Here is a 230,686-nt window from a genome sequence, read left to right as displayed (position 1 = left end):
CGAGGATGAACGGCTACAGAAATTCTTGAGAGGCGAACCCGCACCCTTCACGGCGGTTCCCTGGCATGACCTTATACGGGAAACGGTGGCGCGTGGTGTATCCATTGGCCGGGTACGCGTCATCACTGTTCCGCATAGCGACTATCAACGGTGGTTGTTGTCGGTTACCCGCTACAACCAGGAAGCGGGCGAAGACATCCGTTATGTGCCAAGGCATCTCGCCGAACAAGTACCACCGGACGATTGGTGGCTGATGGATGACGAAAGGGTCGCCTACAACCTGGTGGACGGGAGCGGCGGTCCCGCTGGGATCGCTGTTACCAGCGATCCGAGAGTAGTTGGCTATTGTAGGGAGGTGCGCGAACGGCTCTGGAAGCTGGCGATACCGTATGAGGAATACGCCCGTCGGTGACAAGTTCGGTTAATGAGGCAAGAGAAGCTCTCGGGGTGCAGCTCCGGGAGCTTCGCCAGGATGCGGGCCTAACTGGTACCGAACTCGCGCGCCGCGCCGGTTGGCACCAAAGTAAGGTATCGAAGATAGAGTACGGGAAGACCGCGCCCACCGAAGCCGATATACGCGCCTGGTGCACCCATACACGCGCTGAGGGTCAGGTACCTGATCTGTTGGCCACGCTCCGCAATATTGAAGCCGCATGGCTCGAGTGGAGACGAGTGCTCAGTACTGGCACTAAGCGGCGGCAACAGGCTTCGATCAAGCTTGAAGCGGATACTTCGGTGATGCGAGTTTACCACCCGTTTCTGATACCGGGATTGCTTCAGACGGCCGAGTATGCTGAAGCAATACTTCGGGCTGTAATCGACTTTCAGCAGATACCGGATGACCTGGACGAAGGTGTGTCCAAGCGGATGGAACGCCAGCAGATCCTTTACCGCCGCGACCATAAGTTCCACTTTCTTCTTGCCGAGCAGGCCTTACGGACCACGGTAGGCAGTGATCAGACCATGATTGGCCAACTCGACCGCTTGTTGGCTGTTGCCGGGATGCCCCGAGTGGTTCTCGGGATCATTCCGGCCGCCGCGCAGTACCGGGTATCGATGACGAATTTCACCATGTTCGATAATCGTATGGTGATGGTAGAAACGGTGACAGCAGAGCTGACCGTAACCCAGCCCCGAGAGATCGCACTCTACGGCAAAGCCTTCGATAGATTGGCGGAGCAGTCGACTACAGGCGAGTCAGCGCGGAATTTGATTCGTAAAGCTCTCGAAACGCGGGCCGGATAGCCCGATATATCAGGTCGCTCGGGAGCGTTCGAATGGAATCTTCGAGTTATTTGCTGATCAATTCGAACAGATATGGGACACCACTACCCCCTACGTGCAAGGAGCTTTGGATGAGCGGACGGCGTGACTACTATCGAGACCCCGCCGCGCCCAAGGCGAATAGCCTCGTGCCCGGTGGGTCAGCGCTGGTCACAGATGCCGAAGGCCGCATTCTTATGCAGTGTCGAGGGGACTCTGGCAACTGGTCTCTGCCTGGAGGGGTTATGGAGATCGGTGAGACCCTGGAGCAGTGCGTAATCCGAGAGACCAAGGAGGAGACCGGTCTGGACATCGAGATCACTGGGCTGCTCGGAATCTACACCGATCCGCAACACATCATCGAATATGGGGACGGTGAAATACGGCAAGAGTTCGCCATCGTATTCCATGGTCAGGTAATCGGCGGTCAGATCAAGGTAAGCAACGAATCAACCGCCGTCCAATTCCTCAGCCCGGACGAGCTTGCCGAACTGCCGGTACACCCAACTGTTCGGCTCCGACTTCAACATCACGCCGAACGGCGCCCCCAACCTTACCTGGGCTAGCCACTCACCAACGGTTAAGACCCTCGACACGGGGCGAGCTACTTTCACCTTGACGGGACGACCAATCGACGACGCCGCGGCACTGGGTCAAATGACCTTCCAGCACAACGAGACAGCTATCGAGGTGCCGCTGAAGGAGAGGAGCTACTTCGGTGGAGTTCCGACCGAATGAGGCATGGATGGATCTCTTTGAGGGCACGCAGAAGTTCGCGTTCCACATGGAGGTCCGAGACTCCTACGCCGTGCCGGAAGAGGCGGAGCCGTTGCGCCGATTTCTGGCGGGAGAGTCCGAGGAGGACGATGGGTACGACAACAATGATTGGATAGACCTCGTCACGACACTGGCGGCACGCGGTGTCGGCATGAGCCGCATTCGGGTTGTCACTGTGCCGCACAGCGACTACCAGAGGTGGTTACTGTCGGTCACAGGCAGCAGCGTCGACGCTGGGGAAGACATACGCTACGTAGCCCGCGATTCAGTTGATCGGGCGAGTATCCCTACTGATGACTGGTGGTTGTTCGACGACGCAATCGTTGCGTTCAACCTGACAGATCACGAGGCGCGACCCGTTGGTCCCGGCATTACTACTGATCCGGGAGTAGTTGGCTATTGTCGGGAGGCACGTGAACGGCTCTGGAAGCTGGCGATACCGTACGAGGAATACGTCCGTCGGTGACAAGCTCGGTTAATGAGCCCTCTCCGCGGCCTGATCCCATTCCACCGGCAGGGTCTCATAACCGTTCAGCCAGATGTGGCGCACACGCCTCGGTGCCGCGTCCCTGGCCGGGCGCAGGTTCGGTAATCGCTTCTGGAGCGTCTCCAATGCCGAGCGCACCGTCAGGCGGACGAGGGCTGAGCCGAGGCAGACGTGGGTGCCTCGGGAGAAGGTCAGATGGTTGCGGGTGGGTGGGCGACTCACGTCTAGTACGTCGGGGTTGTCGAACTGCTGCTCGTCGTGGTTGGCGGAGGCGTACAGCAGGAATACGCGCGCGGCGGGTGGCAGTGTCACGCCGCCGAGTTCGACCGGGCGCGTGGTGACTCGGAAGATGCCCTGCACGGGAGTGGCGAAGCGTAGGAGTTCTTCCACGGCCTGGTCGAGCGACTCCGGATCGCCGTTGATTCGGTCGTATTGATCGCGATACTCGAAGAGTGCGGCCACCGCATTCGCGATCGTCTTGGCGGTTGTTTCGTAGCCGCCCGCGATGAAATCCATTGCGTTGTAGACGGCCTCGCCGAGGCTCAGTGCGGCAGTGCCACCCAACTCGGAGGGCAGCATGACCGTGAGGAGGTCTTCGCGAGGATTGCTCCGGCGGTCGAGAAACTGTTCGTGGATGTACCGCTCATAGGCGAGAAGGCCGCGCGCACAGCGGATCTGCTCAGTCGTGGGCACGTCGACCGACAGCAGGGAGACGAAGCCTTCGTTCCACGGGCGCAGTATCGGGAGATCCACACGAGGCAGGCCGAACAGATCGCAGATCACGAGTCCGGACAGCGGCGATGCGAACTGGGATACCAGCTCCGCCCTACTGTCGGCCTCGAACCGCTCGATCAGATCATCGGCGATCGCGCGGATTCGAGGCTCCATCTCCGCGATTCGCTTCTGGGTGAACGCGCGATTGGACACCGCTCGTATCCGAGTATGCGTCGGCCCGTCGGTCTCGGTGAGCAACGATGCCATGCCGATACCGCCCGCCAGAACAGCCTCGACCGACGGCGAGAATCCTCCGGTGAGCGTCAACGAGCCACTGGAGGAGAAGATCTCGGGTCGATTCACCGCTGCCACGATGTCGGCATATCGACTGACGACCCAGACATCGAGGTGCGGATGGTAGAAGACCGGCGCGTCTCGACGGAGGGTGGCATAGGTGGGATAAGGGTCGACGATATGCGCGGGATCGAATGGGTCGAAATGGGGGCACGCTGCTGAAGGGCTGGGTTCGACACGAGTATCCATGGTGCAATTCCTGGCGTTCGGCAAGCATTCCCGAGGGGACGGAAACGTCGAAAACGCTTCCGCCCCTGGGGAAATGAATTCATCAGTGCGGTGCGTCGTTGCGACGCTTCTTGCTCAGTGTTCGCATGGTCATTCGTGTCACCTCCCGGTCGCTATGCCGTCGGGGCCGGGGCCGGCAGGTCGCGGTATGCGGCGGCCCACTGCTCCGGCGGTTCTTGGGAGAGAAGATGATCGGCGTATCCCGTCACCCAGTCCCGCAATGCCGCGCGCCGGTGTATCCGCGTCAATTCGGTCAGGCGCTCGACGGCGGAGATCGCCAAGGGATCGGCTCGCAATGTGCCGAGATAGGCGTTGATGGCCTCGTCCGGCGACTCTTCCTGCTCGTAGCACTGCCCGAGCAGAAACAGTGCCTCATCCGCATGTGGCGGCGCCAGACGAGCCGCTTCCAAACAGTCACGGCGGCATCGAGTCCAGTCCCCGACGCGGAAGAGCACCTCGGCGCGATGCCAATAGCCGCGAGCGCTGCTCGGCGACAGCGCCACATACTCGTTCGCGCGTTCCAGGGCCAGGCCGGTGTCGCGCGTCCAGAGGGCCTCCTTGATGCGGCTCTCCAATGCCGCGTACAACATCTCGTCCGCGGCCACCGCCTGATCAGGATCGTCTCTGGCGGCCGACCGTGCCAGGTTCTCGGCGCGCGTCATCGCCGCGTCGACCGCCGCGGCGTCGCGGCGGAACTGTGGGATGAACGCATCGACTCGGTGATATCTGCTGAGCATCAGCGTGCGGGTATGGTCGTCGAGGCCGGTCGCGGCGTCGATGGCCGCGCGGTGCACGACCTGCCACAGCTCGCATTCCGCGACATCACCGGTGTACTTCGCATGCTGTCGCACCATCTCGTATGCGGCGTCGATACGCGTCATTCCCGCGGGTGCGCTCGAGGCCACCGCGGCGAACTCGTCGGCCGAGAAGCCGTCCTCCTCGCCGTCGAGCCATTTCTTGAATCTGGCCCAGGCCCGCAGATAGGCGAATGCGGCCGATTCCTCGGAACTCCCGACGGTCGAGACCGGGATATCCGGAACCAAACGCAGAATCTCGTCGAAGAGACCGAGTTTGGCCAAGGTCCAGCACACTCGCACCCGCCGCTCGGGTGACAGCCCGTCCCAGGAGTCCACGAAATCGCAGAGGATCGACCAGCGCTCCGAGCGGAAGGCCTCCGGAAGTTCGCCCGACATCCGGATATCGAACTCCGGCCGGCCGATGGCGGTGGCGAGAGCGCCACGGAACGAATGGTTGATCGACACCTGGATGCGCGGCCGCGGCGCCGACTCGACCATCGAGCGATAGTCGAGCTCCACGGCGTGGACCAGAAAGGTTGGCGCGGTGGGCATTTCACCGAGATTCGCCAATGGCTGATGCAACCACAGCCGGAACGGGTCGAAGGTCTCCATCGGCAGCGCCGTCGCCGCGGGCTCGGGCGGGACCGGGTGGGGGGTGCGCGGCGGGATCGGACGGATTTCGATGAGTTGGAGGCCGAGCGCCTCCAATTCGGCGAGTACGCCGTACAGTGCGGCCTGATCGGCCAGCACACCCGTCAGCACGGTGTCCCCGCCGACCGCCTCGGCCTCGAGCGCGGGGAACGCGCAGCGCAGCGTCTCTCCCAAACGGCCGCGTACCCGGATCCGGTAGTGCCGTGCACAAGGATCGGGACGGGTGCTGATGGCCATATGCCTAGCTCCATTCGCCGGTGGCGCACCCACCGGCGGCCATCCCTGCCTCGAGTGTTGCCCCGGGGTGCTCTGAGAATCGGCCTCGACCGGGTGACTCGGCATCACCCGGTCCGGGTGATCGCCGAGACCTGGCCTCGCACAGAACAATCACACCGACGGGGCGATACCCGCTCACCCTGATGCCGGGCACCCTGGGTATCAGTCCGATCCCACGGTCACCGGGCAATGACGCCCGGTAGCGAGTCGCCGACGATGTCGACCCCGAAGGCCGAACCGGACGGCCCTGGTGCCCGGCGCGGGAAGACCACCCGTCGACCGCGCCGAGCTCTGGCGGCACTGCAGCCCTTGCGGAACAACGGCATTCAGGATCACGACCTGTGAGCGTCCCACTCGACCCGCATCGTGAGAATTCGCTGTGCGATGATTCAGCCGTGAGACCTGATGAGGCTGCGCGCTCAGGGGTTGAGCACAGTGCTGGTTTCGATGTGGTCGGGCTGGTTCCGCGTCGAGGGTTGTTCGAGCGGGTGGGGGCCGTGCGGGTGACGATGGTGTCGGCGCCGGCGGGGAGCGGGAAAACGGTCCTGTTGCGATCCTGGATCGGCACCTCGGATCTGGCGGGCCGCGTCGCGTGGGCGCCGGTCCGGCGGCAGGAGCGGGATCCGCAACGGTTCTGGCTGTCGGTGGCCGATGCGCTGCGCGGCACGGAGGTGGGATCGGAACTGGTGCAGGCGGTTTCGGCGGCCCCGGATCTGGACGGGTGGGCGCTGGTGGAGCGACTGCTCGAGGATCTCGCGCCGCTGCGGGAGCGGCTGTGGCTGGTGATCGACGATATGCACGAGCTCGATGCCGCGGAGTCGTTGCGGCAGTTGGAATTGCTGGTGATGCGCGCCCCGGCGGCGCTGCGGTTCGTGCTGACCACCCGGCACGAGGTTCGGCTGGGACTGCACCGGCTGCGGCTCGAGGGTCAGCTGACCGAGATCCGCGCGGCCGATCTGCGGTTCAGCCTCGCCGAGACCCGAGAGCTGTTCGCGCAGGCCCGAATCGAGCTGCCCGACACGGCACTGACCGCATTGCACGAGCGAACCGAGGGCTGGGCGGCCGGGGTGCGGCTGGCGGCGTTGTCACTGGCCAGACATCCCGATCCGGTCCGGTTCGCCGTCGAGTTCTCCGGCAGTGAGCGGACGGTGGCCGAATATCTGCTCGCCGAGGTGCTCGAGCGACAGAGCGAATCCGTGCGCCTGTTGTTGTTGCGCACTTCGATATTGGAGCGGGTCAGCGGTGAACTGGCCGACCTGCTGACCGGCGGCAGCGGCGGTGAGCGGGTCCTGCAGGACCTCGAGCAGGCGAATGCGTTCGTGACCTCGCTGGACGCGGCGCGGTCGTGGTTTCGGTATCACCAGTTGTTCGGCGATCTGCTGCAACTCGAACTGCGGCGCACCCCCCGCGATGAGGTCGCCGCGTTGCATCGGGCCGCGGCCGAATGGCTTGCCGGGCATGGCTTTCCGGTGGAGGCGATCCGGCATGCCCAGGCCGCCGAAGCCGGGGATATGGCCGCCCGCCTGCTCGCCGATCACTGGCCCATCCTGCTGATGGACGGTGAAACGGGCACCATCCATCAACTGTTGAACGGTTTCCCCGCCGCCGACCTCACCGCCAATGGTGAACTCGCGCTGATGGCCGCGGCCGATGAGCTGAGACAGGCGCCCGGGCTGCCGAAGGAGCATTACCTGGAGCTCACCGACCGCGCGGCGGCATCGGTGCCCGACGGGCGGCGGGCCCACGCACAGCTGGTATTCGGGATGGTGCGGCTGCTGGTGGCCCGGCACCACTGGGACCTTCCGGCGGCGACCGAAGCGGCACAACAGCTTCAGGTCGCGGCGGATGGTCCGGATATGTCGCTGCTCGGCCTCGGCGCGGATCTGCGGGCGCTGGCCCTGGTCAGCCTCGGCACCACCGAGTATTCGATCGCCCGATTCGACGACGCGGTCCGGCATCTCCAGCTGGGTGCGGAGCTGGCGCGCCGGATCGGCCGACCGTATCTCGAATTCACCAGCCTGGCCTATCAGGCGGCCTCGGTCATGTTCCGCTCATTCACCCCGGCCGCCGAACTCGGCGAACAGGCGATGGAACTGGCCCGGCAACACGGTTGGACTGATGAGCCCGCGGCCGGACTCGCCGCCACGGCGCTGGCCACGATGCTGGTCTGGCAGGGGCGGTTGGCGGAGGCGGAGTCGTGGCTGCAGCGTGCCGAGCGCACCCTGCGGTCGGAGGTCGAACCCGCGGTGGGGATGGCGATCCGCTGTTCGCAGGGGATTCTCGGCTTGGCGCTCGGTCGCTACGGCGAAGCGCTGGCCGCGTTCCGGTTCGCCGAGCGGTTCGCCGACCGGCTGTCCGCGCGGAATCCGTTCGTCACGATCGTGCGGGGGTTCCGGTTACTGGCCCTCGTGCGCCTGGGCGACCTCGAGGGGGCTGCGGCGGCCCGCGCCGCGCTCGACGCCCAGGTCCGGGAAAGTGCCTGGGTGCGTATGGCTTTGGCGACATCGCAGGTCGCCGAGGGTGCGCCGGAGGCCGCGCTGGCCACATTGGCGCCCGTGCTCGACGGTTCGGTCCCGGTGATCTGGCCGGGGCGGCTGGCCGAGGGGTTGCTGCTCGAGGCGATCGCCCGCGAGGCGCTGGCCGACTCCGAGGGTGCCGAGGCCGCGGTCGAACGCGCCCTGGATGTGGCCGAACCCGATGGGGCGCTGCTGTGGTTCCTGCTGCACCCCGTGCCCGACCTACTCGAACGCCGGATACGGCACCGCACCCGGCACGCCGCGATGATCGCCCAGATCCAGAATCTGCTCGCCGGACACGAACCCGAGCGTCCCGGGCCGCAGCAACCGCTGGAGGCGTTGAGCGACAGCGAGATTCGGGTGCTGCGCTATCTGCCGACCCACCTGTCGACGCCGGATATCGCCCGTGAGCTGTCCGTCTCCCCGAATACCGTCAAGACCCATCTGCGCAACCTCTACACCAAGCTCGGGGTCCATCGCCGGGCCGAGGCCGTCGGCCATGCCCGCGCTCTCGGATTGCTCGCACCCGCCCACCACCGCTGAGTCGACTCCGGTCGCTACGGGGCCGTTGTTGCCGGAACGGGGCCGACCTGCTGCCGCAACGTATGCGGGACGGCGCCGAAGGTGTCGCGAATATCGGTGCACGCCTGGATGATTCGGTCGACCTGGATATCGGTGAGCGCCGCATGCAGCGACAGCCGGATGAGGGTGCGATGGTGGGAGGTGGCGGGCGGGCAGAAGGGCGAGCCGAAAACGCCTCGCTCTTCGAGGAAGTCGCGGATGGCGATGGCATGGGAATCGGGGCCGGTGAGCACCGGCACGATATGGCTGTCGCTGTCCTCCAGGTCGAAACCCAGCTCGCGCAGTGCCGTGCGAATGGTCGCGGAGACCTCACGGAGCCGATGCCGGCGCTGATCGCTGTCCCGGATGACGTCGAGAGTCGTTGCCAGACCGGCGATATCGTGCGGCAGCAGGGTCGAGGAGAATACCGCTGGATACGACTCCATCTTGAAGTAGTCGACGAATTCGGGCGATCCGGCGGTGACGAATCCGGCGCGACCGGCGAATGCCTTGGACAGGCTGGCGGTCCGGAAGTGCACGCGCTCGACGAGTCCCTGCTCGACCACCATTCCGGACCCGGCGGGCCCGTCGATGCCGAGCGAATGTGATTCGTCGACAACCAGCAGGCATCCGGTGTCCTCGGCGATCTCGCACAACGCGGCCAGCGGGCATCGGCTGCCGTTGGTGCTGTAGATCGAATCCGCGACGATCACGCCGGGGCCGTGCCGCCAGATCTGTTCTCGCAGATGCGATGGCGAGTTGTGCCGGTACGGATGAATGGGCGATCCGGCGAGCCGGGCGCCGTGCCAGAGCGACATATGTGCGATGTAGTCGATGTACACCGGCGTGGCCGGATCCGAGATCGACTGCAGTAGACCGGTATTGGCGTCCCAGCCGGATTGGCACAGGACCCCGCCGGGTGCCCGCAGGTATTCGGCCAGTGCGTGTTCCAGTCGCAGCTGCGAATGCTCGCCGTGCAGGAAGGCGCCGGAGGCGATCCGGCTGCGGCCGGTGAGCGCCTCGGCCATCGCCGCGGCGATGCGCGGGTGGCCGCTGAGGGCGAGGTAGTCGTTGCTATGGACCCGCACGCTGTCCGGGCCCGGACCGCGTCCGTGCAGGATGTGCCGGTTACCCCATTCTCCGGCGACCCGATCCCGGTGGAAGTGGTCTATCCGGTCCTGCAGGCGTGCGGCGACCGTGGTTGTCAACCAGATCAGATCCTCGTTGTCGGTCACTGGAATTCGTACCGCCAGCCTAGGTTCGGACCGGATGAACCGTCCATCACCCGATCCGGGTGATCGATCCGCCGGTTACCGGTCGACGCTCAGGGCGAGATCATCGGCCGTGGGGCGTGGCGGTCGATGATGGCGGGGTGAGCGATAGGTCGCCGATGCCAGTGGGCGACGGATGGCGGTATAGGCGTCGAGTCCGGCGGCGATCGAGCCGAAGTGGCGGAGAGATCTGGCGAGCACGATGGCGTCCTCGATGGCGGAGGTGGCCCCGCGGCCGGCGGCCGGTGAGACCGCGTGCGCGGCATCGCCGGTGAGCACGGTGTCGGAGTTGTTCCAGATTCCGCGGGGATCCAGTTCGTAGAGGGCGAATTGATCGCTCACGTCGGAGACGTCGAGGACCGCTGCCGCCGGAGTCGTGCAGAGCGGGTGCAGCATTCGGGCGAGATCGATCGGATCGGTCGGAGCATCGGCAGTGTGGCGACTGAACCAGAACGATCCGTCCCGATCATCGCCGACATAGCCGACGACGCCGTACGGATGGATCCAGAAATGCAGTACATGCCTCGGCAGTCCGGGCAGCGGGCCGGGGTGGTGACCGTATCGGATGACCTGCCCGGTAAAGCGCAACGGTATCGAATTGCCCAGCAGGCGCCTGGTTTCCGAGCGTGCACCCTCGGCGCCGACGACGAGTTCTGCGGTCACCTCGCGTGCGGTGACAGCGGTGCCGTAGTGAGTGCGGACACTCACCCGATCGAGACGATCGCGCAACACCGCCAACAGATCTCGGCGCCACACATGTGTGCTCGACCACTGATGGCCGGGCTCACACCAGGAGACCCTGTCCTCCCGCCCCGTCACGGTATTCACCATCCGAGCCTCGACGACCGGAAAACCGACAGCGCGAATCCGCTCACCGACGCCCACCTGGTCCAGTGCCGTCATCGCCGACGGCCCCAGCGTCACCGACCCACCTTCGATGGCAGTGCGTGCCTTCGCTTCGTACACCTCCACGCGGGCACCGATCTCGGCCAATGCCAAGGCCGCGGTGGCCCCGGCGATCCCACCACCGATCACTGCCGCGCCCAACCGAGTCCTCATAGCCGAACCTCCTGTCGATGCCACGCTATCGACGAGTGACGACGCCGCGCGAGCAGATCACCATGTTCTGCACGCACCGCGCGCAACCGGGTTGACCCTGCAATGGGCGTCCCTGTCTTCAGTTGGTCACGGTTGCAGGCGGTGGGCGTCGCGGGGGAAAAGGGCTGCGTAGCGGATGTTGTCGGATCCGAGTAGGCGGGTGACCCAGCGTTCCAGGCCGATGGCGAAGCCGCCGTGTGGTGGCATTCCGTGGGCCATGGCTTCCAGGTAGGGGCCGTATTCCGCCGGGTCGTCGCCGCGGGTGATGAGGGCGGTGAGGTAGTCGGCGTGGTTGTGCAGGCGCTGGCCGCCGGTGACCAGTTCGAGGCCGCGGAACAGGAGGTCGAAGGAGTTGGTCCAGCGCGGGTCGTCGGGTTGGGGGTGGGTGTAGAACGGGCGTTTGGCGGCTGGGTATCCCTCCACCGCAAGGAAATCCGAGCCGAAGGTCTGCTGGGCCCAGTGGCCCAGGGCGCGTTCGTGTTCGGGGGCGAGGTCGGGTTCCTCCGGTGATGCGCCGACCAATTCGAGGGCGCGGCGGAAGTGCACGATCGGAATCCGGTCCGGCACGACGGGGAGCGTCGCGGCGAGCAGTTCCACTGCGGCACCGGTGGTTTCGCGGACAGTTTCCAGCATCGCCGCCAGCGTGTCGCGCAGTACGGTCAGCACATCGCGATGGTCGGCGATGAACCCCAGCTCGGCGTCGAGCGAGGTGTACTGCGCGAGATGGCGTCCGGTGTCGTGTGGTTCGGCGCGGAAGACCGGACCCACCTCGTATACCCGCTCGAATACTCCGGTGAGCATCTGCTTGTACAGCTGCGGGGACTGTGCGAGATAGGCGGTGGCGCCGAAGTAGTTCAGCGGGAAGACGTTCGCGCCCGATTCGGTGGATCGGTCCACGATCTTCGGCGTCGCGATCTCGGTGAATCCCGCCCCGTCGAGATGGGAGCGGAATCCGGACAGCGAGGCCGCGGCGATCTTCCACACGGCCTGGCGGGCGGGATGACGCCAGGTCAGCGCGGCATGATCGAGCAGCGTCGGCAAGGTGGCGCCGACGGCCGGGCGCCACAGTTCCAGCGGTGGCTGCCGCGCCGGTGCGCCGAGTGGTTCGATGGCGGGTTCGGTCAGCTCGACCCCGCCCGGCGCCTTCGCATTCGCGGTCGCCGTTCCCGCGACGCGGACGACCGACTCCTCCGGCAATTGCGAAATCTGTTCGCGGACAACCGGATCGGTCGCCACCACCTGTGCCAGCCCGGTCCGATCGCGGATCACCACGAATGTCACGGCCGCGAGCCGGCGCCGCCGATGAATCCAACCCTCCAGGACGACTTCGCCGGTCGCCGCGGGTAGTTCGGAACATAATGTGCGCAACACTTCTCACCTCCAGGAGTCCTACCCCGGGAGGTGTGGGCGATCGGGTCGGTCGCGGTGCCACCACACCTTCGCAGCAGGATCTGCTGCCTCGATCGGTCGTATCCGGTGACCGGCCGACGCGACTCGGAGTTCGTCACGCTCGTCAGCGCCGCGTACCGCGACAGTATCGTCGGCCGGTCTCGTTGTCACGCGATTATCGGCCGGAGTCCGGGATCTCAGTGGTCCGGAAGCCAATTCCCGTGGAAGCCGAAGGGAACTCGGCGGGGTAGGCCGATGGTCGCCAGCGGCTCGGCGGTGGGGATCGAGGTATGCGACCTCTTAGGGCGTTGTCACAGCTTGACGTATTTGGCGAGAGCGGCGGCGGCATCATCCTGGGCCTTTTCGGCGGCGGCGGTGAGCTTTTCGTCTTCAGGCTTGTTGGCAGCGGCCTCGACGGCCTTTTCGGCGTCTTCGAAGGCGGTGATAACCGCATCGGCGTCCGCGCCGCTTACTCCGCTGGCTTTGAGTAGAGCGGTGACAGCCAGGGTGTCGTCTTTGGCTGCGGCGACGAGGTCCTTCTTTTGGGCGGCGTCGCTGGTTGTCGACTCAGCTTCAGCACTGAGAGCCTCGGCTTTTTTGGCAAGATCCTGAGCCTTGTCGGCGTCCGATTTGTCGGCGGCTTTCGCCGCCAGAGCGGACGCGCGGTCACGGACTTTACGGCTGGTCTTTTTCTTCTTCTTCTTCTTTCCGAGGCCTAGCAACGAAGTGAGGCTGCTGTGAACACCGATAGCGATGGTGTGACCCGCGGACGCGGCGGCGGGGATGGCCTGGACTGGAGCCGCCAGACCTGCCCCGGTCAGCAACACAACGGCAGTGGTGCTGACAGCGAGGGTGGAACGCCGGGTGAGCATTTTCCTCCAGATGCTGTAATGGATTTCGTGTGGTAGGGCGCGGATAAGCGCTAGAAACGCTCCACTGCGGATCCTCGTCCAACGAGGCAAGACTTCGATAGACAGTGACTGACGGAGCCTGCGCCGAGATCAGTACTGCTTCTATTCGATTCTGCGGAGAGTCCGGATCGGTCGCTGACGAGGACACTCTCGGACCGTTCTGACACTGACCGGGGTGGGGGACACGCCGTAGACCCGCCCGAATACGAACGCGCCCCGCCGACCCCTGGAATCCAAGTTACGAGTCGGGGCGCATTCGGTGTTTCAGATTGGCCAGCTTGCTTCCACCGCGGAGGTTCCGGCCGGTCCTTCTGGGTCACCCCATGAGAATTCCTCATCGGGCGCGGCGAGTCGGCCCTCGACGAGGGCCATCGCCTCGACGATCGCGCGGTCGTGCCCATCGAACGGCAGCACGGCGTGAATGATCCCGAGGCGGTTCAAGACGCGTCCTACGTGCCGGTCGGCCATCCTGCGGAATCGCATATCGGTGTCGCGAGGTTTGTCGGCACCCAGCGGCACATCCGGATCCAGGACAGTGCGGAGCACAAGGTCGTAGTTCGGGCTGTGATCGGTGACGATCCGCTCCAGTTGTTCGATACGGCGGGGATCGGGCCGACGGCCACGATATTCGAGCGCAGCCTCATAGTAGCCGAGCGCGTCCGGTATGCCGCGGTCGACCAATACGACATCAGCGTTTCGCCACGCCTCCAGTTCGTTGCTGATACCCCGGGTCATGATCCACAACGTTGATGCCCAGGTATGGGCGTACAGGATCGGCAATCCGATCTGCTGGGCCCGCGCACCGAGATCGTTGACCAAGGCGGCTTGAATCCGTTTGCGCCGTAACCGCTCGGTCAGCTGTCGTAGAAAGGTGGTCTTGCCGGTCGAATGCGAACCGACCACGGCGAGCGTGACCGGTCTCTCGACCTCGAGAGTTCGCTTGGGAATCACCACAAGCCCTCCTCGGGTTCCGGCGCGGGCACGAACTCGGGCAGCGCTCCTCGCCCACCAGTCCCGGAGATCCTGGCAGGTTTGTTCTCGACCCGCTTCGGCTACCGCGTGACCACCTACGATCTTGGGTTCGATGATGCGCCTACGGTTGACCGGGCACTGGTCTACAACCCATCGTTGACAGAGACCGTCGAAGCAGTAGCAGACCTCGGGAGAGCCGACGTGGACCGTCGCAAGTTCCTCACCACCGCGCCGTTCGCCGCCGCTGCGGCTATTGGGCCGTCGCGCGACTGGCTGTTGAACACACTCGATCAGCTGCCCGACGACGGGCAGCGGGTTCGGCTCGAAGATGTGACCGCCGTCAAGAACATGTTCACCCATTTCCAGGAGATGGACATCTTTCAAGGCGGCGGCAGCGGCCGACTCGTGCTCGCCGCATATATGAACGAGCACGTCTACCCTTTGCTGCGGCGCACTTACACGGAAGAGGTGCGGCGTGCGCTCGCTGGCGCCGCTGCCGAGCAGACGTACTTGCTCGGTTGGATGGCATACGACAACGGCGAGCAAGGCGCGGCTCAGCGATATCTAATCCAGGCGTTGCGACTTGCCGAGGAATCGAAGGACGCCTCTCTCGGCGCGCACGTCCTTGCGGGGATGGCAGATCAGGCGACGCTGCTCGGTCATCCACAGGAGGGAAGACGCCTCGCTCAGGTTGGTCGACAGGGGCTTGCCAAGGTGAGTTCGCCTGCCTGCCTGGCTGACTTGTGGACCTTGGAGGCTCGCGCACTTGCCACCATGGGCGAGAAGCGGGATACCGCACATGCCATCAACGAGGCAGAGCGTGCGTTCGATCAGATCGACCGCGACAACGAACCGGAGTGGGCGCGATTCATAGACCCCGCGTACATCTGCGGAGAGTGGGCTAACGCCTTCCGCGACTTGGGTCTTCCCGAGGACGCCGCCCCTCACGCACGCCGGTCGATCAACTACGCACGCGGCCAAAATCGAGCGCGACGCGGCGCGCTTTCGCACGCCGCGTTGGCTATAACACACATCCAGAGCCGTGATCTGGAGGCGGCCTATGTCGCCGCCGTGCGAACCGTGGACCTGTCCCGCAAGGTCAAGTCGTCACGCTCGGTAGAGGCCGTTCGAGATGTCCAGCAACGCATCATGACCTTCGGCCCCCACCCCCTGGTTGCCGATTTCAATGAGCGCGCTCGTGTCTTCCTGGCCGCCTGAGCAGCGGGAGCGGTTGCCGAGCAGATCGAGGGCGTGCGCAACGGCACTCGGGTGTTGCTGGAGCTGACCGTCGGTGGCTGTGGGCGGTGACCTCAGTGGTCGGGGAGCCAATTCCCATGGAAACCGAAGGGTACTCGGCGGGGTAGGCCGATGGTCGCCAGCGGCTCGGCGGTGAGGTCGGTGGCGTCGAGGATGATCAGATCGCTGCGGTCGGTGGCGGCGTCGTAGACGTAGGACATGAGATAGCCGGGGCCGCCGGGGGTTTCGTCGGCGGGGGCGAAGGAGGCCTCGGCGGGGATGCGGCCGGGGCCGAAATCGTGGGTGGTGCTGGCGCCGGTGTGCAGGTCGTAGCGGATCAGTCCGCCGGTCGTCTTCGATGCGAGGGTCGCGTGGCCGAAGCGGGCGTCCAGGGTTGCGAGTCGGTCGTCGATGCGGGGGAATTCGGCGATGCGGTCGTCGAGTTGTCGTTCGTCGACCGCGCCCGTGGTGAGGTCGATGGTCCAGCGCCACAGGGTCGCTTCCTCGAAGTTGTGCGAATCGCCCCGCCACATACTGGGATACCGCATGACCTGCACGACGATCCGGCCGGGTTCGTCGTAGGCGTTGAGCGCGTGGAAGACATAGCAGGGGTCGATCGGGAACCAGCGGATCGCACCGAACGGATCGTCGCGGCGGAGCACACCGAGCCGGGCCTGATAGCCGTCGTTCCACCGAAACGGCATCCGCCCACCGGTTTTCGCGGACTCCAGATCGAAAAGTACCGGCAGATCCATGAATACGACGTGGGCGCGGGTCAGATTGAAGTCGTGATGCATCGTGGCGGCGGGCACCTCGACGGGACGGCTGATCTCGAGGTCGCCCGCGGCGCTCGCGCGATGGTAGGTGAGGTACGGCTCGACCACGTCGTAGCCGAAGAAGTGCAGTTCGCCGGTGACGGGGCAGGTCTTCGGATGTGCGGTCATGGCGGTGCGCAGCGTGCCGTCGAAGTCGTAGGGGCCGACAGTGTCCAGATCGCAGGTCATTTCGTAGGGATAGGAGGATTCGACCAGGGCGAGGGTGCGCCCGGCGTGGCGGATGATGTGAGTGTTGGCGACGCCCGCCGCGAGATCGCGGTTGCCGTCCTCGTCCCGGCCGCGGTCACCGTTGGTGAAGACGGTGGTCCGCACCCAGCGATTGCGGTAGGAGACCGCGCGCCCACCCTCGATCCGGACGCCGTGCACCATGCCGTCGCCGAGGAACCAATGCGCGGAGGCGGCAGCGTGCGGATTGGGGCCGTTGCGCAGGTACCAGCCGGTCAATTCGGCGGGAATCCTTCCGGTGCACGGCAATTCGTAGGCGGTGAGTTCCTCGGTCACGGGCGCGTAGTTGCCCATGAGATGCGGTGCTGTCATGAAACATCCTGTCTGATCAATGGTTTCGAGTCTGTCTGCGGAGGCGGTCAGGCGGCTTGCTCGCCGAGCGCCCGCGCCTTGGACTGGATGTGGGCCGCGTAGCGGATCGTGAACACCACCGGGATGACGAAGGCGAGCACCTGCACGACGGTGCGCGGCGTGTTCGAATGCGCCAGGAAGGCCAGCGCCCCACAGCCGATGGTGAAACTCGCCGTCCACACCGACGTGATCACATACGCCGTGCGGATGAATAGCGGCTGATCCCAAAACTCCGGCGGCGTGGACTGTTTCGCGATCGGAAGCGTGAACGGCACCCGCACCGCCAGCGAGATCCCGGCGATGAGCGCGAGCACTCCGGAGGAGATCGCCGGGCTGTACGGATGCAGTGCGGTATTCGGATCGGCGAAGGCGAGCACGGTGAGCGCGGCGAAGAACAGCGCGGAACCGCAGTCGAGGATCAGGGCGTCCAGGCGCTGCCCGGCACGAATCTGATAGCCGATGCCGACCACCGAGATGCCGAGCGCGATCAGCGCGGACCACTGCCAATAGTGGGACGGGATCACGGCGTAGACGATCCAGGGGGAGAAGGTGCGCAGGTAGATCATGGGATCGGAGCTCCTTGACGGCACAACATTCCAGTTCTGACATGTCAGAGTTTGAATGCCAACTTCAGACATGTCAATAGTGGAATGTAGAGTGATGTCATGAGTCTCCGGTACGCCCTGCTCGGACTGTTGGCCGATGAGCCCGCCAGCGGTTACGACCTGTTGCGCCGCTTCAGGAATTCGCTGTCGAACGTCTGGCCGGCCACCCAGAGCCAGATCTACACCGAGCTGACCAAGCTCGCGGACGCCGGTTTGCTCGAGGTCGCCGATGAGGGCCCGCGGGGGCGCAAGGAGTACGCCGTCACCGAGGAAGGCCTGGCCGATCTGCGGGGGTGGCTGACCACCACGACGCCGAAACGCGTGTTGCGCAACGAAATGCTGCTGCGCGTGTTCTTCCTCGGCGCGGTGTCACCGGCGGACGCGCACGCGTATCTGACCGATATCGAGGCGACCTATGCCAAGGCTCAGGAGGAGCTGGCCGCGCTGAAGGAGTCGGTGGACTGGGACGAATCGAATCTGTCGCAGTACGGCCACATCGCGATGGAATGGGGCGAGCGGTTCTATGCCATGAATCAGGAATGGGTGCGATGGGCGCTGGAGCAGCCGCCGATCCGCCCGGCCTGAGCGCCGGATGCGACGAAACCCCTGGACATCTCCGCCAGGGGTCGTCGTGCTGGATTCAGGCCGTGGTCAGGCCAGATGTGCCGAGAGCAGCCAGGCGGGGACCGACTTGCGACCGTTGCCCTCGTCCTTGATATCGGTGCCCGCGAAGTTCTCGAAGCCCGGGAAGTTATCGGGAACATGGGCGTGGATGCGTGCCGGTCGGATCTCGTCGATCGCCCAGTAGTCGCCGACCACCGCGCGCAACTCCTCGGCGGAGACCGGGTTGATCGGACCATCGGGCATGGTCGTCCCGTCGAAGACGAGCACGAAATACGAGGCGCCGGGCGCCGCGGCGCGCACGATCGATTCCTGGTAGCCCCGGCGCAATTCGACCGGCATCGAGTGGAACAGCGTGCTGTCGACGATGGTGCCGAAGCGACCGTCGTAACCGGTGAACGAGCTGATGTCGGCGACCTCGTAGCTGGCGTTGCTCAGGCCGCGCCGCGCGGCCGCGGCCCGCGCGAGCTCGATCGCGGTCGCCGACATATCCAGGCCGACGGTCGTGAAACCCCGCTCGGCGAGGTGCAACGACACCGCGGCCTCACCGCAGCCCGCGTCGAGGATCTCACCGTGGAACTTGCCTTCGTCGATGAGTGCGGCGATCTCGGGCTGGGGCACGCCGAGGCTCCACGGCGGCCGGTTGCCCTCTCCCATCTCGGGAGATTGGCCACGATAGGCGGATTCGAACATCGCTTCATTGGGTGAAGTCGTCATATCCCCATGGTATGTCAACGAGGTTGATATGTGTCAAGATAGTTGATATGGAAGGACTCGAGGACAAGCCACTCGGCTACCTTCTGTACCGGGTGGCGACGGCCCTGCGCGCCGAGGTGGCCGTCACCGTGCTGGAGCCGATGAAACTGGCGTTCTCCGAATACGTATGCGTGCGCATGCTGGCCCAGTCGCCCGGGCTGTCCAACGCCCAGCTGGCGCGCGATGCCAATGTGTCGCCGCAGGCGATGAACAAGGTGATTCGCGAACTACAGGAGCGCGGCCTGGTGACGCGCCCCGCGACCGTGCCCTCGGGGAGGTCGTTGCCCGCGACGCTGACACGCGAGGGCCTCACCCTGCTCGAGCGCCTCGACCCCAAGGTGGTCGAGGCCGAACGCCGGGTCCTCGCCAAACTCAGCGAACAGGATCGGCGTGAGTTCCGGCGGCTGCTCGCCGCCATCGGTTAGCGCCGCACCGCAACGACTTCCGCGCGGCGTGGGCGCATTTCGGCGCGAGAATTCATCGGGGTAATTCGTGTTCCGGAATTCGGGTGTAGACGCCCGGGTAGCCGGGGCGGGCGCAGCCGTAACCCCAGGAGGTGAGTCCGGCGACTCGGCCGTCGATGAGAAGTGGTCCGCCGCTGTCGTATTGGCAGGTGTCGGTATGGGCCGATCCGGCGCAGATCATATCGTCGGGATCGAAGGATGAGCCGTAGCTGCGGAGGCATGCGGTGCTGGGGAGTAGGGGACATCGGCTCGGCGGAGCCGGGTGTTGGCATGGTCCTGTTGGGAGGTGGTGCCCCAGCCCAGGACCGTGCCGGGTGATCCGTGGGAGCCGGTGAGCCCCACGGGATTTCGCTGGTCTTGGGGCTCGGCGAGGGTGAGGATCGCGAGGTCGTGGTGATAGACCTTGGTCTGTGCTCCGGTCTCCGGATCGGTCCACAGCGAGGTATGGAACGCCGGATCGATCCAGGTGGCGGATACGGCCACCGAGACTCCCGCCGATGTCCGCATATCGTCGCGGTCGAAGATGACGGTGGGATCGCCCGGCCGCGACAGGCAGTGGGCGGCTGTCAGGATTCGATCCGGCGCCAGGAGCACGCCCGCGCAGAACTGTCCCGAGGGCCGATCGGTGCGGGAGCCGGATCCGAGGGCGGCCAGCCAGCGGTACTCGTGGATATCGGCGGTGGCGCCGCCCACGACGGCGGCCGCGGGCCCGCCGGGCGCGAACATCGTGGCCACCGCTATCGCCAGCAGGGCGACTCCACGAGCAATCAGCATCCGGTCCTCACTCGTATCAGGTGGAACAGTCTCGGCCAGTGGGCATTCGTCACCAGCGGCCACCGCGGATGGGTGATCTTGTCGGGCCCGGGGACCGGAGGACGGTCGATGATCACCCGGATCGGGTGATGGACCGGTCATCCCGTCGGCGGTGATCCTTGTATCGTGCCGAAAACCATCGTCATCACCGGAGCGAGCGACGGGACCGGCGTCGCCGCGGCTCGCCACCTGGTGCACGCCGGGCACCGGGTGGTCATCGTGGGCCGTTCGCCCGGTAAGACCGCGGCCCGGGCGCGCGAGTTGGGCGTCGACCATGCCGTCGCGGACTTCGCCTATCTGGATGAGGTGCGCGCGCTCGCGGCGGCGCTCGCCGAACGCTATCCCCGCATCGATGTCCTCGCCAACAATGCGGGAGCGATCCTCGGCGAGCGCGCCGTCACGGCCGACGGGTTCGAACAGACCTTCCAAATCAACTATCTCGCACCGTTTCTGCTGACCAACCTGCTCATCGACGCATTGCTGGCCGCCCGCGCCTCGGTCATCCAGACCGCGAGCAATGCGGCGCGGCTGTCGGCGCGGCTGGATCTGGACGACCTCGGCAACACGCGCCGATACTCACCCGTGCGCGCCTACGGCAACGCCAAACGGGAGCTCATCCTGTTCACCCGGGAACTGCATGCCAGATATCACGACCGAGGCCTGTCCGCGGTGGCCTTCCATCCCGGCGGAGTCGCGACGAACTTCGCCAGGACCAGCCGAAGCGTGGTGGGCACGGTATTCCGCTCACCCATCCCGCGCCTGTTGTTCCAATCGCCGGAACAGGCCGCGCGACAACTGATCTGGCTGGCCACGACCGAGCCGGGCCGCGGCTGGGAGTCCGGCGGCTACTACGAGAAGGGCAGGCCGCGCAGCCTCCGGATCCCGGCGGTCGGGGGCGAGCTGTGGGACCGCAGCACCCGATTGGCTGGATTGGCATGAACGATCTGCTGCCCGCAGCCACCGAGCCGCACGCGGATTTCACTGACATGGCGTAAGAAAAAGGGCTCGCATCACTCCTGGGGAGTGATGGCGCGCAGCACGATCGCGGTCAGATGTGCGATCGGATTCGCACGGTCCGCCGGATCGGTCAGTAGGTGCATCGTGGCCGCGCCGCGGACGGTGTCGAACAGTGCCGGGCCGTCGATATCGGGACGGACGACGCCGTCGGCCTTGCCTCGTTCGATCAGTCGGAGGAAGGCCGCGCGGATCGGTGCGGTGTCTCCGGCGTCGAGCCGGGCGAGTAGATCGGTGCGGTGGCGCGGTCCGGACGTGAGGGCGGACAGCCCGGCCAGTTGGATCGGATCGGACTGCAGGCGCATCGTCGCCTCGATCAGATCCGTGATCGCCCGGGCGAACGGTTTATCCGCGTCGGTCGGCGGATCATGGTGGGGTGCAGTGAGTATCGCATCGCCTACCAGCGCGGGACGGCTGCCCCAATGGTCGTAGACGAATGGGCGCGACACCCCTGCGCGGCGGGCGACCTCGCTCAGGGTCAGCTCGTCGTATCCTCGTTCGCCCAGCAGCTCGCGGGCAGCCGTCATCACCGCCGTCCGGCGGCGCGGATCGCGGGGGCGGCCGCGGGCGGATGTCCTGCTCGCGCGAGAGCGCATCTCCGGCACGGGGGTTCGGTGATCGGTTGCGAGGGGCGCTGTCCCGTGTGGGCCGCGGATTCCGGCGGTGAGGAAGTCGGCGAGATGAGACACCCACCGGCGGTCCGTATCTCGCATGCCCGCACCGTGGGCCAGCGTCGTCGTCATCGACAGCAGCGCGATCCGCGCCCGATGCTCGAGTTCGTCCGGCGACACCCCCGTCAGCGCCCGCCCGGCCGCGGCGGCGAACAACGCCGCCGAATCGGGTTCGGGCGGCCACATTTCGCTGTGCCGGATGAGGATCCTCAGCCAGCGCCGCCCACCGACGGGATCGTCGTCGAGCAGTGCGACGTACGGGTCGAGCAGCGCCCGCACCACCTCGCCGAGCGACGGCGCCGTGGGCGCGCGCGAAAGTCCGTCCAGCCGTTGGGCGATGGTCTCGGCGATCGGCCCGCCGCGCCGGGCCAGCACCGCGCGCAGCAGCTCGCGCCGGTCGGCGAAGTGATAGGAGATCGCGCGTGTGGTGACGCCCGCGGCTCGCGCGACCGATCGCAGCGAGATCGTCTCGGCCGAGCCGTCGCCGAACAGCCGCTCGGCGGTCTCGAGGATCACCGTATGGGTGTCGACGTCGGTTCGCGGGCCGCGCCGGCGGCCCGCGCGGTCGTCGGTCATGAGTGTCACGGTACCCAGCGTGCGGCCGAATAGTTTATCCATCTGATTAAACTCGCCGGGCGGGATCGGATAAACAGACCTTGCGGTTGCGTTACCGGGTTGGACTACTACTCTGAGGCACGCTCTGCGCAGTCGATCTGCCATGGGCTTCATGGCGGTCTGGCAGTAGGTGACACTGTGGGTAGCAAGAGTTCTGCGGGGGAGATATCGGGGGTCGCGCCGCGGAGAACGCTGGGTGTCGGGTCGATCGTGTTCATGGTGACCGCGGCGGCCGCGCCGCTGGGGGCCGTGGTCGCACTGATCCCGGTGCTCTTCTCGACCAGCGGGTCGGTGGGCGCGCCGGTGTACTTCCTGATCGCCGGGGCGGTGCTCATGCTGTTCGCCGTCGGATTCACCGCGATGACGAAGTATGTCGCCAACGCGGGGGCGTTCTACTCCTATGTCCGAGCGGGGCTGGGGGAGCTCCCCGGCATCGGCACCGCATTCGTCGCCGTGGTCGCCTACGCCGCGATGGTGGGCAGCGCGCTGGCCTATGTCGGGCAGGTGGTCGTGCAACTGGTCGAGCGCTGGGCCGGGCACAGTAGCTCGCCGTGGCTGTGGGCGGCCGTGTTCGGGCTGATCGTGGGACTGCTGGGCTATCGCAATATCGAGATCGGCGGGCGGGTGCTCGGGGTCGCGCTGCTGGTGGAGGCGGCCAGCGTGCTGCTGGTCGATCTGGCGATCGTCGTGCAGGGCGGCCACGAGGGGCTCAGCCTGGCCTCGCTGTCCCCGGCGGCGGCCACGACCGGCGCGCAGGCGCCGGGATTCGGTCTCATGCTCGCCTTCCTCACCTTCACCGGATTCGAGGCCACGGTCGTATTCCGCAGTGAGGCAACCGATCCCGATCGCACCATTCCTCGCGCCACATTCCTCGCGCTCGCCCTGATCGGCACGCTGTACGCGTTCTCCGGCTGGGCGACCGCGGTCGGGGTCGGCACCGATCGGGTCCTCGACGTCGCGAATTCGAATCCGACCGGGATGTACCTGGATCTGGCGGGCGCCTACGTCGGGCCGATGATGCGCGATCTGCTGCAGATTCTGCTGGTCACCAGCTACTTCGCGGGCGTGCTGTCGATGCATAACGTCGTGGCCCGCTATCTGCGCTCGCTCGGATCCGACGGCGTGGCCCCGGCCGCGCTCGCGGTGATCCACGAGCGGCATCGGGCGCCGTCGCGCGCCTCGCTGGCCACCAGCGGCGTGACGGCCTTACTCCTGGTGGCGTTCATGGTCTTTCGCAGCGGTCCGCTGGAGGTGTACCTGTGGCTGTCGTGGGCCGGGACGCTGGGCATCCTCGCGATGCTGCTGCTGACCTGCCTCGCGGTGATCGTCTTCTTCCGCCGCGGCGGCCACGACGGGCGGATCTGGCATACGCTCCTGGCCCCGGGCGCGGCGCTGATCGCCCTGATCGGCGCGCTGTACGTGATCGTGCGGAACTTCTCGCAGCTCGTCGGCGACGGTATCGCACCGGTGATCCTGCTGCTGGTGGTCCCGATCGTCTTCGCCCTGGGCGTGATTCGCGCCCTCACCCTGCGCAAAAGCCGACAGCAAGCGCCGGTCGACACCGATCCGGGCGACGTCTCGCGGCCGTAGGAGAACCGGGGCCGCGAATCGGGCCCGCCGAAGACTTGAATCGGTCATACTCCTGAATGTGTCCAGCATCACGGACTTCGAGCGCATGTTGCGCGAGGCGGCACTGCGGGTGACCGCGCCGCGGATGGCCGTGCTCGCCGCTGTGCACAATCACCCCCATTCCGATACCGACTCGATCCTCGCTCGCGTGCGCGAGCGCCTCGGCACGGTGTCCCATCAGGCCGTCTACGACGTGCTGCGGGCGCTGACCGAGGCGCGTCTGATCCGGCGCATCCAGCCCATGGGTTCGGTGGCGCGCTACGAGACCCGGGTCGGGGACAACCATCACCATGTCGTCTGCCGAACCTGCGGCGCCATCGCCGATGTCGACTGCGCCGTCGGCGACGCGCCCTGTCTGACCGCGTCGGACGACAACGGTTTCGTCCTGGACGAGGCCGAGGTCATCTATTGGGGCATCTGCTCCGACTGCTCGACCCCATCCCGATCACATCCGTGATCACAGCCCAATTCGCTTGTCCGGAAAGGAATTGTCGTGGCCCAGGAACATCCGCCCATCGCGGAGGCCAATACCGAACCAGCCGACAGTGGTTGCCCCGTCAGGTCCGGCCGCCTGAAGTATCCGGTGGAGGGTGGCGGCAACCGGGACTGGTGGCCCGATCAGCTGAATCTGAAGATCCTGCAGAAGAATCCGGCCGTGGCCAACCCCATGGGCGCGGACTTCGACTACGCCAAGGAATTCGCCACCCTCGATCTGGATGCCGTGCGCCACGACATCAACGAGGTGATGACCACCTCGCAGCCCTGGTGGCCCGCCGACTTCGGTCACTACGGACCGCTGTTCATCCGCATGGCCTGGCACGCCGCGGGCACCTACCGCATCAACGACGGCCGCGGTGGAGCGGGCGCGGGCATGCAGCGCTTCGCCCCGCTCAACAGCTGGCCCGACAACGCCAGCCTGGACAAGGCGCGCCGGCTGCTGTGGCCGGTCAAGCAGAAGTACGGCAAGAAGCTGTCGTGGGCCGATCTGATCGTCTTCGCGGGTAACTGCGCGCTGGAATCCATGGGCTTCAAGACCTTCGGCTTCGGCGGCGGTCGCATCGACCAGTGGGAGCCGGAGGAGGACGTCTACTGGGGTCCGGAGGCCGAATGGCTCGGCGATGAGCGCTACACCGGTCAGCGCGATCTCGAAAGCCCGTTGGCCGCAGTGCAGATGGGCCTGATCTACGTCAATCCCGAAGGGCCCAACGGCAATCCGGATCCGATGGCCGCGGCCGTCGACATCCGTGAGACGTTCCGCCGGATGGCCATGAACGATATCGAGACCGCGGCGCTGATCGTCGGCGGCCACACCTTCGGCAAGACCCACGGCGCGGGCGATGCCGGACTGGTCGGCCACGAGCCCGAGGCCGCCCCGCTCGAGCAGCAGGGCCTGGGCTGGAAGAGCTCCTACAAATCCGGTGTCGGCGCGGACGCCATCACCAGCGGTATCGAGGTGACCTGGACGCCCACCCCGACCCAGTGGGACAACAGCTTCCTCGAGATCCTCTACGGCTACGAATGGGAGAAGACCAAGAGCCCGGCCGGTGCCTGGCAGTGGATCCCGAAGGACGGCGCGGGCGCGAATACCGTGCCGGATCCGCAGGGCGGCACCAGGACTCGCACCCCCTCGATGCTCACCACCGATCTGTCGTTGCGCCTGGATCCGATCTACGAGCGGATCACCCGGCGCTGGCTCGAGCATCCGGAGGAGCTGGCCGAGGAGTTCTCCAAGGCCTGGTACAAGCTGGTCCACCGCGATATGGGCCCCAAGGTCCGCTACCTCGGGCCGCTGGTTCCCGCCCAGACGCTGCTGTGGCAGGATCCGATCCCCGCGGTGACCGCCGATCTCGTCGGCGAGGCTCAGATCGCCGACCTGAAGGCCCGCATCCTCGCCTCGGGTCTGACCGTGCCGCAACTGGTTTCGACCGCGTGGGCGGCGGCCTCGTCGTTCCGCGGCAGCGATAAGCGCGGCGGCGCCAACGGCGGCCGCATCCGCCTGCAGCCGCAGCGCGGCTGGGAGGTCAACGAGCCCGATCAGCTGGCGCTGGTGGTGCCGACTCTGGAGCGGATCCAGGCGGCGTTCAACGGCGAGCAGAGCGGCAACGTCCGGGTGTCGTTCGCGGATCTGGTCGTCCTCGGCGGCGTCGCGGCGGTCGAAAAGGCCGCCAAGGACGCCGGATTCGACGTCCGGGTGCCGTTCACGCCGGGGCGTACGGATACCACCCAGGAGCAGACCGATGTGGAGTCCTTCTCCGCGCTCGAGCCCTCCGCCGACGGCTTCCGCAACTACCTCGGCAAGGGCAACCGCCTGCCGGCCGAATACCTGCTCATCGACAGGGCGAATCTGCTGACGCTGAGCGCTCCCGAGATGACGGTCCTCATCGGCGGCCTGCGGGTGCTGGGCGCGAACTACAAGCAGTCCGCGCTCGGTGCGCTCACCGCGAGCCCGGAGAAGCTGACCAACGACTTCTTCGTGAACCTGCTCGATATGGGCACCGAATGGGCGCCCGCGTCCGACGAGGGCACCTACGTCGGCAAGGACCGCGCCACCGGCGCGGCGAAGTGGACCGGCAGCCGCATCGATCTGATCTTCGGCTCGAATTCGCAGCTGCGCGCCGTCGCCGAGGCTTACGCGACCGATGACGCGAAGGAGAAGTTCGTGACGGACTTCGTCGCGGCCTGGACCAAGGTCATGAACCTCGACCGGTTCGACCTGGCCTGATCCGCCTCGCGATGCCCCCGCTTCGGCGGGGGCATCGTCGATTCAGTGTCCGGTCGCCTCGACGAAGTCGCGGGTGCCGTATCGGACGGCCGCGCTGCTCCACGACGCGCCGGACTTCTCGACGGTGCGGCGCACCGTCTCGAGATCGGCGCGCTCGGTGATCAGCAGCCCCACGCCCGCCTCGGTGACCGAACCGCCCGAAAGCTGTTCGCGCGCATCGGCATCGGCCAGCAGCACATCGTGCAACCGCCGGGAGTCCAGCCCTGGAACCTCGACCTGTACGGCGTCGGCCGCGGGATCGTCGGCCGCGAGTGGCTGGAAGATCAGCACCGATTCCTGAGCGAACCGCGCGCGCACCCGCTCGGCGATCGCGCGCAGGTCCGGGGTGCTCACACAGGCGAGCCGGAACTCCCGGGACCGCTCATAGGTCACCGCCTGCTGGGTATCGGACCAGAACACCCCGTCGAGCAGATCGGATCCGACCGGCAGCGCCATCCCCGTGACCACCATCGCGTCGACCTGGAATTCGAACGGCTGCAACCGATCCTGCAGTCGCGGATCGCCGGGATCGGTGATGACGGCGGTGTTGTCGGTCGCGAACAACTCGGCCTGCGGCCGTAACGGATCACCGGCGGCGCAGGCGGCGGGATCGGCGGACGCCGGTCCCGCGGCCGGGGCGAGTGCCCCCGCGCACACGACAACCAGTACTGCGAGAATCCCTGCCCTCGACGACCTGTTCGGCACGACGCTGCTCCCTTCGAATCCCACGATCCGGCTGGAGGCACCTTATCGGCCGATCCACCGGCCCACCAGCCCCTACATCGGGGACAGCAGGCCGCCGAACGGATCGGCCGCCGCGGTGGAATCGCCTGCCGCGCGCACACATCCGCGATCCAGGACGATGATCTGGTCGGCCGATTGGATCGTCGAAGGCCGGTGCGCGATGACCAGCAGCGTGCTCTCGGTGCTGATCTGTTCGATGGTGCGCGTCAGCGCCGCCTCGTTCGCGGCGTCCAGATGTGCGGTCGGTTCGTCCAGCAGCAGCAGATGCGGGCGGGGCAACAGCGCCCGCGCGATCGCCACCCGCTGTTGCTCACCACCGGACAGGGCGCCGCCGTGCTCGCCCACCGCGGTATCCAATCCGTCCGGGAGCCGTCGCACGAGCGCCCGCAGGCTGGCCAGTTCCACGGCGCGATCGATCTCGGCCTCGGTGGCCTCCGGTTTGCCGTAGACGATGTTCTCGCGCAGGGTGCCGTGCATGAGCGGGACGTTCTGCTCCACCAATCCGATCATGGTGCGGCACTGGGCCACGGTGATGTCGCGGACCGCGTCACGCCCGCCGATCAGGATCTGTCCGGTATCGGGATCGTAGAGCCGGGCGATGAGCGCGAAGATCGTCGATTTACCGGCGCCCGACGGACCGACCAGCGCCACATGGCTGTTGTGGGGCACCGCGAACGACACATCGCGCAGCACCGGGCGGTCGGGTTCGAAGGCGAACCCCACATTCCGGAACTCGATCGCGTGATCGTCCTCGCCGCGGATATCCGGCTCGCGCGGGCGCGCGGGGACGGTCCCCGCGGCCGGCTCGCTCTCGATGGGTATCCGGGCCACATCCTCGAGCCGCTGCAGGGCCGCGAGCCCGCGCTGCAGGGTGGCGAAGACATCGAACAGATTCGCCAGGGGCCCGGCGACATAGGTGACGTAGAGCAGGAATCCGATGAGGTCGGCCAGCGAGGCCTGTCCGGCGGCGACCCGCAGGCCGCCGATCACCAGCACGGTCATCATCGCGGCGTGGACGGCCAGGGTGACCGCCGGATTGATCACCGCATCGCGCCGGATCGCCAGCAGGCTGTTGCGATAGGCCTCGCGGGCGAAGCCGCCGATGCGGGCGCTCTCCCGATCCTCCGCGCGCAGGACGCGGACGGTCCGAATGGCCGACAGCGCCCGCTCCAATTCGGCGCTCATACTGCCGAGGTTGTCCTGGGCATCGGTGAACGATTGCCGGATTCCGCGCAGCAGCAACAGCGTCAGCGCGCCGGTCGTGCCGACGATCGCGATCACGAGCAGAAACATCGTGGCGTCCAGCCAGATCATCATCGCGATGCCGCCGATGATGACGAAGACGCCCACGCCCACTTCCACGAGATCGTAGGCGAGGCTGTCGCGCAGCAGGGTGGCGTCATTGGTGGTGCGCGACAACAGATCCCCGAGACGGCGCTCGTGATAGCGGCGCATCGGCCACCGCAGCAGCCGGTCGATGATCCGCAGCCGCACGCCGAGCGCGATGCGTTCGCCGGTACGTTCCAGCAGATAGTGGCCCAATGCCGTGAAGACGGCCTCCGCGAGGAACACCACGGCGAGCAGGCCTATCAGCAGAAGGTAAGGGCGGTGGCCGGTGTAATCGGTGATCGTGCGGGTCACCACCAGCGGCTGGGTCAGTTCCAACGCCCCGCCTGCCAGCGAAACACCCAGGGCCACCAGGAGAATCGTTCGATGGCCGCTCATCACCCGCACCAGATCGCGCCAGTCCACCCGCACGCCGATGTCCTCGTCGGTCTCCGGTTCGTCGCTCCCGCCCCGCTCACGACGCCACATGCGCGCCCCGCGGTTCGACGGTGATCAACCGGCGATAGGTCGAGATATGCTCGCCCTCGTCGACGATGCGGCCCTCGGCCTCGATCCACGCGTGGGCCAGGAACGGTGCGGTGCGGGCGCCCACCGCCCAGGTGGGCCACTGACCGCGCATGCGGCATAACAGGGTTGCGGCGATCGAGCGCGGCAGGCAGCCCTTGCCCGCGCACACCAGACTCGTCGCGACGATCGCCGACCGTGCGTCGAACGCCTGCCGATAGGTGGCCGGGGCCGCACCGTAACTCAGCGCGGCCAGGGTCCTGCGGATCCGCCGGGGCGACAGCCAGCGCGCCATCACCAGCGCCACGGTGACCGCGAGGCGCGCGGCGAATCGCGTTGCCAGCGAAGGCCTCCGCGCGACCAGCAGCGTCTCCGGGGTGCTCATGACCGGATCACCAGCTCACCGGCCACCAATTGCCCGACCAATTCCCGGATGTCGGCGACGACCTGATCCACGGTCACCTCCGCCGACGGTTCGGGGAGCAGTCGGCGGGCGATATCCCGATCGGCGACGCCGTCCATCCCCAACCGCACGATGGTGAGACCACTGGGATTGAGCTGCCAGTATTGCCCGCTTCGTTCGTCGAGCAATACCGCACTGCCGTCCTGGGTTTCGGTCAGTGACACATCCTCACGCAAGCGAATCCTCACAACATCACCTTCGTATCCGTACTCGCCGGGGTCTGTTCCAGATCGCGGAGCCATCGTTCGCAGCTGATCGTGGCCGCGAGGGCCAGGGGAGTGAATGGTCGTATCTCGAAGCCGGTGCAGATCTCGCGCAGTCGCCGCGCGTCGATCAATCCCGAACCGGCCAGGCGCGAATCGGTGCACAACTCCGCCAGCGCGCCCACATTGTCTCGGATGCCGTCGTATTCGAGGTTGGAGCTCTCCGCCTTCGTCGACCGGCCCAGATTCGCCTCGGGCACGATCCCGCGCATGGCCTCGGCCAGGAGTGGCTTGTACCGCCACGGTGTGTTGCGTTCGTAGGCCCGAGCCGCCAGGCACGCCTCGATCACCGCGTCGTCCAGGAACGGCGAGGTCGACTGCACGCCCTGTGCGGTGTAGATCGGCTGTGTCGCGCGCACTACGTTGGCGCACAGGCGAATTCCCCAGATCGTGTGATGAGCGGTCCAGTTGTGACCGTGCTGCCGAGCCTGCCCGGCCTCCTCCAGCAGCAGCGAGCGGGCGAGTTCCACGGCCTCCGGTGTGGCCCACGGCGGCATATGCACCAGATCCGCGGCGCTCTCGTCATCCAGTGCGGAGGCCTCGATACCGCGGGCGCGGGCGGCCAGCCACTGCGGATACCGGTGGCGGCGTTCGACCGCGTATCGGGCGATATCGCGCCACTGCCAATGCTCCAGCGCCCGATACTGCCGCAGATAGCGCAGTGCGGTCATGGGTTTGGTGCGCAGCAGGTCGAAGACGCCGGTGGCTCCGGCCAGCGCCTCGTCGCCGCCGTCGCCCGTCAGATGGAGCTGCGATCCCGCCTCGCGCAGGCGCGTCGCGATCGCGTGGACGATCGGACGGTCCTCGAGGGCGAACGGTTCGTCGGTGGGCGGGAAGGATTCGAGGATATCGCTGTAGTGGCCGGGGATCTCCGAGGTCGGCACGGTGATGCGATGTATGCCGGGCAGATGCCGCGCGGCCAGATCCGCCCAGAGCGGATCGTCGTCGCCGATATCGGCGGCCAGCTGGGTGACCGTCGTCAGCGCCCGGCCGTCGCGGGCCGCCAGGAAGCACAGGGAGGTGGAGTCCAGCCCGCCCGACAGGTCGGCGGTCACCGTCAGACCCGAATCCAGCCGCGCCCGTACCGCGTCGGACAGGGCCGTGCGCAACGCGTCCGCCGCCCGCTCCATGGGCTGGTCGTCGATCGGTGGTTCCCAGCGGCGCCGGATCACACCGCGCCCGTTCTGCCCGATCATCACACAGGAGTCGTCCGCCACCGCGTGGACGTCGTGCCACAGCGGATCGTTCATGACGTGCAGCGGGATCTCCGAGATCAGCAGCCGCACGGCCAATCGGCGGCGGTCCACCGCGGATCCGCGCAGGGTGGCCAGCACATCGGAACGGGTCGCGGCGACGGTCGTCTCGCCGATCGTGGCGTAGACCATGCGACGCAGTCCGGACAGACTGCCCTGGGCTCGGCAGACGCCGTTCGAGGTGGCCAGCAGGTGATAGCAGCCGGGCAGCGCCACGGTGTCCAGTGCCGTCACGGTCTGGGTGCGCGCCGCGATCTGCCGCAGCCGATCCGGTGTGACCGAGCAGAACCCCAGGGCGGCAATCGATGTCGAACCAGAGGTGGCGATTCGCAACCGCGCCGCATCCCAGCAGCCCATCAGCCAGGGCCGGCCAGATGGGTGATCGATGCGTTGCGGGGCGTGCCGCAGCCGTGCGGCGACGACCGCGGCCGCGGCCTGGTCGGGAAGCATCACGAGCCATTCGCCCGCATAGTCGATATGCGCCATTGTGCGCGTGCTCCTCTCACTCGTCCGGATGCGGAGGCTGTGATGCGAGGCCGCCGGGAGCGGCCCCGCATCACGAACAGAAACAGAACAGCGTCAGAGCACGCGGTGACGACGCCGGCGGCCACGCCGCTCCCGATGGCGTCCGAAGCCGCCCAGGGTCAGCGTCTCGAACGAGCCCAACTTCAGCAATGTCGGCTTGGAGTACATGTGTTTCACCTCCTTTCCTGAACGAGGATTCCGTGATTCGGAAATCGTGGTTCTGGGTGTGGAGAATTGACTGATCCATCTGCTCCGGGAACCGGATGTTCGCCTTCCGTCCCGATCATCGGATCCGGGATCCGCGACGAGTTCGACATTAGCCGCCGGGATCGGGATCCGGTACGCCGCCGGACCGATAGACGCTACGTAATCGCTGGTGAGTCAAGGGTTTTCGGCTTTTCCGTTCCGGAATAACGGGTATCCGGGTATCCGGGTGTACGGCGGTACGGGGTCCGGGGCGCAGGTTCGTCGGCGATACTGGGTACAAGGGAAGGTGGCCGAATGGCTTCTCGCACTTCGTCTCTGCCGCAATCGCCACGCATGGTGTTCGCCCGGGAGCTTGCCGAATTGTGGTTGGCCGCAGGGGATCCGACATTGCAGCGGATCGCCGCGGCCGTGGAGGAACGGCTGCGGCAGACGGCGGCAACCGGCCAGTCCGTCGGTATCTCCTTGCAGCGCATCAGCGATTGGAAGGCGGGCCGCACGGTTCCCGCGAAATTCGAGAACCTGCGCCCGGTGCTGCTGGTGCTGATAGATAAGGCACGCGCGGCAGATCCGGACACTCCACCGCATCTTCTGAAAGTGCAACGGTGGCAACAGCTGTGGCAGGCCGCCTCCAACCGAGAGCCGAAAAACGGTGCGCCGTGCCCATATCCGGGCCTGCGATCCTACGACCGTACCGACGCGGCGGTCTTCTTCGGCCGCGAACGGGCGACGGCCGAATTGGCGCACCTCGTTCGCGAGTCCGCCACGCAGGGTGGCGGATTCGTCATGGTGATCGGTGCGTCGGGTGCGGGTAAGTCGTCGCTGCTGCAGGCCGGTCTGATTCCGGCCCTGACCGACACCGAAGAGACCGACGAATGGGAGATCGCCGTTGCGACACCGGGATCGCAGCCGAACGGCTCCCTGCGGGCCGCCCTCGACGGCGCCGACTGGGACCGGGGGCCGCGGCTGGTCATCGTCGATCAGGCCGAGGAACTGTTCACGCTGTCCGACGAGACCCAGCGCGCGCAGTTCCTGGATCGGTTGCGGCAGTTGATCGTTCCCGGGTCGGCCGCGCCGACGGTCGTGGTGATCGCCGTGCGCGCGGACTTCTACGGCCCGTGTCTGGACCATCCGATCCTCGAGGAGGCCCTCAAACACCGCTGCTATCCGGTCGGCCCGATGCGTCCGGCCGAACTGGTCCAGGCCGTGACCCGTCCCGCCGAACTATCCGGATACAAACTCGAATCCGGACTGCAGGAGCTGGTGATCACCGATCTGTGCGGTGTCGACGGGCGCGAGGACCGCGGCGGTTACGAGCCGGGTGTGCTGCCGCTGTTGTCACATGTCATGCGGGCGACATGGCAACGCCGGATCGGCCGCACGCTCACCCTCGAGAGCTATCGCCAGGCGGGCGGGGTCCGAGGGTCGGTCGCCGCGACCGCCGAACATGCCTGGCGCGCCCTGTCCGGACCCGAGCGCAGCGCGGCCAGACGCATGCTGCTGGAGATGGTCAACTTCACCTCCGAATCCCGCGAGACCCGCCGCAGGGTCGCGCTGGCCGAGCTGATTCCCGAAGCCGGCGACGCCACCGCCGCGGCGGTGCTGGGCACGCTGGCCCGCACGCGTCTGGTCACGCTCGACGCCGATGCCGCCTATCTGACCCACGAGATCGTGCTCGACGCCTGGCCGCGGCTGCGGACCTGGATCGATGAGAACCGCATCGACTACCTCGAACGGCAACGCCTGCACAGCGATGCGTCGGAATGGCATGCCGCGGGCCACGATTCCTCGCGGTTGTACCGGGGCTCGCGGCTGTGGATCGCCGAACATCATTCGCACGGCCGAACCATGGCCCCGATCGCCCACGAATTCCTGGCCGCCTCGGCCGCGGCGCACCGCAGATCGCATCGGCACTCGGTGGCGGCCAGGATCGCGTTGACGATCCTGACGGTGGTTTCGGTGACCGTCGCCGCGGTCGCGATGATCGGATTCGAGAAGGCGACCTCCCTGCAGCGGCAGGCCGACGATCGGGCCTTCCAGGCGACCGTGCAGCGGTTGGTCACCGAGGGCCAGGCCATGCTCGCCGGTTCGCAGCCCGGCGGCGATGTTCGCGGTTTGCAGGAGATCCTCGCCGCGCACAAGCTGGTTCGCAATCCGCAGACCGATAACGCGGTCGTCGCCGCCCTCTACGAACGCGCGGATATGCGGGCGATCATCCAAACACCCGGCACCGTCAACAAAGTGGCGTTCAGTCCCGATGGGACCCGGCTGGCCTCGGGCAGTGCGGACGGCACGATTCGGTTGTGGGATCCCGACAGCGGCAAGCAGATCGGCGCGCCGCTGATCGGTCATGACGGCGCCGTGGACAGTGTGGCGTTCAGTCCGGATGGGACGCGGTTGGCGTCGGGGGGTGCCGATCGGACGATTCGGCTGTGGGATCCGGTGAGTGGCACGCAGATCGGTGCGCCGTTGACCGGTCACCACGAAGCGGTCGAGAGTGTGGCGTTCAGTCCGGACGGTACGCGGTTGGCGTCGGGAAGTGCCGATCGGACGATTCGGCTGTGGGATCCGGTGAGCGGCACACAGATCGGTGCGCCGTTGACCGGTCACCATGACACGGTCGAGAGTGTGGCGTTCAGTCCGGATGGGACGCGGTTGGCGTCGGGAAGTGCCGATCGGACGATTCGGCTGTGGGATCCGGTGAGCGGCACGCAGATCGGTCCGCCGTTGAGCGGACACCGCAATCCGGTGCTCAGCGTGGCCTTCAGCCCCGACGGCACGCGCCTCGCCTCGGGCAGCGGATCCTTCACCGCCTCCGACACCGTCGAGCGGGGGATTCGGATCTGGGATCCGGTCAGCGGCCAGCAGGTCGGGCCGCCGCTGGCCGCGCACACCAGCCCGGTGACGAGCGTGGCGTTCAGCCACGACGGCACCAGACTCGCCTCCGCCAGCGCCGACAACACCGTTCGGCTCTGGGATGTGGCGACCGGGAATCAGATCGGCTCCCCGCTCGTCGGTCATACCGACCGGGTGGTGAGCGTGGCGTTCAGTCCCGACGATTCCCGGCTGGCCTCGGGTGCGTACGACGACACCATCCGGTTATGGGATCCGCAGAGCGGCGATCAGATCGGGGCGCCGTTGACCGGGCATACCGATGCGGTGGCGAGTGTGGCGTTCAGTCCGGATGGTTCCCAGCTGGCCTCGGGTGCGTACGACAACACGATTCGGTTGTGGGATCCGCAGAGTGGGGACGAGATCGGGGCGCCGTTGATCGGGCATACCGATGCGGTGGCGAGTGTGGCGTTCAGTCCGGATGGTTCGCGGTTGGCCTCGGGTGGCTACGACGACACCATTCGACTGTGGGATCGCGCCAGCGGCGATCCGCTGGGGCCGGCACTGACCGTTTCCGGCCTGGGTGATCACACGATTCGGCCCGGGCATCGCATGCACCCGGACGGTTCGCCGCTGACCGGTCACACCGGTCCGGTGTCGAGTGTGGCCTTCAGTCCGGACGGCAGGCGCATCGTCTCCGCCGGTGTCGATCGCACGATCCGGTTGTGGGATGCGGTGAGCGGTAAGCAGATCGGCGCGCCGCTGACCGGTCACACCCGCCCGGTGACGAGTGTGGCCTTCAGCCCCGACGGAACGCGGATCGTCTCCGGCAGCGTCGACCATACGATCCGGTTGTGGGATGCGGTGAGCGGCAAACAGATCGGTGCGCCGCTGACCGGTCACACCCGCGCCGTCCTGGCCGTGGCCTTCAGTCACGACGGCAAGCGGATCGTCTCCGGCGGCGCGGATCGGACGATCCGGTTGTGGGATGCGGTGAGCGGCAAACAGATCGGCCCCCCGCTCACCGGCCACACCGACCGGGTCTCGAGCGTCGCCTTCAGCCCCGACGGCACCAGACTCGTCTCCGGCAGCTTCGACCACACGGTCCGATTGTGGGATACGCGCAGCGGTAAACAGATCGGCCCACCCCTGACCGGCCATACCGACTGGGTCTCGAGCGTGGCCTTCAGCCCCGACGGCACCCGGCTGGCCTCGGCCGGCTACGACGGCACCCTCCGCCTCTGGCCCAACTTCGTCGCCTCCGACGCCGACATCTGCACCAAACTGACCTCCGGGATGAGCCGCGCCGACTGGGACGACTGGGTATCTCCCCGCATCGGCTACCTCGACCTGTGCGAACCCGACACCCGGTGACCGGCGGGCATACCGGCGGCGGTGCCGCCTCCTGCCCGTCATCGCTGTCCGGCCGGGGCGCGAGCATGGCGGTGGTGGGTGCGTATGTGGTTGCGGGAGAACCGAAGTCGGCGGGCGGCGATTACATCACGCGCAACACCGAACCCCTCGGCGAGGCCGCCGATGCCATCGAACTGGCCGACTACTGAGGGTTCATGCGGTGGCCGGGGGCGCCCACTGAGTGAAACCGCCGTCGCCGCGCATAACGGCGTCCCACCACGACTGCAACGGGCTGGGATCGGGCCAGACGACGGGGTTGCCGACCTTGCGGGACTCTTGCTTGGAACCGGTATTCTCGATCACGCTGTTCTCCTGATGCGATACCTTGTCGCCCACATCCGGGGCGATACCCGACTGGTGTGGCACCAATCCTCAACGCGCAACAGTAGTTTCGATGGTCCTGGGGTGGTGGGCCACCGGTTCTGTTCGGACGGCCGTCCGGCCGTACCCTGTCTATACCGTGTTGTGGCAAACATCCCGTGACATTCGGGCAGACGCCGGAAGGATTTGTGATGGTGCTGGGTGAACGTTCGGCGCTGGCGGGTCTGCTGGTGGCCGATTTCAGCAGGGTCCTGGCCGCGCCGTATGCCACGATGCTGCTGGCCGATCTCGGCGCGGAGGTCATCAAGGTCGAACGGCCCGGCGGCGGGGACGACACCCGGTCCTGGGGGCCGCCGTACGCGCATGAGCAGGCCACCTACTTTCGATCGGTCAACCGCAACAAGCGGTCGGTGACCCTGGATCTGGGTGACGAACAGGGCCGCCGCCGCGCGCGGGAGCTGGCGCGCCGCGCCGATGTGCTGGTGGAGAACTTCCGGCCCGGCACCATGGCGAAGTTCGGCCTGTCCTATGAGCAGGTGCGGTCGGGCAATCCGGGCGTGGTGTACTGCTCGATCTCGGCCTTCGGCGCGGCCGAGGGCGCCGCGTTGCCCGGTTACGATCTGCTGCTGCAGGCGGTCGGCGGCTTGATGAGCGTCACCGGCCCCCGGCCCGGCGAGCCGACCAAGGTCGGGGTCGCCGTGGTGGACATCCTCGCCGGACTGCACGCGTCGGTCGGCATCCTGGCCGCGCTGCGCCACCGCGAGGCGACCGGTCGCGGACAGCATGTCGAGGTGAATCTGCTGTCGAGTCTGTTGTCGGGCATGGTGAATCAGAGCGCGGGCTACACGATGGCGGGCGTGGTGCCCGGCATCATGGGCAATCGGCATCCGTCCATCGTGCCGTACGAGGTGTTCGCGACCGCCGACCGTCCGCTGGCGCTCGCCGTCGGCACCGACGCCCAGTTCGCCGCGCTGTGCCGGACGCTCGGCGCGGCCGATCTGCTCGACGACGCGCGGTTCATCGATAATCCGAGCCGGGTCGCGCACGTGGCCGAATTGACGGCCCGTTTGACCCAAATCCTCGGTACCCGCACGGCCGACGAATGGCACGACCTGCTGACCCCGGCGGGTGTGCCGTGCGGTCCGGTCAACGATCTGGCCGAGGCGTTCGCACTGGCCGAACGGCTCGGACTGGCTCCCCGAGTCGGCGGCGATCTGGTGGCGAACCCGATCGGCCTGTCCGAGACGCCCGCCGAATACCGCACGGCCCCACCGGTTCTCGGCGCCGACGACGCGGAACTGCTCACCTGGCTGGATTCCGACTGATCCGGGTGTAGGTTACTGGAAGATAACCAGCCGGGATGTGTACGGTTCCAGCCTTGCATCGAGGTGGTTTGCCAAACCGAGTTCGTCCGCGCTGCGGAACCCAGATCGCCCCGGCCCGACCCGGCAGTGAAGGGAGTAGGCGATGGCGCGTTGGGGCGCGGTAGTGGCAGTGGCGGCCCTCGTATCACTCGGCCCGATGTCCGGCGTGGCCGCGGCGGAGCCGGGGCCGGAAATGGCCTCGCATGCGTCGGACACCGTGGGTTACGGCCCGGTCCTCAGCAATGGGGTCGTCGCCTGGATCACCTACGGGATGCTGCGGGATACGGATCTCGCGCCACAGGGAGCCAACGATTGGTCATGTAAACCCACGGCGGCACATCCGCGACCGGTCGTCCTGCTGCACGGCACCTGGAACAGTTCCCTGGGAAGCTTTTCGCGCCTGTCTCCGCAACTGGCACAGGCCGGTTACTGCGTCTTCGCGCTGAACTACGGTCGCCCCGACGTCGCCGGGCCAGGGCTCGTGCGACCCTCGATCGGCGCGGTCGGTCCGATCGCGGAGTCCGCGCGCCAACTGGCCGTCTTCGTCGAGCGGATCTTCGCGGCGACCGGCGCCGAACAGGTGGACATGATCGGACATTCGCAGGGCGGGCTGCTCATTCGCCAATACCTGAAGGACGGGGGCGGTGCCGACCCGAACGATCCCGCCGCGAACAAGGTCAAGAACGTCATCACCTTCGGCGCCACCAATCACGGCACCACGCTGAGCGGAATCGGCAGCCTCGCCCTCGTCGCCCAGCAAAACCTCGGCCCCGGCGTCCTCCCGCTCGCCCAGGAGTTCATCGGCCCGGCGGGTATCGAGCAGTTGCCCGGTTCTCCGTATCTCACGGCGTTGAACGCGGGCGGCGACACCGTGCCCGGGGTCGACTACACGGTCATCGCCACCCAGTACGACGAGACGAGCTCGCCGTACTACTGGACCTGGCTGACCGCCGGTCCGGGCGCGACCGTGCACAACATCCTGCTGCAGGACGGCTGCCCGATCGACGTCTCCACGCACAATGACATGGGATACTCGCCGCGGGCGACCTCGATCATCTTGCGGGCGTTGGATCCGAGCGGTTCGCCCGAGCTGGTCTGTACGTTCAATCCGTGACCCGATCCCCGGCAGGACCTCACCCCGGCGCTGTGCGCCGGGGTGAGGGACGATTGGTCAGCCCCTCATTCGCTGGCCAATCCGATTCACTTCCAATCCACCTGGGGTGAGCGGTAGAAGTTGATGCCCTGGGCCGACCAGATCGGACCCTGTTTCGCCAGACGCGCCCGGTAGTTGTCCCAATTGTGCGTCGAGGCCGGGGACCACCCGATTTCGGCGATGCCCGCCAGTCTCGGGAATGCCATGAATTCGATATCGGCGCTGGTGCGCAGTGTCTCTGACCACAGCGGGGCCTCCACGCCCGCGATCTGCTTCTCCGACAGGCCCTGCAGGAAGGTGGCCGGATCCCAGTCGTAGGAGTCCTGCACCTCCACGTATCCGGCCCAGTGCAGGCCGAGCGGGGTGTCTGGGGTGTACTTCATATCCATATAGGCCTTGTTGGCCGGGGCCATCAGGATCTTGTTGCCGCGTCCGGCGGCCGCGACCACATCCGCATTGGTATTGGCCGTATCCCAATACTCTGGAATGGCCGAGGCGGGCGGATCGGCCACCACGAAGTTGTGCCAGCCGGTCATCTTCTTGTCGTAGGTCTGCAGCATCGGCATGACCTTCTGATAGAAGGCCTTGTAATCCTCCGGTGAGGTGGAATGCGCCTCGTCGCCACCGATGTTCAGATAGGGTCCGGGCGTCAGGGCCGCGAGCTCCCGGATCACATCCTCGACGAACTTGTAGGTGATCGGTTTCGCGATGCACAGCGAGCTGTAACCCACCTCGATATCGGTGCGCGGCGGCACCGGCTTACCGTCACAGTTCAATTCGCCGTAGGAGGCCTGCGCGGCATTGGTATGGCCGGGCATATCGACCTCGGGTACCACCGTGATATGCCGGGACGCGGCGTAATTCACGATATCGCGGTACTGATCCTGGGTGTAGTAGCCGCCCGGATCGCCGTTGACCGCGGTCTGCCCGCCGATCTGGGCCAGCTTCGGCCAGCTCTTGATCTCGATGCGCCAGCCCTGATCGTCGGTCAGATGCAGATGCAGCGTATTGATCTTGTACTGGGCGATCTGGTCGATATACCGCTTGACCTGGTCGGGCTTGAAGAAGTGCCGGGCCACGTCGAGCATCGCGCCGCGGCGGTCGAAGCGCGGATAGTCGATGACCGTGCCACCCGCGACCGTCCACGTCTGCTGCTGCCTGGTGGACTTGTTGATCGCGCTCGGGAACAGTTGCCGCAGCGACTGCACGCCCTCGAACAATCCGTCGGTGCTGTTGGCCGCCAGCGTGATTCCCTTCTTGTCGACGGTGAGCTGATAGCCCTCACCGCCGAATCGGGGACCGGCATCACCGAGTTGCAGCGTGATACCGGGCTTGGCCTGGTCGTAGCGGTCCACGACCGGGATCTGGAAGCCGGTGGCCGGGCGCAGCAGGCCCGCCAGATAGTCGGCGACCTGCTGGGCCTGATATTCGGCGCGGATCACCGCGTCGGCGGTCAGGGTGTAGGTGCCCGCCGGATCGGCCTTCGCCTCGACGGGCGCGGGCACGATATCGGTGACGGAGCGTTCGACGGTCGCCGCGGGCTCGTCGGCGACGGCGGCGCCGGGCAGGCCGAGTACGGCCAACCCTGCTATGGCACCGAAGACCAAGGGGGAGAGTAGTTTTCGCAAGTTGCACCTCCGATGGACGAGGTGGGTCGGGCGCGAATCAGAGTACAAGGCAGGGGTGGCGGGTGGATCAATTCATTTCTGTTACGTCTGTTTTCGGGCCCACTCCCGGCGCGGGAACGAGCGGGAAATGGACGAGCGATTGCGCGATTCGATAGCACCGAGGATGCGGAATATCCGATGAAAAGGTCTGCATTACACAGTCATTCAGGAAACCGCCGACATGATCACCGTGCGCGAACTCGCGCATGCGGCCGGGGAACGATCACGCGCTCGAGCGATGCCGCGACCGGCGATTCGGACGTAGGGGTATCCGTTCAACTGTCTGTTGAGCACGGGTTCCGCGCTGTTCTGCCTCGGTCTGTAGAACTCCGCGATGTTTGAGTCGGCCACGTGCGGTTATAGCCGTGAGGCTCACTCGAACGGATGGAGACGACCTTGTCATCGTTGGTGCCGCTGATCGCCGCCGCCGTCGGCGTGCCCGCCGCGGCCGTCGTGGCGGCCTACAGCGGGTATGTCGCGGAGTACCGCCGCCGGATGCGGGCCCGGTTCCTACCGGATGCCCGGGGTGGCCGGATCGGGACCCACGCGGGCGACGATGAAGCAGGATCGCCCACAGTTATCGGGCGGAAGTTCTAGGGTCGCATCCCCTAGTGGACGGTGGCTTTTGATGGCATGGCCGGGAGACGTTGGGCGGCAACGCCTATCGCCGAGTGTAGGGCATGTCACTGCCGATCGGTCGATGTTCAATGGCAGCACCTGTCCGTTTCCTTCCGATTGGAATCAGTTGCTATGTCCATCTATCGAAAATCACTCATAGCCTGTCTGGCCCTGCTGTCCGGATTCGGTATCGCCGCGGCGCCCGGAGTATCGGTCGCTGAACCCAGGCCCGCCGCCCTCGCCGACAGCGATGGTGACGGGCTGCCCGACGAGTGGGAACTGCACGGATACGATGCCGACGGCGACGGCAAGATCGATGTGGATCTGCCTGCGATGGGCGCGAATCCGAAGCATAAGGATCTGTTCGTCGAGATGGATTACATGAACGGACGCTTGCCGAGCGGGACGGCCCTGGACCGCATCGTCAACGTCTTCGCCACCGCCCCCATCGCCAATCCCGATGGCAGACAAGGTGTCACGATCCATCTGGACGCGGGTAACGCCCGCGGCGCGAAATATGATCTGGGCGGCGGGAATCAGGTTCCCTACGACAGCAACCTGTCACCGGTGGACGACGAGGTCGCGGCGATTAAGGGAAACAACTTCAACGCCAAGCGATCTCACGTCTTCCACTACATGATCTGGGGCGACTCCTACGACAACGGCTGCAGCAGCGGTATCTCGCTGGGCATTCCGGCCGACACGTTCGTCGTGGCGCTCGGCCCGCGCTGCGGCTGGAATCCCGACGACGACTCCAACGTCGGCACGTTCATCCATGAGCTCGGCCACAACCTCGGCCTGAAACACGGTGGGACCGACCACGTCAACTACAAGCCGAACTACCTGAGCGTGATGAACTACAGCTTCCAGTTCTCCGGCGTGCCCCGCACGGACGGCGGCTCCTACTTCGGCTACTCGAACGTGAATCCGAACGCGCTCAACGAATCCGCGCTCGGCGAGGGTAGCGGCCTCGGCCAGGCCGCGGCCGGGTGGAAGACGGTGTACTTCTGCCCGGACAACTCGCGCCGCCGCACCCGCGGCGGGGCCGATCAGCCGATCGACTGGAACTGCAGCGGCGGCATCAACGGCGGCACTGTGCGCGCCGATATCAACAACGACGACAGCTACGGCACGCTGCGGGCCCAGAACAATTGGGTGTCGGTGGTATTCGACGGCGGTGACGTCGGCGTCGCGGCGCCCGAGGCGCGCGCGCCGCGCGAACGGTCGCCGGAGGAGATGACCAAGGAACAGTTCGACCAGCTGCAATCCTCACTGCGCGAGGGCTGAGATGGACAGGGTGTGCGAAGGTCCGCAGGGGGACCTTCGCACACCCGTTTCAGCGTCGCGTCAGCGGTCGGCGTCCACACTGGCCGCGATCACACGCCGCCAGCGAGGAGCCGCCGATGGACGCGCACAACCGTTTCGAAAGCCCCGCCACCTTTGCGCTGTACCGCCTGGAATACGCGGTCGCGCTGGCGATATGCCTGACATTATTCGCCGCGCATCTCGATCAGGTGCGCTGGGTTCCAGCGATCGTGCTGTTCGGATATATCGATGTCGTGGGCTATCTCCCCGGTATGTTCGCCCAGCGCCGCGCCCGCACCATCGGCGACGACGTGCCGAGAATCTATTATGTGCTCTACAACGGCATGCACAGCTTCGTCACGCAGGCCGTCGTGGTGGGCCTGTGGGCCTGGGCATTCGGCCTCGAATGGGCGCTGCTGGCAATTCCGATCCATCTGTGCGGCGATCGAAGCCTGTTCGGCACCGCGATGAAACCCTTCAGCGTGCCATTCGAACCCCGTCTCATGCCGGCACGGTCATCTGACCCCGGCTCGGTACGCACCATGTCGACGAGCCGACCGTGAAACTGAATCGGCCGGGGCCCGGGTCGAAGTAGACCGCGGTGGGTGCGCCGGGGCCGTCGAATCCGGATAGCTCCCAATTCCGCGAACCCGTTGCGCCGGTGTCGAGATTGGTCCATGCGACGGTGCCGCCGACGAGGCAGCGCGGGCTGGCGCCCGCGAAATGACTTTTCAGCATGACCATTGCCGGACCCGGCCGCTGGCCCGGATATACATCGCCGACGATGTCGAGATATCCGGCGCAGGTGACGGCGGCGCCTCGGTCGTAGGTGCCGACCGTGATCAGTGGCGAGAAGGCGTCCGGTCCCGGGCCCGCGCCCGCGACGCCGGAAACGGCGGCGCATACGGATCCGGTGACGGCGGCGACGAACGCGGATCGGGTGATGAGCTTCCGCATGACGAAACCTTCCTCGAGACGGTTAATCGAAGCGGGTTGTTCTCGGAGATAATGTCTTTCAGGTCTGACGTTACTCAGCTTTAGGCAGACGGTCCCAGGAATGCACGATTTCACCCAGCGTCATGATCGCCGATTCCAGTTGATAATCGGACAAATAAGGCGCTGGTCCCAGTCGTAGATACTCGCCACGACTGTCGGTCGCGACGCCGCGCCTGGCTAATTCCCGGCTCAGCTGGGCGGCGATAGGTGAACGCAGAGCGAGGAATCCGCCGAATGCCGAGCGGGGCGCGGCGCGATCGCGAGTTATGATCTCGGCGGGCGCTTCCAGTTCGTCGAACAATCTGGCCAGTAATTCGTTCTGGTGCAACGAAATTCGGCGCAGCAGCGCCGGGGTCAGACCGTGGTCGGCGAAGAAACGCGAGACCTCGCTCGCCCGATAGTGACTGGTGGGATCATATGTGGCACCGGCGAATCGGGCCGCCCCGGCCGCATAACGGACCGGTCCGTCGCCCGCTTCGGCATCCAGTTCACCGAATTCGGCATACCAGCCCGTGATCACCGGTCGCGCGTCGAGTCCGTGCGGCGGGATGCGCAGGAAGCAATTCCCCTCGCCCAGTTGCAGATACTTGTATCCGCCGCCGACCACCCACGCCGAATCCAGACCGTCGGCCGGCACCGATATCGGCACGACGCCGAGCGCGTGATAGGCGTCCACGAGCAATTCCACTCCGCGCCAGGCACATACCGCGGCCAGATCGCCTAGCCCGGGCACGATGCGGGCGGTCTCGAACAGCACCGCCGAGACCAGCACCGCGGCGGTGCGCCCGTCGATGGCCTCGGCGAGCCGCGCGGCCAGGGTGTCGATCGGATCCGGCGCCAGCCGCACCACCTCCACGCCCTCCTCGGCCACCCGCGCCAATTGCCTGCGGATGCTGTGGAATTCGCCGCCGGTGGTGATCAGCCGGGGCCGGTGCGGCAGATCGACGGCCGACAGGAAGCGGACGACCAATTCGTGGGTGTTGGCGCCGAGGGCGATCGGGGCGTCCGGATCGTCGAGCCAGCCGCGGAAGGCGGCGCGTACCTCGTCGGCGCGGGCGAGGGCGAGATCCCATTTGCCGTCCACCGCCCGGGCCGCATCCTCGAAGGCCTCGATCTGCCCGCGCAGCGCGACATCCGGCCACGCCTGATGCGAATGCCCGGTCAGCAGGGTGCGTTCGCCGACGCGGAAGCGAGAGTAGTGCTCCGCCAGCGCATTCGGGCTGGTGCGTAAGCGATCGACGGTGATCACAGGCGACTCCGGATGGCCCACAGATCGGCGAAGACGGGGTGAAACAGCGTGCCGCGCAGATAGTCCGCGCCGGAGGAGCCGCCGGTGCCGGGCTTATCGCCGATGGTGCGGCGCACCATCATCACGTGGCGGTAGCGCCACTCCTGCATGCCCTCGTCGAGATCGACCAGCCGCTCGGCGACCTGCGCCGCACCGCGATCGTCGGTGTACACCGCGTGCAACACCTGCTGCAGTTCCGGCGACGGCTCGGCGGCGACCCGCACGTCGCGATCGAGCGCCGCGGCGGGAACGGCGTAATCCTGTGCGGCGAGATAGCGCAGGAACGAGTCGTAGAGCGAGGGCCGGGCCATCGCCGCGACGATCCGCTCGCGCCCCGCGCCGCCGCTGGGATAGTGCGCGTACGCGCGCTCGTCGCGGCGGCCGAGCATCGCCTCCAGTTCGCGGAATTGCGCGGACTGGAAACCGCTCGCCGCGTCGAGCCGGTCGCGGAAACTGGTGAACTGCCGCGGCGTCATGGTCTCCAGCACATCGATCTGGGCCACCACGACCTTGAGGATGGTCAATATCCGGCGCAGCGTATGCAGCGAGTGCGGCGTATCACCGGCCTCGAGCGCGCGCTGCAGCTGCGCGGTTTCGTGCAGCAGCTGTTTGAACCACAGCTCGTACACCTGATGGATGACGATGAACAACATCTCGTCGTGCTCGGCCGAACGGGGATGCTGCGCACCGAGCACCTCGTCCAGGGCCAGGTACGCCCCGTAGTTCAGGGCCGGGGATCGGTCGACGCGATTCACAGAGGATGCCACGGCTGCATCATGCTCGATTTGGCCGCTGCCGCGCCGCATTTCGCGCCCGGCGGTGTGTGCGGGCGGGCGGGTAGCGTGGTTGCGAGGACCGCAATGGCTGCGGTCACCGGAGGGGAGACCGGCATGGCCGACACCGAGGCCGCGAAACGGATCGAATTGGTCGGCGACGACTTTCACGACGATCCGCACCGGTACTACGAGCGCTGGCGAGCATTGGGCCCGGCGCTCGAGGTCCGGTTCACCAATGGCGCGTCGGCGTGGGTGGTGATCGGATACGCCGAAGCCCGTGCGGCGCTGGCCGATCCGCACCTGCACAAGGACGCCCGGGGGATCTACGAGGTCTTCCGCCGCAAGTTCCCCGACGCACCGTCGGATCCGAGCTCCCAGGCGCTGAACCACCACATGCTCAACAGCGATCCGCCCGACCACACGCGGCTGCGCAAACTGGTGAACAAGGCGTTCACCCCGCGCCGGGTGGCCGCACTGCGCTCGCGCATCGAGGAGATCACGACCGGTCTGCTCGATGAGATGGATCGACACGATGTGGTGGATCTGCTGCAGGAGTTCGCGATTCCGCTTCCGGTCACGGTGATCTGTGAGCTGCTCGGCGTGCCGTTCGCCAACCGGGCGGCCTTCCAGGCCTGGACCAAGATCCTGCTCGGCGCGATGGTGTCCTCCGACGAGCAGCGCGTCACGGCCTCCCAGGAGATGGCGCGGTATCTGCAGGATCTGGTGGCGGACAAGCGGGTTCGGCCCGGTGACGATCTGCTGTCGGGCCTGGTGCAGGTCGGTGACGACGGCGATCAGCTCAGCGCCGGGGAACTGTCGTCGATGGCCTTCCTGCTGCTGGTCGCCGGGCACGAGACCACGGTCAATCTGATCGCCAACGGCACCCACTCCCTGCTGCGCGACCGAGCGCAATTCGAGGCGCTGCGCGCGGATCCGGACGCTATCGCCGATGCGGTGGAGGAATTCCTGCGCCACGACGGTCCGGTCGGCTGGGCGACCCTGCGCTATACGGCCGAGCCGATCCGCATCGCCGATGCCGAGATCCCGGCCGACGAGATCGTCTATGTCGCACTGACCGCGGCCAATCACGATCCGGACCGCTACCGGACCCCCGAGCGCCTCGACATCGCCGCCGACGCCTCCGGCCATCTGGCCTTCGGGCACGGCATCCACTTCTGCGTGGGAGCCCCGCTGGCCCGCCTGGAGGCGAAGGTCGCCTTTTCCGCTCTGCTGCAGCGCTTTCCGAACCTGAGGCTGGCCGATCCGGACTTCACGCCGCGCTGGCAGCCCAGCTTCCTCATTCGGGGAATGACCGAACTGCCGGTGCGACTGCACGACTAACCGCCCAGACGGGCGGCGAGTCGGGCATGATGGATCGCCATTGCTAGATGGTAGCCATCAAATGATCTATCGTTATCGTGCCGGTAATGATGACACTGTGGAACATGGTAATTCCGTTAGCTGTCCTATCGATTTTGCGTGGTACTGATCCACTCGAGCAGCGATAACAGCAAGGGAGGTGGGCCGTGTTCCAGGCGCTTCTGGTGCTCAACACCAGCCGGGGGAGCATTGATCGCATCGAATTGGCCGACCTGTCCGTCCGGACGCTCGTCGGCGATGTCCGGTCGTTTCCCGACGGTATCGTCTACGATCACGTCGCCCGCCGCATCTATTGGACCAATATGGGTATACCGGATTTCGATCCCGCCCTTCCGGTCGACGATGACAATCTCGATTTCTCGCCGAAGAACGGCTCCCTCGAATCCGCCGCCCTCGATGGGACCGACCGCAGGCGGGTTCTTCCGGTGGGAGCGCTGACGACCGGCAAACAGCTCGACGCCGATTTCGCTGCCGGACAGCTGTATTGGAGCGACCGCGAGGGCCGCCGGGTGAGCCGCGTGGGCATCGACGGCACCGGATTGACCGATCTGGTGGTCAATCCGGCGACCGGGGACGAGGCCGAGGAATGCGTCGGCATCGCCGTCGACCCGATCGCGAATACGCTGTATTGGACCCAGAAAGGGCCCGCCAAGGGCGGCCGGGGGCGGATCTTCCGCGCGAATCTCGCTCTGCCCCAGGGGCAGACGCCGCAGACGCGCACCGATATCGTGGTGCTGTGGGACCAGCTGCCCGAGCCGATCGATCTGTGGCTCGATACCGACGGCGGCTACCTCTACTGGACCGACCGCGGCGCCGAACCCGCGGGCAATACGTTGAATCGGGCGCCGGTTCCGGACCGTGGCGAGCCCGGCCGGGCGCCGGAAATCCTGGCTCGCGGATTCGCCGAGGCCATCGGGCTCACCGTCGACCCCGAGGCCCGCATCGCCTATGTCACCAGTCTCGGCGGCCTCGTGCGCGCCGTCGCGCTCGACGGCTCCTCCGACAGCGTCATCGCGAAATTCGAGGGTCAGTCACTGACCGGAATCGTAGGGATCCGATGAGTGCTCGGCAGCAGCGCACCATTGCGCTGGTCGGCGCGGGTGTCATCGGCCTGTCCTGGGCCCGATTGGCCCATCGGCACGGGTGGCAGGTGAGGATCACCGACCCGCGTCCCGATCTCGGCGAACTCGTCGAGGCCGAATTCGGTAGTGGGACGGCGTGTTCTGGACCTCAGATCTGGCCGAGGCCGTGCGGTCCGCCGACCTGGTTCAGGAAAGCGGTCCGGAGCGACTGCCCGTCAAACAGCAGATCTTCGGCGAGATCCTGCGTGCTGCCCCCGCGGATGCCGTCCTGGCCACCTCCAGTTCGTCGATCACCGCATCCCTGATCGCCGCGGATCTGGACAGCGCCGGGGGCATCCTCGCCGGACATCCGTTCACCATGGGCTACTTCGAAAGCACCGTCCTCGGCGGCGGTCCCGACGGCGCCCGGCACCTGTTCGCCGGGGTGGGCGTCGAAGTCGGCAGTATCGAGCCGGGCCGGCCATCGACCGATCCCGCGACGCTGAACAAGCTCGTCGATGACATCGAGAGTGCCTACGGCACAGGCGAATCGAACTATCAGCGCCTTGTGAACAAACGCGATCGCCGCACGAACGCGGTTGTCGAAGCGATCGCGAAGATCGACGATCACCCCTGATTGGAAAACCATGCTCAACCAACGTCTGAAGAACGCACTGCACAACAAGAATCAGCCGGTCGATCCGCATGCCGAATTGCGGGACGTGCTCGGCGACGTCGGCCTCGCGGCCGAGGATTCGGGCGGCGAGATCACCTTCGTCGGCGCCGATCCGATCGTGCCGAGGACACTGAGCCTGGCCTCGGCGCCGGGCATCGCGCAGGTCGCGAAGTCGGTCGGGATGGCCAAGCTGCGGCAACTGCGCGGCGGACCCGGCCAGGACATCAGCATGGATCTGCGCAAGGCCCCGCACCGGCTGTGCCCCTTCTACGAGGGTAAGTGGGAGAAGCTCAACGGCCTTCTGCCGGTTGCCTATTGGGACGCGTTGCCGCCGGATTCGGTGTCGATGCCGTTGTTCTACCGCACCGCCGATGACCGCCACATGATGAGTGTGGCCATCTACCCGAAGCTCGAGACCGATCTGCTGCGATTGCTGGACGCGACCGACAGCGTCGAATCGGTCGTGCCGCCGATCGCGACGGCGGCGACGGACAGTGCGACGGACAGGCGAATCAGACTGCGCGACAGGGGCATAACACACCATGGTCCGGCACGCGGACGTGCCGGACCATAGTGCTCACGCGTGCATAGCCGGTGGTGCTGTCCCCACTCAGCCGATATTGGCCGACAGATCCGGAAGCATCCGGTAGGCCTCGTCCTGCCAGGTGTTCCAGGCGTGGATGCCGTAGTCGGGGAAGTCGTAGACCACATTGCCGCCGCCGAGGCTGTTCATGCGGGCCTGGAAGGCGCGAGTGTTGGCCAGCGCCAACGCCTCCAGGGTCATGCCGTTGACGGTATCGACGGTGGGACCGTCGCCCGCGCTGGGCCGTCCGCTGGCCGCCGACACCCACAGCCGGGTGTTGTCGGCGATCAGCTGCGGTGCGAAGACGAACGGATCCATGCGCAGCCACTGCGAATCCCACGGCGGCGCCATCGAATCCACGTTGTAGCCGCCGGCGTCGGCCATCGCGCCGCGGATCGCCTCGCGCATACCGGGGGCGGAGATGTTGAGATAGCCGGAATAGGATCCGGCGAAGCTGAACTGATCCGGGTGATACGCCGCCAGGGTCAGCGCGGCGCTGCCGCCCATGGACAGGCCGAAGATGCCGTTGCGGTCGCCGCGGAACCCGAGCCGATCGCGCAGGGCATCGCGCAGATCCTGGGTCAGGAAGGTCTCCCAGTCGTAGCGGTAGCTCTTGCCCGGACCCGAGGAACCGCTCGAGGAGCCCGAACCGGCCGCCTCACCGAAGAACGAGCTGGGCGCGTTCCAGTCCGCGTAGAAGCTGGACTGCCCGCCCACCGGCATCACGACGTTGATATTCGACCCGGCCAGGACCTCGGCCACATTGGTCTCATGTTCCCAGCCGCTGATGTCCTCGGTGGCACGCATGCCGTCGAGCAGATAGGCGACGCGGTCGGTATTGCCGTCGGCGGCCCGCAGGACGCGGGTCTTGATCGGCCCCATGGTCGCGGAGTCGACCCAGAAGTCGAAGGCAGCGGGAGTGAAGGCCGCCGATGCCGTTGCCCCGGAACCGATTACCGAGATACCCAGTGGCGCGAGTATCGCCACAGCCACCCCCAGCACCGATTGCCGCAGCCATGTATCCGACGTAGTGGACTTCGATGAACCCCGAATCCTTCGCATATATCGACCCTTTCGCTCGAGCGGCCACGAGGGCCGCAGGGCGAGCGCGTGGTGATGCGCTCGGGCTTTCTATCGGTCGGCGTCAGATGATTGTTGCTGAGAATTAGCTTTGTGAGAGTGTGATGCGCGACACCCAGATTGAGCTGCGGATATATACGATCTTCCGGTTAGCGGAGGATGCTAATTGGGGCGTCGCGCTGATCGCGCACGGCGCTGCGCACGCCCCGCGAATCTGGGCATTGCGGACGGGCGAATCCACGCCAATACTCGTGCTGACCATGAAATGTGTTGGCCATCACAATCAGTCGTGTGATGTGGCCAAGGTCACTAAGGAGTAGTTCTGATGAGGGCGCGCAGTGCGGTACCGGCAGGTCTCCGACGGGTGGTGGCCGCCTCGATGGCCGGCACGGTCGTGGAGTGGTACGAGTTCTTTCTCTACGGCACGGCGGCGACGCTGGTGTTCGGCAAGGTGTTCTTCGCTACGGGCACCAGCGATCTCGACGCGATCCTCGCCGCCTTCATCACCTACGCCGTCGGATTCGCGGCGCGCCCGGTGGGCGGGGTGGTGTTCGGGCATTACGGCGACAAGTACGGGCGTAAGAAGCTGCTGCAGCTGAGCCTCGTGCTGGTCGGTGTGTCGACCTTCCTGATGGGCTGTCTGCCGACCTTTCACCAGGTCGGTTACTGGGCGCCCACGCTGCTGGTGATCCTGCGATTCGTGCAGGGCTTCGCGGTCGGCGGCGAATGGGGTGGCGCGGTGCTGCTGGTGGCCGAGCACAGTCCCCGCCGCGAGCGCGGCTTCTGGGCGAGCTGGCCGCAGGCCGGGGTGCCGATGGGCAATCTGCTGGCGACGGTGGTGCTGCTGGTGCTGACCGAGACGCTGTCGGACGCCTCCTTCCTCGCCTGGGGCTGGCGCGTGGCGTTCTGGTTGTCGGCCGTCGTCGTGCTCATCGGCTACTACGTGCGGACCAAGGTGACCGACGCGCCGATCTTCGTCGAGGCGCAGCGCGAGATCGAGCGGCTCGAGGCCACCTCGTTCAGTGTTGTCGAGGTGCTGAAGCGTTATCCCCGTGGGGTTTTCACCGCCATGGGCCTGCGATTCGCCGAGAACATCATGTACTACCTGGTGGTCACGTTCTCCATCACCTATCTGAAGGTGCACGTGAAGGTCGACACCACCACGATCCTGTGGTGGCTGTTGATCGCGCACGCCGTACATTTCGTGGTCATCCCGCTGGCCGGGCGGCTCAGCGACCGCATCGGGCGACGCCCGGTCTATCTGATCGGCACGCTCGCGACGGCGACCTGGGGCTTCTTCGCCTTTCCGATGATGGACAGTAAACACAACGCGCTGATCCTGGGCGCGGTGATCATCGGGCTGGTGTTCCATGCCTTCATGTACGCGCCGCAGCCGGCGATCATGGCCGAGATGTTCCCGACCCGGATGCGGTATTCCGGTGTGTCGCTGGGATATCAGGTGACCTCGATCGTGGCCGGATCGCTGGCGCCGATCATCGCCGTGTGGCTGCTCGAGAGGTTCGGATCGTCGGTGCCGATCGCGTGGTATCTGGCCGCGGCGGCGGCGATCACGATCGTCGCCATCGGGTTCGCGCGTGAAACTCGCGGTCTGGACCTGGAATCGGTGGATCGCGCCGATTCGGGGGCGCGTGTGCGGAAGGTGGAGGTGGATGCGCGATGAGGGGATGCCGGGAATCGCATAATCGAGGAGAGTGTGGAGGATGAGTGTGGAACCGATCGTGTCCGTCTCGAGCGGCAAGGTACGTGGCGTCGTCCGGGACGGGGTGAGCAGCTTCCTGGGCATCCCGTACGCGGCCGCGCCGGTGGGCCCGGCCCGATGGGATCTGCCGCGGCCGGCGCCGCGGTGGCAGGGGGTGCGCGCGGCCACCGAATACGGGCCCACCTGCGTGCAGGCGCCCTATCCGCCGCCTATTCACGCGCTGCTCGGCAGCGACGGGATTCCGGGCGAGGACTATCTGAATCTCAATGTGTGGACCCCGGATCCGGCTGGTTCCGGACTGCCCGTGCTGGTCTGGATCCATGGCGGCGCGTTCGCGCGCGGCTCGAACGCGCGGGAGATGTACGACGGCAGCGCGTTCGCCCGCGACGGGGTCGTCCTGGTGTCGATCAACTACCGGCTCGGGGCATCGGGTTTCGCCGCGATCCCCGGCGCACCGTTCAATCGCGGCCTGCACGACCAGATCTTCGCGCTGCACTGGGTCCGGGAGAACATCGCGGCATTCGGCGGAGATCCGGACAACGTCACGCTCTTCGGCGAATCCGCCGGCGGTATGAGCGTGGTCGATCTGCTGGCCGCGCCACCCGCGCGGGGACTGTTCCGGCGTGCGATCGCGCAGAGCGCCAACGGATCCACGGTCTGCGAGGCCGCCGACGCGGGCCGCCTCGGCCACGCATTGGCCGACCGGCTCGGAATCGCCGCGAGCGCAACGGCATTCGGGCAGGTGAGCGCGGAACAGCTACTCGAAGCACAGAATACGCTCTCCCTCGACCTCCTGATCAACCCCGATCCGGCCCGCTGGGGTGCGTCGGTGGTCCGCGCCGGCCTGGGCATCCTGAACTTCTTCCCGGTCGTCGACGGCGACCTGCTCCCCGGGCGACCGGTCGATATCCTTGCCGCCCAGCCGGATCGGGTCCCGGTGCTCGCTGGCTGGACCCGCGACGAATTCCGCTTCTTCACCTTCCCCACGGGCATCGCCGCCGGAATCACCGACGACACCCTGCCCGCGATCCTCCTCCGCTACGGTTTCGACCCCGCGGTGGCCGATGTCTACCGCGCCAACCGCCCCCACGCCACCGCGGCCGATCTGTTCGCCGCCGTCATCACCGATGCGGTCTTCCGTGACGACACCACCAGCCTGGCCGGGTCCCCGGCCCCCACCCACCTCTACGAATTCGCCTGGCCCTCAACCCTTCCCGATCTCGGCGCCTGTCACGTCATGGACATCCCCTTCGTCTTCGACCGACTCGCCGTCGCCCACACCCTGACCGGACCCAACCCCCCACAGCCGCTGGCCGACGAAACCCACGCCGCCTGGGTGCGTTTCGCCACCCACGGTGACCCGGGCTGGTCACCCGCCACCCCCGAATCCCTGGTAGTCCACACCTTCGATTTTCCCGAATCGACCGATGTGACCAACCCCCGCGCCGACGAACTGGCCGCCCTGCGGAAGGCCTCCACAGCACGTTGAGCGGTCAGCCGTTCATCCCAGCGGCCTGCTCAGGGGCAGGTTGACGAAGCTGGGCATCGACTTCGGCGATTCGGTAGGGCTGCAGTGGCGATGAACCCTTTCGGTCAGGGAGCGGGCGTCGGTCGTGACCGGCTCCCGCGCGGAACGCACGGCATCGATCCGGCGGCGGTGCTGCATTCCCAGCGCATGCGGCTGCACCTCGCGGTGCTCGAAGCCGTCGCCCGTCGTGGTTTCACCGCTACCACCGTCGCCGACATCCTTGCCGGCGCAAAGGTTTCGCGGCGGACGTTCTATCAACTGTTCCGCGGTCGCGACGACTGCTTCGCCGAAGCCTTCGACGTCGCGGTCGCTTACATACTCGAATTGCTCGACGCCCCGCGCGCGGAACAGGAGCATGGCAGCCAGTGGCATACGCCGCTACGCCGGTCGCTGGAAACCTATCTGCGCGCACTCGCCGAGAATGGCGAGTGCGCCCGGGCGTTGCATGTGGAAAGCCTGGTCGCCGGACCGATCGTGGCCGAACGCCGCAGATTCTTGAAAGACGCTCTGGCCCAGCGCATGCGCGCGGCCTTCGACCGCGGCCGCCGAGCGGGCGATATCCCCGCCGCCATTCCCGCCGCGATATTCGACGCCCTCATCGGCGCGATCGACGACCGTATCCGTGACTGCCTCGACGACCACGGCCCCGCCGCCCTGCCCGCACTGGCGCCGCAACTCCACCGGTTCACCCTCGCCCTATTCGGCGTCCCGGAATGGCCTGCCGCACAACGGCCGCAGTAACGAACCGGGCCCCTCCGCGGAGGGGCCCGGTGTCGGAGAGCGGGTTTCAGGATTCGGCGGTCCGGCGCAGGATCTCCAGCCAGCTGTGCAGCGAATCGGTCAGGGCCTTGGTCAGGAACTCCTGGTTCTCGCGAACGGGATCGCCGTCCCAGGATTCCTCGGTGTGCACCAGGGTGCCGTTGCCATCGGATTCGAAAGTCCAGCAGTGGATTCCGGTGATGCCTTGGGCGGGGCCGCCCCAGAGGATGCGGTGTGGGGCGGAGACGGCGTAGACGGTCGACTCGATGTCTAGACCCGTTGTGCTCCAGTGAAAGACCGCGCCGGGTCGCAGCGGGCCGTCGAGTCGTGCGGCGGTGATGTCGTCGTGCCAGGCGGGCCAGTCGTCGATCGCGGTGTGCAGTGCCCAGACTCGGTCGATCGGTGCGGCGATGCGGGTGTCGAGCCGGACGACGATCGCCGCGTCGGCATTCACTTCGGTGGGATAGTTCATGATGGATTCCTTCAGTCCGCGATCCACGAGCCGTGGATGCCGCCGGGGACGCGGCGGGGGAGTTCGACGACCGCGATCGGGGCCGCCTCGATAGTGCGCGCATCGAGAATGAGCAGTTCCGACCGCGCGTGTGTGGCATCGCCGACGAGGGTGAGCAGATAGCCGTCGTCCTCGGTGGTGGCCCCCGCGCTCGGGACGAAGACGGCCTCGCCGGGAATGCGGCCCGCGCCGGTGGGTGCGAATGCGCGGGCGCCGGTGTCGTTGTCGTACTTGATGATTCCGATGCCCTCCAGACTCGAACCGGGGAAGGCCACCGCATAGCTGTAGCGGTTGCGCCGGCCGAGGTAGTCCTCGTTGATGGTCGGGAAGTCGGTGATCAGATCGTCCATTCCCATCTCCACGGCCCGGCCGGTGGCCGGATCGAGCACGTACCGGTGCTGCACCGCGCCGCCGTTCTGGCTGACCGGATATCCCGGCGCGCCGATCCACCACTTCCAGGAGGTCTCCCAGGCCGAGCGGTCGAATCGCGGGCCCTCGACGATCACCCGTCCCGCGGAATCCTCGTGGGCGTTCGAAACATGCAGCACCGCACCGGGTTCGACGTCGTACCAGGTGACCGTCGGCGCGCCCGACCGGGGCATGACGCCGATCCGCGGGCAGTAGTCGTCGCTCCACCGGTAGGGAATGCCCGAGGTCTCCCGCGGATCGAATGCCACCGACATATCCAGCCAGACAACATAATTGGCGGTGATGGCGAAGTCATGCATGAGCGAGGGCCCGGCGCCGTCGACGACCTCGCTGCGGACGATCGTGCCGTCCGGGGTGGCGACGTAGTAGATCAGATGCGGGGCGACGGGCGAGTAGGCGAAGAAGTGCAGCTCCCCGCTGATCGGATCGACCTTGGGATGCGCGGTCATCGCGGTGGTCAGCTTGCCGCCGAAATCGTACGGGCCCACCGTATTCAGCTCCCCGTCGAGCTCGAACGGCAGATTCGCCTCCTGCAGGGCCAGGATCCGTCCACCGTGCTCGATGATATGGGTGCCCGCGACGCTCGCGGTGAGATCCATGCTGCCGTCCGCGCGGAACATCGGCGCACCGTCCAGCGCGGGCGTGCGCACCCACCGGTTGCGGTACCACTCGGCGCGGCCGTCCCGCAGCCGCAGGCCGTGGATCATGCCCGCGCCCTTGAACCAATGCGTCGGCACGTCACCGGGTTTCGGATTGTGGCCGTTGCGGAAGTAGCGGCCGCTGAGCTCGGGCGGGATGGTGCCGCGGACGGTGAGATCATGTGCGGTGACCTCGTCGGGGACGGGTTCGTAGTGGCCGGTGAGGTAGGGCTTGCTGAGCATGATCTGTTCCTTCGTCGAGCCGGGCTGAGATGAGATGTGTTGCGGGGGTGTCGTATCAGGGGGCGGGAACGAGGACAACCTTCCCCGTGACCGTTCCGGACTCGGCCAGTTCCATGGCGCGGGCGGCCTCGGTCAGCGGGATGCGGGCGGCCACCTGGGCCCGCAGGGTTCCGGTCACGGCGAGATCGAATACCGCGCCGAGGTCCTCGGTGATCCGGTTCTGGAACCGGCGGGCATTGCGCTTACCGGACCAGATGTTGTAGAAGTGCGCATTTCGCTTGTTGGGCAGCGTGTTCCACCACAGCAGCCGAGCGAACAGCCCCAGCACCGGCAGCCGCGAGTTGCCCTCCTCGTTCTTGGTCGAGGCGCTGCCGTAGGACACCAGCGTGCCGTGCGGCGCGAGCAGCCGGAACGAGTCGACGATGCCGGGCCCGCCGACGTGGTCGAATACCGCGTCGACTCCGTTCGGGGCCAGTGCGCGCACCTGGGCCGGCACATCGCCGCGATAGTCGATCCATTCGGCGCCCAGCGCCGTCACGGCCTCGACGTTGCGCACCGACGCGGTGCCGATGACCCGCACCCCCGCCGCCCGGGCCAGCTGCACCAGGGTCGAGCCGACCCCACCGTTGGCGCCGTGCACCAGAATCGTCTGCCCGGCACGCACCCCGGCCACGCGGTGCAGCATCTGCCATGCGGTAATGCCGTTCACGACAAAGGTTTCCGCCTCGGCGGCATCCAAATGTCCGGGCACCCGGACCAATTCGGCGGCGTCGAGCACCACATGGCTGCTCCAGCCACCGATCTTCGTCAGCGCGGCGACCCGGCGGCCGACCAGGGCCGGATCGACCTCCGCGCCGACCGCCGTGACGGTGCCGACGAGGTCGTAGCCGGGAACGAACGGGAACGGCGGCTGGTCGTAGTACTTGCCGCGGCGCATCTGCTGCTCGGCGAACGAGACGCCGGAGGCATCGACTCGGATCAACGCCTGGCCCGGGCCGGGTGCGGGCAGCGCGCGCTCGGTGATCTGCAGTTCGCGGGGGTCGACCTTGCCGGGCAGCACGATCTCGGTGGCAATGGTGGTCATGGCAATACTCCTCATGGGTGAGTGACTGTTCAATCACTCGGTGGGTAAATGAATGACCCTGTGGGACAGGGGTTTTCGATCAGTGGGCGTTGGGGTGGCGAATGCCCGCGGTCAGGATGGCCTCCCAGGCGCTGTCGTTGCCGTCCAGCTCGAAGGCGGTGATCAGGTGGCAGAGCTGGCCGTAGGCCATGAAATGCTGCACCTGCTGGTCGGTGGCGCCGGAGCGCTCCTTGGCGAATGTGGTCACCCGGGACAGGCCGCGGCGCATGGCCTCGGCGATCTCCGGGATATCGGATGCCGACTGGGCGTGCACCTGCAACATGAGCAGGCTCTTGTCGGCGATCAATTCGGCATACGCGCCGCCCATGTGGAACAGGATCTGCTCGGGGTCCGCATCCGCGACCCGTGCCGCTCCCGCCGAGAACGCCTGCTCGATCCGCTCGAAGCAGTGATCGAGCGCCGCGACGAACAGGGCCACCTTGCCCGGGAACAGCTTGAACACGTAAGCGGGCGAGATGTCCGCCTTGGCGGCCACATTGTTGATCGGCGTGCCGTGGTAGCCGGTCCTGGCGAATTCGGCGATAGCCGCATCCACCACGGCCTCGCGCCGTATCTCCGATGTGGAGAGTGTCGCACCCCGTTTGGTCATGTGAGTGACTGTACACTCACTCTCGCTGGAGTGTCAACGGGTTCGGTAGAAGTTCGCCGGAGTACTCCTGGGTGATTGCTACAGACCGCGGACGGAGGTCACCACCACACAGGTGCTGTCCTGGCGGAAGAAGATGTCCGAGGGGCGGTTCCGGAGGGCGTCGAATCCGGCGTCGGGGAGCCAGCTGTAGTCGGCGACCCGCAGGGCCAGGGGGCCTGCGGGAGCGGTGAGTTCCACGTCGATGCCCTGCGGTGGGGGAGCGGCGAATTGGAAACCCTTGGTGGGGACGGGGGTGAGGTCGCGGCCCGCAGCGCGGAGACTGGTGACGGGAGTGTCGTAGCGCAGGGCTACGGCGGTTGCCCCTCGGGGAGAAGCCAGGTGCAGCTGGATGGTGCGGAGGCCGGATGTCGTTGTATCGGAGCGTATTTCGGCGGTGGGAGGTGCGAGGGGCTGGGTGGGGGCGGTGCCGCTGGCGACCGCGTCCGGCCACAGGACGGCCAGGGCGGGATCGAGGGGGCCGGTGTGCACGAAACGGTCGGTGAACCGCCCGGGCTCCAGGCGTGAAATCCACTGTGCCGCACCCTTGTCGGCGTCGAGGGCATAGGCAAGCTGCACGGTTTGCGGGTGCCGGTCGTCGACGCGATCGACGGCGGAACCGGCGGCGGTGAGCGCGACCGTGAGGACGAGGCCGGTCAGGGGGATCAACGCGGTGCGCCGCTTCGGCCAGGCGTGGGTGAGGGCCGGCAGCAGCAGTCCGCCGAGGAGTACCACCACGGGCGTGATCAGGAAGGGTGCGCCCGTGATGCCGGCCTGCAGCGGCACCCAGGTGCCGGTGCCCGCGAAAACCGCTGCGGGGATCAGGAATACGGTCAGCACCGGCAGCCGCCACGCCGTCGGCACCAGGAAGGTCAGCGCGACACCCAGCGCCGCCGCGACGGCCGGGATCACGACGATCTGTGCGGCGGTCGGTGCGAGCGCCGTGGCGGCCGCACCGAACAGGGCGACGCAGGTCAGCAGGCCCACCGCGGCGGCCGTGGGGCCGAACAGCCGCCGGGCCAGCGCGTACCACGCCACCGCGACGGTCGCGGACAGCACGAGCACGGCCAGGTCGTACAGTTCGGGCCGATACGGGTCGACGAACAGCCCGCGATAGTCCGGCCGCACGGCCAGCACCGCCTCCCACAGCCCGTAGGTCGCGGCCATCGCGATCGGTACGGCGACGAAAGCCGTTGCGGCCGAACCGAGCACCCGGCCGATACTCGCCTCGCCGGTGCGCCGGACCTGAACGACGGTCCAGCCCACGACGAGCACGGTGAGGATCGCGAGCGCCACGATCAGCCACACCGGCACCACCACCAGCGGTCCGAACGGCAGCTGGAAATACGCCCGATCGGCGCCGCCCGCCGCGGTGAGATCCTGGTTGCCGAATTCGCCGATCAGCGCCAGGGTGTTATCGCCCATCTGCTGCACGACCGCCGGATCCACATGCGCGGGATCATCGAAGATGTTGTGGTAGTAGGCGCTTCGCCCGGCGAAGGCCCAATCCAGCACCCGCAGCCCGCCCGGTTGCAGCGCGGCGAAATCGGTTGTGCTCGAGGTCATGTCACCGGCGAGGGCGGTCGACAGCGAATCGGTGTTCGGATGCGGCGCCGCGGCGGCCACCGAGGCGATCAGCGGGCCGTCGGGGCGGGTGGTGCGCCACAGCAGCGGCGGACCGCCCGCGCCGCGCGCCTCGTGGTTGATCACCACACCGGGCCGGTCGTAGCCGCCCGCCGCGACGAAGGCCTCCGCGCCGAGCAGGCCGATCTCCTCGCCGTCGGTCAGCAGCACCACGATGTCGTTGCGCGGGGTGGTGCCGCCCTCGCGCAGCGCGCGGACCGCCTCGAGGACTGCGGCCACGCCCACGCCGTCGTCGTTCGCGCCCGGCCCCGAGGGCACCGAATCATAGTGCGCGACAAGGTAGACGGCGCCCGTCGATGCGGTGCCCCGGATGCGGGCGACGATGTTGTCGACCCGGCCGATGCCGAGGACCTCGCGCCCCAGGGCGGCGGGGTAGCGCCCCACGCCCGGCCGAATCTCGGTGTCCAGGCCCAGCTTTCGCAGCTCGTCGACGAGATGGTCTCGGACCCGGTCGTGTTCGGCGGTGCCGACCGGATGCGGCTGGGTCGCAATGGATTCGACCACCCGCATCGCGCGCTCGGCGCTGAATACGTCGCGCGGCGCGGATTCGGGCCGATGTCCGTGCGGCTGCAGGGCCCAGGCGGATCCGACGGCGATGGCCACCAGGAGTGCGAAGGAGAGGAATCCGGAAAGCCGTGGGCCGAGCCGCATACCTCGAGATCCTATTCGACGGCCAGGGCCACCTCGGTCGACTTGATCAGCACCGTGACCGCGGTGCCCTCGGCCAGCCCCAGGTCCTCGACCGCGTCGCGGGTGATCGAGGAGGTGATCTCCTCGCCACCGGCGAGGCGGACCCGGACCACCGCCATCGCGTCGCCGCGTGTGATCGAGGACACCGTTCCGTCGAGCTGATTACGTGTGCTCAGTCGCATGGGACGAGCCTAGTCAGCCCATCGCCGCAGCTCGCGGGTACACGCGCGGAAACCTGTGAAAACTCGGCCGGAAATCATAGGAACGGCACAGGTTCGCGCCAGGGTCGGTGGCCACTGTGGAGGAGTACGCGTTCTCGGCGGTAGTGAGAGGTGTGGGCGATGGTGGAATTCGAGGTCTCCGGTACGACCGTGACGGTGCATGTGCTCGGCGCGCACCGGTTCCTCGGCCTGCGCGAACACGTCAGCTTCGAGCTATCCGCCGTCACGGCCGTCGTACCGGCCGAGGTCGATCTGCGCCCGCCGTGGGTGCGCACGCCGGGGACGTTCTTCCCGGGCGTGATCGCCGCCGGGACGTTCCGTGGCAAGGGGCGCAAGGAGTTCTGGGACACGCTGTTCGACGGCCGCGCGGTGCGCATCGAGTTGTCGGGGGCCGGCTTCACCCGCCTCGTCGTCGATGTGGACGATCCGGAAACGATTCGGCGGATGCTGGTCTCGTCCGCGGCGGCGTAGGGGTCGGTGCGGAACGGGCGAATTGTCCTGCTGGTCAGTCGATTTAGAGTTGCCGCCTTCGGCGTGTCGTGCGCGCCACGCCGGTGCGACACGCATTTCGGCAAATCTACAGTTTCGCTTGCGGGTTCAATCGACTATTAATGTCCTGTGTCGTTTCCACCCGTGATCACGTGTGTGCCACCGCATCTCACCGGGCGGTGGTGGAGGTGACCATCGAACATCCAATGGGAGACGAGGTCACGCAGCTAGCGAGGCGGGTCGAGAAGGCCCGCGGTCGCATGGCGTTCCAATTCGATCCCTCGCTGACCGAGGCGCTGTCGGAGGACGAGCTCCATGCCGAACGCGAACTCGCCGAGCGCATTCGCGAGCAAGAACGCGAACAGCGCTGGAAGAACGTGCAGGCGGCAGCTTCGGCGTCCGACCGTGCACGGCAGACGTCCGAAGAGATCGCGAAGGCCGACATGCGAGATCTCCTGATGGCCCGCAAGGCGATCGCCGCGCAGCGGCGTGAGTCGAGCCCGCATGCCAAACTGGCCTCGCTGTATCGGCATCGTGCCTGGTCCCAGCGCGCCCTCGCGGGTGTCGTCGTGGCCGGCATGCTGTGGTCGGCGGTCAACGTCCAGCACAACATCGCACCCGGCGGTCCGACCGATCCGCTGTACTGGTTCAGCTATCTGCTGGAAGGCATGATCAGCGTCTGTCTGGTCATCATCATGATCGGCACCAACAAGGTCGCCGAATGGGGAATCCTGGACAGCCGCAGGCAGATCGTGATCGCCGAACTGGCGCTGCTCGCACTGACCGTGGGCCTCAACACCTATCCATATCTACGCGGCGGCTCGTGGTACGACGTCGGCGTGCACGCGGTCGCACCGGTCATGGTCGGCGTCGCGCTGCTGGTGCACGATTCGGCCAGCCATCGGTACGGCCAGGCCATCACCCGGGCCACCGACCAGGTCAAGGACATTCCCGACCCGGCCGAGCAGATCCGGCGCACGCTGCCGACCTTCGTCAGCTTCATCAGGCAGGCGGCCCCCGACACACGGCAGGCGGCTCCCTTGCCCGCGCTGCCGACCGCGCCCGCCGAACAGCATCAGCCCGCCGGTGCCAAGCCCGATGCCGACGTGCGCGATGCCGAAACCGTCGATCCCTCGGTCGAACCCGATATCTGGCTGCCGAAATCGACGCCCCCGCCGAACAATTCGTCGGCCAAGAACTGGATGTCCGATCTCAAGGACGCCCCGGCCAACGGCAACGGTAAGAAGGCCAAGGAGCGGCCCGAGGCCGATCCGGACACCGATTCGATGAATCTGTACGACACCGGTCAGTTCCGCATCGCCGAGACCCTCGAACAGGAGCTCGCCGAGCTGCGTGCCGAACGCCGCCGCGCCCGCGCCAAGAAGCAGCAGCGCGCCACGGCGACCAACGGCGTCGCCGACGACGAGTAGTGAGAAGTCCGTTCAGGCCCTCGACGATACGTCGAGGGCCTGAACGCTTTTCGGGGCAGTACTACGTCGGGCGCCGCCTGCTCATTCCAGCTCAGCTGAGCAGGCCCACGATGGTGGCGGTGATGAAGCTGACGAGGGTGGCCGAATACAGCAGGCGCAGGCCGTATCCCGCTGTGACCAGACCCTGCTTCTCGTTGAGGCTGCGGACCGCGCCGATGATGATCGCGATGCTGGAGAAGTTCGCGAAGGAGACCAGGTAGGTGGAGACGATCGCCATCGTGTGGGTGGACAGGCCGCCGTGGTCCTGATGCAGCTCCTGCATGGCGACGATCTCGTTGGAGACCAGCTTGGTGCCCATGAACTTCCCCGCGTCCACGGCCTCGTGCCACGGGATGCCGGTGATGTAGGCCAGCGGGGCGAAGACGTGGCCCATCACGTCCTGGAACGTCGTGCCGTTGAACAGGGCCGCGAAGATGCCGTTCACCATGGCCAGCAGCGCGATGAAGCCGATGAGCATGGCCGCCACCGTGAATGCCACCCGGAAGCCGACCAGGATGTAGTCGGTGAGCATCTCGAAGAACGACTGCGCCCTGCGTGCGTCGGCGGATTCGCCCTCGAGCAGTTCGGCATCCTCCAGCGGATCGACGCGGTAGGGGTTGGCGAGTGCGGTCACCGCGAAGACGCCCAGCAGATTCAGCACGATCGCGGTGATGACGAAGCGGGCGTCGATGAGCTGCATGTACGCGCCCAGGATCGATGCCGACACCGTCGACATGGCCGAGGCCGCCAGCGTGTACATCCGCTGCGGCGGAATGCGATCCAGCATGCCGCGCAGCGAGATGAACACCTCGGACTGGCCGAGGATCGCCGCGGCGACCGCGTTGAACGACTCCACCTTGCCGAAGCCGCTCACCCACGACAGCATCAGGCCGAGGTACTTGATGATCAGCGGCAGCACCCGGATGTGCTGCAGGATGCCGATCAGCGCGGAGACGAACACGACCGGCATCAGCACCGAGAACAGGAACGCCGGGGTCTGTCCGTACTTGGCCACATCGCCGAAGACGAAGCTGGTGCCCTGCCCGGCATAGTCGAGGATGTGCTGGAATCCGTCGCGGATGACCCGGATCACCGTGGTGCCCACGCCGGTTCGAAGCAGGAGGAATCCGAGCGCGAACTGAACCACCAGCAGAATCGCCACCCGCCCGAGCTTGCCGACCGCCGCGCGGCGGTCGGTACTGGGCAGCCAGGCGAGGAGCAGGAAGACCAGCAGCCCCACGACCCCGATCACATACCGCACGCGCACCTCCGACTGTCAAAGAAGATCAACGGCGGAAAGGCTACATCGGCGATGGAATTGATCGGGCGGAAAGTGGCCTAGTCCCGAACGGCGGTCCGGACGAAGCCGTGCGCGTCGCGCAGCAATCGGCGGGCCTGATCGGCGTCGACCCCGGTCAGCTGCATGACGATGGCGGTCTTGGAATGTCCCCCGGCCGCATCCAGCAATGCCGCGGCAGCCGCGGTGTCCACGCCGGTGGCCTCGGAGACGATGCGCCGGGCGCGATCGCGCAGCTTGGTATTCGACGGATTCAGATCGACCATCAGATTGCCGTACACCTTGCCCGAACGCACCATGACCGCGGTCGAGATCATATTGCACACCAACTTCTGCGCGGTGCCCGCCTTCAATCGGGTCGATCCGGTGAGAACCTCTGGGCCCGTGTCGATTTCGATGGCGATCTCGGCATGCCCGCTCATTTCGGCGCCGCGGTTGCAGGACACCGAGACCGTGCCCCCGCCGACCGAACGGGCGTAGTCCAGCGCCCCGATCGCATACGGGGTGCGCCCGCTGGCGGCGAGTGCGATCACGACATCGTTCGCATCCAGATCGACCGCCGCGAGATCGACTGCCGCGCGGTCGATATCGTCCTCGGCGCCCTCCACCGATCGGGTGATCGCGGTCGGCCCGCCGGCGATGATGCCGACCACCTCGCGGGGATCCACGCCGAAGGTGGGCGGGCATTCCGAGGCATCGAGCACCCCGATCCGCCCGCTGGTCCCGGCGCCGACGTACAACATCCGCCCGCTGACGCACCGGGCCGCGACGATCCGCTCGACGGCCCGCGCGATCTGCGGAATCGCCTGTGCCACAGCGGGAGCCACCGACGTGTCGGCGGCGTTCATCGTGCGCAGCAACTGCTCGACCGGCATGGTGTCCAGGTCTACGGTCGACGGATCGACCGCCTCGGTGGTGAGGGCACCGAACTCGAACAACTACGCCTCCTGAGGGTCGACTACGGTTCTCTGCTCCGGCGATCGGCCACGGCATCGTGGGTGCGGCGCAGCGCTAGCGCCGCCGACGGAGTTCGTTGCAGCACACCGATGTACAGCGCATCGACCACCAGCAGCTGACTCATCCGGCTCGCCATCGCCGCGGAACGGAATCCGTCCTCGCGCCCGGCGACCAGGATCGTGTGGGTGGCCGCGCGGGACAGCCGTGACTGCGGGCTCGAGGTGACCGCGACGGTCGTCGCCCGGGTTCCGACGCGGCGCATCGCCTCCACGATCGCGGCGGTCTCGCCCGAATGCGAGAACGCGATCACCACGTCCCCGGCGTCCAGCAGGCTGGTCTGCACGAGCGCGTCGTCCTCGGACGTGCTGGCGCGACACCACCTTCCGATGCGGGTGAGCTTCTGCTCCAGATCCGTGGCCACCAGCCCGGACGCGCCGATGCCGAGCAACTGGACGCGCCGCGCGTGGACCAGCGCGTCGACCACCGCGGTCAGCGTGGCCGGATCGGCCAGATCGGCCGTCGCGACCATGCCCTCGGTTTCGAAGGCGGTGAGCTTGTGTATCACCTTGCCCAGCGGATCGTCGGCGACGATATCGGTGGCGAATACCGGCGTGGTGCCGGATTCGCCGCCGACCGCGGCCAGCGCCAGCCGCAGCTGCGGATAGCCGTCGTAGCCCAGGGTCTTGGCCAATCGCACCACCGCGGAGGTACTGGTGTCGGCGCGCTCGGCGAGCTGATTCACGGTCAGCTGCGCGGCGCCGGGCGGATCGTCCAGAATCACGCGGGCAACGCGTAATCCGGTCGGCGTGAGCCTCGGCATCGCCGTCACCAGGCGAGTGCGGACATCGTCATCCTCGGCCATGGTTCACCAGTCTGCCTTGACCGGTTCAGCGGCCGTTGGGGCGGGATGCGATCGGCTCGTCAGACCGCCCACTGCTAATGTCACCAGCACCCCTATCGGCACCAGCCACTGTGCGGCAATTCCCTTCTGGGTGACGGTGCCCGCGACGGTCACATCGATCTTGACCACGCGCACCACGAACGTCATCACCAGTACGGTCGCGACGAATGCCACGATCGCGTCGAATTGGTTGGCACGCTTGACGATTCGCCCGAGCAGGAAGGCGCCCAGCAGGGCGCCGTAGGTGTATCCGGCGATGGCCAGCGCGGTCAGGTAGACGTTGCCGGTGGTGGCGCTGAAGCCCATCGCGAACAGGGCCATCAGCACCGCCCACACCAGCGTCATGATCCGGGCCAGCCGCAACATCGTCGCATCCGGCAGCTCGCGCGTGGCGAAGCTGCGCACGATATCGGCCACGGTGGAATTGGCCATCGAATTCAGCGCCGCCGACAGCGAACCCATGGCGGCGCCGAGGATTCCGGCGACCAGCAGTCCGGAGATCACCACCGGCAGCCCGTGCAGGATGAAGTTCGGATACAGGTTGTCGGAGGTGGACAGGCCGAGCTGTTTGGGGGTGCGGCCCTCGTTGTAGGCCCACAGCAGCGCGCCGACCAGGGAGAAGGCGGCGAACTGCACCGCGACGAAGATGCCCGAGCCGATCATCGCGCGGCGGCTGTCGCGCAGCGAGCGGGTGGCCAGGATGCGTTGCACGATCAACTGATCCGAGCCGTGCGAGGCCATCGAGAACAGCGCGCCGCCGATGATCGCCGTCGGCAGGGCGAAGCTGCTCGTGAGCACGTGCGCGAGATCGAAATCGGTATCGAAGAGGTGAAACTTCCCGGCGTGGAACGCCTTCGACCAGCCGTCGGCACCCACATGACCGGTGAGCACCCCGATCGCGATCAGCGCACCGATCAGATACAGGCTCATCTGCAGCGCGTCGGTCCAGATGACCGCCTTGATGCCGCCGAGATAGGTGTAGATCACCGTGACCACGGTCAGCGCCACGATGATGATGTTGTAGCCGAGATGGATGCCGAATTCGTCCAGCAGCAACTGCAGCGGGATCGCGGAGGCGAACAGCCGCACACCCTCGGCGAGCAGCCGGGTGACGACGAAGGTCAGCGAGGCCACGCCCTGCAGATAGCGCCCGAACCGCTGCAAGAGGTATTGATAGGCGCTGACGAATCCGCCGCGCTTGTACAGCGGGATCAACACGAAGGCCACCACCGTGCGGCCGATGATGTAGCCCATCGCCAGTTCGACGTTGCCGAAGGCCTGATCGGTATAGGCGCCGCCGGGGATGGAGATGACGGTGAGCACGCTGGTCTCGGTGGCCACGACCGAGAAACACACCGCCCACCAGGGCATCTTGCCGTCGCCGACGAAGTAGTCCCCGCTCGAGCGCTGCCGCCCGGAGCGGCGCAGGCCCACCCAGCCGACCCCGACCAGGTACACGACGATGACCGCGAGATTGAGTGCGTTCATCGTGCCTCCCCTGGGTTAGGGTGTGCGGTTAGTACGCAATTCTCAATTGACATGTCACTTCTGTCAATAATTGTCAGCACGGCGAATCACCAATTTCTCCACGGCCGTCGTGGTGTCGACGGCCAGCAGGGCGGCTCCGTCGATCGAGGCGCCGAGCGGGGCGCGTCGCTCGACCCGATGCGTGAGGGCCGCGTCCAGGGGATCCAGCAGTGGCGCACCGAGATTGATCAGTCCGCCGATAATCGCATAGGGAACCGGTTGCCGCAGCCCGGAACGGTCGGCGGCCGTCAGGACCGTGGCGGCCAGGGCGCGGGCGGCCCCCGCCATGATCGCGGCCGCGATGGGATCGGTGTCGGCGGCGGCCGCGACGACCGGGGCGAAGCGGGCGGTCAGCAGCGGGGGATTATCGTGCCGGCCCAGGTAGTAGGGCAGGTCGGAGAGCGGAATGCCGTACTCCTCGATGGCCTCGGCCGCCAATGCGGTATCCGGTCCGCGCCCGTCGAAGGAGCGCAGCGCCGCGCGCAGGCCCGCCAGCCCGATCCACGCGCCGCCGCCCTCGTCGCCGAGCAACGGCCCCCAGCCGTCGATCCGGACCAGCTCGCCGCCGCCGTCGACGGCCGTCGCGACCACGCCGGTTCCCACGGTCAGGACCACACCCGGATTCCCGCCCAGCGCGCCGACGTGCGCGGTCACCGCGTCGGAGGTGACGGCCACCGAGGCCACGGTATCCAGTTCGGCCAGCCGGTCGGCGAGTTCGGCGGCGGCGTTCGGGGCCGACCAGGCCCCGGCCGCGCCGATGGATACCGCGAAAGGAGGTTCCGGATCGGGGGTTTCGTCGATGATGCGCAGGATTGCGCGATAGGCCGCGGGGCCGCCGTCGATATCGGCGAGCCCGCGCGAGCCGGCGCTGCGGGTGGTGCGCACCTCGCGCTCGTCGACGCGTAGTGAGCTGCGGCAGTTCGACTTGCCGAGATCCACGGCCAGGATCGGGAGGTTCATGACCGCACCGCCGTCGCATCCGAGCCACCGGTCACGGTCGCCGGTCGATAGCCCACCCAGTGCCGGGCGACCCACGCCCATAACGCGATCAACACGGCACGCAGGATACTCGAGTTCCGGCCCGCATATCGGTCGGCCGACACACTGTCGAGTGCGATTGCTGCGACATGGCTGAACGAGGCGATCGGGAACGGGTGGCCGGGGAAGCGGGCGGGGCTGGTCTCGCACGGGCGGAGCATGCCTCGACTATGGCTTCCGATACTTCCGATGTGAACCAATTCGCCGCCCCTGATTCCGGGGGCTCGGCGTGGCGGGCGGTCGCGGACGGGTGGTCGGCCGCTACAGTGCGCTCCGATAGCTACCCGATTGCCTGTGAATCGTATTCGCGCGAGGGTCGAGGAGGGTCCGCTCTGATGCGTCGCCTGGTTCTGCCTGCGCTGGTGTTCGGTGTGTTCGCGACGGTCGCGCTGCTGACCACGACCACGGTCTGGAATACGTTGGCGCGCACCGTGACCGGGCCGACCGAGGCCTACTCCGCGACATTCTCCGATGTGCTCGGGCTGCGGGTCGACGACGATGTCCGCATGGCCGGGGTGCGGGTCGGCAAAGTGACCGATATCGCACTGACCCGAGATCCCCACTCGGACAAATACGTCGCGAAGGTGTCCTTTGTTGTGCAGCGCGCCCAGACGCTGTACTCCGACACCAAGGCGCTGGTGCGCTATCAGAATCTGATCGGCCAGCGGTATGTGGCGCTGGCGGCGGGGGTCACGGGTGATGCCCGCCCGTTGCGGCCGGGCGGGGTCATCCCGCTGGAGCGGACCGAACCGTCGTTCGACCTGTCGGGTCTGCTGGGCGGATTCCAGCCGCTGTTCGAGGTGCTGTCGCCCGAGCAGGTGAACAGCCTCACGAGCACCCTGGTGCAGGCGCTGCAGGGCGATCGGGTGTCGTTGGCGTCCTTCATCACCCAGGCCGCCGATCTCGCGGTGGATTTCCATCGCCGCGACGCGATCCTCGCCGAGGTCATCACGAATCTGAGCGGCACCATGAGCGGCCTGGCCGCGCGCGGTGCGGAGCTGGAGACGCTGGTGGTCCAGACCCGCGCCCTGATCGCCGGGCTGTACGAACAGGGCCAGTCGCTGCTGTCGTCGACGACTCGGCTCGCCGGCGATACCGACAGCCTGCTGCGCATGACGAACCGCGTCCATCCGCTGCTCGCCGGTGCGCAGGCCTCGGTGCACGACGCGCTGACCCTGTTCATCGCCAACGGTGAGCGACTCGACCGGGCCGCGGTCGATCTGCCGGCGATCCTCGCCGATATCGGCCGCAACAATCAGGAGGGCGCCTACAACTCCTCCTACGTCTGCAGTCTCGACGTCTCCCTCTACGGCGTGCTGCTGCCTCGCGGTCTGGTCCCGCGCATCGGCGGCGACTCGCATTCCGCGGTCTGCCGTCCCTGATCGGAAGATCTTCCGGCCCTGGGTATCTGGCGAATCGAACGAACCACCCCGGTCAGCGCGTGACAATGAGTGAGGTATCGCTGCACCGGTCCTGCATTGGAGGTCGTTATGGCCGACCGGGAATCGTTCGACTACGTCATCGTGGGTGCGGGCAGCGCGGGCTGCGTCCTCGCCCATCGGCTCACCGAGGATCCGGCGGTCACCGTCGCGCTGCTCGAGGCCGGTCCGGCCGATGAGGCCGAGCAGATCCACATCCCCGCGGCCTGGGCCACATTGATTCGCACGCAATGGGATTGGTGTTACGAGACCACGCCCCAGAAACAGCTGGGCGGGCAGCGCGCGTACTGGCCGCGGATGAAGGCGCTCGGCGGCTGCTCCTCGATGAACGCCATGATCTACATCCGCGGCAACCGCGCCGACTACGACGGCTGGCGCCGCGATTTCGGCGCGGTCGGCTGGAGCTATGAGGATGTACTGCCGTATTTCGTGAAATCGGAGACCAATACCGGTCTGCGCTCGCCGTATCACGGCACCGACGGCCCGCTGCACGTCGAAAACCCGCGCTACACACATGAACTCACCGAGGCATGGGTCGAGGCCGCGGTCGCCGCCGGGCTGCCGCGCAGCGCCGATTTCAACGCCGCCGAGCAGGACGGCGTCGGCCCCTATCAGGTGACCCATCGACACGGCCGGCGCTGGTCGACCGCGGACGGCTACCTGCGACCGGTCCTGTCGAGGCCCAATCTGACCGTGCGCACCGGCGCGCACGCCACCCGGGTGCGCTTCGAGGGCGCCCGCGCGATCGGCGTCGACTATCTGCGCGACTCGCGGGAACATACGGTGTTCGCCGACGCCGAGGTGCTGTTGTGCGGCGGGACGATCAATTCGCCGCAGCTGCTGATGCTTTCGGGGGTCGGGCCCGCCGCGCACCTGCGCGAGCACGGCATCGACATCGTCGCCGACCTGCCCGGTGTCGGCGAGAATCTGCACGATCATCCGGCCACGCCGATGCTGTGGCATACCCGCGACTCCTCGGATCTGGCGCAGTTCGAGAACCCGCTGCGGCTGGCGCAGTGGCAGGCACTGGGCCGGGGACCGCTCGCCTCGAATATCGGCGAGGGCGGCGGATTCACCCGCACCCGCGCGGATCTGACCGCGCCGGATATGCAGTTCCACGTGGCCCCGACGGCCTTCTACGACAACGGACTCCATGAGAGCCTGGGCCCGATGTTCACCGCGGGGCCCACGCTGGTCGAGGTGCACAGCCGGGGACGGTTACGGTTGCGGTCGGCCGATCCGCTGTGGAAGCCGGAGATCGATCCGGCCTATCTGTCCGATCCGCGCGATCTGGACGCCCTGCTGGTCGGGATGCGATTGGCGATGGATATCTCCCATCGGCCGCCGCTGTCGAAATACCTTGTGCGGTCCTATCTTCCGGCATCGGGCGACACCCTCGACGAGGACGGGCTGCGCGCCCACGTCGAACGCTGGACCCAGACGCTGTTCCATCCCGTCGGCACCTGCGCCATGGGCTCGGGCGAGATGTCGGTGGTGGACGCGGAATTGCGCGTGCGCGGGGTCGACGGCCTGCGCGTGGTGGACGCCTCGATCATGCCGCGCATCGTGCGCGGCAACACCAATGCCCCTGTCGTGATGATCGGCGAGAAGGTCGCCGATCTCATCCGTGGTCGCAGCGTCGCCACCGCGGCCGTTCCCGTCGTGAAGGAGAGCAGTCGATGACCGCAACGGGCGAACTACCCACTGTTGGCACACAACCCGTCTTCGAGGTCCGCAATCCGGGCACCGGTGATCTGGTCGGAACCTATCCCGTGCACTCCCGTGACGAGGTGGCCGCCGCGGTCGTGCGCGCCCGCGCCGCCTTTGTCTGGTGGTCCGGACTCGGCTATCGCGCACGCGCCGAACGGCTCTCGCGCTTCGCGGGCGTGATCGCGCGGCGCATGGGGCAATTGAGTTCGATCATCCATGACGAGACCGGTAAGCCGTATTCCGACGCGATGCTCGAATCCGCGCTGACGCTGGACCATCTGAAATGGGCCGGACGTAACGCCTCGAAGATCCTGGGGCGCAAGAGGTCTCGTGTCGGACTGTTGACCTTCAACCAGGCCGCGTCGGTGGAATACAAGCCGCTGGGCGTCATCGGGGTGATCGGGCCGTGGAACTATCCGGTGTTCACCCCGCTCGGCTCCATCATCTACGCGCTGGCGGCCGGAAATGCGGTGGTGTTCAAGCCGAGTGAGTTCAGCCCGGGCGTCGGCGCCTGGCTGGTACGGATGTTCGGCGAGGTGGTGCCGGAACATCCTGTGCTGCAACTGCTCACCGGCGATGCGAGCACCGGCGAGGCTTTGTGCCGGGCCGGGGTGGACAAGATCGCGTTCACCGGATCGACCGCGACCGCGAAGAAGGTCATGGCGGTGTGCGCGGAATCGCTCACCCCGATGGTGGCCGAATGCGGCGGTAAGGATGTGCTGATCGTCGACGCCGATGCGGATCTGGACGCGGCCGTGGAGGCGGCGCTGTGGGCCGGCATGGCCAATGCCGGTCAGTCCTGCATCGCGACGGAACGGGTCTATGTGCATCGATCGATCTACGAGCCGTTCGTGGACCGGCTGGTAGCGCGGGCGCGGTCGGTGCGGGCCGGGATCGACGCCGAGGCCAAGATCGGCCCCATCACCATGCCGCGGCAGGTGGCTGTGATCCGCCGCCACCTCGAGGATGCGATCGTGCGCGGCGGGCGCGTGCTCACCGGCGGGGTGAGCGAGATCAACGGGCAGCTGGTGCAGCCGACCGTGCTGGTGGATGTGCCCGAGGATGCGCTGGCCGTGACCGAGGAGACCTTCGGCCCCACCCTGACCGTCGCGTCGGTCGACGATATGGACGTCGCGATCGAGCGCGCCAATGCGAGCCGCTACGGGCTGGCGGCGGTGGTGTATTCCAAGGCCCGCGGGCGGGAGCTGGCCGAGCGCCTGCACGCCGGAATGGTCAGCGTGAACGGGGTTTTCACCATCCCGCAGATCCCGTCGCTACCGTTCGGTGGTGTCGGGGATTCCGGCTTCGGCCGCATCCACGGCCCTGACGGCCTGCGCGAATTCACCTACGCGCACGCCGTCGCCCGCCAGCGTTTCGCGCCGCTGATGGCCGTGACGACCTTCGACCGGACCGCCAAGACCGACGCGCTGCTCGCCAAGACCATGACGCTTCTGCATGGGAAGCGGCAGGTGGATTGAGAGTTACCCGATGCCCTGGCCGGGTGGACCCGGCCAGGGCGAACTCTCAGGCTCTGGCACGAACGAACTTGTAGATGATCAGCAGAACGACCGCCCCGACGATCGCCCCCAGCACCGAATGACTGACCGGCGGCCGGACGTCGAACTTGTGCGGAGCGAAGACCAGACTGCCCAGCGTCCCGCCGACATAGCCGCCGACGATGCCGAGCACGATGGTCCAGAGGATGCCGAAGTTCTCCTTGCCGGGAACGATCAGTCGCGCGATGGCTCCGGCGACCAGTCCGATGATGATCATCACGATGATGCTGCCCATGACATTCGCTCCTTGCGGCAGGGTGATACGGGCATACCGAAGGTAGCAGTACATCCCGGACGTAGCGATATGTTCGTGGCCGCACTGTGATACGCCACGCCGAGTATCGCGTATTCGGGCGTGGCGCAGCACTTCTCAGGACGCCCAGGGGCCGATGCCGCCGACCTTCTCGATCCGCACGCGAGTGAGATAGCCGGGCGGGGTGTCGGCCGGCGGGAAGTGCGAGTCGGGGCCCAGCATGGCCTGGGCCAGCTCGCGCAGCAGTTCGGGCGCGCCGCCCTCGGCGATGCGGGCGGTGCCGGTGACGGTCAGATAGGGACGCAGCGCCCCGCTGACCGCGGGGCCCAGGATCGTCAGCCCCACCCGGCCGTCGCGGCGGACGTTGCGGACCTTGCGGTGCTCGCTCCGGTGCGCCGCGACCAATTCGTCCCCGTCCGGCGTCGACCGCAGCGCCACCCAGACCACACTGACCTGCGGGCTTCCGTCGGGATTGAGGGTCACCAGAGTGGCGTCGGCCCCGGCGCCGATGAGCGCGCGGGCATCATCGTTCAGTCTCATGAATGTCCTCAACCCGCGGATGACCCCCGATCATCCCGCAGCATGAGGGCCGTACCGGAAAGGATGACGGCGAAGACGCCCGCATGGGGGATGCCCGCGGCGGCGGCGATCTTCCAGAATTGTTTCGACGGAACGGAATTGGAAGGCAGGTCGGCCGTGGCGGGCAACAGCAAACAGGAACAGACCGTGTTGTGGACCGTGGGGCTCGTCCTGCTGGTCCAGGGCTTCGGCTCGGTCCTGACCGAGGCGCTGTGGCGGCACTCGTTCGGGGTGTCGGGCGTCCTCATCCGCTATGGCGCGCCGCTGTGGACGTCCTGGATCATCGGGGCGGTAGGCCTGGGTGTCTGCGGCTGGGCCGTCAAGGCCGAGCGCGCCAACCGTCCCTGAAAATGCCGGTGCCCCAGGTGAATTCACCTGGGGCCCCGGGCGGGGGAGCTCAGAGCGTACCGGGTGAGTTCTTCGCGGCCGAGCGGACGCCGAAGGCGTACACGACGTCCATGATGCCCATGAAGATCAACCACCAGCCGACCGTGAGTGTCAGCGCCGCGATGGAGTGGATCGGCCACACCGTGAGGGCGATGCCGCCGAGGACCAGCACGATGCCGAAGAAGATCGACCACCCCTTACCCGGTATACCGGGCGGGGCCTCGGCCCCGGCGATCAGGGCGGCGATACCACGGAACATCCAGCTGATTCCGATCCACAGCGCCAGCAGCACGACCGCATCGCCGATGCTGCGCAGGCAGAAGAACGCCAGAATGAACGACAGCACACCGCTGATGAGGGTCAATACCCGCCAGCCCGTGCTCACATGCGGCCCGAACGCCGCGACCAATTGCAGGATGCCCGAGACCAGCAGATAGATCCCGAACAGAATGCCCGCCACGACCAGTGTCGGTCCGGGCCAGGTGAGCACCAGGATGCCGACGATCACCGACAGGATGCCGATGACCAGCAACGATTGCCACGCGCTACGTGCCAGCTGATGCAGCGGACCCTCGTAAACACTATTGCTGGTTGTCATGGTCGAAGAATAGGACGATGCGGGCAGCCAGCGGCTCAACTGCGCGTCTCGACCGTGTCACGACCCCTTACACCCGTACCGTGACCCGCCCGCGGTTGGCCCGCGCGAACTGTCCGGGCGACTGACCCTTCCAGGAGCGGAAGGCGGAGGCGAAGGCCGAGACGCTGGAGTAGCCGAGGCGGTCGGCGACCTGTTCGACGGTCAGCCCTGCCACCAGCAGCTCCTCGGCCAGCATGCCGACCGTTTCGGTGCTGAGTTCGCGAAATGTGGTGCCCTCCTGGGCGAGCCGGCGGCGCAGGGTGCGCACGCTGACATCCAGATCGGAGGCTATATGCGACTGATCGGCCAATCCGCCACGGCGGATGAGCAACTGGCGCACCCGCCCGCTGATGCCCGCGCGGCCGCGCCGGCGCTGGATCAGATCCGCGCATTGCTGTTCGTAGTAGCGCTGGGTGGCCAGATTCGCCTGTGGCAGTGGCATATCCAGCGTGCCGGCCTGCCACACCATATAGGTCCGTTCGGCGCCGAAGACGAGAGTGTCGACGCCGAGCAGCGTGCCGAACATCTCGTACACCGGATGTGCGGGCATGGCCAGCTCCACCCGCGTGGTCGGCACGCGCATCGGCAGCAGATCCTGCTGAATCGTCGACACCGCGGCGACATCGCGCTCGAGGACGAAGCGGCGCAGATCCTCCGGGATGAAGCTGTCCTCGCGCAGGATCCAGACCTCGTCGCCGTGGTCCTCCATCCAGTGCCGCCCGAGCGTGGAGGACAGATCGGCGTACCGCAAGCCGACCTCGCACGCCTGGCGCAGGGTCGCGCAGCTCATGATGGCGAAGCCCAGCACGCCGAAATTCGGTGCGTGACACATCAATCCGGCCATCAGCCCGAGGCCGGGCTCATCGTCGACACCCTGGACCACGTTGCGGGTCAGGGTGATCTCCTGCCCGATGGTGATCTCCGAGGTCGGGTCGTCCAGTTGGCCGTCCTGGATTCCGGTACCGCGCAGGATGTCCGGCACCGACATGCCCCGGCTCTGTCCGAACTCGGCCAGCAAGGCCACGCCGGTGGTCGAGCGGAGTCGGAGTGGCTCATCCGTTGCCCTGTCATCATCCACGGGAAAATCGTCGCAGAATCCGCCGCTCGCGCGTCCCATATTCGCCGATTTGTGGCCCAATGCGTGCTGGTTGAGCGGGCACGTTAGCCATACGGTTTCTCTCATGCCGCATCGCGATCGGCGCGCCCTTTCGATCCGGGCATTAGTCCACTTGGCCCGGGTGCTGCGCGATCGCGGTGTGGCTTCCTCATTGTCGACGCACCGGAGTGAGCCCCCGAATGCTGTCTGCTCGTACGAATTCCACCAGTACCGATTGGATCACCGTGACCGCGCCCGTCGACGGGCGGCTACTGGGCACCGTGCCGACCCATACCGTCGACGGGGTGGATGCCCTGGTGGCGGGGTTGCGCCGGGACCAATGGCAGTGGCGGTCACTGGGTGTCGTGGGGCGGGTGCACTGGATGACCCGCCTGCGGGATTGGCTGCTGGACAACCGCGACACCCTGGTGGAACTGCTCGCCGATGAAACCGGAAAGTCGGTCTCGGCGGCCCTGCGGGAATTCCGGCTGGGCATCGATGCCATCGATTTCCATCGCACCCATGGCGCCGAATTCCTCGGCACGCATCGGCCGCGGCCGCTGCATGTACCGAATGTCGCCCTGCGGCTGACGATCGCGCATCGCCCGTGCGCGGTGGTCGGCGTGCTCGCCGGGTGGACCTATCCGCTGGCGACCATGCTGTTCGACGCGGTGCCCGCGCTGCTGTCGGGTTCGGCGGTGCTGGTGCGCCCGGCGTCGGTGACGCCCTTGACGACTCGCGCGGTGATCACCGGATGGACCCAGGTCGGTGCGCCGCCCGTATTGGAATACGCGGTCGGCCCGGACGCCGGGCGCGCGGTCGTGGACTGTGTCGACGCGGTGCATTTCACCGGATCGCCGGAGACCGGCAAGGTGGTGGCGCTGCGCGCGGCCGCACGGCTGATCCCGTGCCGGCTCGAAATCGGTGGCAAATCATCAGCAATCGTGCTGGCCGATGCCGATCTCGATCGCGCGGCCGTCGGAATCGCGCTGGGGGGTCTGGCCGAATCCGGACAGAACTGTCACAGCATCGAACGCGTCTTCGTCGAATCCGCCGTCTACGACGCGTTCGTCGAACGTCTGGTCGCCGAGGTCGCCGCGTTCGGCGCCGACGATCCGGATGATTCCGGCGTGGACGTACTGACCTCGGCCGCACATGTGCGCCACCTCGAGGAGCAGGTGCGCGATGCCGTGGCGCACGGGGCCACGTTGCGGATCGGCGGCGCCGGATCCGGACATGTGTTCGCGCCGACCGTGCTCGCCGGGGCCGCGGCGGGCATGCGGGTGCTGACCCAGCAGACCCTCGGGCCGATCCTGCCGGTGGTGCGGGTCGACGACGTGGATCAGGCCGCCGTCGCGGCGAACGAGGCCTGCGGTCCGTGCGCGAGCGTGTGGACCACCGACGACGCGGCCGAGGCCTATCTCGCCGGGCGCCTGCTCGCCCCGCGGATCGGACACAACGATGTCTCGGTCCATCTCGTGCCGCTCACCTACGCGTAAACGGCGCTGTCAGAAGGTAGTTCATCAAGGTAGTTCGAATCGACGAGGCAGTCATGGACAACTATCCCGAATCCGGTTTCCGTCCCCTCGATTTGGCCGTGGCGGAGGTGAAATGATGGTCGGCTGGCAGGTCTTCGCGGCGACCATGGTCATGGTCGGAATGATGGCCGCGGTGGTGCTGAGCGTGCGGCCGCAGCGAATTCCGCACGGGCGCACGGTGGACGAGATCCGCCGGCGCATCCGCGCCGAGGCCCTGATTCCGGCGGCTCCACCGGCGTCCGCGGTGGCGCATTCCGCACCCGATCACCCCCTCGCGGTGCCCGAGGCGCATCGGGCCATGCAGCAGCATCTGGACTGCACTGTCACCGACTGCGCGCACAAGGCCGCGGCGTATCGCGTCCTCGTCGCGGCGGGTCGTCTGAAGCCTCGATAACGAAAACTATTCGTATCATTCACGACGCGCCGCAGACGCTTCTGGAGAATTCGTCACCGAGCTGGGCAATATGTCCGCAACACCGGTGGACTTCTCGCAGAAGGGGTTCGTGTGACGACGTTCGAAACGCCGACGCTGCAGTTCTGGCCGGGCGGGGTGCGTGCCCGGCGGGAGCGTCGCACCCTCGCGCTGGTGACCATCGCACTGCTGTCGTGTGTGCAAGGCCTTGATACGGCCGTGCATTCGATCGCACTACCCGCGGCGCGCCACGAATTCGATATGGGCCCTGGTGTCGCGGCGCTGGCCGCCGGCATCGGGGCCCTCGCGTCGGTGGCGTGCATCCTGGCCGTGGGCATGCTCGGCGATCGGACCGGGCGGCGGCGAGTGTTGCTGTGCGGCGGAACGGCGGTGGCGATCGGCAGCATGCTCACCGCCTATGCGCCCGATGCCGGAGTATTCCTGCTCGGCCGGGCGCTCACGGGAGTCGGTGTGGCCGCCGCGGTGGGCACGGCGCTGGCGTTGATGCCCGCGCTGTACTTCCGGCACGAGCTGCCCTGGGTGTTCGGGGTGTGGCTGGGCATCCAGTCGATCGGGGTGATGGCCGGTGGCATCGGATTACAGGTCGTGAGCACCGAAACACCGTGGCGTAACGGATATCTGGCGATGGCATGGATCGCGCTGGCACTGGTGATGCTGGCCTGGTTCGCGGTTCCGGACAGCCGTCCCGCGGGTCCGCGCCGATTCGATGTGGGCGGGGTGATCTTCGCGGCGGTCGCGCTCGTGGCCGCGCTGGTCGCCATCGGCCGCTCGATCGACTATCGCTGGAACAGCCCGGGCGCCTTCGGCACGATGGCCCTGGCGGTGCTGGCGTTCTCGGTATTCGTGCGCTGGGAGCGGCGGCGCGGGCGGCCCGCTTTCCCGGTGGCGCTGCTGGATTCGCTGCCCTTCGTCGCGGCGTGCCTGGCGGGGGTGGTGTTCGCCTTCGTCGAGGCGGTCTATCTGCGCCAGACGGCATGGCTGCTCGCCGATTACGTGAACGGCCCGGTCCTGACGGTCGCCCTCGCGGTGGTCCCGCTGTCGCTGGGCATGCTGCTCGGGGCGGTGCTGGGCGGGCAGGCGCAGGAGAACGGCACCTCTTCGCGCGCGGTGCTGGCCTCGGGCCTGATGTGCTGCGGACTCGGTTCGCTCATCTTGATCTTCGTCGCCGAGCGCACCGAGCTGTGGCTGTACGCGGCCGCGGGGGCGCTGATCGGGTTCGGCCTGATGTGGGCGCAGAACGCGCAGTCGGTGCTGATCATGTCGGCGGTCCCGCCGACCGGTGCGGGCGCGGCGGCGGCCGCGAAATTCGGTGCGGCGCAGGTGGGTTATGCGCTGGGGCTGAGCACGCTGCCGCCGATCGTGGCCGCCTTCCCGGTCTCCGCGCCGGTGGGCAGCGTGCAGGCCGATATCCATCACTACACCGGAAGTATGTTCGTCACGACGGTCGTCGTATTCACCACCGCGCTCGGGGTGACCATCATGGTGTCGGGCAATCTGGCCCGCGTGGTGGTGCGCATGCCGCTGCCGCATCGGCTGGGCAGCGCGCGGCCGGTGCCGATGCGGCTGTGGTACCGGGGCGCACAGCTGCACGGTGAGCAGGCGATACCGCAGACCCAGCGGGGCGCGGATATGCGGTTCCAGCTGGCGGGCCGCCCGGGTGTCGCTGTCGAGATCGGCGCGCAGCCGGGAAAACCCTTCGCGCGGTTCGGATTCCAGACTGAGAGCCAGTCTGGGCATCCGAATGTGCGGGTGACACCCGAGGGCGCCACCGACGCCGTCGGCACACTCGTGCGGGACCCCGATCTCGCTGACGGCGACGACTTCGCCGAGATGTTCGATGAATTCGTCCAGCGGCACGGCGAGCATGCCGCCCGGCTCCGCCGCGACGGTCAGAGATTCACGGGGCCGCCGGAATTCGCGATCGACGCGATGACGCCGGGCCGAGAGCCCGAGCCACCGGGCGACCCGTTTCCTCTCGGCGAGATCGCGCCGGTGATGCACGGTGAGCAGCGCTAGCGCGGATTCGATGCGTGGGCGCGGGCGCATCGGGTGGAATTCGAATAGCCCAGTGCGCCAGTATCACTCGAGTTTCCGCGAGCCGGGGCTAGGGTGGATGGATCACGGGCGTGTCCCGGTCGGATATCCACGTTCTCGACTGAGGAGAGACGTTATGGATCTGGGTCTGCACTATTGGAACTACTCGACTCCGGCCGATCCGGCGCGGATCGCGGCGACGCTGGCGCAGAGCGCGCGCCTCGCCGAACAGGCCGGATTCGCGGAATTCACCGTCATGGATCACTTCTTCCAGATGGAGCTCCGGGGCACGGCCGACGAGCCGATGCTGGAGGCGTACACCACGCTGGGATATGTCGCGGGGGTGACCGAGCGAATCCGGTTGTCGGTGTTGGTGACCGGCGTGATGTATCGCCATCCCGGCCTGCTCGCCAAGATCGTCACCACCCTCGACGTGCTCTCCGGCGGGCGGGCGGCGCTGGGGATCGGCGCCTCGTGGTACGAGCGCGAACAACTCGGGCTGGGTGTGCCGGTGGTACCGGTGGCCGAGCGGTTCGAGCGACTCGAGGAGACGCTGCAGATCTGCCTGCAGATGTGGAGCGATAACAACGGGCCGTACAAGGGCGAGTACTACCAGCTGGCCGAGACGCTGTGCGTGCCCGCGCCGCTGACGCGCCCGCGCCCGCCCATCCTGATCGGCGGCGGTGGCGAGCGGCGCACCTTGAGACTCGTCGCGCGCTACGCCGACGCCTGCAACCTGTTCGCTTCCAGCACCGAGGACATCACCCACAAGCTCGAGGTGCTGCGCGGCCACTGCGAGGACGAGGGCCGCGATTACGACGGCATCCGCAAAACCGCCGTCTACCTCGGCTCGATCGATGACCGCGACGCCTTCCTCGCCGACGCCGAACGATACGCGGCGCTGGGCATCTCCCAGTTCGATGTGATGCCCGACGGCGACCCGATCGCCTTCACCGAACGCGCCGCCGCCCTGGTACCCGTACTCACCGCCCTCTGACCCCGCGCGCCTCCTTGACCGCATACCCATAGGGGGTATAGCTTCCGGGTGTGCGGCACGGTGTCGCGCGCGTCGGGAGAGGAGGCCGGGATGAATGCGGTCGGGCATGCGCTGGCGTTGGCCGGCTCGATGACCTGGGAGATCCTGTGGGCCCTGATCCTGGGGTTCGCGCTGTCGGCCGTGGTGCAGGCCGTGGTGCGCAAGTCCACGATCGTGCGGCTGATGGGCGATGACCGGCCGCGAACGCTGGCCGTCGCCGCGGTGCTGGGCGCCGCCTCGTCGTCGTGCTCGTATGCGGCGGTCGCGCTGGCGCGTTCGCTGTTTCGCAAGGGCGCGAACTTCACCGCCGCCATGGCGTTCGAGATCGGCTCGACCAATCTGGTCGTCGAGCTCGGCATCATTCTGGCGTTGCTGATGGGCTGGCAGTTCACCGCGGCGGAATTCGTCGGCGGGCCGATCATGATCGTGTTGATCGCGGTGCTGTTCCGGTTCTTCGTGCGCTCGCGGGTGGTGCGGGCCGCGCGGGAACAGGCCGATCGGGGGGTGGCCGGGTCGATGGAAGGCCATGCGGCCATGGATATGTCGGTGACGGGGGAGGGGTCGTTCCTGCGCCGGCTGCTGTCCGGGCGCGGGCTCACCGCGGTCTCGCACGTCTTCGTCATGGAGTGGGCGGCGATCCTGCGCGATCTGATCATCGGCCTGCTCATCGCGGGCGCGATCGGGGCATGGGTGCCGAATTCGTTCTGGCAGAACTTCTTTCTGACCGATCATCCGGTGCTGTCGGCGGTGTGGGGGCCGATCGTGGGTCCGGTGGTGGCGATCGCGGCCTTCGTCTGCTCCATCGGCAACGTCCCGCTGGCGGCCGTGTTGTGGAACGGCGGCATCAGCTTCGGCGGCGTGACCTCCTTCATCTTCGCCGACCTGCTGATCCTCCCGATCCTCAACATCTACCGCAAGTACTACGGCACCCGCATGATGCTGATCCTGCTGGGCACCTTCTACGCCGCCATGGTCGGCGCCGGCTACGCGGTCGAAATCCTCTTCGGCGCAACGGGTCTCATCCCCGAACATCGCAACGCGATGATCATGTCCGAGGGCATCCGCTGGAACTACACCACCTGGCTGAACATCGTCTTCCTGATCCTGGCCGCCCTGTTGATCCTCCGCTTCGTCCGCACCGGCGGCATCATGATGCTCCGCAGCATGAACGACGCCCCGGAAACCGCACATGCCCAGCATGATCACCACTGACCGCCCTCGACCCGGCGCTGGCGCGCCGGGTCGAGGGACATGAGATAAGGACTGCTGGGCCAAGTGGTATGGGTGCCGTTGAGCAAGGGTTGCTGGGCCGAGGGGCCAGGGTGCCGTCGAGTAAGGGTTGCTGGGCCAAGAGATCTGGGTGCCGTTGAGCAAGGGTTGCCGGGTGAGGGGACGTGAGGTGCTGGCGCGCAAGGATAATGGGTTGCGGGCATCGTGTTCGATGAAGGTATGACGATCGATGGAACGGTGGCGCCGGGGTTCGAAGGGGTGCGGGAGGTCTTCGCCGCGAACTTCGACAAGTACGGGGATGTGGGCGCGGCCGTCGCGGTGTACCGCGATGGGCGGCCGGTGGTGGATCTCTGGGGCGGGTACGCGGATCCGGCGAGCGGGCGGATCTGGGAGCGGGACACGCTGCAGCTGGTGTACTCGGTCACCAAGGGCGTGACGGCCACGATCGCACATCTGCTCGCCCAGCGTGGCGAACTGGATCTGGATGCGCCGGTCGCACGGTACTGGCCGGAGTTCGCCGCCGCGGATAAGGCGCGGATTCCGGTGCGGTGGTTGCTCTCGCATCGTGCCGGGCTGCCGGCGCTGGACCAGCCGGTTCCGCTGTCGGACGCGTTGGCGTGGGAACCGATGGTGGCGGCGCTGGCCACGCAGAAGCCGGTGTGGGAGCCGGGAACCGCGCATGGTTATCACGGTCGCACCTACGGCTGGCTTGTCGGTGAGGTGATCCGCCGGGCGTCGGGACGGACCGTGGGCACGATCCTCGCCGAGGACATCGCGGGACCCTTGGGTGTGGACTTCTTCATCGGCCTGCCCGCATCCGAACGGGCCCGGGTCGGTCGCCTGGTCTTCGCGCCGAAGTCGGATCCGGCCGCGCTTCCGCTCGATCGGATCCCGGAGGCCCTGCGCGGTCTGGTCGCCGCCATGCGGGATCCGAACTCGCTGACCAATCGCGCCTTCGGGGTGACCGATCCCGCCGATCCGGATTTCAACGCACCCGAGGTGCAGGCCGCGGAGATCCCCGCCAGCAACGGCATCGGCACGGCCCGCGGGCTGGCCCGGCTGTATGCCGCCCTGATCGGTGAGGTCGACGGGGTGCGGCTGCTCTCGTCCGAAACCGTGGCCGATGCGGTCCGCGAACAGGCCGTCGGCCTCGATCGGGTGGTATGCCTGCCGAGCCGCTACGCCTCCGGCTATATGCTCCCGACCGACGCCTTCCCCTTCGGCGGCCCGAAATCCTTCGGCCATCCCGGTCGCGGCGGCTCGCTCGCCTTCGCAGATCCCGCCAGCGGCATGGCCTTCGCCTACGTCACCAACCACATCGTCGAGGGCGGTATCGATCTGCGCGCCCCCGATCTGGTGGCCGCGGTGAATCAGGCCCTGGCGTAGTCGCCGAGGCGATGGATCCGGTCGGATCGGAATCACACGGTGAAGGTGAGCCGCGCCGGAGCCAGATAGTCCTCGCGGTCGGTGAGCATCCGCAACTCGGGCCGCAGCTCCTGCGGAATGCGGGCGAGTTCGGCCTGCAACGGTTGCCGATACGCCGCGCCGCGTGAGGTCAGCGGCGGGAACCAGTTGTCGTGATGACTGGGCGCGAACACCTTGGGCCGCAGGGCCTCGATGTAGGTGCGGGGATCGCGCAGGCCGTTGACGATCTGATTGAAACCCTGGATCGCGCCCAGCTGCAGATCGCTCGCGGGCAGGCCGCGCAGCACATCCAGCACGTGCGGTGCGCGATCCAGTAGCGGCCCGGACGAGTCGTGCCAGGTGAGAGTGTATGTGGCCGTGCGGAATTGGTAGAGCAGTGTGCCGCCCTCGGGATCGGCCAGATGGCCGAACAGATGCGCGGCATCGGCGAAACCCGGTGGGTGCGCGGCGATATCGCAGGGGCACGGGGTCGGCCGCAGGCCGGGTGAACCGGTCGCGCCGGTGTCGCGGGCGGTGGGCGCGGAGTGGAGATGCCGCACTACGGTGACGGCCAGGCCGTCGCCCACCTGGTAGTCGTACCGGGCGCCGGGCGCGGAAGCCGCCGAACCCACTGGCACACACCGCAATTCGGCATCACCCATGCGCCCGCGAATCGCCGAGCAGTGTTCGGCCGTGCCGTACACCACCGCCCCGGTCGCCCGCGCGATCGGTGCGGCATCGGCCGCATGGTCGAAATGCCCGTGCCCGATGAAGATCGCGGCCGGTCGCAGCGCCGCCACCTCGGCCGGAGTGGTCGGCACATAGCCGGAGGTCAGCCCGCGCGGCACCCAGGCATCGAGCAGGATCACCGTGCCACCGATCGCGACCGCGAAACTCGCGCATCCGAACCAGGACACCACTATTCGATCCGAGCGCACCGCACCGGTCCCGGCATCGACGATATCCCCGCCGAAGAACCGCTGCCGCGCGGCGATGGTCTGCGCTGTCGTCGGCACCGGCAGGTGGGAGTCGGGGCGGCGCAGACGATCGAAGATCCGGGCCATCGGTACCTCCGGGAAGCTGTTGTGGTTCAGCCGAAGTGGTCGACCAGGGCGGTGTGGAAGCCCGGATCGGTCACGGCGACCAGATGATCGCCCGGCACGACGACCGCGCGACCGTCGGGCAGTGCGGCGGCCAGACGCTCGGGTTCGGCGGCGTACGGGTCGTCCACGCCCGCGAGAACCAGTGTGGGCATGGTGATTCCGGACAGATCGGTCAGGGGCGCCTCGTTCAGCCCCGTCGCCGCGGCGGCGATGGCCTCGAGATCCGCGCCGATCGCCTCGGCGAGGAGGCGGAACATCGAACCCGGCGGCGGCACCTGCGCCGCCTCGCCGCGCATGGCCCCGACCAACTGTTCGGAGGTGATCACGCGATGGTCGATACCGCCCAGATCGACCACACCGCAACCGATTCCGCCGACAACCAGCCGCTCGACCCGGGCATCGGCGCCCGCGACCAGCAGGGCGATGATGCCGCCCATCGAGTATCCGGCCAGGTGGACGCGATCCAGTCCGAGTTCGTCGAACAGCGCGCGCACGTCCGCGGCCATCGCCGACCACGAGTACCTGGCCGGATCGTGAGGCTTGTCCGAGCGCCCGTGACCGCGCGCGTCCAGCGAGATCACCCGCCGCCCCGACGCCTGCAGCGCGGCCACCACGCCCACGCCCATCCAGTTGGCGTTGGTGTCGGCGACGACCCCGTGCTGCAGCACCACCGGAATCCCGTCGCCGGGCCATTCGCGATAGCTCAGCTCGAGCCCGTCCCACGTCTTGAACTTCGTCACTACAGCACCGCCTGGGTCTGGGTCACCTTCGCGACGAGCTTATCGGCCTCATCGCGGATCGCCCGTGCTCGAGTACCTCGACGCCCAACTTCTCGGTGAACGGCATGGTCGTGTGGAACAGTCGCGTGCCCTCGGTATCGATCATGAGTCGAGCTTGCCGAACCGATATGCGCCCGGTCGATTACCCGATAGGTAATCGTGTTCTCCACGATGTGACCGAACTCGGAGGTGCGATCGGATTCCTGTCGCCGCCGAGCAGAAACGAGACCGACGCATGGCCCCGGTTATGAGAATCCTTCGCCTGGTCATGGCATGACGACAATGCCCGGCGTCGGTGTGGCGAAATGCCGATCAGCAGGCCATATCGTCGAATTCCCCCGCGCGGCAGCCCAGTACCCAGGCGCTCCACTCGGCCGGTGTGAACAGCAGCATGCCCGCCTGCGGGTGATTGCTGTTTCGCACGGCCACGCGGCCATCGGTCAGTCGCGCACATTCCACGCAATGGCCGTCCGGTCCGCTGAAACTCGACTTGCGCCAACCGATACCGGAATGACCGGCCATGACGGCGATATGCGGATTGGTCATGTTTACCTCCCAACGAGGGGTTGCAGAAGTGGGCGACAGCGTCACAACAGAAGGCCGAGAACCGGTCTTCAGATCAAGGGATTCCCCGGGACGGTCGCGCTAATCGCGTCTTCACCGTACCGGCCGGTTTTCGATCGCTGTAGGGCGTTCGCCGAATTCGCAGACCGGCGCGCCGGCGTGCCGGGCGCCCACCCGGCCCCCGGGCGGCGATCGATCCCATCGGTCGCGGTTGCCGTAGTCGTGCCGAGGCGCGTGTGAGATCGCGGATCGACGGCGGGAGCTGCGCGGACCGGTGAGCCGATCGATTGCTTCGGGCCGCGGACCCGCCCCGTCCGCGCCGGGAACCGTCGTCGAGCGGCCTCGGCAATCGCATGTGAACCACGGCGAATTCAATTCGCTACATTCGCAATGGAATTGGACTGTGGCGATACAAAGGCATCCAATTCGCCAGTGGAGCACCGGGATTCGCTATTTGTCAGCCGTCCAGGAGATTCGGTGGGCGCCCGCCGACGGCACCGCCACGAAGGTGCGCGGCGGGGTGAAACCCGCCTCGTGGAAGCGCTTTTCGACGGCTCCCGCGATGTCGCCGGTGCGCTCGGCATCGGTCAGGGCGATGATGCTGCCGCCGAATCCGCCGCCCACCATCCGCGCCCCGTGCGCGCCCGCCGCCAGCGCCGCCGCCACGGCGGTGTCCAGTTGCGGTGTGGAGATTTCGAAATCGTCGCGCAGCGAGGCGTGTCCGGCGGTGAGAATGGGGCCGATCGACCGCGGATCGCGGCCCTCGCGCAACTTCTCGACCACGTCCAGCACCCGGGCGTTCTCGGTCACGATATGTCGGGCGCGCCGGCGCACCACCGGATCGCCGATTCGCTCGGTGTCGCCGACATCGGAGATCTCGCGCAGTGATCGCACCCCCAGCGCCGCGGCGGCCTGTTCGCATTCGCGGCGCCGCCGGGCATATCCGCCGTCGGCGAGTTGATGGGGTGTATCGGTGTCTATCACCAGCAATTCCAGTCCGGCGGCGGCCAGATCGAAGGGCACCTGTGCCCGCTCGCCGGTGTCGAAGTCCAAGAACAGCGCATGACCGGCCGTGCACAGCACCGACGCGGACTGATCCAGCGTCCCGGTGGCCGCGCCCACGTAGTCGTTCTCCGCGGCGCGGCCGATATCGATCAGATCGGCCTCGGTGACCGGCAGCGCGAACAGATCGCGCAGCGCGACGGCGACCGAACATTCCACCGCCGCCGACGAGGACAGGCCCGCGCCGACCGGCACCGCACCGTCCAGCTCCAGCACCACGCCCGGGATCCGATGTCCGCGTCGGACGTATTCGTGCACCACGCCGAGCGGATAGCGCGCCCACCCCGTCACCTCGGCCTCGGCGAGCCCCGAAATCGGTTCGCACACTTGCTCATCCGGATGCTGTCGGGACGAGACTCGCACCAGCCCATCCGAATCCGCACGCGCCGCGCACGTCACCACCTGCGGCAGTGCGATGGGCAGCGCGTAGCCGCCGTTGTAGTCGGTGTGCTCGCCGATGATATTGACCCGGCCGGGCGCGACCCAGATGCCGTTCACCGCACCTCCCGCAGCTCCGCCGCCACCGTCTCCGGTGTGGTGTCGCTGATGAACACCTGCATGCCCGATTCGGATCCGGCCAGGTACTTCAGCTTCTCCGGGGCGCGGCGAATCGAGAACAGCTGCAGGTGCAGCCACCAATCCTCGCGCGGCGCACCGGATTTCGGCGTCGGCGCCTGATTCCAGGCGGCGACGTAGGGCATGGGGGTGTCGAATCGGTGGGCGAAGCGGTGCTGTACGTCCAGATACAGCGCCGCGAAGGCGTCGCGCTGGGCGTCGTCCAGATCCGGCAGATCGGGCACCCGCCGATGCGGGAACAGCTGCACCTCGTAGGGCCAGCGGGCGTACGGCGGCACCAGGGCCGTCCACTCCTCGTTCGCCGCCACCACGCGCACCCCGGCGGCGCGCTCATCGGCCAGCAGATCCCCGAACAGATTGCCGCCGTGAGACTTTCGATATCGCGCGAGATTCTCCGAGATCGTGGTCACCCGGGGCGTGACGAATGGATAGGCGTAGATCTGCCCGTGCGGATGCGACAGCGTCACCCCGATCTCCTCGCCGTGGTTCTCGAAGCAGAAAACCTGTGCGACGCCGTCGATCTCGGCCAGTTCCGCGCTGCGCTGGGCCCAGACGTCGACCACCAGCCGGGCGCGCTCGGGATCCAGCTGCGCGAAGGAGCTGTCGTGAACGCTGGTGAAACACACCACCTCACAGCGCCCGAAGCCCTCGCGCAGCGGCGTGAGTGGCGAACCCGCCACCGCGCCCGCATAAGTCGGATCGGCCCCGGTGGACAGCGACGGGAACCGATTCTCGAAAACCGCCACCTGATAATCGGATTCGGGAATCTCGGTGGCCCGCTGCGGTGTGGAGGGGCACAGCGGGCACAGATCCGCCGGCGGGAGGAAGGTGCGGGTCTGCCGATGCGAGGCGATCACCACCCACTCGCCCAGCAACGGATCGAAGCGGGTCTGCGAATGCGTGGTGGTGCTCGGCAGATCGCGGGTGTCGACCGCGGTGCGGGGCGTGGGCTCGGCGTCGAAGTAGAGGATTTCCCTGCCGTCCGCGAGCCTGCGGCGCGTGGTGATCACGGCGCCACAGTACCGCAGGGATGTGAGCGCTCACATCGGCCGGTTACCTCAGTACTCACTCCCGAAGAGACCGCCCGGTCCGTACGAGCCGGTGTTGGGCGGCGGCGGGACCCTCACCCACGCACCGCAGTTGGTCGTCTCGAAGGTGGCGTCGGTCGGCTTGATCAGCGTCCGCACCGGGCTGGTGTAGGTGAAATCGCTGGCGACGACGTTGTGATTGGGGTCGGTGGGCACCCAGTCCGGGCTCAGCCGCCGCCAGAAGCAGCCGTGAGCCGGATCGGGAGTCCCCGGCGCCTGATAGATGCCGGGCTGGATGTCGACACCCACCCGATACCGCCCGTCGCCCGGGATGGTCGCCGGATCGGCGACCGCGGTCCCGGAGCCGAGCATGGTGGCCGCGGCGGCCAGGGCCCCCGCGATGACGAACGTGCGTGCGTGCACGACGATCCTCCTCGAACCGATGTTCCGGACGCTGGTCGGCCGCCCGCGGAAGGTCCCCGCATCCTCTGGGACTCGGGTCTATCAGAATCGACCGGGCAGTTTGGTCGAATTCGGGAAATGGTCGCGGAAAATCGTCGCATTTCGCCGTTGTCGTTCCGCTCGCGCGCCACGATATGTCTGACATGAGACGTCTTCGGCCCGTTTCCCGGGGCAGCGATCTGGTCTGTGGCCCTCGATGCGCGCGATTGTGCACCGATGAGGGACTCTCGGCCCTATTGGCCGCCGATCAGGGGCTGCTGCATTGGCGTGCGGCGCGACGGCTCGGCGGCGACATGGGGCTGGCCGAACATGCGGTGCAGGAGACCCTGCTGCGGGCGTGGCGTAGTTGTGCCACCTACGACCCGGACAAGGGCAGCGTGCGGACCTGGCTGCTGTCGATCGAACGCAATGTGCTCACCGATATCGCTCGCATGCGCGCGGTCCGCCCGGCCGAGACCAGCTGGGACGAGCTCGTCGACGCCGATACCCGGTGGGCCGGACCGGATTTCACCGATGCGCTGACCGACGGGCTGCTGGTCGCGGAGTTGCTGGCCGTGCTGCCGCCCGCGCAGCGCGATGCGGTGGTGCAGGTGATCCTGTGCGATCGCGCCTATCAGGATGTGGCCGCCGATCTCGGCGTTCCGGTCGGGACGGTCAAGACCCGCGTGCACTATGCGCTGCGGTCGCTGCGGAGACTGCCACTGGGTGCCTGAGCGCGGAGTCGAGTGAACCGCAAGCCCTTCCGGCTCGTCGATGAGGTATCGGCGAGGCCGCTCGGTGTCGCGCCCGGGAAATCGAGGGAGTTCGAACCATGTCCGACCATGAGCTCGATCGTCGCACCGCACTGGCCGGTGCCGGAATCGCCGCTGCCGCACTGGGTGTGGCCGCCTGCGCGGATCCCGCGAAGACGCCCGCAGCGGCCCCCGATCGACCATCGACCGGTAGCGGAACAGTAGCTGATGATGTGCTAGCGCGGGTCGCCGATGTTCCGGTCGGGGGTGGGGTGATCGCGGGGGATACGGTCGTCACCCAGCCGGCCGCGGGTTCGTTTCTCGGATTCTCCTCGACCTGTACGCATCTGGGGTGCCGGGTCGGCTCGGTATCCGGGGGACTGATCGCCTGCCCATGTCACGGCAGCCGCTATCGGCTGGACGGCACCGTCGCCGCCGGTCCTGCGCCGCGGCCGCTCGACACGCGGGCGATTCGTGTGGACGGGGATCGCATCCTGCGTGCGTGAGCCCCGGAATCGGGCGTGTCGGCATTCTTGATTGCGCGATAACGGTTCAGTAACTGCATATGCTGTGCGATACTGGCGTTGTCAGAGTGAACCACTGGGTTTGATGTTACTAGTGGGAAGGGAGGGGCGCTCCCGTTCGGGTGCGCCGTCCGCACATGAAGCATCCAAGCATCATCACGACCTGCCTCTGCGTCGCCGCCGGAGCGACGGCCATCGCCACGATTCCGGCGGTCGCCCTCGCCGGTTCGCCGGCGGATGCGCCGCCCTCGGCGGTGATGTCCAACAAACTCTCGGGGAAGACGGTATTCCTCGACCCCGGACATCAGGGGCCCAATCACACCGAGAATCTCGAGCGGCCCGTGAGCGACGGGCGCGGCGGGACGAAGGCCTGCCAGACCACCGGCATGACCACCATGCACGGGGTGCCCGAGCACACCATCAACTGGAATGTCGCCCAGATGGTCAAGCAGTCGCTGGAGGCTCTGGGCGCGCGGGTGCTGCTGAGCCGTCAGGACGATACCGGCTGGGGCGGCTGCGTCGATCAGCGCGCCGCCGCGGCCAACGCCTCCCACGCGGATGTCGCGATGAGCATCCACGCCGACGGCGCGCCCGCCGCCGATCACGGCTTCCACCTCATCATTCCGAAGCTGCCGGTCGCCGATGCCAAGGCCGACCAGGTCCAATCCACCACGGGCCTGGCCGCAACCAAGGTCATGCGCGCCGCCTATCAGCGCGCCGGATTCACCGTCGCCAACTACGGCGGCGCCGCGGACGGCCTGATGACCCGCGCCGATATCGCGGGCCCGGCCCTCACCGAGGTCCCGGAGATCTTCCTGGAGATGGGCAACGGCGACAATCCGCAAGACGCCGGATTGCTGGAGACGCCCCAGGGCCGTCTACAGCATGCCGTCGCCATCACCACCGGGCTGGTCAGCTACCTGCTGAACATCCCACTCGAGGCAACGGCCCCCGCCGACGCCGCACCCGCACCGAATGCGGCGGCGGGACAGAGCAATCCGCAGGCACCGGGCGCGCAGGCGCCGGGTGGTGCTGGAACTGCTGCGGGGCAGGGTAATCCGCTGCCTCAGGGTGCGCAGGCACCTGCCGCGGGCGGCGTTGCCGGGCAGGGTAATTCGCTGCCGTCGGCTGGGCAGGCGCCCGCTGGCGCTCCGGCCGCTGCGGGGCAAGGCAATTCGCTGCCGCCTGCCGCGCAGGCATCTGCCGCTGGTGTGGGTGGCGTTGTCGGGCAGGGTAATCCGGTGCCTCCGGGTGCGCAGGCGCCCGCTGGCACTCCGGCCGCCGCAGGACAGGGGAGCTCGCAGTCGCCCGCTGAGGGGCAATCGTCGGCGATCGCTCCCGCCGGGGCGGGGATAGGTACGCCGAGTGCTTCGGCGCCTTCGGGGTCCGGATCTCGTCCGTTGCCGCCCAGTGGTTCTCAGGGCGGCGGACAGATGGCTCCCGCCGGGGCGATTCCGGCCGATCCGCGAGCTCCCGCACGGAGTGCGCCCAATGGGTCTCCGGCGGTCGTGCCGAATGCACCGGACGGATATGCCCAGGCCGCGCCGAACGGGTCTGCGGCGGTCGCGCCGAGTGCGCCGGACGGATATGCCCAGGCCGCGCCGAACGGTGTCGCGCCGGGTGTGATGTCACCCGGGACGCCCGGCGGCTATTCGGGTCTCGACGCTCAGGCGGGGCCGGGAGCCTCGACCGTGCCCGGGTACCAGGCGATGCCGGGGGCTCAGCCCTCACCAGGGACGCAGGGTATGCCGGGAGCCGCGCCCGGGACGCAGGCTGTGCCCGGTGACGGGCTGTCCGGGGCACAGGCTGTGCCGCCGGGTGCGCAAGGCTCGCCCGGAACCCAGGGTGTGCCGGGGACTCAGCCTTGGCCGGGAACCCAGGGCATGCCGGGAAGTGAGGGTGCGCCGGGAACCCAGGCATTGCCCGGAACCGAGGGCATGCCCGGAACGCAGACCCTGCCCGGAACGCAAGGTTCGCCGGGAACCCAGGGCCAGTCCGGTGCGGGGCAGGCTCCCGACACTGCCGCCGCGGTCGGCACGCTCGTGACCACGGCCATGCATCTGCTGCTTCCCCTGGCCAAATCGCTGGGGCTCGGGGATGCGACGGTGAATTCGGAGATGCTCAATCTCGCCTACAACCTGGTCGCCACGCTCATCACTCCGTGGGTGAAGTAGCCCTCGACACCGGGGCCCGCGCCCACACGTCCCCACCCGAACCAGGCCGGGTGGGGACGTGTGCGCGGGTTGCCCGGTGGTGGCGGTCGGTAAGGTGGGGCGGGTGGCTCGGGGCATTCCTGTACTGATCGTGGCCGGATTTCTCGGCGCCGGGAAGACAACGCTGCTGAATCATCTGTTGCGGCAGCGCGATGCGCGGATCGGCGTGGTGGTCAACGACTTCGGCGCGGTGAATATCGACGCGATGCTGGTGGCCGGCCAGGTCGATGCCATGGTGTCGCTGGGTAACGGATGCGTCTGCTGCGCTGTCGACGTCGGCGAACTGGACGAGATGTTCGAGCGGCTGTCCCAGCCGCGCAATCGCATCGACGTGATCGTGGTGGAGGCCAGCGGGCTGGCCGAGCCGGGCAATCTGATCCGGATGGTGCTCGGCAGCGACAATCCGCGCATCCACTACGGCGGACTGCTCGAGGTGGTCGACGCCGAACATTTCGACGACAGCCGCGCGCTGCATCCGGAACTGGCCGCCCATCTGCGGCTCGCGGATCTGGTCGTGCTCAACAAGGCCGACCGGGTGCCCGAACAACGGTTGGCGCGGCTGCGGGCGGAGATCACCGAGGCGGTGGAACCCGCGCCGGTGTACGCCACCACGCACGGCCGCATCGATCCGCATCTGCTGTTCGATGTGCCCGAACGCGGGGAGCCGACCGTCGCCGAACAGCTCAGCTTCGACGAGCTGTTCGCCGATCACGACCACCACCATGACGACGGTCATCGGCATCTGCACGACGACTACGACACCGTGACCTTCACCAGCGCAACGCCTCTCGACCCGCGGCGGCTGGTGGAATTCCTCGAGAAGTCCCCGCCGGGCCTGTTCCGGGCGAAGGGGCATGCGGTGTTCGCGGTCCCCGGGGAGCATCGAAAGTTCCTGCTGCACATGGTCGGCCGGCATGTGGTCTTCGAACCCGTCACCGCCCGCGGCGAATCCGACGAGACCTGTGTGGTGCTGATCGGCTCGGGGATGGACGCCGAGGCCGTCACGGCACGGCTGCGTGACGCCGTCCACCCCGATACCGAACCGCTCGACGCGCAGACACTGCTGGGCGTCTGGCATTACGTGCCCCGCGCGCTCAGCGACACCCTCGAATACGCCGATATGCCCGAGTGATCCCGGTCGGCGTGACATCACCGAAACAGCGCCGCAACACCGCGGCTCTACGGTGACGGCACGTTCGTCCCACATTCACCGGAGGTGTGCCGTGCAGTTGCGGGAGATGTTGGCGCAGCCGCTGGGCCTGCGATTGCTCCACGGTGACGCCGCCGCGCTGGAGCGGTCCGTCGCCCGGGCCTGTGTGACCGATATGCCCGATCCGACGCCGTTCGTCACCCCGGGCGCGCTGGTCTGCACGGGCCTGGTGTGGCGGAGCGATCCGCGCGACAGCGACCGCTACGTGGGTGTGCTGGCGCACGCCGGGGCGGTCGCGGTCGCGGCCGGGCGGTCGCTGCACGGCCACGTGCCCGACGATGTGATCGCGGCCTGCCGCCGCCATGATCTGCCGCTGCTGGAGGCGCCGCAGAGCCTGCCGTTCAGCCGTATCATCGAACATCTGGCCGCTCGCGGCGCCGAAACCCGTTTGCGCCGAGTGAAATCCGGCCTCGCCCGGCAGCGCCGCCTGCTCGCGGCCGTGGCGGAGGGCCGCGACGCACAGCAGCTGCTCGCCGAATTCGCCCGCGATGGCGACGTGTCGGTATGGCTACTGACCGCCACCGGGATGCCGATCGCGGGTACCGCACCGCTGAGCGAGGACCGGATCGATGCCCTGATCGGCTCGGCGGTGGCCGCATCGCGCCTGCCACTCACGCTGCCCGACGGGTATACGGTCTGGCCGGTCGGTGGGCGGCTGGGTGATCGAATATCGCTGTGGTACCTGGTGATTCGCGATATCGCGCGAGACGACGAGCCCGATGAGTCCGGCTCGGACGTCGCGGCGATCGCCGAGCTGTACCGGATGCGGCAACGCGAGCGGCTGCGCCTGCGCTGGGACGGGCCCGATCGTGCCCATCCCGATCCGATGCGGGACGACTCGATCGCCGTGGTGATCGACACCGTCCTCGCGTCGAACAGCGTTGAAGTCCAGCGTAATTCGCGTGATGAGAGCAGCCCGGCGCTCGGACCCGAGGAGCTTCGGGTGCTGGTTCACGATGTGCTGCCCGGCGCTCGCACCGAGATGGATCGGGACGGGCGCGTCGTGGCCTGGACCACCGGGACCGAACAGGAGATCGCGGCAGTGCTGCGCCGCCACCTCGATCGGCTGCGCCCGGCGCTGCGCGGAGCGCGACTGCGGGTCGGCGTCAGCGCCGGGCGCGTCGGCGAATCCGCCTCCGGTACAGTCGCTTCCGCGGTGGCGGCGGCGTGCGGTGCGGGCGACGAACCGGTGCGCATCCGGATCGCCGACGTCGATTCGGCCGTCGGCCTGCTCACCACCATCCCCGACGATCTCCAGCAGCGCTTCGCCGAACGCGTGCTCGGCCCCGTCGTCGACTACGACCGCCGCACCGGCGCGGGCCTGCTGCATACCCTCGAGATCTTCCTCGGCTGCGCCGGTTCCTGGCGCCAGGCCGCCGACCGAATGCACCTGCACCTCAACACCGTTCGCTACCGCATCGGCCGCGTCGAGGAGCTCACCGGCCGCGACCTCGCCCGCCTGGACGACCGGCTGGATCTGTATTTGGCCGTACAAGCATGTTCGCGGACCGGCTCGTTTCTGGACTGACGGAGCGAGGCCATCAAACAGCATCCCAGGCTATTCCGGCGTCGGGGGCGTCTTCCCGCAGGACGCTCGCCTGGATGAGCCCGTAGGGCCGGTCGGCGGCGTGGAACACCTCACCGGCGTTGTCGATGCCGAAACGGCCCAGATCGTAGGAGAAGTGATGTTTGTTGGGCGCGGACAGGCGTATCTCGGCCAGGCACGGATAGGCCTCCAGCGCGGCACGGCCCATATCGAACAGCGTCTGCTGCAACGCCTTCGACCGCAGGACGGCGAATCGCTCCACCAGTACCGCGCGAATACCGTCGTAGGCGGCGTCCCAGTCGGCCGGTGCCGTCGCGAAGCGCCAGCGCGCCACCAGACTCGTCGCCATCACCCGATCCTGGGTCGGTTCGAGCACCGTGAACGGATCGGTGAGAAAGCCCGCGAATTCCGAGCCGGTGGACTTCAGGATCACCAGATCCCGCACCCCGCCGATCACCCATTCCCGGCGCTGAGAACCCTTGCCCTGCACCGTGATCGCCGTGATACGCACCTCGGGTCCGGTGCGGGTCCAGGTGTGATCGTGCGGGCGGCCCTGCGCCACCACCCGCTCCCACGCGTATTCCTCGATCTCGACGCGCGCCGAATGCACTGGTGCGAAATCGCCCGCGAAATGCCGGGCCAGGGCCAGTCCGTAGTCCTCGATGCTGCCCTGGCCGTGGGTCTTGGCGTAGGCGTAGACGGTCTGCTTCTGCGAGTCGGTGGGCAGCACCGTGCCCTGATCGCCGGTCACGTGGGCGGGCTCGAAATCGCCGCGCAGAGAGGTCGACACGTTGAGATCGCGGATCTCGTGCCGGTCGGTGTCGCGGTAGATGCGCACCACCCGGTTTTCGGCCTTACCGTACTGATTCGGGCCGAGGACGATCTTGCCGGTCATATCGGTCATGCTCACTCCCGCGCTCGACGATCCATCGCTGTCCACTCTGGGCTATCGCGGGCCGGTCCGGCCCTGTACCGCCGACAAACCGGACCCGTTCGCCCGTCCGGCGGTTTGGTTCCGCACACAAGTCCGGCCGCTCGTCCGGCGCACTACCGTTTACTTCTCGTCATTCCGGTGCAGGCCGGAACTACCGTCACGGAGTCACCATGGCAACATCACAGTCCGTCGACATCCGATTGCCCGCCGCGCGGCTGCTGCTGTTCGGCATCCAGCACGTCCTCATCATGTATACCGGCTGCGTCACGGTGCCCCTGGTCTTCGGCGCGGCCGCCGGGCTGGACCGGTCCACGATCGGGATCCTGATCAGTGCCGATCTCCTGGTCGCCGGGGTCATCACGATCGTGCAGAGCCTCGGGATCGGCCGCGTGATGGGCGCCCGGCTGCCGATCGTCTGCGGTGCGACCTTCGTGGCGCTCACACCGATGATCCTGATCGCCAAGCAGTACGGACTGCCCGCGGTGTACGGGTCGATGCTGATCGGCGGCGTGGTCGGGGTGGCGCTGGCGTGGCCGTTCGCGCTGATCGTGCGGTTCTTCCCGCCGCTGGTATCGGGCACGGTTCTGACCGTGGTCGGCATCTCGCTGATCGGGGTGGCCGGCGGTCTGATCGTGGGTAGCGACGCGACCGCGCCGTCGTTCGCCGCGCCCGACCGGATCGCGGTGGCGGCGGTGGTGCTGGTGATCGCGGTCGTATTCACCTGCCTGGGCCGGGGCGTGTGGTCGCAGCTCGGTGTGCTGGTGGCGCTGATCGCCGGTGTGCTGCTGGCGATTCCGCTGGGTCTGCTGCATCTGGACGGCGTATCGGATGCGGCGTGGTTCGGGCTGCCGCATCCGTTCTACTTCGGTGCGCCGCAGTTCCCGCTCGCCGGTGTGGTGGCGATGAGCGTGGCGATCGCGGTGGTGTTCGCCGAGTCGACGGCGAGCCTGCTGGCGATCAGTGAGATCACCGGAAAGCCGTTGGGGCGCGGGGATATCGCGCGCGGACTGGCCGGTGACGGTCTGTCGGCGGTGCTGGCCGGGGTGTTCAGCTCGTTCGTGGATACGATCTTCAATCAGAATGTCGGCGCGGTCGCGACGACGCGGGTGTTCAGCCGGTATGTGACCGCGGTCAGCGGCGCGATACTCGTTGTGCTGGGCCTGATTCCGCGCTTCGGCATGGTGGTGTCGGCGGTGCCGGGACCGGTGGTCGGCGGGGTCGGGCTGGTGTTGTTCGCGACGATCACCGTCGTCGGCGTCGACACCCTGCGCAAGGCCGATCTCGGCGATCGGGTGAACTTCACGATCGCGGCGGTATCGATCGGCGTGGGCCTGATCCCCGTGCTGACCCAGGGCATGTTCGAGAAGTTCCCGTCGGCGGCCCAGATCCTGCTCGACAGCGGAATCACCCTCGCCGCCGTCACCTCGTTCACGCTGAACCTGGTGTTCAATCACACGCGGGCCGGTATCGCCGCCCGCCGCGGATCGGCTCAACCGCAGGCGTTCACCCATTCCGAGAGTCCGTCGGTGAACAGCTGACGCTTCCAGATGGGGACCTCGTGTTTGATGCGGTCGACGAGTTCGGCGCAGGTGCCGAAGGCCTCGGCGCGATGGGGTGCGGCGACGGCGACCGTGATGGCCAGATCGCCGATGCCGAGGGCGCCGATGCGGTGCACCGCCGCGACGGGCAGCCGTGCGGCCGTGGCGATGTCGGCGCAGATCCGGTGCAGGAACAGTTCGGCCTGTGGATGGGCCGAATACTCCAGGGCCGAAACCGCCTGTCCGCCATCATGATCGCGGACCTTCCCGGTGAACACCACGACCGCACCGTATTCGGGCCCGCCCACCGCCGCCTCGACCGCGGCGGGATCCAGTGGGATGTCCACGATTCCGGTGAGCCGCACCAGCTCACTCATGGCTGCCTCCTCCGGCGACCTGCGCCAGCAGATGATCCAACAGCGGTTCCAGCACGGCGATGCCGTCGCGCACGCCGCCGGGGGAACCGGGCAGATTGATGACGACCGTCCGTCCCGCCAGCCCCGCCACGCCACGGCTCAGGGCGGCGAGCGGGAAGGTCGCGGTGCCGCGCAGCCGAATCGTCTCGGCCACCCCGGGCAGCTCGCGATCCAGCACGGCCAGCGTGGCCTCGGGCGTCGCATCGGTGGGAGAGGCCCCGGTGCCGCCGGTGGTGATCACCAGGCCGGGTGCACCGGTCAACGCATCGGCCAGCCCGTCGGCGATATCGGCATCGGGGTAGACGAGCGGCCCCCGGACCGAAAAGCCCTGCCCGGCAAGCCATTCCATGAGAACGGGACCGGTCTTGTCGATCCGGGTGCCCGCGGCCGTGCCGGTCGAGGCGACCAGCACGACGGCCGTTCGCGATCCCTCCGCGGCGTCCCGCGCCCGGATGTGCGCGTGCTGCCCGCTGTTGGTGACTCCGGGCGAGTGATCGTGCTGCGGCGCAGGCGAATCGGTGCGTTCCCAATGTCCGCGCTTACCACCGTCTTTGGTCAGCAGCCGCACGCCCGTCAGCACCGCCGCCGGGTCGACCGCCTTGACCATATCGTGCAGGGTGAGGCCCGCGACGGCGACGGCGGTGAGGGCCTCCATCTCCACGCCGGTGGGGCCCTTGGTCTTCGCGGTGGCCTCGATGGTGATCGAATCCGCGGTGAGACCGAAGCTCACGTTCACCGAGGACAGCGACAGCTGGTGGCACAGCGGGATCAGCTCGGAGGTCTTCTTCGCCCCGGCGATTCCGGCGATGCGGGCGGTCGCCAGCACATCGGCCTTGGGCATATCGTCGGCCTGGACGAGCCGGACCACCTCGGCGGTGGTGCGCAGTTCTCCGGCCGCGACCGCCACGCGGGTGGTGTCGGCCTTGGCGCTCACGTCCACCATGCGCGCCCGACCCTCGGAATCCAGATGTGACAGCTCCGTCATAGCTCCAAGACTTCCACAACCGATCCGGCCGCCAGTTCGGTGACCTCCGCCGGAATGTCGATCAGCACATCGGCGTGTGCCATCGCGGCGATCAGATGTGAGCCCGGACCCGACGCCAGCGCCACGCCGTCGATCTCCATCCGCCCGCGCAGGAACTGCCGCCGACCGGCGGGGGAGCGAACCGGATCCAGCAGCGGCACATCGGCTTTCGGTATCGGCGGCAGACCCGACAGCTCGCGCAGCATCGGACGGGCGAAGACCTCGAACGACACCATGGTGCTCACCGGATTACCCGGGAAACTCAGCACCGGCACGCCGTCGACGACCGTGATCCCTTGCGGCCCACCGGGTTGTACCGCGACCGAGCCGAATTCCCCGCCGCACGTGGCCAGCACGTCCTTGACCACCTCGAAATCGCCCTTGGAGACCCCGCCGGAGGTGAACACCACATCCGCGGCGGCCGTCGCCCGGTCCAGCTTCGCGCGGAATTCGGCCGGATCGTCGCGGCTGTGGTCGACCGAGATCACCTCGACCCCGTTGGCGGCCAGCACGGCGGCCAGTGCGATCCCGTTGGAGTTGTGGATCTGCCCGGGCCGCAGCTCGGCGCCCGCGGGCATCAGCTCGTCACCGGTGGTGAGCACCGCCGCGCGCACCCGCCGGTAGACCGGTAGCCGGGGGATTCCCACGGCCGCCAGCGCCGCGATATGCCGGGGCGCGATGAGCGTGCCCGCCGCGACCAGCAGCTCACCGGCCCGCACATCGGTGCCCGCCTCGCGCACGAAATCGCCTGCGCGACGGCCCCGTTCGATGGTGACCGTGGTCTCATCGGAGCGGGTGTCCTCGACCGGGACCACACAGTCCGCGCCCGGCGGGATCGGCGCGCCCGTCATCACCTTCACGGCCGCGCCCGGCGGCAGCGGCGTCTGCCCGGACTGACCGGCCGCGACCACCCCGGCCAGCGGCAGCGTCGCGGGCGTGACGGTGACCGATTCGGCCCGCACGGCGTAGCCGTCCATCCCCGAGTTGCGGAACACCGGCAGATCCAGCGGCGCCCGCACGTCGACAGCAAGCAGGCGATCGCGCACCTCGGCCATCGCCACCTCCTCGACATCGCGCACGGCGAGCGGGCGCAGCAACTGCTCGACGCGATGGCGATGCTCCTCGACCGATCGGGCCGAGGTGGTGGTGGCAGGGCGGGTAGTCATGGCGTCAGCCTAATCGGCGCAGGTGCGAGCACAGTTCGTAGATTCCTCCGAAGCATGTCCGGGCGAACGTGACAATAATGGGTGCCGTGACCGTGGTTGTGATGGGAATTCCCGCCGTGCGAGGCAAGCGGCCCGCGCTGGACGGCCGGCCCGACACTCCACATCTGGTCGACCGATTCGGGCGGGTAGCCCGCGATTTGCGTGTCTCCATCACCGAGAAGTGCTCGCTGCGCTGCACGTATTGCATGCCCGAGGAGGGCCTGCCCGCGATCCCTGCCGACGAATTGCTCTCGGCCGAGGAGATTGTGCGGGTGGTCACCCTGGCCGTGCGCGAGCTCGGGGTGCGCGAGGTCCGCTTCACCGGCGGCGAGCCGCTCATGCGCCGCGATCTGGAACAGATCGTCGCGGGCTGCCGCGCGGAACTGCCCACGACGCCGCTGGCCATGACCACCAATGCGGTCGGCCTCGAACATCGCGCGGCCGGCTTGGCTCGGGCCGGGCTGAACCGGGTCAACGTCTCCCTCGACACCGTCGATCGGGCGGGCTTCGCCCGGCTGACCCGGCGCGATCGGCTCGGTTCGGTCCTGGCCGGAATTCGCGCCGCCCGCCGGGCCGGGCTGGCGCCGGTGAAGGTGAACGCCGTGCTCATGCGCGAAACCCTTTCCGGCGCACCGGATCTGCTGCGGTGGTGCCTGGACGAGGGCTGCGAGCTGCGATTCATCGAGGAGATGCCGCTCGACGCCGATCACGAATGGGCGCGCGCGAATATGGTCACCGCCGCCGAACTGCTCGATGTGCTCACCGCGCGGTTCACCCTCGCCGAGATCGGCCGCGACGATCCGGCCGCGCCCGCGGAGAGCTGGCTGGTCGACGGCGGCCCGGCCACGGTCGGCATCATCGCCTCGGTGACCCGCAAGTTCTGCGGCGACTGCGACCGCACCCGGCTGACCGCCGACGGTATGATCCGCTCCTGCCTGTTCAGCGATCAGGAATACGATCTGCGCACACCGCTGCGCGCGGGCGTGGGCGACGACGAACTGGCCACGCTGTGGCGCGGCGCGATGTGGAACAAATGGGCCGGGCACGGTATCGATGCCGCCGGATTCGTGCCCCCGGAACGGACGATGGGAGCGATCGGTGGTTGAGGTCCGTTACTTCGCCGCGATTGCCGACGCGGTCGGCAGGACGCGCGAACAGTTCGATCTCCCGGCCGGTGCCACGGTCGACGACCTGCGCGGGGCGCTGTCGGCGGCCTACGGCGCCGACCTCGACACGATGGTGAAGGTATGCGCCTTCCTCATCGGCGACGAACTCACCCGTGACGGGAGTATGCGGCTCGGCCCGCGCGTCGACGTGCTGCCGCCCTTCGCGGGCGGATGATCCCGGGACGCTCTGGGCCGGATAGCATTTCGCGCGTCGCCGCTCGCTGTCGATCCGCCGAGGAGCTCCCATGACCCAATCGCCGAAATCCGCACAGCATCCGGTCGTGGTCGACTTCCGAGCCAAGCGCCAGGGAGACCTGCAGCTGCGGGTGGCGGACTGGATCACCAAGTTCGCGGGATCGATGCGGTTCGTCTATATCCACGCGGTCGCGTTCGCGGTGTGGATGATCTGGTGTGAGAAGACTCCGTGGCCGACCTTGACCCTGGTGGTGTCGCTGGAAGCGATCTTCCTGTCGACCTTCGTGATGATCGGCCAGAACCGGCAGGCCGAATTCCAGCAGATGAAGGCCGATCACGACTTCTCCGAATCGGAGCTGGAGCTCAAGACCAATACCGAACTGACCCGTGCCATCCATGCGATGACCACCGAGCTGCATCGCCGGATCATCGAGGATCCGGCCCCCAAGACCTAGCCGCGCCACCAAGTGTCGAGCGGTGTCACCGGCTGTGCCCGCTTATGCCGGGTCATGCGGTAGATCGACTCGATCCGCTCGGCGGTCTCGGAATCGGCATCCCGACCCTCGAGGTAGTCGTCGATCTGCGCGTATTTGAGGCCGAGGGCGACCTCGTCGGGCAGGGCGGGCCGATCGTCCTCGAGGTCGGCGGTCGGCACCTTCTGCCAGACGCTCGGCGGGGCGCCCAATTCCTGCAGCAGCGCGGTGCCCTGGCGTTTGGTGAGGCCGGTGAGCGGAGTGATGTCGACGCCGCCGTCGCCGTATTTGGTGAAGAAGCCGGTGACCGCCTCGGCCGCGTGATCGGTGCCGACCACGAGCATGTTCAGCTGACCGGCGATCGAATACTGGATGACCATGCGCTCGCGGGCCTTGATGTTGCCGCGCACGAAGTCGCGCAATTGTGGCAACTCGCCCAGGATTTCGCGCAGGCCCAGCGCGGATTCCGCCGCCACCGCATCGGCGCTCGGCTTGACGTTCACCTCGATCGAGCGGTCGGGGCGGATGAACCGCAGCGCGATCTGGGCGTCCTGCTCATCGGCCTGCACGCCGTAGGGCAGCCGCACCGCGACGAAGGTGGCCTCGCGGCCCTCGGCGCGCAGCTCCTCGGCGGCCAGCTGGCACAGCCGACCGGTCAGCGAGGAATCCTGACCGCCGCTGATGCCGAGTACGAAACCCGTTGCGGGCGTGGACTTCAGATAGTCCTTGAGGAAATCGACGCGCCGGCGCACCTCGACCTTCGGCTCGATGACCGGCTGTACGCCCAATTCGGCGATGATCTGTTCGCGCAGATTCCCCATGGGCGTCACTCTAATCGTCTGGTCCGTGGGCGTTGATCGTCTGGTCCGTGGGCGTTGATCGTCTGGTCCATGGACGCTGATCGTCTGGTCCATGGACGCCTAATCATCTGTTCCATGGACGCGAGGTACGAGCGTGCGGACCAGCCGTTCCCAATGGTCGCCGACCTGGTCGAGGGTGTAGCCGAGGACCTGGATCTGATGCAGTACCAGGGTGGCGTCCAGCGTGGCCAGCAGGGTGTCGGCCAGCAGCGGGATCTCGCCGCGCGCCCCGGCCTGCCGCAGCAGCAGGGCCACATGGGTTTTGGCGATGTTGTAGGGCGGTGTGGTGAATCGGCCGTGTTCGTCGGCGGCCCGGCGCACCTCGCCCTCCACCTCGATATCGGCCAGTCTGGCGCGACCGAAGGCCACCAGCCGCTCCACCGGCGGGGCGTCCGGGCCCAGCGGCGGCGGGCCGAAGATGTAGGCGGCCTGCAGTTTTCGATCCGACTGGTCGAGCAGGGCCATCATCAGCCCGGCGCGACTGCCGAAGCGGCGGAAGACCGTGCCCTTGCCGACGCCCGCGCGCTTGGCGACCGCGTCCATGGTGACCGCGTCGGCGCCGTGCTCGCGGACCAGTTGTTCGGCCGCGTCCAGCAGCAGCTGCCGATTGCGCGCGGCATCGCTACGCTCGGTATGTTCGGCCACCGGCAGGAAAGCGGCCGATTCGATCGGGGGGAACGGCACCGAGATCGGCTCGATCGGAATCGATTTCGGTGGTTCGATAGGTGTGCTACGGCTCACGGCGGGCTACCTGAGGGTAGGGAATGAAGCGGACCATGGTCCGGTTATTGTGGCATGAAAGCGGAACACCCCGCCCACTGCACAAGGAGTGACCATGTCCCAGACTCGCCTTCTCGCTCTCGTCGGTAGCCTGCGCACCGGGTCGTTCAACCGGCAGCTCGCCGAGGCCGCCGCCCAGACCGCCCCGGAGGGTGTCGAGGTCGAGATCTTCTCCGGTCTCGCCGATATCCCTTTCTACAACGAGGACATCGACATTCCCGGTAGCGAGCCCGCGACGGCGACCGCATTGCGCGACGCGGTGGCCGCGGCCGACGGCCTGCTGCTGTTCGTCCCCGAGTACAACGGCACCATCCCCGCCGCGCTGAAGAATGCCATCGACTGGGCCTCGCGCCCCTACGGCCAGGGCAGCCTCAAGGCCAAGCCCGCCGCGGTGATCAGCGCCTCGATCAGCCCGAACGCCGCCAAGTGGTCGCACGCCGACACCGTCAAGGCCCTCACCGTCGCCGGCGCCGCGGTAGTCGAGAGCGCCCACCTCCACTTCGGCACCATCAACCAGCGCTTCGCCGAGGCCCACCCCCGCGAAGACGCCGAGGCCCTCACCCAACTCGCCGCCGCCGTCCACGACCTGGTCGAGGCCGCCCAGGCCCGCGTCAACGCCTGACCCATCCAGCGGAGCTACCTCTGTCCCCCGCCCGGCGCGTCAGCGCCGGGCGGGGGTCTTCGGTTTCATCGGTGGAATGTATAGACTATGAAAACCGTTTTCAGCAGTGGAGGTGACAGTATGAAGGTTCGGAACTCGTTGCGGTCGTTGAAGGACAAGCCGGGGGCTCAGGTCGTGCGGCGGCGGGGGCGTACGTTCGTGATCAACAAGAAGGAGCCGCGGTTCAAGGCTCGCCAAGGCTGACGACACGCCGGTGTCCAGGGCCGCTCGTCCGGTGTGGATGGGCGGCCCTTTGCTGTGACCCGGTGCCGTGTGACTGGTGATGCGGATGAGTTTGCTGGGAAAGAGCTGTGACGCGAAATCGTGATCTGCGCCACTGTCGTGTCGGGTTGCGAATCGACTGTCCAGGTACTTACGCCGACCGAATTTCACCTTTGTGACTCGCAACATGTCGTGTTGGATGAATCTGTCGGCCACTAGGTGTAGTGTCTACGGCACTGGAGAACGATGCGGACTCCGCGCCGGTCACACTCACGCGACCTGGGCCTAGGCGACCGCTTCCAGGGGTTTGCGCAGGATCAGGACTTGTCCCGGCGTGCGGGTGGCCGGGGAGCTGGCTTCAGTCGTGCACTGCATACCGGACAAGGCAAGGAGAAGAGGGAGACCAATGACCATCACCGTCTACACCAAGCCCGCTTGTGTTCAGTGCAATGCCACCTACCGCGCCCTCGACAAGGCCGGTGTGGATTACGAGGTCGTCGACATCTCCGAGAACCCCGAGGCCCGCGATTTCGTCATGGCGCTGGGCTACCTGCAGGCGCCCGTGGTTGTCGCCGGCGACGACCACTGGTCCGGCTTCCGCCCGGACCGCATCAAGGCCCTGGTGACTGCCGCAGCCTGATCGCTCCGCGCTCAGGCACGTCAGTGTGACTGCTCGGGCACGTCATCTGATATCCGGCGGAGAAAGGGGGAGTGGTGCCGAATCTGGTCTACTTCTCGAGCGCGTCGGAGACCACGCATCGTTTCGTGCGGCGGCTGGGTCTCCCGGCCGCCCGCATTCCGCTTCACACCGCCGATTCGCTTCGCGTCGACGAGCCCTATGTGCTGATCTGCCCCACCTACGGTGGCGGCAAGAGCGTCCTGGGCGGCAACAGATCCGATAAGGAGTTCGTACCCCGTCAGGTTGCGAAGTTCCTCAACGATCCGCACAATCGTGCGCTGTTGCGCGGCGTCGTCGCGGCCGGCAACACCAACTTCGGCGAGACGTACTGCTATGCGGGAGAAGTGATCTCACGCAAGTGCGGGGTGCCGTACCTGTATCGCTTCGAACTCATGGGAACCGCCGAGGACGTCGAGCGCGTCCGAGAGGGATTGGGATTGTTTTGGCAACGACAACAGCACCGGCCGGAAAAACGGCCCGCCTAGAGCGTCCGGTCAGCAACGAGGCCGTCACCGAGGGCATGGACTATCACGCCCTCAACGCGATGCTGAACCTGTACGGTCCGAACGGCGAGATCCAGTTCGAGCGGGATCGCGAGGCCGCGCGGCAGTACTTCCTGCAGCATGTCAACCAGAACACCGTCTTCTTCCACAACCTCGACGAGAAGCTCGACTACCTCGTCGAGGAGAACTACTACGAGCCCGAGGTACTGGACCAGTACAGCCGGGGCTTCGTGAAGAAGCTGTTCCAGCAGGCCTACGCCAAGAAGTTCCGGTTCCCCACCTTCCTCGGCGCGTTCAAGTACTACACCTCGTACACGCTCAAGACCTTCGACGGCAAGCGCTACCTCGAGCGCTTCGAGGACCGGGTGTGCATGGTCGCGCTGACCCTGGCCTCGGGCGCCGAGCCGCTGGCAGAGGCGCTGGTCGACGAGATCATGGACGGCCGCTTCCAGCCGGCCACCCCGACCTTCCTCAACTCGGGCAAAAAGCAGCGCGGCGAGCCAGTTTCATGCTTCCTCCTGCGCATCGAGGACAACATGGAGTCCATCGGCCGCTCGATCAACTCCGCGCTGCAGCTGTCCAAGCGCGGCGGCGGAGTCGCGCTGTTGCTCAGCAACATTCGTGAGCACGGCGCGCCGATCAAGAAGATCGAGAACCAGTCCTCGGGCGTCATCCCGATCATGAAGCTGCTGGAGGATTCGTTCTCCTACGCCAATCAGCTCGGCGCGCGACAGGGCGCGGGCGCGGTGTATCTGCAGGCGCACCACCCCGATATCTACCGCTTCCTCGATACCAAGCGCGAGAACGCGGACGAGAAGATCCGCATCAAGACCCTGAGCCTGGGCGTGGTGATCCCGGACATCACCTTCGAGCTGGCCAAGCGCAACGAGGATATGTACCTGTTCTCGCCCTACGACGTCGAGCGTATCTACGGCGTGCCGTTCGCCGATGTGAATGTCACCGAGAAGTACTACGAGATGGTCGACGACAAGCGGATCCGCAAGTCGAAGATCAACGCGCGCGAGTTCTTCCAGACCATCGCCGAGCTGCAGTTCGAGTCCGGCTATCCGTACATCATGTACGAGGACACGGTGAATCGGGCCAACCCGATCGCGGGCAAGATCACCCACTCCAACCTGTGCTCGGAGATCCTGCAGGTCTCCACGCCCTCGATCTACAACGACGATCTGTCCTATGCCACAGTGGGCAAGGACATCTCGTGCAATCTGGGCTCGCTCAACATCGCCAAGGCCATGGATTCGCCGGACTTCGGCCGGACCGTGGAGACCGCGATCCGCGCGCTGACCGCCGTCTCGGATCAGACCCACATCTACTCGGTGCCGTCGATCGAGCAGGGCAACAACCAGTCGCACGCCATCGGCCTGGGGCAGATGAATCTGCACGGCTATCTGGCCCGCGAGCACATCTACTACGGCTCGGACGAGGGCGTCGACTTCACCAACATCTACTTCTACACGGTCGCCTTCCACGCGATCCGGGCGTCGAACACCCTCGCCTTCGAGCGCGGGCGGACCTTCGGCGGCTTCGCCGAATCGAAGTACGCCAGCGGTGAGTACTTCGACAAGTACACCGAGCAGACCTGGGAGCCCGCGACCGAGCGGGTGCGGCAGATCTTCGCCGAGGCCGGGGTGCACATCCCGACCCAGGACGACTGGCGTGAGCTCAAGGCCTCGGTGATGGCCCACGGCATCTACAACCAGAACCTGCAGGCGGTTCCGCCGACCGGGTCGATCTCCTATATCAACCACTCCACCAGCTCGATCCACCCGGTGGCGTCGAAGATCGAGATCCGCAAGGAAGGCAAGATCGGGCGCGTCTACTACCCCGCGCCCTATATGACCAACGAGAACCTCGACTACTTCGAGGATGCCTACGACATCGGCTACGAGAAGATCATCGACACCTACGCCGCGGCCACTCAGCATGTGGATCAGGGCCTGTCGCTGACGCTGTTCTTCAAGGACACCGCCACCACCCGCGACGTCAACAGGGCCCAGATCTACGCCTGGCGCAAGGGCATCAAGACCCTCTACTACATCCGCATCCGCCAGATGGCGCTGGAGGGCACCGAGGTCGAGGGCTGCGTGAGCTGCATGCTCTGAGTAAAGGCATTGCGCGAGGGGCGTTTCCGGTAATCCGGAGACGCCCCTTTGCTATGCGTCCGTTCCGAGCTCCAGGGACCGGGCCGGACCGCCAGCAGGGCCCCGCACTCGTCGTCCCTGAGTGACGAACCCCGCAACCCGCAAGCGGCGACGAGGGCCAGCAGGAACACCGCCGACGGCGCACTGAACGACGCATCCCGAGGATCGCGGCGAGCGCGGAATCGGAACGAGACACCCGCCGGGCCGACACCCGCGCCGCGATCTCGGCCCTCATTCGGTCATTGCGAGCCCCAGCGCACGGATGAGCGTGAATTCCGTCAACACTGCGTCAGGATTTCGTTTCGGCGCGTGATCATGGGGTTCTGGCCGGTCAGGATGGTTGGTGGCACGGCGTACGCCGACGCCGCGGCGCGGGCAGGGCACAGCCCCTCGCGTCGGCCGTCCGATCGGTGACAGGGAGGGCGACCGTGAGAGCGACACTGACCGCCCGCCTGGGCGTGCTGGCGGGGATCGGGCGTGGCTATGCGGCACGCGTGGACTGGCGTCGGCGCGTGGCCGGATTCGGACTGGCCGCGCTGCTGCTGCCGCTGATCACCGGGCTGCTGGCCGTGTTGCGGCCGGAGCTGTCGCTGTTCGGCGACACCCTGGTCTTCCTGTTCGTGGTCGCGGCGGTCTCGCTGATCGGCGGGCGGTTCGCGGCGCTGGTGGCGAGCTTCGCCGGATTCCTGTTGCTCGCTTACTACTTCGCGCCCCCGCTGCATTCGTTCGCGGTGGCCGATCCGCGGGACGTGCTGCTGCTGGTCGCCTATCTGCTGGCCGGCGCGGTCCTCGACACCCTGATCGAACGGGTGATCCGGCGGGCCCGCACCACCGCCGAGGCCGGGGCGCCGGAGGTCGATCGGACGCGGACCGCGCTGCTCACCGCCGTCGGCCACGACCTGCGCACGCCGCTGGCCGCCGCGTTGGCCGCGGTGGACGGGCTGGCCAGCGACGATATCCATCCCAGCGAGGATCAGCGTCGTGATCTGCTCGATGTCGCCTCGGTCTCGCTGCGCAAACTCGACGGCCTGGTCGAAAACCTGATGGAGCTCAGCAAGTTACGCGCGGGCACGCTGGCCATCGCGACGAGGTCGGTCCACGTCGTGGACATGGTCGAATCGACCATCGCCGATCTGGGTCCGGCCGCGATCGCGGTGCAGACGCGGGTGGCTGCCGCGCTGCCGCCGGTGGTGGTCGATCCGGCGCTGCTCGATCGTGCGCTGAACAACCTGCTGCACAACGCCTTACGCTTCGCGCCCGGCGACAGCGGGGTGCTGGTGACCGCCAACGCCTGCGGCGACGCGGTGCAGATCCGGATCATCGATCATGGTCCCGGCATTCCGATCACCCATCGGGAGAAGGTCTTTCAGCCCTTCCAGCGATTCGACGATCGCGACAACCACACCGGTACCGGACTCGGCCTGGCGCTGGCGCGCGGGTTGGTGGAGGCGATGGGCGGACGCCTCATGCCGGACGACACACCCGGGGGCGGGTTGACGATGATCGTCACCCTGCCGGCCGTCGCGACCAGTCGCGAACCGGCGCCGTCCTGGTAATCGGCCCGTATCGTCCCCGCTGGCATGTCGGGAGTCCCCGAACAGTAAAATAGGCGGGCAGTTGCTGTGCGCCGGGCGGCGCACCCGTGACAAGTGGCCGAGAACGAGGAGGTGGGTAGCTGTGCGTAGCGAACCCCCCAGTCGAAGGCCGTGCGGCGCCGCCCCTACGTCCTGCCGGTAGTTCGGCGGCAGCGGGGTCGGTGCCTCGCGGTGTGATCCGGTATCTCGATCCACTCATCATCGACTCGCTTGCCGAGGAACTGCCATGTCGCCGACAGATCTGTCCGTCGCTGCCCCCACGCTGTCCCCCGGGACCGCGCCCGCCGTATCGCTGTGCGACGTCGTCGGCAGCCACCGCGTGGAGGCTACGCTGCGCTGGCTGGAGGCCCATCCGCCGCATCTGATCGCCGACGAACTCGCGCGCATGGACGCCCTGCACGCCGGGATGGCCTTCCGGCTGCTGGACAAGGATCGAGCGCTGGCGGTATTCGAGGAGCTCGAGCCGGTCGATCAGCAGCAGATCCTCACCGGTCTGCGCGATCAGAGCTTCCGCGAACTGGTCGAGGAGATGGATCCCGACGACCGCGCCCGGATGCTGCGCGAGGCCCCGGCCAAGGTCGCCAAGAAGGTGCTGGCCGGGCTGAGCCCGCACGAGCGGCGGATGACCGCGGCGTTGCTGGGCTATCCGGAGGGGTCGGTCGGCCGGTACATGACCCCGGAAGTCGTTGCGCTGCCGCGGGATCTGACGGTCGAACAGGCGCTGCGTTCCGTGCGTGCCAAGGGTTCGGGCGCCGAGACGGTGTACACCCTGCCCGTGGTCGACGGCGGGCGGCGGCTGATCGGCATCGTGGAGCTGCGCGAGCTGGTGCTCAGTGCGCCCGAGGCGATGGTGTCCGATCTCGTTGTCACCGAACCGGTTTTCGCGCGCGCCACCGATTCCGCCGAACGGGCGGCCCGGCTGATGCGCGAGACCAATGTCATCAATCTGCCGGTGGTCGACAGCGAGGACCGGCTCGTGGGATTGCTCACCATCGATGATGCGGTGGAAGTGATCGAGGCCGCCGACAGCGAGGACGTCGCGCGCCAGGCCGGCACCCAGCCCTGGGCCGGACATTACATGGCGGCCAAGGTCTTTCAGCTGGCCCGATACCGGGCGATGTGGCTGCTGCTCCTGCTGGTCGCGGCGACGCTGACGGTGACGGTCACCGACGCCTTCCAGGCGACGCTGGCGCAGGCGGCGCATCTGGCCCTGTTCATTCCGCTGCTGATCGGCGCGGGCGGCAATGCCGGGGCGCAGGCGGCGACCTCGTGTGTGCGGGCGCTGGCGGTCGGCGAGGTCCGGGTGTCGGATCTGCTGAAGGTGATCTGGCGCGAGCTGCGGGTGGGGCTGGTGCTGGGCGCGATGCTGGCCACGGTCGGCATGCTCATCGGGGCGGTGTTCGTCGGGGGACGGATCGCGGTGGTGGTGGGCATCACGCTGGTGGTCATCTGCGGCTGGGCCGCGACCATCGGCGGCACGATGCCGTTGCTGGCCAAGCGGTTACGGATCGATCCGGCGGTGATCTCCGCGCCGATGGTCACCACACTGGTGGACGCGACCGGACTGGTCATCTACTTCACCACCGCCAAGATGGTGCTGGGCATCTGATCCGCCATGCCGGTCCCGCACCGGTTGTGACGGTGGGCATTCCGGTACGCTCCCAGGCGTCGTTGCGGATCCCAGGACGCATTCTGCGCGTTCGTCCAGGACGGTCGGAGACACAAGGTCTTGTGTTGTTCGTTGTTGTCAGACCCCAGTAGTAGTGTTCTGGGCGAGGGAAATCCGCACGGATTCGGCGAGGCGAGAAGGGTGAGTGAGCGGGTGTGAAACTGATCGATAGAGTGTCTGCGATCAACTGGAACCGGGTGCCCGACGAGAAGGATGCCGAGGTCTGGGACAGGCTGGTCGGCAACTTCTGGTTGCCCGAGAAGGTTCCGGTGTCCAATGACATTCCGTCGTGGGCCACCCTGACCGCGCCGGAGAAGCAGCTCACCATGCGCGTGTTCACCGGTCTCACGCTGCTGGACACCATCCAGGGCACGGTCGGCGCGGTGAGCCTGATTCCCGACGCGATCACCCCGCACGAGGAGGCGGTGCTCACCAACATCGCGTTCATGGAGTCGGTGCACGCCAAGAGCTACAGCTCGATCTTCTCCACGCTGTGCTCCACCCGCGAGATCGACGACGCGTTCCGCTGGTCGGAGGAGAACCGCAACCTGCAGCGCAAGGCCGAGATCGTCCTCGCCTACTACCGCGGCGACGAGCCGCTCAAGCGCAAGGTGGCCTCCACGCTGCTCGAGAGCTTCCTGTTCTACTCCGGCTTCTACCTGCCGATGTACTGGTCCTCGCGCGCCAAGCTCACCAACACCGCCGACCTGATCCGCCTGATCATCCGCGACGAGGCGGTGCACGGCTACTACATCGGCTACAAGTACCAGAAGGGCCTCGAGCAGCTCGCCCCCGCCGAGCGCGACGAGCTGAAGAACTACACCTTCGAACTGCTCTACGAGCTCTACGAGAACGAGGTCGAATACACCCAGGACCTCTACGACGAGGTCGGCCTCACCGAGGACGTCAAGAAGTTCCTGCGCTACAACGCCAACAAGGCCCTGATGAACCTCGGCTACGAGGGCCTGTTCCCCAAGGACGAAACCGACGTCAACCCGGCCATCCTCTCGGCGTTGTCGCCGAACGCCGACGAGAATCATGACTTCTTCTCGGGGTCGGGTTCGAGCTACGTCATCGGTAAGGCCGTGAATACCGAGGATGAGGACTGGGAGTTCTGAGGTTCCGTACCGCCTGAGGTGGGCGCGTCAGATCGTTGCTGGCGCGCTGCCCCAGCCCGGCCCCGCGAGTAAGGCGGCCGCGCGTTGGCGAATCAGCGAAATCTGATCCCCCCCCCTGCGAAATCGGAGGTTTGGGCGGAGATCTGTGCTCGATGTTTGCGGTAGCGCAGGGTGACCCTGTCGACCAGGGCGCAGGGGGCGAGGGCGGAGGCGGCCATGAGCAGGCCGGTGTCTTCCATATTGCGTAGGCCCGCCCAGCCTCCGGCGGTGAGGAGCAGGTGGCGGCGCCACATCGTTCCGGCGGGGTGGACGGGTAGGCGGTAGTCGTCGGGCTCGGTCACCCAGGCCTCGAGCAGTGCGCCGCGGGGGAGCAGGCCCGGCGGGAACGGTAGCGGAAACTCCACCAGCTCACCGGAATACAGCAGATCGCGCGCCACACCTATGGCGAAACCCGCGGCGGGGTGTGTGTTCAGGGCCGCGACGAGTGTTTCGAGTGCGGTCGGCTCGAGTTGGTCATCGGCGTCGAGGTTCTGCACAAGGGGGGCCCGTGCGCGGCCCAGGGCGACATTGCGGGTGATCGCGGGGCCCTCGCGGGTTCCGTTGAATGCCAGGCGTACTCGCGGATCGTCGGCGGCGCCGCAGGCGATCAGCTCCGGGACGACGGTGGTCGCGGAACCGTCGATCTGGATCAGCCATAGCCAGTCCGGATAGGTCTGGGCGCACAGGGAGCGCCAAGTGTCGGGGAGGAAGTGGGCGTAGGCTCCGTGCACCGCCGTCAACACCTCCACCCGCATGGTGGTCAGTGTGCCATCTCGGCGATCTTGGTGCACTCTCGATATTCAAGCGGCACAATCGGTCCGGCTACGACGGGAGGCAGGGAGCAGGATGGATCACGGAGCTATCGAGCGCGAGCTGGCGGCACTGGCGGCCGGGGCATCACGGGACCTCGATCGCGAATGCGATCTACGGGCTCGGCAGTACATCGCGCGGCGCGTGGAGCCGCAATTCACTGTCGCCTCGGCCGATTTCGCCGCCGATCCCTATCTGATCTGCGCGGATCGCTTCTGGAATCTGAAGTTCACGCAAATGCCCACGCTGGCAACGGCGGTCGATTGCGCGGGCTGGATCGACGAACATGTCGAACCCGAGCACCGCGAGGCCGTGAGCGAGAAGTGGGCGATGGGATATGCGTTCATCACCCGCGACTCGGTGGAATCTGCGGGCGAGATCGCCGATGCCACCGCCGATATCCTCGCCGCCGATCCGGCGGGCGGGCGCGCCTACTTCGCCGTTCTGTACCACGCCGGGAAGCTGCGGGCGAATCTGCGATTCGACGATCTGTACCACTTCCTGGACTCGTCACTGCTGTCGGTATCGATCAGCCGAAGCCGTTGGGGCACACCGTTGTTCGTGGCTCTGCAGTCCTTCGCCGCCCTCGGCAGCCGCACCTACGCCACCGGGCATGCGCGCACCCTGTTCGACCGGGCCTGGAGTTCGCCCGAGCGTACCCGCGAGACCGTCGATGTGGCACTCAACGGTCTCGCGATCGGACTCGACTTCGAGGGCCGGGGCGAACTGCTGCGGGCCCGGGCCACCGAGGCCGTCGCGGAGCGCCCCGGCGACCATATGTTCCACTTCCGCCTGGCGATCGGCCTGCGGCTGTCGGGTGAGTTCGATGCGGCCTTCGACAGCGTCGACACCGCGCTGCGGCTGCTGCCGGCGATCGGCTGGCGCGGCAGCCAGAACCTGTTGCTCGAGCAGTACACCGCGGAACGCGAGAAGATCCGCACCGCGCAGGACGGCGCCCGCCAGGCCGAACAGCTGCGCGAGTTCGGCGACCAGCACCGCCGCGACATCGCCGCTCTCGCAGAGCAATACACCCTGCAGCTGCGCGACCTGTCCGATTCCGCCCTGCGCGGCCAGATCCGCTCCGTCGAGCTGGTGTCACTGTTCGCCGCCGTGATCGCCTTCGCCGTCGGCTCCCTGAACATCACCCTCAACGGCAACCTCGGCCTGGCGGCCCGGCTGTGGATGATCGCCGGACTGGGCGGCGGCCTGGCGATCTTCGCCCTGATCGTCGTCGGCGGGACATGGCTCATCACGCGCCGACGGTAGGAGGTCGGATGTTGTGAAGCTGGAGCTAAAGGTTTTGTAGTAGTCGGTCCATCCGGTAACGGATTCGTGAGAGCGAGCGACCAGTTCGGTGGAGGCAGGATCACTCACTCACCGAGAGAAAAACATCGTGGCGAACATCATCACCAGACTCGCACTGTCCCTGCGGGATTCCCGTGGCGTGACCGGAGTCGGTCAACGCGATTCCGTGCGTCCGGCTCCCGAAGCTATCCGAACAGCCTGCCCCGGCGCCCCTGCTCGATCTGGGCACCCCGGCACGGAACCAATCCAGCGAATAGTGACCGACCGTGCGGGCCACCCGGGTGAGGGATGCTCCTACTGCCTGGCCGGTGTCGATCACGTCTTCGCCCAGTGCGCCGACAGCCCGGCAGTGTCGTATGCCTCCCCGGCCAACGTGTCCGATGTGCGGCGGAACGGCCGAGGAGGTCGTCACGACACCAAGGAGTTCTGCGTAGTTCTGTCGTGATCCGTCAGGCGATCAGGGCGTGAGCGGTGGTGTAGGCCAGTAGGGTCGCGCCGAGTCCGGCGATCACGCTGATCGTCACGTTCAGTGCGGCGTAGAGGTAGTTGCGTTCCTCGGTCAGGCGGATCGTCTCGTAGCCGAAGGTGCTGTAGGTGGTGAGCGCGCCGCAGAAACCCGTTCCGGCCAAGGCGAATACGGGTGTGGCCGCGGCGGCGCCGGTGAGCGCGCCGAGCATCAGGCAGCCGGCGATGTTGACCAGCAGCGTGCCCCAGGGGAAGACGCTGTCGTGGCGGGTCTGCACGGCCCGATCGAGCAGGTAGCGCAGCGGTGCGCCGACCGCGGCGCCCAGGGCGACCAGGAGCAGGGTCATGCTGTGCCCCTGTGTGCATGATGCGAGCGGCGGTGCAGGGTCTCATAGGTCGCGCGGGTGAGCCGCACCGCCAGCATCGTGGCGAGCAGGGCGCAGATCAGCGTTCCGGCCAGATAGCCGAAGGCGAGGCCGATGGTATTGGGTTGCAACAGGTTTCGTATCTCGCTGGCATAGGTGGAGAAGGTCGTGAAGCCGCCGAGGATGCCGACGCCGAGGAACGGCCGCAGCAATCGGTGTGCCATCCATACGTCGGTGATCAGCACCATCAGCACCCCGATGAGAAAGCAGCCGAGCACATTGGTGGTGAAGGTCGCCCACGGGAAGCCGCCGACCGGAGTGGGCCACAGCTGCGCCAGCCCGTAGCGGGCCAGCGCGCCGACGCTGCCGCCGAGGGCGATCACGCCCAGTAGTGTCACCTGATCGCGCACCGGTTCCCATTGCGGCCGTGCGGGATCCGGGTCCAGGTCGGGATCGATCGGCTCCTCGATCAACTCTCTGGTCACACGCGTCTCCTACTCGATTCACGGCAGGCGTACCTGCATCGGGTAGGGACTGTCGGCGGCGCGAATGCCGCGGTTGTTCCGGTGTCCGGAGCGGCGAGCCCCACCGCCGCACATCCGTCCAGGGTAACCAGAGTGATGCCCGAACGTCAGCCTTGAGCGTAGCTGTTCAGTGTGTCGTGCAGATCAACCAGCAGCGCACGGGCGGCGGTGACGCCCGAACCGTGCCAGATCGTGTCGTCGACCGCGAATTGGCGCCGGTCGGAGGTGGAACTCAGCTGCTTCCAACCCTTGGACTTCATGACGGCCTGGCCGTGGTTCTTGCCATCGGGCCCGTCGAACATCACATAGACGATATCGCCCTCGATCCGATCGCGATCGCCGATGGTGTCGGCGCCGGGCACCGTGAAGGTGTGCCCGCGCTGCGGCCCCGGCCGCTGCACACCGGCGTCGGCGAGCACCTGCCCGGCGAAGCTGTCGTCGCCGAGGATCTGAATATCGTTGGCGGAGAAGCGGACCATCGACGCCTGTGAATAGCTCGACGCGACCGAGGCACCCGTATCGCGGGCGACGGTGCGATAGTCGCCGAGGACCTTCTCGGCCGCGCCGGCGCGATCCATACCGTCGGCCAGCGCGGTGAACTGCGCCTGCCAGGGCGCCGCGCCGACCAGGACGGTCGGGGCGATACCGCGCAACGCGTCGGCGTTCGGTGCGGCGGTGCCGAGGATCAGATCCGGTTGCAGCGCGGCGATTTTCGCCGGATCCGGGCTGCCGACCCCGCCCACGCTCGGGATCTTGTTCACGCCGGTGCCCAGATAGGCGGGCTGCGGCGCCGGTCCGTCGAGGGTCGCGGCGCCGACGACGCGCTCCCACAGGCCGACCGCGCACACCGCGTCCAGGGCCGTGGGGTCGAGTACGACGATGCGCTGCGGATCGGTGGGAACCTGGGTTCCGGCGGCCGCATGAGCGCCCGCGGACTGATCCGGTGTGGTCGGCAGCGAGCAGGCCTGACGGGTATCGCGCTCGATGCCGACGACATCCGCCCCGGCGATACTGGTCGTCGTGCGAACGATATTCGCCTCGTCGTCGGATCCGTTCGCGCATCCGGTGAGTAGCATCACCAGCGCCGCTAGCGCGAGTCCACCGGCGCGTAGCCGCCGCGCGCGGACGCGGTCGTCAGCTGGGATGTTGCGGGTGGGGTCGGACTCGAGCACCGGCATGCGGGGAAGGGTACACACGGCCCGCGCCGCGCCCAATTACGACAGAGAGTAGGACCCGGGGCGATGCTTGCGGCAGCACCGATTACGATCTGTCGTAGCGCAAGCCACCCGTCGTTCGCCGTGCGCCGAACCCGGACACGGGAAGACGTGCGTACGACAACGACCAGAAGGCATACCTTCAGGAGGATCAGTGACTGCTGTAGAGCCCCAGCCAGTCCCCAAGTTGGAAGCGACGCGGCCGTACCCTGCGCGGCTGGGTCCGAAGGGTTCGTTCATCTACAAGGCCGTCACCACGACCGACCCGAAGGTGCTCGGCGTCATGTATCTGGTGACGGCGATGTCGTTCTTCCTCATCGGTGGCGTCATGGCGCTGTTGATGCGCGCCGAGCTGGCGCGCCCGGGCCTGCAGTTCCTCTCGCCCGAGCAGTTCAACCAGTTGTTCACCATGCACGGCACGATCATGCTGCTGTTCTATGCGACCGCGATCGTGTTCGGCTTCGCCAACATCGTGCTGCCGCTGCAGATCGGCGCCCCCGACGTCGCCTTCCCGCGCCTGAACGCCTTCAGCTACTGGCTGTACCTGTTCGGCGCGTCCATGGCGACCGCGGGCTTCATCACCCCCGGCGGCGCCGCGGACTTCGGCTGGACCGCCTACACCCCGCTGTCGGATATCGTGCACTCCCCGGGTGTCGGCGCGGATCTGTGGATCATGGGTCTTGCCGTCTCCGGTCTGGGCACCATCCTCGGTGGTGTCAACATGCTCACCACCGTGGTCTGCCTGCGCTGCCCGGGTATGACGCTGTTCCGCATGCCGATCTTCACCTGGAATATCGCCGTCACCAGCGTGCTGGTGCTGCTGGCCTTCCCGCTGCTGACCGCCGCGCTGATGGCACTGGCCTACGACCGGCATCTGGGCGGGCACATCTACGATCCGGCCACCGGCGGCGCGATCCTGTATCAGCATCTGTTCTGGTACTTCGGTCACCCAGAGGTGTACATCATCGCCTTGCCGTTCTTCGGCATCGTCTCGGAGATCTTCCCGGTCTTCAGTCGTAAGCCGATCTTCGGTTACACCACGCTGGTCTACGCGACCCTGGGCATCGCGGCGCTGTCGATCGCGGTGTGGGCGCACCACATGTACGCGACGGGTGCGGTGCTGCTGCCGTACTTCTCGTTCATGACCTTCCTCATCGCGGTGCCGACCGGTGTGAAGTTCTTCAACTGGATCGGCACGATGTGGCGAGGGCAGCTGACCTTCGAATCGCCGATGCTGTTCTCGGTCGGGTTCATCGTGACATTCCTCTTCGGTGGTCTGTCCGGTGTCATCCTCGCCAGCCCGCCGCTGGACTTCCACGTATCCGATACCTACTTCGTGGTCGCGCACTTCCACTACGTGCTCTTCGGCACCATCGTGTTCGCCACCTACGCGGGCATCTACTTCTGGTTCCCGAAGATGACCGGCCGCATGATGGACGAGCGCCTGGGCAAGTGGCACTTCTGGGCGACCATGATCGGCTTCCACACCACCTTCCTGGTGCAGCACTGGCTGGGTGCGCAGGGTATGCCGCGTCGGTACGCGGACTATCTGCCGACCGACGGATTCACCACGCTGAACACCATTTCCACGATCGGCGCGTTCATCCTCGGCGCCTCGACGCTGCCGTTCATCTGGAACGTCTTCAAGAGCTATCGCTACGGCGAGGTCGTGACCGTGGACGATCCGTGGGGCTACGGCAACTCGCTGGAGTGGGCGACCTCCTGCCCGCCGCCGCGGCACAACTTCTACGAGCTGCCGCGTATCCGGTCCGAGCGTCCGGCGTTCGAGCTGCACTATCCGCATATGGTGGAGCGGATGCGGGCCGAGGCCCACGTCGGCTGGGGCGGTAAGTCCCACCACGTCAAGGAGCTCGAGAAGGTGTCGAGCTAGTAGCAGATCACTCCGGCGCGGCGGCCGTCTCTCGAGACGGCCGCCGCGTTCGGTGTCACAGAACGGAGTTTCGTTGTGGGCGCGTCCGAGACGACGGTGCTGATCACCGTCACCGGCCCCGATAAGCCGGGCGTGACCTCGGTGCTGCTGGCGGCGTTATCGCGTAACGGGGTCGATCTGCTCGACGTCGAACAGGTCGTGATCCGGGGTCGGCTGACCCTCGGCGTGCTGGTGAGCTGTCCCGGCGATCCCGAGGGTATGCAGGATCAGCTCGAGGACGCGATGGCCACGGTCGGCATGCAGGTCGATGTCGAGATCGGCGCGAATACGGTTGCCGGAGCCCGGCTCTCGACACATGCGGTGGTGGTGCTCGGCAGCCCGGTGACCGCGAGGGCGTTCAGCACGATCGCGCGCAAGCTGGCCGAGCAGAACGTGAACATCGACTCCATCCGCGGTATCGCCGACTATCCGGTGACGGGCCTGGAACTGATGGTGACCGCGCCCGTCTCCGATCCGGCCGAGACCCGACTGCGCACGACGCTCGCCGAGGTCGCCGCGACGGCGAATGTCGATGTGGCCGTGGAGCGCGCGGGTCTGGCGCGACGGGCCAAGCGGCTCATCGTGTTCGACGTCGACTCCACGCTCATCCAGGGCGAGGTCATCGAGATGCTGGCCGCGCACGCCGGTGTCGAGGACGAGGTCCGCGCGGTGACCGAGGCGGCCATGGGCGGCGAGATCGACTTCGCCGAATCGCTGCGCCAGCGGGTGGCGACACTGGCCGGGCTCGACGAATCGGTGATCGACGAGGTGGCCGAGGCCATCGAACTGACCGCGGGCGCGCGCACGACCATTCGCACGTTGCGCCGCATGGGTTTTCGCTGCGGCGTGGTCTCCGGCGGCTTCCGGCAGGTGATCGAGCCGCTGGCGCATGAGCTGGAACTGGACTTCGTGCAGGCCAATACGCTCGAGGTGGTCGACGGCAAGCTGACCGGCAGGGTGCTCGGTGAGATCGTGGACCGGCCGGGTAAGGCGGTGGCGCTGCGCCGTTTCGCCGCCGAGGCCGGGGTGCCGATGGAGCAGACGGTCGCGGTCGGCGACGGCGCCAACGATATCGATATGCTCAACGCCGCGGGCCTGGGCATCGCCTTCAATGCCAAACCCGCACTGCGCGAGATCGCCGACACGGCCCTGTCGCATCCGTATCTGGACGCGATCCTGTTCATCCTCGGCGTGACCCGCGAGGAGGTCGAGGCCGCCGATGCCCGCGACGGCCTGTTACGTCGGGTTCCGCTGGACTGAGCGCAATCCCGGTACGCTGAGCTGCATATTCACCCATCTATGGGAGGACTGCGATGCGTGCTCCACTACTGGTGATCGCCTTGCTCGGCCTGACGCTCGTCGCCTGCGGATCCAACAATTCGACCAGCGATCCCGCGCCGACCAGCGCCGCGCCGACCAGCTCGGTGTCATCTCCGGTGAATCTCGACGCGAAGGCCGACGGCACCCGGGTCGCGGTGCGGGCGGGCCAGCAGGTGAAGGTCTCGCTGGCCGCCAATCCGACCACCGGCTACCAGTGGCAGCTGCGAGAGCTCGACCAGGCCATCGTGAAACAGGCCGACGAGCCCGACTTCCGCCCCGACCCGAATCCAGGCAATCGGGTGGGCGTGGGCGGCACCTCGGTCTGGACCTTCACCGCCGTCGCGGCGGGCAGTACCACCCTCACACTGGGCTATCTGCGTCCCTGGGAACAGGGCGTCGAACCGTCCCAGAGCTTCACCGTCACCTTCGACGTCGGCCGCTGAACCTGCTGCCCCGGAATGTGGCGGCAGCGAATCGGTTCCATCCGCTGGGCGGCTACTCGAGGGCCGCGGTCGTTCGCAGGGCGAACGATAGGCTGAATCCGTGACTCCGGAGGCGGTAACCGAACTCGACGCGGGATTCCTTGCGCGGCACGCGGAATTGGCGCGCGGATACGGTGGTGGCGGCGATCCGGACGATCCGGCGCTGGCCCAGGCCATGCAGATGGTGTTGCACATCCCGAAAGACGATCCGCCCCTGCGCAGTTCGCTGCTGGCGGCGGCCGCCACATCCGTGGTCGCGCTATGCCTGGATCCGCGGGTGGGCGCCGAGGGCGAATGGCAACAGCGTTATCTGACCTGGAAGTGGTCTCGCATTCGCAAGGTGTCGCGGCGTGCCCGCGGTGCGCAGTGGCTGACGGCCGAGGAGGTCGACGGGGTGACCGTCGAGGTGGACGGCGCGCAGGCGCGGGCGCTGGTCCCGAGCGCGGTCGGTGAGGTCGACCCGCGCATCCGCAAACTGCAGATCGGCGGCACCGATCTCGAACACGACGCGCCCGGCCCGACCGATCCCGACCTCCCGGTTCTGTGGGTGCATGCGGAATTGGGTATGACTGTGGGCAAGGCGGCCGCACAGGTCGGGCATGCGAGCATGCTGCTCGCCGGTGCGCTGCCGGTGCGACAGGTGTACGCGTGGTCGCTGCGCGGTTACCGGTGCGCGGTACGCGACGCCGGGCCGGAGCAGTGGTCGAGACTGTGCGACCGGGTCCGGGATGGCTCGGCGACCGCCGTGCGCGATGCGGGCTTCACCGAGGTGGCGCCCGGCTCGATGACGGTGATCGCCACCGCGCCCGATCGGTGGTGACGTACCTGCGACGGATGGTCGACGCGAAGGCTTCCGTGCGGGAGGATCGGTGCACGATTTCCGGAGAGGCACGGAGATGACGACACTGTGGATAGTGCTCGGCGTGTGGATCGTGTGCTCGATTCCGGTGGCGTTGGTGCTCGGACGGATGTTCCGCTCACCGCGCCCGCATTCCCGGGAGCGTGACGAATCACACCGTCACGATGACGAATTCAGCCACGGGCAGCGCCGCGGCAGGTTATGACACCTATCGTGCAAACCGACCACAATGGCGACGGCGCGCGTGCGTGGGCAAAGATGGAGCCCGTGCCGCAACCGGATCCCGATCTGCTCATCGATTTCAACGACGTGACCGTCCGGCGGTCGGGCCACACACTGGTGGGTCCGGTCACCTGGCAGGTGGAATTGGACGAACGCTGGGTCGTCCTGGGCCCGAACGGCGCCGGTAAGACCACACTGCTGCGGATGGCCGCGGCCGAGGTGCATCCGACCTCCGGCGAGGCGAATCTGCTCGGCGAGACGCTGGGTCGCACCGATGTCACCGAACTGCGCCCGCGCATCGGCATGTCCTCGGCCGCGGTGGCCAGCCGGGTCCCGCTGGATGAGAAGGTCAGCGATCTGGTGGTGTCGGCGGGCTATGCGGTGATGGGCCGCTGGCGCGAGGAATACGACGATATCGACACCGACCGCGCCATCGATATGCTGGAAAGCCTGGGCGCCGAACATCTTTCGGATCGGGCCTACGGCACCCTGTCGGAGGGCGAGCGCAAGCGGGTGCTGATCGCCCGCGCCCTGATGACCGATCCCGAACTGCTCCTGCTGGACGAACCGGCCGCGGGTCTGGACCTGGGCGGGCGCGAGGAGCTGGTGGAGAAGCTCGGCGATCTCGCCTCCGATCCCGACGCCCCCGCCACCGTGCTGGTCACCCATCACGTCGAGGAGATCCCGCCCGGTTTCACCCACGCCCTGCTGCTCAACGAGGGCAGCATCGTCTCCCAGGGCCTGCTCGCCGACGTACTCACCGCCGAGAACCTCAGCGAGGCCTTTCGCCAATCCATCGCCCTGGACCGCATCGACGGCCGCTACTTCGCCCGCCGCTCCCAGCGCCTGGGTCGTCACCGCCGCGGTTGATGCTTGTCCTCCCTACACCAAGCAGACGTTAGGGTGCGAGTTGTGAGCGAGACTGTTGCCGGGCCCGGTTCCGTGCCCAAGGATGCGTCGACGGTGATGCTGGTGCGCGACGGGGACGACGGGCCGGAGGTGTTTCTGCAGCGGCGGGTCGAGGCGATGGCGTTCGCGGCCGGGATGACCGTCTTTCCCGGCGGCGGGGTGGATCCCTCCGACGCGCAGGCCGAAATCGGTTGGGCCGGGCCGGATCCGGCGTGGTGGGGGGAGCGCTTCGGCATCGACGCCGCGCGGGCGCAGGCGCTGGTGTGCGCCGCGGTGCGCGAGACCTTCGAGGAATGCGGTGTGCTGCTGGCCGGGCCGACCGCCGAGACCGTCGTCTCCGATACCGCCGCCTATCGCGCGGTCCGTGGGGCGCTGGAGCGCCGTGAGCTGTCCCTCGGCCGATTCCTGTCCGAGGAGAATCTGGTGCTGCGCGCGGATCTGTTGCGGCCCTGGGCGAATTGGATCACCCCGGTGGTGGAGACCCGTCGCTACGACACCCGCTTCTTCGTCGCCGTGCTGCCGCGGGGCCAGCGCGCCGACGGCGCCACCACCGAGGCGCACGAGGTCCGCTGGTGCACCCCGGCCCAGGCATTGGACCGCTGGCGTTCCGGACTCGACGTGCTGCTCCCGCCCACCTGGTCCCAGCTGATGGCATTGGCCGAATTCCCGTCCACCGCAGCCATTCTCGTGGCGAATCCGGTGATCGAGCCGATCATGCCGGTGCTCGGCGCCGAGGAGGGGCAGCCGAGGCTCGGGTTCCCGGACAATCTCCGCTACTTCGGCGAGCTTCCCGACGGTTCCCGAATCCGCGGCTCGCAGCGGCCCGACTGAGTATCTGTAGGCTCGTCCGTCGTGGCCGAATTCGTGACCGTGGACCGACCCGAGGCGGGGATCGCCGTGCTGCGCATCGCGCGGCCGCCGATGAATCTGATCGATCTGCAGGTGGCCCGGGAGGTCGCCGACGCGGCCGAGCGGATCGCCGGGGACGAGGAGATCGCCGCGGTGATCGTCTACGGCGACGAGCGGGTGTTCAGCGCGGGCGACGAGGTGGCCGAGCTGGAGCGCTGGACCTACGAGCAGGGCAAGGCGGTGGCCGACGGCCTGCAGACCGCCCTGCACGGTCTGTCCCTGATTCCGCGGCCGACGGTCGCGGCGATCAGCGGATATGCCCTGGGCTCCGGGCTGGAGCTGGCATTGGGCGCGGATCGGCGCATCATCGGCGACAACGTGAAGCTCGGTCTGCCGCAGATCCGGACGGGTCTGATCCCGCTGGCCGGGATTCGCCGGCTGAGCCTGCTCATCGGCGACGCGCGCGCGAAGGATCTGGTGTTCACCGGGCGCTTCGTCGATCCGGCGGAGGCCGCGGCCATCGGTCTGGTCGACGAGGTGGTCGCCCCGGACGATGTCTACACCGCCGCGCTGCGCTGGGCCCGGCAGTTCGTGGGCGGCCCGGCCCGTGCGCTGGCCGCGGCCAAGCGGGTGTTCGCCGCGGGCGTGCTGGGCAGTGAGACGGCCCGCGCCGAATGGGCGGAGTTGTTCGCGACCGAAGATCGCAGCATAGGAACACGTTCTCATCTCATCGACGGACCGGGTGCGGCCGAATTCGTGGGCCGCTGAGCGGGCAGTCTTGGACGCTCGACTACGCTTTTCGACCATGACCGCACGTCCTGAGGACCCCGCGCCGAACCCGCATGCCACCGAGGCCGAGGTCCAGGCCGCCTATAGCGACAACAAGCTCGCCCAGGTCCTGTATCACGACTGGGAGGCCGAGACCTACGACGACAAGTGGTCGATCTCCTATGACGAGCGCTGTATCGCCTATGCCCGCGGTCGCTTCGACGCCGTCGCCCCGAATGCGCCGCTGCCGGTCGAGCGCGCCCTCGAACTCGGCTGCGGCACCGGATTCTTCCTGCTGAACCTGATGCAGTCCGGGGTGGCGAGGCGCGGTTCGGTCACCGACCTGTCGCCCGGCATGGTGAAGGTCGCGTTGCGCAATGCCGAGCACCTCGGGCTGGAGGTCGACGGCCGGGTGGCCGATGCGGAGACCATCCCGTACGAGGACGACACCTTCGATCTGGTCGTGGGTCATGCTGTGCTGCACCACATTCCGGATGTGGAGCTGGCGCTCAAGGAATGCCTGCGGGTGCTGAAGCCGGGCGGGCGATTCGTCTTCGCGGGTGAGCCGACCACGATCGGCAACCTCTACGCGCGCAAGCTGGGTCAGATCACCTGGAAGGCCACCACCGAGGTCACCAAGCTGCCGTTCCTGCGCGGCTGGCGTCGCTCGCAGGAGGAGCTGGACGAATCCTCGCGCGCCGCGGCCCTCGAGGCCGTGGTCGATCTGCACACCTTCGATCCGTCGAATCTCGAGGCGATGGCCCGTTCGGCCGGTGCGGTCGATGTGCACGCCGAGACCGAGGAGTTCGCCGCGGCCCTGTGGGGCTGGCCGGTGCGCACCTTCGAGGCGGCCGTGCCCGCCGAGAAGCTGACCTGGGGTTACCGCATGGCCCAGTATCGGGCGTGGCTCGGGCTGAGCTGGCTCGATGAGCGGGTGCTCAAACATGTCGTGCCGCGGCAGTTCTTCTACAACGCCATGATCACCGGCGTGAAGCCGGGACCCTCCCAGAAGTAGTGCGTTTCTCGCGCGCGGACGTCGACTACCTCGGCGGCGAGTCCGGACGGGCGGCGCTGGCCGAGGTGGCGCGTCTCGACTTGACCTCGGCGTCGCTGGTGCGTGACCTCGAACGGGTGCGACGCGAGTACGGCGATCGATCGGCCGTGCTCGTGGAGACCGTGCGGCTGCGGCGGCGGGCCGGGGCGAAGCTCGACGATGCGGGCCAATGGCTGTTCACCGATGACGCCCTGCAGCAGGCGACGCCCAGTGCCGTGGCCCGGCATCGGGCGCGGCGGCTGGCGGGCCGGGCGGTGCACGACGTCACGTGTTCGATCGGCGCGGAATTGGCTGCGCTGCACCAGGTCTGCCCCGCGGTGCTCGGCAGCGATCTGGACGACGTGCGGCTGGCGATGGCCGCGCAGAACCTGGCCGGGGCGCGGAATGTCTTGCTGGCCAAGGCGGATGCGCTCGCGCCCTGCAGTACGGATACGGTGATCGTCGCCGATCCGGCCCGCCGCGCCGACGGCCGTCGCACCCACGACCCCGCGAAACTCCAACCGCCACTACCGGATCTGATCGCCGCCCATCGCGGCCGCGACATGGTCGTGAAATGTGCTCCCGGACTGGATTTCGACGCCTTCGTCACCGGCGGCACCGGCCGCGAAACCGCCACCGGCCGAACCGATCCCGCGATGAAATGGGAGGGCGAGGCGGAGGTGGTCTCCCTCGACGGCGCGGTCCGCGAGGCCTGCCTGTGGTCGGCCGGACTCACCGATCCGGGCGTCACCCGCCGCGCGACCGTCCTGTCCTCGACCCGCGCCCCCTGGACCCTCACCGACGCCGACCCCGACGACATCCCCGAGCGCGCACCCGGGGAGTGGATCGTCGACCCCGACGGCGCGGTCGTGCGCGCGGGCCTGGTCCGCCACTACGCCGCGAAACACGGCCTGTGGCAACTGGATCCCCGCATCGCCTACCTCACCGGCAACCAGGTCCCCGACGGTGTACGCGGCTTCCGCATCCTCGACCGCCTGGACTTCCGCGAAAAGCCGCTACGCGCCGAACTCCACCGCCGCACCTGCGGCCCCCTCGAAATCCTCACCCGCGGCGTGGATCTCGACCCCGACGCCCTACGCACCCGCCTCAAGCCCCGAGGCACCGTCCCCCACACCCTCGTCATCACCCGAATAGGCCGCACCCCCACGGTGTTCCTCTGCGAAACCCCGTAATCGGTGAGAAGACATCCTGGCGGACGCCTTAGAATTCGATCTTGTGCTTTCCCGTCCCTCTTTCATCAGTGACGAGGCGATCGCGCTTGCGGTCCGTGCGCACTGGTTGCCAGAGATTGCCGAGATCAGCTATCTGCCATGGGGTTTCGGTGCGCACCACTGGCGGGTGATCGGCGGGCGGACCGCTGCGTTCGTGACGTTGGACCAGTTGGAGCCCCGGCACACCGCGACGTCGCTGGAGGCTGCCTACGCTGGGGCCGCCGCACTGGCCGCCTCCGGTTTGGACGTGGTATGTGCGCCGATGCCCGCCCAGTCCGGGCGGTTCACCATCGACATCGGGGCCGGTGCGCTCAGCGTGACACCGTGGCTGGAGGGCCGGAGCCCGAGCGAGGCGGAGACCCACGAGCCCCGGCATGTCCGCGAGGTCGTTCTCGCGCTGGCCGCGCTGCATCGCGCTGCCCCACCTGATGGCCTGCGGTCTTGGACACCGCGGGTCGGTCCCGGATTCGCCGATGAGTTGCGAGCTCACACCGCCGAGCCCTGGACGAGCGGCCCACTGGCGGAGGAGGCACGGCTCGCCCTTGCCGCACACGGCGATGCGATCGACCGCTGGACCGGCCGATACCTGGAACTGGCGGAAGTAGCATTCTCCCAACGGGACTCATGGGTGCCGACACACGGCGAGCCGCACAACAACAATCAGGTCATGACCCCCGACGGGTTGAGACTGATCGATTGGGAGTCGCTGGCTCTAGCACCGCCTGAACGGGACTACGCGGATCTACTCGCTGTGGCAAACGGCCTGCTGCGCCCCGACCCCGCGATGATAGAGCTGTTCGCACTGGACTGGCGGCTTTCCGAGATTGCCGAGTACACCCGCTGGTTCGCCGCCCCGCACGTCGGCACCGAGGACGACCACACTGCTCTGGCAGGGTTGCACGAGGAATTGGCAGGCAGCGCGGAATAAGGCGACGTTGAGCGCTGATGACGACAACGAGACCCTGATCGGCTTGCCGCGCTTTTCCTGCGCTCACGTTGGCTCGATATCTTCGTTCACTTGTTGTCGCCGACTCGATTCCGTATTTCGGTTGAGCACCCACGTCTCGATTTGGTCCAGTGAGCCGCTGCACACGATCGTGGCTCGGTCGTCGACAAGGTTCCACCCGTAGGGCGGGTTCGGCTCGCGCTCGACGCGCCAGCCTGGACCGGCGTCGGCCGCGATGTCGCGAGCTTGCTGTTCGGAGATCTCGTAGCCACGCAACTCGGCGTAGGGTTCTGCGTTCGCGCTCAGAGGTGTCTCGTCGATCAGGCGGTCGGAATCGTCTGTCGGGCTCTCGATCTCGGCGCTCACTGCAGCCTCCTGAGCACGGACCAGAAGTCGTGGCTGACGGCGTCCCATAGGTGTGTCAGATGCGGCCACTGCTCCCGTGCCTGTACGAGATCGAGGTGGCCGACGGGCGGTATTGATATGGCGGCCGAATCATCGGAGGTGTTGTCTATGCCCACGATGAGGATCCGGTGATGCTCCGGCCGCCAGGTCGCCCGCAGTCCGTCGAACTCGGTCTGATGATTGGTGTCGAAGAACATGCGAGTGCTCACCTCCGGTTCGGTGGTGCCGCCGAGAATGTATGTCGCCGAACGAATCTCATGGATTCCTCGTCGCCGTGGGCCGCGCGGTGCCGGGGAGCACCGTCGATCGGCGGCGTCACTGTTGGGTGGTCGACTGCCGATGGCTGTGGCATCGACCCGGCGGCGGGGCTGATTCGAGCCTCGCGCGATCACAATCCGAAGAGAAGCCACGAGACTGCTACGAGACCGCTACGCAAGATCTAGTCTTCTTGCTGAGGCCAGCGGATATGGCAGACGGGCGACTCCGAGATGACCATCACGAAGTGGACCGGCGTAGAAGTCAAGGCGGTGCGTCTGGACGCGCTGCGTGTCAGTCAGAAGGAGCTCGCCCGCATACTCGGCTACACCGAAGCCGTTGTCCGCAAGTGGGAATCACGCGGTGTGACAATCACTCTCGCACGTGAGTACGCGGCGGCAATGGATACCTTGTACAGTCGCCTGGACGATGCCCAACGTGAACGCTTTGCCGTCGCTTTGAGCGCAGCACCGGCCGATCCGCCGCACGGAGATCGATCGGCAAGGGCGGTTGAAGCCAGGCTTCCGGATTTGAGATGTGCACTCGACAGTCATCCTCTGCCCGAGGATGGGTTGATTCGGCCGCTGGGGCAGCTTCGTGACGCTGTCGCCGCTATCGTCGATGACCGACTCAACTCGAACTATCTGCATTTGGCCTGCGAGCTTCCCTCACTATTGGCTGAACTGCACCGGGCTCATTCGGCATTTGCTGGCTGTCAACGGGAACAGGTCTCCGCTCTGCTCGTCCAGGCATACCGCGCCGCCGATGCGATCGCGGGCAAGTACGGATACTTCGATCTGTCGGCGCGCATTATCGCCATGATGTGGGATGCCGCTCGCACCGCCGGAGACGAGCTATTGCTGGCCATGTCAGCGTATGTCCGCACCGAAATGTTCTTTGTCAACGGCCGGTTGGCAACCGGCCGTAGGTTGCTCGAACAGGCCGCCGACACGATCCGTCCCGGCAGGTCGGTTCAGGACGCCGCTGCCTACGGCTCCTTGCACATGCGCGCGGCTGTGGTCGCGGCGCGCGAATTTCGTCCCTCTGAGGCCAGAGCGCATCTCGACGAAGCCGAGCAGATCGCGAGTCTTGTACCCGAGAGTATCTACCTGGGAACTGCTTTCGGACCGTCGTCGGTCCGTATTCATCGGGTTTCGATTGCGGTCGAACTCGGTGATGTCGGCACTGCGCTGTCCGTGGCTCAGGCCTGGCATCCGTCCCGCGAGATCCCAGCAGAACGGTGCTCGCACTTCTACATTGACGTTGCCCGCGCCTATATGCAAGCCAGTAGGCGGGACGACGCCTTGCAGGCCCTACGCTCCGCACGGTCGGTCGCTCCGCAACATACCAACAATCACCTATACGTCAGAGATATGCTCGCTCAGCTCGGTGGGTGGCATTGATCGATGATCATCTCGACCAGGTCATCAAGAGAATCCGCAACCCAATCTGCCAGCCCTTCGCGCTGGATCTCATCTGCCCACAGATGCCCCCACGGGCCCCGTCGTATGAGTGCACATTTCATTCCAGCGTTGCGCGCCGGAATCAGGTCATTGTCGCGGTGATCACCGACATACAGAATCTGTTCGCGGGCCCCTGGTGCGAATTCTGCGACGTGATCAAAGAATTCGCTGTCGGGCTTTGCCGCACCCCATTCCCCAGAGGTTGCGATCGCATCGCACGGTAGGCCCAGCTTGCGGAGCAAGGCGGCAGCTCGGGCGGTCTGGTTACCTGCGATTCCCACCCATGCACCACCCTGACGCAGAGCCGACAACGCGGGGCGGACATCGGGGTACAGGTCTTGTTCTTCGATGATCTCCCCACGCCCCGCATCCTCCCGTAGCCGACGCTCGTAATCCATGTCGAAACCTGGGCGGAAGTATTGGAAGGTCAGCGCGTTGTTGTGGCCCGCAGCGGTCACAGCCCCGAGGACAGCGGAGAACGTATGCCGAGGTACACCGATCCAATCAGCCCATGCACCGAACTCGCGCGTGTCATCCAGCAGCGTCTCACCGACATCGAACACGACTGATCGAATCAAGGCTCCACCTCGGTAGTTCGGCCGCCGAACCTGCCAGGTGAGTGTACGTTCGCGGCCGCCGATGTCGATCGCCTCACCGCAGCGCAGGTGAGCTGACTACTTCTCCGGTTCGAAGGTGAACAACTCACCGATCCGCGTGGTGACCACCACCTCGCCCTTGGGCCCGATGGCCGTTCCGGAGGTGGTGCCTTGTGCGCCGGTGAGGACGGTGGAGGCGAGGGTTTTGCCGTTGGTGGTGTCGAAGGTGACCAGGTTCAGGGCGTCGCCGATGGGGGAGACGATGTAGCCGGTGTTTCCGGCGGTTTGGACCGGGCGGCCGCGCAGTTGCAGATCCTTGCGCTCCCAGGCGATTTCGGCGGTGTTGCCAGAGTCGCGCAGGGCCAGCAGGTGGCCGTCGTCGCCGCCGGGGATCAGCAGGCCGTCGCGGTCGGAGACCGCGCCACGCGGCGGAAAGCCCAGGGGCTGAGACCATTTCGGATGTCCGTCGGTCGCGTCCACCGCCAGCAGTCGGCCGCTGTTGTCGCCGACGTAGACCGTCTTCCCGTCGCGGGACAGGGTGGGACTGGTCGCGCTGCCGTCGGTGAGCAGATCGGCGCTCCACTCCTGCCGAACCTGTTTGCCGTCGTAGCGCAGTGCCACCAGGGCCGCGACGGGTGCGCCGGGGCGCCAGGCGGTGACGTAGAAGCGGCCCGAATGCTGGTCGACCGCAGACACATTGGCCACGGGGCACTGCGGCGCCCCGGTCGTGCAGTCGCCGATGCCCTGACCGGCGGGCGGGCGGGGCAGATCGGGCTGCTTCAGATAGTCCGGCTCGCCCAGGATCTGGAAGGTCGGCACCATCCGGTCGCCGGTCTGGCGGCTCAGCACGTCGACCTGACCGAACTGGGTCACCGAGAGCACATTGCTGTCGCCGGTGAACTGCATCGACACCGGCACACCCGCGACCGGCGTACGCCAGCGCGGCTGCCCGAGCGCATTGAACGAGCCGACGCCGCCGACATCGTTCGCATCGTCGCCGAGATAGACATTGCTGGCCCCGTCCACGGCCGTCGGCGAGCCGATCGCCGCGGGCCCCAACGGATTACAGAACCGCTTGCGCCCGGTCTCCATCAGGAAGGAGAACATCATCCCCGTCGTGCCGAGCCTGCCGCCGCAGTCGACCTCGGCGCGGGTGGTGAGGAACAGCTGCCCGTCCGGCCCGATCGTGGTGGCCACGGCCGTCGGTCCGCCGATGGGCCGCGACCAGGCGAGGGTGAGATGACGGGAGCCGGTGACCGGGCTGGCGCCGCTGTTGCGGGCGTCGTGGAAGGCCGAGGGCCAGCCCTTGCCCGGGCCGACCGCGATATCGTCGGCTCTGGTGCCGCCGCATCCGGTGAGCAGCAGCGCACCGACGGCGCCGAACGCCGCGATCACCCGAACGGGCGCGCGCCGCACCGACGTCCGGTTGTCCCCGGTCACTTCGCTCAGGTCGTGCACGGTGCTCCCCTCTGCTCGTTCGGGCCTGCACGAGAGTAAACCCCCGGACGGGCGCTCGGTCGGCCGCCTCACGGTGGCGGCCCCCGGCGCATCCGGATCGGCCCGAAAGTACCCTGGTACGTCAACGACCGACAGACGTTGAGGAGCAGGTTCGTGACGAGTATGTGGGGCGCACCGCTGCGCTCGCGTTGGCGCGGTTCGCGCCGCCGGGATCCGGAACAGGCGCGCTTTCTGACGCTGGCGTCGCTGCGCTGGGTGCTCGCCAACCGGGCGTACACGCCGTGGTATCTCGTCCGGTACTACCGCCTGTTCAAGTTCCGGCTCGCCAATCCGCATATCGTGTTGCGCGGCATGGTCTTCCTGGGCCGCCGCGTCGAGGTGCACGCCACCCCGGAACTGGGGCGCATGGAGATCGGCCGCTGGGTGCATATCGGCGACGGCAACGCCATTCGCTGCCACGAGGGTTCGCTGCGCATCGGCGACAAGGTGGTATTCGGCAAGGACAACGTCGTCAACACCTACCTCGATATCGAGATCGGCGAGTCCACGCTGGTCGCGGACTGGTGCTATATCTGCGATTTCGACCACAGGATGGACGATGTCACCCTGCCGATCAAGGATCAGGGCATCGTGAAGAGTCCGGTCCGCATCGGCCCCGACACCTGGATCGCGGCGAAGGTGACGGTGCTGCGCGGCACCCGCGTGGGTCGTGGCTGTGTGCTCGGCGCACACGCCGTGGTGAAGGGCGATATCCCCGATTTCGGCATCGCCGTCGGCGCGCCCGCCAAGGTCGTCAAGAACCGCAAGGAGGCCTGGGACGCGGCGGCCGAGGAGCGGGCCCGGCATCAGGCCGCGCTGGCCGATATCGAACGCAAGAAGAACGGCGTCGCGGCGCATGATTAGGTACGCCGCCTGGTTGCGCGGCATCATGCCGAGCAATCCGAACATGCGCAACGAGAAGTTGCGGGCGGTGTTCTCCGGACTGGGATTCGAATCGGTCGGCTCGCTGCTCAGCAGCGGCAATATCGTCTTCTCCAGCGACGAAACCGATGTTCCCGCACTGGAATCGACGATTCAGCGGGCCCTGAACGCCGAACTCGGCATCGCGGGCGGCACGATCATCCGCAGCCGCGACGAGCTGCGAGGGCTGGCCGATCGGGACCCGTTCGCCGGGCTCGAGCACGGCCGCAGCACCTACCTCACCGTCACCTTCGTCAAGGACGGTGAGGCGGGGCCGCCGGGACCGCTTCCCGCGCAGCTGACATCGGCCGTGCGGATCCTCGGTTACGACGAGGACACCCGTGCGGTGCTCGCCGTGATCGACAACATGGACCCGTCCACGGCCAATCACATGGCCTGGCTGGAAACGGTGTACGGCAAGGACATCACCACCCGCACCTGGCTCACGGTGCGGAAGGTGATGGCCAAGCTGTAGAGGAGTCAGCGGCTCCGTCGGCGCGAGCCGCCGCCGGTGCGCGAGAATCCGGCCACGCCGCCGGTGCTTCCGGCCGGATTGGCGCCACGACCCGAACCACGCGCCGCGCCGCCCGTACTCGCCTTACCGCCACCGGTCGCCGGGCGCTGGCGCCGGGTCCCGCTGCCCTCGGCATGGGAGGCCCGGCCACCGCCGGAATGCGCTTGCTGCGCACCGCTGTTCGCGCCGCCACGGCTGCGGCGACCCGCCTGGGTCGGGGCGTTGCCGGTGCGAGCACCCGTGCCCCGCGCACCGCCGCCGCGACCGCCTCGGGGCGCTCCGTCGCGAACGGGCTTGTCCGCCTGCGTCTTCGGCACGGTGGTGACCTTCGGGGCGATCTCGCCGACCAGATCGGCGACGAGTCCCGAGGTTGCGGTGACCTGATTCGGGCGCACGGTGATCGCGGCCTTGCGCATGAGCGCGGCCATATCCTTGCGCTGCTCGGGCAGCACGATGGTGACCACATCGCCCGCGCTGCCCGCGCGCGCCGTACGGCCGGATCGGTGCAGATACGACTTGTGCTCGGCGGGCGGATCGACGTGGACCACGAGCTCGACGCCGTCGACGTGCACGCCGCGGGCGGCGACGTCGGTGGCGACCAGCACCTTGGCCTCACCGGAGGCGAAGACCGCGAGGTTGCGGTCGCGGGCGCCCTGGGCGAGGTTGCCGTGCAGATCGACCGCGGGGATACCGGCGGTGGTCAGCTGCTTGGCGAGGCGGCGGGCCTGATGTTTGGTGCGGGTGAACAGGATTCGCCGGCCCGTGCCCGACGCCAGGGTCTGCACGAGGTCGGCCTTGACCGCGGGCCCGGTGACCTCGAAGACGTGATGGGTCATCGCGGCGACGGGCGAATTGGCCTCGTCGACCGAATGCTTGACCGCCTTGGGCAGGAAGCGCTTCACGAGCTTGTCGACGCCGTTGTCCAGCGTCGCCGAGAACAGCAACCGCTGTCCGTCGGACGGGGTCGCGGCCAGAATGCGGGTCACCACGGGCAGGAAGCCCAGATCGGCCATGTGATCGGCCTCATCGATCACGGTGATCTCGACCGCGTCGAGGGTGAGCAGCCGCTGGCGCATCAGATCCTCGAGTCGACCCGGGCACGCGACGACGATATCGACACCCGCCCGCAGCGCCTGCACCTGACGATGCTGGGAGACGCCGCCGAAGATGGTGGCGACCTTCATCGAATACACCGCGGCCAGCGGTTCGAGTACGGCCGCGATCTGGGTGGCGAGCTCCCGGGTGGGCGCCAGGACCAGCCCGCGCGGGCTGTTGGGCTGGCGGCGGCCGCCAGCCAGCCGCGAGACCACCGGAATGGAGAACGCCAGGGTCTTGCCGCTGCCGGTCTTGCCGCGGCCGAGTACATCGCGCCCGGTCAGGGTGTCGGGCAGGGTGTTGGACTGGATCGGGAACGGTGCGGTGATGCCGCCGCGTTCCAGGGCCCGGATCAGCGGTTCGCGCAGGCCGAGCTCAGCAAAGGAAGTCATATAGGAGTGGGTTCTTTCGGGGCAGGGTGACCTGTCGCACAACGAAAACGAAATTCGCGGCCGGGCACTGGTGGCGAGATTGCCGATGGGCAAAATCGATCGCCGCAAGGAGAGCCGGTGCCACACAGCCGAGTGGCTGGGTGCGTAGTGATAGCAATCTACGACGCTGGGCATCGGCCAGCGATACCCGTCAACCACACTAGCTCGAGATTCGCCGGAACTCGAGCGGATGTAGTGATCATCACTATCGGCGGGGGAGTCCACTGCCGGTGCGCGCGAGCCGAGCCGGGCCGCGATATGTCCGGTCCCCCAAGGGATTCGAGCGCAGCCGACAAGACCAAACCGATACGCTGGTGATCATCACGACGATGGTCCTCCAGGCTGGAACGGGTTGCTGCCACTGTGTCAGCGTCCGACGGAGGGTCTTGCCCCGGCCGCTCAGCTGCGCCGTTACGACACCGGCGAGCCGCTCTGATGACCACGATCGGCCACGTCCACGAGTGTGACCCGCAGTCAATGGTCATCTACGCGGCCGACCTCACCACACGGGTCCCACAGCATTTCATGGCACTGCTCGGTGATTCCCAAAGGTCATCGCCTTTCTCGTGAGTGGTCGATCGCTTGATGTGGCGCCGCGGGGTGGAGGATCTCAGTCGCCCCAACGCTCCCCGTGGTCGCGGCGATCCCGGATCGCCTGCCTGACTCCTTTGGGAATGCGGCGAACATCGACCGCCGCAATCACGAACACCGCCGCCGGGATTCCGGCCGCGACTGCCAACCCGACCCAATCGTGCAACCTCACGACGCCTCCATATCGGTGTCGTCGGAGACAGATGGAAGGTCCAAGTCCGTAGCGGGGGGACTTCCGTACAGCTCCAGGTAAACCCCTGGGCTGCCGTCCTTCTCGGAGTCGTCCCCGTAGTCGTAGACCTCCAGTACGCCGCCTTCGAACTCGTAAAGCCTTGTGGGCCGTCCCATCTCGCCTCCTACGCGCTGATCTGTACCCCTGCTCCGCGTCGTCTTCTGCGCATGCATTGCGCTGGCGGAGGCGCGGAACCCGCTCACTGCTGCGAGAGAGATCTGCGCCACATACAAGCAGGATGTCGCCTAGTGAGTTCCGAAACAAGGCCATACAAGAGGACATAGAGCGGCCATTTCGAAGATTCAGGAGGGTATAATCGTCCCGCTCGGGTCTAGACTCGGCCATATGACGCACTCGGCAAATGTCGCCCTCCGTGCTGCGCGACAGGCCCTTGGGTACCGCTCGCAGGCTGCCTTGGCAGAGGCACTCAACAACGTTGCGCGCGAGATCGGGCTGCGTGTCTCGATCAATGCTCGAACCGTTCGACGCTGGGAGTCCGAGAATCCTCCCTGGCCACATCCAGAACATGCCACCGCACTGGAAGCTCTGTTCAAACGGCCGATAGCCGAACTCGGCTTCACGCCGCCATGGTCTGAGATGAATAACCAGCCATCTCGCACAGCGGGCGGCGGGGCGAAAGAGCCTTGGGCTGCTCGCCATTTCGGTACCTCCACGGGCACAGTGCCAGCGTCTGTAGCGACGGACACCATGTCCATCACGGTTTCGCACCGCAACATGTACTGGTCGGTCCCAGCAGCACGCCTGCACCGCTCTGTAGCCGAGCACGCCGCCCTGGGCTGGGACCTCGTGGATCAGCTACCTGATCCGGCGAAAGCCCTAATGGCACGGGCAGTTTCAGAGTCGAGCCTCCTGCAGGGCCGATTGGAGTTCTTCGATCTTCAGCAGCCGGAGGCAGCGCAACCGAGTTTCGTCCTCGCCCTTCAGGCCGCACGCAAAGCGGACGACAACCTACTTGGAGCCGCGGCCCTAGCTCATATGGCGTTTGCACCAGCCTTTTCCGGTGATCCTGAGCGGGCTGAGGAAGCTCGCGACAGGATTCGAGGAGCGCGCGCATTCGCTCGACGTGGTGAAGGCAATGCCGAGATGGTCGCGTGGCTCGACGCAGTGGAAGCCGAGGTCGAGACCCGTTTCGGAGATACCCGCCGGGCACTGAACCTGATTCGCCACGCCGAAGAGACCTACAGCCAGCATGATCCGGAAAGCAATCCCTCGCCGCCCTGGCTGGATTGGTTCTCGCAGGCCCGTCTCATCGGCTTCAAGGGAAATACCTTGATAGCTGCCGGTCAAGGTCGTGAAGCTCGCGAAACCCTGGAACAGGCGCTCGCGGACCTGTCCGAGGAATCGGTCAAGCAGCGCTCGATCTATCTCGCAGACTTGGCGGCCGCGTGGGTACTCGAGCAGGATCCCGAGCAGGCATGCGCCTACCTCGAGCAGGCGCTCGAAGTTCTCGGGCGCAATTGGTACGCAACAGCAATGGATCGAGTGAAGTCAGTCCGGCAGTCCTTACGCGAGTGGGACTCGCTTCCCAAGGTTCGAGCGCTGGACGACAACCTCTACAACTGGCACACCACGGTGCAGTCACTCGTTGGCTAGTGAGGTGTTCTCTCGACCAACGATCTCGGGCAGTTCGCTCAGGTCGCGAATCTTCCAATCGGAGAGCTGCGCGACTTCCGGCTTGTCCCGGTGGATCCATCCCCATGGCCCACGCTGAAGGTACGCGGTCCGCATGCCCGCTACCTTCGCCGGTGCCACATCGTTGTCGATCCGGTCCCCGACGTAGACGATCTGGTGTGCGTCGCATGGCGCCACCTCGACCAACTTGTCGAAGAACTCCGGTGAAGGCTTCTCGACACCCCAGTCGTCCGATGTCGCAATGAAGTCGGTGGGCAGTTGCAGACTTCGTAGGATCCGGCCGGAGCGAACAGTCTGGTTGCCCACGATGCCGACCCACACGCCCATATCACGGAGCTTGGACAGTGACGGCCGCACATCCGGATAGAGATCGTCCTCGCCGTAGGCTTCCGGCTGGCCAGCCGCCGCCCGAGCTTCGCGCTCCTCTGCGAGATCGAACCCAGGCCGGAAGACCTGAAAAGCCTCCCGATAGTCCTGCCCAGTCGCGATGATCGCGCCGAACACCGAAGCGAAGGTGTGCCGCGGTACTCCCAGCCAATCCGCCCAGGTCCCGTACTCGCGTGTCTCGTCGACCAGCGTCTCACCAACGTCGAACACAACCGCCGAAATCATGCGTTACACCGTACTTGTTGCCGGGCCTGTTCCTGTTCGACGATCCGGAGCTGATCGCCGAGGCCCTGGCCGAATGGCCCGCCTACCCCAGCGCGGCCGCGCTGCGCGACGGCTGGTTCGAGCGGGTGCATTGGATCCAGGGCCGCGACGGCATCTTCTTCCTCGGTGAGATCCTCTCGGACCCCACCGCCGAATGGGTCAGCGCGTCTGTGCGGGAGGCGATTTCGCGCTGGTTCGGCGGCGGGGCACGCTGATCAGTCCAGGTACACAGGCAGTTTCGCGTGGCCGTTGGAAATGAAGCTGCCGATCGGTGCCAGATCCGCCGGGTCCACGGCGAATCGGAGATTCGGGAACCGTTCGAACAAGGCGGGCAGGGCGATCGCCGCCTCGAGCCGGGCCAGGGGAGCGCCCAGGCAATGATGCGCGCCGTGGCCGAAGGCGACGTGCTGATCCCTGGTGTCGCGATGCGGATCGAACGCATTCGTGGTGGCGCCGTGGATCTTCGGATCGCGGCTGGCCCCGGCGTAGGAGGCGAGAATGGCATCACCCTTGGGGATGTGGAAGCCTTCACCGTCGATATCGTCGGCGGCGTAGCGCAGCGGCAGATGGGCGACCGGCGACTGGTAGCGCAGCGTCTCCTCGACCACATCCGCCCACGGCACCGCGCCCGACAGCACCTCGGCGCGCTGCTCGGGATGGGTCAGCAGTGCGGTGATGGCCTGGTCGAGCAGGTTCACCGTGGTCTCGTGACCCGCGTTGATGACCAGCATCAGCGTATCGACCAGTTCCTTCTCGCCGAGCTGTGATCCGTCCTCCTCGGCGCGGGTGCTGATCAGCACGCTGGTGATGTCCTCGCCCGGATGCTCCCGCCGGAATGTCACCAATTCGCTGACCAGGCCGTACATTTCGACGTAGTTGGCCTGCGCCTGTTCGGCGGTGAACGAGCCGTCGAAGAAGCCGTCGACGCATTTGTGCATGGCCGGGCCGAGATGTCGCGGTACGCCCAGCATTTCGCTGATCACCCGGATCGGCACCGGATAGGCGTAGCGCTCGCGCAGATCGACCGATTCGCCCGCCGGGGTGGCCGCCAGCCCGTCGAGCAGCTCGCGGGTGATCTCCTCGATGCGGGGCTTCAACGCGGTGGTCCGGCGGTGAGTGAAGGCCGGTGACACCAGCTTTCGCAGTCGGCGGTGTTCGGGACCGTAGGCGGTGAACATGTTGTCCACCGCCACCCACGGCAGCAGCGGCCATGCCTCGGTGATCTCGCCGTTGATGTATGCCGCCCAATGCCGGCGCGGATCCTTCGATACGCGCGAATCGGCCAGCAGGCTCTTGAGTACGGCGAAGTCGGTGACCGACCAGGCGGGCACCCCGCCGGGCAGGGCCACCGGCGTCACCAGCCCGCGCTCGCGGATTCGTGCGGATTCCCCCTGGATATCGGTTCCGGCCAGGTCCAGGACTATCGGGTCGTGCTGCATCCGGCAGCCTCCTTACATCATGTTCAATGGAGGAACCTCGGGGAAGGCGACCGGCAGGGCGGCCAGGGCGCGGTGGAAAGGACCTGGGCGCCAGGTCAATTCGTCGCGCGGCGCGGCCAGTCGCAATTCGGGAAGGGCGTCGAGCAGCTGATCGATCGCGTCCTGGACCACCAGATACGCCACCGAGCGCGCCGGGCAGGCATGCGGTCCCGCACCCCAGGACAGGTGCGAGCGGTTACCGCTGCGGTCTCCACCGGCGATCGCGGGATCGTTGTTGCAGGCGGTGAAGCTGATCAGGACCGGTTGATGCGCGGGCAGCCAGGTGTTGTCGATCAGGATCGGTTGCCGCGGATAGGTGATGGAGAAGTTCGCCATCGGCGGGTCGTTGAACAACACCTCGTCGAGCGCGTCGCGGGTGGACAGGCTGCCGCCGAGTACGTCGCCGGCGAACCGGTCGTCGGTGAGCATGACCAGCAGCGTGTTGGTGATCAGATTCTGCTGCGGTTCCAGGCCCGCGCCGTAGAAGCTGACGAGTTGATAGAGCATCTCCTCGTCGTTGAGGTTGGCCCGATGATGAGCCAGCCGCGAGGTGACATCGTCGCCGGGTTCGGTGCGGCGCAGGGCGATCAGCTCCAGCAGCGCCTCGCTGAGCGTCTGCATGCCCCAGGCGGCGTTGACGGTATCGAACAGCGCGGCCATCCCGGTGGCGACGCGATTGCCCAGATCGGTATCGCAGCCGACCATTCGGTTGAGTACCTCGAATACCAGCGGAAAGGCGTACTGCGACACCAGATCCGCCTCGCCCGCCTCGCAGAACGTGTTGATCAGCGGGATGGCGGCCTTCTCCACGGTGCTGTGCAGCGAATGCAGATCGATCCCGTCGACGGCGGCGACATAGGCCTGCCGGTAGCGCGCATGCGGCGCACCGGCATTGCGCAGCGCGTTGGGATACCACTGCATCATCGGCCGCACGGGACAATCGTCGGGCACCGACTGCTGCCAGGCGCGCGGATCGGCCGGAAAGTGCTCGGGATCGTTGAGGATTCGCAATGCCGTGTGATAGCCGATCACCAGCGTCGCGGGCACGCCGGGTGACAGCTCGATCGGCGCCATCGACCCGTGGCGGCGGCGCATCTCGGCATAGGCGCCGTGCGGATCGGCCGCGAACTCCGGTGTGTCGATGAGGATTCGCGGACCGTCGGCATCGAAGGGTGAGCCGTGATTGACGGGGCAGGCGCTCAGCGTGGCGGTGTGGGGCGCGGACGAAGGCGTGGTCAACGAACGAAACTCCAGACGGTGACAGAGGATTCGGTGAGGTCGGGGCCCGACTCGAAGGTATCGAACGAGCTCACCTCTACACCTCCTGCGCGCCAGGCGATTTCAGGCTAGCAGCATTGCCACGAGTTCTCTCTCGATCTTGCACCAGCGGGTAACCGGAGGTCAGTGGCTCGATGTCATCGCCGTGCGCAGCAACTGATGATCGATCGGCGGTTCCGGCAACGGATGAGCCGCCTCGGCCTGCAACCCGTCCAACAGCACACCCAGATGCCGCCGCCACACCCGCGGCGCCCGATCCCGAATATCCTCGGTGGCCCGCACGATCGACCACAACAACAGCCCGATATCGGTGACATCGATATCGCCCCGCAGTTCCCCGGACCGCTGGACGCGCCCGATCAACTCGTGGAACAGCTGCTGCCCACGGGATTTCACCGCCTCGATGGGACTGCCCGCAGGCAGCGACCGCACACACAGATCGGTGAATCCCCGGTCGGTCGCCTGCAATTCGGCCATCCGCGTCAGATGCTGGACCAACCCGTCCCAAGGAGCGTCGGACCCCAGCGCCGCCTCCGCACTGCGAAGCGACTCCTCCGCGAGCCCGAGAAAGGTCTCCTCGATCAACGCCTCGCGAACCGGAAAGTGGTTGTAGAGCGTCCCGATACTGACCCCCGCCGCGCGAGCGATCGCATTGAGCGACGCATCGAGCCCATCGGCAGTGAACCGCTCCCGCGCGGCCGCGACAATCCGATCCCGGTTGTCCCGAGCATCTCTACGCCGCGGGCGCTGTGTCGTCTGTCGTGCATCACTCATGAGCTGAGCCTGACGGCGGCCGCGTCTAGTGGGTATCGAGAAGGTCGACGACGTCAGGCTGTGCTACCGAAAGCCCTTTGTCGAAGGTTACGAGCCTGCCTCTGCGGTAGCGGGCGAGCTGCGCGACATAGGCGTCGGTGATCTGACGATGGCCGATGATTCCGTCCATCTTTACCTGGGCGAAAGGCAGCTCGTCTGGCCAGAACTCGTGCTTCGCGTCACCGGTCAGGCGGGTCAGAGCCTCGAGCGCGAATTGCGCGCTCTCTCCATTGCGCATCAGCAAGCGTAGGAGACTCCCCTGAGTGATCGGGCAGGTCGCGAAACCGCCTTTCGACTGGTTGAACCAGCTTTCGGCGACATCGTGATGCACGTGATCGGTGACCGCGAGTGCGACCAGGACGTTGCCGTCCAACAGGGAGATCACCATTCGTCCTCGAGGGACCGCACATCCTCGGACGTGATCACTTTGCCGAGTGTGATCGTCGGCAGGCCGGTCTTCTCGCTCCAGCCCAATGTGGCCGCGTTGTTCTGGCCTAAGCCGCGGCGAACTAGATCCGAAACGGTGTCACTGAATGTCCGATGGGTGTCGTGCGCAATCGCCATTGCCTGGCGATGCAGGTCCTCGGGCAGATCGATCGTGGTGCGCATACGTCCGATGGTATGCATCGCTGCATCATGATGCAACGATGCCGAACGCTGTGACCTGCCGAGATCTTGATCGCTCAGTCTGCGAACGGGCGTTAGCTGATGCCACGATGACGCAAACAAGATCCTCCGGTGCGTGAGCACCGGAGGATCGAGGCTGTCGGTAGGTCAGGCGGCCTTGCGGTGGTCCGAAATCCTTGTGGGCTGGGGCTTCTTGTCGACCTCGGCGAATCCGGGGCGGGCGGTGCCGATGAAGGCGACCAGCCAGGACAGGACCGCGGCGAAGCGGTTGCGGAAGCCGACGAGGTAGAAGAGGTGGACGGCGAGCCAAGTGATCCAGGCGATGGTGCCGGTGAACTTGATCTTGTCGTTCAGCTTGGTGACCGCGCTGAAGCGGCTGATCACCGCCATCGAACCCTTGTCCCAGTAGACGAACGGGGTGCCCGCGGCCTTCTTGCCACGGACGATATCGGCGACGTGGCGGCCCTCCTGCATGGCCGTCGGGGACTGGCCGGGGTAGCCGTTGAGTGATGTCATATCGCCGATGGCGAAGATATCGGCATGACCGCCCACCGTGCAGTCCTGGTTGATCAGCAGTCGGCCCGCGCGATCGGTCGCGCAGCCGGTCGCGGTGGCCAGCAGTTCGGCGAAGCCGCCCGCCTGCACGCCGGCCGACCACACCACGGTCTCCGCGCCGAGGCCGCGCTCCACGCCGTCCTTGGACTTGACCGTGACCTTGCCGGGCTCGATATCGGTGACGAAGGTGTCCAGCAGGACGTCGACGCCGCCCTTGCTCAACGATTCGCGCGCGTAGGCCGACAGCGTCCCGCCGAACGGCGGCAGCACCGCGCCGGCGCCCTCGACCAGGGTCACCGAGATCTCCTGGTGGTAATACCGTTTCGCGAGTTCCTTCAGCTGACCCGCCACCTCGACACCGGTCGGGCCCGCGCCGACCACCACGAAGCTCAGCAGCCGCTCGCGCGTCTTCTCATCGGCGACGGCCGCCTCGGCGAAGACGCGCTCGATCTGCGCGCGCAGCCGCTCGGCGTCGTCGATGGTCTTGAGCGAATAGGTCTTCTCGGCGAAATCGTCACGGCCGAAATAGGACTGACTGGCGCCGGTCGCGGCGATCAGCGAGCCGTAGCGGATCTTGCTGCGGCCCTTGGGGGTTTCGTAGGTGAGTACGGCGGCCTCGGTATCGATCTCGACGACCGTGCCGATCCGCACCTGCGCATTCTTGTGCCGGCGCAACACCTGTGCGATCGGCGGGGCGATGTCGGTGGCGGGGAGCACACCCGTCGCTACCTGATAGAGCAGCGGTTGGAACAAGTGCTCCGGCGTGCTCGAGATGAGCACATACTTCACCCCCGACTTGTTCAGCTGCTTCGCGGCAGCGAGTCCGCCGAAGCCCGATCCGACGATAACGACCTCAGCGGTTTCGATCCCCGCGTCCACGTAGTCCATGACAGCCTCCTTCTGTCATTAGTAACCGCGATTCGAAGTGCTGATGTTCCAGGGATCAGGGCGCATACTTCAGATGACTCTTATCTCGATCGTTCATGAATGGGAGATCTTGATGGAACTGCGACAGCTGTCCTACTTCGTCGCGGTCTGCGAGGAGCTCAGCTTCAGCCGGGCCGCGACGCGGTGCTTCATATCGCAATCTGCTATCAGTCATCAGATCGCGAGACTCGAACATGATCTTGGTGTGCAGCTCTTCGAACGCTCCACGCGATCGGTCGTGCCGACTGACGCTACGACTCGGCTACTTCCTCTTGCGAAGCAGATGCTGAGCCTGGAATCGGCCATTCGCGCAGCTGTCCGGGCCTCCGGTCCGCGAATTCGCCTCGCGGCGAACATGTCCTTCGCAACAAGATCGCTGTCCGCGATAGCCGGTGCGCGCGAGGCGCATCCGGGTGCGGAGATCGAATTCGTCATCAAACCGTTCCGGCAGCGCATCGCCGCGGTCGCGGATGGTGATTGTGATCTTGCTCTCATCCGCGGCAGTGTCGATCAGCCTGGTCTGAGCGTCGAAAAGCTCTGGGTGGAGGACCTTGTCGTGGCCACCTCGACAGCGCATCCATTGGCCGGACGAGATGATGTGACACTGGCCACACTGGGCGATTTTCCACTGTTACTGCCCCCGGAACAGGAACAGGTTCTGCTGCACAACGTCGTCCGCAAGGCCTATGCCGAACTCCCCACCCGGCCCACCTTCGGCCCGCCCATCCCCCCGGACCACACGGCCACCATGGAACTGATCAACCGCCCGGACGCATGGACCATCCTCTACGCCGACAGCCAGACCGAGGGCATCGCGACCCTGAAACTGGCCGGGAGCCCGCTGCGGGTCCCGGTCTCGGCGGTACTGCGCAGCGAGGCCAGACGGTCCCCGATCCTAGAGAGTCTGCTGTCCTCCCTGCATGGTTCGTGAATCAGAGATACACAGGCAGTTTCGCGTGCCCATTGGAGATGAAGCTCGCCAGCGCGCCCAGTCGATCCGCCGGTTCGGCCAGCCGCATCCGCGGGAAACGCTCGAACAGCTTGGGCAGGGCCACATTCGCCTCGAGGCGGGCCAGTGGCGCGCCCAGGCAGTGGTGCGCGCCGTGGCCGAAGCCCATGTGGTTCTTGTTCGTCCGGGTGATGTCGAAGGTATCGGCGGTGTCGCCGTGCACCTTCGGATCGCGGCCGGGTCCGGCGTAGCAGACGATGATCGGATCGCCCTTGGTGATGCGCAGTTCGCCGTCCACGTCGATATCCTCGACGGCGTAGCGCAGCGGGGCGTGCACGACCGCGGTCTCGTGCCGCAGCGCCTCCTCGACCAGATCGGGCCAGGGCACCGCGCCGGACCGCAGCGCGGCCAGCTGATCGGGATGGGTCAGCGCGCCGAAGATCGCCTGATCCAACAGGTTGATCGTGGTCTCGTGGCCCGCGCTGATCACCAGCAGCAGGGTGTCGAGCAGTTCCTGCTCGGTGAGCTGGGTGCCGTCGTCGTCGCGGTTGGCGATGAGCATGCTGGTCATATCGTCGCCGGGCTCGGCGCGCTTGATCGCGACCAGCTCGGCCAGGATCCGATACAGCTCCAGGTAGTTGGCCTGTGCCGCCTCGGGCCCGATGGTGGTGTCGAAGATGCCGTCGGAACATGTGCGCAGTCCGGGCAGCAGCGCGTCGGGTACGCCCATGAGCTCCGCGATGACCCGGATCGGCAGCGAGTAGCAGAACGCCTCGCGCAGGTCGACGACCTCGCCGGAGGGCTTGTCCGCCAAGCTGTTCAGCAGATCATCGACGATCTCCTCGATCCTCGGCTGCAGCGCTGTCGTGCGCCGGGTGGTGAACGCGGGCGCGACCAGCTTGCGCAGGCGGCGGTGTTCGGGACCGTAGGCGGTGAACATGTTGTTCACGGCCACCCAGACATACAGCGGCCAATCCGGCGAGACGTCGCCGTTGACGAACGCGGGCCAGTGCTGCCGCGCGTCCTTCGATACGCGCGGGTCGGTCAGCAGGCGTTCGAGCAGGGCGGTATCGGTGATCGACCATGCGGCGACCCCGCCCGGCAGCTCGACCATGGTGGCCGGCCCGCGCTCGCGTAGTCGGCGGATCTCGCCCTGGATATCGGAACCGGTGGGATCCAACACGATCGGGTTGCTCGACACGATGTTCTCCTCAAGTGATCTGCAACGGAAGACTCGGCGGGAATGCGACCGGAAGTGCCGCCAGCGCGCGGTGGAACGGCCCGGGCCGCCACCGCAGAGCCGAATTCGCCACGGCCAGACGTATTTCCGGAAGTGCGTCGAGCAGCTGATCGATCGCGTCCTGGGCGATCAGATAGGCCGCGGAGCGCGCGGGGCAGGCGTGTGGCCCGATACTCCACGCGAGATGTGAACGGTTGTCGATGAATTCGCGCGCGCCGACCGCGGGATCGTTGTTACAGGCGGCCATGCTGATCACCACCGGCTGATGGGCCGGCAGCCACACGTCGTCGATGAGTATCGGCTGGCGCGGATAGCTCACGCAGTAGTTCGCGCCGGGCGGATCGGTGAACAGCACCTCGTCGAGCGCGTCCCGGCTCGACAGTGCGCCGCCGAGCAGTCCGCCCGCGAATCGCTCGTCGGTGAGCATCAGCACCAGCGTATTGGTGATGAGATTCCGCTGCGGTTCGATGCCGGCGCCGTAGAGGGTGACGATCTGGTGCAGCATCTCCTCGTCCGACAGCTCGGCCGGATCGGCGACCAGCCGCGAGACGACGTCGTCGCCGGGACGAGTACGCTTGAGCCGCACCAGTTCCAGCACCGCCTCGCTGATCATCAGGTTGCCCTTGTCGGCGTTGACGCCGTCCCAGATGGCGGCCTGGCCCTCGGCGATGCGCCGCCCGATCTCGGGCGGGCAGCCCAGCATCCCGTTGATCGCCTCGAACGCCAGCGGAAAGGCGTACTGCGCCACCAGATCCGCCGCACCCTCGGTGCAGAAGCTGTTGATCAACGGGACCGCGATGCGCTCCACGATCGAATGCAGCGCGTGCATATCGACGCCGTTGATAGCGGCCACATTGGCCTGGCGGTAGCGGGTGTGTTCGGTGCCCGCGCTGCGCAGTGCGTTGGGCCGCCATTCCAGCATCGGCATGACCGGGCTGTCGGGTGGCGCGGTGCGCTGCCAGATGCGGGGATCGGCGGGAAAGTGCTCGGGGTCGTTGAGGATTCGCACGGCGGTGCGATAGCCGATCACCAGCGTGGCCGGAACGTCCGGGGCCAGCTCGACCGGGGCCAGCGACCCGAATCGGCGGCGCATCTCGCGATAGGCCGCATGCGGATCCGCGGCGAATTCCTCGGTGTACATCGGAATGTGGGGGCCGTCGGTGTCGATCGGCGAGCCGTGCGGTGTCCGGGGTTGAGCCGGATCGGACCTGGTCAAGGACGAGACTCCAAGCGGTGGAACAGATATTCGACGAGCGTGATCAGCGATTCGACGCAGCCGAGCCGCTCGCGGGCGTCGAGCGCGGTGAGCGGGGTGTCGGGCGCCAGGTCGAGGGCGTCGCGGATCTCCTCGAGCGGATAGCGCGGTCCGCCCTCGAATTCGTTGACCGCCACCGAATACGGTACGCCGCGCTCCTCGAGCGTGGCGAGTACCTCGTCGGCCTTATCGATGCGGCGGGTGTCGACGAGCACCAGCGCGCCCAGCGCGCCGCGGGCCAGTTCCTCCCACAGCGGGACGAACCGCTGCTGGCCGGGAGTGCCGAAAAGGTACAGCGCCAGTGTGGGATTCAGCGTGATGCGGCCGAAATCCATGGCGACGGTGGTGGTTTCCTTGCCGGGTAGGCCTGCCATATCGTCGACGCCGACACTGGCCTCGGTGATGGTCTCCTCGGTGCGCAGCGGCTTGATCTCCGAGACGCTGGACACGAAGGTGGTCTTGCCGACCCCGAAGTTCCCCGCCACCAACAACTTCACCGACTTGGTGACCGTCTCGGGGACGTAGTCCACGGTGCGCTCAAACGGCGAGAGCGCGGAGCCCATTCAGTACCTCCTCGAGCAGGGCGAGTTCCGGCATCGGTTCGGCCGGGGCGGGAAGAACCAGATGACCGCTGTCGAGGAGATCGGATGCGAGGATCTTCACCACCGACGGCGGCAGGTCGAGATAAGCGGCGATCTCGGCGATCGAGAGGGCGCCGCGCCGACTGCAGACACCGAGGACGCGGCGCGCGTCGGGACTGATCCCCGGCGCCGGATCATTCGCTGCCAGAACCAATGTCACCAGGTCCAGTTCCCGGGTGGCACGCGAGCGCCCACCGGTGCGCACATAGGCTCGGACCAGATCGGGATCGCGTCGGTGCCGCATGACGGCGGCTTACCGATGGCGGGGCAGGGCGCCGAGTTCGCGGCCGACCCGCGCGGCTAGTTCGTTCATGCGGTGCGCGATCAGGCTGACGTCCACATCGGGAGTGGTCGAGACACCGATCAGCGCGCCCTCGCCGGCCGCGGTGATGAAGATCATCCCGTGGTCGTATTCGGTCATGTTCTGCCGCACCGAATTCGCGGCGCCGGCGAATTCGCCCAGCGCCTTGCCCAGCGACCGCAGACCCGACGCCGCGGCCGCGAACCGCTCGGCGTTGTCGACGGAGATCTGGCCCGAATGCGCGATCCGCAGGCCGTCCTCGGACAACAGGACAGCGAATCGGACGCCGGGAACGGTCAGGTCCTCGAGCATCCAGGCCAGCTTGTTCGTGCCGTCGGCAACGGCCGTCACGGGTGTGCCCATCAGGATGTCATCCCTTCGGTGTGATCGTATGCGGCAGCACGGCCACTCTGGGAGCCGCTGTGCCAGGCGGCGGCGATATCGGTTCGGGGGAGGGCGTTGTCGGTGCGCGAGCCGCGCGTCAACGTGGAGACCGCGACCGTCCGGCGCCGCCGTCGCGGCAGCCCGCCCGCGGTGATGTCGTCCATGGTCGACTCGTCGTCGTCGGCATCGATGGTCGGTTCCGGCGCGGGCCTGATGGGTGCGACGGGAGCGGCGATCAGGGTCGGCGTGGGATCGCCCGCCGGATCGGCTACCGCGGTGGGCCGAGTGAGCTCCGCCGGGACGGGAACCGGCAGGGTGGTGGAGATTTCGTCGGCGGCGGGAACGATGGTGGGCCGGACCGGTTCGGCGGAGACGGTCAGCAGTGCGGTGGTCTCGGTCGCCTCGGCGGTCGGCGGGGCGGGCGCGATCGCCGAAGACGGTGCGGCGGTGGACAGCTCGGCCGGGATCTGCGGCGCGGCCGGCTGGGCCAGCAGCGCCTCGGGGATGTAGACCATGGCGCGCATGCCGCCGTAGGCGTTGGGGCCGTCGATGTAGACGGTGAAGCCGTAGCGGCGGGCCAGCGCGGCGATGCCGGGGAAGCCGACACGCGGTGCGGGGCCCAGGGAGTGGATGTCGATCACCCGCTCACCGGCCAGCACCTGGCGGGCCTCCTCCATCTGCTCGGCATTCATCCGCACGCCGGCGTCGTCGACGATCACCGTCACGCCGTGGTGGCCCTCCTGGAAGGTCATATCCACGAAGGAGGTGGGCGGCGAATAGCGAAGCGCGTTGTCCAGCAACGTCGCCAGCGTATGCACCAGCGGCTCGACCGCGCGGCTGATCACGATCCGATCGAGCTGATGCGGCCGCACTCGGGTGAAGTCGCGGACGCGGCCGACCGCCCCGCCCACCACATCGGTGAGCGTCTGCTGCGGCCAGCGGCGGCCGGGCAGACCACCGCAGACGATCACATACGACTGCGCCTGGCGGATCATCTGCTGCACACTGTGATCGATGCGGGTCAGCGTCTCGTAGACCTCGTCGCCGCGGTGCGTGCGCAGCGCGGCGCTCACCACCTGACTGACATCCGCGCCGAGGCTGACCACCGAGGTGCCGAAGGCGCGGACCGCCGCGCTGGTCGCCTCGCGCGCGGAGTTCTCCAGATCGGCGCGGGCACCGGACTCGGCGGCCGAAACCGCCTGCCGGGTCACGTATTCCGCATCCGCCCGAACCCGCTGCTCGGTCTCGCCCGCGATCGCGCGCAGCTCGTCGGCGCTGCGATCGGCCAGGGCCTGCAGCAGGTGGGTGAAGCGGTCGCCGCCGCCCATTTGCAGTTCCGTCGGATGTTCCGCGCGGCGCACCGCATCGGCCACGAAACCGATTGTGGTGGTGGTGAAGTGCTCCAGCTCGTCCTCGCGGGATTGCAGGGCGCGCTCGAGTTCGTCCTCGCGGGAGCGCAGGGCGTGGGCGAAATCGTCCTCGCGGGCGTGCAGCGTCTGATCGGCCTCGGCCAGCCGGGTCCGCAGCTCGCGTTCGGTGCGGGCCGCACGCGCGCGCTGCTGTGCCGCGTAGTAGGCCGCGACCGCCGCCGCGGCGACGGCGAGTGCGGCGAAGACTGCGAGGATCCACGAAATCGTCACGGCGGTAGATTGATTCATCAGGTTCCCTCGTCGCCGGCAGCCCCGGCCGCCCGTCCTTCCTCAATTCGCCGACCACATGTCATCACGGCCGGATGGACACCGCATCGCAGATCCCGGGATTCGAAGCGCTTACCGTACAGACCGGTTCCCGGCACTCGACGGCAAGACATTATCAGCAATTCTGCGTGGCAGCGACCTTTTCGTTACAAACACGCGACCCAACGGTGTCCTGCGGATGCCGCCGCAAAACTGTTGTCTACGAGGCGTTCCGGGTGGAGAACATGTTGCGGGCGGTTCATGACACGACAAGGGCGTGGGCGGTTGCCAGGTGTAAGGCGCGCATTTCCGGATCGTCGTCGTCGACCGACCAGGAGATCTCCTCCATGGCGCGCAGGAAGGCCCACGTATGCGCGCGCCGCGGATCGACGTCCAGGGCCGCGGCCGTGCGCGCGACGACGGCCGCGGCATGTTCGGGCGTGGGATCGGACTGCACCTGGATCAGGACGAGGTACCCGGCGTCGAACGCGGCCTCGCCCAGAAATGGAATGGGATCGATGAGCAGCCACGGCTCGCGTTCGGCGGCAACGATATTGCCGAGATGGGTGTCGCGGTTGACGATCAGCAACGGGCCGTCCGGGGTGGCCAGAGTCGCGCACAGCGCCGCGGCACGCTCCAGCAACTCGGCCGGAACCACCTGGGCGAGTGCGGGTTCCGGATCGCCGAAACGCGCGGCCCAGTTCGCCGTCAGTGCCGTGGCCGAGGGCAGCGTGGGGAAGCCGTCCGGGATATCGCCCGGCCTCCGGCGCAGCCGCCGGTACAACCGGCAGGCTCGTTCGATCCGCCAGATGTTGTCCGGCCGTCCCTCCAGACTCGGGAAGCCCGGCTGCCCGAGCAGCGGCATGCCGGGGCGCGCCCACTCCAGCAGCATCGCGCCGGAGGCGGGGTCGTAGTCGTAGAGCCGCACCGCGCCGTCACCGCGGTAGGAGTGCAGGGCGGTGGCCTCGCCGCGGTTGTCGTCGTCGACCACCGGAACCTTCAGCACCGCCGTCGAGCTGTCCGCGCGGCGCACCGGTGCCACGAACGAATGCGTGCCGCCGCCGAAGGCGTCCCCGATCAGCTCGAGATCCCAGCTGCCGCAGAGCTTTTCCGTCAGGGCGGGCAGATCGGCGATCCACTGCGCGCCGCGGGCGGGGAAGTAGGTGCGGATGGTCCTGGCGACCTGTGGGGGCAGGGTGATCGGCATTCGGCCCAGTCTTTCGTTCAGAAGTATTCCGGGCAACCGTATTTCGCCCGGACGACCTAATCTCACCTCGTGGGTAACGAGAATCTGCGGGCGTCCGACGCCGACCGCGAGAAGATCGTCACGCGACTGCGGCTGGCGATGGACGAGGGGCGGCTGTCCCTGCACGAATTCGACGACCGGGTGCGGCAGGTCTATGCGGCACGCACCTACGGCGAGCTGAGGCCGGTCCTGTCCGACCTCCCGGCCCTACGGGACGCCGAGCGGCGGCCGAAGCGGTCCGGCGTCATGCCGACCTGGGTCTACATCATGTGGACGCCATGGGTATTCGTGAACATCCTGTGCGTGCTGATCTGGCTGGCCACCGGCGCCGGATACTTCTGGCCGTTCTGGGTGGAGGTGCCGTGGGGTCTGGCGCTGTGCATCCCGACCACCATCGGCATCCTCACGAATCGACCCGGCGAGGCCTGAGATCAGGAGCCGAGGTTGCCCGGGTAGAGGTACTGATCGGCGGGGCGGGTCGGTTGCATCAGCCAGGCGTCGAAGAAGTCGGCGAGGTTGTGGCCGGAGCGCTGCTCGATGAAGTGCTCGAAGTCGGGCAGGGTGTTGTTGGCGTAGCGGTGGCCCTGGACCCAGTCCCGGATCGCCGCGAAGAACACCTCGTCGCCGATCGTGCGGCGCAGCGCGTGCAGGAACAGTGGGCCGCGGTCGTAGACGGAGGTGAATTCCTTTCCGGCGCCGGGATTTCCGGGCGGGATCTGCCAGTGCTCGGGGCGCTTGGTGTCGAGCTTGTTCAGCGCGGTGCGGTAGATGTCATCCGGATTCGCGCCCTCCTGGCGTTCAGGCCAGAGGAAGTCCGCGGTGTAGCTGGCGAAGCATTCGTTCATGCAGATATCGGACCAGTGCGTGATCGACATCGAATCGCCCCACCACTGATGGGTGTTCTCGTGCACCACGACGTTCAGCTTCTTCGCCCATCCCGCGTAGATCGGCCGCGACTGGGTCTCCAGGGAGAACTCGATATCGTTGGACATATAGGTGCCTCCCCCGGCCTCGAACGCATAAGGGCCGTACAGGCTTTCGAGGAAGTCCAGGATCTCGGGCAGGCGCCGTTCCAGGCCCTCGCGATCCTCCATACCCGGCGCGAACGCGCTGATCAGCGGAGTTCCGTTGGCGCGCTGTTGATTCAGATAGGTGAAGTGATCGATCGCGATCGTGGACAGATAGCTGATCATGGGTGTGTTCATCCGCCAGGTGACGGTATGCCTGTCACCCTTCGGTTCGTCCTGTGTGCGAACACCGTTGGCCACCACATCCCATTCGCGCGGGACCGTGGTGCGGATGGTGTAGGTCGCCTTGTCCAGCGGGGTGTCGTTGACCGGGTACCACAGCGGCGCTCCGTGCGGCTGACCGGAGACGAACGCACCGCCGCTCGGGGTGTAGTAGAAGCCCTGATCGGATTCCGTGCGCTCGCCGGAGTAGTCCACGACGACGGTGAACGGCAGGAGCGGAAGCACCGGTAGCGCGGGGACGATGGTCAGCTCGTGCTCGCCGTTGCGGTCGAATCGCGCCGGTAGCCCGTTGACGCTGACGCCGGTGACCTCCGGGCCCTGATAGTCGAAGTTGAACGCGCTCAGCAGCTGGGTCGCCTTGGCGGAGATGGTCGCCCGGCCGGTGAGCACATGCGTCGACGGCTCGTAATCGATGGCCAGATCGTAGTTGTCGACGTTGTATCCGCCGTTGCCGTCCATCGGATAGTAGGGATCGCCGAGGCCCGGGGAGCCGACGGTGGGATTGGCGGGCGGTTCGGCGCCCGCGGTCGCGATCGGGCCGCACAACAGTGCGGCGGCGACGGCCACGGATAAGTATCTGGTGGTCATCCGGTGGATCCCTCCCTCGAACGGAATACTTCCGCGCGAAAGCGTATCCTGCCGCAACCGATTCGGTCTCTCGAATTACGTTGCCGGACAGCGGGAGACGGGCCGCATCGGATGAAAACGCAAGTGGCCCCGGCGAAAAGCGTGCCGGGGCCACTCGATGCGTGCGGGCCATCGGCCCTCAGGGCTTTGTTATCCCTTGTGAGACTTCACGGCCTCGGTCAGCGCGGGGGCGACGTTGAACAGGTCGCCCACGATGCCGTAGTCGCTGATCTCGAAGATCGGCGCCTCTTCGTCCTTGTTGACCGCGACGATGGTCTTCGAGGTCTGCATGCCCGCGCGGTGCTGGATGGCGCCGGAGATGCCCAGCGCGATGTACAGCTGCGGGGAGACCGTCTTACCGGTCTGACCGACCTGGAACTGGCCCGGGTAGTAGCCCGAGTCGACGGCGGCACGCGAGGCGCCGACCGCGGCACCCAGCGCGTCGGCCAGCGGCTCGACGACCTTGTGGAAGTTGTCCTCACTGCCGACGCCGCGGCCACCGGAGACCACGATGGTGGCCTCGGTGAGCTCCGGACGGTCGCCGCCGGTGATGGGCTCGCGAGCGGTCACCTTGGTGACGCCGTCTTCCTGCGCGGGAACCTCGACGGTGATCTTCTCACCGGCGCCGGCCTGCGGCTTGGCCTCGATGGCGCCCGGGCGCACCGAGATCACCGGCACATCGCCGGTGGCCTTGGCGTCCACGGTGAACGCGCCACCGAAGATGGAATGGGTGACCGAACCGTCGGCCTTGACGTCGATGGCGTCGACCAGCAGGCCGGAGCCGATGCGGGCGGCGAGGCGGCCCGACACCTCCTTGCCCTCGGCCGTGGCGGCCACGAGAACGGCCGCGGGAGAAGCGGATTCGACCAGCCCGGCGAGCACGTCGACCTTCGGGGTGACCAGGAAGCCGTCGACATCGTCGGATTCGGCGACGTAGATCTTCTCCGCACCCGCGGCGGTCAGCGCATCGGCCAGCTTGTCGGCGGTGCCCGCCGCGCCCAGCACGACGGCGGACGGGGTGCCCAGGGTGCGAGCGGCGGTCAGCAGCTCGGTGGTGACCTTCTTCGGCGCGCCTTCGGCGTGCTCCACGAGCACGAGTACTTCTGCCATTGTTCTCTCTCCTGCAGTGTGTTGGCTCGGGGGCGGAATCAGATGATCTTCTGGCCGATGAGGTACTGAGCGATCTGCTGGCCGCCCTCACCCTCGTCGACGATCTTCTCGCCCGCCGTGCGCGGCGGCTTCGGGGTGACACCGGTTACCGCGGTGCCCGCGTTGCCCACACCGACGGTCGACGGGTCGATGCCCAGATCGGCCAGGGTGAAGGTCTGCACTTCCTTCTTCTTGGCGGCCATGATGCCCTTGAAGGAGGGGAAGCGCGGCTCGTTGATCTTCTCGGTCACCGAGACGATGGCCGGCAGCGTGGCCTCGAGCTTGAAGATGCCCTCGTCGGTCTCGCGCTCACCGGTGATCTTGTCGCCGTCCACCGCCAGCTTGCGCAGGTGGGTCAGCTGCGGAATGCCCAGGTACTCGGCGATGATCGCCGGTACGGCGCCCGCGCGACCGTCGGTGGCCTCGTTGCCGGCGATGACCAGTTCGATACCCTCGATCTGGCCCAGTGCACCGGCCAGGACCCACGCGGTCTGCACGGCATCGGATCCGCGGATCGCATCGTCCTTGACGTGAATGGCCTTGTCGGCGCCCATGGACAGCGCCTTGCGGATGGCCTCGGTCGCCCGCTCCGGACCCATCGCGAGCACGGTGACCTCGCCGCCCTGGGCCTCCTTGATCAACAGGGCCTCTTCGACGGCACGCTCGTTGATCTCGTCGAGGATGGCGTCGGCGGCCTCGCGGTCGAGGGTGTAATCGCCATCGGACAGCTTGCGCTCGGACCAGGTGTCGGGAACCTGCTTGATCAGTACGACGATGTTCGGCATTGGTCTTCGTCGACCTCCTGTTCTGGTGGCACGTGAGGTGGGGTCGCACGATCGTTCCGTACGTCCACGAATAGCTCGTGCACGGACATTACCCTACGTTAAGTTACTCATGGGTAACTTACGGTGTGATGTTCTGCATCGCCACTCCGAGTCCCTGTGTGATAGGGCCAGCCGCTAACGTCGAGTGAATGAGCGAGGCCGTTCCCGTGGATCCGCTGCCGTTGACCGGCGAGCGGACGGTGCCGGGTATCCCCGAGGAGAACTACTGGTTCCGCCGCCACGAGATCGCCTACGCGCGACTGCTGGACCGGTGCGCGGGCCGGGAGGTCCTCGAGGCCGGATCGGGAGAGGGCTACGGCGCGAACATGATCGCCGATGTCGCCGCCCGGGTGATCGGGCTGGACTACGACGCGAGTGCGGTCGAACATGTGCGGGCGGCCTATCCGCGGGTGGAGATGATCCAGGGCAATCTGGCCGAGCTGCCGTTCGAGGACGCCTCGGTCGATGTGGTGGTGAACTTCCAAGTCATCGAACATCTCTGGGACCAGGCGCAATTCCTGCGCGAATGCCTGCGCGTGCTGCGGCCGGGCGGCTCGCTGCTGATCAGCACGCCCAACCGGATCACCTTCTCGCCGGGGCGCGATACGCCGTTGAACCCCTTCCACACTCGCGAGCTCGATGCCGCCGAGCTGTCGGAACTGGTGGAGCAGGCCGGATTCCGGGTCGAGCTGATGTCCGGCGTGCACCACGGGCCGGAACTGGTTGCGCTGGACGCCAAATGGGGCGGATCGATCATCGACGCCCAGATCGAGCGGGCGCTGGCCGGTGAGCCCTGGCCCGCGGATCTGGCCGCCGACGTCGCGGCCGTGCGCATCGACGATTTCGCCCTGCGCACCGACGATATCGATGCCAGCCTCGATCTGGTCGCCGTCGCGGTGAAGCCCGAAGATCGGTGAACCGTTGACCGATACCGCCGTTCCCGGCCAGTTCACCCTGGTACTGCATTCCCATCTGCCATGGCTCTCCCGGCACGGCCGCTGGCCGGTGGGGGAGGAGTGGCTCTACCAATCCTGGGCCTCCTCTTATCTTCCCGTCGCACAGGTATTGAGAAACCTTGCCGCCGAGGGGCGTTCGCATCTGCTGAGCCTCGGCATCACCCCGGTGCTGGCCGCCCAGCTCGACGATCCGCACTGTCTGGCCGGAATGCATCACTGGCTGGGCAATTGGCGGTTGCGGGCGGATGAGGCGGCGATGGCGGGTAACCGCGCGCTCGGTCACTACGAGCATCGGCTCGCGACCGCCGCGCTGGCCGACTTCGAACAGCGCTGGCGCCACGGTGGTTCACCGGTCTGGCGGGAGCTGATCGATGCCGAGGCGATCGAACTGCTCGGCGGTCCGCTCGCGCATCCGTTCCAGCCGCTGCTGGATTCGCGGCTGCGGTCGTTCGAACTCACCGAGGGGCTGGCCGACGCCCGGCAGCGCTGGGGGCATACCCCGTCGGGCATCTGGGCGCCCGAATGCGGCTTCACCCCCGGCATGGAAGCGACCTATGCCGCCGCGGGTGTGACGCATTTCATGGTCGACGGTCCGGCGCTGCGCGGGGACACCACGCTCGGGCGGCCGGTCCGGGATTCGCCGGTGCTCGCCTTCGGGCGGGATCTGCAGGTCAGCTACCGGGTGTGGTCGCCGAAGTCCGGTTATCCGGGCCAGCCGCAGTACCGCGACTTCCATCACTACGACCACGAGACCGGTCTCAAGCCCGCGCGAGTCACCGGCAAACAGGTGGCCGGTCCCGACAAGGCCCCTTACGACCCAGATCTCGCCGCGACCGCGGTCCGCCGCGATGTCGAGGACTTCGTGCGGACCGTGCGCGAGCGACTGATCGGCGAATCCGCGCGCATCGGCCGTCCGGCGCTCGTGGTCGCCGCCTTCGACACCGAACTGTTCGGGCACTGGTGGCACGAGGGCCCGCAGTGGCTCGAGCAGGTGTTGCGTGCGCTGCCCGAGGCCGGGGTCACCGTCGGCACCCTCGCCGACGCCCGCGCCCGCGGTTACGTGGGCGAACCTGTGCCGCTGGCGGATTCGTCGTGGGGTTCGGGCAAGGACTGGCGGGTGTGGGCCGGGGAGCCGGTGCGGGATCTGGTGGAACTCAACGCCGAGATCGTGCGCTTGGCGCTGGACACGCTCGACAAGATGCGGGTGCAGGCCGACGGGGTTCGCGATCCGGTCGCCGATCAATTGCTACGTGAGGCGATTCTGGCCGTGTCCAGTGATTGGGCCTTCATGGTCAGCAAGGACTCGGCGGCCGGTTACGCTCGCGACCGCGCCCATCAGCACGCCCATGCCGTCCGGGAGATCGCCGCCGCCGTCACCGGCGGCCAACTCGCCAAAGCCGGGCAGTTGGCGGCAGGATGGTACGCGGCCGACGGACTGTTCCCGGCGCTCGATGCGCGCCGTCTCGAAGGACCCGTATGAAGATATTGATGGTGTCGTGGGAGTACCCACCGGTTGTCGTCGGCGGGTTGGGGCGCCACGTGCACCACCTGGCCACCGAACTCGCTGCGGCGGGGCATGAGGTGGTCGTCCTGGCACGCCGCCCGATGGGCACCGATTCCTCGACCCATCCCACGCACACCTTCATCGAGGACCGCGTGCTGGTCGTCGCGGTGGCCGAGGATCCGCCGTGCTTCGACTTCGGCGACGACATGCTCGCCTGGACGCTGGCCATGGGTCATGCGATGGTCCGGGCCGGTATCGCGCTGAGCAAGCCCGGCATCGCCGAGGGCTGGACCCCGGATGTCGTGCACGCCCACGACTGGCTGGTCGCCCATCCGGCGATCGCGCTGGCCGAACACTACGACGTGCCGCTGGTGTCGACGATCCACGCCACCGAGGCCGGACGGCACAGCGGCTGGGTGTCGGGCAAGGTGAACAAGCAGGTGCATTCGGTCGAATGGTGGCTGGCGCGCGAATCCGACGCGCTCATCACATGTTCGACGTCGATGCAGGACGAGGTGGATCGGCTCTACGGTCCCGAGAACGTGCCCGTGACGGTCATCCGTAACGGAATCGATGTGGGCGCGTGGACCTTTCGCGATCGCGCGCCGCGCCCGGGCCCGCCGCGGCTGCTGTATGTCGGGCGGCTCGAATACGAGAAGGGCGTGCAGGACGCGATCGCCGCGCTGCCGCGGATCCGCCGGGCGCATCCGGGCGCCACGCTCACGATCGCGGGTGTGGGTACCCAATTCGATTGGCTGCGTGAGCGCGCCCGGGTGCACCGGGTCGCCCGCGCGGTGACCTTCGTCGGCCGCCTCGACCACGCCGAACTACTGGGCTGGCTGCACGGCGCGGACGCGATCGTGCTGCCGAGTCGATACGAACCGTTCGGTATCGTCGCCCTCGAGGCGGCCGCCGCCGGAACGCCGCTGGTCACCTCCACCGCGGGTGGGTTGGGCGAGTTGGTGATCGACGGGGTGACGGGCGCGTCGTTCGAACCGGCGGATGTGAACGGTCTGGTGGACGCGGTCACCGCGGTGCTCGACGATCCGGCCGCCGCCCAGGACCGGGCCCACTCCGCCCGCGAGCGGCTGACCGCCGATTTCGCCTGGGAGGTGGTCGCCGCGGAGACGATCCAGGTCTACCAGGCCGCCAAGCGCCGGGTGCGCAATCCGCTCGGCAGGCCCAATATCGTGGAACGGCCGCTGCCGGAGCGGGATCCGAATAGTCCCTGTTAGATCCCCGCTGTCCTCCGAGCCGCTCGGCGCGGAGGGCTCCCCTCAAAGCGGGTTCTGTCCTGGCATTCTGAAATCCCTTACCACTCATCCCTTTTGCCACGATGTTTTCACGCTGGTCGATGGCTGTGCGATGGTTTAAGCTCTGGCTGAATCCTCGGAATGGAGGCGGCGCAGCATGTTGCGAATCCATTGCACGGCTGATGATCTTCTACGCGTATCCATCGCGGAGCAGCCACTGCCGTTGACGGAACTGGCGATCGCGGTGGCGATGATGCAGCGCCGGGATTCCCATCCGATCTTCGCGCCCTGGCGGCAGCAGATGTCGCGGATGCTACCGGTGCGGGCCCGTCCACTGCTGCAGTTGATCTCGCCGCTGGGCGTGGGTCCCGACTTCCTCGAACCGCCCATCGCGAGCGTCGAGGAGGGCATCGAGCAGATCATGTCGACGCCGCGCAAGACGGTATCGGCCGAACTGCAGCGGATGTGGTCGATCGATCGGCCGCAGACGCTGTGGGTGACACAGCTGGCCGAACAGGATCGCGAGGCGTGGAACGATCTGTACCAGGCGTTGCGCTCGGCGTACGCCACCGTCCTGGCCCGGCAGTGGCCACGGCTGCGTACCGCGTTCTATGCCGAAACGGCATGGCGGGCGCGGATTCTGGCGCGGGACGGCCTGCGCGCGGCGCTGTCGGGCACCGATACGTCGGTCCGCTGGCACGGCACCACGCTCGAGGCCGATTCGCCGCATGAGCTCACGGTCTCCACGACCGGGCAGGGGATCACGTTGTATCCCAGCCTGTTGTGGGCCGATCACCCCCTGGTCGCCTTCCAGCCGGACGGCCGGCTGCTGCTGGTCTATCCGTCGACCACCCCGTTGCCGCTGGTGGACGGCGAGGAGGAACCGGCCGATTCGATCGCGGCCCTGCTCGGCGTCACCCGCGCGCGAGCCCTGCAGTCGGTGATCCAGCAGCGCACCACCACCGAACTCGCCCTGGATCTGGGGCTGACCATCGGTGCGGCGTCCATGCAGGCGAAGGCGTTGCGCGAGGCCGGTCTTATCACCTCCCAGCGCGACGGCAAGGCCGTCTGGCATCAGTGCACTCCGCTCGGCATGGATCTGCTCACCGCCAACCGCCGCTGAATCCGCGCCGCGGTCGGCACGCGATAACCTGCGGGTATGGGTGTGCCTACGACTCGAATGCTGGTGTTGGCGGTGGTGCGGATGGCACAGCCGGTGCACGGATACGACGTGCGCCGGGAGTTGTTGTCCTGGCACGCCGATAGCTGGGCCAATGCCAAGCCCGGTTCCATCTACGGCGCGCTGAAGACGTTGCAGCGGGAGGGTTTGATCGCCGTCGAGGGGGTTGGACAGGACGGGGCTCGTCCGGAGCGCACGACGTATCGCATGACGGCCGAGGGGGAGAAGGAATTCGGCGATATGGTCCGCACGGCGCTGTGGTCCACCGAACAGCCCAAACATCCCTATCACGCGGCGGTCTCGCTGTTTCCGGCGGCGCCTCGCGACGAGGTCCTGACCGCACTGCGCAGCCGTATCCAGATGTTCGAGGCCGAGCTGACCCGTCTGGACCGGGAGGTGCGGCGGATTCTCGCCGGATCCGGCGATCCCGCCGAGGCCGAACCGCATAACGTCGCCGACCTCATCCGACTGTCCGCCGATCACATCCGGGCGGATCTGGAGTGGACGCGAAAGACGTTGCAGCGCATCGAAAGCGGTGAGCTGGACGTCTGGACCGCCGCGCACTGGAGAAGTATTCAAGCCTGAATACTAAAGCTTGACTATTCGAGCCGTTGTTCCTACCGTTCTCGGCATGGAAACGACGGCTACGGTTCGTGGCCACACTCGGACCTCGGTTATCCGAGTTCTGGGGCTGGCGCGGACATTTCACACCACATCAGGACCGGTCGAGGCCGTCACGGGCGTCGACTTCGAGGTGCTCGACGGCGAGATCGTCGGGCTGCTCGGGCCCAACGGCGCGGGCAAGACGACCACACTGCGCATGATCGCGACGCTGCTCGCGCCCACCGCGGGCGAGGCCACGATCGCCGAGGCCGATCTGCGGACCGATCCACGCACCGTGCGCTCGCGCATCGGCTATGTCGCCCAGGGCGGCATGACCTCCGGCGAGGAGCTCGTCATCGATGAATTGGTCTTGCAGGCACGGTTTTTCGGTATGAGCAGGGCCGCCGCCGCGGCCAGTGCCGAAACCCTGCTGACCGCACTGGAATTGGAGGGCCTGGGCCGCCGCCGGTGTCGCGAACTGTCCGGCGGGCAGCGTCGCCGCGTCGATATCGCCCTGGGCCTGGTGCACCACCCGGGCCTGATCTATCTCGACGAGCCCACTGCCGGACTGGATCCGCAGAGCCGCGCCAACCTGTGGGAGCATATCCGGCGGCTGCGCGAACAGGGCGCCACGATCGTGCTCACCACGCATTACCTCGAGGAGGCCGACGCGCTGTGTGACCGCGTCCTGGTGATGGACCATGGCGGCATCGTCGCCACCGGCACGCCCGATGAGCTCAAACAGCGCATCGCGGGCGATGTGATCAGCCTCGAAATCGACGGTGCGCACGCCGATCTCGCGATCCGGATCGCCGAACAGGCGCTCCCGCTGCGCTCCCGGCTGCGCGCCGACGGGCTGGTGCATCTGACCGTTCCGCGCGGCGACGTCGCGGTGGTGCCGCTGCTGCGCGCCCTGGGCGAAAACGGCATCACCCCGGCATCTTTGACCGTCAAACGCCCCAGCCTCGATGATGTGTTCCTCACCCTCACCGGGCGCTCCCTGCGGGAGGATCGATGAACTTCCTTCGCGAGACCGGACTGGTGTTCTGGTCGCAACTGCGCGGTCAGCTGCGTAATCCGATGTGGGTCTTCATCGGATTGAGTCAGCCGATCCTGTATCTGGTGCTGTTCGGGCCGCTGCTGAAGGCCCTCGCGCCCGTGCTCGGCAGCGGCGCCGATCCGTGGCGGATCCTGACTCCGGCGCTGGTCATCCAGCTGGGGCTGTTCGGCTCGATCGGCGCGGGATTCGGCATGGTCTGGGAATTGCGCGCCGGGGTGATCGAGCGGCAGCGGGTCACGCCCGCCGCGCGCGGGGCGCTGCTGCTGGGGCGGGTGGTCAAGGATATGGTCGTGCTGATCGTGCAGGCGCTGCTGCTGGTCGTGGTCGCGATGCTCGCATTCTCCTTGCGGCCCAACGCCCTCGGCTTGCTCGCCTCGGTGCTGCTGATCGCGGTGATGGCCGCGGGACTGGCGTCGGGCTCCTATGCGCTGGCACTGTGGTCGCGGTCGGAGACCGTGCTCGCCTCGATCACCAACGGCCTGTCGGTGCCGATCATGCTGCTGTCGGGCATCCTGTTGCCGATGAGTCTGGCGCCCACCTGGCTGCGCGTCATCTCCGATATCAATCCCTTCAAGCACACCGTCGATGCCGCCCGCGCGCTGTTCCGCGGTGAGTTCACCGGGTCGGAGGTGTATCTGGGCGTCGGCCTCACGGTGGTCATCGCGGTGCTACTGATCGTGGTCGGTGCGCGCAGCTTCGCACGCGAGAACGCCTGAGCCGGTGGATGTTTCGTGGCCCGCATGCAGGTATTCGTCGATCATGCGGGCAACGCGCGGCGCGGACCAGGTGCGGCCGATGACGAAGTAGAGCGCCGCCAGCACGATCAGGGGCAGGTCCCATCAAGCTCTAAGTATCTTAGAAACTGAGATAGTGAGAAGCTAAGGTATAGTGGCCGCATGGCGCAAGAGGCGGCGGAACAGCCGGATGGGATCGCCTTCGGGCGCGAATTCGCGGCGGCCATGGTGAACTTCCATGCGGCGACCGGAAAGTTGTTGGGGCTGGGCGCCTCCGAACGCAAATGCATGGACACCCTGAATCGGCTCGGACCGGTCACGGCGGGTGCGATCGCCGAACACACCGGGCTGACCACGGGCGCGGTCACCGGACTGGTCGACCGGCTGGAGAAGGCCGGATACGCCCGCCGCGTCCGCGATCCGCGTGATCGCCGCAAGGTACTGGTCGAACTCGTCCCCAATGACGAGGTCGACGCGCTGCTGGGCGCGGTGTTCATCCCGTTCGGCGAGGATATGGGCGCGCTGGGCGCGCGCTATACACCGCAGGAGAACGCGGCCATCCTCGACTGGGTCCGGCGCACGACCGAGATCCTGATCACCAACACCCGCCGCATCTCCGCGGCCGAATTCCGCCACGCCGTGCTCGAGGGTCAATGACCTGCTGAAGGTGTGCGCCAGGCAAACTGGGCGAACCTGACGCATCGGATCGGTGAACGCTGCGTGTGACGGGTATCTCGTTCACCGGACTGGCACCGGATCGACACTCACAGGTAGCCCCGGGGCCGATTGGAACCGGCTTCATTAGGACATGACCACTACGTCAGTGCTGACCGCGGGCCGCGCCGCGGGCGCGGGGGTGGGCTCACAGTACTCCCTCGTGGTGTCCTCCGATCTCGAACACCGCACGGCCGCCCAGCGGCTGCGCTACCAGGTCTTCTCCTCCGAGCCGGGATTCGATATCCCCGAGAACGCGGCGGGCCTGGACGCCGACCGATTCGACGAGCACTGCGACCATCTGCTGGTCCGCGACGAGCTGACCGATCAGTTCGTCGGCTGCTATCGAATGTTGCCGCCGGACAAGGTGTCCGCCGCGGGCGGGTATTACACCGCCACCGAATTCGACCTCACCGACATGGATCCCGCGGGCCGGCGGATCGTGGAGATGGGCCGCGCGTGCGTGGTGCCCGACCACCGTAACGGCTCGACGCTCACGCTCATGTGGGCGGGCATCCTGCACTACATCCAGCTCACCGGCTACGACTGGGTCATGGGCTGTGTCTCGGTGCCGATGTCCGAGACCCCCGGCGACGCGCCCGGGGTGAACGTGCGCGGCGTGCGAGATCTGTTGCTGGCCAAGCACGCCTGCGATCCGGCCCAGCGGGTGCGCCCGCACAATCCGGTGATCGTGGACGGCCACACCCTCGACGAACTGGTACCGCCCGCCCGGCCGAAGCTGCCGCCGCTGCTGCGTGGCTATCTGCGTCTGGGCGCGTCGATTTGCGGTGAGCCCGCGCACGATCCCGACTTCGGCGTCGCCGATTTCGTTGCGCTGCTGGGCCTGGAGACCATCAACACCCGTTATCTGGAGCGGCTGCAGAGCGCCGCGAACACCTTCGACGGACGGTGAACATGACTCCCGCACTGCTGTCACCCACCACCGGATCGCTGGCCTGTCCGCCGGCCGCACCGGTGCACGCGTGGATGCCGTCGAGCCCGTGCGGGCCGAGCTGCGTCGAGATCGCCCCGGCCGCCGGGACCGTGCGCACCGGCGCCCGGGTGCTCGGCATGGTCGGACTGCTGCTGGCCTTTCCCGCGGTCAATCTGGCCACGCCGAAGCGATATCGCGCCGGATTGCACCGCCGCTACGCCCGCGCGGCGCTGCGCAGCTGCGGTATCCGGCTGCGGGTGATCGATCAGCGAACGTCGGTGCCGGACAACGACTCCGGAACGCTCGTGGTGGCCGGACATGTCGGCTGGACCGATGTGGTGGCGCTGGCCGCCGTGGATCCGATGGGCTTCGTGGCCCGCGCGGATCTCATCGACTGGCCGGTACTCGGCGGGCTCGCGCGACTGATGCGGGTCATCCCGATCGAACGCGAGCGGCTGCGGCAGCTGCCCGAGGTGATCGACGCGATGGCGCGGCGGCTGGTCGCGGGGGAGCGGATCGCCATGTTCCCCGAGGGCACTACCTGGTGCGGCCGGGCCCACGGCCGTCCGCGCCCGGCGCTGTTCCAGGCCGCGATCGACGCCGGTGCGCCGGTGCAGCCGATCCGGTTGCGCTATCTCGATCGCGACGGCGAGCTCTCGACCGTGCCCGGCTTCGTCGGCGTCGACACCTTCCTCGATTCGGCGCGGCGCGTGCTGCGATCCAAAGGCGTTGTCGCCGAGATCGTTCTGCTGCCGCTCGAGGAGCCCGGCGACGATCGCCACGATCTGGCCCGCCGCTGCGAGGCCGCGCTGCGGGGCGAGGAGAAGTTCGTCGATATCGACGCCCACGCGACGGCCGTCGGCACCGGACCCACCCGCGAGATCGTGCCCGATATCGAGCTCGACCGGGTCGCCCGCTAGCGCAGCCGCAGCCGCATGGACGGATCCCTGCTGGGTTCGAAACCCAGTGCGGTGTAGAGCGGTGCGCCGAATTCGGAGGCGTTGAGGTCGACCACGCGCACGTCCCGGCGGCGGAACCAGTCCAGCAGGGCGACCATGCAGGCGCGCGAATAGCCTTGGCGGCGTTGATCTTCCCAGGTCGCGACGTTGAAGATAAAGCCGCGCGTGCCGGAGGGATTCTTCGGCGAACCCAGCAAATGTTCGATGGCACCGACGGCGCAGGCGGCCAGCATCCCCGGTTCACCCGGCCGGTCGACCACGAACGCGGTCATCGAGCCGTCGGGATCGGCCAGCTCCTTGCGCAGCGTCTCGACAACGTTCGCACGCCAATTCGTCTCGTCCTGAACCGGCCCGTTCAGCGACTCCAGCATCACCGCCCGCAGCCGCACCAATTCCGCCGTATCCGCCACAACCGCCTGCCGAGCCACCGTCATGATCACGACCCTAATCGCGGCGAATCGGTTCGCGCGACGGCATTTCCGGCTCGGCGCGGGCTCGCAGCGCCGCGCCGGGCGAAGGACCTATACGGGAATGAAACCCAGCCCTCGGCATGCCGTATCGGCGATCTTGCGTAACTCCTTGGCCCCCAGGCCGTCTCGGGCACGCTGGGACATGCCCTGGACGACCGCGCCGATGAACTCGGCGACGGCATGCGGTTCGGTGTCGTGGGGGATCAGGCCGCGGTCGCGGTCGGTTGCCAGTCGCTCGGACAGGAGAGTGATGTTGGCGTTGCGCATATCTCGAAGGCGTTCCGCCACATGCTGATTGGTGGATCCCACCGCGACCGCACTGGCAATGATCAGACAGCCACCGGGGCAGTGCTCCGGCGCGTAGGCCTCGGCGGCCTCCATCAGCAGGCGGCGAATGAGGTTGCGGGAGTCGGACTCCTCGGCAAACACGCGGGCGGTGAAGGCGCCGTGCGTGGCGTTGTAGCGGTCGACCGCGGCGAAGAACACGTCCTTCTTGCTGCCGAACGCGGCGTAGAGGCTCGGCGCCTTGATACGCATCGCCTTGGTGAGCATGGCGATGGAGGTGCCCTCGTAGCCGTGCCGCCAGAACACGTGCATCGCCCGGTCGAGCGCGGTGTCGTAATCGAACTTACGGCCTTGGCCAGGCACGCCTGACATCGCGCTCTCCTTCCTCGGCACGTCGGTGCGTGACCGCATCACGTCAGGCACCCACACTACTCGTGTAGCGATCGTTAAAAGTATGCAGTAGTGTCTGCGGCGGGGGCAAACTTCCCGCCTTTGCTGGCATTCACTCGCACACGATGTGATTGCGACACCGGGGTCGCAAGGGGAATTACAGGGCACCAAGCTCGTTCACGAGGGGGACTCGTCATGCGTACTCACGCATTGCTCAAGGCGCCGACAACGAGAAGGAGCAGCACTGAGACATCCGACAGCGTCGCTGTCACGGCGTCCCCGCCGCGCGCGGTAGATGCGAACACCGCGATCTTGTGGATGTTGCCGGCCGTCTTCGGGGTCGGCACCGTCGAATATCTCGTTGCCGGTGTGCTGCAGGATATTTCGCACGACACCGGCGTCTCCGACGCGACTGTGGGCCTGTTGATCACCGCCTACGCGGTCACCGTGATGATCGGCGGCCCACTGCTGACCGTACTTACCACCCGGGTGCCGCGCACCCCGCTCATCGTGGCGCTCATGACGACCTTCGTCCTGGGCAATATCGGCACCGCACTGACGCCGAACTTCGCGACGCTGGTGGTGTTCCGGATCATCACCGCACTGCCGCACGCCACCTTCTTCGCGCTGTGCCTGGTGCTGGCCACCTCGCTGGTCGAACCGCAGTACCAGGGCCGAGTGATCGCGCGGGTGGCGCTCGGGCTGAATCTGGCCACGGTGCTGGGTGTTCCGCTGGGCACGCTCGTCAGCAACGGGCTGGGCTGGCGCTGGTCGTTCGCTCTGGTGGCGATCTTCCAGACGATCGTGACCATCGCGCTCGTACTCGCGACCCGGCGTGCGCCGTCGCACCCGACCGGCAGTATCGCGGCCGAGATCAAGGTCTTCACCAAGGCGCCGGTGCTCTGGGCCCTGGCGCTCACGGCACTGAGTCAGGCCGCGCTGTTCGTGTTGTTCACCTACATCGCGCCCTTCCTCACCGACACCGCCGGATTCTCCTCGGGCACGGTCACGATCCTACTGTTCGTCTTCGGTGCGGGTTCGGTGCTGGGCAACCAGCTCGGTGGCCACTTCGCCGACAAGTCCATCGATCGCACGTTGTACGTCGCGATCACCGCGCTGGTGGTGACGCTGGCGCTGCTCGCCGTGTTCGGCGGACAGCGGTGGTTCGTCGCGCCGTGGCTGTTTGTCCTGGGCGCAACCGGTTTCGCGATCATCCCGCCGCTGGCGTCGAAGTTGATCAGCGCCGCCAGCGCCGCCCCACATCTGGCCGCCACGGTGAACATCGCCGGATTCCAGCTGGCCAACGCCGCCGGAGCGTGGATCGGGTCCCTCGCGCTGTCGCTCGGCGCCGAGGTGTCCATACTGCCGCTCGTCGGCGCCGTCCTCGGCGCGGCGGCGATGGCACTGCTCGTGGCGAGCAGGGCCGGTAGCCGGTCGGCCGCCGTGCCGTCCAGACCACGGGAGCAACCATGATGACGGCCGCGGTGATCGATGCCCGCATTCGGCCTCGGTGGTGACCGTTCCGCTTCGTGTAGTCCGAACGAACCGAGTCCGAAGGTCGCGGAGCGGCTGCGTATTACGTTGGCAGATTCCTGGACCGTCGGGTTGACGGCCAGGCCTTCGCCCTGGCCCTCAGTTCATTTGGACCGAGCGGGTGGAGTTGCCCATGATCATGCGGTCGATCGTGCTGGTGGCGCTGCTGGGGTCGTTCGCGGCGCCGATTGCGGCCAGCAGGGGGACGTAGTGGTCGGCCGTCGGGTGGGCGACCGAGGCGCCGGGCGCTTTGCGCCGGTAGTCGGTGAGGGCATCGACGTCGCCCCGTTCGAGTGCGTCGACGGTCCACTCGTCGAAGGCTTGGGTGTATGCGGCGAGGTCCGGGTGGCGGAAGACCGCGAAGCTGTGGGTCATGAAGCCCGAGCCGATGATCAGGATGCCTTCGTCCCGTAGGGATCGCAGACGTGCCCCGAACTCGAGCAATGCGGTGGGATCGAGGCTGGGCATCGACAACTGGACGACCGGAACGTCGGCCGCGGGATACATGGCCATGAGGGGGATGAACGCGCCGTGGTCGAGACCTCGGTCCGGGTGCTCGTGCACCGTGGTCGCCGGACCGAGTGTGGCCGTGAGCCGGCGGGCGAGGTCGGTCGCGTCCGGGGTCGCGTAGGGCAGGGTCTTGTAGCGGGGGTGGAAGCCGCTGAAGTCGTAGTAGAGCGGGGTGCCCGCCGCGGCGCCCGAGATCGCGGCCGGTGCGTCCTCCCAGTGCGCTGAAATGATCACGATGGCTTTGGGTTTGGGCAGGGACTGCGCCCACGTGAACAGGTCGTCGAGCCACTGCGGGTCGTCGAGGGTGAAGGGCGCTCCGTGGCTGATGAACAGGCTGGGCAACGCCCCATCGGCCGGGGCCCAGAGCCGCTGTTCGTGGGCCCGAGGCAGGACCCGGGCGAGGTGATCGTCGTAGGCCCCGGCCGGGATGTGAGAGGTGGGCAGGGTGGTCATGGCGTGTCGTTCCTTACCGGACGGAGGCGGGTGTGGCCCGGGCGGCCCGATACTCGGGTCGCCCGGGACTCGTTGCGGGAGTTCATCTGTGGCCCGCTGCTGGACCCGGGCGGTTCACCCGTGATCATCGGAAGTGTCGGGACGGCGAGTCGTCGCCCGCTGCGGTGGTCAGCCGAAGATCGGGGTCTCGGTGGTGTAGAGGAAGCGAGTCTTCGAGCGGTCGATGAACTTCTCCTCGTCCGCGGCGATGGTCGTGGTGTAGGTGTCGGAGGTGAACCAGCGGGCGGCGTCGGCGATATCGTCGACCCACACCTCGGCGACACCGTCGTAGACGATGGTGTTGATGCCGGGGATCTCGTCGGCGGTGGGCAAGAGCTGGACATAGCGCCGGACCGGGACCTCGCCGCCGGGCACGCTCGCGATCAGCGGGGTGTGCTTCTGCGTCCAGTAGTCCACGAACTCCGTGTGGGTGAGGTCTGCGCGCCGGGTCAGGAAGATGCTGAGCTTGATCACTGAGGACTCCTCGAGGTCGAGATTGACTTGCCTGGGCAACTCATAAGATAGACCGCTTTCGCTTGCCTAGGCAACAGATATTTGTTGCCCGGGCAAGTTAAAGTGGACGGTATGAACGAACCGTCGCCGTGGCTCGACGCCGAGCAGCAGGAACTCTGGCAGGACCTTCTCACCGTCGTGATCGCCCTGCCCGCGGCCCTGGACCGTCAGTTGCAGCGCGACGCGGGCATCTCGAACTTCGAGTACAGCGTGCTCGCGCGGTTGTCGATGGCGGATCGGTTCACGATGCGGCTCAGCGAGCTGGCCCGGGACTGCGACAGCACTCTCCCGCGACTGTCGAAGCTGATGGACCGCTTCGAGGCGCGGGAGTGGATCGTTCGTCGAATCGACCCGAGCGACGGCCGCTACACCTTGGCCACGCTGACCGACAGCGGTCGGCAGAAAGTGGTCGACAGCGCGCCGGGACATGTCGCGCAGGTGCGCCGACTCGTGTTCGACCCGCTGACCACCGTGCAGCGCCGCCACCTCGGCGCGGCGCTTTCCGGCATCGCCGAGACCGTGCGGCGGGAGACCGCCGGTGGTCCCACCGGCTGAGTGCGCTCACCGCTCGCGCGGCATTTCTGAAAGATCAACTGACGGAGCCGATTACGTGACGCGGGCACTTCTCATGTCACCTTGATGACAACCTTGCCCGACGTGTGACCGTTCTCGACGGCGGCGAGGGCGGCCGGGGCGTCGGAGAGCGGATGGACCGCGGTGATCACGGGTGCGAGGACTCCGTCGAGGGCCAGCCGGGCGGACCGTTCCAGGTTCTCGCGGTCGAGGCGACGTTCGACGATGCGCCCGCCGAGATCGGGCACAGACGAATCACCCACGGCGATGACGTTGCGGGGATCCCGGGCCAGTGGAGCGACCGTCCGCAGCGAGGCGCCTCCGACCAGGTCGACGATCCCGTCGAAGCCGTCCGGAACCAGTTCCGCATCACCGACCTCGAGCCCGGCGACGTCCTCGCCCAGGGCGAGAACGGTTCCCGCTGCCTCCATGCCCAGCACGCGGGGAAACTGACGCCCGCCGTCGAGCCCGGAGACCAGACCCGAGCGCAGCAGATGGTCGAGGGGATTCACGCCGGCGACGTCGACCCGGATCAGCACCTCGCCGCGGCCGGGGACGGGATCGGGACGCTCGAAGAACTCCTGCACCTCGGGCCCGCCATATCTGCCGAAACCCCACGCCTGCCCCATCTTCCGCTGCCTCCCGTGTGACCGACCCCGGTGGTTCCGGGCCCTGCGGCCATCCTCACCCCTCACACCGACGTGAGGGGCAAGCGGCTGAGCTACAGGTCACGACATCAGGCCGACCGTGCCACCGGTTCCGGGGCCGTGGACAGCTCCGCCGTTCAGGGCTGCCCACCGTAGAAGGCACTGAAGGCATCGATGAAGTCTCGGCCGCCGCAACTGATCAGGCCGATTACTCCTCCGATCGGGGCGAGGATGGATCCCACGAAGAAGAGGCCGACCGCCGAGCCGATGAGTGCCCCCCATCCTCCGCACGGTGCGGCGTTGTTGAATTCCCAGTTCCACCAGTCCGCGGTGCTGTCGAAATCCTGTCGCCGCAGCACCGGAGTGACCGTGGGCTCTGGCGTCGACTCTCGGCCCTCGGCCACGGAGTACGAGGAGGGCAGCGGGGCATCCGCCTGCACGGTGCCGTAGACGGGAACCGGGTCCGATCCTGCCGGTGAGGCCTGGGCGGTGCCTGCCGCTACCGCGACCAATATGGCGGCGGCAGCTGTGATTCCAGTGAACATGAGGATCTCCTTCGCTCGAGAAGTCTCGTCTGGCGAACCTTCGATGAAGATCAAGTCACATCCAGCAACTTCACAGCAATCCATGGCGAGGTTACTCCAGCGGAAGGGTCGTCCGGCGCGAAATGGACAAACGCCGTCTATCGGACCTGCGGGGTGCTGGATGGCCGTCATCACGCCGGGCAGTCATGAATCCATGCAGTGCGCTGGCCCGCGATCGGATCTGGCTGGCGTTGTACCGCAAGCGCATTCGCTCGGCGGGCAGGCCGGAGATCGGTCCCCCGGCCGTCACCACGGACCGATGAAACCCTCGAGTGTCGCGAGAATCAGCGCGCCCAGCAGGGCCAGGCCGAAGGCGGCCGCGACGGTGAGGGCGAGCGTGCGGGCCAGGCGGGGGCCGTTCGCCCGTGCGATGAGCAGGCCCGCCACCGCGCCGAGCGCCGCCAGCAGCACCCCGCCGCCGATCACCAGATAGAACACCGAGGCGAGTGCCGCATTGATCGCGTCGCCGACGCCGCGGGCGTAGTCGCCGAACGGGATGGGGAATCGATACACGCTCGCCATGACCGCCGCGGCGACGGGCGCGGTGAGCACCGCGGCCAGCGCGCCCCACGCCGCCGCGGCCCAGGCCACCAGTCCCGTCGAACGAGACTCGCGAGGTTGTCCGATCCCCATGCGTTGCTCGACCTCCTGCACCGATTGGTCACCGAATCCTAGACGTCCGCACCCTCCCGGCCTCGTCCGCGCATGACAGAGTGGGTTCATGACTGCCCGTTTCGTACTGATTCTTCAGCACATCGCCGTGGAGAAGCCCGGCCTGATCGCCGAGGTGCTCGACGGGTGCCCGATGCGGATCGAGAGCCCGCTGCAGCAGGCCGATATCTCCGCGGTGGAGCTGCCTGCCGTCGATGAGCTGGCGGGTCTGGTGGTGATGGGCGGGCCCATGAACGCGGATGCCGTCGACGAGTATCCGGGTCTGAAGCTCGAGCGCGATCTGCTCGCGGCGGCCGTCGAGGCGCGGGTGCCGACGCTGGGCATCTGCCTGGGCGCCCAATTACTCGCTCGCGCGGTGGATCTGGCGGTGCTGCCCGGCAGTGGCACCGAAATCGGCTGGGCGCCACTGGCCGATGTCGATGCCGACGATCCCGTGGTCGGCCCGCTGGCCCAGGCTCCCGCCGTGCTGCACTGGCACGGCGACCGCATCGTCGCGGCCTCCGGCACCCCCGTGCTGGCTCGCACGGAAATCACGCCCTGCCAAGCATTCCGGATCGGTCCGTCGGCGTGGGGCCTGCAATTCCATCCTGAGGTCACCCCGGCGCTGCTCGACGACTGGCTGACCGAACCGTCCTTCGTCGCGGAGGCCGAGCGGGCGCTGGGTCCAGGCGCGCTGGCCCGGCTGCGCGCCGACGCCCGCACCATCGCCCCGGGCCTGCGCCCTCTGGCCGAACGCGGCCTACGCCACTTCCGTTCGCTGATCGAGGCCCGTCTCTGACGAGTTCAGTTGCCGTACTGCTTGGTTTCGGGCCGTTCGATCAGAAGTGCGTGCGCCGGTTCCTCGGCCACCGGCCGATGCTCGACCCCGCGCGGCACGACGAAAACCTCACCGGGACCGAGCATTACCGGCTCGCGGTCCTGAAGTTCGATGCGGAAGGTGCCATCCCAGCACAGGAACAGCTCGTCCTCATCGTGGTGGTGCCAGGGGAATTCGCCGTGCAGGCGGGCGATACGAACCACGGTGTCGTTGGCCGTGGCCAGATCCCGCGGCTGCCAGGGTCCGGCCAGATCGGCGATGACATCGGTGATGGAGATCTTGCTCATGATTCGATCCTGCTTGCCGATGCCGGTGTGTGGCAACCTGTTCCGCGCGATGATGTCCCTCGTGCCGTGCGCGTATCGCCCGACCGTCAGGAGTGCCGGATTGCCGTGTTGTAGAGCCAGTTGTGCAGCCAGGCGGTGGCGGTGGTGCCGTAATCGTCGACGACGTAGTGCGGATAGGACTGGTGGGCACCGGATTTCAGGAACTGCTCCACCTGGCGCTGCCACTGTTCGCTGGCCGGATCGTTGGGCGGGGCGTTGAGAATGGCCGTGCCGCCCGGGACCAGGGCCTCGGACAGGATGGATTGCAGGGTCTGCGCGTAGTTGCCGATCTGCAGCGGGTCGGGGGCCGACAGCTGGGTGGCGAATCCGGCGAAACGTCCCGCCAGATCGTCGGTGGGCACCGCGCAGTAGAGATCGCCTGCGGCGCAGAAGGTTCGGACCTTCGGGCCGAGCCAGCCGAAGCCGCCGATGCGAGGGCCGCCCGCGCCGATGCCGGGGACGGGTGGGCCGACGAGAGCGTCGGTGGGGGCGCGGCGCGGATCCGAGAGCAGCCCGACGGCGACGACCCGGTCCGGCGCCACGACGCCGAGCCCGGTGCCGATCTCCGCGGCCAGATCACCGGCGGCGTCGGCGCCCTGGCTGTAGCCGAGAAGCGCGAAACGCGTTGCGCCGCATCGGGCGGCCGTGTCCGCGACCATGGCCCGGGCGTTGTTGACGGCCTCGCGCTTGGACAGGCCGTAGACCTCACCCTCCCAGGGCAGGGCGGTGGCGGCGTAGCTGACGTAATCGGTGTGCACCGTGCCGGGCAGGCCCCGGGTGATCAGCGACAGCATGCCCTCGCGCGGTTCGTCGCGGGAGGTCTCCCAGGTGCCGGGTACGGCCACCACATTCAGATCCGGGCAGTCGCCGGAGGCCGCGGACGCCCGCGGTGTGGCGGTCGCGCACAGGATTCCTGCCGCGACTGCCACGGCAGTCAGGGCGGCTGAACAAGCCGTTCTCAGTGATCGCGCGGTTCGATATGACACGCTGAGCCTTTCTGCCCGGATAGTGGATAGGTAGCGGTTGTCCCGCGCGCCAAGCGACGCCGGCATCCGATGAACATACGGTCAGAAAATACCAAGAAACCGGCCGGTCGGGTGACGTTCGGTGAACATGACGGGAGGTCGACGATGAATACGACGATATCCGGCGATGGTGGGCCGTCGGTGGGGTGGATCGGAGTCGGGCGGATGGGCGCGGCGATGGTGACCCGTCTGGCCGAGGCGGGTGTGGCCCCGGCGGTCTGGAATCGCACCCGGAGCAAGGCGGAACCGCTTGCGGCCCTGGGCTGTACGGTCGTCGACGAGATCGCCCAGCTGCGCCGTCGCGAGGTGGTGTTCACGATGGTGTCCGGATCCGCGGACTTCGAGCAGGTGCTGTTCGGCGCGGGCGGACTCCTCGCCGACGCCGCGACACTCCCGGCGGCGGTGGTGGACTGTTCGACCGTCTCGGCCGAGACCTCCGCGGCCGTCCGCGAGGCCTGCGATCGGCTGGGCGTGGGCTTCCTCGCCGCCCCGGTCAGCGGCAATCCGAAAGTCGTTGGGGCGGGCGAACTCTCGATCGCGGCATCCGGTCCCGTGCAGACCTTCGACCGGGTCGCGCCGCTGCTGCACCGGATCGGCCGGTCGGTGACCTACGTCGGCGACGGCGATGTCGCCCGGCTGGTCAAGATCTGCCACAACCTGTTCCTCGGCGTGGTCACCCAGTCCCTCGCCGAGATCACCGTGCTGGCCGAGAAGGGCGGGGTGAGCCGCGCCGCGCTGCTCGACTTCCTCAACAACAGCGTGCTGGGCTCGGTATTCACCCGCTACAAGTCACCGGCCTTCGTGCACCTGGACTACACCCCGACCTTCACTCCGGTCCTACTGCGCAAGGACTTCGATCTGGGCCTGGCCGCCGCCCGGCAACTCGACGTGCCGATGCCCGTCGCGGCCGCCACCGCCCAGCTGATCCAGGCCGCCGTCAGCAGCGGCCGGGTGGACGAGGACTTCGCGGTGCTCCTGGACCTGCAGGCCCGCAGCGCCGGGCTGGACCTCGAGCCGGAGAACGTCGCCGTCGACGACGGACTCGGCTGATCCGCGGCCGGTTTACGGCAAGGTGAATTCCTTACCGGCGGGTGAACACTGGACTGTCGGCGGTGCGCGGCCGTCGGCGTAGCCGCGACGATACGACGCGTGGCACAAAGCAGGGACTGGGTGTGTGTGCCCTCGGGGGTCCGGTATCGCCCGAACGGGCGGTGAGTCGTGACTATCACCATGCCGCCGGAATTGCAGCCGGTGTCGTATCTCGCGGGGTCGGCGTGGCCGGAGGGCGACGAGGACAAGATGTTCGACCTCGCGCAGGTGTGGCGGGATGCGGCGGCGGAGGTCTCGGGCGGGTCGAACGATCTTGTGTCGCAGGTCAAGGACATCGAGGCCGCGATCGAGAAGGCGTATGTATCGGGTCCGGGGCGGGATTCGATGCTCTCGACGCTCGAGACGCTCACCGACGCCTCGGGCGACCAGTCGCTGCAGGCCGTGGCGAAGTCGATGAACGACGTGGCGGACGCGTGCGATCAGGTGGGCTGCGCGATCCAGTCCAACAAGATCCAGATCTACGTGGGCCTGCTGATGCTGTTGTGGGAGCTGTACACGTCGTGGACGGCGGGCCCGGCCCAACCGGCGGTGGCCGCGGCCGAGATCGCGGCGACGCGGACCGCGCTCACCATCGCGCGGACGATCGCGATGGAGATCATCCGGGCCGCGGCGGTGGGTGCGCTGACCCAGGCGGTCATCGATGCGGTGATCCAGCTGTTCCAGATCGCCACGCATCATCGCAAGGGGTTCGACTGGAGTGAATTCGGCCAGTCGGCGCTGGCCGGTGGGCTCGGCGGTGCGCTCGGCGCGGGGGCCGGAAAGGCGTTGGGCGCGGGGTTCAGCAAGATGTTCGGCAAATCGGTGCAGAACCAGTTCGGGAATCGGGGCGCGGCGATCGGCCGCAACATGTTCGAGGGCATCGGCGGCGCGGTCGGCGGTGTGGTGGGCGGCTCGCTGGCGGCGATGCCGTTCAACGGCGGGCATTTCGAGTGGTCCACGGTCGGTCTGCTGGGCGGTATGGCCGGTGTGATGTCCGGCGGTGTCCGCGGCTACAAGGCGCATCCCACCGGCGCGGGCACGGGTGTGCATGTGCCGCAGATCAAACCGGAGACGGTGAAGCCGATCGAGGGCGGCAGCTCCCCGCTGGACCGCGTGCCGCCGAAGGAGCCGACGGTCGGCTCGAACGGAACGGGCGCGAAACCGGAGCCCCTCGGCTCGAATGGCCAGGCCCCCATCGTCGATCGTGGCAACAACGGCACCGGCAACTCGGGTACGGGTGACCATTCCGGCACTGGCGATACCGGCGCGAACCGGGCGAATTCCGTTGGCAGCCACTCCGATACCGGTAACGGACAGCGACCCGCGCAGGCGGGCAACAACACCGAAGCCTCGCCGCGTGCCGGTGGGTCGGGCAACGATCACACGACGGTGAACGACACTGGCCCGCAACGGCAATCGCCGCAGACCGACAACTCCACGCCGGTCTCCTCCCGGCCGCCGGCGACCGATATCGCGCCGAAGCCGGTCACGCAGACTCCGGGTGCGCGAGACTCGGTCCCGGCCAACTCGTCCTCGTCCCGGCCGGGCGGCGTCGACCGCGGTGACGGGTCCACCCCGGCCCGCCAGTCCGCGACCGCCGGTTCGGATCGGGCCGGTTCCGCGAACTCCACCGACAAGTCGATCGCGGTCGACGCCCGCCGCGGCGATCGAACCGCATCCACCGGGCGTCAGCAGGGCGCTGCCGACACACGGCAGCAGGGGGAACCTGTTCCGCCCCCGCGGCCGGAGAGCGGTGCACGCTCGCCCGGCGACCATCAACCGCTGTTGTCCGAATATCGAAGGGACGGCGACGATGCCGGTATCGCGTGGACGGATCCGCTGCTGTCCGATATCGGCCGCGGCCGTCCGCTCGTGGATCGAACCGTTCCGGAGTTCCTGGACGGGCTGACGAAGTTCTCCGGCACCGCGCTGCTCGGCGACGCGAAGAATATGCGGTTGACCGCCCATATCGACGGCGACCGGATCCGAGTCTTCGATCACGACAACCGGTTCGTGCGCTCGCTCGACAAGTTCGGGGGTTCGGGCCCGCTGGCCAAACTGCTCGACGACCACGGCATCACCCACGTCAAAACGATCGCCGACGAGAACCGCAGGACCGCCCCGCCGCATTCGGACCGCCCTGTCCGGCAACCGGATCGGGCCTCGGGCGCGAAAACCGACCCCGCCGGGGGAACATCCGGCAAGTCCGAGCACGGTGGTTCCGGGCCCGGCAAACATACGCCGGGCGAATCCGGTCGCCGGGCCGGCGCGTCGGACGGTAGGCACACCCCGGACCGCGCGGCCGCCCATCACGACTTCGACTCGGACGATATCCGCCGAGGGCAGGGCTCCGTCACCAAGGAGCTGCTGCTTCGGCTGCCCGTGGTGGGTCATCTGTTCCGGCTGATCGCCCGGCTGCTCGCGGGCGATCCGGCCGATCACAAGGTGCATTTCGCGGGCACCGAGGATCTCGTCCCGCCGCCCCACGACATCACGGTCCACCACGAGGATCCGCTGCCGCTGCGGCCGCGCGCGGACGGTAAACCCGGCACCGGACTACCCGAACCGTGGCATCTGACCAAGGAGGTGGCCGACCAGTTCCGCGTGGTCGCGCATGAGGGCAAGCTCTACAACGCCCGGACCGGCAAGCTGGTGCACACCCCCGACGCCCCGGTCACCAAGTGGTCCAGCCGTCCTCGCCAACATCTGTTCGTCGCCGACCGGTCCGGCAACCTCTACATCGCCCCCGATCTGGGCTGGGTGCGCACCCATCAGTCCTTCGACAAGCTCGGCGTGCATGCCGCCGGAACCATCGAGGTGCACAACGGCGTCCTGCGCACACTCACCGACCACTCCGGCCCGTATCTGCCCAACCGGTCCCGCCTCACCGATCTGCTCGAGAACCAGCTCCGCGATGTCGAGACCCACGACCGATTCCGGCATCTCGACTACGACGGCAAACCGTTCACGGCCGAGCACGGACCTACCGAGACTTCGCACGAGCCCCGTGATTTCGAGGCCGAGGCGCATTCGGTGCTGCACGACCACGCCGAGGGCGACTGGGCGGATCGCTCCAGCGAGCAACTGACGCACGCAATGAAACACGGCACCGAACACGAGGCGATGGCGGCCGCCATCGAGGTGATCCGGCGCGGCGAAGGCAAGACCCTGTACTGGACGCAGGTGATGGCGGTGCTGGCCATGCAGCACGGCCCGATCAATATGGATGCGGGCGAGGGCAAGTCGCTCGTATTCCTGACCGACGCGATGCTGAAATCCTCCCGGGAACAGGTCGTGCAGGTCTACACCACCCGAGACACCCTGGCCAAGGCCGCATTCGACCAATACCGGAAGACATTGGAGCCGTACGGTTTCGATATCGTCCGGATGAATCCGGATCACGAATACACCCCGCCCGTCGAGGGACGGTCGACGATCTACATCGGCACCCAGAACGACGCCGGATTCGGCCGCCTGCGCGACCATGCGGTGCCGGGTCGCCGGGCCGCGATCGATGAGATCGACGAGGCGCTCGTCCACGCGGATACCACGTTCATCCTGTCCGACGGGCCCGCCGATCCCGCGGGTCCGGAGGTGAAAGCGCAAGTCGAACAGGCGCATACGTTCCTCGACGAACATCTGCGGAAGGGCGATCTCACCGAGGCCGACTTCGGCCGGGCCAAGGACCAGTTGGGCGGGCGCGCGGAGCTGACTTCGTCCGGTCGCGCCAAGCTCGAAGGGCTGTGGGACGGCGAGCTGACCGAATCCGATGAGCGGCGGATCGCCATGGCTGCCTCGGCGCGTTGGGAGTTCATCGAGAATGACCACTACATCGTGCACGACGGCAGGGTGCTGATCATCGATCAGACCACCCATAAGGTCATGTTCGATCCGGAGACCTCCACCGAGAGCCGATGGAACGGCGGCCTCGCGCAGGCGGTGGAGGCCAAGCACGGCTTGATGATTCGCTCCGATTCGGACAGCTCGAAGAGTCTGTCCGCGCAGCAACTGTTCTCCAAGGAGCACTACGACTCGCTGACGGGTGCGTCCGGCACGGCCGAGGGGGTGTCCCACGAGCTGCAAGAGCAGTACAAGATGCAGGCGGTGGTGAAGATCCCCCGCTTCAAGGACTCGAATCTGAAGGTCGACCAGGACGGGGTGGCCGAGGATCTCGCGGGCAAACACCGGATGATCGCCGAGGACGTCGCCGCCAAACAGAAGACCGGGCAGCCGCAGTTGGTCATCGCCAACCGCAACAGCGAGGTCTCACAGCTGTCGAAACTGTTGCGCGCGATGGGCATCGAGCACGAGTACGTCGACGCCGCGTGGTTCGCCGAGCAGGGCCCGCACGCCGAACAGCGGCTGCAAGAGATCTTCGACCGAGCCGGGCGAGAGGGCAAGGTCCTGATCATCAATCGGCAGGGCGGCCGGGGTGTGGATATCGCCGTCTCCGATGAGGTCAGCGCCAAACATGGCGGTCTGCACGTGGTCGTCACCAGCCGGTCCGCGGAGTCGCGCGATATCGATATCCAGGCCGAGAACCGCGCCGCCCGCAACGGCCAGAACGGCAGCGTCCGTTACTACGTCGCCGCTGACGACGCCCTCTACGCACAGTCGAACCACCGCGACGTCTCGACCGCGATCATCCGCTACACCAACGCCGCCAAGGCGCATCAGGCCGAGCACACCACCACGACCGAGAACGAACTGCACAAGTCCGAAGGTGCGCTGCGCGAACTGGTTCCGCGGCTTCAGCATTCCGGTGTCGCCCGGCCCTCGGTCAAAGACGCTGTGGTACAGGATGATTCCCGCGCTCAGGTGGACCTCGAATCCGCATCGGACAAGCCGGTCGTTCCGGCCGACACGCCGCCGTCGAGGCCGCCGGCGCGGCCCCCAGCCGGTAAACGGGTGACCTTCGACGAGACCCCCCGGGTGCACGAATTCGATTCGGAGCTGCCGGTACGGGAGCTGGCCCACTCTCAGTCGAATTCCTCGCCGACCCCAGCGACCTGGCAGCCGGTGCACAGCGCCACCGATCCGTTGTTCGGCGCGCTCGCTGTGGCTTTCAATATCAGCGATGCGGACAGCCTGCGCACCGCGCTCGCCGATCACCTCGCCCAGAACTTCGACCGATACCGGCAGCAGTTCATCCCCGAACAGCTGAAATCCAGCTGGGATGAGGAGCGCGCCCGTCGCGACTCGTATGACGCGATGGTCTCGAACGATCCCGAGGCCGCCCAGTCGCACGAGGTGACGGAGCAGAACCGTCGGTGGAACTACGATAGTTCGTTCTGGCAGCAGGTTGCTGCGAGATTGAATCAGGCGCATGGCGATTTCGGTCGCCCTGCTGATTCCGGATACGCACTGACGCACCACGAGTTGCTCACCCTGGCAGGCGATCGCTTCGGCGCCAACCTCGTCCTGGAGCATCCGGTCGGGTCGCCCACGCTAACGGCGGGCGATCCCCGGTTTCCGACCCTGCACCTGCGGCACTCCGATAGCGGTGACTACGACGTCGGATTGAATGCCGACGGCTCTCTGTTCGCGTCCGTCCGTCCGATCGAACCCACTGTTCCTCCGGTGGCCGGCGCGATACCGAGAAAGGATATTCCGCAGCCGCTGGCTCGTGTGCTGGCGTCGCCGCATATTCCGCTGCTGGACGGTGCGGTGCTGGGCAAGCATTACACCGGCGAAACCAGGCCGGTACGTGTCCTGACGACAATCGATCTGACGGGTTCGGATGTCGTCGATCGCACAAAGTTCGAGTTCGCGCCGCATAAACTCAATACGCCGACCCACTACATGACCCCGGCGGAACGTGAGCAGCACCGCATATTCGTGGGTCACGATGGCAGGCTGTATCAAGCGCGCGACGGTGCGCCGTTCGATACCACGGGCGCGAAGTTCGTCATGGACGAGTTCGGCAATCTGTACTCCGGCAACACGACCGTCGTGACCTTTCATTCCTCGTTTCTCGCGGGCAAAACGGTAACCGCCGCCGGATATCTCGTCGTGCGCGACGGGCAGCTGATGGTGATGACCGACCACAGTGGGCATTACCAACCTCGGCCGGAGATAAACGACTATGCCCTCGACCTCTTACGCCGCCAGGGCCTCGTACTCGATCCGGGATTCCAGCGCAGGGCGCTCGACCCCGGTGACCGGACCGGCTTCAACGGTCCCGTGCGGGAACGAGTCGGCGAAATGGAGCGACAGTCGGCCGAGGTCGAACGCCGGCGTCGGCTGCTCCACGCACAAGACACGGTTCTGGCGCGAAGGGAGCGCAGGGCGAATGCGGCGGAGATCGGGCACCAGCTCGGGGCGGAACGCCAGCAGCTGGCGGCCCAGGCGCACGACCTGGACCAATGGTCGCGAGTGCTCGCGGCAGGGTACGTACGTCCGTCCCTGACGGTCGATCTGTGGGCTCATCCGATACCGGTTTCCGCGACCGATCGGATCGTGCCGCCGGAATTCCCGGCGGGATTGGCCGGGACCGATATGACGCTGCCCGTACTCGATCGGACACGGCGGCTGGCGAATTGGTGGGACCGATACGGCCGGCAGTGGTGGGAGGATCTGCGATTCTCCGATTTGTCGGCGGAATACCAGCACCGCCTGGTCACCGATTTCCCGGTGCTGCGCAATTCCGGGGGCATCCCCGCCGCGGTCCGGGACACACTCAACCGGAGTTACGCCGATACCGAATCGCGGCTGCTGGCAGGGAAACCCGTCCTGTCGCGGCTCGAGGCGCAGCGACGGCGAGACCTGGACGACACGCTGGTCTCCCTGTGCGACGCGGAACTGGAAGCCAGGTTGATCGCCGGGCGATCGGGCATCGACGTTCCGCCTGTGCACCTGCTGCGGGTCGATCCGGCGACCTCCGGCAGGCCCGGTGCGGCGATGATGAGCTTCGGCGACATCGACACCACGGGTTCGGTGTCGTGGCATGTTCCCGGAGACCGCACCGCGTCGGCGTCGATGAGCGGCGATCCGACCGCCGCGATGATGCGCTACGTTGCCGAGAAACGGCGTAATCCCAGCCCGGCCGTGGCGACGGTGACATGGGTCGATCGTGCCCGCCGCTTGCCGGACGCGCGGTCCGGGTTCGACGGCGGCAACCCGTACGCTATCGATGACACAGCCGTCCTGCGACCGATGCCCCGGATCGGTATGACGCCGCCCGCTCGGTCGCTCGGCGAGTCGGTCGATTCGGACGGCAGCCGGCAGTTCACCGCCGAGACCGAGGTGCCCCGGGTCGGTGTGGCTTCGGTCCTGCGCACTCGGACCGAGGCGGAGCTCGTCGAGAAGATGAGCCGCCCGATGGATGTGCCGGACGAGGTCGGCGGCTACGGTTCGCGGGCCGGTGACCACTTCATGAGCGAGGTGAACAACGCCGACGCCCACGGCATGAAGGGCCTGGCCGACGCCCTCGTACGGGAATTCCCGCCCGGGGAGTTCAGATATGTCGGCGTCGGCGCCAGCGCCGAACTGGTGTCGGAGTTCCTGCACCAGGTCCACGATGTGGATACCGCGCATGTGGCCATCAGCGCCATGGAGACTCTGGGCAGGGTCGATCGGCTCAGCGCCGACGATTTCGCGAAGGTCAAGGGGTATCTGCGGGCGAGCCTGGGTGATCTCGCGGACAGTGATGCCCCGCTGGTCCTGCTGGATGCGACGAATACCGGTGCGTCGCTGCTGAAGATGAAGCAGTTGATCGCGCGGATGGACGAATCGGAGGGGCGGCCGCCGCGGCGGGTCGACCTCGTCTCGCTGACTCATGCTGCGGGCGTGACCTATCCGAGCGAGCGGGCGCCGAAGTTCGGTACCGAGGAGCCGATCCATCGGCTGTCGATTCCGCTATCGGATCGGCCGACATCGTATGCGCTGGAACGGATCTTCTGGCAGCTCTACAAGTACGAGGTGCCGCGGGCGTATCCGAAGGTGTCGGCGGCCGACATCGTATCGGGCAAGCACGTCGCTCCACCGGCGCGGGACGAGGCCGCGCACGGGGTCGTGTCTCGGGTCGTCGCCGCGATGGTTCGGGTGGCGGACGGTTCGTTCACCGAGTTGAAGGATCTGTCGCCGGAGCAGCAGCAGGATCTGCGCTACCAGGCGTATAAGGACAGCAATAGCAATCCGGTCTCCCGAAAAGAGTGGGAGGTGATGGACGATGCCGCCCAGCGCAGCGGGGACGAGGAGGAATACAACTCCGACGACTTCTACGACAGCGATGAGGAAGTTCGGCTCGGCGCCACCGCGATCGAGGCCCGGCGGCATGCGAACGACTGCGGGCCGCGGGCGCTGCGGCAGCTCATCGACCTCACCGGCAGCGCCAAGGTGCGGATGCCCGAGCATCCGGTCGGGGTCACCGGGATGTCGCAACGAGATCTAGAGGATGCCGCGGGCGCGAGCCTGCGGCCGGTCGCCGATCATGGCGAGATCGCCGCCCGGCTGCTCGGGATCGGCGAGGGCGCAACGGCTCTGGTCCTCGACACCTATCACGGGCCGACCGATGCCTACGGTGTCGGTGCGCACGCCTATCTGCTACGGATGGAGAACGGCGCGGTGGTCGTCATCGACCCCGGTGCGGGCCTGCGGCACGGATTCCCGCCGGTGGTTCCCAAGGAACTCGGGTCCACGCGCGCCATCGTCTACTCGGCCCACGGTGAGCCGGTCGACGCCCCCGTCCTCGGGCAGGACGGCCCGGAGGACGGGGTTCCCCGGGCCGGTGCGATCATCTCGGTGTCCACCCAGTCGATGGCGGATCTCGTCACGCAGCTGCGTCGCCCGGTCGATGTGCCGGACAAGATCGGTGACTACGACTTGCTGAGCGGCGGCGACCATTTCACGGGTCATGTGGACAATGCCGACGCGCATGGTGTGAAGGGTCTGGCCGACGCTATCGTGCGTGAATTCCCGCCCGGGGAGCACCGATTCGTCGGTCTCGGGGCCAGCGCGGAGGTGGTTTCGGAGTTCCTGCGCCAGGGCCACGGCCTCGATGTGGGTCATGTGGCGATCAGCGATATGCAGAAGCTGGGCAAGATCGATGGGCTGAGCGACGTCGAATTCGCACATCTGAAGGCGTATGTGCGGGCGGGGCTGGGCGATCTCGCGGACAGCGGCGATCACCTGGTGCTGTTGGATGCGACGGATACCGGTGCGTCGCTGGTCAAGATGAAGCAGTTGATCCAGCGACTGGACGAATCGGAGGGGCGGCCACCGCGGGAGGTGACGCTGGTATCGCTGACGCATTCGGCGAGCGTGGACTATCCGGGTCAGCGGGCGCCGCATTTCGCGACCGAACAGATTGTCCGGCTGTCGATTCCGTTATCGGATCGGGCGACATCGTATGCGCTGGAACGGATCTTCTGGCAGCTCTACAAACATGAACTGCCACGGGCGTATCCGAAGATGCCGGCGGCCGAGATCGTCTCCGGCAGACACGTCGAACCACCGGTGCGGGACGAGGCCGCGCACGGGGTCGTGTCTCGGGTTGTCGCCGCGATGGTTCAGGTGGCCGACGGTTCGTTCACCGAGTTCAAGGATCTGTCGCCGGAGGAGCAGCAGAGGCATCGCTACGACGCGTATAAGCGGAGCAATAGCGCTCCGGTCCGCTGGGACGAGTGGAAGGAGATGGACGACGCTGCCCAGCGCAGCGGGGACGAGGAGGAATACGACTCCGACGACTTCCTTTCCGACGACGATGCCCCGCGGATCGGCGCGCTGCCGCAGACCGAACCGGCGCACTGGGAGCCGGTGCCCGCCGCCTCCGATCACCTGTTCGAGGCGCTCGCGCGGGTGACGAACGCGGCCGATTCGGGCGTGGTGAGTTCGCAGGTCGCCGATTACCTGTACCAGAACTTCGAGTACTACCGTCCGCTGATCACCACCGCTGAGCTCCAGCACGCCTGGACCCAGGAGTCGAATTACCGGCACTCGTTCGATATATCCATGGCGGCGCTGCCCGTCGAGTCGGCCGGCATTTTCCATGCGTCCGAGCGCGACCGAAGAGCGAACTTCGATCACTGGTTCCGGACGCGGCAGATGGACATCCTGGGTTCGGAGATCCACGCCCTGCGCGGGTATGCCGTCCCGGCGGGCGGGGCCCAGATCTTCGTCGGGGGCCAGCGCGCCGATCTGCCGCTGCTGGCGGCGATAAACCGATTCCAGATGAATCTTGTCATGGAACATCAGGGCGGGACGCGGCAACGGTTCGAGTACTACACCGGGCAGCCGGTCCTGTACCTGCGTCACGCCGAGGACGGTCACTACGACATCGGCCTGAATGCCGATGGCACGATGTTCTCGACCCCGGGAGCCACGCCCCTGCCGCCCGCGCGGCCCCTCGGGCCCGGCGATGTACTAGAGGTTCCGCCGCGGCGCACTCGAATGCTGGCGTCCGCGCAGATACCGCTGTTGGACGGCGCGGTATTCCAGAAGCATTACACCGGCGAGACTCGGCCGATCAGGATTGCCACCGAACTCGATCTGTCCGGCGAGCAGACGATCGATCGGGACACCCTCGCCCAGCATCCGCTGCGTTACTTCACCCCGGTGCATTACATGAACGACGCTGAGCGCGAATCGCATCGGCTGTTCGTCGGCTCGGACGGCAGGCTGCATCGCGCCAGTGACGGCACCCCGTTCCATTCGCCCGCCGCCATCTTCGTCATGGACGAGTTCGGGAACCTGTACTCGGGCGAGAAGCAGGTCGGTTATATCCATCACTCGTCGTTCCTCGGCGGCCGCACGGCCACCGCCGCGGGCTTCCTGGATGTACGCGACGGCTGGCTCGTGTCGATGAGCGACAGCAGCGGGCATTACTCCCCTCGCCCGAAGATCAACGATTTCGCCCTCGATCTCCTGCGGCGGCAGGGACTGCTCCTCGGCGACCATTTCCAGAAGCTGGACAACCACTTTCAGCCGCGACACCGGGTCGACGAGGTCGCGCGGCAGACCGTCGAGGTCGAACGTCGGCAACAGCTGCTCGATGCGGCCGCCCGGGCCCTGACCCGTCTGGAAACCGAACCGGACCACCCGCAACAGGTTTCGGCATTGCAGGCCGAACGCCGCATGCTGCGGGATGAACAGGAGAACCTGGAACGCTGGCGCGAGGAGCTGCGGCGGAACGAGCCCCGCCCCTACCTGCGTCAGGACACGAGGGCGCATCCCGAACCCACATCCGACACCGACCGGATCGTTCCGCCGCGGCTGCCCGCGGGCCTGGACCGGGCCAATTCGACGCTCCCATCCCGCGCCCGGATCCGCGAACTCGCCGACTGGTGGCAGGCATACGGTGAGTCGTGGTGGGCGGAGCTGCATTTCGCCGATCTGTCGCCGGAATATCAGTACCGCCTGGTGACGGACTTCCCCGGACTGCGCAATTCCGAGGGCATTCCCGCCGAAACCAGGGATGCGCTCAACCGGACCTATCTCGATACGGCATTGCGCAAGGCCCGCGAGGCGAATCCGCAGGATCCACGGCGGGTGGCGAGCCTCGAGGATATGCAGGCCACCCTCTACACGGCCGTATTGCAGGCCGAAATCGTCGCCCGCCAGCGCGGAATCGATGAGCCGCCGGTACATCTGCTGAAGTTCGACCCGGGCGCATTCGAGGGTCGCGGCGCGGCGATCATCGGCTTCGGGGATGTCGACAACGCGAACGCGGTGTCCTGGCACGTTCCCGGCGGCGGCATCTCACTCGCGTCGATGGTCCGGGATCTGCACGCGGCCATGGACAGATATGCCACCCGACAGCTCGCGGCCCCGGATCGCTCCGTGGCCAGTGTCGTCTGGTCCGACTACAAGCTCCCGGCCGAATCCGGCGGATTCTCCGACCGGCTGCTCAGCAAGTTGCCACCCGTCAGGGCCGCCGGGCGCCTGCGCTCCGCGCTGCACGCATTCGGCGAGGCTCGCCGCCTGTCCGGCGACACACCGGACGAGATCCGGGTGACCGGCGACGGTTTCGGCTCGAAGCTCGCCGACCGGGTTGCCCGGAACATGCCGACGGATCCGCACGAGATCGACGGCAGCCGCCCTCATCGGGCCCAGATCGGCGCTGCCACAGCGGAATCCACCGCCGAGCCGATCCGGCGGGCGAACGATTGCGGGCCGCTGGCGCTGGCGGAACTCATCACGCTCACCGGCAGCACCTATGCCCGGATGCCCGATCATCCGGTGGGTCTGGCGGGAATGTCCTACGCGGAACTCGGAACTGCCGCGGGCGGCCGGCTCGAGCGGTTCGCCGATCACCAAGCCATCGCCGACCGACTGCTCGACATCGGTGCGGGTGCAACGGCTCTCGTCGTCGATCGCTATCGGGGCCTCGCTGATGCGCACGGAATCGGCGCGCACGCATATCTGCTGCGGGCGGAGGACGGCGCGATCGTCGTGCACGATCCCGGCGCGGGCCGTCGACACGGATTCCCGCCGCGAGTCGCCAAGGATCTCGAGTCCACTCGGGCGATTCTCTATTCCGCGCACGGCGTGCCGGTGCATGAATCCGTGTCCGACGCCGGCGGCGGCGAGCTCGGCTGGCCGCGGATCGGCGCTGTGCTTCCCGACGCCAATTACGGTGCGGCTACGGCTGTTACGGAGGATGTTCTATCTCTGATGCTGCCGGGAGCGGGGGAACATGACGTTCGGGTGACGTCATTCGATGTCACCTCGCTCACGGGCTATCACGCGGTCGATCCGGGGGTCGTGGATGCGGTTGTGCGCAAGGTGGGAAGGCCCGCCGGTCGAGCGGGTAACGACGATCCGAACTGGCGCGCCTGGTATCTGGCTCATGATGCGGACCACACGTGGGGGGAGAAGATCGGCGTAGACATGCCGACGCGCGATACGAGGATCGATGTGGTGGAGTATCGCCTGCCCGCGAACGTGCGTGTTCATCAGTTGCCCTACCACGTCGGTCCGGAGGGTCCGACCATCGTGTACAACAGTCCGGAAGTGGTGCGGGCGCTCAAGGAGCACTTCGGGATCAAGCCCGAGACTCCCCTGATGGATGGATTGGGTGACCAGAACATCGTTCTGCGCGTTCAGACCGATATCGGCTCCGACGAGCGGTTCGAGATCATCGTGCCGTGGAAGTTGGCCGAGGATGGCCGGGCCGAGCATTACGGATGGTATTCCTTCGAGAGATACGCGAAGGAAAACGCGCCGACATTCCATGCGGCACCGGTGCCCGGCGACGAGCCTCCGCTGGCGGGCGGGGCGGGCGACTCCGTGCTGGGGCGCGAGCATGCCGAGGAGCTGGAGGGAGTGGTCGCGCCGGAGGGTTGTTGGTGGGAATCGCAACCGGGACAAGGGAATTGCCTCTGGGAGGCGTTGGGGCGGGCATTGGGTGTTGATCCCCATGATCGGGAGGCGCATGAGGACTTCCGGGTGAATGTGGTGGCGCATATGCTCGACAATCCGGAGAGGTATCTGGGCGAGTTCGAGGCGCATAGGCCCCACGGCGAGCGGGAGACCGAGTTCGAGAAGCAGTTGCGGGCGTTGCTGGGCACCGGACAGTGGAACAGCGCGGCGGCGGAGCGGTTGTTGCCCGCGGCGGCCAAGGCGTTGGAGATGAATCTGGAGGTGGTGCATCCCGGCGGGGGCGTGCATCGGCTGCATTTCGGTCCGCCGGATCAGCCCGTGAATGTGTTGTTCCGCAGCCCTTCCGGTGGCGGGCATTACTGGGTCGCGGTGCATCCGGAGGGACGGGTGGTTTTCGATGGCCATGTGGCCGATCATGTTCCGGGTGAGTCGTTCGTGCGGGCCGGATATGCGCGCGGCGAGTACAGTCTGGTCGGCGGCGTGGAGGAGGCGTTCCCGATTCCCGACCACGCGCATCTGTTCCCGGACAGGCAATTGCGCGAGGATGCATCGATCGCGCTTGCCGGTGCGTCACCGGAGGCTCTCGAGCGGGTTCGGGACATTCTCGCGACGCATGGCCGGGATGCCGCCGATCTGCTGACCCAGTACGGCATCAAGAAACGTAAGAAGGATGTCGAGGTCGGCGATGTGGTGGCCAGGCTCGAGGAGAGCCTGCACAATCTCGATGAGGTTCGCAGACGCGGCTACCCCTATCTGCTGAAATCGCGGCGCGATTTCGAATTGCTTGCCGCGAATGTTCTGCGGGTCGCGGGTATGCGTGGTATCGACCGCGGGGACGTGACGCTCAGGGTGCAGGGCAGTTCGGTGCACAAGCCTACGGCGGGTGATATAGATATCGCCTTGATCGTGAATTCGAGGGCATTCGAAAGGTACGGGCGGGCATTCAGCGATTTCTCGAGTAAAGACAACGTACGGAATCAGATCGAGCAAGAGGTGAGACACGGTAAGCTGTCGCAGAATCGCTGGGGTCCGCGCGATAAACGCGAATGGTTTGCCAAGGAAGCCAAGAAGGTCGAGATATCCCTGGCTGATAAGAGGGCCAGAACCGAGGCCGATAAGGCGGCGAAGTTCGCCGATCAGGTCGCCGAGACCGCGGGGCAGCTGCGGGAAATCGCCGAGCGGGCGGCCGAGGACGCCAGGAAAGCCGAGGCCGATGGGCAGGGCGAGGACGTCGCCAAGGCGAAGATGGCTGCCACGGTGGCGAGGAATAAGGCGGACCGGGCCGAGGACCGGGCGGTCGCGGCGCGGAAGGCGGCGGCCACGGCCGCTGCCAAGGCGGCTAAGGCGGTGGTCCCGCCACCGTCTCGCGAACACGAGACGCTCGAGGCGACACTCGGCTATCTGCTCTACGACGTATTGCCCGAGCCCCAGCATGTCCAGGTATCGCTGATCGAGGAAGGCGGTCAGTTCGATATCGGACCCTATCTATCGCCGGACGATATGGCGGCGGTGGCGATACCGCGTGCGAATGCGGCGCAGCGTCAGCACCTGACCGAGCACGGCCTGGTCGAGGTCGAGATGCCGGCCACCGGATACTGCCTCTACCTGGCGACGCTGGCCACGGTGGATCATCTGCCCGAGGGGTTGAATACCGTTGCGGGCCTGGTGAATGCGGTCATCGGCAGATTGGCGAATCCGGATACGCGCACCGCGTATTCGAATTGGATCGAAGGCGGCGCCGACGCCCTGACGCCGGAGGCCGTCGAGAGACTGCGCAGGCCGGAAGGATGGGCGGCCGATCTCGGCGATGTGGTGCCGCACGTGCTGGCGGACGTGTTGGGCGAACACGGGATCGAGCTGCGCGTCGTGACCGAAACACTGGACACCCACACACTGAACACCGAACCCGTTGGGGCGGCCGATCACCGGGTGGCAACCGTGCTGCGGGTCGGTTCGGCGCACTACAACGGCACGGCGCGCGCGGCCGGGTCCGAGATATCGGATTCGCAGGACCGAATACCATCGCTACGCGGTGGCGCCGTCGATGCGGATTCTCCGAATGTGCTTCCTGGCAATAACTTCGATGGCGCCGAGGCCGTCACGGACGGTGTGGGTCCTTTGATGTTGCCGGGTTCGGACGGCCGGATGCTCGGTGTTCGGGTGCGGGCTGTCGATGTCAGCTCGATTACGGGTTATCACGCGGTCGGGGAAGGGGTTCTCGACAAGGTTGTCGCCGAGGTGAAACGGCCTGCCGGGCGAGGGGGTAACGACGATGCGAATTGGCAGGCATGGTATTTGGCCCATGAAGCGGACCATACGTGGGGTGAGAAGATCGGTAACGAGATACCGTCGACGGTCGAGGTGGTGGAGTATCACCTGCCCGTGGGTGCGCGTGTTTACGAGCTGCCCTATCACTTCGATTCTGAGGAATCGACTATCGTTTACAATGATTCGCGGGTGGTGGGGCAGCTGAAAGAGTACTTCGGAATCGACCCGGATACTTCCCTGATGGACGGGCTGGGTGCACAGGGTATTGTTCTGCGTATTCAGACCGATATCGGGTATGATGAGCGATTCGAGATCATTGTCCCGTGGAGTATGGCGACGCGTGGCAGTGCCGTGCATTTCGGGACATATGATTTCAGGCGGTACTGGAAGGATGGCGGGCCCACCTTCTCCGCGGCCGCTCCGGAGGAAGTACCCGCCGAGGAACATTCGGCCGACCCGGACTTCTTCGATCCGAGTTCTCTGGATTCTCTCGGGGGTCCGGTCTAGTAGCGGGGGCCCCAGGCTCCGGCCATCGGATCGAGCGCGGCGGCGAAGTGCAGGACCCTGTCGAGGATGTGGGCGGTGGTGCGGCGGGAGATGATGCGGTGGCCCACGGACTCCAGCGCGGATCTGGCCGTATCGTCGCGGACCAGTTCGGCGCAGGCGTCCACCAGCCGCGCATACGGCACGGCGACGATCCCCGCGGCCAGGCCGTCGTCATCGTCGTCCGGATCGACCTCGGCGACAACGGCTTTGCCGTTGATGCGATCGGGATCGTACCCGCCCGCGTTGACCGTGGTGTGCCCGAGATCGCGCAGGGCGGCGGCCACGGCGATCACCACATCGTCGAAGGCGGGGGTGGTCACGCGCGGGGTCCGCGAGCGTGACATTGAATCGCACGGCCGGGCCTAGAGGGTATAAAAGCCGTCGCCCCACAGGGTTTGCAGCCGGTGGAAGTAGTCGTCGTATTGCCGGGCGACGACCTCGGTGGAGAACTTCGACACGGCGTAGTCGCGGATGGCCCGGCGGTCGAGCTTATCGGCGGCCTCGGCCCCGTCGCAGAATTCGCGCAGCGTCCGGCATCGAAAGCCTTGTACACCGTGGCGCACCGTCTCGCTGAACGCACCCCAGTCCGTGGTGATCACGGGCGTCCCGCACAGCATGGCCTCGATATGCACGCCGCCGAACGGCTCCAGATACAGCGACGGTACGAATACCCCGCGGGCCCGGCTCATCAGCTCCCCGCGCTGCCGCACATCGACCACGCCGGCGTATTCGCCGTAATCCGGTGGCCGACCGGCGCCGGCCACGATCAGCTTGGCGCCCAGCCGTTTACAGGCGTCGACGGCGATCTGATAGCCCTTGGCCTCGATCAGCCGGCCGATGAACAGAAAGTAGTCGTCCTTCTCCTCGGCGAACGGGAAATCCTCGACCTCGAAGTAGTTCGGGATCACCGCATCGTAGAACTGGCCGCGCTCGGACATGATCCGCCCGACGGAGCTGCGCGCCCCGTACACGGCGTGCATCCAGGCGTAGCTCTCGAACACCCGGTAGTTGGCGAACACACCGCTGTAGCCGACACCGAATTCGACGGTCTGCAGCTCCGGGAACGCATCGGCCAGCGGCTTCTGACCGGATCCGCCGATCGCGCAGATGATGTCGCGCGGCTGCTTGCGCTTGGCGATCTCGGTGATGGTGCGCGCGTTGGCGATGAGCCAGTGCCGCTCGTGGGCGTCCCAGGTGAACCAGTCGAAGCCGTCGGCGAGGGTCTTGGCCCCGAACCATTCGCGCTGATCGTCCTTGGTGACGACGGTGATCAGCTCGGTGCAGGCGGCCTCGTTCTCCTCCGACGCGTAGAGATACACCTCATGGCCGAGGGCCATCATCATGTCGCAGAACTTGCGCACCTTCTGGGTGTAGGCGCACGGCGAGTAGTGCTTGGTGGTCTGCGTATGCGGCAGGGCGGCCACATGGAATCTCATCCGATCACTCCTGCTGGTTGAATTCGTTGATCAGCGTGCCCCGCTGGTCGAGAGCCCGGTGCGCGGCCGCGGCCGCGGTATCGAGTACCGCGCGGCCGAACGCGGTCGGCGACAGCCTCGAAATCGCCTCGGACAGTTGCAGATCCAGCAGCTTCGCGCACCCGTCCACGGTCACCGTGACCGCGCCGTCGGCCGATGTCTGCCGGACCCGAATGGCGGCCAGGTCATCGGACAGCCGCCGCATGCGTTCCAGCTGGGCCTGCGCGGAGGCCTCCAGCCGTGCCCATTCCCCACTCACACTTCTCCTGTCATCGATCGATGATGGGGCGCACGCTCAGCGGATCCTCGCCGATCGCACCCTCCATATGCTCCTTGGAGTCCAGATAGGAGGCGCGCTTGCGCTCCTTCTGCTGGCCCTGAGCGCCCGCGCCCATTCCGCCGCCCATTCCACCCATCGGCGGCATCATCGGCATCGCCGATTCCTGTGCCGTGGTGGCGATTCCGGCCCGGCTCACCACGACCTCCTCGTCCTGCTGCTGTTTCTTGCCGGCCGGGGAGCTGCCCGGCGCCGAGGCGCGCGGGAACAGTTTGGAGTCGCCGAGGGATTCCTGTGCCAGGGGCTTGGAACCGCCGGGGCCGAACGCGCCGCCACCGCCACCGCCGCCGAACCCGGCCAGACCGGTCGGCAGGCCGGATCCGGAGGCGTCCGAACCGCTGGCCCCGGATATTCCGTCCAGACCGAAGGGACCGGAGGCGCCCGATGCGCCGAACGGGCCGGATGCGCCGCTGCCGCCGAACAGATTGCTCGGGTCGAGTGGGCCGCTGCTGCCCAACAAGTTCTTGATCGCCGATCCCAGCGGGCCCGATGCGCCTGGGACGTAAGGCTTTCCGGGATCGATGCTGGGGCCGCTACCGCCGAGGCCGAGGCCGAGGTCGCCCTTCGGGCCGCCGCCACTGTCCAGACCGAGGCCGAGGCCGCCCTTCGGACCTCCACCGCCGCCGCCCAGGCCGAGACCGCCGCCCAGGCCGCCGCCGCCCGATCCCGAATCGCCGCCGCCGGATTCGCGTTTCGAGCCGCCGCCGGAGCCCGATCCGCCACTGCCGCCGCCGGATCCGCCGCCCGAGCCGCCACTGCCGCCGCCCGAGCCGCCGTCGTTGCCTGATCCGCCACTGCCGCCGGATCCGCCGTCGCCGTTCTTGGTGATGGTGGCCGGATCCTTGAATGCCGGTGTGAGGGTGGCGATCTTGTGCATGCCGGGTGGGTAGGTTTTGGTCCAGTAGTCCTGGAGGTCGCTGGTGGCGTAGTTGCCTGCGCAGCAGCCGTCTTTGACTTTGAATGAGGCGTTTTCGGCTTTGGTGGCGGCGGTGTCGAGTTCTTTGGTGACGGTGTTGGCGATATCGGTGAGCAAGCTGTCGAGCGCGACGAGTGTGCTGTACATGGCGCCCATGGATTTACCGAGTTGGGTGACCGCGCCGTTGACGTAATTGTCGATGGCCTTGGCGGCGGCCGGTGCGGCCTTGCCCGTCCAGTTGCCGGACGTGAGCGCGGCTTTCATATGGGTGTGGAAGTCCATCGCCCAGCCGTTCCAGCTCTGCTGGACCGACTGCCACTGTTCGGCTGTGGCGGCGAGGTCGTTTCGGTTGGCGATGATGGATTTGTCGATGTAGTAGAAGTGTTCCAGGCCGAAGGACGTGCCGTCCTCCGCCTCGTCGGCGATGGTGGCCGCGTAGTCGTCGGGGGTGACGGCGGTCGAGCCGGAGGGTCCGGAGGCTCCGGAGGCGTAGGTCGACCAGGCGGGTGGGGTGATGGTGCCGGTGTTGTCGATGGTGATGGTGCCGGTCTTGTTGGGGTCGGAAAAGGTGAGGGCGCTGTCGTATTCGGCGTTCCCGTAGGCCTTGGCGGCGTGGATGAAGGTATCGCCGACGGTGTTGAGGAGTTGTTTGTGTTGGTCGAGGGTGTCGTGGAGCTCGGTCCATTTGGTGTTGAGGAGTGTGCGGAAGTCGGTGGGGGAGGCGACGGCATCGGTGCCCGCATCACTGTTGGTGGTGAACAGCGGTTTGGCCGGGGATTTCAGGCCGCCGACAGAGTTGATCATGGTTTCGATGTTGCCCAGCAGGGTTTGGCAGGCGGTGAGGCATTCCTGGGCGACGCTGGAGTCGAATTTCAGTTCGCCGCTGTCGGCCAGGCCTTTCCAGGTCGAGGTGTCGGTTCCCGAACTCCCCATCACCACACACTCCTAGTCACCGAAGACGCTCGACCGCACGATGCCCGCCTGGGACTCGTCCTGCACCACGCGCAGCACCTCGGCGATCTCCTGATCGATCCGCGCCTGCAACCCGGCGGCGTCGATCCCGACCGCGGCCACCGGGGGATCGGTATCGATCAGATAGCGGCCATCGTCGGGATGGTCCTCCCAGAAGGACCGGCGCAGCACGATGCCCTGCGGTCCGAATTTGGACCTGCCCTGGCGCACATCGATGATGCCGACGGTCGTGCGTAATGCGCTCTGCCACCGCACACTGCGGAATTCGACGTTGTCGTCGCCGTCGTCGTAGAGCGTCGAGCGGCCGCTCCAATGATCCATGGTCTCCGCCCGATACGACATCAGCTCGACTCGGCCCTGCGTACCGGCGGGCATGGACGGCAGGCTGTCGACCAGAACACCGGCCAGCTCATGCGCGTCACAGACGACGATGCGATAGCGGTCGTAGGTCTCGTAGTGGCGCTCACAGTAGCCGTGCACGACCACCGCCTCGGAGCCACAGCGATTACCGATGAGGAAGTAGCGGCCCTTCGGATCGATGACCGCACTACTGTCCCAGGCTCTGATCTGGACTCGGGCGTCCGGCTTGGCGGCGCGGACGATGGCGTCGGCCAGGTCGGGATCCCAATTCGCCTGCAGCGCCGACCAGATCCGGGCCTTCTCGTGCAGGAAGTCGATGCGGCTGCGGACCGGTCCGACATAGGAGAAGGGCCAGGGCAGACCGCGATCGAGCAGTCGCTCGCGCAGCACGATGAACTCCAGATCGCTGAGGTACCAGGTGCGCATATCAGTCGTTCACCTCGAGCTTCTCGAGTTTGCCGGGCTGCACGGGCGTGCCCGGGGTGGCGGATGGGGATGGGGCGGCCGCGACACCGGCCACCACGTCGGTCGGCGCCGTCGGCTGCGCCTCGAATGGCGCCGAGGCCCGGGAGAATTCGACGCCCGGCGACAGCGGACCGGTCGGGCCGAGCGGTCCCGCGAGGATGTGCGGCTCGACCGGGCTGCCGGGATCGTCCGCCGGGAGGATGCCCAGATCCCGCTCCACGCGTCGCAGATCGCGGTCGAAACCCTTCTGCAGGTCCTGCACGTCCTTGCCGACCTCCGTCGCGGCGGCGTTCATCGCCTGCCCGAAGGTGAGCATTCCGCTCTGGAAGGCCTGGCCGAGCTGCTGCAGACCAGGCGGAAGTTGTTGCAGCAGTTGGCTGCCCAGCTGCATCAGCCCGGGGATGCCCGAGGAGAGCAGCTGCAGCACCTCACCGAACAGGCTCAGCAGATCCCCGGCGCTGCCGGACGCGCCGGTCCCTGCGCCGAAGGAGCCGGAGCCGCCACTGGCTCCGGAACCACCGCTGCCGCCCGAACCACTGCCGCCGTGACCCTTGCCGCCGCCCGCACCCGAACCGCCACTGCCGCCGCCGGATTCGTCACCGCCGCCACCACCGGACTTGTCCCCGCCGCCGGAATCGCCTCCGCCACTGCCGGAGTCGTCACCGCCGCCGCCGCCGGACTTGCCTCCGCCGCCCGAATCGCCGCCGCCGGAGCCGCTGCCGCCGCCGGATCCTCCGCCCGAGCCCGAGCCGCCGCTGCCGCCGCCTGATCCTGATCCGCCGCTGCCGCCGGACCCACCGCCGCTACCGGATCCGCCGCTACCGTTCTTGGTAATGGTGGCGGGATCCTTGAATGCCGGTGTGAGAGTGGCGATTTTGTGGAGGCCGGGTGGGTAGGTTTTGCTCCAGTAGTCTTGGAGGTCGGTGATGGCGTAGCTGTCTGCGCAGCAGCCGTCCTTCCTGTTGAATGTGGCGTTTTCGGCTTTGGTGGCGGCGGTGTCGAGTTCTTTGGTGATGGTGTTGGCGATATCGGTGAGCAGGCTGTCGAGCGTGACGATGGTTTTGTACATGGCGCTCATGGATTTACCGAGTTGGGTGACCGCGCCGTTGACGTAGTTGTCGATGGCTGTGCTGGCGGCGGGTGCGGCTTTGCCGGTCCAGTTGCCGGAGGTGAGTGCGGCTTTCATGTGGGTGTGGAAATCCATGGCCCAGCCGTCCCAGGTGCGTTGTACCGATTGCCATTGTTCGGCGGCGGCGGTCAGGTCGTTTCGGTTGGCGATGATGGATTTGTCGATGTAGTAGAACTGTTCCAGGCCGAAGGAGGTGCCGTCCTCGGCGGCGTCGGCGATGGTGGTCGCGTAGTCGTCAGGGGTGATGGTGGTCGAGCCGGAGGATCCGGAAGCTCCTGAGGATCCCGAACTTCCGGAGGAATAGGTCGACCAAGCCGGTGGGGTGATGGTGCCGGTGCTGTCGATGGTGATGGTGCCGGTTTTGTTGGGGTCGTCGAAGGTGAGGGCGCTGTCGTGTTCGGAGTTTCCGTAGGCTTTGGCGGCGTGGATGAAGGTGTCGCCGACGGTGTTGAGGAGTTGTTTGTGTTGGTCGAGGGTGTCGTGGAGTTCGGTCCATTTGTCGTTGAGTAGTTTGCGGTAGCGGGTGGGTGTGTCGACGGTGTCGGTGCCGGTGTCGCTGATTTTGGTGAACAGTGGTTCGGCGGGGGATTTGAGTCCGCCGATGGAGTTCATCATGGTTTCGATGTTGCCGAGTAGCGTTTGGCAGGCGGTGAGGCATTCCTGGGCGACGCTGGAGTCGAATTTCAGTTCGCCGTTGTCGGCGAGGCCTTTCCAGGTCGAGGTGTCGGTTCCCGAACTCCCCATCACCACACACTCCCATCCCGATCGAGCCAACTGCGCGGCTCGAATTCATAGTCGTTCTCGTCACCGAGTTCGGCCTGCTCCACCGCGTCCTGGGTGGGCAGACCGAGCAGATCCAGGGACTGATCGGACATGCCCAGGCCGGACAGCTGCTTGCGCCGGGTCAGCCCCGCGCGGTTGGCCGCCAACCGGCACAGGCGCAGCAGATCATCGGCCAGATCGGCCGGATCGCGGCGCAGCTGCCCCGGGTCGACACGCAACGCCAGCGGCAGGCCGGATTCGGTTGTCGTGACCACGATGTCGCCGCCGCGCAGGGCGGCCTCACCGGTCGAGTAGGCGGTGAATCCCGTCTCGTCCGCGGGGACGGCAGCGGCCGGTTCGGGAGCTGCCGCATCGTCGGCCACGGAATCGGTTGCGGCACAAGGACCGTCGTACACTGCGGATTCGTGGATCGCGGTGCCGAAATCCGCCACCTCATCGGAGAACCAGATCTGTTCAGTCACGCCGCTCGTCCTCCAGTGTCTGCAGTGCCGCGCCGACATCGACGGCGATCATCCCCGCCAGCCGCCGCCGGTCGACGCCGACCGCGATCGGGCGGGACGTATCCGCGATGGCATAGCGGCCGTCGTCGGTCAGATCCCGCCAGTAGATGCGGCGGGTGGTGATCCCGCGCGGCCCGAAAATCGAACTGCCCTGGGAGGTTTCGATGGAGCCGAGCACATCGACGGGATGGTCGAGCCACGCGGCGGCGCGCCGTTCGAGTTCCGGATAGCTGTCGTAGACCTCGGATTGCCCGTACCAGTGGTCGATCTCGCTGCGGTCGCGTGAACCCACCATCGGGACATCCGGCAGCCGACCCGGATCGCGCGCGGGCAGGGCGCCCACCACGGCCCCGGGCAGGCGTTCGGCCTCACCCATCGTGATCACGAATCCGCCGCTACGCCACATGGTTTCGCCCGGCAGCTGCCGGATCAGCACGGCCACCGCGCCGTGGCGCGCACCGAGCACGCGCACCCGCGCCTCGGAATCCTCCGGATGGCGAGGATCGACGGCATGCGCGACCACCCGCACATCGGAGCGGGCGACGCGGGTCAGCGCATCGTGCAGCGAACCGTCGTAACGGGCCCGCATGCCGTCCCAGGTCTCGGCGGCCACGCGGGCGTATTCCTCGGCGTAGTGCACCCCCAGCAGCGCGCACAGCGGCGAGGGCAGATGGTCGGCGAACAGCTTGTCCCATGCGACAACCAGTTCGGCATCGGTCAGGTTCCAGGTGATGCTCACGCCCGCGCGCTCACCGATCCAGCACCGGGCGGATGCCGCGCCCGACCTCGCCGACCGCCTCGTCCAGGTATTCGGTGGACTTGAGCTGTTCGGAACGCTTGCGCTCCTTCTCCTCGTTCCGCCGCGCGCCCGCACCGCCGAGCGGCATGCCGGGCTCGGATCCGCCCGCCGCCCCGGCCCGCCCCAACGGCCCCCGCTCGACCATTCGGCTGGCGCGCGGGAACAGCTTCGACTCCCGTTCGAGCAGTTTGCTCTCGGCGGCCAGTGGCGCGCCGCCCAGCCCGCCGCCGAACCGGGACAGCAGTCCCTTCTCGGTATTCGTGGCGAGCGCGCCGGTGAACGGCGGCATCAGGTACGGTGTCCGGTTCTCGGACAATGGTTTCGAGGGGTCGGTGACCGAATTCAGCAGTCCCGTCGGCGGCTTCGACGAATCGAACGGCAGCTTCGTCGGATCGGCCGGTGGCAGATCCGGATTCGTCGGCATCTCAGGCTTGTTCGGGGGTATGTCGCCGTCGGTCGGCGGGTTCGAATCGTGCGGATTCGGCTTCGGCTCGCCGTCCGGGGTGTGTGTGGACGGATCCGGTTTCTCCGGTCCGTCACCGGCCGGATCGCCGTCGCCGGTCTCGTGTTTGTTCGGCTTGGTGTCGTCGGGCTCGGTGTCGTCCGGGTTCTTGTCGCCGGGCTTGTCGTCGTCGGCCGAATCGTTGACGTCCAGCGTTCCGGCCACCTGATGCGGCTGGGGGAGCGTGACGATATTGCCGGTGGTGCCCTCGAAGTTATCCGTGTAATCGGCGGTGAAGGCCTCTTGGTACGGCCGCGTCACCTCGGCGAGGTCGACGGGGGCGGCCTGCGGCCCGGAGCCGGTGGTGGTCGGCGGCTCGGGCGTGGGCGGCATGGCGGATTTGGTCTGCTGCAGCCAGCCCGCGGTGAAGATCAGCACATCACCCAGCTTGTTCATATCGGCGACGAGCTGCTGCGACGCCTGGACATACCGCTGGGTCGCCGCGATCGCCCGGTCCCCGCCCTGTCCGGTCCACTGATCCGAGGCGGCCGAGATGTTCTGGTCGAGTTCGGTGAAGGCCGGGGTCAGCGCGTCCTGCGCCAGCCAGTACCAGACGCCGCCCGCGTCGGCGACGGCCTGGGGATTGATGCTCTGGCCGATCGAATACAGCTGTTGCCAGCTGAAATTGGTCCCCTCCTCCGGGGTGATGTGCACCTTGTCCATCCTGCTGTCCGGCCAATCCGGTGTGCCCCGAGGCGGTATCGCCTGGACATAGGGCTCACCGGGCGGCGGAGTTCCGCCCGGATCGGTGAACGAGATGTTGTCGAAACTCACCTTCGAGGAGTGTTCGGCGGCCTGATACGCCCGCCCGGCCGCGACGAAGGCATTGCCCATCTCGATGAGGATGTCGCGGTGGCGATCCAGCCGCTCCTCCATCTCCTGGCCGATCTTGTTGTTGAAGACCAGTTTCAGCGCTGCGCCGGAGCCGGTCGCGGCGATATCCGGGCTCGCCCGCTGATAGTTCTGCTGGATCCAGGTGTGCGTGCCGATGATCGCATTCACCATCGTCTCGACGTGCTGGGCGCACTTCGCCGCGATGCCCTCCTCGAGCTTCAGCCGGCCGTCGCCCGCCCGCGTCTTCAGATCGGACCAGGTTCCGTCCGAATCAGGTGTTGCCATTGTCGAACTCCCGCACTCAACGCAATTGGTCGCGCAGATACGCGATGCCGGCCAGGGTGTCGTCGATCGTGATGCTCGCGGTTCGGTCCGGGGTGATCGGCTCGAACAGTGCGGCGGTCTGCCTGGCCACATCGGCCACCGCCAGTTGCGACGCCTCGGTGACCGCGGCCGCGATCTCGTCGTAGTCGAGGTCGCCGATATCGGGGGAGAAGCGGATGTCGATCGCGATGCCGTCGGCGTTCACCGTGACGGTGACCCGGCGGCGCTCGGTGGCGCCGACGCCCATCAGTGTGGTGCGTTGCTGTTGCAGGCGGGTGATCTCGGCCAGCTCGGCGCTGAGTTCGCCGATCTCCGCGGCGAATTCGTGGTCGGACACGCGGGGGTTCCTCTCAGCGATCGAAGGCGCTGCGTCGGGACGGCTGATATTCGATCGCGTCCTCGAACTCGGTCTCGGTCGTGCCGATCGCCCGCTCGCCCGGCGGGGTCAGGGGAGCCGGTGGCGGTGGCGCGATATCGGCGTGCAATTGCGGCATGCCGTCGATCAGATCCGGCAGCTGGGGCATCCGGGCCCGCGTCTGTTGCAGCGTGCCGGCCAGCGCCTCGGCCTTATGTTTCACCTCGGCCGCCGCCTGCTGCGCGGCCTGCAGGGTCGCCCGGGCGATCTGGGCGTAGCTCAGATCGTCGATATCCTCGGCGAAGATGGTGCGCTCGATGGATCCGGAGGCGTTGACCACCACGGTGATTCGCCCGCGCTCGACGCTGGCCTCGCCGGTCAGCGCGTCCCGTTGCCGGCGCATATCGCTCACCTGTGCCATGGCCGCGCTGAACGAGTCCAGTAACTGGGCCACATCGGCGATGAACCGATCGTTCGGCCGTGCCACAACCCCTCCTGATGTCCATGCTGCCGGGCGGCGGCGCCGATGACCTCGGCCCGCAGAGCGAATCCTGCCGCATTCGGCGCGCGGCCCCGGGCGGCCGGAGCCGAGAGTTCACCGCCTCTTCAGCAGTTCACCGTCCCGTAAGACAGTCGGCCTCAGTCGATTCCATGTCGTCGGTCGCCGCGGGGAAACTCACGGTGACAACCAATCCGTGCGGATCGGCGGCATCGATGAACAACAGCCCACCGTGTTTCACGGCCAGCGTCGCGGCGATCGGCAGTCCCAGCCCGGATCCACCGGCCGCGGCATTCGCGCCGCGGAAGAACCGAGTGGTGAGCCGATCGATCTCCTCCTCCGACACCCCGGTCCCGGTGTCGCTTACCGATACGACCACCGAATCGAACTCCCGGCTCACGGTGAGGGTCGCATGGGCCCCGGATCCGGCGTAGCGTGACGAATTGCTCAGTGCCACATCGAGTATCTGCCGCAGGATCTGCTCCGGCACCGCCACCGGCGCGCCGTGCGCCAGGAGTTCGATCGTCAACGCCATACCGGCCCGGGCGAACGCCGCATGCCATGCCTCGACCCGGTCCACGGCCACGGCCACGGCATCACACGCCGCGGCGACCGTCGCCGATTCGGTTGCGCCGCACTCGGTTCGCGACTCGGCCACCGCATCGGCCAACAGTCCGTCGAGGAGTCCGGTCAGCCGATCCACCTCGGCGACCACGCTGTCGAATGTCGATTCGGCCTCGCTGCCGTCGAGTGCCGGGCGCAGCGCGTCGAGCCGAACCGCCAACGCGGCGAGTGGGTTCCGCATCGAATGCGCGGTATCGGCCACATGCCGCCGTTCGGCGGCGGCCAATTCGGCCACCGCCAAGGTCATCGCCTCGACCGCATCCGACAACTCCCGGATCTCCGGCGGCCCATCGCCCTTGCCCGGCGCGCGGCGCGGCCCACCGCCCGGTGCGGGCAGGGTCGCGGTCAGGGCATCGACATTGCGGAGTAGTTCGGAGACCGGCCGCAGGATCCAGCCGGACAGCACCAGCGCCACGCCGCCGAACACCAGCAGCATGCTCGCGGTGATACACGCCAGTTGTATCCAGGCGTCGGTGATTTCGGCGCGGGTCTCGGCGGTCGAGGCGACGATGACGACGGCCCCGGCGGCCCGCGGCGGAGTTCCGACGGTCTGCGCGATGAGTATCGTCCGCGGGCCCCATGGCAGCAGGTTCTCCGGCAGTTGCGGAGGTTCGAACCGCCGGGCGCGCTGGACGACGTCGATGACCCGCGGATCGCCGCCATCGATCCCGATATAGCAGACCACGATGCCCTTGGCGTCGATCACCAGCACGCCGCTGTCCCTGCGGTCGTGATAGCTCTGGGCCTCGTCCCGCAGTTCGGCCGGATCGCCGGCGGACAACGCGGCGAAGCGGTCGGCGTCATGGATCCGATCGATGACCAATCCGCGGGTCGCGCTGGCCGCCTGATACCAGCCGATCAGTCCGGCGAGATAGGTCATGCAGATCGCGGCGAGCGCGGTGAACATCATCAGCAAACGGCCGCGCACGAGCTGTACCCCTCACCGCGCCCATCTGTAGCCGAAGCCGTGGATGGTAGTGATCAGACCGGGACGGTTCAGCTTCGAGCGCAGCCCGCCCATATGGACATCGAGTGAACGGGAGATGGAGGCCTTCTTCTCGCCCCAGATCTCATCCATCAACTCTTCCCTGCTCACCGCGACACCCGCCCGTTCGGCCAGCACCCGCGCCACGGCGAATTCCTTCTGGGTCAACGCCACCGGCTGCCCGGCCACCTCGATCCGGTGCGCGGCCAGGTCGACCCGGACGTCTCCGGCCAGCACGACGGCGGGCGGACGTTCGACGGCCCGCGAGCGCCGCACGACGGCCTCGATCCGGGCGGCCAGTTCGCCGACCCGCGCGGGCTTGACCACGTAATCATCGGCGCCGGCTCGCAGACACGACACCGCGGCGAGCTCATCGCTCTCGGCGGTGAGCACCACGACGGGAATGGAGCTGACCTTACGGAGTTGGCGCAGAACGAGATACCCGTTGACGTCGGGCAAACCCAGGTCGAGGACGACGGCGTCGTATCCGGCATGCGAGGTCAGCAGGTCCAGGCCGTGCGAGAGATGATCGACGGTATCGAATCCCTGGCCCGTGAGACCGTCGACGACGGCTGCGGCCATACCCGGATCATCTTCCACGACCACCACACGCACGACCGATGATTCCTTCCGCACTCCAGACACCATCCGAAGAGTACGGGAGAGGACAACTCGTGCTGCCGGGGCGGTTTTCCCGGGCGGTGCGTACGCGTCAGGCGGTGGCGCGGCCGCCGCTCGTGCGAGGCCCGGCGGCGGCGACCGGCGCGACGGCGATCGGGGGATAGCCCGTCGGTCGCGGAGCCGGTGGCAGACTGGGGAATCGCCTGCGCAGATTGCTCAACTGACGATGGACCTCGCGGAGCTCCTCGTGTAACTGCCGGAGTTCTTCATGTAGCAGTTCCGCCTCTTCGACGAGAGTGGCGTGGAACAGGCGGCCCTGTTCGAGTTGTGCTCGCTCGGCACGCGATCGGGTCAGTGTCTCCTCGGCCGAGGTCCGTGACGCCGACGGTCGCGCCGCGCCGATCCGGCCGGTATTGCGACGGCGAACAGAAGAGCCGTTGTCGAAGTTGTACAAGGCGAATCAGCCTTTCGATGGTCCAGTCACATCATGCTCGATGACTCAGATCGAATTATGGGCGAAATTCGAGAATAGTCAACTCTCGAATCCCCAACATTTGCAACGGCTTTGGAGATTCAAAATGGATCCGCATGGTCTTTGGAATCTCTTGATAATCCGGAATTCTCTTGAGGATTCCTATCGGGATACGGTCGACTTCGCCGAACGCGCAGCGGATACGAGGATCGCGACCACCATGACGGCGACGACGGCGATGGTGGCCAGCAGCCCGTGCCGGTAGCCGGCCAGGAAGGCGTTCTGCACGGCGTCGGCCACCCGCTCACCGGCCGACGTCGCCACCGCCACACCCCGGCCGACCGAATTCGCGCTGACCACTGCCCCGTCGTGGGACGGGACTTTCGCGGGCATCACGAGATGGTCGTGATAGCCCCGATCGACGAGGCTGCCGACGATCGCCACGCCGAGCAGCCCACCGAACGGAATGGCGGTCGCCGTCGCCGCCCAGGCAATTCCATTGCGGGCCAAGGGCAGGGCCGCACTCATCGTGCCCAGCGCGACCCGCAGCACCACGGCGAAACCCACGCTCACCACCGTCACCATGGCCACGATCGGGCCGAGTTCACCCTTCGCGTCGGCGGGAAGGCCGGTGGCCAGACCGTTCAGCATCGCGGTCAGACCGACGACGAGGGTGGCGGGAATTCCGAAGCGACGCTGCAATTCCGAGCCCACCTTCACCCCGATCACGGTCGCGCCGCATGCCGGAAGAAACAGCAGCCAGCCCGCGACGATCGGCGTATGGCCGCGCACGGCCTGCAGATATTGAACGATCAGGAATACGCTCCCGAACAACGCCATAATCGCGCCGACCAATGCGTACATCGCCGGGCGGACACGGGTATCCGCGCGCAGGAAGAAATCGTGCGGCAGACTGCCGCCGCGCCGCCTGATCGCCGACCACACCAGCAGCGCGACCCCGGCCACCATCGTCGCCACGACCGCCGGCGCGGACCATCCCCAATCCGGCGCCTGCACCAGGGCGAACATCACCAGCCCGAAACCCAATGTCACCGTGCCGATCGTCGGCCAGTCCACCGCGGCGGTCCGATCCGCCGGTGTGGCCGGGACGAATACGACGACCCCGATCAGCGACAGCACCGCGATGGCCCCGAGCGCGGCCACCACCCGCGGCCACCACACATGATTCAGGATCAGGCCGCAGATCAACGGAACGACGGTCACACCCGCCGCGCAGCAACCCGCCCAGACGGTGACGGTCTTGGCCCGTTCGAGGACGGACCGGCCGATGGTCGTGAGGATCGAGAGCGTCGCCGGAATCATGACCGCGGCGCCCGCGCCCATGATCACGCGAATCACGATCAGCGGGATCGAGGTCGTCACCAATGCCAATTCCGCCGCGGTCCCGCCGATGTACAGCAGATAGCCGCCGACCAGAACGCGTTTGGCGCCGAACCGATCCGTGAGCGCGCCGCCGATCATGAGCAGTGCGGCGAATCCCAGGACATGCGCCTTCGGAATCCATACCGAGGTGCGCATCACGGGCCGGTCGCCCAGCTGCTGCAGCAGCGTCCCGACCGCGATGCTGTGGGCGGAGGTGTCCACGCTGGTGAGGAAGCTGGTGGCCCACAGGACCACCAGCACCACGCCGCGACGCTGTCGCGAAAGGTCCATCTCGCGTGTCATGGTTGTCTGTACATCCCCATCCGGGCTCGGCCGTCCGATTTTCAATCGGAAGTGTCGGCCATCGGAGATGAACGTGCCATACCAGGGCCGGTCAACTCGTCGGATCGGCCGCGATCACCGTCGGCGGTACAGACCGTTCGGATACGCGTCGCCGGTATCGGGGCGATAGCGCAGATACAGTTCGGCCTCCGCGCCGCGCAGTCCCGGCCGCTCGTCGTCGCCGGGCACACCCTCGACGAATCCGACCTCCCAGGCGAGGATCGTCTCGATCTGCGCCGCCGACAGCACCTCGTCGGGCATCGGCTCATCGCTCGCGGCGAGACCCCCGTCGATCGCCGTGGCGCTCACCAACGTCACACGCAAGGCCGCGGGATCGGTGATACACCGCCCCGCCGCGTCGAGCGCATCCGGTTCGACGACCACACAGACCCCGCCGACGGCCACGACAGCGGCGCCGTTCGCATATCTGCCCACTATCCGCGGCATGAGCCCTCCCAATCGAATTCGAATCCACCTCGGCCGCTCCGGTGAACGGCCGATGAACACGCCGTGCCCATTACCGAGGCGTGCCGTCGGCGCGGACGACGTCGCGGGCGATCAGGGCCGACTGCCGATCCAGCATGGGTCCGGCGGGGAGCTGGCTGATGATCTGCCACGGCGCGAGTTTCGGCTGGGCCAGGCCGAGTACGGCGGCGGTGGCGGCATCCGGAATGCCGAACCGCACGCCGGTGTCGGTGATGTAGAACAGCGCATCGCGCCGGGTGCTGTCCGGCTCGACCCCGGTCGCCTGCACGAATTCGCCGGTGGCCGAAGGGATATAGGCGGAGTAGGCCGAGTCTGCGGCCACCAGTACCAGCGGCTGCGCGCTGGGGGCCAGGGGCAGCTGTGTGCCGACCAGCAGCTGCAGCCGTGCCGCCGGATCGTGCATGCCGCGTGTCCACGACGCACAGGCCATCGGTGTGCTGTCGGCCGACACGATGGCCGGGCGCGTGGGCGGGAACTCGTCGATCGGCAGGCTGTGCACGATCGGCAGGGCGCTGATCGCATCCGGGGGGAGCAGCGGAATCGCGGTCAGCCCCATCGAATTCGCGGTGCGCAGCACCTCCGCGGTGAACTCGGAGATCCGCTGCAGCCCCTCGGTGAGCACCACATACGGCGTGGAGCCGTGTACCCCCTCGACCCGGATCACCGAGCCGACGACGATGCTGCCGTCGCGAATCGTGCTGGGCGCCCCCGCATTCGGGATCGCGGGTACGAGCAGGTCTGGCGCGGACACCGTGGCGTTCAGCAGCCCGGTTCCGATCGGCCGCGGCCGAATGTTCTGCAGCTGCAGCGCGGAGACGATCGCGTTGTTGCCCATATCGATTCGAGCGTGTTTGCCGTCGTAGACGAGATAGGTCGCACCGTCGCGGGACGCCAGCAGCGCCTCATCGGCCGCCGCCGGGCGGACTCGCGGGCCGAACTGCGGAATACCGTCCAGGACAGTGGTTTTCAGCCCCGAGGTCGTATCGTCGCAGAGCGCCCAGGCGGAGCGGTCGCCGTCGACCGGTCCGGGCAGCGACGCCGGGGCGCCGGGTATGCCGAGCAGCGGGCCGCGAGACAGCGACGAGAGCTTGGAATCCTTGACGGACGTGGGTGATTCGCTGCTACCGGTGATCAGCCGGGCCGAGGCCAGATTCATCGCCGGATGCAGCGTCTTGTCCACCATCGCGTACAGCGCCCCGCTGTCGGCGCCCATGATGATCTTGGCCTCGCCGACCTGACCCTGCGGCCGCAGGAATGCCAGCACCGCGCATCCACCGGTGACCAGAACGGCCAGCACCAATCCGGTGATCAGTGACCGGAATTGGATGCGCATGGGATCGTGCAGCATCCGCACATCGCGACGCACCAGTGCGTGCTCGAAACGTTGCAACAGAAATCTATAACCATTGACCTGTGCCCGGGTCGTCAACTGTGCCGGCACTTCGACTCCTCCACCACGCGCATGAACACCGTGCGCATGAACACGCAAATTCGGCTGGCGTGTGGGAGGCTACCGCACGGCAGGGGTGGGCGCTGAATGGATTTGGAGTTGTGCGCAATGGGTGACGTCACCATGTCGGAAAGGGTCATTCCGGGGGCCGCGGAGATTCCGCCGCTGCGTTCGGGTCCCCGCGGATTGTTCGGATGGTTGCCGTTGTCGGTGGTGCTGCCGTCGGCCGCCGCTGCCGCCGTCGCGGGCACCGTGACCATCGCATTCCGCGGATCGCTCTGGGTGGCACTCGGTGTGGGCCTGGGAATTGCGGCGGTCGGCGGGATCCGGCTGCAGAAGACCAATATCTGGCGAATTCTCGCAATGCGATCGGCGCTCGGGTGGCGCAATTGGCGCGGCACTGGTATCCGGCCGTACGACGAGCCGTTCGAGGTCCCGGTGCCGGAATCCGGCGGCGCCCGCTGCGGAATGCGCTGGGACGGCCGTCATCTGATCACCATGCTGCGGGTGGACCGCACCGACGTGACCCCGACCCTGCTGCGCTCGACCGAGATCCGCAGCGATGCGGCCGTCTCGCTCGCCGAGGTGGCGCGGTGCGTATCCCAGTTCGATATCCGGCTCGCCGCCGTCGACGTCGTCACGTTCGGCGTCCGCACCCGGGGCCCGCGCGAGGTGGTCCGGCTGTACGAACAGCTGCTCGGCCCGCTCCCGGCGGCCGCGGCCCGAACCGTCTGGCTGGTCCTGCGATTCGATCCGCTCGACAATGCCGAGGCCATCGATAATCGCGGCGGCGGACAGGACGGCATGATCCGCACGGCACTGGTCGCCACCCGCCGGGTCGCGGGCCGCCTGGCCACCCGGGGGATCCGGATATCCATGCTGACCGCCGCCGAGCTGGCCGCCGCGGAGGCGGCCACACTGCACGACACCGATCCGCGGGACTGGGCCGAAGGGTGGCGTGCGCTGCGCGGCAACGATATTCGCCTGGCCGGTTACACCGTCCGCCCGGAGCGCCTGGACCCCGATGCGCTGGCCGCGGTGTGGGCGCTGCCCGGCGTGGCCACGCTGACGCGATTGCGGATGACCCCCGCGATCGGCTCGAATACGCCCACGCGGCAAACCGATACGGTGGCCCTGACCGCGCTGGTCCGCCACGATACGGACGACGAGGAGCCCGAGTGCGATCGGACTCCGGCCGGACTGGGATTGCGCCCGCTGAGTGGTTCACAGCGCCGAATCCTGATGGACGGCGGGCATCCTGGTCCGTCCGCCGCCGCCCACGGTGTGCCCGCGGCCATGGCCCGCTTCCTGGTGCCGACCGGCGGCTGCGGCCAGGTGATCGGCGCGACCAGCGACGGATTCGGTGTCGCGGTGCCGCTTTTCGGTCCGGCCGTGCGGCGGGTGGAGATCGTCGGGGGCCTGCGCCTGGTGCAGCTGATGATCCTGCGCGCGATAGCCGTCGGCGCTCGGGTGATCGTGCACAGCACGCGACCGCAGGTGTGGGACCGCCTGGTGCGCGAGGTCGATGAGCCGGAGGCGCTGTCGGTGTCGTCGCAGGGCGGCGCGCAGCACACCGCCGCGGCCACGATGATCGTCTACGACGGCGTCGCCTCCACTGGGCAGGTGTCCGAGGCGACGGCCGTCCATTTCGGCTCGATGGCCCAGACCTCGGCCGCGATCCTCGCCGCCGATGTCGTGCTGATCGAATCCCCGGACGATCCCGGCGAGGTGCTCATTCGCACCGCGGGTGGTGAGGTGACAGTTCAGCTGGTGTGGATTCCGGAGGAGTCCCGATACCTCGGCGTCGCGGATCCGGCCTGACGAAGTTCGGGCCCGCCGCCCCATGGCGACGGGCCCGAACTCCGATCCATCCGGCTACCAGGTGAAGTCGTCCGCGACCTTGGTGTCGGTGTGCTGGGCCCTGGACAGCGCATCCTGGACGTGCTGCTTGCCCTTCGCCAGGGTGTCGAGCAGATCCTGGAGATCGGTCATCAGGGTGTCGTGCTTCTGCTTGAAGGCCACGGAGGAGGTACCTTGCCATGCCTGGCTTGTCAGCTTGGTCGCCGCGTCGATAGCATTCTGCCGCTCCGTGGAGATCTGGGTGTGGTAGGTGCCCAGGTCGGTGATCAGGTTATTGACGGTATTCGGGTCGTACAGCATTGTGGCGTATCCGTTCTCGATATTCGAACTAGTTGTAGGTGCTGCTCAGGGACGTGAATCCGGACGTGCTCTCGTGATCCGAGGTCGCGACCGTCTTCTCACCGGTGTTCAGCGCATCGGAAACCGCGCCCAGATCCTTGTTCACCTTGCGGATCTTCTCGTCCAGGGCGTTGGCGAAGTTCGTGAATGCGGTATTGGCATCGCCCTCCCAGCCGGACTTCGCGTCCTGGACCGAAGTGTTCAGAGCGTCCACCGTCTTGTTGATCGGGGGAATCACGGCGGCATAGTCGTTCGCGTGCTTCTGGAAATTGACGAAATCGAGGTGCAAGGCATTTTCGCCGGGCATGGTGTTTCCTCTCGAAAAGTGGGTGGTGTGACAGCGCCGGAGACGCAACTCCGGACGATTGGGAATTCGCGCGCGAATTACGGCATCCAACGACCCTCCGGCAACGATTCGATCTGCGCGGCTATCGCATGCGCCAATCGACGATCGCTGCCCGGGGCGAGGGTGGTCCAGGCCTGCCCATCGGGGGCGATACTGCCGCCGCCGATGATGCGCCCGACCGCGGTGTCGTACACGGCGGCGGTGGCCGGAGAACGGACGGCACGGCCTTCCCGATGGGAATAGCAGACCAACTCGGCGAGCGAATGCCATTGCCGCAGCGCCGATCCGAGGGTGATCGCGTCGGCCTCGGGCATGCCGAGCTGATAGGCGGCGGACGCGTGGCTGGTCTCGGGGTGGTCGAACCGCTGCCGCAGCTCGGCCGTCGGCGCGGTGAACGCCGGGATATCTGCGGGCGGACACGATCCGAGCGCGGCCAGCAGCGGGCGGGCCAGCACCTCGGGATCCTCATCGCCCCATACCGTATGCACCCGCAGCTCCTCGCCGACGCGGACCGCGAGGGCATGGTCGAGGCCGCGGCGGGCCAGGCAGACGCGATGTAGCGTGCCGCCGCGGCGAATTCGCAAGACCAGCTGGCGATCCGGGCGGGCCAGCGCGAACAGCGCGGTGGCCAGATCGTCGTCGAGGACGTTCCCGTCGTGGTCGAAGACGCCGCGGTCGCGCAGATCCGGCCACGCGGCGGCGCGCGCGGCGGCGAGGCCGGTGTATTCGATATGTCGCGGGCGCAGCGCGAGTACGGCCGGGAGGGTCTGCACGCCGAGCGCGTCGGCGACCGCCAGGACGGCGTCGGTGGTCAACGTTGTCACCGTTCCTCCACCGGCACGGCAGGCCGTCCGGTCGCGCTGGCGCCCAGAACGGCTGGTGCCGTGGCGAATCCGGCGTCGGCCACGATCCGCGCGCCGAGATCTCCGGCGTCGGCGGCCGCGGCCCGGGATACGTCGGGCTGCGGGGAGCGCGGGGATTCGACCGCGGTCCGGGGCGGTATCGGCGGCGGGGCCGCGACCGGCTGGGCCGCCGCCATGACCGGCGCGGCGGCCGCGGTCGGCGCGCCGGTCGGGAAGGGTGGCAGCACCGGCTGCACCACCAGCGATTCGCTGCCCACCGGAACCGTCGGCGGCGCAACCACATTCAGCGCGGATAGATCGACCGGCGGCGCCGACTGCAGTGCGGGCTGCGTCACGACGCCCGCATCGGCGGGCGGGCCCTGGGGTGTGTCGCCCGACGGTGCGGGCGCCTGTTCGGCCTGCAGAGCGGCACCCGCGGAGACCTCGGGCGCCTGGTCCTGCTGCCATGATTCGGCCAGATCCACGCTGGCCGCCTCGTAGGTGCGCATCACCTGCGCGGCCTGATCACGCAGCGCGTCGAGTTGCTGTTCGGCCGAATCCAGCAGTCCCGCAAGCGGTACGCCGAGCAGACTGCCGTGCACCATATCCTCGACCGTGTGCACGGCCTGGGCCATCTCGGCCACATGCGGCATGGCGAACCGAGCGATCTCATAGGAGGCCGCCTGTTGCGCGGCGGTCGTGGCATTGTGTCGAGCCGCGGTGGTGATGTCGTCGAGCCAATCGGCCAGCTGTCCCAGCTGTGCCAGACCGTCCTGGCTGGAATGGGATCCCCAGGCATCGCCCACGACGGACAGAATGGCTCGATATTCCGCGGCGGCCCCGCCCAGGCCCGCGGCGAGCGCGGCGTAGCCCAGGCCGGTTTCGGCCATCGGCGCCGTACCCGGCCCGGTCGTCAGCTCGTGGGCGAGCTGTTCGGCCGGGACCGCATCCCACACCGTGCCGGTGAATCCGGCCTGCGGCGATTGGACCATCGCGTCAATCCTCCTCTCGCGGTGCTACATCAGGGGTTGGAACATCTGGACGGAGTCGTTGTCGGAACCCTCGTGCAGATCCGCGTGCGAGCGCAGGTTGGCGGCGATCTTGCGCAGTTCGCCGACACCGCTCAGATAAGACTGCCGAAATGACGTGCCGACCTCGTCGAGGGTCTGCGCGGTCCGCACCGACACCGGGTCCAGGGCCGCGGCCACTGGATGCAGTGCGGGGGACCTATCGCGCAGTCCGCCCTCCAGGCCGTCGGCGAGCGCGTCCAGCCGACCGGCGGCCAGCCGGGCGAGTTCGTGATCGAATGCGATGCGACTCATGGGAATTCTCCTCTACAGACTGAACGGGGTGTCCGGGTTGTCCGCCGGAACGCCGCCGATGACCGGTGCCGTGGTGTCGTCGTCCGCGGCACCGACGAGCTCGTCGCCGTGCCGGGCATCCACCAGAGCCTCGCCGCCCTGCGCCGGGCGGGCCCGGCCGCCGAACCCCATCGCTGCCGCTCCGGCGAGCGGAACGATCGGCGGCAGCGCCTCGGCTTCCACCGTGGCGGCCGTGGTGGCGCCGATGGTCGTGAATCCGGCCGACCTCGGCGACGCCGCGGCGACGCCGTCCGCCTGCCACTGGCCCAGGGGCGCGGCCGCGGGATCGGTTGGCGCGCCGCGTAATCCGCCGTATCCGCCGATCGAGCTCGGCGTACCGGCCGGGGTCGGGCCGACCGATGCGGCGAGTGTGGCGACCGGGGCCACCGGGGGTGGAACGTGGGCGGTCACCTCCCGGCCGATCTGCTGTGCCGCCGACATCAGCGGCTGTATCACCTGCTGCAATTCCGAAAACAGCTGCTGGAGAACCGATTGGCTCGACTGGGTCGACGCCGGTGCGGACTCCGCGTGCATCGGTGCGGACTGGACCGCGGCCTGGTGCGCGATATGCGTCCCGGTCGGCTTCGGGGTCGACGAGGCATGAACGAGCTTGGGATGCGGTGGTTTCCGGGTCGGTACGCGATCGCCGACCTTGGTCATATGCGTCGCGTGTGCACCCAACTTCGCCTTGGTGTGCGCGGTGATCGCGACCGCCTCGGTGCCGGTCTCGAGCGCGGTGGCCAGCAGCGCGGCCTGTCCGGGCGGGGTCGCCAGGGTGGGGCCCAGCGCCGCGCTGGTCAGCGCGAATCGTGCTGCCACCGCGGCCATTTGGACGTAGCCGGTGGCCACGGATTCGGCGGCACCGCCCATCGTGAGGTGCATCCCGGCGGCCTGCTGGGCGATCGCCCCCGAGGTCGCGTACGTATCGGTCGCCGCGGCGGTGGCGGCCCGGGCTCCGGGGCTGTCCATGGACTGCAGCAGCTGAATTCCCGCGGATACCAACTGCATCGCGGTGTTGACGGCCTGGGTCACGTTCTGCAGCACCGTCTGCGGATTGAGCGCCCCGGTCGCGCTCAGCTTCCCGTTGCCGAATCCGCTGAACAGATCGGTGATCGGCTTGACCAGGGCGGCGGGGTCGAGCGGCGGTAGCGGCGGCAGACCGGGCAGCGGCGGGAGCGGCGGGAATTGCGGCAGGGCGGGCAGGCCCATACCCGCCAGCACCTGCTGGACCGGCTGACCGAGCAGTGGGGCGACCGGGGTGTCCTGCAGCGCAGACAGCACGGTGGGATGCAGTGGCTCCGCGAGGGTTTCGGCGGATTTCATTTCTCTGCGACCGCCGGGGGCGTGAAGGATTCCACGTTGTTCCGCTCGGTGTGCTCATAGGACGCGGCCGCGGCGTGGGAGGTCTCCGCGGTGCCGGTGCAGATGTCGGTCAGCCCGGACAGCGCGGCGAGATGGTTGGCCTGGGCATAGGCGAAACTGGCGAGGAACTCCTGGCCGATCAGTCCGAATACCGGTACGGCGGCGGCGATGCTCGCGGCCTGATCCACGGCTCCGGCGACGGCGACCGTCGCGGCCATACCCTCGGAGATGTCACCGTACTGATGGAATATCTGCGGCTGCACATTGACAACGTTCATCGCGGCACCCTCCCGGGGTTGATCGGCGAACTCGATACCTACACGACTCATTCGAGGAATCTAGTGAGCGCCATGTGGTCCGCAAGTGCTGCGTGACCGGCGGATCCTACTGTTCACCCGGCCGTTGACTGCGCCGGTCGGCGAGGCGCGCAAGCGCGCTCGAATATGGAGAACTATTGGTGAACAAGCGGTTCGAACGCCCACTTCGGCGAGCGACGCCTACCGTCTGCCCGCATGCTCCCCGTAGCACGACAGGTGCGGAGGAGGTGAAGCGCGATCGTGACTCAGTATCACGAAATCCCGATGCTCCCACCATGGTTGGCACAGGATATCGACAACGAGGAGCCATTCGAGCCTGCCGCGCCACCGGATCCGGTGGTGCCGAGGGCGGATTCCGCTGCCGCCCAGCCGCAGTGGCACCCGATCGCTCCGCCGGTTCATCCGCCTCAGCGGCACCAGCAGCCGTTCGTACTGAATCCACAACCGCCACTGGACGATATGCTGCTGCGCCGGGCGACCAAGCGATCCGATTCGGGCTGGCGGCGCGCGGTGCACCATCTCTCCGGCGGCGCCCTGAATCCCCGCGTATCGGCGGGGGAGCGGTATCGCCAAGAGCTGCTCGCGCGCATCCATCAGCCGCTGCACGGCGACCATCGCATCGCCGTGCTGTCGCTGAAGGGCGGCGTGGGCAAGACCACCACCACGATGGGCCTGGGCTCGATCTTCGCCTCCATCCGAGGCGACCGGGTGGTCGCGGTCGACGCCAATCCGGACTTCGGCACCCTGTCGCAGCGGGTGGCGCTGCAGACCCGCTCCACCGTGCGAGACCTGTTGCTGGATGAGCGGATCCACAGCTACGGCGATGTGCGCAGGCATACCTCACAGGCCACCAGTCGATTGGAAGTGCTTGCCGGGGAACGCGATCCGGCGGCGTCGGAGGCGTTCAACGAGCAGGAGTATCGTCGGGTGGCGCGAATCCTGCAGCGTTATTACAACATCATCCTCACCGATTGCGGTACCGGCCTGATGCATTCGGCGATGGCGGGCGTGCTGGATCTGGCGCATTCGCTGGTGCTGGTCTCCTCGTCCGCGATCGACGGCGCCCGCAGCGCCGCCGCGACCCTGGACTGGCTGACCCTGCACGGCCGGACCGCTCAGGTGCGCGACGCGGTGGTGGTGATCAACCTGCCTCGCCCCGGCGCTCCCAATATCGACATCCAGCAGCTGCGCGAATACTTCCTGTCGCACTGCCGAGCGGTGCACATCCTTCCCTACGACGCCCATCTGTCCGAGGGCGCCGAGATCGACCTGACCTGTCTGCACAAGAACACCGAACGTGCCCTGGTCGAACTCGCCGCCACCGTCGCCGACAACTTCGCCGATCGCATATAGGAGGTCTCGTGGCGTCGTCCGGCTCCTCGGATTCGTCCCAGCCCCTCGAAGTCCATATCGACGATCTGGTCAAGGCGGGCAAGGATTTCCAGCATCTGCAGGACGTGCTCGACGGCATCGTCTCCAGACTGGGCTCGCACCTCGACGGCCTCGGCGAACCCTGGGGCCACGACGATATGGGCAAGAAGTTCTCCGAGGGCGCCTCGGGATATCTCGCCTCCCGCGACGCGTTGATCGGTTCCAGCGGTGCGCTCCCATCCTTCAAGTCGGTGTTCCAGGTGTACGGCACCGACCTCGTCGAGGCGGGCGACGCGTTCCAGAAGGGCGAGGACGTCTACGGCGAGGCGTACATCAAATCCATTGGCTCCGGCGGTGATTCGCCCCCCGATCTCGGCAACCACGACGGTAACGGCGGCAACGGGAACGGGAACGGCAATGGGAACGGGAACGACGGAGGCAACGGCAGTGGCGGTGGCCAGGGCAGCGGCGGCGGTCACGGCAGCGCGGGCGGTGGCAAGCCGGGCGGTGGCAGCCCCGGTGGTGGCGCCCATTCCCCGTCGTCCCCGCCGAGCACACCCGGCCTCGGAAGCGGTGCTTACGGCAGTCCCGGTGGTACCGGGTCCGGCGGCGACATCATTCCGTCCAATGGCACTCCTCTCGACGGCACAGTGCCGGACCTGCCCGGCACCGAGATCCCCGCGCTCGGTGGATCCGGAGCGCCGGGCGCGATCGAACCGGGCGATCTCGAGGGCCTGCTGCCCGGCGCGAGCGGCCCGTATCTGATTCCCGCAGAGCTGAATCCGTTCACCGGGGAAGCCGGGATCCCCGGCGGCCGGATACCGGCCGCCGGCCCGCCGGGCGCCCTCGGCCCGGAGCCGATCGCCGAGACCCTCGCCAGAAAGCCCTTCGAGGGCGAACAACTCCTGCGCCCGAACGGCCCGGCCTCGGCACTGTCGCGGGCCTCCGCGGGACAGGGCGGCATGCCGTCCCTGCCGTCGACGCCGGGTTCCGGCGGCGCGCGCGAATCGACCGACCCCGGACGCAAGAAGCGCCGCGGCGACCGCCCCACCCGGGTGATCACCTCCACCACGGACCCGCTCGGAGACGAGGGCGGCGTCTGGGACCGCCCTGATGAACGGCGGACGTCCGAATCGTGAGTGCGGCGGGCGCGCCGCCGAACCCGTCCACCGATCCCGAGGGGAACCGACCGTGAATTCCGAACCCGCACTGCAGAATTCGCCCGCCGATGACGCGTGGTACGACACGCTGATCACGGACTTCTGCGCGTCGGCGAGCGCGGCCGCCGACCTCACCGAGGCCGGTCTCGTGGCACGGGCCGCCGACGATCTGATCGATCGGATCAGCTACATCGCCACCGTGGCGGAGTTTCACGCCGTCTTCGTGCGGGCGGTGACCACCGCGGCCCTGCCACCGGCGGCGGCATCGGCCGCGCAACCCCATTCCGAGACAACGATTCTCGCGTTCCTGCGCCAGCTGCTCGCGGAGCTGGAGCGCCGCCGTCCGTGGCCGCGACCCGCCCTGATGCCCGCCGATCCCGAGGATTGGCCGTCCAGCGGCTCCGGCCTGCCGATCGCCTGGCTGCGGCTACCCCTGCCGCTGGTGGAGCGGGCGGTGAAGGCGTCGTTCGATACGACCTCCGAGACGGGCATGCCGCTGCTGGTATTGCGGCTGCGCAGCGGCCGACTGGTTGCCCTGATCGGTGATCAGGGCATCGAGCCGAGCCGCTTCCTCGTACTGCTCCCCGATATCGAGGGGCAGCCCGATCCCGCGGAGGTGATCGACTTCCTGGCCCGGTATACCGGTCTCCCGCTCGAGACCGAGGGGATCAGGCGCTCCATGACCACGCTGGCCGACCTGTAATCGGCCAGCCCGCAGCACCATTCACAGCGGCGGCAACTGGCAGATCTGGATGAGCTCGCGCCCGTGTGTGCGTGACACCAGCATCCCGCGCCCGGGCGGATACTTGGCCGGGCGCACATCACCGAGCAGCACGCCCTCGTCCTTGGGAGTGCTCATCAGGATGGCGTCCACGGACATATCCTTCAGCGGACCGAGGACCGGATCGTACAGCGCGCGGGCCGCACCGCCGGAGCGGCGGGCGATGATCACGTGCAGGCCGACGTCGCGGGCCTGCGGGAGCAGATCTATCAGCGGCAGCAGCGGATTGTTGGACGCCACCATGTCGTAGTCGTCGACGATCACATACACCTCCGGCCCGGTCCACCAACTGCGTTCGCGCAGTTGGGCGGGAGTGATATCGGGGCCGGGGATGCGCTGGGACACGAATCCGGCGACCTCCTTCAGGGTGGGCACCGAGGTCTGCGCGGAGGTCGAGTATCCGGCCAGATGTGGACCCTCGACCGCGCCGAGCATCGTGCGGCGATAGTCGACGAGGATGAGGCGCGCGTCGTTGGGATGGGAGTTCTCCACGATGCCCTGCGCGATAGTGCGCAGCAGTGTGGTCTTGCCGCAGCCGACATCGGCGAAGGCCAGCAGATGGGCCTGCTCCTCGAAATCGAGCACCATCGGCTGCAGCTCCGATTCGCTCAGCCCGATCAGGACCCGTCGGCTGTCCAACCGGATGTCCTGGGCGCGAACCGTTTCCAGCACCTGGTCGCGGGGCAGCTGCAGCGGCAGCATGCGGACCTCGGGTGCGCGCCGATCGCCGTAGAGCAGCGCCAGCTCCTCCTTCGCCGCCGCGACGCCCTCGGACAGTGTGTTCGGGTCGACCGCGGTATCCAGGCGGGGCAGGGCGATGAGCATATGCAGCTTGTCCGAGGTCATGCCGCGGCCGGGCCGATTGATCGGAACACCCACTGCCGCACGGCGATCCATCTCCGAATCCGATGGGTCGCCCAGGCGCAGCTCGATCCGGGTGCCGACCTGATCCTTGACCGCGGGCCGGATCTCGGCCCAGCGGTTCGCGCCGAGCATGAGGTGAATGCCGTAGGACAGGCCGCGCGCGGCGAGCGCATGCACCTGACCCTCGATCAGGTCGAACTCCTCCCGGAACGCGGCCCAGCCGTCGATGACGAGGAAGACGTCGCCGAACAGATCCGCCGACAGCGGATGTCCGGCGCGCTGATCGGCGGGCAGCACTGCGAGATCGGCCTTCAGCCTGCGGAAGTCGCGCATATTCTCGATGCCCAGTTCGAGGAATCTGGCCTCCCGCTGGCGCAGTAGCGTGCTGAGTTCCGCCACCGTGCGGCGCACCCGGTCGCCCTCCAGTCGCCCGGCGGCCGAACCCACATGCGGCAGTCCGGTGAGCGCCGCCAGGGTGCCGCCGCCGAAGTCCAGGCAGTAGAACTGCACCTGCTCGGGGGTGTGGGTGGCGGCGGCGGCCATGATGACGGTGCGCAGGGTCGTGGACTTGCCCGACTGCGGGCCGCCGACGACCGCCACATTGCCCTGGCCACCCGCCAGATCGATGGTGAGAACGTCGCGCTTCTGTTCGTAGGGCTTGTCGATGATGCCGATCGGCAACCAGAGATTGCCCGTCCCGTCCGCGGCCGAACGCCAATCCTCCTCGGGCAGAAGCATATCCACCGAGGGCGAGATATCCAGCGGCGGCAGCCACACCTCGTGCGCGGGTCGGCCGTGCCCGGTCAGCCGTTCGACCACCACCTGCAGCAGCGACCGCTCCGGTCCGGCGGGCGGTGTCTCGGCGAGCAGTTCGCTCAGATCCGGCAGTGCCACCTCGATCGCCTTCGGCGTCTCGCGCACGGCGACGGCCGCGGCGCGGAACATATCCACCGTGCCCGCCGCGGCCGTGACCGGACCGCCGGCCACCGCCCGGGCGACCGGCGGCACATAGGTGCCCGAGACGTAGGTGGTGTTGAAGCGCAACGGATCCGAGGCATCGCTCTTGAGATATCCGGCGCCGGGATGGCCGGGCAGATGGTAGGCGTCGGTGATGCCCAGCACCTGCCGGGATTCACCGGCGGAGAAGGTGCGCAGGCCGATCCGGTAGGACAGATGGGAGTCCAGGCCCCGCAGCCGATTCTCCTCCAGCCGCTGTGAGGCCAGCAGCAGATGGACCCGCAGCGAGCGGCCCAGCCGGCCGATCATCACGAACAGCTCCGCGAAATCCGGCTTCTGCGAGAGCAATTCGGAGAACTCGTCGACGATGATGAACAGCGCGGGCAGCGGATCGAGCTGCGCGCCGTTGGCGCGGGCCTTCTCGTATTCGGTGACATTGGCGAAATTCCCTGCGGCGCGGAGCAATTCCTGACGTCGGGTCAGCTCTCCGGCGAGCGCGTCGCGCATGCGGTCCACCATCGAGAGCTCCTCCTCGAGGTTGGTGATGACCGCGGCCACATGTGGCAGCGGGTCCAGCCCGAGAAAGGTCGCGCCTCCCTTGAAGTCGACGAGCACCAGATTCAGCAGATCCGGGGAGTGCGTGGCCACCATCGACAGCACCAGCGTGCGCAGGAACTCCGATTTACCCGAACCCGTTGCGCCGATGCACAATCCGTGTGGCCCCATACCGTTCTCGGCGGATTCCTTGATATCGATCTCGACCGGGGTGCCGTCGGGGGTGATGCCGATCGGCACCCGCAGTCGTTCCCGGACCGATCGGGGTCGCCACACCGCGTCCGGATCGATGGTCGCCGCATCCGGAATCCGCAGCAGGGCCATCAATCCCGGATCCCCGCTGACCTCCTCGCCGAGATCGACGATCTGCGCGGTCGTGGCGATCCGATAGCGGGACATGCCGCGTGCGAAGGTCGCCGCGGCGTCCAGGTTCACCCGGTCCGGTCCGGCGAAGTTCTCCACCGCACCGCCGGTGCGCGCGCCGATCACGCTCTCCTCGACCACCAGCTGCAGGCCGCGGCGGACCGCGAGACCGGTCTGCGGAGCCGTCAGATCCAGCACGGTCACCGAATCCAGCCCGGCATCGCTGATGATGCGCTCCGAGCCGCTGACATAGCCGTCGTCGATCACCACCACCACATGCAACCGACCGGCCGTCGGGGGCGCGTTGCGCAGGAACCGGCCGCGTTCGAGCAGTTCCTCCGACAGTGCGGTCTCCAGCTCCGACAGCGACTCGTAGAGCATGCGGGCGGTGCCGATGCCGTCGGTATCGCGCGGATGTTGCAGGTGCGGAAGCCATTTGGTCCACGCCCACGCCCGGTCGTCCGGATCGGCGGTGACGATCGCGAACACCATGTTGTCGGGACTGTGAAAGGTGAGCAGTTCCATCATCATCGCCCGCGCCAGCGCCCGGCCGTGTTCGCGGGGACCCTCGATGTTGACCGCGGGAAACGCGCGCAGCGAGATCGCGGTCGGCAGGCCGTGCACCACCGAATGCGTGCGCACGAACCGCCGCAGCGCCACTGTCGCCACCGGTTCGAGATCCTCGAGCGGACCGGTCTCGGGCCGGGCCAGTTTGGTGGCGATGCGGTGGCTGCCGACGCCGATCCGGACGTGTCCGAAATCCGGATCGTTGGGGCGGCGTTCCCACATCCGGCGGGTGCCGATCAGGGCGTGCAGATCGATCGGATGCGGATGGCTCCACATCAGCGCCTCGCGTTGTGCCGCACCGGTAGTGCGCACATCGCGGCGCAGCTGCTCCAGATAGCGGAAGTAGTCCTTACGCTCCTCGTTGAGTTCGGCGGCCTTCTTCCCGCCGCCCCCGCTGCGGCCCGCGAACATGCCGACCATCGACATCAGCATCATCATCGGGAACATCAGGGTGAAGGGATTGGTCAGCATGGCCTTGCCGCTCATGGTGACCATCAACCCGACCATGCCGAGCATCGCGACCACCATGACCAGCGGCATCAGCCGCTGCCACAGCGGGGCGGGCACCGGCGAGGTGATCTCCGGCGGGGCGTTGAGGATCACCTCGCCGCCGGGCGACCGGGGCGGGGCGATCCTGGCCAGCCGGATGAATCCCTGCGTACTCATGGCTGTTCCTCGGGTGGTGTGCGGGTAGGACCGGATGGATTACTCGTCGCCCGGCAGGACGAGCGGCATGCGCTGTCTGCGCCGCAGCGGAATCGACAGGGCCATAACGAGTCCGAGCATTGTCAGGCAGATCAGGGCGCCGCCCGCGCCGATGCGGCGCGGCCAGGGATTCTCCGGAATCGGCGGCGCCGGGGCCGAAATCGCCTTACCGGCCGCGGGGTCGCGCCCCGACGGCGGCGCCACGACGGCGGACAGCGCGGCGACCGGATCGATCATGCCCGCGCCGAGCCGGGCGTCATGGCCGTTACCGGGTGCGTGCGCGGTGCGCACGATGCGGTCGATCACCTGTGCCGCGGACAGTTCGGGGTAGCGGGCGCGGACCAGTGCGGCCAGGCCCGCGACGAAGGCGCTGGAGAAGCTGGTCCCGTTCACCGGGGCCACCTGTCCGTTGGCCTGCGGGGTGCCGTCGACCAGGCCGGTGCCGTCGGGCGTGCTGTCCAGTGACATCAGATTGCTACCGGGCGCGGCGACTCCGACCCACGGGCCGTAGAGCGTGAACGCCGACGGCGATCCGTCGGCCTCGACCGAGGCGACCGACAGCACATACGGTGAGAACCACGCCGGTGTCGCAACGGTATTCACCGCATCCCAGCCCGCGGTGCCGTTCTGGTCCTTGCACGCCCCCTGCGATTGCAGATTTCCGGCCGCGGCGACCACCACGACATTGTGGTCGGAGGCGTACTTCAGGGCCGCGCCCAGCGCGCCGTCCACCGGCCCCGCGCCCGCCGGTCGGCACGACACCTCGGAGATGTTGATGACCGACGCGTGCAGATCCACCGCATGCACCACCGCGTGGGCGAGGGTGGCGACGGTGCCGTAGCCACCGGCCGACATCCCGTCGGGCCGATCCGAGCCGTAACTGTTCTTCGGCTGATAGGCGAGGCTGGTCTGGCGGATCGACAGGATGGTCGCCTGCGGCGCCACACCGGAGAAGCCGTCGCTGCCGTCGGGTGCGGGATGGGCGGCGATGAGACCGGCCACCAGCGTGCCGTGCCCGTCGCAATCGGTGGTGCCGTCGGAATCGGAGACGTAATCGCCGCCCGGATCGACGGTCAGGCGCGGATGCCGATTGACCCCGGTATCGATCACCGCGACGAGTTGCCCCGCGCCCCTGCTGAATTCCCACGCCCGCCCCAGTCCGAGCGCCTGCTGCACGGCGGGCACGCCGACCGGCGGGGGCCCGGTCCAGACCGGATGCGAGCACACCAGCCGCTGCTGCGACGGTTCCGGCGGGGCGACCGGCGCGTTGGCGATCAGCGCTCCCGGATCCACCTCGGGCGGGGCGACGGCGTGGGCGGCGCCCGTCGGCGTCAGTGTCAATGCGGCCGTCAGCGCGGCGGCGGCGAATCTGATCATGCCGATCCGGGCTCACCCATGGCGGGCGAGGGCGTAGATGTCGAGGATCCAGAACGTCAGCGGGCCGATCGCGCAGATCATGAGGTATTCCAACACCTCTCCGGCCCGCTGCGTCACCGGCGACACCTCGAGATTCGGTCCCGCCACACCGATCAGCATGGCCAGCACCGCGATCACCAGCAGCGCCCCCGCCGCCGGCAACGGCGCGTCGTGCAGGCGCACACCCAGCAGGACGGCCGGTGCGATCAGGGCCGCGCAGCCGCCCAGCACCAGCGCCGCCGCCTGGGTCAGATCGGAGAAGGCCCGCCCGCGCCGGGCCAGCACTATGCCCACCGCCGTGGCCAGAGCCGTTGCCTGCCAACGATGTTCGGTCGCCTGGGCGACCGTCATGATCGTCGCGCACACGGTGACCACGACGATGCCGACGATCATGCCGGACTGATAGTCGTTGGCCAGCCGGGCCCGCAGACCCAATCCGGCCGCCGAGGGGATCGAGGTCGCGCCGATCGCGCCGATGCCCTCGATGGTGGGGCGCGGCTCGTGGTCGCGCGGATCGATCACGCCGCCGGCGGTCGGCACCGGTGGCACCGGTAGCCGGGCGGCCGCGACCGCGATGCGCGGGGCCATCGTAATGCCCAGCAGCGCAACGATGATGATCGCCGCCGCCGCCTTCGTCGGGGCGACCCGCCACACCGTCACGGCGCCGGAGGCGGCCGTGCCCAGCAGTGCGATGGTGATGACGGTGGTGAACATCGTCGGGCGCGTGCCGACCACGCGCAGCGCGATGACGGCCAGCAGCATGGTGGCGGCGCAGCCCAGCAACAGCTGGGCCGGACCCGGGGGCCCGGGCACCAATGCCGCTGCGCCACTGCCCATCAGGAGCAGCCCGCACAGCGCCAGCACCGTGGCAGGGGCCGTCGCCGCGTAGATCCGGGCGACGAGCGTGGCGGCCACCAGGGTCAACAGTCCCGCGCCGAGTCCGGCGGCGCCGGCCAGGATTCCCCAGCCCCGCGCCGCGGCCACCAGCAGCAGCACACACGCGCCGACAGTGGCGGCGATGGCGCCCGCCGGTCCCGCCCGGCCCGCCGAATCGGAAGTCCAACTGCGGAACGAGCTTTCGGTCAGCCGGGCCACCGCATCGATGACATCGTCGAACAGCGCCGGCGATTCGCCCGAATCCACCGCGCGCAACACCAGCAGTTCACCGTCGAAGACGTCGGCCTCGGTCAGCGTGCGCACCGGATCGATGGCGGGGTGACCCAGTCGCGACAGCGTCCAGTGCTGTGCCGTGAGCGGACCGCTCTCCTCGTGCTCGGACAGATCGGGATTGCGAGACGCGATGAGCGCCACCACATCCGGGATGAAGTTGGCGATCGGGACGGCGGTGGGCAGCACGACGTCGACCTGGGTATTCCCGCCGATCACCGAGACTCGGCACAGTTGCGGCTCGATCGATGCCGACTCCTTCACTCTGAGAGCTCCCGAATTCCGTAGTTCCGATGTTCGCCGAACGTATCAAGGTGTCTGACCTGCGGCATCGCCCGTGAACGGAGTTTCCCTCGCCGTAACCACCTGGCGTGCAACGACATGCGGTTATCCGCGAGACGCCGATATCGGCACGTTAACCGGCGATGAATGCCCGGTGCTCGCGATCCGGTCCGGCCTGCCGCCGGATCGACGTTCGGCTACGTTGCGGGCATGGCAGCCACTCGACAAGCGCAGCAGGTCTTCGACGCGGGCGTGCTGTCGCTGGGCCTGATGGTCGACGGTCAGCAGGCCGCGAAGAATCTCGATTATGCGAAGGTCGCCTTCCGCCGGGCCACCGAGCTCGATCCGGATATGTGTGACGCCTGGCTGGGCCGCGTCGCCGCCGGTGATATGAGCCGAGATGTGTTGCGCCAGTTGTACCGGACCTCGGGCATCTCGCTGCTGCGCGAGCAGCGTCGCCTCGGGCTGCCGCCGCGTCAGCTGGCCGGGCGGTTCCAGATCGGCCGCTATATCGACTATCCGATCGCCAGTCTCACCGAGATCTGGATCGCGCAGGCGATGCAGTTCGTCGAGGACGAACAGTACGACGAGGCCGAGCAGCTGCTCGACGATTTGGACCAGCGCCGCAAGCAGATTCCCGACGATCCGGACCGCGAGATCGACGATAAGATCTGTGCCTACGCGCGGGGCGTGCTGTACTTCACCACCCAGCTGTGGCCCGATGTGATGGCGGTGCTGGCGGGCTCGGCGGAATGGCAGGACCGGTACACCGCCGCCGGCGCTCACGTCATGGTCGGCACGGCCTGCGCACACCTCGGACTGTTCGGCGAGGCGACCCGGCGGCTGGAACTGGCCGAGCGCGGCCCGATTCCGGCCGCCCGCACCGCCGCGATGTACTGCCGCGGCCTGGCCCTGCGCGAACAGGGCAACGAGGACGAGGCTCGGGCGTTGTTCGAGACGGTCTACACCCAGGTCCCCGATTTCGCGGCCAATTCGCAGGCGCTGCGCGATCCCAAGTTCCGCATCGTGGTCACCAGCAAGGAGCAGATCGAATCCCGCGTCGACCGTTGGGATCCCGCGTCCGCGCCGTCGATGGAGGATGCGGCCGAGGAGGAGCAGCAGCACCGGGCCGAGGAGATCCTCGACGCCGCGCGCAAGGAACTCGAGGCGCAGATCGGTTTGAACGCGGTCAAGGTTCAGGTCGCCAAGCTGCAATCGACGGCCACCATGGCGAAGATCCGCGCGGAGAAGGGTCTCAACAGCATGCCGCGCGGGCAGCATCTGGCCTTCACCGGCCCACCCGGCACCGGCAAGACCACCATCGCCCGCGTGGTGGCCAAGATCTATTGCGGCTTGGGCCTGCTGAAGACCGATAAGGTGGTGGAGACCAAGCGCTCCGATTTCGTCGGCCAGCATCTGGGTTCCACCGCGATCAAATCCAATGCGCTGATCGACTCGGCCATGGACGGTGTGCTGTTCGTCGACGAGGCCTACACCCTGATCCAGGCCGGACTGTCCGGCGGCGACGCCTTCGGCCGCGAGGCGGTCGACACTCTGCTGGCGCGGATGGAGAACGACCGCGACCGGCTGGTGGTCATCATCGCCGGCTACGACGGCGAGATCGACCGATTCCTGGCCAGCAACGACGGCCTGGCCTCCCGCTTCGCCAAGCGGGTGAAGTTCGATTCCTATACCCCCGACGAACTCTGCGAGATCGGCCGATTCATCGCCCACCGGCGCGACTCCGCGGTCTCCGATGAGGCGATCGACCTGCTGCGCGACGCCTGCGTGGGGCTGTACGAGGCCGAGCGCATCGACCAGAGCGGCCTGCCGCGCCGCGGCGTCGATATCGCCGGTAACGGCCGTTTCATCCGCAACATCATCGAAAGCGCCGAGGAAGAGCGGGAATACCGGCTCGCCATGGACGACAGCCTGGACCTGCGCGCCCTCGATGAGGACACACTGATGCGGATCGAGGCCGACGATATGCGTAAGGCCTTGACGGCCGTGCTCGCGACCACCGCGTCGTGAGCACGGCCCGCGCTGTCTAGGACCCCAGCGCCATAGAGCCCGCCCCCGAGCCCATGAGCAGCGCGAGGGGGACAAACCCGAGGTCGAGGATCGATCCGATCACGGGAAGCACGGTCGACGCGACCACGGCGCTCCCCAGATTGACAATGTCGAACAAACTCGACAGTACGGTTCCGGACATGCCGATCTCCTTCTGTTCGTGACATCGTTGTCGAACGTACGGAGCTCAGACAGACACTACCTCGACCCGGACAAACCGCACGTCCGTTTCGACATGTTCAGACTTTCCGAAGCTCGGCGGCGCCGAAGGACATGTGGAACCGCTCACACCAGATGCTGACGCTGGTGTCCACGTTCGGAGCTGACCATAGGTTTCAAGCCGAAGAGACACTAGAACCGGTCATATCTGGCAAGGCTGCCATCTTCCTGGTGTTGACGATCGTGCCGTGGGACAAGGTGAACTCCGTGGAGAGTCCCTATGTCACCGCCCTGGCGGAGATAGGGATTCCGTTCGCGAGTACGGTGATGACATTCGTCATTCTGATCGCCGTGCTGTCGGTGCTCAATTCGATGCTGTACGCCTCCTCGCGCGTCCTGCACGGGCTGTGCAGGCACGGCGATGCGCCACGGGGTTTGACCAGGCTGAACAAAAGGCAGGCTCCGGCCCGCGCGATCCTGCTCAGCACGATCATGGGCTACCTGTGCGTGATCGCGCAGGCATTCTGGCCGGAGGCGGTATTCTCGTTCCTGATCAATTCGACCGGGGCGATCCTGATGTTCATGTATCTCACGATCGCCATCAGTCAGCTCCGATTACGCGCGGTAACCGAGCGGGCGGAGCCGGAGCGCCTGACGTTCAAGATGTGGGGCTATCCATATCTCACATATCTGACCGTCGGCGCCCTGCTCCTCATCCTCGTTTCGATGCTGTTCCTGAATTCCACTCGCCCGCAACTGCTGATGAGCCTGGCCAGCCTCGCGGTCATTCTGATCGCGTGCGGGCTGCGCACTACCCGGCGGCCGCGGAGTGAGCAGCCGCCTCGGCAGCGAGTGCGGTCGTAACCAGTTTGTCGGCGTGGATTGTGCGGGTGCCGATCCGACCGTTCAGCCGAGCAGGCAGAGGGGGATCAACAGCGCCCATGCCGCTGGTATGGCCAGGAGCAGTGGCACGGCGACGAAGTTGAAGAAGGGGATGAATACGAAGGGGATCAGGAAAGGTGCCGCGAGGGGCAGGAAGAATGCGGCTGCCGCCGTCGACCCGCAGAGAGGCCCGAGGAAGACTTCTTTGGTCGCGGCGTCGTGTTGCTCGCTGGGGCTGTAGGTCTTGTCGATCGGCGCCTCGTCGTTGTCCCATATCGTGGCGTCGATGGACTGATCGGGCATGGTGACCGTACGCACTTCGATACGCCGGGAGATAGCGCCGTTGGTGTCGTAGAGCACCCCGAGAGAATCACCGGCCGCGTTCACGAACGGCAGGGCCACCATGGTCCGCTCGTCCGGGAGCCGGAATGCGACGACTTTGTCCCAGGCGGGTGCCTCGGCCGCGTGCAGCGGCACCGCCCCGGTCTCGACATCATGAATCAGCCTGTCTCGCAACGGCGGTGTCTCGGCAGCGTCCAATGGGTGCAGCTGAGACAGCGCATCCCGCGCCTCACCGACCTGGGTGGCCGGATCTCCGGAACCGGGTATCGGATTGGGCGACGCCGCGACCACCGCGGGATTCCCCGCCATCGCGACCGCCGCGACGGTCAAACAACCCATCAGCACAGCATTGGAACGCCGGTGAACACGCATATCGCCACACTCCTCGTCAGACGCAGATCAGGACCGACGCAGTGTAACTAGCCGACCGGTCGTTTATATAGCGTCGGGTTGCCTACCTCACAACCGTCACCCCGTTGACCGTGCCGGATCAATCCGTCTCCAGCGTGGTCGATCACGGCAAAGTCATCTTCGGACGCGAAGCCGATTCTTCGAAAGGTGTGGCGGATCTGTGGCGGGAAGCGGCGACACAGCGGAGCGTGTCGGCGGCGGCACCCATCCGTCGGGCGCAAGATGGCGGTATGGCAAGTGATGTGCATCCGGTGAAGTGGCTGGACGAGCCCGAAGAACACGATTACCCTGCCGCGGCAGACTATCTGGCGTTGCTCGCCGACGCCGATACCGTCGAGGCCCTGGTGGCGCTGCTGCGTCGTGCGCCGCGGGTCGACAAGAAGGCCAAGGACATTCTGCGCGCCGCGCGGCTGGACCTGTTGCCCCCGGACAGCCCGCACGTGCGCAGTGACTTGGCGAAAATCCTCACGGGCAAGGCGCTTTCACCGATCCTGCTGATCCAGGGCGACCTCGCCTCCGGTGCCCCGATGCAGATCGCCGATGGATACCACCGGGTATGCGCGTGTTACCACGCCGATGAGAACATTCCGATTCCGACCAAACTCGCGCCGATGCGGGGCGGCAGACCCGCGCCGAACGCTGTCGAACCGAAGCCGAGTCCAAGCGGAAAGTCCAAATCGAAGAAGTGAACCTGACCGGCCAGACTCGCCGCGATGATCCAACTGCAGGTTGGACATGGTTGCCCTGAACGGCGGCTGCATCCAGTGCCCGAAATTCACGTCACAACCACGGGAGTAAGTGACGTAGGCAATATATACGACCGATCGGTCAGGCTGCCATGCTGTGAGACACGAACAATAACGTGTCTCGTGCCGATGTTCCCCGTGAGTGCATCCAGCAAGGAGTGGCGAGAATGCGTATTCACCGCCGTTTGGGCGTTCTGCTCACAGGCTGTCTGGTCACGACCGCGCTGACCGTAGCCGAGTTACCGCCCTTGGCCGGAGCCTCGCCGGGTCCCGATCCCCTGGATCCCCGCATGATCACCGCGATCCGTGACACCCTCACCCAGCTGCAGCCGCTGACTCCACAGGAGACCGCCCCACTACAGGAAAAGCTGGTCCGCGATGTGCGGACGGGAGCCATACCACTGCGTTCGGGTGACGCGCCCGCCTTGGACAAGGCCGGAGCATTTCGGCTTCCGGATGGGCAGATTCTGGTGGCGGCTCCGCCGGCCAATGGCAGCGTGGACGGCGATTCCGTCGCCGTGCTCTACGACACCGACGGTGCCATATCCCGGCATATCGAGACACAGACGGTGACCCGTCTCGACAAGTCCGTGGACCTGACGATGTGGATGAACGACGAGGCGCCGGTCCAGGGGTCGATTACCGCCGACGAGATACACAACACGGCCGCCGGCCTACAACGGCACGACGCCTTTCTTTTCGACCTTTTCGATCCCGTGTGCGCCCTCTATCTCGTTCCCGCCCTCGTGGTGTTCGGAGTGGGGCTCCTGCCGGCGTCCATCGCGCTACTTCTGACACCCATCTTCCCGCCGTTCGTGCTGGTCGTCGGCGCCTATCTGATTGCAGTGCTTCTCTTGGGCGGGGGCGCCGTGACCATATGCGGGCTCTTCTGAGTGAGCGTCCGAGGAGTTCGTGCCCGACCCGCGAAGGAACATCGGGGTATCGGCGCGCGGTCGGACGCCGAAATGTGCTGCCGTCCAACGCATCAGGTAAGTAGCCGAGTTGAGCGTGTGCAGTTGGTCCAAGGATGAGACGACAACTCACCTCGATGCCGAGGTCGGCGGGGGACACGACCCGGCGGGTTCCACCGTTCGCGATGAGTCGGCGATACGCCTGAAATAAACCGGCTGACATGCGTGCGATCTGCTCGTGGCCGGTTTCGACGGCCCAGCGCTGCGCATGCTTGCCGCCGTGTCGATCCACCAGGCCGACCAGGAAGTCGCCGACCTGCTGGAGCCTGCCTTGCGCGAGGTCGGG

At 67.2% G+C, this 230,686-nt stretch carries 213 protein-coding genes and 3 pseudogenes (2 of these 216 running past the window's edge); 99 read left to right on the top strand and 117 right to left on the bottom strand.

The window, feature by feature from the left end:
• The 4 genes from ACIA76_RS20560 to ACIA76_RS20545 form a co-directional block, all read left to right on the top strand.
• On the top strand, positions 1-412 hold the 3' portion of the coding sequence (locus ACIA76_RS20560; RefSeq protein ID WP_397153427.1) for a DUF6879 family protein. Its footprint begins 107 nt before the window's first position; the window shows 412 of its 519 coding nt (coding positions 108-519); its start codon lies beyond the left edge, outside the window; it ends in the stop codon at positions 410-412.
• Positions 413-447: 35 nt separating this feature from the next.
• On the top strand, positions 448-1,245 hold the full coding sequence (locus ACIA76_RS20555) for a helix-turn-helix domain-containing protein (RefSeq protein ID WP_397153426.1): 798 nt from the start codon (positions 448-450) through the stop codon (positions 1,243-1,245).
• A 110-nt stretch (positions 1,246-1,355) separates the two neighbouring features.
• A complete protein-coding gene (locus ACIA76_RS20550) occupies positions 1,356-1,829 on the top strand; it encodes an NUDIX domain-containing protein (RefSeq protein ID WP_397153425.1) in 474 nt (157 codons plus the stop codon).
• A gap of 179 nt (positions 1,830-2,008) precedes the next feature.
• On the top strand, positions 2,009-2,506 hold the full coding sequence (locus ACIA76_RS20545; protein WP_397153424.1) for a DUF6879 family protein: 498 nt from the start codon (positions 2,009-2,011) through the stop codon (positions 2,504-2,506).
• A gap of 9 nt (positions 2,507-2,515) precedes the next feature.
• Here the strand turns inward: ACIA76_RS20545 and ACIA76_RS20540 are convergent, their stop codons facing one another.
• Together ACIA76_RS20540 and ACIA76_RS20535 are read right to left on the bottom strand one after the other, a co-directional pair.
• On the bottom strand, positions 2,516-3,784 hold the full coding sequence (locus ACIA76_RS20540; RefSeq protein ID WP_397153423.1) for a cytochrome P450: 1,269 nt from the start codon (positions 3,782-3,784) through the stop codon (positions 2,516-2,518).
• A gap of 152 nt (positions 3,785-3,936) precedes the next feature.
• Positions 3,937-5,508 (bottom strand): tetratricopeptide repeat protein, encoded by a 1,572-nt coding sequence (locus ACIA76_RS20535; protein WP_397153422.1) that lies wholly within the window; start codon positions 5,506-5,508, stop codon positions 3,937-3,939.
• A 434-nt stretch (positions 5,509-5,942) separates the two neighbouring features.
• On the opposite strand from ACIA76_RS20535, the gene ACIA76_RS20530 reads away from it, so the two are divergent.
• On the top strand, positions 5,943-8,606 hold the full coding sequence (locus tag ACIA76_RS20530; protein ID WP_397153421.1) for a LuxR C-terminal-related transcriptional regulator: 2,664 nt from the start codon (positions 5,943-5,945) through the stop codon (positions 8,604-8,606).
• A gap of 14 nt (positions 8,607-8,620) precedes the next feature.
• Here the strand turns inward: ACIA76_RS20530 and cqsA are convergent, their stop codons facing one another.
• The 5 genes from cqsA to ACIA76_RS20505 form a co-directional block, all read right to left on the bottom strand.
• Positions 8,621-9,859, bottom strand: a complete 1,239-nt coding sequence (cqsA, locus tag ACIA76_RS20525) for an alpha-hydroxyketone-type quorum-sensing autoinducer synthase (protein WP_397153420.1) — start codon at positions 9,857-9,859, stop codon at positions 8,621-8,623.
• Positions 9,860-9,934: 75 nt separating this feature from the next.
• A complete protein-coding gene (locus ACIA76_RS20520; RefSeq protein ID WP_397153419.1) occupies positions 9,935-10,954 on the bottom strand; it encodes an FAD-dependent oxidoreductase in 1,020 nt (339 codons plus the stop codon).
• A 126-nt stretch (positions 10,955-11,080) separates the two neighbouring features.
• Complete coding sequence (gene aspS / locus ACIA76_RS20515) at positions 11,081-12,364, bottom strand: aspartate--tRNA(Asn) ligase (protein ID WP_397153418.1); 1,284 nt, start codon at positions 12,362-12,364, stop codon at positions 11,081-11,083.
• Positions 12,365-12,693: 329 nt separating this feature from the next.
• Entirely contained in the window at positions 12,694-13,254 is a 561-nt protein-coding gene (locus ACIA76_RS20510; RefSeq protein ID WP_397153417.1) for a hypothetical protein, read from the bottom strand.
• A gap of 303 nt (positions 13,255-13,557) precedes the next feature.
• Positions 13,558-14,247 carry an AAA family ATPase gene (locus tag ACIA76_RS20505; RefSeq protein WP_397153416.1) on the bottom strand — a complete coding sequence of 230 codons (690 nt, stop codon included), beginning with the start codon at positions 14,245-14,247 and terminating at the stop codon, positions 13,558-13,560.
• A gap of 78 nt (positions 14,248-14,325) precedes the next feature.
• On the opposite strand from ACIA76_RS20505, the gene ACIA76_RS20500 reads away from it, so the two are divergent.
• Positions 14,326-15,483 (top strand): hypothetical protein, encoded by a 1,158-nt coding sequence (locus tag ACIA76_RS20500; protein ID WP_397153415.1) that lies wholly within the window; start codon positions 14,326-14,328, stop codon positions 15,481-15,483.
• Positions 15,484-15,575: 92 nt separating this feature from the next.
• Here ACIA76_RS20500 and ACIA76_RS20495 read toward each other — a convergent pair whose 3' ends face one another.
• Together ACIA76_RS20495 and ACIA76_RS20490 are read right to left on the bottom strand one after the other, a co-directional pair.
• Positions 15,576-16,874 carry a carotenoid oxygenase family protein gene (locus tag ACIA76_RS20495; protein ID WP_397153414.1) on the bottom strand — a complete coding sequence of 433 codons (1,299 nt, stop codon included), beginning with the start codon at positions 16,872-16,874 and terminating at the stop codon, positions 15,576-15,578.
• 47 nt (positions 16,875-16,921) lie between these two features.
• On the bottom strand, positions 16,922-17,479 hold the full coding sequence (locus tag ACIA76_RS20490; protein WP_397153413.1) for a hypothetical protein: 558 nt from the start codon (positions 17,477-17,479) through the stop codon (positions 16,922-16,924).
• A 99-nt stretch (positions 17,480-17,578) separates the two neighbouring features.
• Here ACIA76_RS20490 and ACIA76_RS20485 point away from each other — a divergent pair, with 99 nt between their 5' ends.
• Entirely contained in the window at positions 17,579-18,103 is a 525-nt protein-coding gene (locus tag ACIA76_RS20485) for a PadR family transcriptional regulator (RefSeq protein WP_397153412.1), read from the top strand.
• Positions 18,104-18,169: 66 nt separating this feature from the next.
• On the opposite strand, the gene ACIA76_RS20480 is transcribed toward ACIA76_RS20485, so the two are convergent.
• Positions 18,170-18,856 carry a class I SAM-dependent methyltransferase gene (locus tag ACIA76_RS20480; protein ID WP_397153411.1) on the bottom strand — a complete coding sequence of 229 codons (687 nt, stop codon included), beginning with the start codon at positions 18,854-18,856 and terminating at the stop codon, positions 18,170-18,172.
• A 47-nt stretch (positions 18,857-18,903) separates the two neighbouring features.
• Between ACIA76_RS20480 and ACIA76_RS20475 the strand changes: the two genes are divergently transcribed.
• Positions 18,904-19,320 (top strand): MarR family winged helix-turn-helix transcriptional regulator, encoded by a 417-nt coding sequence (locus ACIA76_RS20475; RefSeq protein ID WP_397153410.1) that lies wholly within the window; start codon positions 18,904-18,906, stop codon positions 19,318-19,320.
• Positions 19,321-19,372: 52 nt separating this feature from the next.
• Here ACIA76_RS20475 and ACIA76_RS20470 read toward each other — a convergent pair.
• Positions 19,373-20,085 (bottom strand): annotated as a pseudogene (locus ACIA76_RS20470) (S1 family peptidase).
• 210 nt (positions 20,086-20,295) lie between these two features.
• On the opposite strand from ACIA76_RS20470, the gene ACIA76_RS20465 reads away from it, so the two are divergent.
• The gene (locus ACIA76_RS20465) at positions 20,296-21,111 is read left to right on the top strand and encodes an SDR family NAD(P)-dependent oxidoreductase (RefSeq protein WP_397153501.1); all 816 of its coding nucleotides are present in this window, start codon (positions 20,296-20,298) and stop codon (positions 21,109-21,111) included.
• A gap of 71 nt (positions 21,112-21,182) precedes the next feature.
• On the opposite strand, the gene ACIA76_RS20460 is transcribed toward ACIA76_RS20465, so the two are convergent.
• Complete coding sequence (locus tag ACIA76_RS20460) at positions 21,183-22,433, bottom strand: TetR/AcrR family transcriptional regulator (RefSeq protein WP_397153409.1); 1,251 nt, start codon at positions 22,431-22,433, stop codon at positions 21,183-21,185.
• 177 nt (positions 22,434-22,610) lie between these two features.
• Here ACIA76_RS20460 and ACIA76_RS20455 point away from each other — a divergent pair, with 177 nt between their 5' ends.
• The 3 genes from ACIA76_RS20455 (at position 22,611) to katG (ending at position 26,823) form a co-directional block, all read left to right on the top strand.
• Complete coding sequence (locus ACIA76_RS20455; RefSeq protein ID WP_397153408.1) at positions 22,611-24,062, top strand: APC family permease; 1,452 nt, start codon at positions 22,611-22,613, stop codon at positions 24,060-24,062.
• Between the two features lie 85 nt (positions 24,063-24,147).
• A complete protein-coding gene (locus tag ACIA76_RS20450; RefSeq protein WP_397153500.1) occupies positions 24,148-24,558 on the top strand; it encodes a Fur family transcriptional regulator in 411 nt (136 codons plus the stop codon).
• A gap of 36 nt (positions 24,559-24,594) precedes the next feature.
• Complete coding sequence (gene katG, locus ACIA76_RS20445; protein WP_397153407.1) at positions 24,595-26,823, top strand: catalase/peroxidase HPI; 2,229 nt, start codon at positions 24,595-24,597, stop codon at positions 26,821-26,823.
• A 42-nt stretch (positions 26,824-26,865) separates the two neighbouring features.
• Here katG and ACIA76_RS20440 read toward each other — a convergent pair whose 3' ends face one another.
• From ACIA76_RS20440 to ACIA76_RS20415, 6 genes are all read right to left on the bottom strand, one after another.
• Positions 26,866-27,567 carry a hypothetical protein gene (locus ACIA76_RS20440; protein WP_397153406.1) on the bottom strand — a complete coding sequence of 234 codons (702 nt, stop codon included), beginning with the start codon at positions 27,565-27,567 and terminating at the stop codon, positions 26,866-26,868.
• Positions 27,568-27,639: 72 nt separating this feature from the next.
• A complete protein-coding gene (locus ACIA76_RS20435; protein WP_397153405.1) occupies positions 27,640-29,421 on the bottom strand; it encodes an ABC transporter ATP-binding protein in 1,782 nt (593 codons plus the stop codon).
• Entirely contained in the window at positions 29,408-29,842 is a 435-nt protein-coding gene (locus tag ACIA76_RS20430; RefSeq protein WP_397153404.1) for a lasso peptide biosynthesis B2 protein, read from the bottom strand. The genes ACIA76_RS20435 and ACIA76_RS20430 overlap by 14 nt, the downstream gene beginning before the upstream one ends.
• Positions 29,839-30,108 carry a lasso peptide biosynthesis PqqD family chaperone gene (locus tag ACIA76_RS20425; protein WP_397153403.1) on the bottom strand — a complete coding sequence of 90 codons (270 nt, stop codon included), beginning with the start codon at positions 30,106-30,108 and terminating at the stop codon, positions 29,839-29,841. Before ACIA76_RS20425 ends, ACIA76_RS20430 begins: the two co-directional genes overlap by 4 nt.
• Positions 30,105-31,922, bottom strand: a complete 1,818-nt coding sequence (locus ACIA76_RS20420) for an asparagine synthase-related protein (RefSeq protein WP_397153402.1) — start codon at positions 31,920-31,922, stop codon at positions 30,105-30,107. The genes ACIA76_RS20425 and ACIA76_RS20420 overlap by 4 nt, the downstream gene beginning before the upstream one ends.
• 93 nt (positions 31,923-32,015) lie before the next feature.
• Positions 32,016-32,129 carry a lasso RiPP family leader peptide-containing protein gene (locus tag ACIA76_RS20415; RefSeq protein ID WP_397153499.1) on the bottom strand — a complete coding sequence of 38 codons (114 nt, stop codon included), beginning with the start codon at positions 32,127-32,129 and terminating at the stop codon, positions 32,016-32,018.
• Between the two features lie 333 nt (positions 32,130-32,462).
• Here ACIA76_RS20415 and ACIA76_RS20410 point away from each other — a divergent pair, with 333 nt between their 5' ends.
• Entirely contained in the window at positions 32,463-36,371 is a 3,909-nt protein-coding gene (locus ACIA76_RS20410) for a hypothetical protein (protein WP_397153401.1), read from the top strand.
• On the top strand, positions 36,350-36,559 hold the full coding sequence (locus ACIA76_RS20405) for a hypothetical protein (RefSeq protein WP_397153400.1): 210 nt from the start codon (positions 36,350-36,352) through the stop codon (positions 36,557-36,559). Before ACIA76_RS20410 ends, ACIA76_RS20405 begins: the two co-directional genes overlap by 22 nt.
• 4 nt (positions 36,560-36,563) lie before the next feature.
• Here the strand turns inward: ACIA76_RS20405 and ACIA76_RS20400 are convergent, their stop codons facing one another.
• Positions 36,564-36,776 carry a hypothetical protein gene (locus ACIA76_RS20400; protein WP_397153399.1) on the bottom strand — a complete coding sequence of 71 codons (213 nt, stop codon included), beginning with the start codon at positions 36,774-36,776 and terminating at the stop codon, positions 36,564-36,566.
• 146 nt (positions 36,777-36,922) lie between these two features.
• On the opposite strand from ACIA76_RS20400, the gene ACIA76_RS20395 reads away from it, so the two are divergent.
• A complete protein-coding gene (locus ACIA76_RS20395) occupies positions 36,923-38,056 on the top strand; it encodes a CaiB/BaiF CoA transferase family protein (protein WP_397153398.1) in 1,134 nt (377 codons plus the stop codon).
• 142 nt (positions 38,057-38,198) lie between these two features.
• Positions 38,199-39,209, top strand: a complete 1,011-nt coding sequence (locus ACIA76_RS20390) for an esterase/lipase family protein (RefSeq protein WP_397153397.1) — start codon at positions 38,199-38,201, stop codon at positions 39,207-39,209.
• 86 nt (positions 39,210-39,295) lie between these two features.
• Here the strand turns inward: ACIA76_RS20390 and ACIA76_RS20385 are convergent, their stop codons facing one another.
• Entirely contained in the window at positions 39,296-40,876 is a 1,581-nt protein-coding gene (locus ACIA76_RS20385; RefSeq protein WP_397153396.1) for a beta-N-acetylhexosaminidase, read from the bottom strand.
• A gap of 423 nt (positions 40,877-41,299) precedes the next feature.
• Here ACIA76_RS20385 and ACIA76_RS20380 point away from each other — a divergent pair, with 423 nt between their 5' ends.
• The 3 genes from ACIA76_RS20380 to ACIA76_RS20370 all read left to right on the top strand — a co-directional run bounded on the left by ACIA76_RS20380 (position 41,300) and on the right by ACIA76_RS20370 (position 43,401).
• Positions 41,300-41,512: a hypothetical protein gene (locus tag ACIA76_RS20380; RefSeq protein ID WP_397153395.1), complete on the top strand. Its 213-nt coding sequence runs from the start codon at positions 41,300-41,302 to the stop codon at positions 41,510-41,512.
• 153 nt (positions 41,513-41,665) lie between these two features.
• Positions 41,666-42,820: a hypothetical protein gene (locus tag ACIA76_RS20375; protein ID WP_397153394.1), complete on the top strand. Its 1,155-nt coding sequence runs from the start codon at positions 41,666-41,668 to the stop codon at positions 42,818-42,820.
• Positions 42,821-42,936: 116 nt separating this feature from the next.
• On the top strand, positions 42,937-43,401 hold the full coding sequence (locus tag ACIA76_RS20370; protein ID WP_397153393.1) for a hypothetical protein: 465 nt from the start codon (positions 42,937-42,939) through the stop codon (positions 43,399-43,401).
• Here ACIA76_RS20370 and ACIA76_RS20365 read toward each other — a convergent pair.
• The 3 genes from ACIA76_RS20365 to ACIA76_RS20355 form a co-directional block, all read right to left on the bottom strand.
• Entirely contained in the window at positions 43,340-43,795 is a 456-nt protein-coding gene (locus ACIA76_RS20365) for a hypothetical protein (RefSeq protein WP_397153392.1), read from the bottom strand. The genes ACIA76_RS20370 and ACIA76_RS20365 overlap by 62 nt on opposite strands.
• Positions 43,796-43,865: 70 nt before the next feature.
• Positions 43,866-45,083, bottom strand: coding sequence for a hypothetical protein (locus tag ACIA76_RS20360; protein WP_397153391.1), 1,218 nt, complete (start codon positions 45,081-45,083; stop codon positions 43,866-43,868).
• Entirely contained in the window at positions 45,080-45,889 is an 810-nt protein-coding gene (locus ACIA76_RS20355) for a tryptophan 2,3-dioxygenase (protein ID WP_397153390.1), read from the bottom strand. The genes ACIA76_RS20360 and ACIA76_RS20355 overlap by 4 nt, the downstream gene beginning before the upstream one ends.
• A gap of 123 nt (positions 45,890-46,012) precedes the next feature.
• Here ACIA76_RS20355 and ACIA76_RS20350 point away from each other — a divergent pair, with 123 nt between their 5' ends.
• The 4 genes and pseudogenes from ACIA76_RS20350 (at position 46,013) to ACIA76_RS20335 (ending at position 49,589) form a co-directional block, all read left to right on the top strand.
• A complete protein-coding gene (locus ACIA76_RS20350) occupies positions 46,013-47,239 on the top strand; it encodes a cytochrome P450 (protein WP_397153389.1) in 1,227 nt (408 codons plus the stop codon).
• A 185-nt stretch (positions 47,240-47,424) separates the two neighbouring features.
• Positions 47,425-48,339 (top strand): hypothetical protein, encoded by a 915-nt coding sequence (locus tag ACIA76_RS20345; protein WP_397153388.1) that lies wholly within the window; start codon positions 47,425-47,427, stop codon positions 48,337-48,339.
• Positions 48,336-48,976: pseudogene (locus ACIA76_RS20340) on the top strand (3-hydroxyacyl-CoA dehydrogenase NAD-binding domain-containing protein). The gene ACIA76_RS20345 and the pseudogene ACIA76_RS20340 overlap by 4 nt, the downstream one beginning before the upstream one ends.
• Positions 48,977-48,986: 10 nt before the next feature.
• Positions 48,987-49,589, top strand: a complete 603-nt coding sequence (locus ACIA76_RS20335) for a hypothetical protein (RefSeq protein ID WP_397153387.1) — start codon at positions 48,987-48,989, stop codon at positions 49,587-49,589.
• Positions 49,590-49,625: 36 nt separating this feature from the next.
• Here the strand turns inward: ACIA76_RS20335 and ACIA76_RS20330 are convergent, their stop codons facing one another.
• Positions 49,626-50,660, bottom strand: a complete 1,035-nt coding sequence (locus ACIA76_RS20330) for an alpha/beta hydrolase (protein ID WP_397153386.1) — start codon at positions 50,658-50,660, stop codon at positions 49,626-49,628.
• Between the two features lie 343 nt (positions 50,661-51,003).
• On the opposite strand from ACIA76_RS20330, the gene ACIA76_RS20325 reads away from it, so the two are divergent.
• The 3 genes from ACIA76_RS20325 to ACIA76_RS20315 all read left to right on the top strand — a co-directional run bounded on the left by ACIA76_RS20325 (position 51,004) and on the right by ACIA76_RS20315 (position 54,667).
• Positions 51,004-52,359 carry an MFS transporter gene (locus ACIA76_RS20325; protein WP_397153385.1) on the top strand — a complete coding sequence of 452 codons (1,356 nt, stop codon included), beginning with the start codon at positions 51,004-51,006 and terminating at the stop codon, positions 52,357-52,359.
• 46 nt (positions 52,360-52,405) lie between these two features.
• Positions 52,406-53,887 carry a carboxylesterase/lipase family protein gene (locus ACIA76_RS20320; RefSeq protein WP_397153498.1) on the top strand — a complete coding sequence of 494 codons (1,482 nt, stop codon included), beginning with the start codon at positions 52,406-52,408 and terminating at the stop codon, positions 53,885-53,887.
• A gap of 90 nt (positions 53,888-53,977) precedes the next feature.
• On the top strand, positions 53,978-54,667 hold the full coding sequence (locus ACIA76_RS20315) for a TetR/AcrR family transcriptional regulator (RefSeq protein ID WP_397153384.1): 690 nt from the start codon (positions 53,978-53,980) through the stop codon (positions 54,665-54,667).
• A 46-nt stretch (positions 54,668-54,713) separates the two neighbouring features.
• Here the strand turns inward: ACIA76_RS20315 and ACIA76_RS20310 are convergent, their stop codons facing one another.
• The 6 genes from ACIA76_RS20310 to ACIA76_RS20285 form a co-directional block, all read right to left on the bottom strand.
• A complete protein-coding gene (locus ACIA76_RS20310; protein ID WP_397153383.1) occupies positions 54,714-55,157 on the bottom strand; it encodes an SRPBCC family protein in 444 nt (147 codons plus the stop codon).
• 11 nt (positions 55,158-55,168) lie between these two features.
• Positions 55,169-56,506 (bottom strand): carotenoid oxygenase family protein, encoded by a 1,338-nt coding sequence (locus tag ACIA76_RS20305; RefSeq protein WP_397153382.1) that lies wholly within the window; start codon positions 56,504-56,506, stop codon positions 55,169-55,171.
• A gap of 55 nt (positions 56,507-56,561) precedes the next feature.
• Positions 56,562-57,590 (bottom strand): medium chain dehydrogenase/reductase family protein, encoded by a 1,029-nt coding sequence (locus tag ACIA76_RS20300; RefSeq protein ID WP_397153381.1) that lies wholly within the window; start codon positions 57,588-57,590, stop codon positions 56,562-56,564.
• A gap of 79 nt (positions 57,591-57,669) precedes the next feature.
• Positions 57,670-58,239 (bottom strand): TetR/AcrR family transcriptional regulator, encoded by a 570-nt coding sequence (locus ACIA76_RS20295; RefSeq protein ID WP_397153380.1) that lies wholly within the window; start codon positions 58,237-58,239, stop codon positions 57,670-57,672.
• 78 nt (positions 58,240-58,317) lie between these two features.
• Positions 58,318-60,570 carry a M20/M25/M40 family metallo-hydrolase gene (locus ACIA76_RS20290; protein WP_397153379.1) on the bottom strand — a complete coding sequence of 751 codons (2,253 nt, stop codon included), beginning with the start codon at positions 60,568-60,570 and terminating at the stop codon, positions 58,318-58,320.
• An 11-nt stretch (positions 60,571-60,581) separates the two neighbouring features.
• Entirely contained in the window at positions 60,582-60,791 is a 210-nt protein-coding gene (locus ACIA76_RS20285; RefSeq protein ID WP_397153378.1) for a molybdopterin-binding protein, read from the bottom strand.
• Between the two features lie 159 nt (positions 60,792-60,950).
• On the opposite strand from ACIA76_RS20285, the gene ACIA76_RS20280 reads away from it, so the two are divergent.
• Both ACIA76_RS20280 and ACIA76_RS20275 read left to right on the top strand, forming a co-directional pair.
• The gene (locus tag ACIA76_RS20280; RefSeq protein ID WP_397153377.1) at positions 60,951-61,301 is read left to right on the top strand and encodes a hypothetical protein; all 351 of its coding nucleotides are present in this window, start codon (positions 60,951-60,953) and stop codon (positions 61,299-61,301) included.
• 278 nt (positions 61,302-61,579) lie between these two features.
• A complete protein-coding gene (locus tag ACIA76_RS20275; protein WP_397153376.1) occupies positions 61,580-62,749 on the top strand; it encodes a hypothetical protein in 1,170 nt (389 codons plus the stop codon).
• 91 nt (positions 62,750-62,840) lie between these two features.
• Here ACIA76_RS20275 and ACIA76_RS20270 read toward each other — a convergent pair whose 3' ends face one another.
• The 6 genes from ACIA76_RS20270 to ACIA76_RS20245 form a co-directional block, all read right to left on the bottom strand.
• Complete coding sequence (locus tag ACIA76_RS20270) at positions 62,841-64,049, bottom strand: NupC/NupG family nucleoside CNT transporter (protein WP_397153375.1); 1,209 nt, start codon at positions 64,047-64,049, stop codon at positions 62,841-62,843.
• A 77-nt stretch (positions 64,050-64,126) separates the two neighbouring features.
• On the bottom strand, positions 64,127-65,023 hold the full coding sequence (murQ, locus tag ACIA76_RS20265) for an N-acetylmuramic acid 6-phosphate etherase (protein WP_397153374.1): 897 nt from the start codon (positions 65,021-65,023) through the stop codon (positions 64,127-64,129).
• A gap of 20 nt (positions 65,024-65,043) precedes the next feature.
• A complete protein-coding gene (locus ACIA76_RS20260; protein ID WP_397153373.1) occupies positions 65,044-65,904 on the bottom strand; it encodes a MurR/RpiR family transcriptional regulator in 861 nt (286 codons plus the stop codon).
• Positions 65,905-65,907: 3 nt separating this feature from the next.
• Positions 65,908-67,431, bottom strand: a complete 1,524-nt coding sequence (locus tag ACIA76_RS20255; protein WP_397153372.1) for a sodium:solute symporter — start codon at positions 67,429-67,431, stop codon at positions 65,908-65,910.
• 63 nt (positions 67,432-67,494) lie between these two features.
• A complete protein-coding gene (locus ACIA76_RS20250) occupies positions 67,495-68,430 on the bottom strand; it encodes an N-acetylglucosamine kinase (protein WP_397153371.1) in 936 nt (311 codons plus the stop codon).
• Complete coding sequence (locus ACIA76_RS20245) at positions 68,427-68,669, bottom strand: hypothetical protein (protein WP_397153370.1); 243 nt, start codon at positions 68,667-68,669, stop codon at positions 68,427-68,429. Before ACIA76_RS20245 ends, ACIA76_RS20250 begins: the two co-directional genes overlap by 4 nt.
• Positions 68,670-68,843: 174 nt before the next feature.
• On the opposite strand from ACIA76_RS20245, the gene ACIA76_RS20240 reads away from it, so the two are divergent.
• The 3 genes from ACIA76_RS20240 (at position 68,844) to ACIA76_RS20230 (ending at position 73,135) form a co-directional block, all read left to right on the top strand.
• On the top strand, positions 68,844-69,890 hold the full coding sequence (locus tag ACIA76_RS20240; protein ID WP_397153369.1) for an MCE family protein: 1,047 nt from the start codon (positions 68,844-68,846) through the stop codon (positions 69,888-69,890).
• Between the two features lie 108 nt (positions 69,891-69,998).
• Positions 69,999-71,630, top strand: coding sequence for a GMC family oxidoreductase (locus ACIA76_RS20235; RefSeq protein WP_397153368.1), 1,632 nt, complete (start codon positions 69,999-70,001; stop codon positions 71,628-71,630).
• On the top strand, positions 71,627-73,135 hold the full coding sequence (locus ACIA76_RS20230) for an aldehyde dehydrogenase family protein (RefSeq protein ID WP_397153367.1): 1,509 nt from the start codon (positions 71,627-71,629) through the stop codon (positions 73,133-73,135). Before ACIA76_RS20235 ends, ACIA76_RS20230 begins: the two co-directional genes overlap by 4 nt.
• Positions 73,136-73,181: 46 nt before the next feature.
• Here the strand turns inward: ACIA76_RS20230 and ACIA76_RS20225 are convergent, their stop codons facing one another.
• Positions 73,182-73,448, bottom strand: coding sequence for a GlsB/YeaQ/YmgE family stress response membrane protein (locus tag ACIA76_RS20225; RefSeq protein ID WP_397153366.1), 267 nt, complete (start codon positions 73,446-73,448; stop codon positions 73,182-73,184).
• Between the two features lie 135 nt (positions 73,449-73,583).
• Positions 73,584-74,006: a PPOX class F420-dependent oxidoreductase gene (locus ACIA76_RS20220; protein WP_397153365.1), complete on the bottom strand. Its 423-nt coding sequence runs from the start codon at positions 74,004-74,006 to the stop codon at positions 73,584-73,586.
• Between the two features lie 42 nt (positions 74,007-74,048).
• Between ACIA76_RS20220 and ACIA76_RS20215 the strand changes: the two genes are divergently transcribed.
• On the top strand, positions 74,049-74,393 hold the full coding sequence (locus ACIA76_RS20215; RefSeq protein ID WP_397153364.1) for a hypothetical protein: 345 nt from the start codon (positions 74,049-74,051) through the stop codon (positions 74,391-74,393).
• 49 nt (positions 74,394-74,442) lie between these two features.
• On the opposite strand, the gene ACIA76_RS20210 is transcribed toward ACIA76_RS20215, so the two are convergent.
• Positions 74,443-75,030 (bottom strand): HdeD family acid-resistance protein, encoded by a 588-nt coding sequence (locus ACIA76_RS20210; RefSeq protein WP_397153363.1) that lies wholly within the window; start codon positions 75,028-75,030, stop codon positions 74,443-74,445.
• A gap of 67 nt (positions 75,031-75,097) precedes the next feature.
• Entirely contained in the window at positions 75,098-76,147 is a 1,050-nt protein-coding gene (locus tag ACIA76_RS20205) for an AraC family transcriptional regulator (protein WP_397153362.1), read from the bottom strand.
• A 218-nt stretch (positions 76,148-76,365) separates the two neighbouring features.
• On the opposite strand from ACIA76_RS20205, the gene ACIA76_RS20200 reads away from it, so the two are divergent.
• From ACIA76_RS20200 to ACIA76_RS20175, 6 genes are all read left to right on the top strand, one after another.
• Positions 76,366-77,664 (top strand): aldehyde dehydrogenase family protein, encoded by a 1,299-nt coding sequence (locus tag ACIA76_RS20200; RefSeq protein WP_397153361.1) that lies wholly within the window; start codon positions 76,366-76,368, stop codon positions 77,662-77,664.
• A gap of 115 nt (positions 77,665-77,779) precedes the next feature.
• Complete coding sequence (locus tag ACIA76_RS20195) at positions 77,780-78,097, top strand: hypothetical protein (RefSeq protein WP_397153360.1); 318 nt, start codon at positions 77,780-77,782, stop codon at positions 78,095-78,097.
• Positions 78,098-78,208: 111 nt separating this feature from the next.
• A complete protein-coding gene (locus ACIA76_RS20190; RefSeq protein WP_397153359.1) occupies positions 78,209-80,152 on the top strand; it encodes an MFS transporter in 1,944 nt (647 codons plus the stop codon).
• Between the two features lie 154 nt (positions 80,153-80,306).
• Positions 80,307-81,167 (top strand): LLM class F420-dependent oxidoreductase, encoded by an 861-nt coding sequence (locus tag ACIA76_RS20185; RefSeq protein WP_397153358.1) that lies wholly within the window; start codon positions 80,307-80,309, stop codon positions 81,165-81,167.
• A gap of 90 nt (positions 81,168-81,257) precedes the next feature.
• Positions 81,258-82,418, top strand: coding sequence for a permease (locus ACIA76_RS20180; RefSeq protein WP_397153357.1), 1,161 nt, complete (start codon positions 81,258-81,260; stop codon positions 82,416-82,418).
• A 237-nt stretch (positions 82,419-82,655) separates the two neighbouring features.
• Positions 82,656-83,822: a serine hydrolase domain-containing protein gene (locus ACIA76_RS20175; protein ID WP_397153356.1), complete on the top strand. Its 1,167-nt coding sequence runs from the start codon at positions 82,656-82,658 to the stop codon at positions 83,820-83,822.
• Between the two features lie 32 nt (positions 83,823-83,854).
• On the opposite strand, the gene ACIA76_RS20170 is transcribed toward ACIA76_RS20175, so the two are convergent.
• From ACIA76_RS20170 to ACIA76_RS20145, 6 genes are all read right to left on the bottom strand, one after another.
• Positions 83,855-84,904, bottom strand: coding sequence for an MBL fold metallo-hydrolase (locus ACIA76_RS20170; protein ID WP_397153355.1), 1,050 nt, complete (start codon positions 84,902-84,904; stop codon positions 83,855-83,857).
• A 26-nt stretch (positions 84,905-84,930) separates the two neighbouring features.
• Positions 84,931-85,683: an alpha/beta fold hydrolase gene (locus ACIA76_RS20165; protein WP_397153354.1), complete on the bottom strand. Its 753-nt coding sequence runs from the start codon at positions 85,681-85,683 to the stop codon at positions 84,931-84,933.
• Positions 85,684-86,034: 351 nt separating this feature from the next.
• The gene (locus ACIA76_RS20160; protein WP_397153353.1) at positions 86,035-86,268 is read right to left on the bottom strand and encodes a DUF397 domain-containing protein; all 234 of its coding nucleotides are present in this window, start codon (positions 86,266-86,268) and stop codon (positions 86,035-86,037) included.
• 468 nt (positions 86,269-86,736) lie between these two features.
• Positions 86,737-87,846 (bottom strand): galactokinase, encoded by a 1,110-nt coding sequence (gene galK / locus ACIA76_RS20155; RefSeq protein ID WP_397153352.1) that lies wholly within the window; start codon positions 87,844-87,846, stop codon positions 86,737-86,739.
• Positions 87,843-88,934 (bottom strand): galactose-1-phosphate uridylyltransferase, encoded by a 1,092-nt coding sequence (gene galT, locus ACIA76_RS20150; protein WP_397153351.1) that lies wholly within the window; start codon positions 88,932-88,934, stop codon positions 87,843-87,845. Before galT ends, galK begins: the two co-directional genes overlap by 4 nt.
• Before the next feature lie 48 nt (positions 88,935-88,982).
• The gene (locus ACIA76_RS20145) at positions 88,983-89,375 is read right to left on the bottom strand and encodes a hypothetical protein (RefSeq protein WP_397153350.1); all 393 of its coding nucleotides are present in this window, start codon (positions 89,373-89,375) and stop codon (positions 88,983-88,985) included.
• A 245-nt stretch (positions 89,376-89,620) separates the two neighbouring features.
• On the opposite strand from ACIA76_RS20145, the gene ACIA76_RS20140 reads away from it, so the two are divergent.
• The 5 genes from ACIA76_RS20140 (at position 89,621) to ACIA76_RS20120 (ending at position 95,620) form a co-directional block, all read left to right on the top strand.
• Positions 89,621-90,127: a sigma-70 family RNA polymerase sigma factor gene (locus ACIA76_RS20140; protein WP_397153349.1), complete on the top strand. Its 507-nt coding sequence runs from the start codon at positions 89,621-89,623 to the stop codon at positions 90,125-90,127.
• A 98-nt stretch (positions 90,128-90,225) separates the two neighbouring features.
• On the top strand, positions 90,226-90,651 hold the full coding sequence (locus ACIA76_RS20135; protein WP_397153348.1) for a ubiquinol-cytochrome c reductase iron-sulfur subunit: 426 nt from the start codon (positions 90,226-90,228) through the stop codon (positions 90,649-90,651).
• A gap of 155 nt (positions 90,652-90,806) precedes the next feature.
• A complete protein-coding gene (locus ACIA76_RS20130; RefSeq protein ID WP_397153347.1) occupies positions 90,807-92,843 on the top strand; it encodes an N-acetylmuramoyl-L-alanine amidase in 2,037 nt (678 codons plus the stop codon).
• Between the two features lie 103 nt (positions 92,844-92,946).
• Positions 92,947-94,014, top strand: coding sequence for a CobW family GTP-binding protein (locus ACIA76_RS20125; RefSeq protein ID WP_397153346.1), 1,068 nt, complete (start codon positions 92,947-92,949; stop codon positions 94,012-94,014).
• Between the two features lie 91 nt (positions 94,015-94,105).
• Positions 94,106-95,620 (top strand): helix-turn-helix domain-containing protein, encoded by a 1,515-nt coding sequence (locus ACIA76_RS20120; RefSeq protein WP_397153345.1) that lies wholly within the window; start codon positions 94,106-94,108, stop codon positions 95,618-95,620.
• A 13-nt stretch (positions 95,621-95,633) separates the two neighbouring features.
• Here ACIA76_RS20120 and pucL read toward each other — a convergent pair whose 3' ends face one another.
• Positions 95,634-96,542 carry a factor-independent urate hydroxylase gene (gene pucL, locus ACIA76_RS20115; RefSeq protein ID WP_397153344.1) on the bottom strand — a complete coding sequence of 303 codons (909 nt, stop codon included), beginning with the start codon at positions 96,540-96,542 and terminating at the stop codon, positions 95,634-95,636.
• Between the two features lie 200 nt (positions 96,543-96,742).
• On the opposite strand from pucL, the gene ACIA76_RS20110 reads away from it, so the two are divergent.
• Positions 96,743-98,110, top strand: a complete 1,368-nt coding sequence (locus tag ACIA76_RS20110; protein ID WP_397153343.1) for a solute carrier family 23 protein — start codon at positions 96,743-96,745, stop codon at positions 98,108-98,110.
• Here the strand turns inward: ACIA76_RS20110 and ACIA76_RS20105 are convergent.
• From ACIA76_RS20105 to glp, 3 genes are read right to left on the bottom strand one after another with little or no spacing between them, the layout of a single operon-like run.
• A complete protein-coding gene (locus ACIA76_RS20105) occupies positions 98,062-98,487 on the bottom strand; it encodes a molybdenum cofactor biosynthesis protein MoaE (RefSeq protein ID WP_397153342.1) in 426 nt (141 codons plus the stop codon). The two genes, ACIA76_RS20110 and ACIA76_RS20105, sit on opposite strands and share 49 nt — an antisense overlap.
• Entirely contained in the window at positions 98,480-99,511 is a 1,032-nt protein-coding gene (gene moaCB, locus ACIA76_RS20100) for a bifunctional molybdenum cofactor biosynthesis protein MoaC/MoaB (protein WP_397153341.1), read from the bottom strand. Before moaCB ends, ACIA76_RS20105 begins: the two co-directional genes overlap by 8 nt.
• Positions 99,508-100,716, bottom strand: coding sequence for a gephyrin-like molybdotransferase Glp (glp, locus tag ACIA76_RS20095; protein ID WP_397153340.1), 1,209 nt, complete (start codon positions 100,714-100,716; stop codon positions 99,508-99,510). Before glp ends, moaCB begins: the two co-directional genes overlap by 4 nt.
• Before the next feature lie 86 nt (positions 100,717-100,802).
• Between glp and moaA the strand changes: the two genes are divergently transcribed.
• The 3 genes from moaA (at position 100,803) to ACIA76_RS20080 (ending at position 102,571) form a co-directional block, all read left to right on the top strand.
• Positions 100,803-101,861 carry a GTP 3',8-cyclase MoaA gene (gene moaA, locus ACIA76_RS20090; protein ID WP_397153339.1) on the top strand — a complete coding sequence of 353 codons (1,059 nt, stop codon included), beginning with the start codon at positions 100,803-100,805 and terminating at the stop codon, positions 101,859-101,861.
• Positions 101,854-102,096: a MoaD/ThiS family protein gene (locus ACIA76_RS20085; RefSeq protein WP_397153338.1), complete on the top strand. Its 243-nt coding sequence runs from the start codon at positions 101,854-101,856 to the stop codon at positions 102,094-102,096. The genes moaA and ACIA76_RS20085 overlap by 8 nt, the downstream gene beginning before the upstream one ends.
• Before the next feature lie 70 nt (positions 102,097-102,166).
• A complete protein-coding gene (locus ACIA76_RS20080) occupies positions 102,167-102,571 on the top strand; it encodes a DUF1003 domain-containing protein (protein ID WP_397153337.1) in 405 nt (134 codons plus the stop codon).
• On the opposite strand, the gene nadE is transcribed toward ACIA76_RS20080, so the two are convergent.
• Positions 102,568-103,410: an ammonia-dependent NAD(+) synthetase gene (gene nadE, locus ACIA76_RS20075; protein ID WP_397153336.1), complete on the bottom strand. Its 843-nt coding sequence runs from the start codon at positions 103,408-103,410 to the stop codon at positions 102,568-102,570. The two genes, ACIA76_RS20080 and nadE, sit on opposite strands and share 4 nt — an antisense overlap.
• A 99-nt stretch (positions 103,411-103,509) precedes the next feature.
• Entirely contained in the window at positions 103,510-104,118 is a 609-nt protein-coding gene (locus ACIA76_RS20070; protein ID WP_397153497.1) for a TetR/AcrR family transcriptional regulator, read from the bottom strand.
• A gap of 166 nt (positions 104,119-104,284) precedes the next feature.
• Between ACIA76_RS20070 and ACIA76_RS20065 the strand changes: the two genes are divergently transcribed.
• The 8 genes from ACIA76_RS20065 (at position 104,285) to nrdF (ending at position 112,838) form a co-directional block, all read left to right on the top strand.
• Positions 104,285-104,851: an NAD(P)H-dependent oxidoreductase gene (locus tag ACIA76_RS20065; RefSeq protein WP_397153335.1), complete on the top strand. Its 567-nt coding sequence runs from the start codon at positions 104,285-104,287 to the stop codon at positions 104,849-104,851.
• A gap of 120 nt (positions 104,852-104,971) precedes the next feature.
• Positions 104,972-105,094, top strand: coding sequence for a type B 50S ribosomal protein L36 (gene ykgO, locus ACIA76_RS20060; protein WP_062511938.1), 123 nt, complete (start codon positions 104,972-104,974; stop codon positions 105,092-105,094).
• A gap of 424 nt (positions 105,095-105,518) precedes the next feature.
• A complete protein-coding gene (locus ACIA76_RS20055) occupies positions 105,519-105,752 on the top strand; it encodes a redoxin NrdH (protein ID WP_062511933.1) in 234 nt (77 codons plus the stop codon).
• A 74-nt stretch (positions 105,753-105,826) separates the two neighbouring features.
• Positions 105,827-106,276 carry a class Ib ribonucleoside-diphosphate reductase assembly flavoprotein NrdI gene (gene nrdI / locus ACIA76_RS20050; RefSeq protein WP_397153334.1) on the top strand — a complete coding sequence of 150 codons (450 nt, stop codon included), beginning with the start codon at positions 105,827-105,829 and terminating at the stop codon, positions 106,274-106,276.
• Between the two features lie 35 nt (positions 106,277-106,311).
• Positions 106,312-108,417 (top strand): class 1b ribonucleoside-diphosphate reductase subunit alpha, encoded by a 2,106-nt coding sequence (gene nrdE / locus ACIA76_RS20045; protein ID WP_397153496.1) that lies wholly within the window; start codon positions 106,312-106,314, stop codon positions 108,415-108,417.
• A gap of 467 nt (positions 108,418-108,884) precedes the next feature.
• On the top strand, positions 108,885-110,012 hold the full coding sequence (locus ACIA76_RS20040) for an ATP-binding protein (protein WP_397153333.1): 1,128 nt from the start codon (positions 108,885-108,887) through the stop codon (positions 110,010-110,012).
• 265 nt (positions 110,013-110,277) lie between these two features.
• Positions 110,278-111,660, top strand: coding sequence for a magnesium transporter (gene mgtE, locus ACIA76_RS20035; protein ID WP_397153332.1), 1,383 nt, complete (start codon positions 110,278-110,280; stop codon positions 111,658-111,660).
• Between the two features lie 215 nt (positions 111,661-111,875).
• Complete coding sequence (nrdF, locus tag ACIA76_RS20030; protein WP_397153331.1) at positions 111,876-112,838, top strand: class 1b ribonucleoside-diphosphate reductase subunit beta; 963 nt, start codon at positions 111,876-111,878, stop codon at positions 112,836-112,838.
• Positions 112,839-112,930: 92 nt separating this feature from the next.
• On the opposite strand, the gene ACIA76_RS20025 is transcribed toward nrdF, so the two are convergent.
• Positions 112,931-113,632, bottom strand: a complete 702-nt coding sequence (locus ACIA76_RS20025) for a glycosyltransferase family 2 protein (protein ID WP_397153330.1) — start codon at positions 113,630-113,632, stop codon at positions 112,931-112,933.
• Positions 113,633-113,723: 91 nt separating this feature from the next.
• Here ACIA76_RS20025 and ACIA76_RS20020 point away from each other — a divergent pair, with 91 nt between their 5' ends.
• Together ACIA76_RS20020 and ACIA76_RS20015 are read left to right on the top strand one after the other, a co-directional pair.
• Positions 113,724-114,953: a hypothetical protein gene (locus tag ACIA76_RS20020; RefSeq protein ID WP_397153329.1), complete on the top strand. Its 1,230-nt coding sequence runs from the start codon at positions 113,724-113,726 to the stop codon at positions 114,951-114,953.
• 295 nt (positions 114,954-115,248) lie between these two features.
• Positions 115,249-115,437: a hypothetical protein gene (locus tag ACIA76_RS20015; RefSeq protein ID WP_397153328.1), complete on the top strand. Its 189-nt coding sequence runs from the start codon at positions 115,249-115,251 to the stop codon at positions 115,435-115,437.
• Between the two features lie 4 nt (positions 115,438-115,441).
• Here ACIA76_RS20015 and crcB read toward each other — a convergent pair whose 3' ends face one another.
• The 3 genes from crcB to ACIA76_RS20000 all read right to left on the bottom strand — a co-directional run bounded on the left by crcB (position 115,442) and on the right by ACIA76_RS20000 (position 117,524).
• Positions 115,442-115,804: a fluoride efflux transporter CrcB gene (gene crcB, locus ACIA76_RS20010; RefSeq protein WP_397153327.1), complete on the bottom strand. Its 363-nt coding sequence runs from the start codon at positions 115,802-115,804 to the stop codon at positions 115,442-115,444.
• Complete coding sequence (locus ACIA76_RS20005; protein ID WP_397153326.1) at positions 115,801-116,307, bottom strand: fluoride efflux transporter FluC; 507 nt, start codon at positions 116,305-116,307, stop codon at positions 115,801-115,803. Before ACIA76_RS20005 ends, crcB begins: the two co-directional genes overlap by 4 nt.
• A gap of 146 nt (positions 116,308-116,453) precedes the next feature.
• Positions 116,454-117,524 carry an iron-siderophore ABC transporter substrate-binding protein gene (locus tag ACIA76_RS20000; RefSeq protein ID WP_397153325.1) on the bottom strand — a complete coding sequence of 357 codons (1,071 nt, stop codon included), beginning with the start codon at positions 117,522-117,524 and terminating at the stop codon, positions 116,454-116,456.
• A 190-nt stretch (positions 117,525-117,714) separates the two neighbouring features.
• Here ACIA76_RS20000 and ctaD point away from each other — a divergent pair, with 190 nt between their 5' ends.
• The 11 genes from ctaD (at position 117,715) to ACIA76_RS19945 (ending at position 128,092) form a co-directional block, all read left to right on the top strand.
• Positions 117,715-119,451, top strand: a complete 1,737-nt coding sequence (ctaD, locus tag ACIA76_RS19995; RefSeq protein ID WP_397153324.1) for a cytochrome c oxidase subunit I — start codon at positions 117,715-117,717, stop codon at positions 119,449-119,451.
• Positions 119,452-119,526: 75 nt separating this feature from the next.
• Positions 119,527-120,750, top strand: coding sequence for a phosphoserine phosphatase SerB (gene serB / locus ACIA76_RS19990; RefSeq protein ID WP_397153323.1), 1,224 nt, complete (start codon positions 119,527-119,529; stop codon positions 120,748-120,750).
• A 53-nt stretch (positions 120,751-120,803) separates the two neighbouring features.
• The gene (locus ACIA76_RS19985) at positions 120,804-121,253 is read left to right on the top strand and encodes a protease inhibitor I42 family protein (protein ID WP_397153322.1); all 450 of its coding nucleotides are present in this window, start codon (positions 120,804-120,806) and stop codon (positions 121,251-121,253) included.
• Between the two features lie 100 nt (positions 121,254-121,353).
• Positions 121,354-122,112 carry a peptidyl-tRNA hydrolase gene (locus ACIA76_RS19980; RefSeq protein WP_397153321.1) on the top strand — a complete coding sequence of 253 codons (759 nt, stop codon included), beginning with the start codon at positions 121,354-121,356 and terminating at the stop codon, positions 122,110-122,112.
• 76 nt (positions 122,113-122,188) lie between these two features.
• A complete protein-coding gene (locus ACIA76_RS19975; RefSeq protein ID WP_397153320.1) occupies positions 122,189-122,356 on the top strand; it encodes a hypothetical protein in 168 nt (55 codons plus the stop codon).
• A gap of 53 nt (positions 122,357-122,409) precedes the next feature.
• A complete protein-coding gene (locus ACIA76_RS19970; protein ID WP_397153495.1) occupies positions 122,410-123,243 on the top strand; it encodes an ABC transporter ATP-binding protein in 834 nt (277 codons plus the stop codon).
• Positions 123,244-123,339: 96 nt separating this feature from the next.
• Positions 123,340-124,113, top strand: a complete 774-nt coding sequence (locus ACIA76_RS19965) for an NUDIX hydrolase (protein ID WP_397153494.1) — start codon at positions 123,340-123,342, stop codon at positions 124,111-124,113.
• Positions 124,114-124,134: 21 nt separating this feature from the next.
• A complete protein-coding gene (locus ACIA76_RS19960) occupies positions 124,135-124,899 on the top strand; it encodes an enoyl-CoA hydratase-related protein (protein WP_397153319.1) in 765 nt (254 codons plus the stop codon).
• Positions 124,900-124,936: 37 nt separating this feature from the next.
• On the top strand, positions 124,937-125,914 hold the full coding sequence (locus ACIA76_RS19955) for a class I SAM-dependent methyltransferase (RefSeq protein WP_397153318.1): 978 nt from the start codon (positions 124,937-124,939) through the stop codon (positions 125,912-125,914).
• Positions 125,914-127,125: a class I SAM-dependent methyltransferase gene (locus tag ACIA76_RS19950; RefSeq protein ID WP_397153317.1), complete on the top strand. Its 1,212-nt coding sequence runs from the start codon at positions 125,914-125,916 to the stop codon at positions 127,123-127,125. Before ACIA76_RS19955 ends, ACIA76_RS19950 begins: the two co-directional genes overlap by 1 nt.
• A gap of 43 nt (positions 127,126-127,168) precedes the next feature.
• Positions 127,169-128,092 carry a phosphotransferase family protein gene (locus tag ACIA76_RS19945; RefSeq protein WP_397153316.1) on the top strand — a complete coding sequence of 308 codons (924 nt, stop codon included), beginning with the start codon at positions 127,169-127,171 and terminating at the stop codon, positions 128,090-128,092.
• 63 nt (positions 128,093-128,155) lie between these two features.
• Here the strand turns inward: ACIA76_RS19945 and ACIA76_RS19940 are convergent, their stop codons facing one another.
• Positions 128,156-128,476, bottom strand: coding sequence for a hypothetical protein (locus tag ACIA76_RS19940; protein WP_397153315.1), 321 nt, complete (start codon positions 128,474-128,476; stop codon positions 128,156-128,158).
• Positions 128,473-128,724, bottom strand: a complete 252-nt coding sequence (locus tag ACIA76_RS19935; RefSeq protein WP_397153314.1) for a hypothetical protein — start codon at positions 128,722-128,724, stop codon at positions 128,473-128,475. Before ACIA76_RS19935 ends, ACIA76_RS19940 begins: the two co-directional genes overlap by 4 nt.
• Positions 128,725-129,003: 279 nt before the next feature.
• Here ACIA76_RS19935 and ACIA76_RS19930 point away from each other — a divergent pair, with 279 nt between their 5' ends.
• On the top strand, positions 129,004-130,173 hold the full coding sequence (locus ACIA76_RS19930) for a helix-turn-helix domain-containing protein (protein WP_397153313.1): 1,170 nt from the start codon (positions 129,004-129,006) through the stop codon (positions 130,171-130,173).
• Here the strand turns inward: ACIA76_RS19930 and ACIA76_RS19925 are convergent.
• Together ACIA76_RS19925 and ACIA76_RS19920 are read right to left on the bottom strand one after the other, a co-directional pair.
• The gene (locus ACIA76_RS19925) at positions 130,152-130,811 is read right to left on the bottom strand and encodes an HAD family hydrolase (protein ID WP_397153312.1); all 660 of its coding nucleotides are present in this window, start codon (positions 130,809-130,811) and stop codon (positions 130,152-130,154) included. The genes ACIA76_RS19930 and ACIA76_RS19925 overlap by 22 nt on opposite strands.
• A gap of 96 nt (positions 130,812-130,907) precedes the next feature.
• A complete protein-coding gene (locus ACIA76_RS19920; RefSeq protein ID WP_397153311.1) occupies positions 130,908-132,287 on the bottom strand; it encodes a PQQ-binding-like beta-propeller repeat protein in 1,380 nt (459 codons plus the stop codon).
• A gap of 153 nt (positions 132,288-132,440) precedes the next feature.
• Between ACIA76_RS19920 and ACIA76_RS19915 the strand changes: the two genes are divergently transcribed.
• Together ACIA76_RS19915 and ACIA76_RS19910 are read left to right on the top strand one after the other, a co-directional pair.
• Entirely contained in the window at positions 132,441-133,190 is a 750-nt protein-coding gene (locus tag ACIA76_RS19915) for an acyltransferase (RefSeq protein WP_397153310.1), read from the top strand.
• The gene (locus ACIA76_RS19910; protein WP_397153309.1) at positions 133,183-133,722 is read left to right on the top strand and encodes a DUF1697 domain-containing protein; all 540 of its coding nucleotides are present in this window, start codon (positions 133,183-133,185) and stop codon (positions 133,720-133,722) included. The genes ACIA76_RS19915 and ACIA76_RS19910 overlap by 8 nt, the downstream gene beginning before the upstream one ends.
• A gap of 5 nt (positions 133,723-133,727) precedes the next feature.
• Here ACIA76_RS19910 and ACIA76_RS19905 read toward each other — a convergent pair whose 3' ends face one another.
• Both ACIA76_RS19905 and ACIA76_RS19900 read right to left on the bottom strand, forming a co-directional pair.
• Positions 133,728-135,248, bottom strand: a complete 1,521-nt coding sequence (locus tag ACIA76_RS19905; protein ID WP_397153308.1) for a DEAD/DEAH box helicase — start codon at positions 135,246-135,248, stop codon at positions 133,728-133,730.
• Between the two features lie 798 nt (positions 135,249-136,046).
• Positions 136,047-136,226: a hypothetical protein gene (locus tag ACIA76_RS19900; protein WP_397153307.1), complete on the bottom strand. Its 180-nt coding sequence runs from the start codon at positions 136,224-136,226 to the stop codon at positions 136,047-136,049.
• A gap of 229 nt (positions 136,227-136,455) precedes the next feature.
• Here ACIA76_RS19900 and ACIA76_RS19895 point away from each other — a divergent pair, with 229 nt between their 5' ends.
• Positions 136,456-137,724, top strand: a complete 1,269-nt coding sequence (locus ACIA76_RS19895; RefSeq protein WP_397153306.1) for an XRE family transcriptional regulator — start codon at positions 136,456-136,458, stop codon at positions 137,722-137,724.
• On the opposite strand, the gene ACIA76_RS19890 is transcribed toward ACIA76_RS19895, so the two are convergent.
• A complete protein-coding gene (locus tag ACIA76_RS19890) occupies positions 137,710-138,375 on the bottom strand; it encodes an HAD family hydrolase (protein WP_397153305.1) in 666 nt (221 codons plus the stop codon). The two genes, ACIA76_RS19895 and ACIA76_RS19890, sit on opposite strands and share 15 nt — an antisense overlap.
• Positions 138,376-138,392: 17 nt before the next feature.
• Between ACIA76_RS19890 and ACIA76_RS19885 the strand changes: the two genes are divergently transcribed.
• Complete coding sequence (locus tag ACIA76_RS19885; protein ID WP_397153304.1) at positions 138,393-138,629, top strand: hypothetical protein; 237 nt, start codon at positions 138,393-138,395, stop codon at positions 138,627-138,629.
• Here the strand turns inward: ACIA76_RS19885 and ACIA76_RS19880 are convergent, their stop codons facing one another.
• From ACIA76_RS19880 to ACIA76_RS19855, 6 genes are all read right to left on the bottom strand, one after another.
• Positions 138,630-139,853 carry a cytochrome P450 gene (locus tag ACIA76_RS19880; RefSeq protein WP_397153303.1) on the bottom strand — a complete coding sequence of 408 codons (1,224 nt, stop codon included), beginning with the start codon at positions 139,851-139,853 and terminating at the stop codon, positions 138,630-138,632.
• Between the two features lie 12 nt (positions 139,854-139,865).
• Complete coding sequence (locus ACIA76_RS19875) at positions 139,866-141,131, bottom strand: cytochrome P450 (RefSeq protein WP_397153302.1); 1,266 nt, start codon at positions 141,129-141,131, stop codon at positions 139,866-139,868.
• Between the two features lie 162 nt (positions 141,132-141,293).
• Positions 141,294-141,944 (bottom strand): TetR/AcrR family transcriptional regulator, encoded by a 651-nt coding sequence (locus ACIA76_RS19870; RefSeq protein WP_397153301.1) that lies wholly within the window; start codon positions 141,942-141,944, stop codon positions 141,294-141,296.
• Positions 141,945-141,969: 25 nt separating this feature from the next.
• A complete protein-coding gene (locus tag ACIA76_RS19865; RefSeq protein ID WP_397153300.1) occupies positions 141,970-142,371 on the bottom strand; it encodes a TA system VapC family ribonuclease toxin in 402 nt (133 codons plus the stop codon).
• The gene (locus tag ACIA76_RS19860) at positions 142,365-142,592 is read right to left on the bottom strand and encodes an antitoxin (RefSeq protein ID WP_397153299.1); all 228 of its coding nucleotides are present in this window, start codon (positions 142,590-142,592) and stop codon (positions 142,365-142,367) included. The genes ACIA76_RS19865 and ACIA76_RS19860 overlap by 7 nt, the downstream gene beginning before the upstream one ends.
• A 165-nt stretch (positions 142,593-142,757) precedes the next feature.
• Positions 142,758-144,053, bottom strand: coding sequence for an NAD(P)/FAD-dependent oxidoreductase (locus tag ACIA76_RS19855; RefSeq protein WP_397153298.1), 1,296 nt, complete (start codon positions 144,051-144,053; stop codon positions 142,758-142,760).
• Between the two features lie 112 nt (positions 144,054-144,165).
• Between ACIA76_RS19855 and ACIA76_RS19850 the strand changes: the two genes are divergently transcribed.
• On the top strand, positions 144,166-145,023 hold the full coding sequence (locus ACIA76_RS19850) for a LysR family transcriptional regulator (RefSeq protein WP_397153297.1): 858 nt from the start codon (positions 144,166-144,168) through the stop codon (positions 145,021-145,023).
• A 1-nt stretch (position 145,024) separates the two neighbouring features.
• Here the strand turns inward: ACIA76_RS19850 and ACIA76_RS19845 are convergent, their stop codons facing one another.
• The 7 genes from ACIA76_RS19845 to ACIA76_RS19815 all read right to left on the bottom strand — a co-directional run bounded on the left by ACIA76_RS19845 (position 145,025) and on the right by ACIA76_RS19815 (position 151,745).
• Entirely contained in the window at positions 145,025-146,242 is a 1,218-nt protein-coding gene (locus ACIA76_RS19845; protein WP_397153296.1) for a cytochrome P450, read from the bottom strand.
• A 10-nt stretch (positions 146,243-146,252) separates the two neighbouring features.
• Positions 146,253-147,497, bottom strand: coding sequence for a cytochrome P450 (locus ACIA76_RS19840; protein ID WP_397153295.1), 1,245 nt, complete (start codon positions 147,495-147,497; stop codon positions 146,253-146,255).
• Complete coding sequence (locus ACIA76_RS19835) at positions 147,494-148,099, bottom strand: GTP-binding protein (RefSeq protein WP_397153294.1); 606 nt, start codon at positions 148,097-148,099, stop codon at positions 147,494-147,496. The genes ACIA76_RS19840 and ACIA76_RS19835 overlap by 4 nt, the downstream gene beginning before the upstream one ends.
• On the bottom strand, positions 148,074-148,421 hold the full coding sequence (locus ACIA76_RS19830) for a DUF742 domain-containing protein (RefSeq protein ID WP_397153293.1): 348 nt from the start codon (positions 148,419-148,421) through the stop codon (positions 148,074-148,076). Before ACIA76_RS19830 ends, ACIA76_RS19835 begins: the two co-directional genes overlap by 26 nt.
• Before the next feature lie 9 nt (positions 148,422-148,430).
• A complete protein-coding gene (locus ACIA76_RS19825) occupies positions 148,431-148,841 on the bottom strand; it encodes a roadblock/LC7 domain-containing protein (protein WP_397153292.1) in 411 nt (136 codons plus the stop codon).
• Entirely contained in the window at positions 148,841-150,520 is a 1,680-nt protein-coding gene (locus tag ACIA76_RS19820) for a sensor histidine kinase (RefSeq protein WP_397153291.1), read from the bottom strand. The genes ACIA76_RS19825 and ACIA76_RS19820 overlap by 1 nt, the downstream gene beginning before the upstream one ends.
• A gap of 277 nt (positions 150,521-150,797) precedes the next feature.
• The gene (locus ACIA76_RS19815; RefSeq protein ID WP_397153290.1) at positions 150,798-151,745 is read right to left on the bottom strand and encodes an aminoglycoside phosphotransferase family protein; all 948 of its coding nucleotides are present in this window, start codon (positions 151,743-151,745) and stop codon (positions 150,798-150,800) included.
• 69 nt (positions 151,746-151,814) lie between these two features.
• On the opposite strand from ACIA76_RS19815, the gene ACIA76_RS19810 reads away from it, so the two are divergent.
• Positions 151,815-152,213, top strand: coding sequence for a DUF1707 domain-containing protein (locus ACIA76_RS19810; protein ID WP_397153289.1), 399 nt, complete (start codon positions 151,815-151,817; stop codon positions 152,211-152,213).
• A 2-nt stretch (positions 152,214-152,215) separates the two neighbouring features.
• Here ACIA76_RS19810 and ACIA76_RS19805 read toward each other — a convergent pair whose 3' ends face one another.
• From ACIA76_RS19805 to ACIA76_RS19795, 3 genes are all read right to left on the bottom strand, one after another.
• Entirely contained in the window at positions 152,216-153,622 is a 1,407-nt protein-coding gene (locus tag ACIA76_RS19805) for a M1 family metallopeptidase (RefSeq protein WP_397153288.1), read from the bottom strand.
• A 189-nt stretch (positions 153,623-153,811) separates the two neighbouring features.
• Positions 153,812-154,771, bottom strand: a complete 960-nt coding sequence (locus ACIA76_RS19800) for an electron transfer flavoprotein subunit alpha/FixB family protein (protein WP_397153287.1) — start codon at positions 154,769-154,771, stop codon at positions 153,812-153,814.
• A 38-nt stretch (positions 154,772-154,809) separates the two neighbouring features.
• Positions 154,810-155,595 (bottom strand): electron transfer flavoprotein subunit beta/FixA family protein, encoded by a 786-nt coding sequence (locus ACIA76_RS19795; RefSeq protein ID WP_397153286.1) that lies wholly within the window; start codon positions 155,593-155,595, stop codon positions 154,810-154,812.
• Positions 155,596-155,783: 188 nt separating this feature from the next.
• Here ACIA76_RS19795 and ACIA76_RS19790 point away from each other — a divergent pair, with 188 nt between their 5' ends.
• The 10 genes from ACIA76_RS19790 to ACIA76_RS19745 all read left to right on the top strand — a co-directional run bounded on the left by ACIA76_RS19790 (position 155,784) and on the right by ACIA76_RS19745 (position 165,492).
• On the top strand, positions 155,784-156,551 hold the full coding sequence (locus ACIA76_RS19790; protein ID WP_397153285.1) for a class I SAM-dependent methyltransferase: 768 nt from the start codon (positions 155,784-155,786) through the stop codon (positions 156,549-156,551).
• 4 nt (positions 156,552-156,555) lie between these two features.
• Entirely contained in the window at positions 156,556-158,070 is a 1,515-nt protein-coding gene (locus tag ACIA76_RS19785) for a 1,4-alpha-glucan branching protein domain-containing protein (protein WP_397153284.1), read from the top strand.
• Positions 158,067-159,329 (top strand): glycosyltransferase family 4 protein, encoded by a 1,263-nt coding sequence (locus ACIA76_RS19780; RefSeq protein ID WP_397153283.1) that lies wholly within the window; start codon positions 158,067-158,069, stop codon positions 159,327-159,329. The genes ACIA76_RS19785 and ACIA76_RS19780 overlap by 4 nt, the downstream gene beginning before the upstream one ends.
• A gap of 241 nt (positions 159,330-159,570) precedes the next feature.
• Positions 159,571-160,470, top strand: coding sequence for a DUF5937 family protein (locus tag ACIA76_RS19775; protein WP_397153282.1), 900 nt, complete (start codon positions 159,571-159,573; stop codon positions 160,468-160,470).
• 36 nt (positions 160,471-160,506) lie between these two features.
• The gene (locus tag ACIA76_RS19770) at positions 160,507-161,112 is read left to right on the top strand and encodes a PadR family transcriptional regulator (protein ID WP_397153281.1); all 606 of its coding nucleotides are present in this window, start codon (positions 160,507-160,509) and stop codon (positions 161,110-161,112) included.
• Between the two features lie 46 nt (positions 161,113-161,158).
• On the top strand, positions 161,159-162,148 hold the full coding sequence (locus ACIA76_RS19765) for an ATP-binding cassette domain-containing protein (protein WP_397153280.1): 990 nt from the start codon (positions 161,159-161,161) through the stop codon (positions 162,146-162,148).
• The gene (locus tag ACIA76_RS19760) at positions 162,145-162,906 is read left to right on the top strand and encodes an ABC transporter permease (protein WP_397153279.1); all 762 of its coding nucleotides are present in this window, start codon (positions 162,145-162,147) and stop codon (positions 162,904-162,906) included. Before ACIA76_RS19765 ends, ACIA76_RS19760 begins: the two co-directional genes overlap by 4 nt.
• A 180-nt stretch (positions 162,907-163,086) precedes the next feature.
• Positions 163,087-163,581: a MarR family winged helix-turn-helix transcriptional regulator gene (locus ACIA76_RS19755; protein WP_397153278.1), complete on the top strand. Its 495-nt coding sequence runs from the start codon at positions 163,087-163,089 to the stop codon at positions 163,579-163,581.
• A gap of 151 nt (positions 163,582-163,732) precedes the next feature.
• Positions 163,733-164,551 carry a GNAT family N-acetyltransferase gene (locus tag ACIA76_RS19750; protein WP_397153277.1) on the top strand — a complete coding sequence of 273 codons (819 nt, stop codon included), beginning with the start codon at positions 163,733-163,735 and terminating at the stop codon, positions 164,549-164,551.
• A gap of 2 nt (positions 164,552-164,553) precedes the next feature.
• Entirely contained in the window at positions 164,554-165,492 is a 939-nt protein-coding gene (locus ACIA76_RS19745) for a lysophospholipid acyltransferase family protein (RefSeq protein WP_397153276.1), read from the top strand.
• Here ACIA76_RS19745 and ACIA76_RS19740 read toward each other — a convergent pair.
• Together ACIA76_RS19740 and ACIA76_RS19735 are read right to left on the bottom strand one after the other, a co-directional pair.
• Positions 165,489-165,965 carry a GNAT family N-acetyltransferase gene (locus tag ACIA76_RS19740; RefSeq protein WP_397153275.1) on the bottom strand — a complete coding sequence of 159 codons (477 nt, stop codon included), beginning with the start codon at positions 165,963-165,965 and terminating at the stop codon, positions 165,489-165,491. The two genes, ACIA76_RS19745 and ACIA76_RS19740, sit on opposite strands and share 4 nt — an antisense overlap.
• Before the next feature lie 87 nt (positions 165,966-166,052).
• Positions 166,053-166,658, bottom strand: coding sequence for a TetR/AcrR family transcriptional regulator (locus tag ACIA76_RS19735; RefSeq protein WP_397153274.1), 606 nt, complete (start codon positions 166,656-166,658; stop codon positions 166,053-166,055).
• Between the two features lie 336 nt (positions 166,659-166,994).
• Here ACIA76_RS19735 and ACIA76_RS19730 point away from each other — a divergent pair, with 336 nt between their 5' ends.
• Positions 166,995-168,149: an MFS transporter gene (locus tag ACIA76_RS19730; RefSeq protein ID WP_397153273.1), complete on the top strand. Its 1,155-nt coding sequence runs from the start codon at positions 166,995-166,997 to the stop codon at positions 168,147-168,149.
• Positions 168,150-168,308: 159 nt separating this feature from the next.
• Here ACIA76_RS19730 and ACIA76_RS19725 read toward each other — a convergent pair whose 3' ends face one another.
• Both ACIA76_RS19725 and ACIA76_RS19720 read right to left on the bottom strand, forming a co-directional pair.
• Positions 168,309-169,172, bottom strand: a complete 864-nt coding sequence (locus ACIA76_RS19725; protein ID WP_397153272.1) for a DODA-type extradiol aromatic ring-opening family dioxygenase — start codon at positions 169,170-169,172, stop codon at positions 168,309-168,311.
• Positions 169,173-169,340: 168 nt separating this feature from the next.
• The gene (locus ACIA76_RS19720) at positions 169,341-169,685 is read right to left on the bottom strand and encodes an EthD domain-containing protein (protein ID WP_397153271.1); all 345 of its coding nucleotides are present in this window, start codon (positions 169,683-169,685) and stop codon (positions 169,341-169,343) included.
• Positions 169,686-169,796: 111 nt separating this feature from the next.
• On the opposite strand from ACIA76_RS19720, the gene ACIA76_RS19715 reads away from it, so the two are divergent.
• On the top strand, positions 169,797-170,279 hold the full coding sequence (locus tag ACIA76_RS19715; RefSeq protein WP_397153270.1) for a MarR family winged helix-turn-helix transcriptional regulator: 483 nt from the start codon (positions 169,797-169,799) through the stop codon (positions 170,277-170,279).
• 71 nt (positions 170,280-170,350) lie between these two features.
• On the opposite strand, the gene ACIA76_RS19710 is transcribed toward ACIA76_RS19715, so the two are convergent.
• The 3 genes from ACIA76_RS19710 to ACIA76_RS19700 form a co-directional block, all read right to left on the bottom strand.
• Entirely contained in the window at positions 170,351-170,926 is a 576-nt protein-coding gene (locus ACIA76_RS19710; RefSeq protein WP_397153269.1) for a zinc-binding dehydrogenase, read from the bottom strand.
• Positions 170,927-171,081: 155 nt separating this feature from the next.
• Entirely contained in the window at positions 171,082-171,489 is a 408-nt protein-coding gene (locus tag ACIA76_RS19705; protein WP_397153268.1) for a hypothetical protein, read from the bottom strand.
• Between the two features lie 285 nt (positions 171,490-171,774).
• Complete coding sequence (locus ACIA76_RS19700) at positions 171,775-172,182, bottom strand: hypothetical protein (protein ID WP_397153267.1); 408 nt, start codon at positions 172,180-172,182, stop codon at positions 171,775-171,777.
• Between the two features lie 67 nt (positions 172,183-172,249).
• Here ACIA76_RS19700 and ACIA76_RS19695 point away from each other — a divergent pair, with 67 nt between their 5' ends.
• Positions 172,250-172,978 (top strand): type 1 glutamine amidotransferase, encoded by a 729-nt coding sequence (locus ACIA76_RS19695; protein ID WP_397153266.1) that lies wholly within the window; start codon positions 172,250-172,252, stop codon positions 172,976-172,978.
• 5 nt (positions 172,979-172,983) lie between these two features.
• Here the strand turns inward: ACIA76_RS19695 and ACIA76_RS19690 are convergent, their stop codons facing one another.
• The gene (locus ACIA76_RS19690) at positions 172,984-173,304 is read right to left on the bottom strand and encodes a cupin domain-containing protein (RefSeq protein ID WP_397153265.1); all 321 of its coding nucleotides are present in this window, start codon (positions 173,302-173,304) and stop codon (positions 172,984-172,986) included.
• 86 nt (positions 173,305-173,390) lie between these two features.
• Positions 173,391-174,272 carry a cutinase family protein gene (locus ACIA76_RS19685; RefSeq protein ID WP_397153264.1) on the bottom strand — a complete coding sequence of 294 codons (882 nt, stop codon included), beginning with the start codon at positions 174,270-174,272 and terminating at the stop codon, positions 173,391-173,393.
• Positions 174,273-174,473: 201 nt separating this feature from the next.
• On the opposite strand from ACIA76_RS19685, the gene ACIA76_RS19680 reads away from it, so the two are divergent.
• Both ACIA76_RS19680 and ACIA76_RS19675 read left to right on the top strand, forming a co-directional pair.
• The gene (locus ACIA76_RS19680; protein ID WP_397153263.1) at positions 174,474-175,418 is read left to right on the top strand and encodes an NAD(P)-dependent oxidoreductase; all 945 of its coding nucleotides are present in this window, start codon (positions 174,474-174,476) and stop codon (positions 175,416-175,418) included.
• A 168-nt stretch (positions 175,419-175,586) separates the two neighbouring features.
• Positions 175,587-191,552 (top strand): alpha/beta hydrolase, encoded by a 15,966-nt coding sequence (locus ACIA76_RS19675; protein ID WP_397153262.1) that lies wholly within the window; start codon positions 175,587-175,589, stop codon positions 191,550-191,552.
• Here the strand turns inward: ACIA76_RS19675 and ACIA76_RS19670 are convergent.
• From ACIA76_RS19670 to eccB, 17 genes are all read right to left on the bottom strand, one after another.
• Positions 191,549-191,911, bottom strand: coding sequence for a hypothetical protein (locus ACIA76_RS19670; RefSeq protein WP_397153261.1), 363 nt, complete (start codon positions 191,909-191,911; stop codon positions 191,549-191,551). The genes ACIA76_RS19675 and ACIA76_RS19670 overlap by 4 nt on opposite strands.
• A 42-nt stretch (positions 191,912-191,953) precedes the next feature.
• Positions 191,954-193,027, bottom strand: a complete 1,074-nt coding sequence (locus tag ACIA76_RS19665) for a glycosyltransferase (RefSeq protein ID WP_397153260.1) — start codon at positions 193,025-193,027, stop codon at positions 191,954-191,956.
• A 4-nt stretch (positions 193,028-193,031) separates the two neighbouring features.
• Positions 193,032-193,325, bottom strand: a complete 294-nt coding sequence (locus ACIA76_RS19660; protein ID WP_397153259.1) for a YbaB/EbfC family nucleoid-associated protein — start codon at positions 193,323-193,325, stop codon at positions 193,032-193,034.
• A gap of 10 nt (positions 193,326-193,335) precedes the next feature.
• The gene (locus ACIA76_RS19655; protein WP_397153258.1) at positions 193,336-195,252 is read right to left on the bottom strand and encodes a hypothetical protein; all 1,917 of its coding nucleotides are present in this window, start codon (positions 195,250-195,252) and stop codon (positions 193,336-193,338) included.
• Between the two features lie 12 nt (positions 195,253-195,264).
• Complete coding sequence (locus ACIA76_RS19650; RefSeq protein WP_397153257.1) at positions 195,265-196,077, bottom strand: ESX secretion-associated protein EspG; 813 nt, start codon at positions 196,075-196,077, stop codon at positions 195,265-195,267.
• Position 196,078: 1 nt separating this feature from the next.
• On the bottom strand, positions 196,079-197,989 hold the full coding sequence (locus tag ACIA76_RS19645) for a hypothetical protein (RefSeq protein WP_397153256.1): 1,911 nt from the start codon (positions 197,987-197,989) through the stop codon (positions 196,079-196,081).
• Positions 197,989-198,489, bottom strand: a complete 501-nt coding sequence (locus tag ACIA76_RS19640) for a hypothetical protein (protein WP_397153255.1) — start codon at positions 198,487-198,489, stop codon at positions 197,989-197,991. The genes ACIA76_RS19645 and ACIA76_RS19640 overlap by 1 nt, the downstream gene beginning before the upstream one ends.
• Entirely contained in the window at positions 198,482-199,267 is a 786-nt protein-coding gene (locus ACIA76_RS19635) for an ESX secretion-associated protein EspG (RefSeq protein ID WP_397153254.1), read from the bottom strand. Before ACIA76_RS19635 ends, ACIA76_RS19640 begins: the two co-directional genes overlap by 8 nt.
• Positions 199,268-199,277: 10 nt before the next feature.
• Positions 199,278-200,948 carry a hypothetical protein gene (locus ACIA76_RS19630; protein WP_397153253.1) on the bottom strand — a complete coding sequence of 557 codons (1,671 nt, stop codon included), beginning with the start codon at positions 200,946-200,948 and terminating at the stop codon, positions 199,278-199,280.
• A gap of 16 nt (positions 200,949-200,964) precedes the next feature.
• Complete coding sequence (locus ACIA76_RS19625; RefSeq protein ID WP_397153252.1) at positions 200,965-201,324, bottom strand: YbaB/EbfC family nucleoid-associated protein; 360 nt, start codon at positions 201,322-201,324, stop codon at positions 200,965-200,967.
• Positions 201,325-201,337: 13 nt separating this feature from the next.
• Positions 201,338-201,829, bottom strand: coding sequence for a YbaB/EbfC family DNA-binding protein (locus ACIA76_RS19620; RefSeq protein WP_397153251.1), 492 nt, complete (start codon positions 201,827-201,829; stop codon positions 201,338-201,340).
• 127 nt (positions 201,830-201,956) lie between these two features.
• Positions 201,957-203,393 (bottom strand): sensor histidine kinase, encoded by a 1,437-nt coding sequence (locus ACIA76_RS19615; RefSeq protein WP_397153250.1) that lies wholly within the window; start codon positions 203,391-203,393, stop codon positions 201,957-201,959.
• 12 nt (positions 203,394-203,405) lie between these two features.
• Complete coding sequence (locus ACIA76_RS19610) at positions 203,406-204,065, bottom strand: response regulator transcription factor (protein ID WP_397153493.1); 660 nt, start codon at positions 204,063-204,065, stop codon at positions 203,406-203,408.
• Between the two features lie 97 nt (positions 204,066-204,162).
• The gene (locus ACIA76_RS19605; RefSeq protein WP_397153249.1) at positions 204,163-204,525 is read right to left on the bottom strand and encodes a hypothetical protein; all 363 of its coding nucleotides are present in this window, start codon (positions 204,523-204,525) and stop codon (positions 204,163-204,165) included.
• A 180-nt stretch (positions 204,526-204,705) separates the two neighbouring features.
• Positions 204,706-206,229 (bottom strand): MFS transporter, encoded by a 1,524-nt coding sequence (locus tag ACIA76_RS19600; protein WP_397153248.1) that lies wholly within the window; start codon positions 206,227-206,229, stop codon positions 204,706-204,708.
• A 114-nt stretch (positions 206,230-206,343) separates the two neighbouring features.
• A complete protein-coding gene (locus ACIA76_RS19595) occupies positions 206,344-206,715 on the bottom strand; it encodes a hypothetical protein (protein WP_397153247.1) in 372 nt (123 codons plus the stop codon).
• A 70-nt stretch (positions 206,716-206,785) separates the two neighbouring features.
• Complete coding sequence (gene eccB / locus ACIA76_RS19590) at positions 206,786-208,195, bottom strand: type VII secretion protein EccB (protein ID WP_397153246.1); 1,410 nt, start codon at positions 208,193-208,195, stop codon at positions 206,786-206,788.
• Positions 208,196-208,291: 96 nt separating this feature from the next.
• On the opposite strand from eccB, the gene eccE reads away from it, so the two are divergent.
• Positions 208,292-210,025, top strand: a complete 1,734-nt coding sequence (eccE, locus tag ACIA76_RS19585; protein WP_397153245.1) for a type VII secretion protein EccE — start codon at positions 208,292-208,294, stop codon at positions 210,023-210,025.
• 54 nt (positions 210,026-210,079) lie between these two features.
• Here the strand turns inward: eccE and ACIA76_RS19580 are convergent, their stop codons facing one another.
• The 7 genes from ACIA76_RS19580 to ACIA76_RS19550 form a co-directional block, all read right to left on the bottom strand.
• A complete protein-coding gene (locus ACIA76_RS19580) occupies positions 210,080-210,364 on the bottom strand; it encodes a WXG100 family type VII secretion target (protein WP_397153244.1) in 285 nt (94 codons plus the stop codon).
• Positions 210,365-210,392: 28 nt separating this feature from the next.
• A complete protein-coding gene (locus tag ACIA76_RS19575) occupies positions 210,393-210,710 on the bottom strand; it encodes a WXG100 family type VII secretion target (RefSeq protein WP_397153243.1) in 318 nt (105 codons plus the stop codon).
• 77 nt (positions 210,711-210,787) lie between these two features.
• Positions 210,788-211,573 (bottom strand): ESX secretion-associated protein EspG, encoded by a 786-nt coding sequence (locus ACIA76_RS19570; protein WP_397153242.1) that lies wholly within the window; start codon positions 211,571-211,573, stop codon positions 210,788-210,790.
• Complete coding sequence (locus tag ACIA76_RS19565; RefSeq protein WP_397153241.1) at positions 211,570-212,583, bottom strand: PPE domain-containing protein; 1,014 nt, start codon at positions 212,581-212,583, stop codon at positions 211,570-211,572. Before ACIA76_RS19565 ends, ACIA76_RS19570 begins: the two co-directional genes overlap by 4 nt.
• A gap of 24 nt (positions 212,584-212,607) precedes the next feature.
• Complete coding sequence (locus ACIA76_RS19560; protein ID WP_397153240.1) at positions 212,608-212,913, bottom strand: PE family protein; 306 nt, start codon at positions 212,911-212,913, stop codon at positions 212,608-212,610.
• Between the two features lie 12 nt (positions 212,914-212,925).
• Positions 212,926-214,275, bottom strand: coding sequence for a hypothetical protein (locus ACIA76_RS19555; RefSeq protein ID WP_397153239.1), 1,350 nt, complete (start codon positions 214,273-214,275; stop codon positions 212,926-212,928).
• On the bottom strand, positions 214,272-214,592 hold the full coding sequence (locus ACIA76_RS19550) for a type VII secretion target (RefSeq protein ID WP_397153238.1): 321 nt from the start codon (positions 214,590-214,592) through the stop codon (positions 214,272-214,274). The genes ACIA76_RS19555 and ACIA76_RS19550 overlap by 4 nt, the downstream gene beginning before the upstream one ends.
• A gap of 279 nt (positions 214,593-214,871) precedes the next feature.
• Between ACIA76_RS19550 and ACIA76_RS19545 the strand changes: the two genes are divergently transcribed.
• The 3 genes from ACIA76_RS19545 to ACIA76_RS19535 are packed head-to-tail and all read left to right on the top strand — an operon-like array spanning position 214,872 to position 217,865.
• On the top strand, positions 214,872-215,984 hold the full coding sequence (locus ACIA76_RS19545; RefSeq protein WP_397153237.1) for a MinD/ParA family protein: 1,113 nt from the start codon (positions 214,872-214,874) through the stop codon (positions 215,982-215,984).
• 8 nt (positions 215,985-215,992) lie between these two features.
• A complete protein-coding gene (locus ACIA76_RS19540; protein WP_397153236.1) occupies positions 215,993-217,141 on the top strand; it encodes a hypothetical protein in 1,149 nt (382 codons plus the stop codon).
• 52 nt (positions 217,142-217,193) lie between these two features.
• The gene (locus ACIA76_RS19535; RefSeq protein WP_397153235.1) at positions 217,194-217,865 is read left to right on the top strand and encodes a hypothetical protein; all 672 of its coding nucleotides are present in this window, start codon (positions 217,194-217,196) and stop codon (positions 217,863-217,865) included.
• 21 nt (positions 217,866-217,886) lie between these two features.
• Here ACIA76_RS19535 and eccCa read toward each other — a convergent pair whose 3' ends face one another.
• The 3 genes from eccCa to eccD are packed head-to-tail and all read right to left on the bottom strand — an operon-like array spanning position 217,887 to position 224,801.
• Complete coding sequence (gene eccCa, locus ACIA76_RS19530) at positions 217,887-221,915, bottom strand: type VII secretion protein EccCa (protein WP_397153234.1); 4,029 nt, start codon at positions 221,913-221,915, stop codon at positions 217,887-217,889.
• A gap of 39 nt (positions 221,916-221,954) precedes the next feature.
• Positions 221,955-223,331, bottom strand: coding sequence for a type VII secretion-associated serine protease mycosin (gene mycP / locus ACIA76_RS19525; RefSeq protein ID WP_397153233.1), 1,377 nt, complete (start codon positions 223,329-223,331; stop codon positions 221,955-221,957).
• A gap of 12 nt (positions 223,332-223,343) precedes the next feature.
• Entirely contained in the window at positions 223,344-224,801 is a 1,458-nt protein-coding gene (gene eccD / locus ACIA76_RS19520; RefSeq protein WP_397153232.1) for a type VII secretion integral membrane protein EccD, read from the bottom strand.
• Between the two features lie 228 nt (positions 224,802-225,029).
• On the opposite strand from eccD, the gene eccA reads away from it, so the two are divergent.
• Entirely contained in the window at positions 225,030-226,850 is a 1,821-nt protein-coding gene (gene eccA / locus ACIA76_RS19515; protein WP_397153231.1) for a type VII secretion AAA-ATPase EccA, read from the top strand.
• 16 nt (positions 226,851-226,866) lie between these two features.
• On the opposite strand, the gene ACIA76_RS19510 is transcribed toward eccA, so the two are convergent.
• Positions 226,867-227,031: a hypothetical protein gene (locus ACIA76_RS19510; protein WP_397153230.1), complete on the bottom strand. Its 165-nt coding sequence runs from the start codon at positions 227,029-227,031 to the stop codon at positions 226,867-226,869.
• Positions 227,032-227,162: 131 nt separating this feature from the next.
• Here ACIA76_RS19510 and ACIA76_RS19505 point away from each other — a divergent pair, with 131 nt between their 5' ends.
• Positions 227,163-227,912 carry an amino acid permease gene (locus ACIA76_RS19505; RefSeq protein WP_397153229.1) on the top strand — a complete coding sequence of 250 codons (750 nt, stop codon included), beginning with the start codon at positions 227,163-227,165 and terminating at the stop codon, positions 227,910-227,912.
• Positions 227,913-227,954: 42 nt separating this feature from the next.
• Here ACIA76_RS19505 and ACIA76_RS19500 read toward each other — a convergent pair whose 3' ends face one another.
• Positions 227,955-228,611, bottom strand: a complete 657-nt coding sequence (locus tag ACIA76_RS19500; protein WP_397153228.1) for a hypothetical protein — start codon at positions 228,609-228,611, stop codon at positions 227,955-227,957.
• 314 nt (positions 228,612-228,925) lie between these two features.
• Between ACIA76_RS19500 and ACIA76_RS19495 the strand changes: the two are divergent.
• From ACIA76_RS19495 to ACIA76_RS19485, 3 genes and pseudogenes are all read left to right on the top strand, one after another.
• A pseudogene (locus ACIA76_RS19495) lies at positions 228,926-229,300 on the top strand (hypothetical protein); the annotation flags it as partial.
• Positions 229,301-229,719: 419 nt separating this feature from the next.
• On the top strand, positions 229,720-230,322 hold the full coding sequence (locus ACIA76_RS19490) for a hypothetical protein (protein ID WP_397153227.1): 603 nt from the start codon (positions 229,720-229,722) through the stop codon (positions 230,320-230,322).
• A 256-nt stretch (positions 230,323-230,578) separates the two neighbouring features.
• Positions 230,579-230,686 carry the 5' portion of a hypothetical protein gene (locus tag ACIA76_RS19485; RefSeq protein WP_397153226.1) on the top strand. It continues 177 nt past the right edge of the window, so the window shows 108 of its 285 coding nt (coding positions 1-108); it begins with the start codon at positions 230,579-230,581; its stop codon lies off the right edge, out of view.

Origin of the sequence: Nocardia sp. NPDC051570 (assembly GCF_044454005.1) — a bacterium.
Taxonomy (GTDB): domain Bacteria; phylum Actinomycetota; class Actinomycetes; order Mycobacteriales; family Mycobacteriaceae; genus Nocardia.
The sequence above is the reverse complement of the archived record's forward strand: the minus strand, read 5'-3'. Positions and strand labels throughout refer to the sequence as shown.

Bases quoted from the DNA above. Each gene is read 5' to 3' on its own strand.
- ACIA76_RS20000 (WP_397153325.1), bottom strand. From the start codon at position 117,524: ATGCCGGTGCTCGAGTCCGACCCCACCCGCAACATCCCAGCTGACGAC.
- ACIA76_RS20540 (WP_397153423.1), bottom strand. From the start codon at position 3,784: ATGGATACTCGTGTCGAACCCAGCCCTTCAGCAGCGTGCCCCCATTTC.
- ACIA76_RS20415 (WP_397153499.1), bottom strand. From the start codon at position 32,129: ATGTACTCCAAGCCGACATTGCTGAAGTTGGGCTCGTTCGAGACGCTG.
- ACIA76_RS20105 (WP_397153342.1), bottom strand. From the start codon at position 98,487: ATGAGTGAGCTGGTGCGGCTCACCGGAATCGTGGACATCCCACTGGAT.
- ACIA76_RS20490 (WP_397153413.1), bottom strand. From the start codon at position 17,479: ATGATCTACCTGCGCACCTTCTCCCCCTGGATCGTCTACGCCGTGATC.
- mycP (WP_397153233.1), bottom strand. From the start codon at position 223,331: ATGATCAGATTCGCCGCCGCCGCGCTGACGGCCGCATTGACACTGACG.
- ACIA76_RS20335 (WP_397153387.1), top strand. From the start codon at position 48,987: ATGCTCAACCAACGTCTGAAGAACGCACTGCACAACAAGAATCAGCCG.
- ACIA76_RS20180 (WP_397153357.1), top strand. From the start codon at position 81,258: ATGAATGCGGTCGGGCATGCGCTGGCGTTGGCCGGCTCGATGACCTGG.
- ACIA76_RS19975 (WP_397153320.1), top strand. From the start codon at position 122,189: ATGACGACACTGTGGATAGTGCTCGGCGTGTGGATCGTGTGCTCGATT.
- ACIA76_RS19930 (WP_397153313.1), top strand. From the start codon at position 129,004: ATGACCATCACGAAGTGGACCGGCGTAGAAGTCAAGGCGGTGCGTCTG.
- ACIA76_RS19710 (WP_397153269.1), bottom strand. From the start codon at position 170,926: ATGGGGCAGGCGTGGGGTTTCGGCAGATATGGCGGGCCCGAGGTGCAG.
- ACIA76_RS19770 (WP_397153281.1), top strand. From the start codon at position 160,507: ATGGGTGTGCCTACGACTCGAATGCTGGTGTTGGCGGTGGTGCGGATG.
- ACIA76_RS20020 (WP_397153329.1), top strand. From the start codon at position 113,724: ATGGATCACGGAGCTATCGAGCGCGAGCTGGCGGCACTGGCGGCCGGG.
- ACIA76_RS20080 (WP_397153337.1), top strand. From the start codon at position 102,167: ATGACCCAATCGCCGAAATCCGCACAGCATCCGGTCGTGGTCGACTTC.
- pucL (WP_397153344.1), bottom strand. From the start codon at position 96,542: ATGACCGATATGACCGGCAAGATCGTCCTCGGCCCGAATCAGTACGGT.
- ACIA76_RS19725 (WP_397153272.1), bottom strand. From the start codon at position 169,172: ATGACCACCCTGCCCACCTCTCACATCCCGGCCGGGGCCTACGACGAT.
- ACIA76_RS19755 (WP_397153278.1), top strand. From the start codon at position 163,087: ATGGCGCAAGAGGCGGCGGAACAGCCGGATGGGATCGCCTTCGGGCGC.
- eccCa (WP_397153234.1), bottom strand. From the start codon at position 221,915: ATGAGTACGCAGGGATTCATCCGGCTGGCCAGGATCGCCCCGCCCCGG.
- eccE (WP_397153245.1), top strand. From the start codon at position 208,292: ATGGATTTGGAGTTGTGCGCAATGGGTGACGTCACCATGTCGGAAAGG.
- ACIA76_RS20370 (WP_397153393.1), top strand. From the start codon at position 42,937: ATGGACGCGCACAACCGTTTCGAAAGCCCCGCCACCTTTGCGCTGTAC.
- ACIA76_RS19655 (WP_397153258.1), bottom strand. From the start codon at position 195,252: ATGGGGAGTTCGGGAACCGACACCTCGACCTGGAAAGGCCTGGCCGAC.
- ACIA76_RS20200 (WP_397153361.1), top strand. From the start codon at position 76,366: ATGCTGTCTGCTCGTACGAATTCCACCAGTACCGATTGGATCACCGTG.
- ACIA76_RS20245 (WP_397153370.1), bottom strand. From the start codon at position 68,669: ATGCTCCGCCCGTGCGAGACCAGCCCCGCCCGCTTCCCCGGCCACCCG.
- ACIA76_RS20275 (WP_397153376.1), top strand. From the start codon at position 61,580: ATGGCGTTCCAATTCGATCCCTCGCTGACCGAGGCGCTGTCGGAGGAC.
- ACIA76_RS20240 (WP_397153369.1), top strand. From the start codon at position 68,844: ATGCGTCGCCTGGTTCTGCCTGCGCTGGTGTTCGGTGTGTTCGCGACG.
- ACIA76_RS19765 (WP_397153280.1), top strand. From the start codon at position 161,159: ATGGAAACGACGGCTACGGTTCGTGGCCACACTCGGACCTCGGTTATC.
- ACIA76_RS19835 (WP_397153294.1), bottom strand. From the start codon at position 148,099: ATGGGCTCCGCGCTCTCGCCGTTTGAGCGCACCGTGGACTACGTCCCC.
- ACIA76_RS20330 (WP_397153386.1), bottom strand. From the start codon at position 50,660: ATGCGAAGGATTCGGGGTTCATCGAAGTCCACTACGTCGGATACATGG.
- ACIA76_RS19760 (WP_397153279.1), top strand. From the start codon at position 162,145: ATGAACTTCCTTCGCGAGACCGGACTGGTGTTCTGGTCGCAACTGCGC.
- ACIA76_RS19650 (WP_397153257.1), bottom strand. From the start codon at position 196,077: ATGCGCACCTGGTACCTCAGCGATCTGGAGTTCATCGTGCTGCGCGAG.
- ACIA76_RS20310 (WP_397153383.1), bottom strand. From the start codon at position 55,157: ATGAACTATCCCACCGAAGTGAATGCCGACGCGGCGATCGTCGTCCGG.
- ACIA76_RS20185 (WP_397153358.1), top strand. From the start codon at position 80,307: ATGGATCTGGGTCTGCACTATTGGAACTACTCGACTCCGGCCGATCCG.
- ACIA76_RS20160 (WP_397153353.1), bottom strand. From the start codon at position 86,268: ATGACCAATCCGCATATCGCCGTCATGGCCGGTCATTCCGGTATCGGT.
- ACIA76_RS20250 (WP_397153371.1), bottom strand. From the start codon at position 68,430: ATGAACCTCCCGATCCTGGCCGTGGATCTCGGCAAGTCGAACTGCCGC.
- ACIA76_RS19860 (WP_397153299.1), bottom strand. From the start codon at position 142,592: ATGCGCACCACGATCGATCTGCCCGAGGACCTGCATCGCCAGGCAATG.
- ACIA76_RS19910 (WP_397153309.1), top strand. From the start codon at position 133,183: ATGATTAGGTACGCCGCCTGGTTGCGCGGCATCATGCCGAGCAATCCG.
- ACIA76_RS19850 (WP_397153297.1), top strand. From the start codon at position 144,166: ATGGAACTGCGACAGCTGTCCTACTTCGTCGCGGTCTGCGAGGAGCTC.
- ACIA76_RS19870 (WP_397153301.1), bottom strand. From the start codon at position 141,944: ATGAGTGATGCACGACAGACGACACAGCGCCCGCGGCGTAGAGATGCT.
- ACIA76_RS19815 (WP_397153290.1), bottom strand. From the start codon at position 151,745: ATGCCGATCACCCTGCCCCCACAGGTCGCCAGGACCATCCGCACCTAC.
- ACIA76_RS20255 (WP_397153372.1), bottom strand. From the start codon at position 67,431: ATGAACGCACTCAATCTCGCGGTCATCGTCGTGTACCTGGTCGGGGTC.
- ACIA76_RS19965 (WP_397153494.1), top strand. From the start codon at position 123,340: ATGCTGGTGCGCGACGGGGACGACGGGCCGGAGGTGTTTCTGCAGCGG.
- ACIA76_RS19510 (WP_397153230.1), bottom strand. From the start codon at position 227,031: ATGTCCGGAACCGTACTGTCGAGTTTGTTCGACATTGTCAATCTGGGG.
- ACIA76_RS20535 (WP_397153422.1), bottom strand. From the start codon at position 5,508: ATGGCCATCAGCACCCGTCCCGATCCTTGTGCACGGCACTACCGGATC.
- ACIA76_RS20025 (WP_397153330.1), bottom strand. From the start codon at position 113,632: ATGCGGGTGGAGGTGTTGACGGCGGTGCACGGAGCCTACGCCCACTTC.
- ACIA76_RS19750 (WP_397153277.1), top strand. From the start codon at position 163,733: ATGACCACTACGTCAGTGCTGACCGCGGGCCGCGCCGCGGGCGCGGGG.
- ACIA76_RS19555 (WP_397153239.1), bottom strand. From the start codon at position 214,275: ATGAAATCCGCCGAAACCCTCGCGGAGCCACTGCATCCCACCGTGCTG.
- ACIA76_RS19740 (WP_397153275.1), bottom strand. From the start codon at position 165,965: ATGACGGTGGCTCGGCAGGCGGTTGTGGCGGATACGGCGGAATTGGTG.
- ACIA76_RS19880 (WP_397153303.1), bottom strand. From the start codon at position 139,853: ATGCAGCACGACCCGATAGTCCTGGACCTGGCCGGAACCGATATCCAG.
- ACIA76_RS19695 (WP_397153266.1), top strand. From the start codon at position 172,250: ATGACTGCCCGTTTCGTACTGATTCTTCAGCACATCGCCGTGGAGAAG.
- ACIA76_RS19730 (WP_397153273.1), top strand. From the start codon at position 166,995: ATGTTGCCGGCCGTCTTCGGGGTCGGCACCGTCGAATATCTCGTTGCC.
- ACIA76_RS19690 (WP_397153265.1), bottom strand. From the start codon at position 173,304: ATGAGCAAGATCTCCATCACCGATGTCATCGCCGATCTGGCCGGACCC.
- ACIA76_RS19985 (WP_397153322.1), top strand. From the start codon at position 120,804: ATGCGTGCTCCACTACTGGTGATCGCCTTGCTCGGCCTGACGCTCGTC.
- ACIA76_RS19645 (WP_397153256.1), bottom strand. From the start codon at position 197,989: ATGGGGAGTTCGGGAACCGACACCTCGACCTGGAAAGGCCTCGCCGAC.
- ACIA76_RS20055 (WP_062511933.1), top strand. From the start codon at position 105,519: ATGACCATCACCGTCTACACCAAGCCCGCTTGTGTTCAGTGCAATGCC.
- ACIA76_RS20065 (WP_397153335.1), top strand. From the start codon at position 104,285: ATGTCCCAGACTCGCCTTCTCGCTCTCGTCGGTAGCCTGCGCACCGGG.
- ACIA76_RS20225 (WP_397153366.1), bottom strand. From the start codon at position 73,448: ATGGGCAGCATCATCGTGATGATCATCATCGGACTGGTCGCCGGAGCC.
- ACIA76_RS20375 (WP_397153394.1), top strand. From the start codon at position 41,666: ATGTCCATCTATCGAAAATCACTCATAGCCTGTCTGGCCCTGCTGTCC.
- ACIA76_RS20285 (WP_397153378.1), bottom strand. From the start codon at position 60,791: ATGCGACTGAGCACACGTAATCAGCTCGACGGAACGGTGTCCTCGATC.
- ACIA76_RS19905 (WP_397153308.1), bottom strand. From the start codon at position 135,248: ATGACTTCCTTTGCTGAGCTCGGCCTGCGCGAACCGCTGATCCGGGCC.
- ACIA76_RS20380 (WP_397153395.1), top strand. From the start codon at position 41,300: ATGGAGACGACCTTGTCATCGTTGGTGCCGCTGATCGCCGCCGCCGTC.
- ACIA76_RS19600 (WP_397153248.1), bottom strand. From the start codon at position 206,229: ATGACACGCGAGATGGACCTTTCGCGACAGCGTCGCGGCGTGGTGCTG.
- nrdE (WP_397153496.1), top strand. From the start codon at position 106,312: ATGGACTATCACGCCCTCAACGCGATGCTGAACCTGTACGGTCCGAAC.
- ACIA76_RS19550 (WP_397153238.1), bottom strand. From the start codon at position 214,592: ATGAACGTTGTCAATGTGCAGCCGCAGATATTCCATCAGTACGGTGAC.
- ACIA76_RS19490 (WP_397153227.1), top strand. From the start codon at position 229,720: ATGATCACCGCGATCCGTGACACCCTCACCCAGCTGCAGCCGCTGACT.
- ACIA76_RS19560 (WP_397153240.1), bottom strand. From the start codon at position 212,913: ATGAGTCGCATCGCATTCGATCACGAACTCGCCCGGCTGGCCGCCGGT.
- ACIA76_RS20210 (WP_397153363.1), bottom strand. From the start codon at position 75,030: ATGACAACCAGCAATAGTGTTTACGAGGGTCCGCTGCATCAGCTGGCA.
- ACIA76_RS19505 (WP_397153229.1), top strand. From the start codon at position 227,163: ATGTGGAACCGCTCACACCAGATGCTGACGCTGGTGTCCACGTTCGGA.
- ACIA76_RS19805 (WP_397153288.1), bottom strand. From the start codon at position 153,622: ATGACCACCAGATACTTATCCGTGGCCGTCGCCGCCGCACTGTTGTGC.
- ACIA76_RS19575 (WP_397153243.1), bottom strand. From the start codon at position 210,710: ATGCCCGGCGAAAATGCCTTGCACCTCGATTTCGTCAATTTCCAGAAG.
- ACIA76_RS19825 (WP_397153292.1), bottom strand. From the start codon at position 148,841: ATGGGCACACCCGTGACGGCCGTTGCCGACGGCACGAACAAGCTGGCC.
- ACIA76_RS20280 (WP_397153377.1), top strand. From the start codon at position 60,951: ATGGTGGAATTCGAGGTCTCCGGTACGACCGTGACGGTGCATGTGCTC.
- ACIA76_RS20430 (WP_397153404.1), bottom strand. From the start codon at position 29,842: ATGAGCACCCCGGAGACGCTGCTGGTCGCGCGGAGGCCTTCGCTGGCA.
- ACIA76_RS19970 (WP_397153495.1), top strand. From the start codon at position 122,410: ATGGAGCCCGTGCCGCAACCGGATCCCGATCTGCTCATCGATTTCAAC.
- ACIA76_RS20410 (WP_397153401.1), top strand. From the start codon at position 32,463: ATGGCTTCTCGCACTTCGTCTCTGCCGCAATCGCCACGCATGGTGTTC.
- ACIA76_RS20215 (WP_397153364.1), top strand. From the start codon at position 74,049: ATGAGGGCCGTACCGGAAAGGATGACGGCGAAGACGCCCGCATGGGGG.
- ACIA76_RS20520 (WP_397153419.1), bottom strand. From the start codon at position 10,954: ATGAGGACTCGGTTGGGCGCGGCAGTGATCGGTGGTGGGATCGCCGGG.
- ACIA76_RS20230 (WP_397153367.1), top strand. From the start codon at position 71,627: ATGACCGCAACGGGCGAACTACCCACTGTTGGCACACAACCCGTCTTC.
- crcB (WP_397153327.1), bottom strand. From the start codon at position 115,804: ATGACCCTGCTCCTGGTCGCCCTGGGCGCCGCGGTCGGCGCACCGCTG.
- ACIA76_RS20395 (WP_397153398.1), top strand. From the start codon at position 36,923: ATGGTGCTGGGTGAACGTTCGGCGCTGGCGGGTCTGCTGGTGGCCGAT.
- ACIA76_RS20135 (WP_397153348.1), top strand. From the start codon at position 90,226: ATGTCCGACCATGAGCTCGATCGTCGCACCGCACTGGCCGGTGCCGGA.
- ACIA76_RS19955 (WP_397153318.1), top strand. From the start codon at position 124,937: ATGACCGCACGTCCTGAGGACCCCGCGCCGAACCCGCATGCCACCGAG.
- nadE (WP_397153336.1), bottom strand. From the start codon at position 103,410: ATGGGGAATCTGCGCGAACAGATCATCGCCGAATTGGGCGTACAGCCG.
- ACIA76_RS20450 (WP_397153500.1), top strand. From the start codon at position 24,148: ATGTTGCGCGAGGCGGCACTGCGGGTGACCGCGCCGCGGATGGCCGTG.
- ACIA76_RS19745 (WP_397153276.1), top strand. From the start codon at position 164,554: ATGACTCCCGCACTGCTGTCACCCACCACCGGATCGCTGGCCTGTCCG.
- ACIA76_RS20495 (WP_397153414.1), bottom strand. From the start codon at position 16,874: ATGACAGCACCGCATCTCATGGGCAACTACGCGCCCGTGACCGAGGAA.
- ACIA76_RS19715 (WP_397153270.1), top strand. From the start codon at position 169,797: ATGAACGAACCGTCGCCGTGGCTCGACGCCGAGCAGCAGGAACTCTGG.
- ACIA76_RS20110 (WP_397153343.1), top strand. From the start codon at position 96,743: ATGGCAACATCACAGTCCGTCGACATCCGATTGCCCGCCGCGCGGCTG.
- ACIA76_RS19780 (WP_397153283.1), top strand. From the start codon at position 158,067: ATGAAGATATTGATGGTGTCGTGGGAGTACCCACCGGTTGTCGTCGGC.
- ACIA76_RS20390 (WP_397153397.1), top strand. From the start codon at position 38,199: ATGGCGCGTTGGGGCGCGGTAGTGGCAGTGGCGGCCCTCGTATCACTC.
- ACIA76_RS20420 (WP_397153402.1), bottom strand. From the start codon at position 31,922: ATGGCGCATATCGACTATGCGGGCGAATGGCTCGTGATGCTTCCCGAC.
- ACIA76_RS19800 (WP_397153287.1), bottom strand. From the start codon at position 154,771: ATGGCAGAAGTACTCGTGCTCGTGGAGCACGCCGAAGGCGCGCCGAAG.
- ACIA76_RS19895 (WP_397153306.1), top strand. From the start codon at position 136,456: ATGACGCACTCGGCAAATGTCGCCCTCCGTGCTGCGCGACAGGCCCTT.
- ACIA76_RS19795 (WP_397153286.1), bottom strand. From the start codon at position 155,595: ATGCCGAACATCGTCGTACTGATCAAGCAGGTTCCCGACACCTGGTCC.
- eccA (WP_397153231.1), top strand. From the start codon at position 225,030: ATGGCAGCCACTCGACAAGCGCAGCAGGTCTTCGACGCGGGCGTGCTG.
- ACIA76_RS20325 (WP_397153385.1), top strand. From the start codon at position 51,004: ATGAGGGCGCGCAGTGCGGTACCGGCAGGTCTCCGACGGGTGGTGGCC.
- ACIA76_RS19565 (WP_397153241.1), bottom strand. From the start codon at position 212,583: ATGGTCCAATCGCCGCAGGCCGGATTCACCGGCACGGTGTGGGATGCG.
- mgtE (WP_397153332.1), top strand. From the start codon at position 110,278: ATGTCGCCGACAGATCTGTCCGTCGCTGCCCCCACGCTGTCCCCCGGG.
- glp (WP_397153340.1), bottom strand. From the start codon at position 100,716: ATGACTACCCGCCCTGCCACCACCACCTCGGCCCGATCGGTCGAGGAG.
- ACIA76_RS19705 (WP_397153268.1), bottom strand. From the start codon at position 171,489: ATGTTCACTGGAATCACAGCTGCCGCCGCCATATTGGTCGCGGTAGCG.
- ACIA76_RS20260 (WP_397153373.1), bottom strand. From the start codon at position 65,904: ATGGCCGAGGATGACGATGTCCGCACTCGCCTGGTGACGGCGATGCCG.
- ACIA76_RS20545 (WP_397153424.1), top strand. From the start codon at position 2,009: ATGGATCTCTTTGAGGGCACGCAGAAGTTCGCGTTCCACATGGAGGTC.
- ACIA76_RS20170 (WP_397153355.1), bottom strand. From the start codon at position 84,904: ATGGCCCGGATCTTCGATCGTCTGCGCCGCCCCGACTCCCACCTGCCG.
- ACIA76_RS20315 (WP_397153384.1), top strand. From the start codon at position 53,978: ATGAACCCTTTCGGTCAGGGAGCGGGCGTCGGTCGTGACCGGCTCCCG.
- ACIA76_RS19820 (WP_397153291.1), bottom strand. From the start codon at position 150,520: ATGAATCAATCTACCGCCGTGACGATTTCGTGGATCCTCGCAGTCTTC.
- ACIA76_RS20485 (WP_397153412.1), top strand. From the start codon at position 17,579: ATGAGTCTCCGGTACGCCCTGCTCGGACTGTTGGCCGATGAGCCCGCC.
- ACIA76_RS19865 (WP_397153300.1), bottom strand. From the start codon at position 142,371: ATGGTGATCTCCCTGTTGGACGGCAACGTCCTGGTCGCACTCGCGGTC.
- ACIA76_RS19890 (WP_397153305.1), bottom strand. From the start codon at position 138,375: ATGATTTCGGCGGTTGTGTTCGACGTTGGTGAGACGCTGGTCGACGAG.
- ACIA76_RS20290 (WP_397153379.1), bottom strand. From the start codon at position 60,570: ATGCGGCTCGGCCCACGGCTTTCCGGATTCCTCTCCTTCGCACTCCTG.
- ACIA76_RS20550 (WP_397153425.1), top strand. From the start codon at position 1,356: ATGAGCGGACGGCGTGACTACTATCGAGACCCCGCCGCGCCCAAGGCG.
- ACIA76_RS20235 (WP_397153368.1), top strand. From the start codon at position 69,999: ATGGCCGACCGGGAATCGTTCGACTACGTCATCGTGGGTGCGGGCAGC.
- ACIA76_RS20195 (WP_397153360.1), top strand. From the start codon at position 77,780: ATGGTCGGCTGGCAGGTCTTCGCGGCGACCATGGTCATGGTCGGAATG.
- ACIA76_RS19500 (WP_397153228.1), bottom strand. From the start codon at position 228,611: ATGGGTTGTTTGACCGTCGCGGCGGTCGCGATGGCGGGGAATCCCGCG.
- ACIA76_RS20220 (WP_397153365.1), bottom strand. From the start codon at position 74,006: ATGAGACTGAACGATGATGCCCGCGCGCTCATCGGCGCCGGGGCCGAC.
- ACIA76_RS20350 (WP_397153389.1), top strand. From the start codon at position 46,013: ATGGCCGACACCGAGGCCGCGAAACGGATCGAATTGGTCGGCGACGAC.
- ACIA76_RS20300 (WP_397153381.1), bottom strand. From the start codon at position 57,590: ATGACCACCATTGCCACCGAGATCGTGCTGCCCGGCAAGGTCGACCCC.
- ACIA76_RS20510 (WP_397153417.1), bottom strand. From the start codon at position 13,254: ATGCTCACCCGGCGTTCCACCCTCGCTGTCAGCACCACTGCCGTTGTG.
- ACIA76_RS19830 (WP_397153293.1), bottom strand. From the start codon at position 148,421: ATGCGGCACCGACGCGATCCCGATCTGGTCCGAGCCTATGTGCGCACC.
- ACIA76_RS19735 (WP_397153274.1), bottom strand. From the start codon at position 166,658: ATGTCAGGCGTGCCTGGCCAAGGCCGTAAGTTCGATTACGACACCGCG.
- ACIA76_RS19630 (WP_397153253.1), bottom strand. From the start codon at position 200,948: ATGGCAACACCTGATTCGGACGGAACCTGGTCCGATCTGAAGACGCGG.
- ACIA76_RS19680 (WP_397153263.1), top strand. From the start codon at position 174,474: ATGAATACGACGATATCCGGCGATGGTGGGCCGTCGGTGGGGTGGATC.
- ACIA76_RS20460 (WP_397153409.1), bottom strand. From the start codon at position 22,433: ATGACCGACGACCGCGCGGGCCGCCGGCGCGGCCCGCGAACCGACGTC.
- ACIA76_RS19580 (WP_397153244.1), bottom strand. From the start codon at position 210,364: ATGCTGTACGACCCGAATACCGTCAATAACCTGATCACCGACCTGGGC.
- ACIA76_RS19900 (WP_397153307.1), bottom strand. From the start codon at position 136,226: ATGGGACGGCCCACAAGGCTTTACGAGTTCGAAGGCGGCGTACTGGAG.
- ACIA76_RS20365 (WP_397153392.1), bottom strand. From the start codon at position 43,795: ATGCGGAAGCTCATCACCCGATCCGCGTTCGTCGCCGCCGTCACCGGA.
- ACIA76_RS20305 (WP_397153382.1), bottom strand. From the start codon at position 56,506: ATGCTCAGCAAGCCCTACCTCACCGGCCACTACGAACCCGTCCCCGAC.
- ACIA76_RS20295 (WP_397153380.1), bottom strand. From the start codon at position 58,239: ATGACCAAACGGGGTGCGACACTCTCCACATCGGAGATACGGCGCGAG.
- ACIA76_RS20435 (WP_397153405.1), bottom strand. From the start codon at position 29,421: ATGTGGCGTCGTGAGCGGGGCGGGAGCGACGAACCGGAGACCGACGAG.
- ykgO (WP_062511938.1), top strand. From the start codon at position 104,972: ATGAAGGTTCGGAACTCGTTGCGGTCGTTGAAGGACAAGCCGGGGGCT.
- ACIA76_RS20475 (WP_397153410.1), top strand. From the start codon at position 18,904: ATGGAAGGACTCGAGGACAAGCCACTCGGCTACCTTCTGTACCGGGTG.
- ACIA76_RS19665 (WP_397153260.1), bottom strand. From the start codon at position 193,027: ATGAGATTCCATGTGGCCGCCCTGCCGCATACGCAGACCACCAAGCAC.
- ACIA76_RS20130 (WP_397153347.1), top strand. From the start codon at position 90,807: ATGAAGCATCCAAGCATCATCACGACCTGCCTCTGCGTCGCCGCCGGA.
- ACIA76_RS19855 (WP_397153298.1), bottom strand. From the start codon at position 144,053: ATGGACTACGTGGACGCGGGGATCGAAACCGCTGAGGTCGTTATCGTC.
- ACIA76_RS20480 (WP_397153411.1), bottom strand. From the start codon at position 18,856: ATGACGACTTCACCCAATGAAGCGATGTTCGAATCCGCCTATCGTGGC.
- ACIA76_RS19595 (WP_397153247.1), bottom strand. From the start codon at position 206,715: ATGCCGCGGATAGTGGGCAGATATGCGAACGGCGCCGCTGTCGTGGCC.
- ACIA76_RS20175 (WP_397153356.1), top strand. From the start codon at position 82,656: ATGACGATCGATGGAACGGTGGCGCCGGGGTTCGAAGGGGTGCGGGAG.
- ACIA76_RS19790 (WP_397153285.1), top strand. From the start codon at position 155,784: ATGAGCGAGGCCGTTCCCGTGGATCCGCTGCCGTTGACCGGCGAGCGG.
- moaCB (WP_397153341.1), bottom strand. From the start codon at position 99,511: ATGACGGAGCTGTCACATCTGGATTCCGAGGGTCGGGCGCGCATGGTG.